Origin of the sequence: Corynebacterium ulceribovis DSM 45146, from assembly GCF_000372445.1 — a bacterium.
GTDB classification, from domain to species: domain Bacteria; phylum Actinomycetota; class Actinomycetes; order Mycobacteriales; family Mycobacteriaceae; genus Corynebacterium; species Corynebacterium ulceribovis.
Genome location: NZ_AQUY01000001.1, coordinates 229,254 through 459,939, shown reverse-complemented (window position 1 = coordinate 459,939; position 230,686 = coordinate 229,254). Strand labels below are relative to the sequence as shown.

Here is a 230,686-nt window from a genome sequence, read left to right as displayed (position 1 = left end):
TCTGGCACCATGTATGGGTGACTAATTCTGCTACCTCCGCTACTTCCCTGCCTGCTGACGGACCTGTGCTGATTGTCGGGCTGGGTAACCCTGGCCCGAAATACGCGGCGACGCGGCACAATATTGGTCAGATGGTTGTCGACGAGCTGGCTGACCGCACCCTGCCAATGCCGTCGACGTTTTCGGCGCATAAGCGGTCAAACACCGAGATCGTGCAGACCAAGATGGCTGGTCGCACCGTGATTTTGGCGAAAACCCGCAGCTATATGAATGTCTCCGGAACCCCGGTGGCGTCGCTGGCGAAGTTCTTCAAGGTCCAGCCAGGCAATGTGATTATGGTGCACGACGAGTTGGATGTGGACTTTGGGAAAGTGCGCGTCAAGCTTGGCGGTGGCGAAGGTGGCCACAATGGGCTGCGGTCAACGTCGCAGTCGCTGGGGACGAAGGACTACCTGCGAGTGCGGGTGGGTATTGGTCGTCCGCCGGGGCGGATGGACGTCGCAGATTATGTGTTGCGGCCGTTCAGTTCAGTGGAGGCCAAGGAGGTTCCGTTCCTGATTTCCGACGCCGCAGACGCTGCGGAACTGCTGGTAAACCAAGGTTTGGCGGCAGCGCAGAATATCGTGCACGCAAAATAGTAGACATGCCACCTACCCGACCGATGTGGCATAGTTCTGCACATGCCACTTATTGAGGCCACCAACCTCCGCAAAGTTTATAAATCATCTGCCGGGCCGGTCGTGGCCCTCGACGACCTCAACCTGACTGTCGAAGAAGGCACCGTCCGCGGCATCCTCGGCCCCAATGGTGCGGGCAAAACTACCACCGTCAAAGTCCTCACCACCCTGCTGCAACCAGATGCTGGCGCCGCCACCATCGACGGTATTGATGTGTTGCGCGAACCCGATGCTGTGCGTCGGATTATCGGGGCTTCCGGCCAGTACGCTGCGTTAGATGAAAAGCTCACTGCCCGGGAGAACTTGGAACTGTTCGGTCGGCTCTATCACTTGGGCCGGGCCACTGCGCGGGAACGTGCCGCGGAGCTGCTGGAAGCTTTCGACCTGACGGAAGCTGCTGACCGGCCACTCAAGGGCTATTCGGGTGGCATGCGCCGCCGCATTGACCTAGCCGGCTCCATCATTATCGAACCGCGGGTGCTTTTCCTCGATGAACCCACCACTGGCCTGGACCCGCAGAGTCGCCTTGGCCTGTGGGACATTATCCGCAACCGCGTCGCTCAGGGCACCACGGTGCTGCTGACCACGCAGTACTTAGAGGAAGCGGACCAGCTCGCCGATGACATTTCAGTAATCGACCATGGCAAAGTCATTGCGGAAGGCACCGCCGATGAACTGAAAGCTGCCATCGGCCAGCCGCGTATCGAAATCATCCCCGCCGACCGCGGCCGCTTACCGGATGTCCAGCGCATCCTCAGCCAATGCTGCGACGGTGAAATTCAGGTCGAAGGTGGCACTGCTGTCGGCGCGGTCAGCAATGCTACGACGGCGCTGCAGGAAGCGTTGCGGTTGTTCGAGGCCGAGGGCATTGAGCTTTTTGACGCCGGTCTGCGCCGCCCGACCCTTGACGATGTCTTCCTCCAACTGACGGGACGCACCAATGAGCAAGCTTGATCTGAAACCACGTGCCGCACGACCAGTAGCTGATTGGTTCAGTGACGTCGGAGCGATTATCACCCGTAACCTCCAGGGCATGCGCCAAACCCCCGATGTGTTGATTTGGGCGATGGCGCAGCCGATCATGTTTGTGTTGCTGTTTAGCCAGGTCTATGGCGGCGCCATCAAGGTGCCGGGCATGGACTACACCGACTTTTTGATGGCCGGTATTTTTGCCCAAACCATGCTGTTTGGTTCGACTTTTTCTGGCATGTTCATGGCGCAGGACAAGAAGGAAGGGATTATTGACCGCTTCCGTACCTTGCCGATGCATGACTCGGCCATCTTGTTTGCCCGCACTATCTCCGACATGGTGCTCAATGCCATCACCATCACCGTCATGGTGCTGTGCGGCTTCGCCGTTGGTTGGCGTTTCCACGAAGGCATCGGCAGCTTCGTCGCGGGCATTGGACTATTGCTGCTCTTTGCCTGGGCGTTTTCTTGGGTGATGGTCTTCCTGGGCTTAATTGTGCGTTCCCCAGAGGCGCTCAATAGCGCGTCCTTTATGGTGCTCTTCCCACTGAGCTTCGTGTCCAACGCCTTCGTTCCGTCGGACACTTTGCCGACTGCTCTGCGTATTTTCGCGGAATGGAATCCGGTGTCTGCGCTGGTACAGGCGGCACGTGTGCTCTTTGGTAACACCGGCGGCACACCAGCACCTGACCTGTGGACCATGCAGCATCCAGTGCTGGCGGTGCTCATCGGTTGTGTGCTGGTAGCCGGGATTTTTATGCCGCTATCCGTGCTTCGCTTCAAGAGGAACTAACCAGCACAAGTCGGCCCCCTAATCGTCACAAAGCCCAAAAAAGCAGCACCCCACGAAGAGGTGCTGCTTTCAACTTTCGGCGGGGAACCCTACTGGGCCCATACCGAAACTACATTTCGTTCAGTTCCTTACGCAGCGGAAGAATCATTGGGCGAGCGCCCGCGATCTCCTCAACAATGCGGATGACCTGGTTCGAGTAACCGAACTCGTTGTCGTACCACACGTAAAGCACCAGGTGCTTGCCCTTGGCGATGGTTGCCAAGCCGTCGACAACACCAGCGTGGGTGGAGCCAACAAAGTCGGTGGACACAACCTCCGGCGAGTGGATGTAGTCAATCTGCTGACGCAGGTTCGACACCAAGGACACCTGACGCAGGTAGTCATTAACCTCGTCGCGCTCAACCTCGTTCTCGAGGGTCAGGTTCAGCACAGCCATGGACACGTCCGGGGTTGGCACGCGAATGGCGTTACCAGTCAGCTTGCCTTCGAACTCTGGCAGCGCCTTAGACACAGCCTTCGCAGCACCGGTTTCGGTGAGCACCATGTTCAAAGTGGCGGCGCGGCCACGGCGAGTGCCCTTGTGGAAGTTGTCAATCAGGTTCTGGTCGTTGGTGAAGGAGTGCACCGTTTCAACGTGGCCATGCTCCACGCCCCACTTGTCATTAACGACCTTCAACACTGGGGTGATGCCGTTAGTGGTGCAGGATGCAGCCGACAAGATGGTGTCGTCAGCGGTGATGTCCTTGTGGTTAATGCCGTAAACAATGTTCTTCAGGTCGCCCTTGCCCGGCGCGGTCAGCAGAACCTTTGCCACACCGTTGGCCTGCAGGTGCTGGGACAGACCGTCGCGGTCGCGCCACACACCGGTGTTGTCAACAACGATAGCGTTGTCGATGCCGTAGGAGGTGTAGTCAATCTCGGCTGGGTTGTTGGCGTAAATCATCTGGATTGGGGTGCCATTTGCCCAGATGATTTCCTTGTCGTGGTCAACGGTGATGGTGCCGTCGAATGGGCCGTGGACCGAGTCGCGGCGCAGCAGGGAGGCGCGCTTGTCAATGTCGATGTCGCCCTTCTTACGGACAACGATGGCGCGCAGACGTGGGCCGGAATTGTTCGATTCGCGAGCCAGCAGGATGCGGGCCAGCAGGCGGCCAATGCGGCCGAAGCCGTAGAGCACAACATCGGACTGTGGGCGCTTAGCGTCCGAGCCGATAACTGGTGAGAGTTCACGGTCAAGGAAAGCACGCAGGTCGCCGCCTTCTTCTTCGAACTGGGTGGCCAGCGCACCCAGGTCGATGGAAGCGGTGCCCAGGTCCATGGTGACCAGCTCTTCCAGGATTGGCAGGGTCTGGGTCAGTGGCAGTTCCTGGGAGGTGATGCGGCGGGCGTAACGGTGCGACTTGATGATGTCGGTTTCCGTTGGGTTCTTCAGCAGGCGGCCGAAGATGGAGGTGACGACATCGGAGTCGCGGCGCAGCTGTCCCAACAGTGGAATCATCTTCTGTGCCAGCGTGATGCGTTCGTTCCAGTCATTGGTGATGGTTGGCTCAGTCGCCGTCATGAATCCTCCACGGGGGTATTAATTAAGAAAATTCTGGGTTCTATCTAAATTAACCCACAGTGAAACAAAATGAGTCATAAGCCCCCGGTAGCGGGGGTTATGGTTCAGATTGGGATGGGGTCAAATCACCAACTAACCTGGTGTTCTATGACCACCCTTGCCGCAGAAGCTGACCGCCGCCGCACATTCGCCGTTATTGCCCACCCGGACGCTGGTAAATCCACGCTGACGGAAGCATTAGCGCTGCATGCGCACGTTATTTCAGAGGCAGGCGCGACCCACGGTAAGGCCGGCCGAAAGGCCACTGTCTCGGACTGGATGGAGATGGAAAAGGACCGCGGCATTTCGATTGCCTCCTCCGCGCTGCAGTTCGAATACGCCCCGGAAGGTCACGAGGGTGAGCCGTTCATGATTAACCTCGTGGACACCCCCGGCCACGCCGACTTCTCCGAGGACACCTACCGTGTGCTCACCGCAGTCGACGCGGCAGTGATGCTGGTGGACGCCGCCAAGGGCCTGGAACCGCAGACATTGAAGCTGTTCCGCGTCTGTAAGGCCCGCGGGTTGCCAATTGTTACGGTGATCAACAAGTGGGACCGCCCTGGGCGTTCGCCATTGGAGCTTGTTGACGAAATCGTCAACGAAATTGGGCTGCAGCCCACTCCCCTGTTCTGGCCGGTCGGTGATGCTGGTGATTTCCGCGGCTTGGCCCGACTAACCACCGAGGGCGAAGTGGCGGAGTACATTCACTTCACTCGTACCGCCGGTGGCGCCACCATTGCGCCGGAGGAGCACTACTCCCCAGATGAGGCGCTGGCAAAGGAAGAGGACGCATGGGAAACGGCCGCGGAAGAAGCTGAATTGCTGGCCATGGACGGCGCGGTCCACGACCAGGAGCTGTTCCTGTCCTGCACTACTTCCCCGATGATTTTCGCCTCTGCCATGCTGAACTTTGGTGTCCACCAGATTCTGGATACGCTCTGCGCACTCGCACCGTCGCCGAATGGCCGCGACTCCGACCCGAAGGTGCTCGCCGCTCAGTCCGGTTCCCAAGAAGCCATTGTCGAACGGCGCGACCCAACCGACGAGTTCTCCGGTGTCGTGTTTAAGGTGCAGGCCGGTATGGATAAAAACCACCGTGACACCTTGGCGTTTATGCGCATTGTGTCGGGTGAATTCGACCGCGGCATGCAAGTCAACCATGCGCAGTCTGGCCGCAGCTTTTCCACCAAGTACGCCCTGACCGTCTTCGGCCGCACCCGGTCAACGGTGGAGACTGCCTTCCCAGGTGACATTGTTGGTTTGGTCAACGCTGGCTCGTTGGCACCAGGCGATACGATTTACTCCGGCAAAAAGGTGCAGTTCAAGCCAATGCCACAGTTCGCGCCGGAGCATTTCCGCACGTTGCGCGCAAAATCGCTGGGCAAGTACAAGCAGTTCCGAAAGGCACTGGAGCAGCTTGATGCTGAGGGCGTGGTGCAGATTCTGAAGAATGATGCCCGCGGTGAAGCCAACCCAGTCATGGCGGCCGTTGGCCCGATGCAGTTCGAAGTGATGCAGGCCCGCATGGAAAACGAATTCAATGTGGAGACGGTCACCGAGTCGGTGCCATATTCGGTGGCCCGGCGTACCGATGCAGATACTGCCCCAGAGCTGGCAAAACAGCGCGGCGTGGAAATTTTCACCCGCACCGACGGCGAGCTAATTGCACTGTTTGGTGACAAGTGGCGCCTGCAGTTCATTGAGAAGGAACACCCAGAGTTCGTACTGGAAGCACTTGTGGCGGATTAGACCCAGTGAATTAGGCCGAATAGACGGCAAACCCGAAAACGTAAACGGCATTAGCCTGGGAGTGTGGATACCAAAGACACATTCCCAACGTTGCCCGCCGACGTCCGTCTCGTCGTCACCGACATGGACGGTTCGCTCCTTGACGAAAACCACCAGATCCCGGACGATTTTTGGCCGCTTCTGGACACCTTTTTGGCGCAGAATATTGCCTTCGCGCCGGCGTCTGGACGTCAATATGCCACCTTGGCGGACCAATTTGAAACCGTAGCGGACCGCATTGCGGTGATCGCTGAAAACGGCAGCGTGGTCGTGGATCATGGTGAGCTGGTCTCGGCTATCGCTATTGACGCTGGAGCTGTCACCGAGGTAATCCGCGCGGTGCGTGCCGCTGGCGACGATGGCCTCAACGTGGGTGTGGTGCTGTGCGGCCTGCGTACCGCCTATATCGAGCGCACCGATGAGCTGTTCAAAGAAGAAGCCACACGCTACTACCACGCCTTGGAAGAGGTCGATGACCTGCTGGATGTGGTGACGGGATCCGAGGACAAGTTCGTCAAAATTGCGATTTTCGACTTTGACGATGCCGAGAATTCAATCGCGCCGCGCCTGGCGAAATCCGCCAGCCAACTAAAGGTCGTGGTGTCGGGCGCGCACTGGGTTGACGTGATGGATCCGGCAGCCAACAAGGGCATTGCGCTGCGCAATCTGCAGGAGTCTTTGGGGGTGACACCAGCGCAGACAGTGGTGTTTGGCGACTACCTCAATGACTTGGAACTGTTCGAGTATTCCGAGTTGTCCTTTGCGATGGACAACGCACACCCATTGGTGAAAGAGCGCGCCCGTTTTTTGGCGCCAGCAAATTCGGAGCAAGGCGCGTTGCAGGTCTTGCGACGGCTAATTCCGGAATCGTCGTCGGAGTAAAACAACCCCAATTCAGACCGCTTGGTCTATTTTTACAGACCGCTTTGTCTATTAATTGCAGTTTGGCCTAAATTGCCACCCAGCAGATTTACACTTTTGGGCTGCAAAGCACTTGCTAGACTAAGCGGTCTACTGTTGCATGGTCTCCAACGTAATCACACGAACCAAGGAGCAACCATGAGCCAGATTCACGCCACTGTCGCGGGCGTCCCCCGCATTGGCCCGAACCGCGAACTGAAGAAAGCCCTCGAAAGCTACTGGAAGGAAAAGGCCACCGGCCGCGAGCTGTCCACCACCGCTCTGCGCCTGGTCAACGACTACTCCGACCAGCTTTCTGCCGCCGGCATCGACAGCGTGCCAACCCTCGGCCGCAGCTACTACGACGCCGTCCTAGACACCTCCGCACTATTCAACGTCCTGCCAGAGCGCGTCCAGAACATCGCAGACCATGCCAACGACGGCCTGCCCTGTTACATCGATCGTCTGTTTGCCACCGCCCGCGGCACCGCCGACATCCCAGCCTCCGCAATGACCAAGTGGTTCGACACCAACTACCACTACCTGGTGCCAGAGCTTAACCAGGACACCGACTTCCGCGTTGACGATGCCTCCCTGCTGTCCGACCTGCAGAGCCAGACCGTGCGCGGCGACAAAATCCGCCCAGTATTCGTCGGCCCACTGACCTACCTCGCATTGGCAAAGACCACCGACGGTTCCGATGCCCTGGAATTGTTGGAGAAGCTTTTCGACGCATACGGCCGCGTGCTGACGCACTTGGCCAAACTCGATATCGATTGGGTGCAGTTCGACGAGCCATACTTGGTCACCGACATTGCCGACAACGATAAAGACCGTGCCGAACTGCTGGCTCGCACCCGCGCTGGCTACCGCAAGCTGGTCAACACCTTGACCGCCGTCGGCGGCGAACAGCCAATCAAGCTGCTGCTCCAGACCTACTACGGCGACGGTGACACAGCCATTAACGCCCTGTCCGGAATCGGTATTTCCGCCTTCGGTGTCGACCTCGTCACTGGCCGTCAGGCAGAACTCGGTCAGCACCAGGATGCCGAACTGTTGCTTTCCTGGACTGGCGAAGAGCAGCTGCTCGCCGGTGTTGTCGACGGCCGCAATATTTGGCGCACTGACCTAGCGGCAGCCCTGGCAACCCTGCGTTCGCTCGCCCAGCGTGGCCCAGTTGGCGTATCCACCTCCTGCTCCCTGCTGCATGTGCCATACACCTTGGAAGGTGAAACCACCCTCGACGATGACCCAGAGCTGAAGTCCTGGTTGGCTTTTGGCTCCGAAAAGATTGCCGAGGTGGCGGTACTGTCCCGCCTGCTGCGCAACGAAGCAACTGAAGCAGACTACGCCGCATTCGAAGCAGCTGTGCAGGCTGTGACCTCCCGCCGGGAATCCCAGCGCACTCACAACAGCTTGGTGCGTGACCGGACCGCTGGCATCACCGATGCCGATCGCCGCCGCTCCCCATTTGCGCAGCGTGCCGCCGCACAGGCGGAGCACATCGAGCTGCCACCACTGCCAACCACCACCATTGGTTCTTTCCCACAGACCGACGAAATTCGCCGGGCTCGTGCCCAACACCGCGTAGGTGAACTGACCGAAGCACAGTACACCGAGGCGATGAAGAATGAAATCAAGCTGGTTGTGGAAAAGCAGGAAGAAATCGGCCTTGACGTCCTGGTCCATGGTGAACCAGAACGCAACGACATGGTCCAGTACTTCTCTGAACAGCTGGAAGGCTACCACTCCACCCAATACGGCTGGGTGCAGTCGTACGGCTCGCGCTGCGTGCGACCACCAATCCTGTACGGAGATGTTCACCGCCCACAGCCACTGACCACCGACTGGTTCGCCTACGCACAGTCCCTGACCAACAAGCCAGTCAAGGGCATGCTCACCGGTCCAGTCACTATGCTCGCTTGGGCATTCGTCCGTGACGACCAGCCACTGGGCACCACTGCCGACCAGGTAGCGCTGGCATTGCGCGATGAAATCGACGACTTGGTCGCCGCGGGCGCGCAGATCATCCAGGTCGACGAGCCAGCTATCCGCGAGCTGCTGCCACTGCAGAAGATTCAGCAGCCGGCCTACCTGGAGTGGGCCGTCGGGTCCTTCCGCCTGGCAACTTCCGGCGCGGCCGACGAGACTCAGGTGCACACCCACATGTGCTACTCCCAGTTCAATGAACTGATCGGTACCGTCAGCGAACTCGACGCCGACGTGACCTCCATCGAAGCTGCTCGAGCCGGCATGGGCGTGCTAGCCGCGCTGCGTGACCACGGCTTCGAACTCGGGGTGGGCCCGGGCGTCTGGGATATTCACTCGCCACGCATTCCGTCGCAAAGCGAAGTGGACGGCCTGGTGCAGTCCGCGCTGGATTCGGTACCACCAACCCAGCTGTGGCTGAACCCAGACTGTGGTCTGAAGACCCGTGGCTGGGTCGAGACCGAAGCATCGCTGAAGGTACTGGTGCAGGCAGCCCACACCGCCCGCGAAAAGGTAGCGGAAAACGCCGCCGCCCCAGCGCTGGTGCACTAATTAGCCAGATTCGCAGGTGTCCGTAGACTGGTGTTGTGGTTTTTGGATCAGATAACTCACGCCAGTCACGGATTTCCGCAGCGGAAACTCAAGCACGGATGATTTTGGAGTCCGTGCTCAGCCGCGAAGAAGCAGTACGAACCGGCACGGTCACCGACGACGTGGACCCGTGGACAATGCGTTTTATTGTCGACGACACCGTCAATACCGTGCCGATTTCCCATTGGCGCTCAGAATCTGCTCGAGCCCGTCAACTGCTGCGCCGCTGGACAATTCAATCGACGTACCGCGAACGTACTCGTGATGTAGAACGCCGCATCGATGCCATGCTGCTGCTGGCAGAATCCCTCGAAATGACTTGGGATGCGGCTGCGGAATCCTCGGAAGTGCTCGCTATTGAAGCCAACCGTGATGCCGACGCTTTTGAAAAGAAAAAGCAAGCTCTGGCTGAAGAACAAGCCAACGAGGCACTGCGCGAAGCCGCCAAACTGCAAAAGAAAATGCGGCGCCAGGACCAACTTGATGCAGCTAAACGCACTACCGGGGAAGTTGCCGATATCGCTCGACGTTTTACCAGCACCAAAGCAAAACAACTGTGGAAACGCATCGGTAAATAGATCGGTAAATAGGCTGACACGAGCGCCCACAGTTCAGGTCGGACGGCACACTTACTCTGCAGGGCTGCGAACTAGCCGCTACTGTTGCCGGTAAACATCCGGAGGGGGATGGCAGCCAATGGGGGTTGCTGCCAAAGATGTGCCCTTCGGCAGTCTCGAAAGGCGCTGCCGTGTCCATTTCTATTCCAAACCAACCAATCAGAACCGCACCACCAGTACATTCCACAGCCACAGCGCAAGCAGTAGCACCAGTACTGACACCAGTAGACCTGTCACCGACGAAACCGCGAAACAACCGCGCAAAAGCTGAAACCACGACAGCCCCGCCCACCACCGCCGAGGTATTCCCTACTGGCCACAGCGCGCCGCAAGCGACCGGCATCGGGCAGCTGGCCGACGCATTGCAACCTAAAATCACACCAAAAAGCGGCTGGCGCAGCATCGTGTATCGCAGCACCGGCGGCCGGATTAATCCAGGCGAGAGTAAGAAGCAGCAACGCCAGCGAGATATTTACCAGCGCATTCGCCAACACATCTCCGGCGACTATCGCGTAGCCGTCCTCAGCTTGAAAGGTGGTGTCGGAAAAACCACCACCACGTTCGGTCTCGGCGCTACCTTCGCCACCTTGCGCGGTGACCGCGTCATTGCCATTGACGCGAACCCAGATTTCGGAACGCTCGCACAGCGTCTTGGCAGCGCGGTAGCCAACCCCGCCAATCCCACTGTCCGCGACCTCTTAAGCGCGGACGATACCAGCAGGTATCCGCAGGTTCGAGCATTCACTTCCCAAGATGCAACGCGACTGGAGGTCCTCGCCAGTGAGCAAGACCCCAGCACAGCCCAAGCGTTCAACGCTGCCGACTACGCTCAAGCCATGGGGATAGTCCGCCATCACTACAACCTCATCCTCACCGACTGCGGCACTGGGCTGATGCATTCTGCGATGACTGGTGTTTTGGAACTGGCGAACTGTCTTGTGCTTGTTACTACCCCATCCCTTGATGGCGCGAACAGTGCGTGGGCCACGCTGGACTGGCTAGCAGCCCACGGGCATGCCGGTCTGGTCAGCCAAACAGTCGTCGTGGTCAACCACCTGCGCGCCAAAGATGAGCTCACCGATGCGCAAGTCCATGACGTTTTCGGGCAGCGCTGCCGAGCGGTGGTTCCGGTGCCATTTGATCCGCACCTTGCCCGAGGCGCCGAAATTGATTTAGCCGCAATGAAACCCGCAACGCAAGAAGCTTACCGGCAGCTCGCGGCTTACGTCGCGGATGATTTCGCACAGCCTTCTGGCCGCCGCCACCGCATGGCCTAACCCACGCTAGCTAGGGTGGGCCGCTTTGCCTGGGCCAATTATCCCGCAGCTAGTACCACGTCAGCGCTGCCCGGTACGGTTCTACGTCCACATCAGCGGTGCGCGCTGGTTCGAATTTCGCATCCTGAGTTTTATCGACCAAGACTGCGCGAACGCCTTCAGCGAAATTCGGCTCCTCGCGGAGCACCTTCCCGAGGTCATATTCATTGTTAATGCCCGCTTGCACATCTGGTGCATTCCGGTTCGCTCGGTACAGCTCGGCAATAGCTACCAGTGATGCTGGCGAAGCATTCGCCGTCAGCTCCTTGACAGCCGCAGCAAACTCCGGGTTCGTCTCCGGCGCGGCTAACTCCTGTTCCATTTCCGCCCAAGTATCCCGGCTAAACACCCGCGAAATATCCGCAATGTGCTGCTCTAAAAACCCGGTCTCTGCTGGTGGCTCGGCTGCCCACTGCCCGAGTGCGGCAGCCACTCCGTCGGCCCCGATTCCGTCAATAAGCCCCGACATATGGTCGGAAGGAACGAAATGCGTAGCGATACCGCAATACAGTGCGTCAGCAAGTTTGGCGCGGAAGCCGGTGATGCCCATGAATGTGGCGATTTCTGGGGCTGGGCGGCCGATAGTGCCAACGACCCGCTGCGCTGCCCAAGTCACACCAACATCGGGCACAAATCCGATAGCAGCCTCCGGCATCGACGCCCAAGCTTTCTCCGAGTAGATGCGGTACTGAGCGTGCAGAGACAGCCCCATACCGCCACCCATATTAATGCCGTCGACCAGCGCAACAATCGGCTTCGGATAGGTAGCAATGGCGGCGTCCATCCGATACTCCTCGAGGAAGAACTGCTCCGCCAAATCATGGCGTCCAGCCTGCTGGGCCTCGCGGATAGCGCGCACATCCCCGCCGGCACAAAATGCCTTCGGAGATGCCGATGCAATCACAACTTGGTGAATTGCAGGATCATCGCGCCACTGGTCCAGCGCCGCTTCAATTGCCAAGCACATGGCCTGGTTCAAGGAGTTCAGTGCCTTCGGCCGGTTGAGGGTGATGACCCCCGCCCCGCCGACCGTAGACACAATAACGTCAGGAGTAACCGTCGAATCGCTCATGCCACGAGTGTGACACAAGTTTTAGCGACAAAAACAGGTTTTACCCGTTTTTAGCTACTTCTTCTTGTCCTTCTTGCCGGACTTCTTCGCCGACTTACCGGACTTTTCCGACTTGGCCTTCTTCGCCTTGTCAGCTTCGTCGGCTTCCTTCAGCGCCTTTTCATCCGCCTTCGACTGCTTCTTCGCAGCCTTAGCCGCAGCTTTGGCCTTCTTGCGTTCCTCTTCCTCCGTCACCAATTTCGCGGCAACATCAGGCACATAGTGGAACTCAGTGCGCGGCGGGCGGACATAGTTGCTATCCGACTCTGGGCGCTGCGGAATCTCCGGCAGCTCACGCTCAATCTTCTCGTACGGAATGGTCGACAGCAGATGATTGATGACGTTAATCCGAGAGCGCTTCTTGTCTTCCGATTCCACGGTGTACCACGGCGCGGTTGGGATGTCGGTGTGGATGAACATTTCATCCTTCGCGCGGGAGTAGTCCTCCCACCGGGTGATGGACTGCAGGTCCATATCCGACAGCTTCCAGCGACGTAGCGGATCCTCCAGGCGGGATTCGAAGCGGCGGACTTGCTCTTCATCCGAAACGCTGAACCAGTATTTGCGCAGCATGATGCCGTCTTCAACCAGTAGGCGTTCAAAGATTGGGGCTTGGTGCAGGAAGCGGCGGTACTCCTGGGAGGTGCAGAAGCCCATGACACGTTCCACACCGGCGCGGTTGTACCAGGAGCGGTCAAAGATGACGATTTCTCCGGCGGTTGGCAGGCGCTCGACATAGCGCTGGAAGTACCACTGGCCGCGTTCCCGAGAGTTCGGGGCTGGCAGCGCTTCAATGCGGCAGGTCCGTGGGTTGAGGTACTGGGTGATCCGTTTGATGGCGGAGCCCTTACCGGCGGCGTCGCGGCCTTCCATCACGATGACGATGCGGGCGCCGGTTTCGACTACCCATTGCTGCATCTCGACCAATTCGGCCTGGAGACGTTTCAGCTCTGCTTCGTATGCTGCTTTTGGCAATTTCGGTGGGCGGGCTGGGGTGGAATCGCTGGCACTCATACTTTCAGAGTACCTGCCCACCCTCAGGATTCGTTAACCGACTGTTAACCTTATTTTCGGACGTACAGCCGCAACGTCAATTGAGCTGTCACAGCAGCGATCAGAACGGCTGCAAGCACAATCGCCGGCGAAACCAGCCAAATATCGGCATTCTCAACCGGCGCCAACAACCGCGACTTATACAGCGAATCCAACGCCGGATCCAGCACATACTTCTTGCCGGCAAACAGGCCGCCGAGTGCCAACGCCGAACCAATCAACGCCGCAACAATAGCCTCAATTACAAACGGTGCCTGCGTAAACAGACGTGTCGCACCGACCATGCGCATAATCTGCATTTCATCGCGCCGTGAAAACGCCGCGATCTGCACCATATTTGCCACCAGCAGCACGGCAGCCAGCGCCATCAAACCAGCGAACACAAAAGTGGCATTACGTAGTGCATCCAAGTTGTCGGTTGCCCCACGCAAATCATCGACCTGGTCAATCACAGCGTTGACCTGCGGCAGATCGCGCACTGGGTCCAATGGTTCGGTATCCAGCGGGTCTTCCAACCGCACCAGCACGGCCGCGAGCATATTCTCCTCAGTGGCCTGCTCCACCATCAGCGGGTCCGTCTTTTCAAACAGTTCCACGAAGCGGTCGTAGGTCTGGGCACGCGACCGGAAAGTCACCGAATCAATGCCATCTTGGTCATTGAGGGTGTCCATCACTTCTCGACACTCGGCCGAGGAGCAGTCCGAGTCAGAAGCTGACACTTCTGGGGAAAGCTCTACCATCACTTCTACCCGGTCAAGGTAGATGTCTTTCGTCTGTTCAGTCATGGACGTCATCAGCACACCACTTGTCACCAGCCCAATGGAAATGGCAATAGTGATGACCATCGCCACGGTCATGGTGATATTGCGCCACAGCCCTTGGAAGGCTTCTTTCAGCAAGAATGCAACATTCATCTGCTTATCCCTTCCCTATCGTCCAATGCCGTAGACACCGGTGGCATCGTCGCGCACCACTTTGCCTAGTTCAAGTTCGATGACCCGGCGGCGCATCGCATCCACAGTTTCATTGTCATGTGTAGACATAATCACGGTCGTGCCGCGTCGGTTAATCCGCTCCAGCAGCGTCATGATGCCCTGCGCAGTTTCCGGGTCCAAGTTCCCGGTCGGTTCGTCAGCAAGCAAAATCAATGGGCGGTTCACATATGCCCGCGCAATGGCAACGCGCTGTTGCTCACCACCGGAAAGCTCAGCTGGCATCCGGTCAGCTTTCGCGCCGAGCCCCACCATGTCCAATACTTCTGGGACATCCCGCTTGATGACGTCATTGCGCTTGCCAATAACCTGCAACGCAAATGCCACATTGTCGAAAACGTTCTTCCGCGGCAGCAACCGGAAATCCTGGAACACGTAGCCAATCTTCTGACGAAGCTTCGGCACCTGCCCGCCTTTCAAAGCGTTGACATGCATGTCACCGATGTGAATATCGCCGCTGGTGACGTTTTCTTCCCGAATCAGCAGTTCCAGGAATGTGGATTTGCCCGAACCAGACGGGCCAATCAAGAAAACGAACTCGCCTTTGTCAATCGTTAAACTGACGCGGTCGAGTGCCGGTCGGGTTGAAGTCTCATAGGACTTGGTTACTTCATCGAAGACAATCACGGCTCCACCCTAGCGGAGTCCGCGCCGAAACCTAGCGTTGGAACTTAGTCTTCCGATTCCATTCGCCAGCGAATTCCGGCATCCAAGAATCCGTCCAAATCGCCGTCCAATACTGCTTGCGGGTTGTTGACTTCATGGCTGGTCCGCAGGTCCTTGACCATCTGGTACGGATGCAGCACATAGGAACGCATCTGGTTACCCCACGACGCATTGCCGCCGGTACCGAGCGCATCAAGTTCCGCCCGCTCCTCTTGGCGTTTACGCTCAAGCAGTTTCGCCTGCAGCACTCGCATGGCAGACGCCTTGTTCTGAATCTGCGACTTTTCGTTCTGGCAGGTCACCACAATGCCGGTTGGAATGTGAGTGAGTCGAACCGCCGAGTCCGTAGTGTTCACCGACTGGCCGCCGGGACCGGAAGAACGGTACACATCGACGCGTACATCCGCGTCTGGGATATCAATGTGGTCGGTCGATTCCACCACCGGCAGCACCTCTACCTCGGCGAAAGAGGTTTGGCGGCGGCCCTGGTTATCGAAGGGGCTGATCCGCACCAGCCGGTGGGTGCCCTGCTCCACCGACAATGTGCCGTAGGTGTATTCACCGTGCACCACGAACGTTGCCGATTTAATGCCAGCTTCTTCGGCGTAGGAGGTGTCGTAGACATCAACCTTGTGGCCATGCTTTTCTGCCCAACGGATATACATCCGCATCAGCATTTCGGCGAAGTCCGCTGCGTCAATGCCCCCGGCACCAGAGCGAATATTGATGACGGCTTCGCGTTCGTCGTATTCGCCGGACAGCATGGTGGTCACTTCAAGTTTTTCCACCTCAGACCGAACATCAGCGCGCTCCGCGTCCGCGAGGTCGTGAGCATCGCCGCCACCAGCGCCGTCTTCTTCTTCGGCCAGTTCGTACATCACTGGCAAGTCGTCGAGTCGTTGCCGCAGCGCCGTGACCTTCCGCAGTTTCGCCTGGGTGTTGGACAGTTTGCTGGTCACCTGCTGCGCATGGTCCGGGTCATCCCACAGTGTCGGATCGGCAGCTTTGGCCTCTAATTCCCGAACATTTTCCGCCAGCGCTTCCAAGTCCATGACCTTTTCAATGGTGGTCAGTGTGGAATCAAGGGCGGTGAGGTCAGCGGAAATTTCTGGATGCACGTCAACTACCCTACCGCGCTCGCAATGAACATCGATAGCCACGCTGGCACAATGGCAGCCATGAAGCACTTCTTAGAAGAGTACGCCTCCGCCCCCGACCATATTCTCGCCGCCGGATTGGTGCGCCATGCCGGAAAGATGGCTCACCGGATGCGCGCCGAAGGGCTGACCACCGACTACAAAACGTCCATTACGGATGTCGTGACCGAAGCTGACCGCGCCGCCGAGCAGTTCATCAGCACTGCCCTCCAAGAGCTACGACCTGATGACGGTCTGCTCGGTGAAGAAGGCGCCACCGCTGACTCCACCACCGGCCGCACCTGGGTCATCGATCCCGTCGATGGCACATACAATTTCACCACCGGCTCCGACTATTGGTGCAGCGCCCTCGCGCTAGCTTCCGGCCCACTCGAGGCCCCCACCGCCGTCCACCTCGGCGCGGTCTACCGCCCAGTGACCGAGACTTTGTGGTTGGGCGGGGCCGATTTCCGCACCGTCCGCAATGAGGTTCCAGTGCCTGAGCTTATTGACGTTGCGGCCGACAAGGCGAACTGTGCAACGTATTTGAACCCGAACCGTTTTCACGATGCCGAGATTGCAACACCATGGTTTTCAGCGATTTCCCAGTTCGCAACCGTGCGGATGCTGGGTTCTGCCTCGGTGGATTTGGCTGGCGTGGCCGACGGCCGGATTAACTGCTGGTTCCAGCATTCGGTGGCCAGCTGGGATTGGCTGCCTGGCCGTGCCCTAGTCGAAGGTGCCGGTGGCAGCTGCGCGCAGGTCGATGCGGGTGGCGTGACGTGGTCTATTGCTGGTGGCCCACAGGCTGTGGCAGCCGCGGTAGACGGGCTGACTGCGTAGCTGTCCCGTTGGGTTCCGGAGTTTTGTGGTGATGAGCAGTTAAGATTCACCCATGAGCAACTTTGCAGATGATTTAGCCCTTGCGTTGGAACTAGCTGAAACTGCTGACGCAATTACTATGCAGCGCTTTGAGTCTGCAGACCTGAAAGTCGACGCAAAACCAGACATGACCCCAGTGTCTGACGCAGACCTAGCTGTTGAAGAAGCGTTGCGGGAGAAACTGTCGACGGCGCGCCCAGCCGACGCCATTATCGGTGAAGAGTTCGGTGGTGAAACTGAGTTCGCTGGCCGCCAATGGGTCATCGATCCGATTGACGGTACGAAGAACTTTGTCCGCAATGTACCAGTGTGGGCCACGCTGATCGCCCTGCTGGAAGACGGAAAACCTGTCGTCGGTGTGGTCTCCGCTCCCGCGCTGTCGCGCCGCTGGTGGGCAGCCGAAGGTTCCGGTGCGTGGCGGGCATTCCAGAATCAGTCGCCACGACGTCTCGAAGTTTCCGCCGTCAATAAGCTCGGCGACAGCTCCATCGCATTGTCCTCTTTGACTGGGTGGCGTGACCGCGGTCTGCGGGACAACATCATCGCATTGACCGACGATGCGTGGCGGCTACGTGGCTACGGTGACTTCTTCTCCTACTGCCTGGTGGCAGAAGGTGCCGTGGATATTGCTGCGGAACCGGAAGTGTCCGTATGGGACTTGGCACCACTGGCCGTGCTCGTGGAAGAGGCCGGCGGCACTTTCACTTCCCTAGCCGGTGAGGCCGGTCCGCATGGCGGCGACGCTGTGGCATCGAACGGTTTGCTGCATAAAGAAGTACTGCAGCGCATCGGCGTGAACTAAGCCGAAACGCTGCAGTAAGTGCGGGCGGTAAGTCAGGCGGCCATCTGTGGCCACCGCTTACGGTCAGGATTGGTGCCGGTTATGGCAGGCGGAATCCGGCGCCAACGCCACCGGCGGCATTCATTGCGTCGAGGGTCTTCTGCCACGAACCGATGATGGTTGGGGCAAACAGTGGGCCCTGCAGCGGGGTCAAGCAGGCCGGTGGGAAGTTCGCTCCGCGTACCGCGCCCATGAGGCGACCGCCCATGAATACTGGGGCGCCGGAGTCACCCTGAGCTGCGCACATCTGGTTATTCGAGGTGGCTTGGTTAGCGGCGGTCGACCACGTTTGGCCGCAGGACCAGCCGGTTGCAATACCGTACTTACACACCTGCTCGCCGGCCTTCGGCATCCGACCGCCCTGCGAAGTTGCGCGGGCTGGGCCGTAAGAGCTGCTAATTTCGGCCTTGTCGTTCAGCAGGATCACTGAGTAGTCCAACGAACGGTTCACCTGAGCAACCTTGCCGAACACCCCGACCCCATGGGCATCCATGGAGCGGACCAAAGAACCAACGTTGCCGCAGTGACCTGCAGAAACAGCCACTTTATTACCCTGGTTGTCCACACCGGCTGCGGTGATGGTGCAGATCAATGCGTTGTCGTAGGTTACGGGGGTGCCTGGGCCGACCAGAACTTTGCCGCGGGCGGCAGCAGCATTCGCTGCAGCAGGTGCCACTGGCGAGGAGTGCATGTTGCCCGGAACACGGTTGTGGATGGTGCCGCCCTTGCCTGCTGACAGCTGCGAGAATGGGTCATTCTTCACTGGGTGCGGCTGCATCGCTGCATCGGCCTCAGCAGGTGTGAGCATGGTGCCCACCATAATTCCGGCGGCGGCTACAGCAGCGGCGACAACGCGGAAAACCGAGGACTGGGGACGAAAAGCTGCGGTACGCAGTGAAAACATCAGGGCAAACTCCGGCAAGTTGAACGGTCAAACTGGCCCCCACTTTAACGGCATTCAACGATTAAGCCGATACTAATTTTTGAACGGGGCTGAAAAAACTTCAGGGCCTCCCCCTTTCCGTTCGGAAGTGAGGGGAGGCCCGAAAAATGTATCAAGTTAGAAGTTCCGCTGGCTCATGTTGTCGCGGATCTCGCCGGTGTTCTGGGCGGTACGGATACCAGCAACGTAGAACTCCAGGCTGACGCGAGCCATGACCAAGTACAGCAAGGAAATCACGATTGCTCCGGCAAACACCATGATGAAGACCAAGAATCCCATCGCAGCGTTGGATTCGGAAGCAGCGGACGCGGCCATCGCAATCGATGCGATGACGCCACCGACGAAACCAAGGCCGATGATGATCAGGATGATGAGGTAGATGACCTTCGCGAACTTGATGGTGACGAAGTGGTTGAATTCCAGGTCGAACAAGGCTTTGAAAAAGCTGGTGTCCGACGAGCTGTTGGAATGTGCCGGGTAGTTGCCTGGCTGACCATACTGCTGGTTCTGGTCCTGCCATGGCTGCTGCGGCGGATCGCCCCACTGGCCGTAGTTGTTGTATCCGTCGCCACCTGGGTTATTAGGGGTCGTCATGGGAAGTAGCTCCTGTCGTTGCAGCTGAATTCGTGCAGATTCCCACAGAGACTAACACCGACAGCGAACCTTTACAGTCCTAGAACTTGTGTAGCGATAATGAAGTAAATGATGAGGCCAGTAGCATCACAGAATGTCGAGATGAACGGGTTAGAGAACACTGCAGGGTCCGCACCAATGGTTTTCGCCACAATTGGCATCACGGCACCCACAGTTGCCGACATGGCACAGATGGCCAGCAGCGTTGTTCCGATCACTGTGCCCACGCCAAGACCGTAGACAAACGTCGCTAAGCCAAAACCGAGGGACCCAAGGACAGCGCCGAGGGTCAAACCCACCCGCAGCTCCCGCCACATCACCTGCAAAATATCGCGGCGGTGCACATCGCCCAACGCTAACGCTCGGGTAATCGTGGTGGCGGCCTGGTTACCGGTATTACCGCCAGTGCCGGTCAGCAGCGGGATGAACAAGCTGAGCACCACAGCGGCCTCGAGCTTATCCTCGAACGCGTCCAGCACCTGAACCGTCAAAATGGCCGAAACCGCCAGCACCAACAGCCACACGATACGAGAGCGGACCACCTTCAGCAGTGGAGTCGACAGGTACGGCTGCTGCAGCGGCTCGTGGCCACCATGACGGGCCTGGTCTTCCGAATCCGCCGACTCCAGCAGCTCCTGCGCATCATCGAAGGTGAGGATGCCCACCACACGGTTCGTGTCATCGACCACGGGCAGCGCAATATAACCCAACGCGATGAACCGACGAGCGGTGTCTTCCGCATCGGCAACAACCTGCGCGGAAATCGGCTCGTCATCCATGATGCCGCGCAGCAATTCAGAATCCTGCGCACCAATGAGCCGCCGCAGCGAGGTAATCCCGACCAGCTTCTCCGTTTCGTCGACCACCGGAAGCGCATAAACCGTTTCCATTTCGGCTTCATGCTGCCGAATTTCGCTCAGCGCCTCTCCAATCGTCAGATCCTGCTGTAGCGGCCGCACCTCCGGGGACATTGTGCGGCCGACACTGCCCTTCGGGTAGCCGAGCACAATGCCGGTGACATCACGCTCAGTATCCGACAGGTGCTGCATCAGGTGACGCGCCACTTCCGCCGGCAGCTCATCGAGCAGAGCGACTCGATCGTCAGGGTCCAAGCTGTCGAAAAAGTCGAGTGTCTTTTTACTGTGGAGCGCGCCAATCAAGTCGGCCTGGTGGCGGGCGTCGAGTGCCGTGAACACTTCCACGGCGCGGGCCCGGTCCAACAGCCGGAACACCACCGCCGCACGCACCGGAGTGTTGCGTTCGACAACAGAAATGATGTCCGGGATGGAGGCTTCCTGCACCAGCTTGGCTAATTCCTCTGCGGAATCACTGCCTGGCACTTTCCCTTTGCGGAGCAATCGCTCGAGCTCACGCACTGACTGCTGCACATCCGTTTCCATCCCCAGCTCTCTTCCTTTTGCCGCTCGGCATCACTACTGCTCGGTACCGCACCACTAGGCGTCGCCACCTTCGCTGAACATATCAAACTACCTGGATAACCCCGGTTTGCGAATTGATCGCACGTTATAGCTCCCATCGCACGTCATCGGGGGTCTTGTCGTCGCGCCAACCACGCCACACCGCCTGACGAACTCGATTGTCACGGGTGCGGCTAGCCAGAGCGACTTCCGCCACCAACTTCGGAGTCACCCACCACACATCGCGCTGCTCCGCCGCTGGAATATCTGGCACCGGCGGTGTTTTTCGACGCAACGGACGCAACGTGGCTTCAATATCCTCCAGCTGCTGCGCGCTAAACCCGGTACCAACCCGCCCCGCGTACTGCAAAGCACCATCCTGGTCCGGCACAGCCAACACCAACGAACCGATGCCCCCTGCTCGGCTACCTTGCCCACAATGCGCCCCAATAACAACAACTTCTTGGTGGCGCTGCGTTTTCAGTTTCCGCCAAGCATTGCCGCGTTCGCCGGACAGATACTTCGCGTCGATGCGCTTAGCTACTACGCCTTCCAGCCCCAGCTGCTTACTCGTTTCAATAGCGTCGGCCAGCGCCCCAGTGTGCGCCGGTGGAATAGCTACGGCGTCGTTTTCACGCATGGTCTCCGCAAGTATTTCCCGTCGTTGCTGGTAGGCGGTGTTCTGCAGCCCGCGGTCACCGACCCGAAGAATGTCGAACACTAGATACTTCAGCGGCGCTTCTGCCCTACCTTTCAGCACCGCTTGCAGCAGGCTAAAGTCTGGTCGGCCGCCGTCATCAAGTGCAACGATTTCACCGTCGACAATCACAGTGGTGTCCACCAGTTCCGGCAGGCTCGCTAGTTGCGGGAATTTACCGGTGTAGTCCAGCCCATTTCGACTCGCCAGCACAACGTCGGTCGGCGTTACGCCTGCGAGCAGCCGGTAGCCATCCCATTTCATTTCAAACGCCCACTTTTCACCGCTGTGCTCGCTGCGACGGATTTCCGCTGTTGTGCCGATGGTTGCCAGCATTGGTGCAGGTAGGTCGGATAGTTGCAGCTTTGTTTCCCGCTGCGCGGGCTGGTGCGTGGTCTGCTGGGTAGCCTCCGGTTGTTCCTTCATATATTTCAGCAGCCAGTTGTCATCGGCGCCCATTCCTTTCGTATGGATGAGCGCATATCGCCGCGGCACCCCACCTAGTCCGCCGTCGGGTTGCCCATGGAGTACGGCAATGATTTCCTTGCCGTCGCGCCATTTCTCCAGCTCATAGATGCCCGAATCCCAAATCTTGACGTCCCCAGCGCCGTATTGCCCTTTCGGGATGGTTCCGGCAAAGGTGCCGTATTCAAGCGGATGGTCTTCTGTGGGCACCGCGAGCCGATTTTCTGACGGGTCCAGCGGTGGCCCTTTCGGCACCGCCCAGCTCACCAGCACCCCGTTGTGCTCTAGTCGAAAGTCCCAGTGCAGGCGGCGAGCATGGTGTTCTTGAATCACAAAGCTGGGCAGGTGGTCACCGTCGGCATTATTTGTGCTTATTGACGTTGATTCTGCCCCTGCTTCCGGAATCGGCTCGGAAGTTTTTTGTGGGTTCCGCATCGACCGATATCTGGATAGGCGGTCTTCCGCGAGCGGTGCGATGGGATTCACCCGTCTGCTAGCCGTTCGAGAACTTCGCGGTAATCCAACTGGTGTACGGACTTGTCGGAGAGTTCATCCCAGCTGCGTGGAGCTGCCACGGTCGGGTGGGTTCGCCCGCGCAAAGAATACGGTGCGACGGTGGTTTTGGCGCCATTGTTCTGGCTCCAGTCAATAAAGACTTTGCCCTGTCGTTCTGACTTCTTCATGACGGACACCACTTGTTTTGGGTGTTCCTGTTCTAGGGCTTTGGCTAGTTCATGTGCAACCTTGGTGACGTCATCGGAGCTATGGGTGCCGTCGAGAGCGGCATAGAGATGGATGCCTTTAGAGCCAGACGTCACCGGAATGGTTGGCATCCCCATGCCACTGAGAATCTCGCGGCACCAGCTAGCTACTTCCGCACATTCGATCAGTCCGACACCTTCGCCCGGGTCGAGGTCCAGTACTAAACGGTCGGGGTTTCCGATATGCCCTGCAGAATCAAAGCGCCATTGCGGTGTATGCAGCTCCAAGGCTGCCATTTGACCAAACCAAGCCAGTACTCCAGGTCCGTCGATTAGCGGGTAGGTATTAGTGCCAGATTAGTGGTTAATCTGCTCGGTCGGGATCCATTCTGGCGCGCCGTCTTCCAAATTTTTGGTGAAGAACACCTGCCCAGGCTCCGCTACTGTTCCGACCCCGTTGACCCAGCGTTTTCTGGTGACTGGCCGTCTGGAAACCTGCGGAATGAGGACATCCGCGACGCGCAGGTAGTAGTCAATGACGTCGGCTTTCGTTGTGCCGGTTTCCGGGTAAAACACCTTGTCTAGATTGCTGATTGAAAGCTTATGTCCGTCGACTTGGAATTCTTTCCGACTCCGCGGCATGACATGTCCTTCCTCTATACAGTCGATAGTATGCGAGCTGTTTGGAGCGGTGCTATCACTTTTGGTCTAGTCAATGTGCCGGTGAAGGCGTATAGCGCAACCACCGACCACGATGTGTCGCTGCATCAAGTCCACGACAAAGACGGCGGCCGAATTCGGTATGAACGCCATTGCGAGGTGTGCGGCGAAAAAGTCGACTACAAGCACATTGACAAGGCGTATGAGGCTGGCGAAAAGACGGTAGTCCTCAGCAATGAGGAGTTGGATTCCTTCCCGGCTTCTGAGGACAGCGAAATTGAAGTGGTGCAGTTTGTGCCCGCCGACCAGGTAGACCCGATGATGTTTGAGCGCAGCTATTACCTCGAGCCGGAAGGTAAGTCGCCGAAATCTTATCTGCTGCTGCGGCAAACATTGGAAGATTCTGACCGCATGGCGATTGTCACTTTTTCAATGCGCCACAAAACTCGGCTCGGCGCGCTGCGGGTACACGGCAAAGTCCTCGTGCTGCAGGGACTATTGTGGGCAGATGAACTGCGCACGGTGGATTTTAAAGGCACCAAATCGCGGGCGAAAATTGGCGATAAAGAACTGGAATTGGCAGCTGCTTTGGTGAAGCAGTTTGAATCCGACTTCACCCCAGAAGATTTCACCGATGACTATCAAGTTGAACTCCGCAAACTTATTGACGCCAAGCTGGAGGCTGGTGAATCAGTAGATACGGACGCCACGTTTGGCAAGGAGTCCGAAGAGGAAGCCGCTGATGATGACAACGTTGTCGATTTGATGTCGGCACTGAAAGCATCATTGGACCGAAAGAAGAAAGCATAGGCGACGAAGCGATGCACACAGTTTTAGGCGCAAACGGTCAGATTGCGCAAGAAATCGCCAAAGAACTGCATAAACATTTCACGACCGACATTCGCATGGTGAGCCGCACCCCGTCACAAGTCAATGACACCGACGAACTCGTCTCCGCAGATCTGCTCATTCCCGAGCAAGCCGACCGCGCTATTGAAGGCAGTGAGATCGTCTATTTTGCGGTTGGTCTTCCCATGAATTCGCAGCTGTGGGAACAGCGCTTTCCGACCATGCTGCGCAATGTCATTTCTGCGTGCAAAAAGCACCACGCGAAGCTGGTGTATTTCGATAACACCTATATGTATCCAGGCACGGCAACGCCACAAATGGAAAACACGCTCTTTGCCCCCAACGGCCGGAAGGGGAAAGTGCGGACAGAATTAACTCGCATGATTTTGGCCGAAATGGAAGGCGATGACCTAGACGTTGTCATTTGCCGGGCTCCAGAATTTTACGGCCCTGACAAAACTCAGAGCATCAGTAATTCGCTGTTCTTTCACCGCATTCGCGACAGCAAGATTGCATTTGTGCCGGTAAATAGTGCTGCTCGTCGCAGTCTTATCTGGACGCCAGATGCAGGCCGCGCCACCGCACTCATTGGCAATACCCCAGACGCGTTCAACCAGACATGGCACCTGCCGGTGGACCCAACACGGCTGCCGTACCGGCAAATGGCCCAAGTCGCGACCGCCGCACTGGGCCGCAAGGCAAGGTATGTCACCGTGCCGCGATTCGTTTTTGCCATCGCCAAACGCTTGAACCCGCAGCTCGCGGAATTGTGGGAGCTACTTCCCCGCTACCGCCAAGACAACATTTTCGTCAGCCGAAAATTCGAGCAGCGGTTCCCAGACTTTCAGGTCACCTCATTTGAGAAAGGCATCACAGAGCTAGTGACTGCATCCACCCCGCAGTCCTAGACTCGGCTTATGCCCACAAAGCAACGGTCACAGCAAAAGCCAACTCAACAGTCACAGCGGCGCCCAAAGCGGCGGCTTCCCGGCTGGGTATCCAACCAGCATGGCGCGTGGGCGATGGTCATCGTCCCACCGATTGTTGCGCTGACCTTAGCGCCGTCGTGGACCGGCGCGCTACTGGCTTTGACGTGGTGGTTCGGCTACTTCTTTTTCTTCGCCGCCAGCGTGTGGATGCGTGCGCGATTTCGCCGCAAGCACCTACCGCCGGTGGCCACATACGGCGCTATCACTGCAGTTCTCGGCATCGGCACACTGTTTGCTGACTGGACGCTGCTGCGCTGGCTGCCGCTTTACGCCCCGCTGATTGCCATCGCCGTGTACGAGACGTGGCGCCGCCGACCTCGTTCTCTGCTCTCCGGCCTATCCACGGTGCTCGCCGCAAACCTGATTCTGCCCACGATTGTGTCCGCCTCCGAGCCGCTGACCAGCACAGGGTGGGCCACGACCGCGGTGCTCGCGGCCTTTTTCGTCGGCACGCTCCCCTACGTCAAAACCCTCATCCGGGAACGCGGCAGCAAGGCGTGGGTCACCGGCTCAGTTGCGTTCCACGCCGCGGCCCTCGTCCTAGTGTGCTTATTGACGTTTTGGGGCCTGGCACATTGGCTGACCATCCCAACTTTTGCGGTGCTTCTGGTTCGGGCGTGGGGCATGCCGTGGTACGCGGCACGCAATAACATGCGCTGGAGCCCGCAAACTGTCGGGATGTTCGAAGGTGTCTTTACTGCGTTGGTGGCAGTTACTGCGCTGTTAACACCACTAGGGTGACAACCGCCGGACCTTCGTCAGCAAGCAATGAATGCACGTTGCCGGCATCGACATGCACTGCGGTGCCTGGCTTAATCTCCATCGTCTTCCCGCCGGCGGTGAATTTGATGGTGCCGGACTGTGCCAAGACCAGAATTGGGGCCGGTGCGTGGTGGTCATCCATCAAATCGCCGTTGCGGAAGGACAGTCGGATAACGGTGGCGTGGTCGAGTTTTTCTTGGAGGCGTACCTCGGGAACTGGTCGGCCTTCGCCCTCTGGTGTCGAGTTCGGGGCGTTCAGTTCAGTGAGGTAAGTCCAGCCGTCACCGGCGGAATTGTAGGACTGTTTTGGGTGTGGGGCTGGGTGCGGATGTTCGATGCTCATACCTCCATTGTGCTGGTATTTCTGCTTTCAGCCACCCTGTCAGCCGAGTTGGCATAGAAGTATAAATTCAGCTGGGTGTTGCTTAACTCCAGTAGCGGTCCCAGGAAGACATTTTGGCGCAGGTCATTATTCTGGCGGCATTCATTCCACCAATTATCGACATGGGCGGAAACGCTGGCAGTCAGTCCGCAACCCTGGTGCTGCGGGCCATGGCTCTCGGCCAAGTCCGAGTGACATGGCGCGAAATTGGTGCCGTCATTGCCCGAGAATTACCCGTCGGTGTCGCAATCGCGGTGACGGTATCGGTGCTGGAAGTGGCCTTAGCATCAATGACAAAACACTCTGCACTATTCTCCGACAGCACGGAGACGGGTGTTCGTGTGCTGATCGTCGTGGGCCTGAGCATGATGATTTGCACAGTTCTCGGCGCACTCATCGGCGCACTATTGCCATTCCTTGCAAAGAAAATTGGGGCGGACCCAGCAACACTGAGCTCGCCCCTCATCACCTCGATTATGGATATCACCGGGGTGCTGATCTACTTCGGATTGGCAATGATCTTCCTCGGCCACTTGCTCGTTAGCTAGCGGCCGGAGCTAGCGGCGTCGAACGACGAAACCCTCCAGACACAATGTCTGGAGGGTTTCTCTTAGTAGCGGGGGCAGGATTCGAACCTACGACCTCTGGGTTATGAGCCCAGCGAGCTACCGAGCTGCTCCACCCCGCGACGGGTACCTGTACACCATAACGCTCACCAACTTACATTGCAAATCAGTGAACTCAAGATGAACAAGAGTTTGCTAGCTTTCGGAGATTATCTCCGTGCCAACGAGAGATAACCTTAGCCGCTTACCCACCCTGGTAGTCAACTCAGCTGGTCACAGCCAGTTTTTCACCAGGGTCAGCAAACGAATCACCTCAGCACACTACTTGTTTTCCAGGTCCTGGTATTCCTTGACGGCCTTGTCCAGCTCGTCCAAGGCCGAACCTTGGTCCGCATAGCTACCACCGTCTTGTGCGTCCTTGAACTTCTTCAAAGCACCATCAATCTTCTTTACGGCAGCGTCGCGGTCGGCCTGGGAGACATCCTTCTTCGGCTGCTCCGCTTCCGGCTTAGCAGCATCCTTCGCCTCATCTGCCTTAGCCTTGTCATCCTTCGGCTTCTCACCCTCCGCAGCAGCATCTTCTTCAGATGCCGCGCCGGTGGTGGCAGCTGGGTCAATACCCACCTGCTGCAGCGCCTCAGCGATTGTTGGCGCGTAGCCAACCTTGCCGTCGTAGCTCACCAACACACGCAGCAGCTTCGGGAATGCAGACTTCTGGTCCTTGCGCTGGCTAAACAGCGGTTCCGCGTACAAAATCTTTCCGTCTCCGACCGGCAACGTCAACAAGTTCCCGTACTTCAACTGGTTCGAACCCGACCACAGCGACTGGTCGCGGGCAATCTGGTCCGAGGACATCATGGTGTCCTGCGCCTGCTTAGGGCCAAGCGTTTGGGTGTTAGTCGGCAGCGCACGCACCGTAATCTGGCCGTAGTTATCTGGGTCCGACGACACCGACATGTGCGCCGACAGGAACTCACGGTTCAGACCACGGAAAGACGTAATCAGCTGGAATGATGGCTTGCCGGTCTTCGGGTCTGCAGCCATGACGTAGTACGGCGGCTGGTTCTTGTCATTCAAGCCTTCCGCTGCAGTTGGGTCCTTTGGCACCGACCAGAACGCATCGTTGGTGAAGAACACACCTGGGTCCGACACGTGGTAGCGCGACATCAACTCACGCTGCACCTTGAACAGGTCCTCTGGGTAACGCAGGTGCTTTTGCAGCTCACCAGAAATCTCCGACTTCGGCTTCACCGCATCTGGGTACACCTTCTGCCAGGCCTTGAGCACAGGGTCCTGCTCATCGAAAGCAAACAACTCAACGGTGCCGTCATAGGCATCCACTGTCGCCTTCACAGAGTTACGGATGTAGCTAACTTCATTAGTCGGCAGCTGGGCCTGCGTGCCATCTGGGTTCAGCGAGTCCTCAATGGTGTCCTGCAGTGAAGTGCGCTGTGCATATGGCATATCCCGCAGGGTGGTGTAACCGTCAACAACCCACTTAATCCGGCCATCAACCACTGTCGGGTAGGTCTTCGAATCCAACGTCAACCACGGCGCCACCTTCTGCACACGGTTCCGTGGGTCACGGTCGAAGATAATCTTCGACTCGTTGCCAATACGGTCCGACAGCAGCAAGTTCACTTCGCCGTACTTCAGAGCAAACAGCGACTTATCCATGATGTTGCCAATGCCCACACCACCCTTACCGGTGTAGGTGTACTCCGAACCGTCAGTGTCATACTCCACTGGGGTGTTCGTATCGGTGGCACCGACAATTGCGTAGTCCGCGTTGGAGTTCGCAATCACCGGACCGTAGTAAATACGAGGCTGGTCAACCTTAATGTCCTTCAGTTCACCATTGACCTTGCCGGACTGCTTCGACTGCAGGTCCAGCACGGAATACACCGGGTAGCCACCACGGGACGAACCGACATCGACAGCAACTTCGTCGACCTTATTGGCAGGGGCTGCCACGAAACCATTGCCGTGGGTGTACACGGTGTGGCGGTTAATCCAGTCCTGCTGGTTACCGGACAACGCATTCGGGTCAATTTCACGGGCCGCAACCACAAAGTCACGTACCTCACCGTTGACCTCATAGCGGTCCATCGACAGCTGCTCCGGGAATCCGAAGAAGTTCCGCAGCTGCTGCTGCTGAGTGAAGGTCTGCGAAATGATGTCTGGGTCTAGCAGACGCACATTCGAAATCGTTGCGGCGTCATCAGCAACTTCCTTCGCAGCCTTATCCGCATCACCAGTATTGGCACCCCAGTCACGTTCAATGGTGACCTTGTCGTCATCAATGCCATAGAAGTAGCGGGTCGCGTGAATGTTGCGTTCGATGTACTCGCGTTCCTTCTCCGCGCGGTTTGGCCGCACGCTGAATTGCTCCACACCAGCTGGCCACGCCATGCCAATCACACCGATGGACAGCAGCATCGCCACTGTCGCAATGGTCGGCACACGGAGGTCCTTCAGCCAAATTGCCGCCAGGAAAGCAATAGCCACCAGCACCGCAATCACCATCAGCGCAATCTTCGCTGGCAGCAACGCGTTGATGTCTGTGTAGGAACCACCAGTGAAGGTCTGGTGACGAGTGCCCAGCAGGTCATACCGGTCCAGCCAGTAGGACACTGCCTTGAGCAGGAAGAACAATGCGGCCCAGGAAATTAGCTGGACCCGCGCTGCCTTCGTCAGGCTAGCTTTACGCTGCGTTCGAGGATCACCGGTTTGGATACCACCGAGCAGGTAGTGCGTTACCAGACCGAAGATGAAGGCGACCACGGTAAACAGCAGCAGCATGCCGACGATCATCCTCAGCACCGGCAGTTGGAATGCGTAGAATCCGTAGTCCAAGCCGAACTGTGGGTCAGATTCGCCGAAGCTTTCGCCGTTCAGGAACAGCAGAATCGACTGCCAGTTGCTTTGCCCGGCGATGCCAGCCAGGAAGAATGCCACCAGCGGCACGGAAATCAGTACTTGCCGGTAGCCCTTGTTCATGGCACGGCGGTACTGCGCTGCTGGATCATTTATCCGATTAATGTCGACAGTGTCGAATTCATCGGGGCGGGTACGCCACGCTAACCAACCTGCAAGGAAAGTCATCAGCGCAGCAACAGCGCCAATAATGATGAAGAGGATGGTGCGCGTCAGCAGGACTTTTGTGAACACCCCCCGGAAGTCCACTTCTCCGAACCATTTCCAGTCAATGATGAGGTTGACTAGGACCGGTCCGGCCAGAAAGATGAGGAAGCCGAGAGTAACTAGCGCGCTGCCCCATCGCATGGTGCGACCGCTTGGTCGTTGCGGAGCGTCAGCCGTCAAGGTCAACGAAGTCTCCTTATGTAGTTTGATTTACAACGGTGATGCCCCCACTCTACGGAGAAATTGCTTAAGAAAGGAACCGACTGTGACTTCATCTGGGTTTGCAGCAAGTAGGTACCGTGACCAGCGCAGCCTGAACCGCGCGGTCTGGGAAGCGGTGGAATTTGTCCACGCCAATGGGTGGGGTGCGCGCCCTGCCCTGTTCGCGCTGGTTCCAACGGAGCTGCTGGCCGATATTTCCGACGAATTCGGAGGTATTGACGACTCCGCCCCGCTGACGGTCATCAGTCAAGAGGAGCTGCCGGAGGGCATCGAGGCCGCCACCCCAGAACTAGGCGATTTCCTTACGCGCACCAGTTGGCCACAGGGGGTAGTCGGTGCGGTGTTGGTCCAAGAGATTCAGATTGCAGATACTGCCGACAGCGCTGCTACCTCAAGCTCGACCCGTACCGCCCGGCTGATTACCGGCGTCATTGACGACGGCCCGACCGCGACGTTCCTGCAGGTCCAGCCAACGGAGGCAGAACTCGAAGCAGCAGGTCCGTTTGCCCAGGACGATATTCAGTTGCGCGGCGGCATTGAAGAAGCCGGCGGCGCTGAACTTGCAGCCAGCGTCATCTCCGCTCTCATGGCGACTTTCAACCCCGACGAGATGCCGGAAGACTAGGCACAACTAACCTGCATAGCCCGCTAGGCACCAGGCTGTTACTGGCAGCTTGGCGCCGCAGCCAGCGACTGGTCGTCTTTCAGCGCATCGATCGCCCCGCCTAGGGTGTCCACCTTCACCAAGGTCATATCGCCAGCATCGGCGCCGCGGGCTTCGGTACAGTTCAGGGCAGGCACCAGAAAAACTTCCGCCCCAGCCGCCCGCGCTGCCGAAATTTTGTGGCTCACCCCGCCAATAGGCCCCACGTTTCCGGCCGGGTCAATAGTTCCGGTACCGGCGACAAACTTGCCGTTAGTAAGTTCCCCAGGAGAGAGCTTGTCGACGACAGCAAGCGAGAAAATCAGACCAGCCGACGGGCCACCAATATCTTGGAGCGTGTACTCCACTTTCAGGTCATTTGCTGGCTTCGGGCCTAAGACAACGCCCAAGTATGGTCGCTTCGGATCGTCAGGGAACTCAGCCAAAGTAATTTTGTGAGTTTGTTCCTTTCCGTCACGAAGCACTTGGACCTCAATGTCGTCACCTGGTGAATGGGCGCCAACTGCCTCAACCACCTCCTGGGGTGTCGCAACCTTCTTCTCCCCTACCTGGCGCACCACGTCATGCAGCTGCAACACATTTTGGGCTGGGGACTTATCGGTCACTTCCACAATCTCAACATCCAATGGGTGTTTGAGGTAGTGCAGTGCTGCGGCAGTCGCATTGAACTCAGAAGTAGTAAACGCGGTGGCGTTTTTCTCCGCGATCTCTTCCTTGGATACGTCCTGCGGGAAAACGGTCTCGGTAGGGACTAGGCGGCTATCGCGATCTAGCCATTTGCGCATGGCTTTGCCCAGCGTCAGGTTCGACCAAATCGACACCGTCGTCATGTTGAGCTGACCGCTAGTGTTATCGACCTCCGCGCCACTGATTTCAATGACCTCTTTGCCGTTGAAATCACTCAGGGTGTCGATGGTTGGGCCAGGGCCTTCAGCCACATACGGCACAGTCATGTCGATATCGGTGCCAGGAAGCGTTTCAACATTCAGTAACCCCGCGAAAACTACCAGGGGAACGATTCCGACAATAAGAGTGGCGAGACGGCGATTCGGACGGTACACGCGATAGACCCTACCGGACTTGTTCGCTATCAGCGTGCACTTGTTCATAGCAACTACCCAGAAACGATCCGTAAGGTAGAGGCCATGAGTAGTGGTGGATTTGGTTTCCAAGGCGGAAATGGTGGTCGCGATGACGACCGCGACGACAACAATCGGGACAATAACGACCCGTTTGCCGCATTTGGCTTCGGCCCGCTCTTCGGCATGGGCCCTGGCCCAGGCGGAGCAGGTGCCGGTGGACCGGGCGCTGGTGGTGCTGGCGGGCTCGGAGACATTCTGAGCCAATTCGGGCAGATGCTATCCGGATTCGGTGCATCAATGAACAACCCAGAGCCTGGCAGCCCAGTGAACTTCGCTCTCACCGAGCGCATTGCACGGCAGCAGATTGGCCGACCAGAGAAAGTCTCAGACAACACCGATCGTGCCGTCGGCGATGCGATTCGTCTCACGGAACTGTGGCTCGACGATGCTACGGTCCTGCCGGTTGGTGCGAACCGAGTCGAATCATGGAACAGCTCCATGTGGCTCGACAACACCTTGCCGACGTGGAAGCGTTTCGTGGTGCCGGTCGCCGAACGGATGAATGAAGCCTCCTTGGAGCAGCTGCCGGAGGAAGCGCGCGCCCAGATGGGTCCAATGCTGGACATGATGAACAGCATGTCCGCGATGAACTTCGGCATGCAGATTGGCCACGCCCTCGGTTCGCTAGCAAAGGACGCGGTCACCAGCTCCGATTTCGGATTGCCGCTGGCGAACACCGGCGCAGCCGCTGTCCTGCCAAGCCGGATTAACGACCTAGCTAAGCAGCTGGAAGTGCCCGCGCAGGAACTCATCATGTACCTGGCAGCCCGAGAAGCAGCGCATCAGCGACTGTTTGCCCACATTCCATGGCTGGCGGAACGACTGATTTCCTCCGTGGAGGAATACGCTGCAGGTCTGTCCATTGACTACTCCGCTATGGAGGAAGCTACTCGGGCACTGAACCTGGAGTCGATGGAAGATCCAGCGCAGCTGCAAGAAGCAATGGAGCAGCTGCAGAACATGGACATGTCGCCGCAGATCCACTCTGCGAATGTGCATGCCAAGGAACGCTTGCAAACACTGCTAGCACTGGTAGAAGGCTGGGTTGATGTCGTGGTGATGGATGCGCTGCGCGAACGCCTGCCAAAAGCCCAGGCTATTCATGAGTCGTGGGTGCGCCGACGCGCAACCGGCGGCAGCGCCGAAGAAGCTTTCGAAAAGGTCGTCGGCGTGCAACTTGGGTCGCCGCGCGTGGCCGACGCTGTCGATCTCTGGCGCCGACTGGATGATGCAGTTGGTCAGCAGCGACGCGACCAGGTCTGGGACCACCCAGACTTCATTCCTGTGGCTGCGGATCTCGATAACTCTGCTGCTTTCATCGATTCGGTGCTCGGCGGCAGTGTCGACGACGACTTCGACCCAATTGCGGAGCTACAGAAGCAGCTGGAAAAGGAAGCACGCGAAGGCGACAACCGCGAGTTCCCAAAGGGCCGCTCTAAGGACGACGAAAGCTAGTCCTCAAGCTAGGCCTGCTCAGCTGCGGCCTAATCCACCTCAGCGCTGGGGTTTTCGTGACCGAATGGGCCCCAGCGGGCAAAAGCCTCAAGGTAGCCGCGCGCATTCTCATGCCGCGGCGCTAGGCTCGCCCACTCCCAAAACTCCGGGCCATGGTGCGGGATGAAGGTATGCACCAGTTCGTGCACAATAACGTCATCAAGCACATAGGTGGGTACCTCCGCCAACCGATGCGAAATCCGAATGGTGCCCTTGTCCGTAGAGCAGCTCCCCCATCGCCGCGTCATATTCCGCACCCAGGAAATCTGTTTGAATTTCGCTCGGCCGCCGAGCACCTTCTGGTTCAGCTCTTCCGCGCGCCGACGCAGCGCCCCATTATCTAGATAAGAGTTCGCAGTTTTCGCTTTGACCTTATCTACCAGCTCCATGACCATGTCATGTTCCGTTTTCGGGTCAAGGCCAGCGGGAGCCATCACCAGAATGCGACTGCCCTCATAGCGGGCGGTCACCGTGCGGGTACGACGCTTAGAGCGCCGCACCACAATGTCCGGCCCGTAGTCGGGAAGATTTGTCGTCATGCTTACCAAGTCTACTTGTGCTGCAATAGTTGGTATGGGGGAAATTGATACAAATGCTCACCAATGGGGTTGGTCAGAGCGCAACAATCTCGTGCTTTCGCCACATTTGCCTGCACTAATCCGGCCAACCGGCGAACTGCAGTTCGGGGCGGATCCACGCACCGCACGCATTGTCCGACTACCGCGCGCCGAAGCGGCAACCGTGTCCACTAATAACCACACCACAACTGCGCCGCCGCGAGCCGTGCTGGAAGCACTGACGAACACCAGTGACCAGTCCTTGTTGGCATCATTACAGGCGCATGGCATCAGCAGCACCGACGCACAGGACCTCATTGATGAACTCGCGGCCGCAGGCGTCCTAGTTCACGCCGCTGGAACGAAGCCTCGCCGGTTCACGGTTCTCGGTGCCGGTGGGTTCGCGGTGCACATAGCTAGCCGACTGCAGGCAGCCGGGCAGCGGGTGCAGCGCCGAGCTATTGTGCGGCGCACCACCGACTGGTTGCTCAGCGCCGACCCCGCCGACGTTGGTGTTGTCATTATCGCTGGGCAACTGTGGCCAGACGGAAAGCTGCAACATGTACTGCATCTGCGGCAACTCACCCACCTGCCGGTGGGAATTCGTGATGGACACGCCGTGCTGGGACCAGTGGTACAACCCGGAAAAACTGCGTGCTTGACCTGTTTGGATACCGCCCGCACAGGTGTGGACCCGCAGTGGCCACTGTTGCGGCTGCAGCTTGCGGGTTTGCCGACCCCGGCGGCAGGCCCAGCAGTTGATATGGCTATAGCGCTGGTGGTGGCGCAGTGTGCGCCTGCTGCCGGTCAGTCACCACTGTTGCAGCGCTCGACGGTTGAGGTCAGTTGCGACCCCGTTGCGCTCAGCATGCAGCACACGCCAGTGTTTCGGCATGCGCTGTGCCCAGTGTGTTACGAAGGGTAATCCAAAAAAGCGACGTCGCGCCTGGTGCCTTCCGGCAAGTTATTGACGGTATCGCGAATGACCTGGGCCACCAGCTCGCGTGATGTGGTTCGCGGCGTCCCTTCCGGGATCGGCTCAGTGTCATCGCCAAAATACGCCTTACCTGCGGGTTCCATTGTCAACGTCCCCGGCTTCAAAATCACCCAGTCCAGGTCGGTGCTGCGCAGGTACGCATCGGCGGTTGCCTTCGCGTTGGCGTAGTGCACAAAACTATTGTCTTCGGGCACGTCGTGGTCTTTCCGCGCACCCCAGTAGCTGACCATAATATAGTTGCGCACACCTACTGCCTGCGCCGCGTCCATCGACCGGATCGCTGCTTCTTCATCAACTGCATAGGTGCGTTCTTCCGAGCCTCCCCCAGCCCCAGCCGACCAAATGACGGTATCAATGCCTTCCATCAAGTCAGCGAGGGCTTCCGCGCCCAATTCTTCGACGTCGGCTACAACTGGCACAGCCCCGGTTTGTTCCACATCGTCAACGTGGTCTGGGTTGCGAATCACCGAAAACACATGGTGACCTGCGTCAACAAGCAGTGGTTGGGCGAGGAGTGCAACCTTGCCGTGCCCGCCGATGAGCAGAATATTGCGGCCGTCGCCCTCTTCGGAAGGAATGACATTCTCCGCGAACTGCATAACCGCATCGACTTCCGAAATCCGATTTGCTGGGTCCAACGCCCCAGCATGTGAAGTTCCCATACCCCCGTGTCTACCCGCCTTCGGTGAATTCCTCCACTAACGCCAAAATCTGCGCACCATATTTCTCCGACTTCGCCGGCCCAATCCCCGGCACTTGCAACAGCGCCGCTTCATCCGCCGGTTTCGCCTCCGCAATGGCGGTGAGCACCGCATCCGAGAACACCACAAACGCCGGTTTCTGAATCGCCCGCGACTCCGCCAGCCGCCATTTCTGCAGCGCAGCAACCAATTCCGGGTCCGCCGACGATGGGCAGTCCGCGCAGCGCCCCACAATCCGCTCCGCCATAGTCTCCAGATCCGAGTCGCACAGGTCGCAGCGTCCCCGGCGCCGATTCGATTGCTTAGTGACGGTTACCGCGGCGCTTTCATCTGGTGCGATGCCATCGAGGAAACGGGACCGGTTTCGGGTCTTCCGGCCGCCGGGCTGCCGCGCCGCCGCCCACGACAATTCAAGGTGTTCACGTGCGCGGGTAACTCCGACGTAGAGCAAGCGACGCTCCTCTTCGACGGCCTCGGAATCATCACCTTTCTTCAAAGCATGCTGAATCGGCAGGTTTCCGTCAGTAAGCCCCACCAAAAACACCGCATCCCACTCCAGGCCCTTGGCGGCATGCAAACTAGCCAGGGTCACACCGTCGAACTGTGGTGGCTGTTTCGCTTCGCTGCGACGGCGCAGCTCCATCAGCAAACCGGACAGGTTCAGGCCCGGCATCTGTGTGCCTAGTTCCTCGGATAGTTCCGCCAGCGCATTCAGCGACTGCCAGCGTTCCCGGGCCTGTGCACCATCCGGTTCCTTCGCGGTGAGCCCCAGCGGAGCCAATGCCGCCCGCACTATCCGGTGTAGCTCCGCGCCGACCGCCTCCTGCGGCAGATCCGGGCGTTTCGCCACCCGCATCAGCTCACCGATAGCCTGGCGGATCTCAGCGCGGTTGTAGAAGCCTTCCCCGCCACGGACTTGATATGGAATTTTCGCGTCAGTCAGGGCCTGTTCGAAAGCGGCGGACTGGGCGTTAATGCGATACAAAATCGCGATTTCTGCTGGTCGGGTGCCCGATTCGATGAGCCGTTGGATGCTGCGGGCAGTCATCGCAGCTTCCTGGGTTTCGTCGTCATAGTTGGTGAAGATTGGCGCTGGGCCATCTGGGCGCTGGCCAATCAGCTCCAAGCGAGTGCCGGCAATCCGACCGGTGGCTTTCCCGATCACGCTGTTGGCAAGGTGCACAACCTGCGGGGTGGAGCGATAGTCGCGCTCTAGTCGCACCAGCGTGGCCTGCGGGTACTTCTTCTTGAACTGCAGCAAATACTCAGGCGTGGCGCCAGTGAAAGAGTAAATAGTCTGGTTCGCATCGCCAACGACGGTGATATTATCCCGCTCCCCCAGCCACGCGTCGAGGACTCGTTGCTGCAGCGGCGTGACGTCCTGGTACTCGTCGACCACGAAGCTTTGGTACTGCTCCCGGAACTCCTCAGCCACCGCCAACGAATTTTCCATCGCACCGGCGGTGTGCAGCAGCAGGTCATCAAAGTCCAGGAACATCCCGTCCGGAGTGTTTTTCGCCGTCTCGTAGGCGCGGTAGACCATGGCAACAGTTTCTGGGTCTACCGGCGCGGTGCGACCTGCCTTCTCAATTGCCTTCGGGTAGTACTCCGGGGTCACCAGTGATGCCTTGGCCCATTCAATTTCACCAAGGAAGTCTCGGACGGCGTCTTTTGCACTATTGGCGCCGACGTTACGGGCAGCGCGCGCGACCATACCGAATCGGTTATCCAGCAGCTGCCATGGCAGGTCCCCAGCTACTTGTGGCCAGAAATATTTCAGTTGCCGCAGCGCCGCGGAGTGGAAAGTGCGGGTTTGCACACCGGGCGAGCCCATTTTGTGCAGCCGGTCGCGCATTTCACCGGCGGCGCGGCTGGTGAAGGTGACCGCCAAAATGCGTTGCTGGCTGGCGATCCCTTGGTCGATCATCCAGTTGATGCGGTGGGTGATAGTTCGGGTTTTACCGGTGCCAGCACCAGCCAAAATACAGACGGGGCCACGCGGTGCGGTTGCCGCTGCCCGCTGCTCTGGGTCCAGGTCTGCGAGGTCCAGAGAGTGGGCTTTGTTCTGGATGGTGCCAGCGTGTTTAAGGGGTGGGAGGTAATCAGGTCGTTGAAAGGGCATTGAATTCTGCGAATTCGACAAACTTCTCGGTGACAAACTTTTAGGTGTCGTACTTGGTGACGCGGCGGACATACAGCAGGCTATCGCCCGGTTCGACCGACTCTGCTTCTACTGCGTCGATGCGATACAGCTCACCGGAGCGGACCACGCCGAGGACAATGTCAGCGAGGTGGCGGGGATTCGCGCCGACTTCGTCTTCGCGCACTGGCCGCTGCGCGATGGAGAAACCTTCATCCGGCGACAGCATGTCTTCCATCATCTCCACAACCGATGGGGTGACTGTGGCCAGCCCAAGCAAGCGGCCTGCGGTTTCGGAGGAAATGACCACTTGGTCGGCGCCGGACTGGTGCAGCAGGTGCTGGTTTTCCGACTCACGCACCGAAGCAACAATGGTGGCACCAGGCGCTAGTTCACGCACCGACAAGGTCACCAACACTGCGGTGTCATCAAGGTTCGGGGCGACCACAACGGCGCGGGCACGTTGGATACCTGCTAGACGCAGCACATCAGATTTTGTGGCGGAGCCTTGCACGGAGACGACACCCCGCGACGCCGCTAGATCCAGCACGCGTTTGTCGGTGTCGATGACCACAATCTGAGCTGGGTCCACACCGTCGGCAAGCAAAGCGTCGACGGCGGAACGTCCCTTGGTGCCGTAACCAATGACGACGGTGTGATTGCGCACGCGTTTCCTCCAACGTTGAATACGGATTGATTGGCGGGATTCTTTAGTCAGCACGGACAGGGTGGTACCGACCAGGAGAACCAGGAAGACCACACGCAGCGGCGTGATAATCAGCAAGTTCATGATACGCGCATGCTGTGTGACCGGAGTGATGTCACCGTAGCCGGTAGTCGACAGCGACACCGCCGAATAGTACGCCGCGTCAACGAAAGTCAGCGGCTCGGTGTAGCCGTCTTTGTCGGTATACACGACGATGGCGGAAATGAGGATCAGCAGCTGCACGTAGAACATGCGCCGCAGAATCAGCCAGCCGGGCCCTGCCGTGATTGGCTCCGGAATCCGGATGACATCAAGCAGCGAGTGCCCCGGAAGCCGGTCAAGGCGTGCTCCCTCATTGAGCCTGCTTTCTGGCACATCACGCATGCTACGAAGTCACCTTCCATTTGGGATGGATTTAGGAGTTGGCATTGTCAGCCGCATCGGTTGCGGCCAGATACTGTGCTAACTCTACTTCCCCGGCCAAATCGTCGGGTTCAACAGTTTTGTTCTCCACCACATAGTGGAAAGCAGCACGCACATTCTCCGGCTGAACATCATAGCCCTGCGCCTGCAGCTGCCGCGCCCACGCAATCCGGTACACCGCCAACTGGAATGATGCATCGTGCAAGTCCCGGCCGGTTGGCTGCCGACCAGTTTTCCAGTCCACAACCCACCACTGGCCATCAATCTGGAAAATCGCATCGATCCGGCCTTCCAGCGTCCGGCCGCCGATCACAATCGAAAAGGCCTGCTCCACATGCTTCGGCACACGGTTCCCCCACACAGAAGCATCAAATCTCGCCATGAGCTGCGCCAACGTCGCATCCGTCAAGTCAGCGTCGTTAGCACCCGGCAGCATATCTGGGTCCAGCAGGCTGGCCGCACCAAACCGCTTCTCCAGCTCATTGTGGAAAGCGGTTCCTCGTCGAGCAAACCGATTCGGCTCAAACGGCACTGGTCGGCGCAGCCGGCGAGCAAACTGCTTGCGGTCCTTTTGCATCGCCACAACATCCGAGGTGGTCAACGACGAAGGCAAATCGACCACAACTGCCGTGGTTTTCGCCCGCTGATGTTCGTCGATAAGCGCAGTGACGTCGCGCTGCCACAACCCGGCCAACTCTCCGTCCGTCCCGACAGACAGCTGACCTGCCATTGCTTGGCGCACCAAGTCCGCGCCGGTGTCAACATCTGCGCGACGCTCACCTAGCGGGTCGGTCGGAAAAACTGCCGGTGCTGCTGCGGTGCGGGTGGCATCGTACTCTTCCGGCTGCGCATCCCAACGAACAATGACCTGGTCACGGCGGGCTTCATCCTGGTGATAATGCGCATGCGCAATCGCCAACAAACCCGCTTCTTTGCGCACTGTTTGCGTATCCGCCAAGTAGTGCGTCGCCGAAATGTACAGCTTTTTCGCGGACCGAGTCAGCGCGACGTACAGCAGCCGGTCGGACTCCTGCGACGTTCGGTCCCACATGTCGTCCCGGTGCGCCTCAACCATCTTGACCGCATCACCTTGAGTGACACACTCATCGAGTTCAATATCTGGCTGTTCTTCTCGCAGCCCTGCCGGCACCACCTGCGCCTGCGATGGCCAAAAGTCGAGCTTCCCGCCGACTTTACTGGTGTCGGATGACGGGTATACCGAGTCACATACGTGCGGTACCGCCACCACGTCCCATTCCAGCCCTTTCGACCGGTGCACTGTCATGATCTGCACCCGGTCCCCTTTGACCACCGTTTCACCAGCGTCCAACCCGTCGGCGTGCTCCCGAGCCAGTTCCAGGTACGCCAACAGCTTCGACACCGTCGCGTGACCGCGCGCCGCCAACTCCTCCACCACTTTCTGGAATTCATCCAGGTGCGAGGTGCCTGCGGAAATCAGGGTCTGCGCGGTCTCTCGAGCACCGGCTTCCACCCGAATGCCCAGTACACGTTCGATATCGGACACCAGCTCCGGCAATGCTTTCGCCAGCGAGTACCGCCGCAGGTGCCGCAGTTCAGCCGACAGCTCCGAAATCCGCTGCCACCCCGCTTCGCTGTACTGCTCTGGCTCCCCTGGGTCGGCGACTGCATCAGCGAGCGATGCCTCCGCTTCCCCGGTTATCGTGATTTTTTCCAGGCCCTGTTCAAATTGCTTATCGACGGATAGATCTGCCGAATCGCTGGTTTCTGCTGCCAGGCTTGGCGCCGAAGTAGTGTCCTCGGCTTTCGCGTCCGCATTCGCGGCTGCTTTCGTCAGTTGGCGGGCACGGGTGCGCAGCGCGTTGATGTCTTTCAGGCCCAGCCGCCACCGCGCACCGGTAAGGATCCGCATCATATCGGCGTCGCTGGCTGGATTCGTCAGTACTTTCAGCACCGCAAGCACATCAATGATTTCAGGGATATCCAGCAAGCCAGACAGCCCGACTTCCACAGGAATGCCTCGGGTAATCAGGGCTTCGGCGATCGGCGCGACTTGCGCGTTCTTGCGAATCAGAACCGCACCGGTAAATGGTTTCGGACGCTCCGCCTCTGCTTGTTCTTCCTGGTGAGCAAAGTACTCAGCTGCCATTTGGTCAGCAATCCAAGCTATTTCCCCATTATCACCTTGGCTGTAGTCAAACATCGCCATTTTCACACCGTCGGCGGCAGCAAATCCAGGTCGCGGTTCCAGCGCGGAAACCGAGCGGGTGGCAGCGGCGCGTTCAAATGCGGCGTCAGAGATGATGTTCGCCAGTTCGAGCACTTCCGGTGGGTTACGCCATGAGGTGGTCAGTTCCATTTTCGGTGCACTGTTTCCGTCACCAAGCGGGAAATCTTGGCGGAAAAACTCCAGGTTCTCTGCAGTGGCACCGCGCCACCCGTAAATCGCTTGCATGGGGTCGCCCACTGCAGTGACGGTCAGCGGTTGCGACGAGTTCTCGTCGGTGGTTTGGCCTTGGCCGTCGCCGTAGAGGCTGCGGAGCAAAATGCGCTGGGCGGTGGACGTGTCCTGGTATTCGTCCATCATGATGACTTTGAACCGGCCACGTTCCTGCGCACCCACGAGTGGGCTGTGCTGCGCCAGTCGGGCCGCGGCAGCCATTTGTTTGCTGAACGTCAGGTAATTGTTCTTCGCCAACTCCTCGTTCAGTGCATCAACAATGTCAAGGTAGGCCATCCGCTTTTCGTGGCAGTTGACGCAAGGCCGCAGCTTGCTGTGTACCCCGTCTTTGTTGAATTCCAGGCCGGTGATGTTCTCCACAAAACTGTTGGATTCTTCGCGGACGTCGTCGGTGGTCACCAGCGCGGCGTCGATTTCATCGGAGAGCTTGATGACGTCACCGACCACCGAGTTCAGTTGGCCAGCATGGGGAATATCGGTTGGCCAGTCACGCACTAGGTCATAGGCCAACATCCACCGGTCAGTATCCGCCAAAATCGTGGCGCCGGTTTCAATGGGCAGCAGCAGCCCGTATTGCCGCAAAATTTCACCAGCGTAGGCGTCGTACGTGGCGGCTTTTGGCGCAATGACCGCCAGGTTTTTCCGCAGTGGGTCATCTTTTGGCAGGTCTTGGATCAGTCGGCTTTGGGCCAGGGCACTGAGGCGTTGCCGAATACGCAGCCCCAATTCTTGGGCAGCTTTTCGGGTGAAGGTAATACCGAGAACTTCTTCTGGTTTGGCGAAACCGTTAGCTACTAGCCACACAACTCGGTTGGCCATCGTTTCAGTTTTACCGGCGCCGGCACCTGCAACGACCAGCATAGGGCCAGCAGGCGCAGAAATAACTGCGGACTGCTGCGCTGTTGGGTACAGAACTTTGCCGGATTTGTCCCGCTTGCCCGCTGCTTCGGCAATTTGTTCCGGGGTAAAGCGCACAGTGATGGCGGAGGTAGTGCTCATCGGGTGGTTGCCTTTCCGTTGGGCTGGGCGGGGCAGCTGGTTCTGAAGTTGCAGTGGTCGCAGTGGCTGCCAATGGTGGCGATCACGCGTGGGCCGCGGGTGTGTTCCGCCAACCTCACAATGTCGTCGCGCCAATTCGCTACTTCCGTAGCAGTGAATGCGTGCTGGGTACGTTTGGCGGTGGTTTTGTTCAATCGCGGATACGCGAGCTCCGCACCGGCGGTCAGTGGGTTTTCCGATTCTGGGTCCCCAGTTGCAGCGGCGAAGATCTGCTCTCGTTCTTGCTGTGGTTTCGACCGCAGCACTGGTTCGCCATCCCGGTTCTCAGAGACTTCCCCAAGTACCGCCGCCACTTGGTAGGCCGACAACTGGGCGTGTTCTTCAATTTTTGGCCCCTTGGTCGGTGGCGCGCTTTTACCGGTTTTCAGGTCGGTGACAAAGAGCGTGCCGTCGCCACGTTCCCTAGTCAATCGGTCAATGACACCGTGCAACACGACGGGAACTGCATCCGGGGTCGTGCCGAGTTCAACGTCGACTTCGACTTCGACGCCAATGAGTTCGCGTTTTTCTGCCGCTGCAGTTCGGAGCCATTTGTGCCATGCCTCCAGCCACTCTTCTGCTTCGGTGTCGCGTTTCCAATCGGGGTTGTCGGAGATTTCCGGCAACGTTTCCACCAATGCCTGTTCCAGCACTTCTGTTGGCACGCCTTTTTCGAGGTATTCCGCAAGCAGGTGAAAGAGCTGGCCTTGGAGCATATTGGCGGTGGCTTCCTCACGGGTTGCCACGCTTTGCAACATCCACTTCAGCGGGCAGTTCTTGAGTGATTCCACCTTCGATGGGCTCAGCCGCACTTGGCGAGTATCTGCGTCCCACAACGGTTCGGTAGTTGATTCGGGTTGTGCGCCCCACCAGTGTTCCGGGTCGGCGCCGTACACCCCAGCGTCCGCTAGGCGTGCCAGTTGCATTGCTGCTTGTTGACGTTGCCGCAGCGGCATGTCTGGGTCACAGACGGCAAGCCGCAGCTCGGTGACCAGCGCAGTCTCTGCGAGCACTCGTGGGGCAACCACTGTTGCTGGCACGTCGCCGGCGGCTTCGGTGTCTGGCAGACCAACTGGGGTTCCGTCTTCCCCGATTCGTTCAACTGGCAGATTGAGGTTTTCGATGAACCGTGATGGTGCATCCTCACCGCCACCGTCAACGGTATCGACCGCCGTGATGAGCAGTTGGTCGGTGGCTCGGGACACTGCTACATGGAACAGGCGTCGTTCCTCCGCCATGTTCTCTTTCACTTTCGACGTCACGGTGTCCGGAGTGATGCCGCGGTCAATGAGGTCGACAAGTTCTTGTTGTTCCAGCAGGCTGCCGCCAGCTGACAGCTGTGGCCACGCGCCCTCTTGGACACCGGCGACCACGACGACGCGCCATTGCTTTCCGAGCGCAGAGTGGGCTGACATCAGGTGGACAGCTTCTGGTTTTGCGCCGCGACGGTCTCGGGCTCCGGTAGGCAGTTCTTGTTCCCGAATGAACTGCAAGAAACTGCGGAATCCAGCGTGCGGCCGATCCTCCACGAAGTCCCCGGCGACGTCGAAAAGCGTCATCATCGCATCTAGGCCGCGGTCAGCTTGTGCACCATCGGCACCACCGCGCAGGCTGGCGGTACGTAGTTCTTCATCGACACCAGCTGCTGACCACACTGCCCACAATGTGGCTTCAACACCATCTGGCAATGCCACTAGGCCGGCCTGAATCATATGTCGAGCATGTTCAAGGGCTTCTTGTTCACGTTGGCCAAGTTCCTCAAGCATCTCGACATGCTCTTGGTTTAGCTCAGGCTCGGTCAGCAGGTCCACCAGCAGGTCATCAGCGGTGAGGTCGCTTCCTGACCGCAATGCGTATCGACGAAGGGACCGCCGGAGCCGACGCATAATGACTGGGTCGGCTTTGCTGAATCGGCTGGTCAGAACCAGTTCCCATTTGTGTTCTGGAATTGGTCGGTGGTCTTTCAGGTCTGCGACGAGTTCACAGATAAGCAGCAGCGCTGCCACAATGCGCTGTTCAGCTAGCACGACATCGGTCGGATCTAGGTGCACTGGCACGTCATAGGCCAGCAATGCTCGGTGCAGGCTCTTGGTATCAGCCATGGACCGCACCAACACGGCCATGTCTGACCAAGCAATGTCGTCTTCCAAGTGTGCACGGCGCAGGACATCAGCGACTGCCGCAAAGTGTGCGCGATGGGTGTTAAACACCTGTACTTCTGCCACCGCAGGATCTGCCTGCCCAATACCGCGAGGTGCTCGCTCTGCGTGTGCCAACGGAAGTGGGCTTGCTGCTCGTGCCACAACATCAGCGAGCGCTTCTGGCAGCCGGAAGGATCGGCGCAGCACAATGTCGCGGCTGCCGTCAGTATCAGATTCACTCTCCTCGAGTGTCTGCCCGCCGATGCTGTTCAAATAGGTTTCGTCAGCGCCGCGGAAGTGCAATACCGCTTGGTCTCGGTCACCGGTGACAATCGTGCGCGGTACCCCTTCTGACAACAACTGTGCGATCTGTGCCGACCGTGGATCGAGGTGCTCCGCATCGTCAATAAGCAAAAGCTGGATGCGCTCGCGCTCGGAGCGTAGTAGTTCATCGTTGCGTCGAAGTGCATCGACGGCACGGGAGACCAGCTCGGATGCAGACAGTTTCATCGAACCGGCGAGTGCCTGGACCTGCTCGTACTCCTGCAGGAATTTCGCGACTGCTACCCACTGTGGCTTGTGATGTTCATTGCCCAAATCAGCCAAATCATCGGCAGTCAGACCACGTTCCACCACACGCAACAGCAGATCCCGAACTTCACGGGCAAAACCAACCAAAGGCAATGCGCCACGTAATTCTTCCGGCCACTGCGCGGACAAGGTTGCGTCTTCAGAATGGCCCCGCAACAAGTCGCGAATAGCGGCATCCTGTTCCGCGCCGGTAATCAGGGCAATGTCGTTTTCTCCGCCGCCCCGCAACACGCTATCGCGCGCCAACAGCCCGAATGCGTAGGAGTGCACCGAACGAACCAGTGGCTGCGTGCCCACTGCTTGTGATTCGCCTAGCTGAGCAATCCGCGCCATGAGTTCAGACCGAACTTCAGCCGCGGTTTCCTTCGAATGCACCAAAAACTGCACTGAATCAAGGGCGCCACCAGCTTGAATATGTGCAACTGCGAGGTCAATGAGTAACGCTGTTTTGCCTGTGCCGGGACCACCCAGCACTCGCCACACCCCTCGGGAGTCGGCTAATTGTTTGCCGGGAAAAAGTGCTGCAGCTAAACCATCCCAGGAGCGTTCCGGCAGTTCCGGAAGCTGATAACGAAGATTGATCCGCGGTGCATCCGGCGGACTCAATCGGGATTCCAGTCGGCGTTGGCGTGAAGCGGCAAGTTCTTCAGCGGCAGTCAGAGTCATAGCCACATTGTGCCATGGCGGTCAGACGGCAGCACCACCACAGTCGAACATACGATCGGAGGTTTACAGATGCACTTCCAACACCGTGCCCGCACGATGCAAGCCGCGCCACGCCGACTCCTTCGCCGCCGGGTGCAGACAGTGCACAAACAGGCGATACAGCAGCGCACGCAGCAACAACTGCGGCCACTCAGGTAAATGGCGCCACCGCTCGATAATGCCGTCGTCAACGCTGCCTGAATTCAAGCCATCAACGACAACCAGTGCCGCGGACCACTGCGCAGGCCGCCACACCGGCACCAAATCTGTCACTGCAGGAGTAGCCGTATCCGCAAAAATCGTTGTCGCCAGCAAGTCCGCATGGACAATCTGATCCGGCAAATGGATACCCTGCCGACGATCCGCCAGCCGGCCTGCCAACCGCAATGCTTCAGCAACATCCGTGCGCGGCACCACTGTGGCGTCTAAGTATCCTTCCAACGCAGCAATCGGATCCGGTGCCCAAGCGGCTGACTCCGCCACGGCAAACACATCGACTTCATCGAGCGGCATGGTCGGATGTTCCGTCAAAAATCGCGGCCGCGACAACTGCGCTAGTGCTTCTGACAAGCGCAGCGCCACGCCTACCACTTCATCGACACGCGGGGCTGGGGCGCCAGGAATGTAAAACCGCGCCTGCCATCCAGCCATCACATGCCGACCATCAGAGGTCCGCAACGGCCGAGCAATTCGTACACCATCCGGATCCAGCGACTCCCGCACCTTTCCGGACCACGCTGCCCGCGGATGATCCGGCACTGGCGACAACACCGTTTCGGCAAAACGCCAACCACAATCCCATGCAGGACCGACCTCATGTGGAGTCAGTTCAGATACACCGAAACCGCTCTGCACATGTACCGGTGGAATGGGAATTTGCATACTTGACCTCTACTTAAACGGATATGGCCACGGGTTCGGGCGGCACGACGTGTCCTCATCCGGATACACCTCATCCGGATTAATCTTGTGCAACTCCTTGTTGTTCAGCGACAGGGTCTGCTGCATCATAATCGGCGCCAACTTGCCACCCTCTTGGCAGGCCTCATGGCTGGCGAAACCAATCGCATGGCCAACCTCATGGTTGATCATGTACTGCCGGTAAGCGCTCAAATCGCCTTCAAACGGAACGGCGCCGCGCACCCACCGTGACTCATTCAAAATCACCAGATTCGGTTGCCCCTCTACCTGACTTGGCAAATAGCAACTCGTTTCCAATTCGATTTCATAACCGCACTTGGCGTGCACGGTCTCAGTACTGACCAGCTGAACGACAAAGTCAGCATCATTTGCCCGGCGCGAGGTGAATTGGAAAGCAAACTTCGGGTCCCCAATCCACCCCTTCGGGCTGGCCAACGTCGCATTGACCATAGAAACTAATCCGTCATCGCCACCATACGGAGTGGTGTCGATCGGCTCTTCAATTTCAATGCGGTATTTGAAAGTCCGTTCTTCGCCCTTACCCACTTTCGGACCAGGCAGCCCGACGGGACGGTACTTATCCTGACCCTTTTGGGTGAACTTTCCGCCTGGTGGCAAATGCCCCAAGTCCACGAGCTCCACGTCATCAGTCGTCGGCACCGGGCCGCTTCCCCGTGACGACGATTGTGTTGGCCCACTGCTCGGTGCCGCTGACGGCTCCGGGGCAGGCTCAGCGGACGTAACAAACACATCCACCAACACCCACACTGTGATGACCACCATCACGGGGATGGCGTAGGCACGCCAACCCCACTCTTCGACAAACTTCACCAAATTGGAAGAGGCAGGCGGATTGAGCTCGTGCTGGTTAAGTGGCGCGGGAGAATTCACAACGAATCTTCAACTAGCGATTGGACATGAAGTGAGATTTAGGCAAAACCAACACGGTGTGCGGATGGTTGACCCACTTCAATGTAAGCCACGTTGTCGGTGCGCACGAAGACGTGCGCACCCTTTTCGTCAATAAGCTCAAAGTTCTTGGTGCCGTCCAAAGCTTCCTTTAGCTGACCGCGCAACTCCGCTGGGTCCTGATCACTTTTGATGACCAGTTCACGCTGAGTGTTAATGAAGCCAATCTTGATATCCATGTCTTCGGCCCTTCCCTTCTAAATCTTCGTTCCGCACCATAGTAACTGTGTCTGACGACAGAATATTGCAAGCACGTTCCCGGCAGCTGGTTAAGATGGAGAATTAACTGCGTTATTCCTCGCTATTCCCCGTGAAAGGCAACTTGAGTACACCGATGACCACACCCACTTTCCAGCAACTAGGCGTCGCCTCCGAGATCGCGTCAGCGTTGCAGGAATATGGCATCGTGCGGCCATTTGCCATCCAAGAATTAACGCTGCCGCTAGCCCTCGACGGCAATGACCTTATCGGGCAAGCTCGCACCGGCATGGGTAAGACCCTCGGATTCGGTGTCCCACTGCTGGACCGCATTTTTGACGATGCGGACATTGAAGAACTCGACGGTAGCCCGCGCGCACTCGTGGTCGTCCCCACCCGAGAACTGTGCCAGCAGGTGTGTTCGGACCTGACCCGGGCAGCGAAGAACCTGACAGCATTTCGCAATGGTGTTGACGACAGCAATGGCACTCGGCCGCTGCGCGTGCTCGAGATTTATGGTGGGCGTCCCTATGAACCACAAATCGATGCGCTCCAACGTGGTGTGGACGTCGTTGTTGGCACGCCTGGGCGTCTGCTGGACCTGCACCAACGCGGCGATTTGATGCTCGACAAGGTACGAGTCCTTGTGCTGGATGAAGCCGACGAAATGCTCGACCTCGGGTTCCTGCCCGATATTGAAAAGATTCTGCAGACCCTGCCCGCGCAGCGCCAAACGATGCTGTTTTCCGCAACCATGCCTGGGCCAATTATTGCCCTATCCCGCAACTTCCTTCACAAACCGGTGCATGTACACGCGGAAGCTGCCGAATCTTCCCTGATGCACTCGGCCATTAAGCAAGTAGTGTTCCAGTCGCACCAGATGGACCGGATTGATGCGCTCTCTCGCATCCTGCAGGCAGACGGTCGCGGTCGGACCATCATTTTCTGCCGTACCAAGAATTACACCGCCCGGGTCGCCGAAGACCTCGCAAACCGCGGATTTGATGTTGCTGCAGTACACGGTGACATGGGACAAGGCGCACGCGAAGCTAGCCTTGATGCGTTCCGAGAAGGCAAAGCCGAGATTTTGGTGGCCACCGATGTGGCGGCCCGTGGCATTGATATTGACGATGTCACACATGTGGTGAATGTTCAGGTCCCGGAAGATGAAAAAACCTATGTGCACCGCATTGGCCGCACTGGCCGCGCCGGCAACTCTGGTACCGCAGTGACAATGGTCGGTTGGGATGAGCTCCACCGCTGGCGTCTTATCAGCGACGCACTGGAATTGGACAACCCTGAACCACCGCGTTGGTTCTCCAACTCGCCAGAACTGGCCGAAGCGCTGGGAATTCCTGAAGATGCGGAAAGCTCAGTCGGTCCTGCCCGCAAACTCATCGGTTCGCGGCCAGCACGTTCTTCCAGGCAGAGCCCACGCCACACGAGTCGCAAACCCGCCCGCTCCGCCCGCTCCTCCCGACCATCGCGTGGAGCCCGACGCCGATGATTCCCGCCGAACGTAACCGTCCGGCAGACCGTATCGCTGCCAGCATTATCGCCGGTATCACTGTTGCGGCAGTAGGTGGAACCTGGTTTTTCTCCGATGCCCGACAAGCAAAGCACAACCCCGCTGCCGAAGCGATCGTGCAACACGCCACCCCGGAAAAGGCTCCCGACACGGTGACAGAGGCGTGGCGTGCCACCACCGTCGACCGCCACAACGGTGCCCGCCCAGTAGTCGCAGATGGTGCAGTAGTGGCTGAGGATGACCACGGATTCACTGCGATTGATGCCGCCACTGGGGAGACTGCTTGGGACTACTCCCGCCAGCGTGAACTTTGTGGCACTACCGCAGCTTGGGGCAAAGTCGTCGCTGTATACCGCGGCCCAGCCGGCTGTGGCGATGTCATTGCTTTTGACTCACTCACCGGGGCATACACCGGCACGCGCTCGGCAGTATCAGCCGACAATGTCGCCGTATTCAGTTCCAACAGTCGCGTCGGCACCGTCTCTGATCAGCGAGTAGAACTGTGGCGTTCGGATTTGGTCCGCACTGTCGAATATGGCCGAGTCGAATCTGCCAACGAGCCAAAGGCACAACCGCGCGCAGGCTGCCGGATCCATTCGGCGCTGACCCGCACAGAACTACTGGCAGTTGTCGATACATGCCCGAAGGATGGCGGAACCGTCACCTCGCTGCGGATGAGCGCTACCACCCCAGATGATGCCCGTACCCCTGAGGAAACCGCCTCCGTACAGCTCGATAGTGAACGCGCAGTGCTTGTTGGCATCAGTCAGGAAGCCGCCGCGGTCTACGTCGGTGGCGACCGCCCGATCCTCAAAGTTGTCTCCTCGGACGGCACGGTGTTATCGGAAACCAAGGTGCCGAAGTCCCCGACCGCCGAAACATATCTAGACAATATGGTCGACCAGCCGCTCCCCGACCCGGGTCCTGGCAAAGCTCACCAGCCTGCTACCCCGGCTTTTCTGCCTGCGACTGGCGATTTGCCGCACCACATGACGTGGTTCGATGGTGAACGACTCTACGGGTTTGAGCCCACCCGCCTCGGCGAAGGGTTTACCCTCAAAGAGGCCATTGGCGTTGGCGCCGCAATGGGCTCCGACCTGCTGATTCCAGTTTCGGACGGGCTGATGGTGCTGGATAAAACTACTGGAGAAAAGCAGCGCACCATCGCGGTGAACCGCGGCGATTACACCGGACCAGTATCGGTTTCAGTCACCGGCAACACGATTATTGAGCGCCGCGGCACTGACCTCATCGCGCTGCGCTAGTCGGGGCGCTAGCTCGCTGCGCTAGTCTTCCGCGTCTTTGCGCCCGACTGCCCAATCGACAGCCTTGCGATTAAAGAGCATTCCCAACGTCACCAAGCCCAAAAGTGCTGTACCTACCGCCCACAGCACACGGTCGGAGGTGAACATGTAGTACGCAATGCCAACGAGGAAAAGGTTCATCATCAGCAGCGGCGCGCGACCCCAGCGGTGCCCCTTCAGTAGCGCAATGGACGCGGCGAGCACCGCACCGAAGATGAGGATGAACCACAGCGCCGTACCCCACCCCGAAATCACCGCGCCAGGATCATGGAACCCCTGCAGGCTGCGGACCAGCAAAAATGACGCATAGCCTAGGCCAACAGCACCTTCACCAATGCCGATCATCGCAGCGAAGCGCACCGTCTCCGGCGGCGAATCAAATTCGGCAACGGGTGTAGGGGCAGCGGAGTTTTCTGGATGCGTATTCACGATGGCTAAGCCTAGTCCGTGCCGGAAAGTTACACTATTGCCGTGCGTTGCCTTGTCATCTCTAACCCAAATTCAACGTCGCAGGCCCCGAAGCTACAGCGGAGCATCATTCCGGCGTTGCTATCGGTCACTGGGATGAAGTCCGTGTTCACCGCCCACCCCGGCCATGCCACCGAGTTAGTCTCTGGCCTGATCAAGCAGGATTTCGACGCCGTCATTGCCATTGGCGGCGACGGCACGGTCAACGAAGTCATTAATGGATTGCTTGGTGACGACCCGACCACGCGGCCGACAGCCGAAAACCTGCCGGCACTCGCGGTGATTCCAACCGGCTCCGCCAATGTTTTCGCCCGTGCCATGGGCTACTCCCGAGAACCGGAAGCTGCCACGGCCCAGCTGGTTGCCGCGCTGCGGGACATCGCAAACGGAGTAGAAACCGATGACACATATATTCCGGTGCGCGCTGGATTTGTGCAGGACCACTGTTCCACGAAGCGCCGCTGGTTTGTGGTGAACGCAGGATTAGGCTTCGACGCGGAAGTCATTGCACGCATGGAAAAGCTGCGGGCACGTGGTCTGAGTGCCGCGCCGCAGCTCTACGCAAATACCGCAGTGCTTTCTTGGCTCCGGATGCGCCGAAGCCAGCCGCACATCTGCGCAGAGATTGTGACAGCTTCGAGGACCGAACGGTTCACGGACTTACCGCTGGCTTTGGTATCGAATACGCACCCTTGGACTTATTTTGGTGCGCTACCGGTGGTGACGAACCCCGAAAGTGAAGCAAAGGTGGGCATGAGTTTCTACTCCATCCCCACGGTGCGAGGAGTTGCGGGCTTTGCAGCGGTGGCGCAGATGATCTCTGATGGTCGTGGTGGCACTGCAGGTCTCACGCGTCTGCTGGGACTCGGGCCGACCGTAGTGCGAAGTGAGGGCGTGCAGGCGATGGAGTTGACTTCTGCGGAAGCTGTGCGCTTTCAGATAGATGGTGAATACCTCGGCGCCACTACTGGTTTGACGTTTTCTTCACACCCAAGCGTGTTGAATTTCGTGGCTCCCGCTGCAGAAAGTACGGGCGTCAAGTAGGCTCTCCCCTTGTGCGTTAACCACGAGTTAGCGATGAATGGTTGTGTTTGACCAACAATCAGAATTTATTTTGAGCGGCTGGCCTGCAGGTTTACCGAGCAGAAACTTTCCATTCAATTCAGTGTGACCTTTCACACTTTTTCGTTTTACCCCTTTCTTTTCCCCCGAAATGGTGCCAAACTTCTTGGTGTCCGCAAAGGGAACGGAAAGATAATTCCCTTTCAATCAACCAACTTTTTGGTTAATTTCCTGTGAACCCCTTCTCAGCGCACTATTGCGCTCTAGGGACTTGACCAATCAACATCTGCCCGTTGGTTGAAAACCAGTGATTTCAAGGAGTGTTTACCCATGGATTGGCGCCACCACGCTGTTTGCCGCGATGAAGACCCAGAACTGTTTTTCCCAGTAGGCAACTCCGGCCCAGCTCTCGCACAGATTGCTAAGGCCAAGGTCGTCTGCAACCGCTGCCCATCTGCCACCGAATGCCTCAAGTGGGCACTGGAAACCGGCCAGGACGCTGGTGTCTGGGGTGGCATGTCTGAAGAAGAACGCCGCGTACTCAAGCGCCGCCGCAACCGTGGCCGCCGCGCTCGCGTCACGGTGTAACCCAACTTAACCCGACCGATTTCGTTGGCTGCGCCTTCTCCCGATAGGGTGTAAGGGTTAGCCCGATCCCCTCACAAAAGGAGAGTCACATGAGCAAGCGTGGCCGCAAGCGCAAGGCGCGTCGTAAGAACAAGGCAAACCACGGACGTCGTCCAAACTCCTAAACCGAGTTTGTTTGCAAACACTGCGGGCGTGCTACCGGGAACATTCCGGTAGCACGCCCGCTTTGTCATTTCCGTGGCCGGTGCCGTTTTAGTCGCTGTTGTTGCCGTCTCTAGTCTTCGTCTGGCATGTGGTACTGCACAATACTGCGCTCCGACCGCTGCACAATCACCCGACTCGTCACCGCGCCATCCGCCGACGATCGCGTAATCGTGGTGTGGGAACGATACTCCCGAAACTGCACCTGCTGCGCGGCTCGTCGTACCTGTAGCGACAGCCGCTGCGCCAACTGCGGTGGCGCCGCCTCTGGGCAGCACCCTCGGCGCAGCAGTCGACGCAGCCGAAGCTCCGCACCTAGAGTTTCTAGGCACTCTGGGCAATTGCGAACAAAATCCCGGATCCGTTGCACATCAGCTTCGCTGAGCTGATGGGAGGGCTCGAGCTGCCGTAGTTCCGCCCGCTGCTCTTCGCATTGGCCCTCGGCCGCATCGCGAATGTCCCTATCCATTCTGTGCCTCCGTCGTTGCGTTGCTGTTTCGAAGGAATCCACGTTCCTCGGCTACTTCTTGCAACGCCTCTCGCAGCTTTTTTCTTCCACGGTGCAGCCTAGACATCACCGTACCGATCGGTGTATCCATCACTTCCGCAATTTCTTTGTACGGCAAGCCCTCCACATCGGCGTAGTACACCACCATGCGGTAGTCCTCACCGAGCTGGTTCAACGCCTCAGAAATTTCCGTGTCCGGCAGCAATTCCAAGGCCTCAACCTCGGCAGAACGCAGACCAGTCGACTCATGCGACGCGGTCTCCGCCAACTGGTAGTCAGTAATTTCGTCAGTTGGATACTGCGCTGGCTGCCGCTGCTGCTTGCGGTACATATTGATGTACGTATTCGTCAAAATACGGTGCATCCACGCCTTCAGGTTCGTTCCCGGCTTATACCCCCGGAAACCCTGAAACGCCTTCATATAGGCTTCCTGCACCAAGTCTTCCGCATCCGCAGGGTTGCGGGTCATGCGCAGCGCAGCGCCATACAAACTGTCGACGAGCGGCATCGCATCACGTTCAAAACGCGCAGCCAGCTCTTCGGCGCTTTCATCAGTACGCACAACTGCCTTAGTGGGCTCCGCCGTCATCAGTGTCAGCTGCCTTTCCGAATTCAACTGGTCCCACCTACTTTAGCGGGTCACAATAAAGTGTCTTGCTCCCCCACCGGTGCAATCAGCTCAGGATCATTCACCCGCGCGTTTCCCACCCGCCGAGAAACTTCCTGCACCTGGAACTGAGCGACAAACTCCTCGTCAGTGGGATGCAACAATTCCCGCGCATCCTGCGGTTCTGCGCTCAACCACCGCTCCGCTTCGTCGGCAAGCAAAATCCTTGGCATTCGGTCATGCAGCCACGTCAACTGCCCCACCGACTCCGTAGTAATAATCGTGCAAGACAGTAAATCAGTGCCCGATTTCGGTTCGGACAATACCTCCCACAGTCCGGCAGCAAACAGCGCGCCATCTGGGTGGTGGGTGAAATATGGCACCTTCCCCTCCGCCGCACCGTTCTTCCCGCCGGGCTTCCACTCATACCAACCGTCCATTGGCACCAAACAGCGCCGCCGTTTAAACGCCGCCCGAAACGATGGTTTCTCCGGTGCTGTTTCCCCGCGCGCATTAAACATCGGTGTTTTTGGCAGCGACTTCGACCACGACGGCACCAGTCCCCACCGCATCGGCCGCACGATGGTCTGCTCGGCGTACAGTTCTTCTTGCAGACCTTCCCCCACCGTGACCACCGCTATTTGCTGAGTTGGTGCCGTATTCCAGTTAGGCTTAGAGATATCGGTCAGGTCGATAGCTGGCGCCGGTAACCCCGGCACCGTCGCCAAGGCGGAAGTTAACCCTTCGCCGATGGTGAATGACACAAATCGTCCGCACATGACCCCATTGAACACGAATATCCCCGGCCGCATGGCCTAAGCGACATTGGCGACAAATTCAGGAACAATAAGAACTGTGAATAACAAAGAACTGTGGGCCGCACCCGTTGCTGACCGCCCGGTGACTGCGCAGGTGACCATCCCGGGTTCCAAATCCATCACCAACCGCGCACTCATCCTTGCCGCGCTAGCCGATGGACCATCCAAACTGGTGGGCGCACTACGCTCCCGCGACACCGAACTTATGGTGCAGGCGCTGAAAGAACTCGGCACCACTTTCCGCCAAGAGACCACGCACCAAGGCAGCGCCGCAACCTCAGTGCATATCACCCCGGCAACGTTGCGCGGCGCCGTTATTGACTGCGGACTGGCCGGCACCGTCATGCGTTTCGTACCGCCAGTTGCGGCGTTGGCAAGCGGCACCGTTTTCTTCGATGGCGATGCCCAAGCCCGCCGTCGCCCGATGGGCACCATCCTCAACGCCCTGCGCGACCTTGGCATCAGCGTCACCGGCGATGCATTGCCGTTCCGCGTTCACGGCAATGGCCAGCCTCAGGGTGGCCGCGTCGAAGTAGACTCCTCCGCCTCCAGCCAGTTCATTTCGGGTCTACTGTTGTCCGCTGCTCGCTACGCCAACGGCATGACCATCGTGCAAACCGGCGCTTACCTCCCGAGCCGCCCGCACATCGACATGACGCTGAAGATGCTGCGCGAAGCTGGGGTGACCATCGGCCAGCCAGACCCGAACACATGGGTGGTCAAGCCAGGACCGATTGCTGGACGTACCTGGAATATTGAACCCGATCTGTCCAACGCCACCCCATTTTTGGCGGCCGCAGCGGTCACCGGCGGCGAAGTCACCATCCGCAATTGGCCGGTGCAGACGACCCAGGCCGGTGACCATATTCGCAATGTGCTGCAGCGCATGGGCTGCCGTGTGGAACTAGTAGCGAACCAGCAGGGCGGCGAAAATCTGAAGGTAACCGGCCCACAGCCTGGCGAGCTCCGCGGTATTGACATCGACATGTCTGACATCGGCGAGCTCACCCCGACGGTCGCAGCATTGGCGGCGTTGGCGAACTCCCCGTCCCAGATTTCCGGGGTAGCACATCTGCGGGGCCACGAAACCGACCGCCTTGCCGCATTGACCACTGAGCTCAACAACCTTGGCGGCAACTGCACAGAAACCACCGATGGGCTGCGTATTGTCCCGCAGCCGCTCCACGGTGGCCAGTGGCATTCCTACGCTGACCACCGGATGGCGACTGCCGGCGCAATCATCGGTTTGTCTGTTCCGGGTGTGTTGGTGGAAGATATCGCTACCACTGCAAAGACGCTGCCCGGATTCGAACTGTATTGGGCACAAATGCTGGGCCGCAACGCCGCCGACTTGGATGGCGACGGCATTATTGACGGTTACGAAGGGGAGGCAGAGCACTGAGCCGGAGATCTGCTCACGACTGGGACGAGTCCGATGTTCGGGTCCGCCCCGGCAAAGGGTCGCGGCCGCGCACTAAAGACCGCCCACGCCACGACAATGCGAAATGGGGCATGGTGGTGTCCCGTGACCGCGGCCGTTGGGGCGTAGTGCTTGATGACGGATTGGGCACCGATCCGGTGGTGTGCATGCGGGCCCGCGAACTCGGACGCACCGCAATTGTGGTTGGCGACCGAGTTGGTGTTGTTGGGGATACCTCCGGCCGACCAGGCACCCTCGCGCGCATCGTGAAGCTGCAAGACCGCACCAGTGTGCTGCGCCGCACAGCCGATGACACCGACCCGTTTGAACGCATCGTCGTAGCCAACGCTGACCAGTTGCTCATTGTCTGCGCAGTCGCGCAGCCCACCCCGCGAGCCGGTTTCGTCGAACGCGCACTGGTAGCGGCCTATGCCGGTGGGCTAAAGCCAGTCCTCTGCCTGACCAAGACCGACCTCGCAGACCCAGCCCCATTCGCAGCGCAGTTCGCAGCTCTCGATATTCCGGTAGTTATTTCCGGAGTTGAAGATGATTTAACAGCGGTGACCGATACCGTCAATAAGCACATTACGGCGCTGATTGGGCACTCGGGTGTGGGTAAATCTACGCTGGTTAACCGCCTCGTTCCGGATGCAGACCGCGCAACTGGTGTGGTGTCCGGAGTCGGCAAGGGTCGGCATACTTCTACGCAATCTGTGGCGCTGCCGCTGCCCGGTGGCGGATGGATTGTAGACACCCCAGGTATCCGGTCGTTTGGGTTGGCGCATATCGACCCTGACCAGGTTATTGGGGTGTTTGATGACCTCGCGGAAATTGTTCAGGACTGTCCGCGTGGCTGCACTCATGCGGGACCGCCTGCTGACCCAGAATGCGCGCTCGACAAGGTCATTGCCGAAGATCCGGATGGTCCGACAGCACGCCGCGCAGTGGCGGTTCGAGGGCTACTTGCGGCGCTGCGGACAAACGAAGAGTGGGAACTAGATATCGAGCGGGATTAGCGGCACTGCCCTACCCGCGCGTCCTGTGGGCTGGAGTTACAGCAGCTCCACAAGAAACGGCAGTTCGGACACGTCGTACCACGCCAATGGGTGGTCTTCGGCTTCGCCGAGCACAAACTCGGCATCTGGGTCGCCCATATCAGCTTGGTCGACAGCGTCAATGGCATCACGCACTGCGTCTTCGGCACCAACCACGTCGACGTGGACCGATGCAATGTCCTCAACTGTCAGCTGCGCTGGTGCCACCTTCAATACCGCAGTGTCCATATCAGGCAGCGCTGTCAGGCGGTCATCGGCAATATCGGCAGCAATGACGACGCGGCGGTGCGGGAACTTTTCCTCATCGCCAATGGCAAGCAGCCGTAGGGATGCCCGGCCAGCTTCGGAAAACGCGACGTCAGCGAGCTCATCTTCATCGCCGGAGGTGTAGAACTCAGTCAAAGCTGGCGTTACACCAAACACATAACCGCTGCGCACCTGCAGCACACCGGTTTCACTGAGCCGGTTGATCATGGCGAACGTCGCAGGGATATAGACGCGCACGAGGTTAAAACTCCCCGCTGAGCTCAAACAGGCCCATAATTTCGATGACCGTCCGGTCGAACTGGCTGTAGAGCACACCGACCATGCCGTGTTCAATCGCGCCGACAATATTCTCAATGCGGTCATCAACTAGGACGCAATCAGAAGCTGGCAGTTCCAACGCGGCAGCGGCAGTATCAAAAGCCTCCGCAGTTGGCTTCTCGGCACCAATCTCACCAGAGAGAATGACAGCATCAACAAAGCCGCCCTGCTCCCACGCACGGATATGATCCGCACCTGGACCGCCTGGGTCATTCGACAAGACTGCGGTGCCCACGCCCGCATCTCGTGCAGATTTCAGCAGGTGACGCCAGCGCTGCTGCTCTTCTTCAGGTCCGTCCAAAACGCCTACATAATCGACAATTAGCCCTCGCATGCCACTTACAGTAGTCGGTTTATAAAACCTGTGCGATACTGGCCTGGCGTGCCCACGCGCATCGAACTTCCTCTCCCCAGATCGATGCCCGCAAATTTGATCTGCGCACTTGAATTTGGAGAGGACTTTCCGTGACCTTGCTCACCGGCACCCCTGCTGTGCCCGCTGCCACGCCAACTACCCTGCCGGCTGTTCTGCCCGCTGCGCCGCCAGCACTGCGACAACTCCGCGGACACCGCTTCCTTCATCGATTGGTGCCCACTGCCCCAGCTAACGATTCCCACGAATCCCGGCCGCTACCAGTCCACCCCAATACCGTCATCGGCAGCACCACCACGCTGCCGGACGAAGCTAAACGAAAAACAGCTCATATGCTGCGCATCATCATCGAAGTAATCGACGGTCGGCGCCCAACCCGACAACTGCGGAAACTTCCACTGACACCACTGGTTCGCGCAGCCATCGAAACCCGAATCCGAGCGCAGCTACACACCACTGGTTCTCGGCTGGGGCGGGTGCACTTTCAGCCGATGCCTACCGCGGTGATGGCGAAAACCGACCGGCCAGAAGCCACTGCGGTGGAATTCTGCGGAACATGGGCGCAGCATCGACGTGTTCGCGCATTTGCCGGTCGAATAGAAAAACAGCGCGGGACGTGGACCGTCACCGCGCTGCGTTTCATCTAACAGCTACTTCTGCTTCCGAGCTTGGCGTTCGGCGGCGCGACGCTCCGCACGGTTACCAGTCGCCGCAACATCCTGCGATTCCGGAGCACCGTCTTCACCAGGACCGGACAGGTGCATCGGAGTGTCGTCTTCCTTCTCCAACTCTGGCGCAATGTCCTTCTCATCGACCACGCCATCATCGTTGACATCCTGCACCGGTGCCGAGGCATCAACGCGGGCACGCATCAGGAACATCTGACGCACCGATTCTTCCTTGATGGAATCCATCATGGCGGTGAACAGGTCGAAGCCTTCCCGCTGATATTCCACCAGTGGGTCAGCCTGCGCCATCGCACGCAGGCCAATGCCTTCCTTCAGGTAGTCCATCTCGTAGAGATGCTCACGCCACTTGGTGTCCATCGACTGCAAAATCACGCCGCGCTCGAGGTTGCGCATGGCATCTTCGCCGCCGATAGCCGACACTGCTGCTTCCAGCTTGTCGTACTCTGCGTTGGCATCTTCCCGAACTGCCTTCGCCAAATCCTCAGCGGTCAGCTCACCGGCAGCACCGTACTCAGTGCCGTCCAGCAGATCCTTCCAGGCAATCTTCGGGTCGTACAGCGACTCGAGGGCGTTCCATAGTTCGTCAAGGTCCCAGTCTTCGACGTAGCCACGTTCGGTGGCACCTTCAACATATGCGTTGATGGTGTCATCAATCATGTTGCGGACCTGGGACTTGAGGTCCTTGCCTTCAAGGATCTCGCGCCGCTCTGCGTAAATGACCTTACGCTGCTGGTTCATCACTTCGTCATACTTCAAAACGTTCTTACGCACTTCGAAGTTCTGCGCTTCCACCTGCGACTGGGCGCCCTTAATGGAGTTGGACACACGCGAGTTATCAATTGGCACATCATCCGGCAGGCGCAGCATATTCATCAGCGCTTCCATCTGTGGACCATTGAAGCGAACCATCAGTTCATCGCGCATCGACAGGTAGAAGCGAGTTTCACCTGGGTCACCCTGACGGCCGGAACGGCCGCGCAGCTGATCGTCAATACGGCGCGACTCGTGCCGCTCCGTACCCAGCACATAAAGGCCACCGGCGTCGCGCACATCCTCAGCTTCTTCTTCGGCACGCTTTCGAGCCGCTTCAATCTCCGCATCCCAGGCTTCTTCATAGCCCTCTGGGTCCTCGACTGGGTCGTAACCGCGGGCACGCAGGTTATTGTCCGCAATGATGTCTGGGTTACCACCCAGCACAATGTCGGTACCACGGCCAGCCATGTTCGTCGCCACGGTGACAGCCTTCAGGCGGCCAGCTTCGGCAACAATCTGTGCTTCCTGCTCGTGGTGCTTCGCGTTCAACACGCTGTGCTTAACGCCCTTGCGCTGCAGCAGGTTCGACAAGTACTCGGAACGCTCCACCGACGTGGTACCGACCAGCACTGGCTGGCCCTGTTCCACGCGCTCTGCAATGTCTTCGACAATCGCCGCAAACTTTGCTTCCTGCGTCTTGTAAATCAAGTCAGACTTATCGTCACGCTGGTTCGGCTTGTTGGTTGGGATTGGCACCACATCAAGCTTGTAAATCTGGTGCAGCTCCGCCGCTTCCGTATCAGCGGTACCGGTCATACCAGCCAGCTTGTCGTACAGACGGAAGTAGTTCTGCAGCGTAATAGTGGCCAGCGTCTGGTTTTCCTGCTGGATTTCCACCTTTTCTTTGGCCTCAATCGCCTGGTGCATACCGTCGTTGTAGCGACGTCCAGACAGCACACGGCCGGTGAACTCGTCCACAATCATCACTTCACCGTTGCGGACGATGTAGTCCTTGTCGCGGGTGAACAGTTCCTTGGCCTTAATGGCGTTGGACAGGTAGCTCACCAGCTCCGAGTTTTCCGGTGCGTACAGGTTTTCAATGCCCAGCTGGTCTTCGACGAACTCGACGCCTTCTTCACGCACGCCGATGGTGCGCTTGCGCTCATCAACGTCATAGTGAATGTCCCGCTTCATCCGCGGCATCAGCTGAGCGAAGGCTACGTACCATTCTGAGGTGCCATCTACTGGGCCGGAAATAATCAGTGGGGTACGCGCTTCGTCAATCAGAATCGAGTCAACTTCGTCGACGATGGCGTAGTTATGGCCGCGCTGCACCAGTGCGCTGAGGTCGCGTGCCATATTGTCGCGCAGATAGTCGAAACCGAACTCGTTGTTCGTGCCGTAGGTGATGTCGGCGTTGTAGGCGCGGCGACGCTGGTCGGCGTCCTTACCCGACAAAATCACGTCGGTTTCCAAGCCGAGGAAACGGTGCACACGGCCCATCCACTCAGCGTCACGCTTGGCTAGGTAGTCGTTGACGGTAACCACGTGCACGCCCTTGCCGGACAGCGCATTGAGGTATGCCGGCAGCACACAGGTCAGGGTTTTACCTTCACCGGTTTTCATCTGCGCAACGTTGCCGAAGTGCAGTGCGGCACCACCCATAATCTGAACTTGGTAGTGCTTCTGTCCCAGCACACGCCACGAGGCTTCGCGGGCAACTGCGAAAGCTTCCAGCATGATGTCGTTGAGTTCTTCGCCGTCTTCGAGACGCTTTTTGAACTCGTCGGTCTTTGCCCGCAGTTCGTCGTCGGAAAGGTCCTCATAATCCTTTTCGATTGCAATGACCTGGTCGGCCATTTTCTTCAGACGCTTAACGGTTCGGTCTTCACCTAACCGGAGCATTTTCGACAAGGGATTACGCACTTCGTCTTTCCTTTGCGTGGCTGGTTTTATCGGGCAGTTCGGGCTGTCAAAGTTATAACAAAACCCGACCGTACCCGGCTAGCAGGTATCGATCGGGTCTAGTCTAGTCACTTACGCATACGCGCGTTGACTTCATCCTCAGTTAATCCTGAGTCAGGGAAATCAAACCGTAGTCGAAAGCGTGACGACGGTACGCCACGGATGGGCGACCATTTTCTTCGTTGATGAACAGGAAGAAGTCGTGGCCAACCAGTTCCATCTCAGACAGAGCATCATCGACGCTCATTGGCTTGGCTGGGTGTTCCTTGGTGCGGACAACCTTGCCTGGCACCACGTCGTCCACCGAGTTCTCGTATGGGTCGACATCGTACTGGCCAGCGGGCTTCTTGTCGTTGTCTTCCTTGGCTTCTTCAACCAGCGCTGCGGTTGCTTCACCCATGGACATCGGCGCGCGGTGGCCGGACATCGAAATCTGGCGACGTGCCTTCACCTTGCGCAGGGAGCGTTCCATCTTGGCCAATGCAACTTCCAGCGCCGCGTAGAAGCTATCTTCCTTAGCTTCCGAACGTGCCAAGTGACCCTTACCGGTTGCAGTGATCTGAATGCGGTCGGCACGATCCGAACGACGAGGGTTCCGTTCGTGCTGGAGTTCAACGTGGAAGAACGTCAGGGTTGGGTCCAGGCGCTCGATCTTGGCGAGCTTGGAGTTGACGCGCTCAGCAAAGTGCTCAGGCACTTCCACATTGCGACCGGTGATGGTTACCTGAGCCTCAGGCTTCAGGGCTTCGTTGGTGTCAACGCTGTTCGACACTTGATTACCTCCCGGTAGTCTCACCGCCCCTATGAGACGAGAGTTACTTCTCTGGGATGTCGGTGACTTATCTGACTTACAACTCAAGAATACATGTGCCAGATCCATCCCCGCCACAAGCCCGTAGCTTTTTGGTCAACCATTCGCTACCCGCTGCTCACCTGCAATTAGGCGTGACAAATCACCAGTGCAGCTACCGGCCGTGCCCCCAACGACCGCAACACCAACACCGACTCCCGCAGCGTCGCACCAGTGGTCAGCACATCATCCACCAACAGCACATTCTGACCACGCAATTGGCCACTTGCTGGCAACGGCATCACTCGCCCCGACAAATTCGCCTTCCGCTGCCCAGCGCTCAACCCCACCGAATCCGCAACCTGCTCACTCGAACGAAGCGCAGCCACCGCCGACAATCCCGCCCCAAATTCACAGGCGTACTCTGCCACCGCGGTCACGACATCCCCGCCGCGCTGCCGAATCGACGACCGTCGCGTCGGCGCCGGCACCAGGACTAAAGGTTCAATCCGCGGGTCCAACACCGCCCCTTCCACACTGAGCTTATTGACGCTTGCCGCCATCACAGCCCCCAGCGGACGCAACACATCCCGGCGCAACGACTCCTTCGCGGACAGCACCGCTGACCGATGCACTCCGGCATAAGGCGCACAGGAAAACACCGGCACCCCCACAGCCACTTTCGGCGACACCAACTCAGGCGCTCGACTCAGCGCCGTCTGACACGATTCACACACCCCGTTGCCCGGCGCTCCGCAACACGGGCAATCGCCCGGCAACACCAAATCCGCGACTCCCACCAATCCGTCAATAAGCCAAGAAGGAAGCGGAAGTGGCACTGGCGTCCTACTTTGTGGTCACCGGAACCGCGCGGGTACCTTGCATCGCTGGAACCTCACGCCAGAACTGCTCCTTGCCGGCCCCTGGGGACAACTGCACCAACGAGGACGCATCCGTGGCATAGAGCATGGAGCGGGTTGACGCGACCGCGACCACCGGGGCGTTAATGTTCCGGCTCGACATGACATAGTTCGCCGAACCATCCGCCTCAATCCGCCACACCGGCGAATCCGCGGACGACGTACCCACCAGCAAAGAACCATCCGTATTCCACGCAAGCGACAACGCCGTACTGCCAATGGGGAACGCAATCTCGCGCACATTTTCCAGCTTGCGGGTGCCCGCAGATGGCCACGCAATCGAGGCAATATACACCCGGCCATCCACAATCATCGCCGCAACCGAATCCGAACGGTTCGTCTCAAACACCGACACCGCGCCCTTCAGGTCCGCAAGCTCCGACGACTCCACCTCCGACTGGGAGGTTTCCCCACTGGACGAGCGCACCACTCGGACCACACGATGGCCATCGACGACGGTCCACACAGCGCCCGAATCCGCACCCCATGACGGCCTGGTCAGCGTCTTTGCAGACAGCACCCGGTTTTGATCACCCGACTCGGTGCCCATCACCAGCTCCGAGCCATCTCGACCCGCAGCGCGATTCGACCGCACCCCCGCAATCTCCGTGCCATTCGGTGCCACCGACACCGACTCCAAATCTGAGGCGGTACCCCAACCACCAGCGACCGGCTCCAACGAATTGCCGACCACTTTCCGCAGTCGACCATCCTGCAGCGCATACAGACCGCCTACCGCCTCCGAAGACGCTTGTGGGTCATATTCGCTGACATCCTCAATATTCCAGCCATCGGCGAACTCCCCGAGCAGCGGGACACCATCACTATTGATGAAATATGGACCGCGGATCTCCGACGCCGCGAGCGTCCACACGCTCTGCGCCGCCAGCCGGGTCCGATCCGACGGCGACAGCTCCCCTAAGCCAGTGAAATTAATGGTGATATTGCCTGCCGACATATCCACCGACACCGCCGAGCCCGGCGGCAACTTCGACCGCAGTGACGGCTGGAACTGTTGCCGCGGCCCCGAGGCCAACAAGTTCATCAAACTTGCCGCCCGGAAATCCGAAGTGGTGAGAATCCACCGGCGGTCCGGCACCAAAAACCGCTCGCTATTGTCAAAAAACAGCACGTCATGCGGGGCGTAGTTATCCAAAAAGTCCGGACGCTCCACAATCACACCCTGCGGCAGTGAGGAAATCCGCCACTGGCCTTCCTGGTTTTTCCGCAGTGTAAACGGTTCCTCATAGGCACCGTTTTGCGGATCATAGGCGCCGCCGGGCCCCAGCTTGCCGACCACCGAACCACGGACCTTATAGGTCAACTCATCGCCGGAGGTCACCGACTCGGTGCTGATATCTAGGCGGGAAATAATCAGCATGTCCGGCCGGTCATTCCACTTTTCTGCCGCATCGGGCATCAGGAACTGCCGGGCCGCCGCGTGGTCCTGCGCTGGGTGCGCCGCCGCCGAGAAAAAGTCGCGCAGCAACAGGTCCGGTGCCTGGTCCTTCTGCGGCGCCGCAATATCTGCCGTGCTGGTGGCAGCTTCGTAACCGCGTAGTGCCTGTGGGTTACTCTCCCCTGGCAAGGTGGTGCAGCCCGCCAGCAGCGGCAGGGCGGCAAGCAATGACAGCCGGCGCCAACGCGCGCGGGTGCGGTCGGTACCGGTGCGGTCGGTGCGGTCGAGGCCAGTGCGGTGGTGGTTTCGGTTCAGGTCCGCCATCTCAGCTCTCCTTCCCCGTCTCTGGGTCAGGATAGGTATCCTGCAGTCGTTTCACCAGCGGGTCCATGACCAATTCCCCCAAAGAATACTCCCCGGTTTCGGGCTTATCGACGGGTTTAACCTCGCCCGAAGCGGTTTCCGTCAGCGTAGTCACAACCAACGGCAACGGGCTGGAGTCGACAATGCCGCCGGGCACCAGTGGCAGCGTCAAGCGGAAGCAACTGCCAACTCCTGGGTCACCAACTGCCTCTAGCCGACCGCCGTGCAGCAGCGCATCTTCGCGAGCGATGGCCAGACCAAGGCCGGTACCGCCGGTGCGTCGTTCACGGGATGGATCGGCGCGCCAGAAGCGGTTGAATACGAGTTCTTCCTGGCCTGGCTTCAAACCAACACCATTGTCGGTGACGGTAACGGCCACTTCTTCATCGTCGGCGCGCAGCGCAACCATAATCGGATTGCCTTCAGAGTGGTCTAGCGCGTTGGCCAACAGGTTGCGCAAGATTCGTTCCACCCGGCGAGTATCAACAACAGCGGACACTGGTTCTTCTGGGAAGTCCCAAATCAGTTGCACCCCGGACTCTTCTCGCAAGTGCTCTAGTGGGTGCCACGCGGAGGTGACACAGCCGCGGATATCGATGCGTTCTGCGGTCAGGTCTGCGACGCCGGCATCGTGGCGGGAAATCTCCAGCAGGTCTCCGAGCAGCATTTCGAAGCGGTCCAGCTCAGTGATGAGCAGCTCCGCCGAGCGCTGAGTCAGTGGGTCCAATTCGTCGGCGTTATCCCAAATCATGTCGGCAGCCATCCGCACTGTAGTCAGTGGCGTGCGCAGCTCGTGGGAAACGTCAGAGGTGAACTGGCGCTGCAGGTCGGTGTATTCCTCCAGCTGCGTAATCTGCTGGGACAGTGATTCGGCCATCTCGTTGAAGCTGATGCCAAGGCGGGCGATTTCGTCTTCGCCTTCCACCGGCATGCGTTCGCGGAAGTTACCGGAGGCAAACCGTTCCGCAATGCGGGATGCGGAGCGGATTGGCGCGGTGATTTGGTGAGAGAACAGCCAGGCAATGGCAACGAGCAGCACCATCAGCACAAGACCGCCAGCCAGCAGCAGACCACGCACCAGGTCCAGCATGCTTTCTTCGCTCTGCATGGACACCACCAGGTACAGCTCAAGGTTGGGGATATCCGTTGACGTTGGGGTGCCGATAATCAGGGCTTTGTAGGCCGTACCATCTGGTCGGGCCACGGTGGCGTATTGGTAACTCACCTGCCCGCTCTGCACGAATTTACGCAGCGTATCGGGGATCGGGTTTTGCTGCGGCAAACTCACGGACGCGTGGTTCGACACGTCTGGGGCGATAAGCACGGGTTCGAAATTTTCGGCTGCGCCGGAGGTGCCGCCGCTGCTGCGGGACTGGTCGGTGAGCACTTGCCGGGCCACCGCTAACCGGGACTCAGTGCTGTTGAGCGCATCGGTGTTCGCAATTTGTTGCTCTACAACTCGGCGCGCACGCTCAATTTCTTGGTCGGAGGCGTCCAACTTCGCACCAAGCAGCTGCTGCGCAATGATGCTGATCAGGACAATGCCCAGGATCAAAATGACGGATGCAGATGCCAGCACCACGGACGACACCACCCGCACCTGCGTGGAGGTGCGCCACAGGTGGATGCCTTGGTCCTGAATATTTTCGATGCTGGTCCGCAGCCGGGTAATCGGCCGCATGGCCACTTCCGAACTGGTATCCGGCGAATCGTCAGCCGACAAACTATCTCCCGGGGCGGCAGTTACTGCCTCCGTCACTCATTAACTCCCGTTTTGTAGCCGACGCCACGGACAGTCAGAACAATTTTCGGGTTTTCTGGGTCCTGCTCAATTTTCGACCGCAGGCGCTGCACATGCACGTTCACGAGGCGAGTATCCGAGGCGTGCCGGTAGCCCCACACTTCCTCCAATAGTTCTTCGCGGGAGAACACTTGCCCTGGCTTGGATGCCAGTTTCAGCAGCAGGTCGAATTCCAGTGGGGTCAGCGCAATTTCTTCGTCACCGCGGCTAACAATGTGCCCCGGCACGTCGATCTGCAGGTCACCGATTTCTAGGAAATCAGTCGGCGTATCGTCGCTGCGCCGCAGGCGAGCCCGCACCCGCGCAATGAGTTCCTTTGGCTTAAACGGCTTCGGAATGTAGTCGTCTGCACCGGATTCGAGCCCGAGCACCACATCAACGGTGTCGGTTTTCGCGGTCAACATAATCACGGGTACTGCGGAGGTCTCCCGAATTTTGCGGCAAACGTCAATACCGCTCATTCCAGGCAGCATGAGGTCAAGCAGCACGAGGTCCGGGTTTTCGGCACGTTCGGCGTTCACCGCTTCAATACCGTCGCCCACTACAACGGTGTCAAAGCCTTCACGGTTCAGCACCATCGTGAGCATTTCCGCAATGGCCGGGTCGTCGTCTACCACCAGAATCTTCGCAGTCATGGCTTTATCCTAACCATTCTTCGGGCACAGCCACCGTTGATGGCGCAACTGATACTTTCGGCCAACCACATGCCGCCCCCGCTGCACTACCGGGGAATGATGCCGCACAGGCTTGCGCTGACCAGTGCTGAAATGCGCCTTCTTTGTCCGCGGCAATCTTCTGCACCAGGGGTGACAGCCATGCGACTACGTCTGCAGTCGGATGCTCAGCAGGGGCAATTTCCCACCGGGCCGGGGTGAAGGTGCCGTCGTCAGCGATTGTCCCCCAATGTCGCGCTGCAAGGTTCCGATAGGCCTGCGCCACTCGGGCTTGCAGACCCCCGTCGCGTTCGTATTCATCTTTAGCCCGCGTCGCATCCGCAGCAGCGCGTTGCTCAGCCCGGCTGGCCGCCAGATCCACCGCTGCGTCAATAAGCACGGTGAGGTCGGCAGGCGGCAAACCTTTCGGCCCTACTTCGGCCTGGGTTAATTGCTTGATGACGGAAGGGATCGGCGATCCGGGTTCGGCAGGGATCTCAAGCTCAAGCCGGGCAGCGGTGTACGCCAGATTCGACGCGAAGTAGCGGTCCATGATGACGACATCGGCTGAATTGGTCAGTTCGAGGACGGTGTCGCGCATGGCGCTGCGGTCGCGGAAGAACAGTTCTGCCATCGCCAGCGGGTCACTGATAATGTCTGGGTGTTGGCCGTGGAGGGCTTCATCGATGGTGATGGCCCACTGGTTGCGACCGTAGGCGGGGAACCCCATGCGTTTAACGGTCAGGCCAGATTTTTCCAGAGCGGCGACGAGCATCGTGGTGAGGGTGTTTTTACCGGCGCCATCGATGCCCTCAATTGCCAAAATCACAGTGAACTCCGATATTAACTAGGCCAAAGCCTCAGCGAAGGTTTCGAACTCTTCGATGGTTTCCTCGTCGGTTTCTTCGCCGTACTTATCGAATACCTTGGCTGCCAGTTCGCTGAAGGACTCTGGGCACTCGCCGATACCCGCACGGATGAACGGGTATTCATTGACGATCTGGGAAGCGGAGTAGGTTGCGCCGCACCAAATAGCTGCGATGGTGGCAGCGGCCAGTGCGTTGTCGGTTTCCTCTTCGTCAGCTGGAGATTCAGCCAGCATCAACTTGCAGGCATCTTCCAGAGCTTCAAGGATGTCCTCTTCCTCCAGCAGGCTGAGGTCGTCGAGGAAATCAGCGTTGGTCTCGACGCTCAAGACATTTTCATCCCAATTAGACATTGCAGACACTTTCCTTGTCGGGGCCAAAAACAGGCCGGGGTTCATTTGAAAGTTCGCGGCAGGGACACAATTGCCCTTACAGCAGTTTGTACCGCATTTTGTACAAACGCGACGCTCTAAGAACTATCACTTCACAATGCGCTCACTCAGAGCCACCCTGACACAACAGATGTGAGGCATTTCACCTCCGTGATACCCCCCACTGTCAGCAAAAACTGGTTTTCGACAGCTAACAACCAGACATCGGTGTGTTAAAGTGACAAGCAATCGTAATCGTTCCGTTACCATCATTAAAAAGGAGCCCAAGAATGACGCACACCGCACGCACCACTGCGGCCCTGCGCCGTGGCCTCCCCCTCTCTGCCATTGCTGCTGCAGCCGCCTTTTTGGCCGCGTGCGGGCAGAGCCCGATGGTACTGGACACTTCTTCTACCTCCGAGTCGGTTGACTCTGAGCCAACCGCCACGGATGTGTACCCGACTGGCGAATCTAGCGCCACGGAAAAATCAACGTCGACGGAAACCCCGAGCGCATCGCCAACCCCAGAAAGCTTGGCGGAAGACCCATACTTGGCGCCAAACGCATTCATTCCGCAGCCAGGTGAGGACACTTCCTCTGAACCGACTCGAGTGGTGCCAGAAGGCCGAGTAACTGACCAGTCGCAGATTCCTGGTCTTTCTGGGTCCGAAAACACCACTTCGGACCCAACAGCGCCTGGTACCACCCAACCGGAACAGGGCGATACCTCGGAGCCGAAGCCACCAACGGACGCAGAGAAGAAGGACCCAGCTGGCGAAACCGACAAGCCTGGCGAAACCGGTGAAACCAAGCCGGGGGCAGAGACCAAGCCGGGCGCGGACCAGAAGGACCCTGAGCGCATCACCGCCCAAGCCTTGGAAAACGAGCTCAAGGTAGACAAGAAACCAACGCCAGCTGGTCCGACAGATCCAACTGACACCGCGCCCGCAGGCAGTTCCGAGCCAAAACCTGCCCAAGAACCACCGGTTCCAGCGCCAGCGCCAGAACCACAGCCGGCGCCAAAGCGCCTACCAGGCTCCTCGAGCCTGCCAGCGAGCTCGTCATGGAGCGGCTTCGGCCGCTAGGTTCTGCTCAATCGCTGGTTAAACCCGCGCGAAGAACACTCGGGTTGGCTGCTGCGCATCCTGCGCGCGCAATTCAATGTCAGATTCTGCCGCTGAGACCCACAGCGCTTCGCCTTGGGAAATCTTCAGTGCCGACGTGTCATCCTGCGCGGCCGCAGCCGACACCTCACCTTGGGTGCACAGCACCAACACTGGACCATCGTGGTTGAGCACAAATGGCTCTTCCGTCAGCGCTGCTTGGTCTAAGTAGAACTCATCCACCGGAGTGTCGTAATGCAGGTAATCATTGCCCTGCGAAGTCTGCTTGACCTGCGGCTTAATCAACGGATCACTATTCGGGGTGAAGTTAAGCACCCGCAGCAGCTCCGGCACATCCACATGCTTAGAGGTCAAACCGCCACGCAGCACATTGTCGGAGTTCGCCATAATTTCCACACCCAGGCCAGACAGGTACGCATGTAGCTGCCCTGGCCCCATAAAAATCCCCTCGCCTGGCTGCAAGGTAATCCGGTTCAGCAGCAGCACTCCCAGCACGCCAATGTCGCCCGGGTAGCGCTGCGCAATCTGTACTACCGATGCCGCCACGGTACGGATCCATTCCGGAGCTTCGCTGGCGACGACCCGCTCTGCATCAGCGACCACTTCGTTAACCAACGCGTCCACGCGGTCGCCTGGCAGATTAATCCAAGTGGTAAACAGAGCGCGCAAGCTATCAGCTTCGTCTTCCCCGTCCAGCAACACGGCATAGTGTTGCAATCCCGGGGTGCCCAAAACGTCAATAAGCTCCCTGGTTTGTGCCACCGGACGGAAACCGGCAAGGGCTTCGAACTGCGTCACCGCAACAATGAGCTCCGGCTTGTGGTTGGCGTCGCGGTAGTTGCGGTTGGGTGCATCAACGGCAATACCGGCTGCGTTTTCTGCGGCGAAACCCGCCTGAGCCTGCTCAATAGTGGGGTGCGCCTGCAATGACAGCGGCTGCTCCGCCGACAGTAACTTCAACAAAAACGGCAAGGTTTCGCCGTGTTGGGTCACCACACGCTCGCCCAAATGTTGCTTCGGATCCTGCGAAATGATGTCCAATAGGCTGCGGTCACCGACCATCGCCGAACCAGTCGGATGGGCGCCGAACCACAATTCGGCTTCGGGGCGATCCACTGGGATTTGCCGACCAGTCAGGTTAGCCAGGAGCGTGCGGGAACCCCACGGGTAGTAGCGCATTGCTCCAGTTAGCCGTTCCATGGGTCCTCAGTTCTTGTTGTCATTGAAAATCGAGCTCGAATACGGTGCCGCGCAGGCAAGCCGCGCCGCGGTCACTGCCACATCGGTGAGCAGATCCACAACCTCCGTCGTGTCACCTGCCGCCAACACCCGCGCGTAGGAAAACGCTTCCACACGCCGCTGTGTCTCCGCGTGGCCCGCGGTGGTGGTCAACACAACAGCCCTTAAAGGTAGCAAATCGAGCGGACCATCAAGCTCTGGGTCATAGAAAATATCCCCCGCCACTGGAGCAGCATAGTTCAATTCCACAGCCGCACGCTGCACCTCCGGCCATGGCGCGGCGACGCTGACCTGCCCCGACCGCAACCACGCATCCGTGGCAAAACGGGCGACCGCAGCCAACGCCGGATGCTCCCAAGTGAACACCACCCGATGATTTTCCAGACTTTCCGCCAGCTGCCGCGCCGGATTCGACGCCCCATCGCGATCTGGGGCGCATGTCGCCAACTCCTGGTCCACCAAATCCGCGACATCCCGCAGATTCGCATCTGACCCAAGTGCACTGGCCCCAACCGTCGCTAGCAACGCCAAAATGTAGCCCAGCGGAAGCAGGAAGGACCCCTCCGTCGGCAATGTCGACTCCGGCACGACGATGGTGTCCGCGCCGGCCGCAAACCGCACCGGCCCCTCATTGACACCAATCAGTACGGTTGCCGCCCCACGGTCCACGGCCGCAGCCAAGGTACGGGCCGCCTGGTGGTCACCCGGGTCGTGCGTGATGACGATTACCAAGTCAAGGGAACCGACAAACCCCGGAAGCTCCGACGCCCACACCGTGGGTGGGGCCTCAGCTTGAGTCAAGGCTATTGCACATTCGGCGGCTGCGGTGGCTGCCGCGGAACTTGGGTGGATCACAATGCTGCGCGGCGCGAAACCGAGCAGATCCGTGAACAAACCCGATGCCATGGCCGCGGCGGCGGCTCGCAGTTGCGCTCCTTCATGTGCCGCTGAAAACAGCAGCACCTGCTGACGCTCAGAAACCATACTTCCAGTGTGCCCCACTTAGCCACGGATAACGCTGAGAATCTCCTGAACAAGCGCTTCGACCTCATCCGCGGTCTCTGCTTCCACGTTAAGGCGCAGCAGTGGCTCGGTATTGGACGCGCGGACATTAAACCATGCCTTGGTGTCCTTCAGCCCCACGGTGACGCCATCAAGGTAGTCGATGCGTGCGGTGCGGGACGCAAATGCCTTCACGACCTCGTCCTGCTTCTGCTTCTGCTCTTCTGGCCCCGCCAGTCGGGTGTTGATTTCACCGGAAGCTGCGTAGCGGTTGTACTTCGCCATCATCTCGGACAGCGGTGCGTCTTGGCCACCCAAGGCGGACAGCACATGCAGCGCAGCGAGCATGCCGGAGTCTGCGTTCCAGAACTCACGGAAGTAGTAGTGCGCCGAGTGCTCGCCGCCGAATACTGCGCCGGTCTCCGCCATTTGCGCCTTGATGAAGGAATGGCCGACGCGGGTGCGCACGCCAATGCCGCCATTCTCGATAATGGTTTCTGGCACCGCTTGGGAGGTAATCAGGTTGTAGATGATGGTGGCGCCAACTTCGTCCGCCAGAGCGCGCTCAGCCACCAGTGCGCAAATAGCCGACGGGGACACTGGCTGGCCCTTTTCATCGATGACGAAGCAACGGTCGGCGTCACCGTCAAAAGCCAAGCCGATATCTGCGCCCTGCTCCACGACGAATTTCTGCAGATCGACCAGGTTCTTTGGATCCAGTGGGTTTGCTTCGTGGTTCGGGAAGGTGCCGTCCAGTTCAAAGTACAGCGGGCGGATGTCTACCGGCAGACCGTCAAGGACTGCTGGAGTAGTCATGCCAGCCATGCCGTTGCCAGCATCGACCGCAACGACCAGTGGGCGGATGTCTGCAATATCTACCAGGTTGCGCAGGTATGCGCCGTAGTCAGCGAGGACATCCTGAGAGCTGACCGTGCCCTGCTCGCCGTCGTACGCGGGGACACCGTCGACCAGCATGTCGGCGATGTCACCGAGGCCGGTGTCGCGGGAGACTGGGCGTGCTTCATCACGGCACAGCTTGATGCCGTTGTATTCGGCTGGGTTGTGGCTAGCAGTGAACATTGCGCCCGGGCAGTTGAGGGTGCCAGCTGCAAAGTAGAGTTCGTCGGTGGAAGTCAGCCCGAGCAGGACCGCGTTCAGGCCCTGGGAGCACACGCCTTCGGCGAATGCGTCAGCAAGTTCTGGGGAGGACGGGCGCATGTCGTAGCCAATAGCAACTTGCGTAGCGCCTTCACCGCGCATGATTGCTGCGAAAGCGGCACCAGTGTCGCGCACAAAGTCAGCGTCGATGCCTTCGTCGACAACGCCACGAACGTCGTAAGCCTTGATGATGGCGTCGACATCTTGCCGGTTGCGTGTAGTCACTGCCCAAACTCCTCTAGGTAAAAAAGTGAACTCCTAGAGGATAGCTGTTACAAGAACTATTCGTTCAAGTCAGCTTCGCCAGTGTCGACCACAAGACGCAGGTGCCCCTTGCCGCGATGCCGTCCGCGGTGCACTGGGTGACGGTGCTGCGCTGGTTCTTCCGCCATGGTCTTTTCCCCGGCGCGGCGGACGGCTTCTGCCAGTGCAGTGAGCTCTTCTTCTTCATCGATGGTCGGCGCTGGCGTGTACTTCAGCAGCTCCCAGCCCAGCGGCGCAGTGATGCGCTCAGCGTGGTAGGCGCAGAGGTCCCAGCTGTGGGGCTCGGCTACGGCGGCTAGTGGACCGACTACTGCGGTCGATTCCGAGTAGGCATAGGTCAAGGTGGCGACTGCGGGTTTACCGCATCCGGGACGGCTGCAACGACGAAATTCACTCACGAGGTCAAAGTCTAGACTGTTACTTGAGGTTTAGACAGGTGTCTGATTGTCGGGGTGTCGGAAAGTTTCCGGACTGTCACCGTCCTATGCTTGCTCAATATGGAAGCCTCTCGTCGCGTACACCGCCGGGGTCGCGGTATTCGTGGCCCCCTCTTTCCCCCTGAAGTCCCCAGGTGGCAGTCCCGCACCCAACAATTCGACACTGCCGTCCTGGAGGCTTACGCCCCACTGCAGCACCGCTGGGCAGAGCGACTGACGCAACTCGACGTTGCGGTCGACACCGTCCCCCGAATGCGGCTAGATTTCAACACCATTTGGCCCGACGAAGTTGTCGCACTCGGCCCCATCCCACTGGCGCGACTCGTTCCTGCCGGCGTCGATCGCTACGGCGCACCAACTCGGCCGCGCATTGTCGTGTTCCGGATGCCCATTCAGCAGCGCGCGGAAGATGCGGAGCAACTGGACCGAATTCTGCAGTATGCGCTCGGGAAATTAGTGGCTACATACTTAAATATCCCAGCAGAGGACATCTCCCCCGACTGGGATTAATACAAATAAGCGAACTAAGTAGTTAGCTAGCTAAATTCGTTAATAAATTAACCGATCTGCTTCTTCAGACGGCGACGTTCACGCTCAGACAGCCCACCCCAGATGCCAAAACGTTCGTCGTTTTCCAAGGCGAACTCCAAGCATTCGTCACGCACTCCACATGCACGGCAAATCCGCTTAGCGTCGCGAGTGGAGCCGCCCTTTTCCGGAAAAAACGCTTCCGGATCGGTCTGCGCGCACAGCGCCTGCTCCTGCCAATCCTGCTCGACTGCCTCAAACAACCCATCCAGGTCGTCGGCCCAGCCGGTCGAAATCGACTCGGCCTCCACTGCCGATCCAGCTGTCACCTCGAGACGAATACCGGTCATCCGCGCAGTGGCGTCGATGTGATCATCCATTCCGCCACCATCCTTCCCATTGCTGCTGACGTGTCCCGAACAATTACACACTTGTGATTACACACGGATAACTCGAAAGTATCAAGCTAGGCGGGGCAAATCTCATACTCCATTAAGGAGATTGGGACAACAGTAAACAGATGTGACTGATGTGACTAATGGGGGTTGCCTCTGCACCACCCGCTCTCAGCCAGAGAAAGACAGCGACGCACCGAAGGCCACTGCCCCGACGCGCCGAAAAACTACAGAGATTAGATATCCGAGCTGAACCGCACACCTGTGTCCGGAATAGTCACACCCGGCCACACTCGAACTCCGTCAATAAGCTCACAGCGGGCCCCAACCCGGGCGCCATCGCCAATAATGGCGTTACGAATGACCGCCCGCGGCCCAATATGGGCACCCTCACCAATAATGGACGCCTCAACAACAGCGCCAGGCTCAATCACTGCGCCGTCAAAGACCACTGCTGCATCCAAACGACAGCCAGCACCCACCTCAGCGCCGCGGCCGACAACCGAACCGCCGAACAGCAACGCACCAGCGCCGATTGCAGCAGAATCCTCCACCAGCGACTCACCGTTGCGGCCAGCCAGTAGCGGCGACGGCGCAATACCGCGAACCAGGTCAGAGCTACCCCGAACAAAGTCACGCGGGGTCCCCATGTCACGCCAGTAGCTCATATCCACATGGCCAAACACGCGGGCACCGTCTTCCAGCAGCTTCGGGAAGATTTCCCGCTCCACCGAAATAGCACGACCCTGCGGAATCGCTTCAATTACTTCCCGACGGAAGACATACGCACCAGCGTTAATCTGATCCGTTGGTGGGTCTTCAGTCTTCTCCAAGAACGCAGACACGCGGCCTTCGGCATCGGTTGGCACGCAACCAAACGCCCGCGGATCCGACACATGCACCAAGTGCATAGTCACGTCAGCATTATTCGACTCATGGGTCTCCAACAGCGCATTCAGGTCGGCACCGCCGAGGACATCGCCGTTGAACACCATGACAGTGTCATTGCGCAGCTTGTCGTACACATTGCGGATACCGCCGCCGGTGCCCAGCGGTTCGTCCTCTACGACGTACTCAATTTCCAGTCCGAAGTCAGCACCATTACCAAAGTGCTCTTCAAAGACCTCAGCCTTAAACGAGGTACCCAGCACGACGTGCTTAATGCCAGCGGCCTGGATACGAGCCAACAGGTGCTCCAAAAACGGCACACCTGCAGTCGGCAGCATCGGCTTCGGCTTCGACACCGTCAGCGGACGAAGGCGGGTACCTTTACCACCAACCAGAATCACCGCATCGGTACGGGACGCAATATCGGACACGGACTGCTCCTCAATCGTTTATCGAACTATTTCTCAAGTATGACAACGGCCGACGCGGAAGAAAGGTTGCCGCGCCGGGTTACAATTCCGCTACTTTGCACGCTACTTCTGCGCGGCCGTAGCTTTGCGGTGCGCACGCTTCGCGGCGGCAATCGCCAACTTCAACCGCACCTGCAGGCCCACCCACAGCACACCGCGCAACGGAGCTTGCCACCAATGCGGATGCCGATCAGCCTGATAGCGGAAAGCACTATCGTGATGCGCGCCCAAGGTGAACTCCGGATGCGCGCTCGTAGAATGGCCCTGTGCATGCGCGATCTCCGCACTAGGCACAAACACCGACTGCCAACCGGCCTTCCACATCCGGTCCCCCAAATCCACGTCCTCCATGTAAAGGAAGTAGCGCGGATCAAAGCCGTCAATGGCATCGAAAGCATCCCAGCGCACCAACAAACACGCGCCAGACAACCAACCCGACGTGCGCTCGCTATCCATATCTGCATTCTGGCGATACTTCCGCGACCACGGATTCGACTTCCAAATGTCCGCAAAAATCGCGTGCCCAATACCGCTCGCAATGTCCGGCAGTGCACGCGCTGACGGGTACACGCTCCCATCAGCTTCCCGAATCAGCGGCCCCAGCGCTCCCGCACGCGGCCAACGCTCCGCAGCGGCAATCATCGTGTCAATCGACCCCGGGCTGTACACCACGTCCGGGTTGGTAATCAGGAAAAACTCTTCATCAATCTCTCCGGTCTCCACCATTGGGCGCAGTACCGCAGCTGCCGCATTGATTGCAGCGCCGTAGCCGATATTCGACCCCGTCGACATGAGAGTCACCGAGTCCGGATGAGCAGCCGCCACCAGTTCAGGGGCGCCATCCTTGGAACCGTTATCCGCCAGAATCGTCGTTGTCGGCAATGTGGTTGCCTCGGCCAACGAATCGATGCACTTCGCCAAATGTTCACCCGGCGAATAGGTCACGGTCACTACAGCTAAACGTTTACTCACGGGGAATCACCCTACTTCCAAGGAACGACGAAGTCCGTCTCGCCACGACGGCAATGGCTCAAAACCACTGGCCAACCACGCAGAATCATCCAAAACTGACCACTTCGGCCGCGGGGCCGGTCGCGGATACTCCTCCGAGGTCACTGGCGAAATACGACGCGGATTAGCGTCAATAAGCTCAAAGGTGGCAACCGCCAAGTCGTACCAGGTCGCCACACCGGAACCCGTGGCATGGAACACACCGGGCACGCTGGCCGCAGCAAGAGCCCAGATACCGCGCGCCAAATCATCAACAAACGTGGGATTGCCGAACTGATCGTTGACCACCGAAATATCCCGCCCGCTCGCCGCCAGCCGCATCATTGTCGTCACAAAACACGGCGCATCTGGCTGCGTTGGCCCAGAAAACACCCAGGCAGTTCGCACAATGGCACTGTGCGGACACGCCGCACGCACCGCACGCTCCCCCGCCAACTTGCTCGCCCCGTACACCGTCTCCGGCACCGTCGGCGCATCCACCGGCCACGGCGACCGCGCAGCTAGGCGCTGCGTATCACTGCCAAAGACATAATCCGTCGACACCTGCACAACAAATGCGCCCTCCGCCGCGGCCCGGCGCGCCAACAACTCCGCACCCAACGCGTTGACCGCAAAAGCAATGTCGCGCTGCTCAGGCTTTTCCGCATTATCGACAGCGGTGTAAGCTGCGCAGTTAATAACTACATCCGCACCGACAAACGCGGGATGCGCCAGCACCTGCCGCTCATCGGAAATATCCACATCCGAGCGTGTGAGTTCCACCACGTTAAGGCCTGTCGGAGCAGTTCGACGCAACGCAGTTCCCAATTGCCCTGCGGCGCCAACAATGATTATGCGCATAGTTCCACTATTGTCGAAAAATAGCTTGAAGGCGATTGACCACCCCGAGGAGCAAGACTTTGTCCGAAGAATCGCGGAAACCCCGACCACGCACAGGCCGGCACAACCGCACGATTCAGTCAGCTCCGCCGCAACAACGCCGCGCGAAGCAAGCCTGGCCACTGCCCGGCCGCGCCGCACTCGGCCTGCTCAGCGTCGGACTGCTATCCCTGGCAGGCGTCGGCTACACCACCATCGGTAACAATGTCTCCGGCCTATCCAAAGGCGGCGACCTGTCCCTCGGCGAAAACAAAGACGGCTCCACCGACATCCTCCTCGTCGGTGTCGACTCCCGCGTAGACGCCCAAGGCAAACCCCTTACCCAAGCCGAAACCGACATGCTGCACGCCGGCGACGAAGAAGGCACCAACACCGACACACTCATCCTCATGCGGATTCCAAACGACGGTTCCTCCGCAACAGCTGTGTCCATCCCCCGCGACACCTACGTCGAAACCACCGACTTCGGTAACACCAAAATCAACGGTGTCTACGGCATGACCCGCTTCCAAGAAATGCAGCGCATCGCCCAAGACTCCGGTGTCGAAATTTCCGAAACCGATGCCGTCAGCTCCGACGCCGATGTCAACCGCAAAGCATCCGAGGCTGCCCGAAAAGCCCTCATTGATACTGTGCAAAACCTCACCGGCGTGACCATCGACCACTACGCCGAAGTCGGTCTGCTCGGCTTTGTGCTGGTCACCGATGCTGTCGGCGGTGTGGAAGTCTGCCTCAACGACGCCGTCAACGACCCATACTCCGGCGCCAACTTCAAAGCCGGCCGGCAGCGACTCTCCGGCGCCGAAGCCCTCAGCTTCGTCCGCCAACGCCATGGCCTGCCCCGCGGCGACCTTGACCGCATCGCCCGGCAGCAAGCATTCCTGGCCTCCATGACCGGCTCCATGCTGTCAGCAAACGTGCTGGCCAACCCGACTAAACTCAACGAACTTGGTCGCGCCGCCGAGCGCTCCGTCGTCCTCGACAACGACTGGGACCCCATCGCCTTTGCCACCCAAATGCAAAGCCTGACCGCTGGCGACGTCTCCTTCGAAACCATCCCGGTGACCTCCATGGACGGCACCGGCGACTACGGCGAATCCATCGTCACCGTCGACAAAGCCCAAGTCCAGAAGTACTTTAAGGACCTGCTGCCGGAACACATGCGTGACAGCGAAGCCCCACCGACCTCCACCACAACCACCCCACCGGCAGTCACCGAATCCGACTACACCGTGCAGGTGCTGGACGGCTCTGGCTACCCAGGTCTGGCCACCATTGTCTCCGGCGGCCTCGCCCAACTCGGTTATGCGCCTGGCCTTGCTGACATCGTCGAACAGCAACCTAAGTCGCGCGTTTTGGCTGCCCGTTCAGATGACGCCGGCGCCCAGCGAGTCGCCTACGAACTCGGTGGCCTGCCCGTGGAGGAAGACCCTTCTGTCCCAGCCGGTACCGTCAAAGTGATGCTTGCACCGGACTACAACGGCCCAGGCATCAACGGCACCTTCACCCCAATCGGGCAAACACCGGAACCTTCCGCGGACGGCACGACGAACACACCAGCTAACCCTGCTGATGTCGTCGGCACCCAAGGTAGCCCCGTGGAAAAGTCCGACGTGCCGGAGAAGATTGTTGCGGATCAAAATGGTCCGCGGTGCGTTAACTAGATAGGAGCCTCCAGCCATGTCGCTTTTTGACGATTTGTTGACGGCGGACGCAGCTGCGCCCCGCTTGACCTGCTACGACGAAGTGACCGGGGGCCGCACCGAGCTCTCTGGTGCAACGCTGGAGAACTGGGCTGCAAAAATCGCGAACCTACTACGCACCGACTGCGGTCTTGCCCCTGGCGATGCCATTGCCGTGGACTTGCCGGTGATCTGGCAGGCAGGCTGCCTGCTGGTTGGCGCGTGGCGAGCAGAGATTGAGGTGCTGCCGGTGCTGCCAGAAGATTTCGCCGCTGGCGCCGCAGGTGCTGGTGCTGGTACTGGTGCCGGGGCCGCACCGCAATGGGTATTCACGACCGTCGAAAAGCTGGACGCTTGGGAAGAAGCCGTCCCAGGTGTGGAAGTTGCGGTGCTCACCGATGATGCTTTCGGTCGTGGGGTTGCCGAATGCGGCGGCGAAGTTCCGTTTGGTGTCATGGACTTTGCACCCGACGTGCGGATTCAGCCAGATGCCTACTTCGGCGGTAAGCCGAACACCGCGCGATCCCTGGTGCCAGGCATGTCGGAGGCTGAGCTCGCCCACACCGTCGAAAAGCAAAAAACCAGCTCCGAGGTGGAGCTGGTTAATGGTGCCCGTCTGCTGTCGTCGGGTTGGTTGGATGCAGACGGCCGCTTTAGTCCGTCCGCGTGGTTGGCAACTGTGGCGGCGCCATGGGCTGTGGGCGGTTCGGCAGTTGTAGTGCGAGCCGGTTCAGCACCACGGTTGGCGCACTTGGCTGACGTGGAAAAGGCACAGCTGTTAGGTTAACGCTTGGCCGCCCTAGGCCAGCACGTCCCGACGGGTGTGCAACGCCCAACCTGCGGCGATGAACGCGGCTAGGATTGCGGCCAGCACGCCGAACATCTGAGCTGGGGAGTGCAGCGGTTCGTTACCAATAATCCAGCCCGGCAGCTGACTCGTGGTCAAACCGTATGGCGCCCAGGTGGCCAGCTCCGCGAAGAACTTCACTGGCAGCACCCCCATCATGGTTTCGGCGACGGTAATCCACAGCAGTGGCAGCGTGACGGCCATGGCAACGCCACGGAAAATGAAGCCGGTGGCCACACCAATAGCGTTCCAGAACAGTGCCGAACCGAGCATGAGGCCGGCCATTGGCAGGAATTTATCGCCGAGCTCCAGACCAGCTGGGTTGAAGTTGGAGACGCCGATCGCAAGGCCGAGGCCTACTACGTAGTTGATGGCGATGAATAGCCAGTTCGCCACAACGCGGGCGACTAAGGACGTCCAGCGGTGGCGCTGCACCAGGAAGCTGAGTGCGGTGGAGCCGTGGCGGATTTCGCTGGCGGTACTCGCAGCACCGAAAATCACGGCAATCGGCAGGAAGAACATCGAGCCAATGAACAGTTCGCTGATGCCGATTGGTGCATTGACTTCGCTGGCGAAGAACACGACCAACAGCGTCATCGGGCCGTAGAAGGTGCCGGTGAGCAAAATGGCGTAGATGAGCGAGGAACGCAGGGACAGAATGCGGATGAGTTCGGATTTCAATGCGGCAAACATTGTGGGGACCTTTCGGGAAGTTGTGTGATTAAACGGTGTGGTAGACGGTTTCTTTATCCGTCGCGGCGAGGTAGGCATCTTCCAGCGAAGTGCGGTCCTCTGACAGGTGGGTGACCAGCAGGTCCAATTCCCGGGCGATAACCGCAATGGTCTTGGTGTTCTTGATTGGTCCGTCGAGCTGCACCTTGAGGCCAAGCTCGCTGGAAATGACTGGCACATTCAGGTTCTGCAGGTGGCTGACCAGTTTGGCGTCGTTGTCGGTGTGAATCCGGATGCTCTGCCCGGCGCCATTGATGAACTCGTCGAGGGATGCTTCCTTGATCAGTTTGCCGCGGCCAATGACCACCAGCCGGTCCGCAATCATCTGCATTTCCGACAGCAGGTGCGAGGACACCAGCACTGCCTTGCCATCATTCGCCGCCTGGCGCAGCACATCGCGCATCCAGTGCACACCTTCTGGATCCAGGCCGTTGACCGGTTCATCCAGCACCAAGTTCTGCGGGTTACCCAGCAGTGCGGTCGCAAGACCCAAGCGCTGCTTCATGCCGAGGGAAAAGCCACCCACACGCTTATTGACGACGGAGCTGAGGCCAACCATCTCCAAGCACTCATCGGCACGGGCGGATGGCAGCCCAGCGGCAGCTGCCACTGCGCGGACGTGGCCGTGGGCGGTACGACCGGGGTGGAACCAGGTGGAGTCCAGCAGAGCACCGACAGTGGTGGCGGGCTGAACGGAGGCAGACAGCGGGCCACCGTCAACAGTGACGGTGCCACTGGTCATGCGGTCCAGACCGAGCATGCAGCGCATGGTGGTGGACTTGCCGGCACCATTCGGCCCGAGGAAGCCGGTGATGGCACCGTCCGGGACGGTGAAGCTGAGGTTGTCGACTGCAGTATGGTTGCCATACTTCTTGGTGAGGTTTTCTACGTTGAACATGCTTTAAGCTTCGCGTGTTCAACGGCCCATTCCATCGGGCTTATGGATGAACTGACTTAATCATCCCTCAGGATGATCGTCTCATCCCTCGGCCAATGCTCCAGCGAGCAGTTAGCCCTCCAGCAATTCATCCGGCGAGACATACCCATTGCGGAAAGCAAAGACCACTGCTTGGACGCGGTCCCTGGAGCCGGTTTTCGCCAGTATGTGGGAGACGTGCGTCTTCACCGTCGGCAAGGAAATGAAGAGGTCGGAGGCGATTTCGGCATTGGAACGGCCGCGGGCCACAAGCTCCAAGATTTCAGTTTCGCGCTCAGTGAGTGGGTCCGCCAGCTCAGTTCGTTGCACCGATTGTGGGCCTGAGTCTGTGCCTGCGGCGACGCCATTCTGGCCGTCAAGAAGCGGACGAACGGTACGCAACAACCGGGCGGTGGAGGCAGCAGCAAGCACTGACTCCCCGGAATGGACGGTGCGGATTGCGCTGAGCAGTTCCTCGGGTTGAGCGTCCTTGAGCAGGAAACCGGAGGCCCCAGCGGCGATGGCGTCGACCAAATACTGGTCATTGTCGAAGGTGGTCAGGACAACGACGCGGGTGTCCGGATGCTCAGCGACAATGCTGCGGGTGGCGGTGATTCCGTCGGTGCCGGGCATCTGCACATCCATCAGAATCAGGTCAACCGGGGACGCGCTTTGCTGCGCAATCGCTTCGCCACCATCGGAGGCTTGCCATGCGACCGACATGTCGTCCTGGCTATCGATGACCATGCCGAAACCGGCACGGACCAGCATTTGGTCGTCGACAAGGGCAACAGTAATGGTCACGGGAAGCCTTTCAGAGCGGGTGGCGGGCGGGAGCTAAGTCGGGAACTAGATGCAGTGTAACTATTTCTTGTGTGACGCTGGGGTGCTACTTTTTCGCGGCAAGGTTGCGGTCACGGTGTAGCCGACCACGGTATTGATGTCCAAAGTGCCGTCGTGCAGTTTCACGCGCTCGCGCATGCCGGTAATGCCCCGCTGCGCTCCCGGTGGCGGCATTTTTGGCCGGTAAAGCGGCGACTCATTGTGAATCCGCGCAGTCACGGCATCATCCGACCAAGTCAACGTGACAGTGGTGCGAACATTGCCAGCATGTTTAATCACATTGGTCAGCGATTCCTGAATGATGCGGTAGATGGTCAACTGCGCCGCTTCGGATAGTTCAAAGGCCTCGCCCTCAGCGGTGTAGGTCAGCTGCAAACCGGTGGCCTGAGTATCGGAAATCAACCGCGGAATCGCCGAGATACCCGGTGGCGACTGGCGCTCGCGGACCAGCTCTGTCCCTTCTTCATCGCGGAGCACCGACAGAATCGAGCGCATCTCTTCCAGGGATTGCCGCGCCGACTGGCCAATTGTTTCCAACGCCGCAATTGCCTTTTCCGGGTCCTTCTTACCGGCGTAGCGGCCGCCATCGGACTGGGCGATAATCCCGGACAGCGAATGCGCCACAATGTCGTGCATTTCGCGGGCGATGCGGGTGCGCTCGGCGTAGGTGGCGAAAAGAGCGCGCTCTTCCAGCTCCTGTAGTTCGAGGTCATTGCGGCGTTTATTGGCCCCCCAGAGCCAGAAGAAACCTTGCATGACCAGCGAGACAACGATGATGATTGCGCGCATAATCAGCGGTTCGTTATTCCACATGTACAGCGGGCGCAGCAGCACCGCCAGCGAAATACCCGCGACCAGTGCCGGCCAGGCCCACATCCGCCACGGGGGCGACAGGAACCGGCCAAGGTGCGCGACCACTGCGCAGGTAAAGATGAAGGCCGACTGGGTAGTTGGAAATGCCAGGAGGTGCAACAACAGCAGCCCTGGACCAGCGATAACCCCGATTTTTGGCCAAGTGCGAAAGGTGGCGATGACTAGCCCTGCGGCGACGATCCAGATTGCCAAGAGGGTCCGTTGCCACTCGTGCCAGCGGGAAAGCAGGTCCGCATTAGCCATCTGATCGGCGAAGAATTCTTCGCTCACACCGAAGTCTGTGTTGTAGGCGAGGAAGGACAAGGCCAAGCCAATGAGTGCGTCCACCAGCAGATGCGGATGTGCTCGCATCCAGGTGGTTACCTTCGCGGATAAGTCATCGAACTTCACGGCCATGTGTTTATACGTTAGGGCGCACCCGACTTCGACGCATCATCCCGGCGGATGAAAACTGACTGGTACCGTAAGTGGCATCACAGTGCACAACCCCGGTGGAGGATTTCACATGGCAACCGTCAATTTCAAAGATGTTTCGCTGACCTATCCGGGGGCGAGCAAACCGACGGTAACCAACCTCAATCTCGACATTGCCGACGGCGAGTTCCTCGTGCTGGTCGGCCCCTCCGGCTGCGGTAAGTCGACGGTGCTGCGGATGCTCGCCGGTCTGCAGGAAGTAACCTCCGGAGCCATCCACATCGGCGACAAGGACGTCACCGACTTGGAGCCGAAAGCCCGCGACATTGCCATGGTGTTCCAGGACTACGCGCTCTACCCGCATATGTCGGTGCGCGAAAACATGAGCTTCCCGCTGCAGCTAGCGAATACACCGAAAGCCGAAATGAAAGAACGCGTCGAGCAGGTAGCGGACCTGCTGGACCTCTCCCCTTACCTGGATCGTAAGCCGAAGGATCTGTCCGGTGGTCAGCGGCAACGCGTCGCCATGGGTCGGGCCATTGTCCGCCACCCGCAGGTGTTCCTCATGGATGAACCCCTGTCGAACTTGGACGCGAAGCTGCGTGTGCAGACCCGCGCCCACATTGCGCAACTGCAGCGCGAATTGGGCGTGACCACGGTGTATGTCACCCACGATCAGGTCGAGGCGATGACGATGGGCGACCGCGTCGCTGTCCTGAATTTCGGCGACCTTCAACAAGTCGCCGCACCGAAAGAACTGTACGAACGACCAGCAAACGCCTTCGTTGCAGGTTTCATTGGGTCACCGTCCATGAACCTGCTGCCAGCGACCGTGTCCGGGCGCACTGCGCTTATTGACGGTTACCAAGTTGAGCTAGCAGGAGTTCCATCGGAACGGCTCGAAGGCCGTAGCAACATCACAGTGGGAGTGCGACCAGAAGGCGTAAAACTCACCGACAACCCGCAAGCTTTGGCAGCAGAAGTGGTCATCGTCGAAGAGCTCGGCGCAGACTCCTATGTTTACGCCCGGGTGCCGGAACTCAGCATTGAAGAACCGGTAGTGTGCCGCCTCGGAGATGCACCAACGCCAGACAAAGGGCAGCAAGTGCGCCTGGAGATTGACCCACAGCATATTCACGCTTTCGACCCGGACAGCGGAGTGCGGCTGAACGCAGATTAAGGCGACTGTGGTCTAGGCGTGGCTACACCCGGATTGGATATTTTGAACACAAAAGCAGTTAGCCGTCACTAAGCTAAGTTTTACCCCTTGCGCCACCGCAAATTAACCTAAATGTTGTCAGCTGCGGGGCGCTCTAACGAAAGGTGTGCCTCATGGCTCGACTACGTAACTCACTGATTGCAGTCACCGCAGCATCCGCATTGGTGCTGGCTGGCTGCTCCTCCGGCGGCGATGATGCAAAGAAGGACACCGGCGGCAACGAAGACTCCCGCGGCCCAATTACCTTTGCAATGGGTAAGAACGACACCGACAAGCTGACCCCAATTATCGAAGCTTGGAANAAGGACCACCCAGAAGAAAAGGTCGAACTGAAGGAACTCGCCGGCGAAGCTGACGCACAGCGCGAAACCCTCGTCCAGGCCCTGCAGGCCAGCTCCACTGACTATGACGTCATGGCACTGGACGTCATCTGGACCGCACAGTTCGCCGCAAACGGCTGGATTGCGCCAATGACTGGCGACCTGGAAGTAGATACCTCCAAGCTGCTGCCATCGACCGTGGAATCCGCCACCTACAACGGCACCGTCTACGCCGTTCCACAGAACACCAACGGCCAGCTCCTCTTCCGCAACACCGAACTGGCAAAGGAAGAGCCAAAGAACTGGGAAGACCTGATGGGCCAGTGCGAAGCCATCAAGGCCAAGGACGTCGACTGCCTGCAGCTGACCGCTAAGCAGTACGAAGGCCTGACTGTTACCGCCACCAACTTCATCAACGGCTGGGGCGGCTCCGTCGTTGACGAAGACGGCAAGACCCCAACCCTGAAGACCGACGAAGCTAAGGCCGGCCTGCAGGCAATGGTCGACGCCTACGCCGACGGCAACATCTCCAAGGCTTCCACCGCCGCAACCGAAGAACAGGTCAACCTAGCGTTCACCGAAGGCAAGACCGCATTCGCCATCAACTGGCCATACATGTACGACACCTCCAAGGAATCCTCGGTGAAGGACAAGGTTGAGGTTTCCGCACTGGTCGGCCCAGACGGTGTCGGCGCATCGACCCTGGGTGGCTACAACAACGCCATCAACATCAACTCCAAGAACAAGGCCACCGCACGCGACTTCATTGAATTCATCATCAATGAAGACACCCAGGCCTCCTTCGCAGAAGCATCCTTCCCACCAGTTCTGTCCACCATCTACGAAGATGACGCACTGGTTGAGAAGTACCCATACCTGCCAGCGCTGAAGACCTCCCTGGAAAACGCAAAGCCACGCCCAGTGAGCCCGTTCTACGACGCAATCTCGAAGGCAATCCAGGACAACGCATACGCTGCACTGACCGCCAAGAAGCCAGTCGATGATGCACTGAACGACATGACTTCCGCAATTGAGCAGGCAGGCAACCGCTAAGCCGCGTCCTAACAAAGGAACACACCTATGAGTACGACCACCACACCGGCGCCCACTAAACGAAACCGACGCAAATTTGATCCACGCGCCATTTGGTTAGTCGGCCCAACCTTGGTCGTACTCGCGGTAGTCATCGGATACCCAGTCATCCGGGCCATCACCCTGTCATTCCAGGCGGACCGGAAACTGGACCCAGACACCGGAATGTTCGTCGAAGGTGGTTTCGCCGGCTTCGACCACTACTTCTACTGGCTTTCGCAGCGCTGCATGACCGCTGACGGAACCATCGGGACTTGCCCACCCGGCACGCTGGCCACCGACTTTTGGCCAGCAATGGGCAACACAATCTTCTTCACCGTCATCACCATCACCCTGGAAACCATCCTCGGTCTTGGCATGGCGCTCATCATGAGCCGTGACTTCAGAGGCCGCGGCATCCTCCGTGCCGCCGTGCTGGTGCCGTGGGCCATCCCAACCGCAGTGACCGCGAAGCTCTGGCAATTCATTTTCGCGCCGGACGGCATCGCCAACGCACTGCTCTCCCCCATCATCGGCCACAACATCCACTGGACCACCGACCCATGGGCCGCCCGCTCCGCAGTCATTGTCGCTGACGTGTGGAAAACTGCGCCGTTCATGGCGCTGCTCATCTTGGCCGGACTGCAGATGATTCCAAAGGGTGTCTACGAAGCCGCCCGCGTCGACGGTGCCAACGCCTGGCAACGCTTCACCCGCATCACTTTGCCACTGGTCCGCCCCGCACTGATGGTGGCAGTACTATTCCGCACCCTTGACGCACTGCGGATGTACGACCTGCCAGTCATTATGATTTCCGCTTCCTCAAACGCCCCAACCGCCGTGATTTCACAGCTGGTGGTCGAAGACATGCGCCAAGGTAACTTCAACTCAGCCTCGGCCCTATCGACCCTTATCTTCCTGTTTATCTTCGCGGTGGCGTTCATCATCATCCGTTTCCTCGGCGCCGACGTATCCGGCAACCGGGAAAAGAAGCAGAAGAAAAAGCAGGAAAAGAAGGAAGCCAAACTAGCGGCCGCGCAGTCCGCCCAGCAGGAAGGTGCTTAAGGTGAAATCTCGCAAAGTTCGCGGTTGGGTTACCAACTACCTGGCAGTCATCCTCATCCTGCTTTGGGGCCTAGCACCGTTCTACTGGATGGTCGTGACTGCATTCCGCCACAAAGACCACACCTTCGACACCACCCCATGGCCGACCTATGTCACCATGGACAACTTCCAAGACGCCCTGGCCACTGACAAAGGCAACAACTTCCTCGCCGCTATCGGCAACTCACTCATCATCGGCGGTGTCACCACCCTGCTAGCCCTCATCGTCGGCGTGTTCACCGCCTATGCCCTCGCCCGCGTTGAATTCCCTGGCAAGGGCGCCGTAACTGGCATTATCTTGGCGGCCTCTATGTTCCCCGGTATTGCGCTGGTTACCCCGCTGTTCCAGCTCTTCAAGGACTTGCAGTGGCTGGGCACCTACCAAGCACTCATCATCCCGAACCTCAGCTTCGTGTTACCACTCACGGTGTACACACTGTCTTCCTTCTTCCGCGACCTGCCGTGGACTTTGGAAGAAGCGGCGCGTGTTGACGGTGCCACCCGTGGCCAAGCCTTCATGAAGGTGATTCTCCCACTAGCAACCCCGGCGCTGTTTACCACCGCAATCTTGGCCTTCATCTCCAGCTGGAATGAGTTCATGTTGGCTAAGCAGCTGTCGACCGAGGCCACCGAACCTGTCACTGTGGCCATTGCCCGGTTCTCCGGACCTAGCTCCTTTGAGTACCCATATGCCGCAACGATGGCAGCCGGTGCATTGGTGACGGTGCCGCTGGTTGTTATGGTGCTGATTTTCCAGAAACGCATTGTGTCCGGCCTGACTGCCGGCGGTATGAAGTCCTAATCAGGGCTGCGCACTCTGAAGTCGCACTCTGAAGTCATATGACTAAAACACGTAAGCCATATTCTCCACCACCGCCGGGTAAACGTCGTCGGGAAGCTTTGCTTGGTTTCTTAAGCTTCTGGACCGTCATTGTTCTCGTGTGGGCGGTGTGGAATGTTTTTCAGACGGTGCCATCGGTGTGGCCGGGGTTGGTTCTTGCTGGATTTCTGGGCTTGGACTGCTTGGCTTACCGCGCGTGGCGTGACTGGGAGGAATAGCTGCGCGCTACATTGCTGGGAACATTTCGTCTTCCCAGTCAAGATCCCACATATCGTCGTCCCAGAATTCCTGTTCTGCAAACCATTCGTCTGGCGGTTCTGGGAGTAGGTGATCGGGCAGGTCCACTTCCACCCATGGCAGGAAGCTATATTTGCTTTCCCTAGGTTTCGGGGGTGTTTCTGTACCTGGTGGTGGCACATATCCGGGCGCTTTCCTGGCGGTTGGCCCGGTGTTGTATTCCGGCGGGTGACTTGTGCCGTCGCTGTCGACGTGAACGGAACCGGATTTGTAGTTTGTCTCTTTCGTTCGCGGTTCCATGTGGTTGCGATGCGGGGTGCACCACGTGTCATCGTTTTGACTGTGATGGACGCGGCACAGCGGAACAAGGTTCTCGATATCAGTGCGGCCACCAGCAATAAACGCAACAATATGGTGAATGTCGCATTTGTCCATCGGCTCGTCGCAGCCTGGGTGCGCGCAGCCGCCATCAATGATTTGGAGCGCAACTCGCTGGTAGAAGTCCGCCAGCCGATTCCCGGAGTAGAGAGCAAGGTCGATTGGTGCCATGCCGTCGCGAGTATCAATCAGACTGAGAAGCATGTTGTCGGTGACACCTAGACGAAGCACCTGCGCGGCATTGAGCGACAGTCCGACATTTGTGAGGAACTTCGGGGCCCACCATGGGTTCGGCCCTTTGTCATTTGGGGCGAAGTCAGCGGCATCGGCGACGACCACGATGCTCGCAAGTCCGGCTCGCCCGGAGCTGCCTTTGTTGTATTGGGTCAGCGCATCTCGCAAAATTTTCCCCATGGCATCCGCACCGAGTTGGCCATATGTCCGCTTATCGTCCTTGGCGTCTACTGGGGTGCCGTACCCACTTTTCGCGTAGGAATTCATCAGCTTCGTCAGAATGGTCGACGTTGCCGCGTCCAGGGTGCCCCGGATGGTGGAACAGCCGTCTTTGTCGGGCTTGCTGACGTACAAGTTTCGCCGCCGTTGGTCAGCAAACATGTCGGCGGGGTTTCGGATCGCTTCATTGGATTCGTCGACAAGTTCTTTGACTCGTGCTTTTACTTCCGTGTGGGTCAGCGAATCGAGTTCGCCATAGACCTCTTCTTTGATGTCTTCCGCAGTTTTGGGGCCTTTTGGCAGCAGGTTTCGAAGCTGGTTGAAAATGGTCGCCCGCTTTTGTGAATCCAAGTCACCGGTTGCAGTGGCGTTCCATGCGGCCGCTGCGTTGCGGGCACGTTGTTCCTGCAGCTGCTTCTGGTAAGCCCATTCTGCTGCGAGCTCTTCGCCGGTCGGTTCCTGCTGCTCAGGTGCAGTCGCCGCCGCTTCTGGGCTCAGCGATTCTTTGGAGTCATCTGGTTCGCAGTCGCCATCTAGTTCGACGGCGCGGACTCGTTCTAGGGCGTCGCGTGGGCTAATGCCAAGTCGGTCGACGAGGAAACGGGTGGCGCTGCGGGTACCGGATTGTGAGATGCCGGCTGGGGACAAGAGCTCACCGACTAGGTGCAGGTCAAACAGATTGCGCAGCTGCAAGACTTCCTCAAACTCTTGTGCGACTGCAACCAAATCCCAAAAGGACAGTTCACCACTCGACTCGCCCACAGCTACCGCATCGAGCAGATTCTGCATACTCCTCTTAAGCGCTGCGATATGAGTATCAACAGGACGAGAGGAACCATCATTCACAATGGTAGGAAGGCTAACTACCACACCGGAATGACCATCAGATGTGCATCCAGGCCGCTGTCGTGACGTTGACATGTTCCCCCCTTCCAATTTGCCGCTTGCAAACCCCACTATAGAACATGATATCGACAGCTGGAATTACTTTTAGAAGACACGTTCGCCAATTTCTAATGGCGGGAAAGTAGCCGCCAAATGAATTAGAAGCCGGACCACCGGCCCAGCCCCTTTTAGCGCGCAGTTAGCCACCGCTCGTAAATTGCAGCGAGCCCCCCGCTCTGCCAAATACGTTGAGCGTCTACTCCCCACCCATCAGCTTGTCGCGGAGCCGCTGGTCCTTCTGCAGCACTTCATCGCGCATATTCGCTTGGTACTGCTCCATCGCAGTCACCAGTTCCGGGTAGCCTGCCGACAGAATCCGCACAGCCAGCAGCCCGGCGTTCTTCGCCCCGCCGACACCAACGGTGGCCACTGGTACCCCACCTGGCATCTGCACAATCGACAGCAGCGAGTCGACGCCTTCCAGGTTTTCCAGCGCGCGTGGCACACCAATCACCGGCAGCGGGGTCGCCGACGCAACCATGCCTGGCAAGTGCGCAGCACCACCGGCACCAGCAATGATGACCTTCAGCCCACGCCCAGCTGCTTCGTGTGCGTAGGCCAGCATTCGGTCCGGAGTGCGGTGCGCCGACACAACGCCCACTTCAAATGGAATGCCAAACTCTGCAAGCATTTCCGCGGCCGGTTCCATCGTTGGCCAATCTGAGTCACTGCCCATAATCAGGCCGACCAGTGGTTGAGTCTTATCAAACATCGCTGCTCCCTTAACTTTTCGCTACTATTTTTCGCCGTCAGCCACGCCGTCAGTGTCTTCGCCGCGCCAGCCGTCGGCCCACACTGCGTTCACCACAAAGTTCGCCGCCAACGCCGCTTCCCGACGGGTCCGCTCGATACCGGCCGCCGAACCGTCAGCACCGCACAGGTTCACGTGACCAATCTTGCGGCCAGCCCGCCATCCCTTGCCGTACCAGTGGATTTTCGCCTCCGGGAAGCGCTTCCACACCTGCGCAAACCGCTCCGGCACAGCCATCTCAGGGTCAGTCTCGCCACCCAAGATATTCGCCATCACCGTCACTGGCGCAGTCGGCGCCACCGAACCAAGTGGGTAGTCCACAACTGCCCGCAGGTGCTGCTCAAACTGGCTGGTCACGCACCCGTCCTGAGTCCAGTGGCCAGTATTGTGTGGCCGCATCGCCAGTTCATTAACAAAAATCGCAGGCTTGCCTTCGTCGTCAAGCACCTCAAAAAGCTCAACCGCCAGCACACCAGTCACGTTCAACCCACGCGCAACCCGCAGGGACAGTTCCTGGGCCTCGGCCGCCAACTCCGCCGACAGGTTCGGCGCGGGCTGCACTGCCTCCACGCAAATGCCGTCCCGCTGCACCGATTCCACCACTGGCCACGCCGCCGCCTGCCCGGAAGGCGTGCGGGCGGACATTGCTGACAGCTCCCGCACCAGGTTCATTTTCCGTTCGGCCATCAGTGGTACATCGTCGGCAAGGAGCTTTTCGACGAGAGGGGCCAGCTCAGATTCGGAAGGGAACCACACACCATGGCCGTCGTAGCCACCGCGTCGAGCCTTCAAGCACACCTCACCAACTTCAGCGGCAAACGCTTCCGCATCGGCAACCGAATTGATCTCGGTGAACTCCGGCACGGGCACGCCTGCTTCGGCAAGTCGCTGGCGCATAATCAGCTTGTCCTGGGCGTGGATCAGCGCGTCCGGACCCGGCTGGACCGACAGACCTTCGGCAGACAGCGCCCGCAGGTGCTCGGTTGGCACATGTTCGTGGTCGAAGGTCATCGCGACGGCGCCTTCGGTGACGCGACGTAGATCGTCCAAGTTGGTGTAATCGCCGATGACGATATCGGCAATGACCTGGGCGGCCGATGAATCAGTGGATCCGGCAAGCAGTCGCAGCGACTGGCCAAGCTCAATCGCGGCGGTTTGCATCATGCGGGCAAGTTGTCCGTCACCAATGACGGTGACAACTGGCATTCCAGGGGCGTGCGGCCGGGAGGAATCTTGGGAATTATCAGCTGCGGCAGTGTCTGGTGTGCTATTCACACCCTCCATCATAGATTCCGGCGTTCCTGCACCAAACGCACGATGCCTTTAGTGTTCGGCAGATGTTCAAACGGCACAGGCCGTTCCTGCGGATGCATCCGCACCAATAACGTCGAACCGCGGCGCGACACCCCGGTCATTTCGCCGTACCAAATATCTTCCACACGCCGTTTCAGCACACCGCGCCGCAACATCACCCGACGGTCTGTCACTAGAAACCGAGTGCCCAACCAGCTCAGTGCGGGGAGCACGGTGCGCCACAGCACGAGGAACAGCCAAACGACGAATACGAACTGCTGCGCCATGTATGACTCTTGGGTGTTCAGCACACCGCGGTGCAGCACCCCAATGGCCATCGCTGCCACTCCGGAGAAGAGCACCAGCTCCAACGCAGGCCACGTCAGTTCGCCAAATGACGGGTTGGTGTCCAAAAACACCTCTTCGTCCAGGTACAACTCGTCGTCAGGAAACGCCATTTATGCCAAGCCTTCCGGCGGCAGGTCTTTTCCGCGTGGCTGGTTCTGTGGGTCCTTGCCCGCCGGTTCGGCGTAGCTACCGTCAGAGCGACGCAAGTGCTGCACGTCACCTGCAGTTACAACATGCTTGCCGCCGGCAGCATCCCGCACAATCAAGCTGCCGCCGTCATTAATATCTTCGGCTTTGCCCACAATCACCTTGTCACCGGGAAGTTCGGCCCGTACTTCAGCTCCCAAGGTGGTGCACTTCTCGCGGTACTCCGCCAGCAGCTCGGTGACGTTACCGTCGCGCCACAGGTTTTGGCGGTGCCGGAGGGCACGAATCAAGGCGACCGCAATATCGTTTCGGTCCAAGGTGGTGCCGCCGGCCAGCAGCACCGAGGTCGCGTGTGGCACTGGCAGTTCAGCTTCGGTCATTGCAACATTGATGCCGATGCCCACCACCAGCGCGGTGCCCTGTTTGGTGTTCGCGGCTTGCGTCAAAATGCCGCAGATCTTCCGGCCATCCACCAGCACATCGTTCGGCCATTTCAGTTCCGGCGCCAGTCCGCAGGTCTCCCGCAGTGTGTCCGCCACTGCCAACCCAGCAAGCAGCGAAATCAGGCTCCACTGTTCCGGGGAGACCCCTTCCGTGGAAAACACCATGGACACCGGCAGAACGCTGCCCGGCGCTCCTTCGAAGCTGCGGCCAAGTCGACCTTGTCCAGCGGTTTGGTGGGAGGCAGTTACTACGGCGTAATCTGGCGCTCCGGCGGTTGCCCATTCCATCAATTCAGCGTTGGTGGAGCCGGTTTCGGCAAGGACTCGGAGTTCCGAGACTGGCGCTGCCGATACGTCAACAAGCTCCGCTTGCAGTTTGCTTGCCGATAGTGGTTCACGGGATTGGGTTACCGAAGGTTCATGCATGCAGGCCAGCCTAGCGGCAATGAGTTGCGTCGACGTTGTAGGATCAGCGCCATGACGACTGCTGCTCAGACCGATAACAACGGCTCGCTGGACCCGAATTCCACCGCGGGCAAACTAGCGACGCTACGTGAGCGCTTGGCGCAAACCCACGCGCCAATGGGTCAGGAAGCCATTGAAAACATCCATGCTGCAGGCAAAATGACCGCGCGCGACCGCGTTGCGGCATTGCTGGATTCCGGTTCCTTCGTGGAGATTGACGCCCTAGCAAAGCACCGCTCCCCTGCCCCCGAACTACAACGTTCCGCCCCGTACACCGATGGCGTTGTCACCGGCTATGGGCTTATTGACGGCCGCCAGGTCTGTGTCATTTCCCAGGACGCCAGCATTTTTGACGGCACCATCGGCGAAGTGACCGGCGAGAAAATTGTCAAAGTCATGGACTTGGCACTGCGGACCGGCTGCCCACTAGTCAATCTGGTTGACGGCGCCGGTGCTCGCGAAGCCGAAGGCATGATGACGCTCGCCCTGGCATCCAAGATTTTCCTGCGCCACACCCAGGCATCCGGCGTAGTGCCGCAGATTGCCGTGGTGTTCGGCAACACCTCCGGATCCCGCGTGTTCACCCCTGCCCTGTCTGACTTCATCGTGATGGTCGACGGCGCGGAGATGTCCCTTGCCGGTGAATCCGGTTCTGCTGCCGACCATTTCGATACCACCGCCACTGCCCACTTCGTGGCAGCGGATGAAGCCGAAGCAATTGCCACCGCGCAGCAGCTGGTTGGCTACTTGCCGCTGAATAACCGCGCAGAGGCACCGCGCACCATTGCCGCGGTCGGTGAGACTGCCGCTGACAATGTGCTGCCAACTTGCCAGCAGTTGGATTCCTTCATGCCGAATGAGTCCGATGAGGCCTACGACATGCGGGAAATCATTGCCCGTCTTGTTGATGAGGGTGATGTGCTTGAGGTGCAGGCCCGCGAGGCTGACTCCGTGGTCGTGGCTTTCGGCCGCATCGGTGGCCGCGTCGTCGGTTTCGTGGCGAACCAGCCGAAGGTGGATCTGGGTCGTATTTCCCCAGCCGCCGCCGAAAAGGCCGCTCGTTTTATCCGCACCTGCGATGCATTCAACATTCCGCTGGTGTCTTTGGTCGATGCGCCTGGTTTCGCTCCTATGTCGGGCACTGCGCTAGTGCGCGCCGCGTCGAAGCTGGTGCATGCGTATGCGGAGTCCACCGTCGGTAAGGTCACCGTCATGGTGCGCAAGGCTGTCGGCGCTGCATACACTGCAATGGCACCGAAGGAGCTCGGCACCGATGTGGTGTTGGCGTGGCCGTCTGCGGAGATTTCCGTGAAGGACACTGATGGTCAGGCTGCTGCCGCTGGCCCATATGATGCTGCGGGAATTGGCTTGGTTGATATTGTCATTTCGCCGTCAGAGACCCGCGGCCAGCTCATTGAGGCACTGCAGCTGCTGGAGCGTAAGTCGGTGGTGCTGCCGCCGAAGAAGCACGGAAACATCGCGCTGTAGGCGCGGGGTAAGGATAGTGATGGCTGACTTTAAGATTGTCGCCGGTAATCCAACCGACTTTGAGGTCGAAGCGATTGCGCAGTGGGTAGGTAAGCTCAGCGCGCAAGCAGCCGGCCAGCGTGATGGTGCCGCAAACCAGTGGGGTACGCCTGCTCGTCAAGTGTTTGGAGCGCCGCTGCTTAACCCAGGCAGTTTTGTCAATGGCGGTATCGCTCAGGCTGGCGGCTCGTCGGTGGGTCCGGCGTGGGGTTCCGGCTTGGCCGATCACCTCGGCAAACTGTAGGCAGTTCGATGCCAGTCCCGCCCACGTCACCTTCTCCGCATTCTTCGGCGGACCAGCCACTGCTGATTTTGGCGTCGCAGTCGCCGTCGCGGCTGGGAATTTTGCGCGCTGCCGGGGCAGACCCGCAGGTCCGCGTCAGCGGAGTCGATGAGGACGCCATTATCGCTGAGCTGGGCAGCACCGCCACCCCACCGCAGGTCGTCCAAGCCCTCGCCGATGCCAAGGCCCGTGCGGTCGCCGAGGAACTACTCCCCGAGCTTATTGACGATTTGGGGCCAACACTTATCGTCGGCGGCGACTCAATGTTGCTGCTTGATGGTCAGCTGCAGGGCAAGCCGCATACTGTGGAAGCGACGATCGCACGGTGGCGCCAACAGCGCGGCAAAACTGCGCAGCTGCTGACTGGCCAGGCAGTACTGGAAGTTCGGGGCGGTGAGATTCGTCGAGCAACGACGGCTTATTCAGCAACGAATGTGACCTTCGCTGCTGCTTCCGACGCTGATATTGCTGCCTACGCGGAGTCTGGTGAACCGCTGGAATGCGCTGGGGCTTTCACTTTGGAGGCGCGTGGTGGCTGGTTCATTGATCGCATTGAAGGCGACCCCAGTGCAGTAATTGGTTTGTCCCTGCCGCTGCTGCGCGCGGCGCTCGCTGACTGGGGTTTCCACGCCTCCGATCTATGGGGCTAGCTATGGGGCTAGGTAGTTCGCAACGCGTTCCATAGCTTCGGCTGTGTCTTCCCGACTGCCGCACAAGCTAATCCGCACCATCTGGCCACCATGCTCAGTATCGAAGTCAATGCCTGGGGCTAGTGCCACCCCGGTGGCATCGAGTAGCTGCTGGCACCACGTCAAGGAATCGTCAGTGATGTGACCGATGTTGGCGTATACGTAGAACGCGCCGTCAGTCGGGGCAACTTCAGTCACACCCCAGCTAGGCAGGGCCGCCAACACGGTGTCGCGATTGTCGCGGTATACGTCGACATAAGAATCCAGCTCTGGCGTCACTTCTGGGTCCAGTGCGGCGACTGTCGCGATTTGCGATAGCGCTGGCGCGGAGATTGCCATGTTTGCGGTGAGGATTTCCACTGGGCGTCGTAGCGCTTCGGGCAGCAGCATCCAGCCCAGTCGCCACCCCGTCATCGAGTGGTACTTACTCGTGGAGCCAATGACGACGGCGTGAGTGGAAAATTCGCGGGCGCTGGCGCAGCGGCGGCCGAAGGAAATCCCGTGGTAGATTTCGTCGCTGATCAGCAAGCAGTTGTGCTGTTCGCACCACGCCGCGAGAGCTTCTAGTTCCGCTGGCTCAATAATCGAACCGGTCGGGTTCGACGGTGAGGTCACAATCAACCCCCGTGGCTTGTGGCCGGCCGCAAGCAGCGCGTCGAGCTGCGCGACGGTTGGTTGGTAGCGAGTGTCAGCGCCGCAGTCGATTTCGGTAACAGTCAGCCCCACTGACTGCATGACGTTGCGGTAGGCGGGATAGCCTGGGCGGGTCATCACAAGTTCGTCACCGGCGTCGAAGGCTGCGAGGAAGAGTGCGGTGAAGCCGCCGGAGGAACCGGTGGAAACGAATACTTCCTCTGCTGCCACGGCTGGCACTGCTGCCCCGATTGGGTAGGTGCGGTTGTAGTGCGCGGCGAGGGCCTCGCGCAGCTCCGGAATGCCAACAGTGGCGGTGTAGCCGAGTGCGCGGCCATCCAATGCGTCACGGGCGGCTAGGCGGGCGGCTTCCGGCGCGGGGGTCGCAGGCTGCCCCACGCATAGTGCGATGGTGTCGCCGTGGCTTGCTTGTCGACGTGCCGCCGCTGCGACCACGTCCATGACATAGAAAGGGGCCACATCGCTGCGCTGGGAAGCGGTTGGCCAGGAAGCGGAGGAATTCATTCCTTCACTTTAGCTGGCTGCGATGTGGCCCTTTTCGAACACTATGGAGCGGGTACTACTTAGCGTGCTTTTCTTCGACGCGCTTGATTGCTTCTTCAGCAACCAGTTCCTGGATACCCATATCCAGTTCGGAGGTAAAGCCAACGCACGAGCAGTTGATTTCGCCGAGGACGTAGGTGTCTTCGCCGTTTTCGCCGTCATCGAGCATGAAGTCTGCGGTCCAGATCAGTGGGATGTTGTCGCCACCGAGGTTTTCAGCGATCACTGGGCGGGCCTCGGCGAACATGTCGATGAGGTCCTGCCATGCTTCTGGCTTGTCGTAGGTGTACTTCGCGCCGGAGAACAGGGTTGCGGAGAAGTTGTCGCCACCTGCAGCTGGCTTCTTGTGGACCACGAACACTGGGTGTGGACCAACCAGCAGAATACGAATCTCGCCTTCAACAATGCGTGGCATAAAACGCATGTCGACCAGCATGCCGTTGTCGCCGATGATGTACTGGTCGCAGAAGTCCATGAAGTCGCCCAGCTGACGTTCTTCCGTGTGGTTATCCACTGCTTCAGTGCACTTCAGCATGGTGTCCAGTGGCAGCGCGGTGCCCGGCTCGACGGTCTTCTGCAGTTCCTTGTCCAGCAGCTGGACGCGCCAGATGCCCGAGCCAGTGGAGCCGCGGTTCTGCTTCAGCACGCGCTCACCGTACGACAGGGAGGTTGGGAAGGTCTTGTGGAAGTCCTCCACCTCGTAGTAGGCAGCGGTGTCAGTTGGCACTAGGTCCGTGTCTTTCAGCTTGACCAGTGCGTCTTTGGCGCCGTACGCCATCATCTCTTCTGGGGTGGACATACCCACTAGGCCAGCTTCGTTGGACAGTTTCGACAGCAGGTCGAAGTAGCCCTTTTCGCCGCCCGGGATGTTGCCTGGGTTCACGCGCGAGATGTAGGCATCGAAGTTCTGGGACACGTACTCGTATAGTGCTTCGGACCACTCTGGGCGGTAGTAGACCACCGATGCGTCCCAGCCCTTTTCCTTGATGGCATTGACGATTGGCATCGTGTCCTTGCGGTGACCATCGAAGTACTTGTCCGAGCCGCCTTCAACTTCAAAAACTACAATGTTTTTGTGCATTCTTCCTCCACATTTTTGCTCAGGTTCTGAGCTTTCCTGGCTGGTTTCCAGGCACCACGTCCCCCAATCCAAAATGCGGAGGACACCCCAATTATTTTAATGACACGGCTTCGATTTCGCAGTCCTAAAACCACCCGTTTACCCCATGCCGACCCCGCCTTAAACCGCAGGTAGTGGACCTTTTGCCATGGCATGATTCAGACATGAGTAAGGTCACATAGTGACTTGGATGCGCGCAGCGGCATTTACACTTGAAATAACCAAACAAAAGCTGTCAGGAGAACCATGGCTATCCCTTTTGACCCCAATCCTCAGTTCCAGCAATACGCCCAGCCGGAACGCCTGGTTTCCAGCTCTTGGCTAGCCGCACGCCTAGGCACCCCAGGCCTGAAAGTCGTTGAATCAGACGAAGACACTCTCCTCTACGACATCGGCCATATCCCCGGCGCGGTGCGCATCGACTGGCATAGCGACCTCAACGATCCGGTCATCCGCGACTACCTCGATGCTGAAGCCTTCGCTGAGCTGATGCGTGACCGTGGCATTAGCCGCGACGATACCGTCGTCATCTATGGCGATAAGTCCAACTGGTGGGCGGCTTACACCATGTGGGTTTTCGAGCTTTTCGGCCACCCCGACGTCCGTCTGCTTAACGGCGGCCGCGATGCCTGGATGACCGAAGAACGCGACACCAGCTTCGAAGTCCCGATGTACCCACGTTCCAACTATCCAGTAGTTGAACGGGACGACTCCAAACTCCGGGCGTTTGCCGACCAAGTACTCGATGCGATTGGCACCGAGCAGCTTATTGACGTTCGCACCCCTGAGGAATACGCCGGAACGCGGACCCACATGGTCGACTATCCGGAAGAAGGAGTGTTGCGCGGCGGACACATTCCAACGGCTGTGAACGTGCCATGGAATCAGGCCGTCTACGCCAACTCTCGATTCCGCTCCCGCGACGAACTCGAAGCGATTTACACCAATATCGAAGATCGCGACACCATCATTTACTGCCGCATCGGTGAACGATCCGCTCACACGTGGTTTGTGCTCGAGCACCTTCTGGGTCGGACCAATGTCCGCAACTATGACGGATCGTGGGTTGAGTGGGGCAATATGATTCGCCGTCCGATTGCGCAAGGGGATGAACCAGGCGAGCTGGATCCGAAGTTTCGCAAGTAGCGCGGCAGGTAAACGTCAAAAAGCCCATATTTGCAACGCTTTTGACGCGGCGTCGTTGGCGCATTGATCCCGTTTGCCGTAACGAAGCGGGCGTCGGCTACGATTTGAACCTTGATAAACCACGCGTAGATGCAGCTGCGTACATTACTTACCCCAAGTGGCAAGTAGGGTATGCAGCTTTCTTATGCCAGAATAAAACAATCTGTGAAATACCAGTAGCAAGTTCGTACCCCGTACAGGAGATTTTTAGTGACCGCACCGACCATTCGGAAGATTGAGAAAGTTCTCATCGCAAACCGTGGCGAGATCGCGGTCCGCATTATCCGTGCAGCAAACGACGCCGGCATCAAAACCGTCGCGGTTTACGCTGACCCTGACGCGGACGCACCATTTGTGCGGATGGCTGACGAAGCCTTTGCGCTCGGTGGCCAAACTTCCGCCGAAAGCTACCTGGTTATCGACAAACTGCTCGATGCCGCCAAGCGCTCTGGCGCCGACGCCGTGCACCCGGGCTACGGCTTCCTCTCCGAAAACGCTGAATTCGCGCAAGCTGTCGTCGATGCCGGTCTGAACTGGGTTGGCCCATCCCCAGAATCGATCGCGCTGCTCGGCGACAAAGTAGCCGCCCGCGAAATCGCGTTGAAAGTCGACGCCCCAATGACCCCGGGCACGACCGACCCGGTTTCTTCCGCCGAGGAGATCACTGCATTCGCCGACGAGCACGGCATGCCAATTGCCATTAAAGCTTCCTTCGGTGGCGGCGGCCGCGGCATGAAAGTTGTGCACGACAAGGCAGAGATCCCAGAGGCTTTCGAGTCAGCGACCCGGGAAGCCAAAGCCGCTTTCGGTCGCAGCGAATGCTTCGTTGAACGCTACTTGGACCGGGCGCGCCACGTGGAATGCCAGGTGTTGGTGGACCAGCACGGCAACGCCATCGTCGTATCCACCCGTGACTGCTCGCTGCAGCGTCGCTTCCAGAAAGTCATTGAAGAAGCCCCTGCCCCATTCCTGACTGATGAGCAAAATGAGCGCCTGCGCGAGTCCGCGAAAGCTATCTGCACCGCAGCAGGCTACGTGGGTGCCGGCACTGTGGAGTACCTCGTGGGTTCCGACGGCCTGATTTCCTTCCTGGAAGTCAACACTCGCCTGCAGGTCGAACACCCAGTCTCCGAAGAAGTCACCGGCATGGACTTGGTGCGTGAGCAATTCCGGATCGCCGAAGGCTACGAACTTTCCGTTAAGGAAGACCCACAGCCACGCGGCCACGCGTTTGAATTCCGTATCAATGGCGAAGACGCCGGCAATAACTTCATGCCAGCGCCTGGCACCATCACCGCTTACCGAGAGCCAGCTGGCCCAGGTGTGCGTATGGATTCCGGCATTGAGGTCGGCTACGTCGTCGGCGGCCAGTTCGACTCGATGCTCGCCAAGCTGATCGTGTGGGGTCCAACCCGCGAAGAGGCGCTGCGCCGCTCCGCACGCGCGTTGGCTGAGTACCAGGTTGAAGGCCTAGCCACCATCATCCCGTTCCACCAAGAAATGGTGCAGCACCCTGCCTTTGTCGGCGACAGTGAGCGTTTTGACGTTTACACCCGCTGGATTGAAGAGGACTGGGAATGCACCATTCCGGCCTATGACGGCGAGGCCGACGCTGATGATGACAAGCTGCCGCTGCAGCATGTGACCGTGGAAGTCGATGGTCGTCGTGTGGTGCTCGCGCTCCCAGGCGAATTGGACCTTTCCGGCGGCGGTGCTGGCCGACGCAAGGCGAAGAAGCGCCGCTCCGGTGGCCGTGCCAAGAACATCTCTGGCGATGCAGTAGCTTCGCCAATGCAGGGCACCGTCATCAAGGTCAACGTCACTGAAGGCCAAGAAGTTGCCGAAGGTGATGTGCTGCTGGTGCTGGAGGCCATGAAGATGGAAAACCCAGTCAAGGCGCGCAAGTCCGGTGTAGTCACTGACCTCGCTGTCGAGGCCGGCACTGGTGTGACCAAAGACCAAGTCATGCTGGAAGTTAAGTAACAACCCAGAACCGGTTCCGCGGGCTAACATGGCGTTATGGAACCAATCGAGTTGTCTGCCGGCCGCGTTCATATCCGCCCGATCCAATGTGATGAGCGCGTGGATGACACGCCAGCGCTGACGGAGGCGCTAGGCCGACCGATTACTGAGGTGTATGTTGACCGCCGCCTGCAAGAGTGGCGCGATGATATGGCCTACTCCTGGGTAGTGTGCGAATCCTCTAACCCAGTGGCGCTTGGCGAGATTGTGCTGCGCGTGGAATTGATGCTGCACTCCACACGGGAAGGCGCTGCCCTACCAATGAGCCAAGCAGCGGTGCTGACAGTGCACCCAGTCGGGGACCCGAGCCGTAAAGTACCCACTGCAGATGGCGGGGAAATCGCAGTATGGGATGCACTGATGGCGGGGGCGCAAACTGTCCGCCGGTGGTGTGACGCGGTTACTGGAGTGTCCGTTGGCCGCGTGGTGATGGACTTTGTGGCTGTTGCTGGGCCGCACCCAGGCCAAAAGTCTGGTCAAGCTCTGCGCTGCCTTCCGTTCCCAGTGCGCGACGCCGACTAGCTGCCCAGGCAATTGGGCAGCCAGGCAACCTGGCGGTTAGGCAGCTGGGCGGCTGGGCCCTGAATTAGGCAGTTGAGCCTTTGCGCTTGCTGAGCATCCAGCTCCACACGGTGCCGTCCACAGGCAGGACATGACCGCCACCTTCAACCTTCAGGTGCACAACGTCCTTCTTGCAGCCAGTGTAGGTGTATCGAGTCTGGCCCAGAGCAACGTTCTTAGCTACTGGCTTTGCCTTGCAGCCATTGCGCTTAGCTTCCTGCTTCGTGCGGTCCCATGCAGAGATGTACCGCTGACCGTGTGCTTCACCGCCGTCGTAGTGGATGACTGGGTCCAAAGTGCCATGAGCATCGAAGAAGTTCGTCGTTGCCTTCGCACAGTCAGTCTTGCCGTTGTCATAGTACGCACCGGATACCGACACGACCGCGGCAAAAGTCTCTGGCATACGGCACGCCAAGTTAGCTGCAAAACCGCCACCGTTGGAGAAACCGTTCGCGTAAATCCGGTTGTTATCGATCTTGTAGGTGCGGTTCAACCGCGCCAACATGTTCTTCACGAAGGTAACGTCTTCACCCTTACGGGCCACCGAGTATGGTGCACCTTCCCAGGTGCCGCCTTTACCCTGCGGGAGCACTTCGATAACACCAGCACGTGGCCGTTTCGTCATGTTGTTGAAGATGTTGTTTTCCGCGCGGATATTGTGCCCCTTACCGCCGAAGTTAATGACGACAGGGTAAGTCTTCTTCGAAGAGTAATCCCGTGGCAGACGCACGAGGAATTCACGCTGGCCGCTTGGTGTCTTCACAAACATCACCATGGCGTCACCAGCCTTACGAGGCACACCGTTGCGGGCACCGAACAAGGCGACAGACCCAGGATTGCCGCCAATGGCAGCAGGGCTCGAGAGGTCGCTCGAGCCGCTCATGCTGCTGGAACCACTCAGGTTTCCGATGCTGCTCGGCATCGAGGAAGACTGTGCATCTGCCTCGGCTGCGATAGGCGAGATAACTAATGGCGCCACCAGTGCCAGTGTCATACCAGACACAACCGATAGCACATTTGCTTTTTTATTCATAAGCTGGGCAAAAGTACCCGATTTCCCCTTGAAATCCACTCCCTCAAAATAGCAGAGATGCATCACCAGTGGAGAATTGTAGTCATATCACACACTGTTAGATTCCTAACGATGACATCGGTAACGAAAGGAGCACTTTCGCGATACCCTTATCGCAAACCTATGGGAAAGTGACCATAACCTCAGGACAACAACTACCCTGAGAAAACATGAGACTTCCCGGAATGCTTGGCGCCCGACTAACGGATCCATCGCGCAGCGTGGTCGCCGCCGTCGACCAAGGCACCACCTCTACCCGATGCATCCTCTTCAACCGGGACGGTGCCCGCGTCGCATCCGCACAAATCGAGCATCGCCAAATCCTGCCTGCCCCAGGACATGTCGAGCACAACCCCATCGAAATTTGGGACAACACCCGCTACGTCCTCGCCGCAGCCATGGCCAAAGCTGAGTTCGATGCCGCTGACGTTGCCGCCGTTGGCATCACTAACCAGCGGGAGACCACCATTGTCTGGGATCGCACCACAGGACGACCGATCCACAACGCGATCGTCTGGCAAGACACCCGCACGGATGATTTCGTCAATAAGCTCACAGCCGACCTTGGTGCAGACCGTATCCAAGACATCACCGGGCTGCCACCATCAACCTATTTCTCTGGGCCAAAAATTGCATGGATCCTGGACCATGTACCAGGGGCGCGAGCTCGTGCTGAAGCCGGTGAATTGCTCTTCGGCACCGTCGACTCCTGGCTGGTGTGGAACCTGACGCGCAAAGACGGCCGCGCGCTGCACGTCACCGACGTCACCAATGCATCGCGTACCTTGCTGATGGACATCACCACCATGCAGTGGTCTGACGAGATGTGCCAAGCCATCGGAGTGCCACAGCAGATGCTGCCGCAGATTGTGTCCAGCTCGGAAATCCTCGGACGGGTGCGATCCACCGGACCAATGCATGGCGTGCCCATCGCCGGTATCCTCGGCGACCAACAAGCCGCAACCTTTGGGCAGGCCTGCCTGTCCCCTGGCGAAGCAAAAAATACCTACGGTACCGGCAACTTCCTGCTGATGAACACCGGAACCGAGCTACGCCGATCCAACCACGGGCTGCTCAGCACCGTCGCCTACAAGCTGGGCGACCAGCCAGTGCACTACGCACTCGAAGGATCCATTGCGGTGACCGGTTCGCTAGTGCAATGGCTACGGGATAATGTCGGGCTGATTTCGTCATCAAGCGGCATTGAGGCACTGGCACGAACCGTGCCGGACAATGGCGGGCTGTACATCGTGCCGGCGTTCTCTGGGCTGCTGGCACCCCACTGGCGCAGTGACGCACGCGGCGTATTCGTCGGCCTAACCAGCTACGTCAACAAAGGGCACATTGCCCGAGCGGTGCTGGAAGCGACGGCATACCAAACCCGCGAAGTAGTGGAGGCGATGAATAATGACGCCGGCACTGCCCTGCAGACGCTGAAAGTTGACGGCGGGATGACCGCCAACGACCTGTTGATGCAATTCCAAGCCGATATTCTCGGTGTGCCGGTTGTGCGCCCGGTCATCACTGAAACTACTGCCCTAGGGGCGGCCTACGCCGCGGGCTTGGCGACGGGATTCTGGGATTCCACCGAGCAGATTCGACAGCAGTGGAAATGCGACAAGGAGTTCAGCCCACAGATGGATAAGTCGAAAGCCGACCAACTGTTTGCCACCTACAGCAAAGCAGTCACCCGAACTTTCGACTGGCAAGACTAGCGGGCCGCGCGGCCCCTGGGCGTTTAGTCCAAGTCGCCGTGCTGCATCAGCTGGCGGGCAGCTTCAGTAATGGAACCCGACAGGGATGGGTACACAGAGAAGCATCCGGCTAGGTCTTCCACCGTCAGGCGGTTCGACACACATACGGCAATCGGCAGAATCAGCTCCGACGCAGTTGGGGCAACAACCACACCACCGATAATCTGGCCCGAGTTGCGACGGCAGAACAGCTTCACGAAACCGTGGCGCAGCGACCGCATCTTTGCACGTGGGTTACCCTGCAGCGGGAACACCTCGATGCGGGCAGACACTTCACCAGATTCAATCTGCTTCTGTGACACACCCACGGTCGCAATCTCTGGGCGGGTAAACACTGCCGAGGCAACAGTACGCATACGAATTGGTGCCACACCTTCGCCCAGCGCGTGGTACATCGCAATGCGGCCCTGCATCGCCGCAACCGAAGCAAGTGGGAACAGGTCGGTACAGTCACCGGCAGCATAAATGCCTGGCACGTTGGTACGAGACACCCGGTCCACATGAATGTGGCCAGAAGGCGTAGTTTCCACGCCCACAGATTCAAGGCCCAGTTCGCGGGTATTTGGGATGGAACCAACAGTCATCAGTGCATGCGAGCCAAACACTTCTCGGCCATCGGAAGTCACCACGCGGACACCACCATCTTCAGTGCGTTCGACCAGGTCACAGCGGGCATTCTTCACCACGTCCACACCGCGTACACCCAGGACTTCTTCCAGCACTGCGGCAGCGTCGGCATCTTCGTGCGGCAGAATCTGGTCACGCGACGCCACCATCGTGACCTTCACGCCCATCTCGGTAAACGCCGACACGAACTCGGCGCCAGTGACACCGGAACCAACCACAATCAGGTGCTCAGGGACTTCCTCCAAGTCGTAGACCTGACGCCACGTCAAAATGCGCTCACCGTCTGGGCGTGCACCAGGCAGAATCCGTGGGGAGGCACCGGTCGCAATCAGCACAAGGTCGCACTCAATGGTCTCTTCGCCACCCTCAACCAGCTGCACAGTGACGTAGTGAGTGATGCGACCAGCTTCGTAGTCATCCAGCCGGGCGCGACCAATCATAATGCGGACGCCTTCGCGTTCAACCTGCGCACGCACGTCATTGGACTGGCTTTCTGCCAGCTGCTGCACACGCTCGTTCACAGCCTCGAAACCAATGGTCTGACCTGGGCCGTTGTAGCGTAGCCCCATATCGTCAGCACGGCGCATATCGGTACGCAAACCTGTCGCAGCAATGAAAGCCTTCGACGGCACGCAGTCCCACAGGACGGAAGAGCCACCCAGACCCATTTCTTCAACGATGGTCACCTCGGCTCCGTACTTCGCACCGACGAGCGCAGCCTCATAGCCTGCAGGGCCGCCGCCGATAATTACGATTCGTTGAGCCACTTGTGTTCCTCCATTGAATTGTGGGATGGGATGCGGATTCTGCGGCCATCAGGCCGCGGACAGTCTTAGCCAATTCTACGGCAAACAATTAGGCCATGAGCTGCCAAGCATGCTTCACTTTTGTTGGCACTCGTAGCTCCAGGGCACCTATCGGCACTTATCCCAAAGAACTACATGAAAATCAGCCTCGTGGCCGATACTACTTCCAGGTTTTCGGCGTTAAATAGCCGCCATGCTAGACCTGCGGAATATCCCGCTTACCGATCGCACCGCGTTGTTCGTCATCGTGGTGCTGCTACTTTTCACCACTGCAACCGGGCTGTTCGGCCTGCGGCATCGCCAACTGGTTGCCCGAACCTTGCTCACCGTGTTGATGGCGCTTCTTGTCACCAGCGCGGTGTGGTTGACAGTCGAAATCCTATGGAAACCCTTCCCCGATGCCATCCCACCTGGAGTCTATGCCTCCGCGGCTGCGGCCGTGTTCGCCATTGGCTGCATATTGTCCCAGCGCGGTCGGCGCATCACAATGACCGCAATGTCTGTCATTGCGCTGACTGGCGCTGCGGCCGCTGCAAACACGGTGTACCAGCAATACCCGACCATCGGCTCATTCAATCCAGCACCTGCCAGCGTCACCATGACTTATGACCAGTTTCAGGTCACCACTGCCGCACCACGGCTCGATGGCCGCGAAGTTGGCGCCATGGTCACTATTCCCATGACCGGTACTGTCTCTGGATTCCCTGCCCGAGACGCAGTGGCCTATATTCCACCGGCGTACTTCACCCAGCCCAAACTCCGATTGCCGGTCCTCCTACTCCTGGCAGGCAATCCAGGGGAACCAAAACAGTGGTTCGGGGCAGGCTATGCCGAACATACTGCTGACCAGTATCAGGCAGCACACAACGGCGTCTCTCCGATTGTCATCAGTGTGGACGGTACCGGCTCACTATCCGGCAACCCCATTTGCGTCGACGGCCCTCAACTCAAAGTGCAGACCTACCTAGCCAATGATGTGCCCGCGCTGATCAAAGAGAAGCTCCGCGTCAATGAAGACCAGCGCACCTGGACTATCGGGGGTCTGAGCTACGGCGGCACCTGCGCACTACAAATCGTCACCAATGCACCCCAGGCCTACGGCAACTTCCTGAACTTCTCCGGCCAAGCCGAACCAACCCTGGGTAACCACAAACAAACCGTAGACAAGTTCTTCGGCGGCGACGAAGCCGCATTCCAAGCCGTTAACCCCGCCACATTGCTGAAACAAAACGCAACTCAGGGCACCAATAAGTACGTCGGCATTCAAGGCAAATTCTACGCCGGCAGCAACGACAAAAACTCAACAAAAGATCTCACTGCACTCAACGACGCAGCCAACAAATCCGGAATGACCACCACGTTCCATACCGTCCCTGGCGGGCATTCCTTCCAAGTGTGGCGGGTAGCACTACTGGAAACTCTTGGCTGGGCAGCACAACGAGGAGGATTACCATGACCGAAACCAAAGCCACCCCAACCACCCGTAGCCGCACTCTCGAACTACTCCGTCAGCTCCGTTTCGTGGCGGTGTGGTTACTCAAATCTATGCGCGTGACGCCCGTCAGCTTGGCGTTCATCGTCGTACTGTGGGCGCTGCAATGTGCCTTTGGCCACCACCCCGACCGCCTCTGGGACAGCCTCGGCTTAGCACTGCCGTACCACTTCACCGACTGGCACATACTCACAGCAGGGCTGACAACCGGAAGCCATTTCGGTGCCGTGTTCAGCACCATCGCGGTGCTCCTGCTGGCAGTTCCCGCCGAAGCTGTCCTTGGTTCCCGTCGATTCTTCGCCACCGCCGCAGCTATGCACCTTGTGACGGTCCCGCTCACAATGCTCGTAGCCAGCGCCCTGAACATCACCTTCCTCAGCTTCTGGGGCCAGGACCTCCGCCTGAGCACGCTGCTGTCCCCAGCCGGCTGGATCGTCGGCTCACTCGCGGTCGCCGCCGCATTCATGCCCGTGCTGTGGCGTCGTCGTACCCACACCATGTTGGTGGCCATGTTCGTCACCATGCTCTTGTACACCGGCACCTTGTCCGCTATCTCCGCGGTAATTGCGCTGGCTATCGGTGTGCCAGTCGGCAAATACTGGTGCACTCGCCGCATCGGCCCGCCGCAGCGCCGTGCGATATCCCTGCGCGAAAGCCGCATCCTCGTGGCCTTCGCCCTGTTCTTCGTTGCCCTCGGCCCGGTCATTGCCGGCATTAACCCGAACTCGCAGGGCATTTTTGCCGAAACCACGTACTGGATTTGGCAACCGGCCGTCACAGCCGACCAGATTTCCTACTTCTGCAGTCTCGATCCAGCCTCCCAGGAGTGCCTCAATGCCCAGCAGTCCTCGGTTCAGTCTGGTTTCGGCCCCCTCGTGGCAAACCTCATGCCGTTGCTGCTGACTGTGGTGGCGTGTTTTGGTCTGGCTCGTGGTCGTCGTTTGGCATGGTGGCTTGCGCTTTTGCTGCAGTTCGCCGCGATTGTGGTGGTGCTCAGCCAAATTGATTTCGCAACCCCCGGGCCCGACAGCACAATGCTGACCATCGTCTTGGTGGCGCAGCTTATCCTTCCGTGGCTGCTCGCCATTGCGCTGCTGCTAGCCACCCGCCGCTACTTCCCAGTGCATATCGACACCCACAAAGTCCGAGTCACAGCGGTGATCATTGCCGCGGTGTTCCTTGTCACTGCCGCCTTGTGGTTCTTCGGGGCGCTTGCCCTCGACGGCGGTTTCCAGCCGCATGCCACGACCGATCTCATTGTGTCGGAACTGCCGAACCGCTATTTGCCGCCAGTTGTGTCGCTGAGCGCGATGCATTACCTGCTGCCTAATTCAGGTGCCGCCTGGCTACTCTACGAATGGACCGGCAACATCTTTTGGCTCACCGTCGCCGCCATGCTGTATCGGTTACTTATGTCCGTTGCCAGCCCTGCCACCCGCGCCGATCAAGCCCGCGCCCGATCCCTGCTGCGGTCCGGTTCCGGCGATCACTTGTCGTGGATGACGCTGTGGCGTGGCAACCGGTATTGGTTCGCCCCAGAGGACTCCGGGGCGGTGGCTTTCCGGGTGCACAATGGCATCGCAGTTACTGTTGGCGAGCCCATTGTTGGCCCAGATGGCGACCGCAGCACTATCGCCGACCAGTTCGAGCAGTTCGCGGTGGGCCAGGGTTGGCAAACCGCGTGGTATTCAGTGCGGGCGGATTTCGCCGACGACCGCGCCTCCCGGGGTTATATGAACGTCCATGTTGCGGAGGAATCCACCGTGCTTTGTGACGATCACTCGGTGGCGTTTAAAGGTAAGAAATTTCAGAATATTCGTACCGCCCGCAACCGCGCAGGTAAGGAGAACATCTCAGCGCTATGGACCAGCTGGCATGACCTGTCACCCCACCTGCGGGAGGGCATTATTCAGCTGTCGGAAGACTGGGTCGCGGATAAAGCGCTGCCAGAAATGGGCTTTACCTTAGGTGGCATCGCAGAGATGCAGGATGCGGACACCCGGCTTCTTCTCGCAGTCGACGGCGAAGATCGGATCCACGGCATCACCAGTTGGATTCCGGTCTACGAGCACGGCCGACTCGCCGGATACACGCTCGATGTCATGCGTCGTGATGCCACTGGGTTCCGCCCCGTCATCGAGTTCCTGCTTGCAGAAGCAGCTCTGAAAGGCAACGAGCTAGGCCTTGACTTCATATCCTTGTCTGGTGCGCCGCTGGCTCCGTCACAAAGCAAAGAGCTGGACGGAATGCTCGACGTCACCTTGGATAAAGTCGGCGAAACCATGGAACCTTTGTATGGGTTCCGATCGTTGGCCGCGTCGAAATACAAGTTCCATCCCGAACACCACGGCTGGTACCTGGCTTACGACAACGAACTGGCGCTACCGGCAATTGGGATTGCCGTGTCGACCTGCTACTTGCCGCAGCTGAAAACCCGGGACGCTGTCACCGCGCTCCGGATTTGGGTGCAGGCTCAGCGCGCCGAATCCGCAGTAGGCTAAACCGCAGTAGGTTAAACCGCGGTCGACTGTACTGCGGTCGACTGCGCGGCGGCACATCACTCCGGCAACAAGTCGTCGGTGAACAAGTCACCAGCAGCTTCTGGGGCGTACTGCCCCACAACGCCGGCAAACAATCGCACACCGACACCTAGGCACTGCTCATCAATGACAAGGTCCGCAGCGTGCAGGTCCCCCTTCGGGCCGGTGCCACGCCAGCATCCCAACCGGGCCATAGCCCCAGGCACTTCCTCTAGGTACCAGCTGAAATCTTCACCACCAGACGACTGCGGCGCCTCCACCAACGCGTGCGGATCGACCTTGCGAACTGCCGCCGCAATGAGCGCCGCGGTGGCGTCATCATTGACCACTGGCGGCACACCTTTGATGTAGTCGATGGAAAACCGCAGGCCCGTTGGCCGTAAGACGTCCGCAATTAGTTCTTCCAGCAGCGGCTGGAACTTCCGCCAAATCTTAATGTCGCCAGTGCGGATGGTGCCCATAACAGAGCCCTCCATAGGGATGGCATTATGTGCGTGACCTGCGTTAATCGCGCCGAAAACCAAGACGGTACCGGTCCGGGGATCCACCCGGCGGGACAGCAATCCCGGCAGCTGGGTCACCAATGCGCCCAAGCCATACACGACATCCTGCGTCAGATGCGGCCGAGAAGTATGGCCACCATCGCCATGGACGGTAATGGTCAATGTGTCGGCCGCCGACGTAATCGGCCCGATTCGGATACCTACCCGACCCACTCGCAGCTTCGGTTCGGCATGCAGCGCCACAATGCGCCCCACCCCATTGAGCGCCCCAAACTTCACCAGTTCCTTCGCGCCACCAGTCATCACTTCTTCGGCGGGCTGGAAAATGCAGCGCACACCAATCGGCAGCCCGTACTTCTGGTCGTATTCATGCAGCGCGACCGCTGTAGCCAAAGTGACGGTGGTGTGCACATCGTGGCCACAGGCATGCATGACGCCAGGCACTTCCGACTCGAAAGGAAGTGCTGTTTCTTCAGTGATCGGCAGTGCGTCAATATCGCCGCGGAATGCGAGTCGACGTTTGCCGCCGTCGTCACCAATATCGACCATGGTGCCGGTGCCAGGGAATGGCTGTGGCTCCATTCCGGCACTGGTCAGCACGTTGGTGATAAAACGCGTGGTGTCGTATTCCATATGCGACAGCTCTGGGTGCCGGTGCAAGTGCCGCCGCCAACCGAGGACTTCAGCTTCGTTTTCTTGCCACCAGTTCGAAATGAACGTTTCCAGAGTTTCCACGCTTCTATCCTAGAGAACCTTAGAAATCAATATTCCGTGGACCGTAAAGACGGTCACCAGCATCACCGAGGCCCGGCACAATGTAGGCATTGTCATCCAGCGACGGGTCAATCGTCGCCGTGACCAACCGCACGGGGAAACCGGACTGTTCCAGCGCTTCCACACCAGGGACCGCCGAGACCATACAAACCGCGGTGATGTCATTAGCCCCACGGTCGGTGAGCAGTTTCAGTGCGTGCAGCAAGGAGCCACCGGTCGCCAGCATCGGGTCCACCAGAAATACTGGCTGGTCGGACAGGTCATGCGGCAGGGCTTCCAAGTATGGCACCGGTTCGTGGGTTTCTTCGTCACGAGCAATACCGATAAAGCCAACCTGCGCATCCGGGATCATCGACAGGGCGGGGTCAATCATGCCGAGCCCGGCGCGAATCACCGGCACAATGATGGGCGGCTTTTCTAGGCGAGCGCCCGGCGCCACAGCTACTGGGGTTTGCACATTGAACTTTTCGACGGCCAAGTCGCGGGCAGCTTCGTAGATGAGCATGGCGCCAAGGTCGGCGAGGGCAGCGCGAAATGCCTGGTTATCGCTGCGTTCGTCACGCATGATGGTTAGTCGGGAGACGGCGAGTGGGTGGTCGATGACGGTGATGTCCATACCCCGATCAAACCAAAAGGAACCGGATTGTGCTGCAACGCGTCCTACTTAGTGACGAAGATCCACAACACAACTGATTCTGCCGAAGGAGCTTGTCCGGATGCCCGCTGCACCGAGCCACAATTTTCTAGATATCAATACCCCGTCCGTGCACACTATTTCCGCTCGCACTCGGGAGCTCGCGGAGCTCATTACCCCACCGCCGCTACCGGAACCTCCACCGCAGTTACCTCCGCTGCACCAGTGCGTCGCAGATTTTGTTGCTGCGGCAAGCAACGCGTTAACAAAGCAGCATCAGCGCACGCAGGTGGCTAGTGACAATCTGTATGCCTGCGCCGATGGTCTAGCAGACTGTGCCACGTCTTTCACCGGCGCTGATGGGCAGCACGCTGATGAGTTCCGGGCGGTTGATGTCTAATGCCGACGCCACTTGCCGCTTCCCCGCTGGCCACTTCACCGGTCGCTACCGCCGCGGCGGATCTGCCTGCCCTGAACAAGACACTTTCCGATTCGTGGCAAGGCCAAGGTGGCGACGCAGCGCACACCGCTTTGACCACCGCCACCTCCGCTATCCAACAATTGGCCACCGATGACGGCACGTTGCAGACTGCGCTCAAAGAGGGCATCACCAAAGTCGTTGCCGCCGCAAAAGACGTATTCCGGATCGGTACCAATGCATTTCAAGCCGCTGCCAAAGCAGTATCGGCTGCCATTGCTGCCGGCCCATTCGGTTGGCTCACCGCTGCCGGGCAAGTCGCGGGCATCATTTCGCAGGCGTTCACGGATATCAAAAACCGGCTGTCCCAGCTTGCAGAAGAGCTCTCCTCGCCCACGAAAACCCTTAATGGTTTAGCTAGTCACAACTCCGACCAGGTACGCAATAATGCGTTGCCGCCGGGGGCCAATTCGTCAACAAGCCCGCAGCAGGCCAACTACACCGGTGACATCGCTGATAACAGTAATGATGGCGACGGGGCACCGACCCCGCAGGCGAAGAAGGCGGTGCAGAAAGCGCTCAGTGCCGTGGGCACGCCCTATGTGTGGGGCGGGAATACTCCTGGTGTGGGGCTGGATTGTTCCGGGTTGACGCACTGGGCGTATGGCGAGGCTGGGGTGGATATTCCGCGGACGGCACAGGCACAGACGGTGGGCCGGCAGGTCTCGGCAAGTAATCTGCTGCCAGGTGATCTGCTGGTGTGGGATGGCCATGTGGCGATGTACACCGGCAATGGGCAAATTGTCGAGGCAGGCAGCCCGGTGCAGACCAACCCAATTCGCACCACAAATATGGGCATGAAATTCCTCGGTTATTGGCGACCTACTGGGTGATGGCGTCGGCGCGCAGGTAGAGTTCTAAATCGAAGCAAAGTTAGTCGTCAAAGGAATCTACACCCATGGCTGAGAAGGGCATTGTCCCCATCGAAATTGAGCTCACAGAAGGCAACGTCTACACGCTGTGGGCTCCAAGTTGGCGTGAAGGTGGCGCCGAATGGCAGGCCTTCCTGGGTAAGGGCGACGACCTGTATTTCTTCGATTCCGAAGCCGAACTCGCCGCTTTCCTGGATTCTGGTGCTGAGCACGACTTGACCAGTCACCCACGGTGGAATGGCTTCGTCGCCAAGCCAATTGACCGCGCGCGGCCGACGGAACGCTACCGCTTTAGCTTGGTGACGTTGCCGGCCAGCCTTGCGGAAAAGCCAGCACACAAGCCCGTCGATGACGTTGCTCGTGGCTTTGCCGTAGTCCGGTCCCTGGCGAATGTCGCAGACCTGACGAAGATCCAGTCCATTTTCTCCGGCCACTCCATCCTCGGAATGCCAGCCCGCGGCGCGGAACACTTCGTCGGCAACGACGGCCTGAATCTGTGGTCCTCGGTTGGCGGTGTCGTGTTGGACAAGTGGGCCGACATCCTCGATGCGCTCGATGAGCTGGTGGAAGAGTCCAAGGAAGCTACCCCAGAGCTCGACGACGACGCGGTCGCCTCAGCGAAGGACGCCATCGCGGTGGCAGTGAAGGACGCTGAAGAAAAGGCTGCGGCGAAGAAGAAGGAAGAAGAGGACGCAGCGAAGGAAGCTGAAGCGGCCGCCGCTGACGCCGACCCATACGACAACACTGTCTGGGCACAGTCCGGTATTGACCCGGTGAAAATCGTTATTAATGGCCGAGTGCTCTACACCCTGCGCTGCTACCTCGATGGCAGCCCGGTTTTCCTCGGCCGCTTCGGGGAAATTCGCACCTTCCCACAGCCAAAGAACCTCACCCGCTGGGTCATCGAGAATGAAGAGCACGACATGGCGAACCTGTCGACGTGGCCGGATATTGTATCCGCTGCCAACGGCGGCGACCTTGAAGTGGTGGTGCATGACGACAACGTCTACACCTTCTCCAACTTGGAAAATGACATCCGTAAAGGCCCAGACGCCGTGGACCGTGACCAGCTGGCGCAGGCCTACGAACTGCTCGCCGACGCCGCGGACTGGGCAAACGACGACAGCGTGAACATGGTGCTGGCCGGTAACCAGGAACTGCAGTGGTACCTGAATTATGTGCTGGATCCGAAGGGCAACAGCATTGAGCCATCTGCGCCATACACCAGCCAGGGTGATGGCTGGCGCAAGCTGGAAGACGAGCTCGTCGCCCGCTTCAGCACCAAGATTTAGCGCCGAGGGCGTGCACTGCGCCTCGGGCGCGACCGGCGCCCCGGGTTAGTCCATCGACAGGTGCAACTCTTCGGCGTCGGTGCTGTCAATTTCGCCGTCACCATCGGCATCAGCCAGCGCCATGTACGCCGGGTACACCACGGTGTCCATAATCCGCTCGCGGGTCGGCAGATCCGCAAACGCATTGTCGATGGCGTTGGCGGTGAGCTGGAACAGCTCTGGGTAGCCGTAGTCGAAAGTGTTGACCAGCAGCATCATTTCTTTAGTCATGGTGGTGCCGGACACCAAGCGATTGTCCGTGTTGACGGTGCAGGTGAATCCGAGGTCAAACAGCAGCGGGAATGGGTGGTCGGCAATGTCGTCGCACACCCCAGTTTGCACATTCGACGTTGGGCACAGTTCCAGCGGAATGCGGCGGTCCCGGATGTAGCTGGACACTTGGCTCAGCTCAATGCACAGGTCAGAGGCGCTGAAGTCTTCGTACAGCCGTGCGCCGTGGCCAATGCGAGCCGCACCTAGCTGCACTGCTTCCTTGATGGATTCCAGCCCAGCAGCTTCCCCAGCGTGGATGGTAAATGGCACGAGGCGCTGGCGCAGCGTGGCGAAAGCTTCGGCATGACCGCTCGCTGGGAAGCCGTCTTCAGCACCAGCGATGTCAAAGCCGACGACGTAATTGTCTAGGTCCCAGTCGGCGACCGCGTCAGCGGTCAGTTCTGCTACGGCTGCGGTGTTATCGGCGTGCCGCATGCCAGTCAAAATCAGCCGCGCGGTGATATCTTTGCCTGCTTCGGCGGCAGCCCGTTCACCTTCTGCGCAGCCCGCGATCGTCGCTTCCACAACTTCGCGCATGCTCAGTCCGCCTGCTAGGTGCAGTTCGGGGGCGTAGCGCAGTTCGGCGTACACCACGTTATCGGCGGCGAGGTCCTCAATGGCTTCTCGTGTCACACGGATCAGCGCGTCGCGGGTCTGCATCACCGCAGTGGTGTGCTGGAAGGTTTCAAGGTATTTCGGCAGGCTGCCCGAGTTCGCGGCCTGCACAAACCACGTGCCGAGCTCATCCGGGTCGGTGGTCGGCAGTTGGTCGTAGCCGCATTCGGCTGCCAGTTCCACGATGGTCCCTGGCCGCAGTCCACCGTCTAGGTGGTCGTGCAACACAACTTTCGGCAGTGTTGCGACTACTTCTTCAACGGCCTGCTTCGTTTCTGGCCGCGTATCAGGGGTGTTATACATGGCGTTTACCGTAGCGCACACGATAGAATGCAGCTATTCTCCCACCCTTTTCCACATATTTCTAGCTGCAGTTGGTTTCCTACTTTGACCACTTCCCTACCCCGCCGCGTCCTGTCCTGGACTGTTGCGGGCCTCTTCCTTCCGCTCCTTTCCCCGCTTATTGACGTACCGACCGCAGGTATTGTCCCGGAGGCGTTAGCGCAGTCGGCGCCGTCGGCGGACTCGCGTCAGGATCCGAAGCAAGATCCAACTGTCGAACCGGACTTTGATGACTCGGCGGAAAACTCCCCAGCTATCGGGGTGCGGCCCAACAAGAACTGTGACTTTCGGCAAGCACCACCACGGCCGGTGGATAAATCAGAAGAACCCGGGCCAGATGGAGTGGCCCCGGCGCCGCTGCCCGTGGCATCGCCTACTCCTGGTGGGGACAAGCTGGCCGACTGCGGCGAAATCCTAGCGGACGGTTTTGTGGTGCCAAAGGAGCAGTCCGCCTCTGCCTGGGCGGTCGTGGATTTAGACTCTGGCGAGGTGTTGGCGACAAAAGATCCCCATGGTCGCTACCGGCCAGCATCCACTATTAAGGTGCTGCTGGCGTTGGTGGCACTGGACGAGTTGGAGCTGGATAAAAAGATCAAAGCTAGTGCCGAGGCGGCAAATGCGGAAGGCTCCGCCGCGGGGATCGGACCTGATGGGGAGTACACCATTGAACAGTTACTGTTTGGCTTGCTGCTCAACTCGGGGAATGACTGCGCCGCTGCATTAGTCGAGGAGCTCGGGGGCACCGAGCGCGCGGTCGAGCTGGTGAATGCTAAAGCTACGCAGCTAGGCGCGACCGATACCCGCGTGGTGAATGTGTCCGGTTTGGATGGGCCCGGAATGAGTTCATCCGCGTACGACCTCAGTCTGTTTTATAAAGCAGCGTTCAGTAACCCTGACTTCCAACGAATGGTCCAAACCCGCACGGTGAAGTTTCCCGGCTGGGGCAAAAACAAGGGCTTCGACTTGTACAGCGATAACGGGCTGCTCGGCTGGTACGACGGTGCCATCGGCGGCAAAACCGGCTTCACTGACAGCGCCCGCCATACGTTCTATGGCGCCGCCGAACGCGACGGTCGCCGCCTTGGAGTTATCGTGCTGGACACCACTATTTTCCACGGCAGGGCCTATGAACAAGCAGCCCGTTTCCTCGACGCTGGTTTCGCGACCCCACCTGGAAACAATGTCGGTCAGTTGGAGTTGGACTACAACAATGCCAGTAGCAGCGAGACTTTCCGTGCCGCTGGGCCGGGCAGCCCAGAAAGCGACAATCCTGGATTGCGACCAAGCATAGAAAAAGCAGCGCCATGGGCGCTGCTTGTAGGCCTAGTTCTCGTGGTTGGCTACGGCATGCGGCGGACTATCGCCCGGTCGCGTCAATAAGCCCAGACCTGAAACCTTATTTATTGCGGCGGGTGAGGACGCTGGCGGCCGCAGCCACTGCCCCACCAAGGACTGCGCCGACGCCGAGCAAGGTGCCGGAAGTTTTGTAGTTCGGTTCCGGCGTGATTTCCTGACGGATGTTGATGACCGCTGGTTCTGGTACTTCTGGGGTGACCAGTTCGAGGGAATCCTCGTCGGTGGCGGCCCACGCGGCGGTGTACATCACGATGCGCCACAGCAGGTACATCACCACCATGATGCCGATGATGGGGCCGAAGACCGCGCCAGCTGGGTTACCGAGGGCGTTGGAGAAGAAAATCGAGCCGAACTGTTTAATGATTTCCAAGCCAATCGCGCCGATGACGGCGGCCTCGAGGCATGGTCGCCATGGCACCTCAATGCGCGGCAGCATCTTCATCAAAATGACGAATAGCAGCCAGTTCGCCAGCAAACCAGCAACAATCGCGGCCAGTGGGGCTAGGAAGTGAATGCCTGGAACGCCATCGAGATTGACTTGCTCAATGAGCCAATTGGTCAGGCCGGAAGAGCCTAGTGCGGTAATAGCGAAAGTCAGGACGAGGCCGACGAAGAGGATGAGCAGGTGCAGCAGGTCGGACAGTTTGCCTTTAATAAAGTTCTGCGCGGCAATCTGGTGTTTCCACATTGCGGTGACACCCATGCGGAGGTTGCCCATCCAGCTCATGCCGGTCCAAAGGGCCGCAACCAGACCGATAATACCGACGGAGCCGGCCTGCCCCATCGCGGAATCGAGGATTTGGGTGAGCTGATCGCCCAGGCCGCCGCCGACTTGGTCCGAAAGGTAATTTTCGACTTTGCCCATCATTTCGTCGTTGCCGCGCAGCGCGAAACCGAGGCCGGAGAATGCCAACATGAGCACTGGGAAAATCGACAGGACCGAAAAGTAGGTAATGCCGGCGGAGAAGTGGTTACCGCCCTGCTCGCCATAGCGCTCATTCATGCGCATCAGGTGGTCGAGCCAGGGCTGCTTTTCGCGGACTTTGTCCACCATTCCGGGGTCGTCGGAATTGGCGCGTTCGATTCCGTACAGGTCCGTGCGGTCGGCATTCGCCCGCGTTGTCGTGGCCATCGCGTTCTCCTTGGTGTGGTCGGTAACACTTTCCAGGGTAGGGGAAAAGCGATGGCTAGGCCGGTATTAACCCCGGCGGGCTGGTAACAATCCGATCCGGTCGTAGGCGTCGGCGAGGGTTTTCGCAGCAACCTCGCGGGCCTTGTCCGCGCCGACAGCCAACACGCGCTGGAGTTCCGCTGGGTCCTCCATGTACTCGGTGTAGCGTTCCCGCACTGGCGTGACAAATTCCGCGAGTGCATCAGCCGTGTCAGTCTTCAGCGCGCCATAGCCTGCGCCGGCAGCCTGGTAGCCGGCGACAATATCGTCGACCGACTTGCCGGTCAGTGCCGACTGGATGGTCAGCAGGTTGGACACACCTGGCTTGGCTTCCCGGTCGAAGCGGATTTCGCCGTCATTGTCGGTGACTGCAGACTTAATCCGCTTAGCCGACGTCTTTGGCTCATCCAGCAGGTTAATAATGCCCTTCGGGTTCTGCCCCGACTTCGACATCTTCGCTGTTGGCTCCTGCAGGTCGTAAATCTTCGCGGCGCCTTCTGGGATGAGACCTTCTGGCACCACAAAGTTCTTGCCGTAGCGGGAGTTGAAGCGCTGCGCGAGGGTGCGGGTCAGCTCCAGGTGCTGACGCTGGTCTTCACCCACCGGAACCAAGTGCGGACGGTAGAGCAAAATGTCGGCGGCCATCAGCATTGGGTAGGCAAACAGGCCCGCGGAAGCATGCTCATTGCCCTGCTTCGCAGACTTATCCTTGAACTGCGTCATCCGGGAGGCCTCGCCGAAGCCGGTCTGGCAGGTCAAAATCCAGGACAGTTCTGCGTGCTCCGGCACATGGGACTGCACGAACAGGACCGACTTTTCTGGGTCAATGCCCAGTGCCAGCAGCTGCGCGGCACCGGCGATGGTGCGCTGACGCAGTTCCTTCGGGTCTTGCTCCACGGTGATGGCATGCAGGTCTGGGATGAAATAGTACGCGTCGTACTGGTCCTGCAGGCCAATCCACTGCTTAACTGCTCCCAGGTAATTGCCAAGGTGGTAAGAATCCGCAGTCGGCTGGATGCCGGAAAGGACTCGCTTACGTGCTGGGGATGCTGGGGTTTCAGTAGCAGTCATGGGGTAAATCATAGGCTATTGATAAACAACAGTCACCGGCGCATGGTCGGTCCACCGCAGGTCGTAAGCCGCAGCGCGGTCCACGTGCACACTTGTCGCGCGCGCCAACATCGAAGCGGTTGCCATGTGGTAGTCGATGCGCCAACCCGCGTCAGTGTCGAAGGCTTTCCCGCGGTAGGTCCACCAGGTGTATGGGCCTAGACTTTCCGGCTGCAGGCGACGCTGCACATCGAACCAGTGCGGGTCGGTGTGTGGCTCATGCGGGCCAGTGTTTTGGGAGGCCTCATCGGGGAAAGTACCTAAAATGCTGTCCATCCAGCTGCGCTCATCCGGCAGGAACCCGGACTTTTTCTGGTTCGTTTTCCAGTTCTTCAGGTCTTCTTGCCGGTGGCAAATATTCCAGTCACCGCCGATGACCATGTCTTCGTCTTTGCCGCGCTCGGCAAGGAAGTCACCGAAGAGTTCCAGGAAGCGGTACTTTTCGTCCTGCTTTGGGGTATCAACGCTGCCCGATGGCAGGTAGAGACTCGCAACGGTGGTGCGGCCATCCCCTGCCCCACCATTCGCGCCGGCATCGTCAACTTTCGCTTCAATGTAGCGGCCGGTTGCGGAGAATTCATTGTCTCCGAAGCCCACCATTACGTCGTAAAGCGGAAGACGGGACAAAATGCCGACCCCGGCGTGGCCTTTGGTGATGGTGTCGTCGGCGCCGGCCCAATACCAACCGGCCTCCAGCGCTGGGGCGAGGGCCTTTTCGGCCTGCTCATTGGTGGCGCGCACTTCCTGCAGCAAAATGACATCAGCGGAGGTGTCATTGAGCCACGGCAGCATGCCAAGGTTCTGTTCACTCCGCTTTTTGACGGCCGCGCGGATGCCGTTGACGTTGAGGGTAGTAACTGTCAGAGCCATGCTGACCAGAGTAGGCCAGCACGTTCTGTGGATTTAGAACAGGCCGGTCGGCTTGTTGTCGTAGGAGACCAGCATGCACTTGACCTCCTGGTAGTGCGCCAGCATCATCTGGTGGTTCTCGCGGCCAATACCGGACTCCTTGTAGCCACCGAAAGCGGCGTGAGCTGGGTAATTGTGGTAGTTGTTCACCCACACGCGGCCAGCCTGGATTGCTCGACCCGCCTTGTACGCGGTCTGCTGGTCACGGCTCCACACACCGGCGCCGAGGCCATAGATGGTGTCGTTGGCAATCTCCATTGCCTCGTCGAAGGTCTTGAAGGTGGTGACCGCGAGCACTGGTCCGAAGATTTCCTCACGGAAGCACTGCATGGAGTTGTCGCCCTTCATAATGGTTGGCTCAATGTAGTAGCCACCATCCAGGCCGTCGAGCTTGGCGACGTTGCCACCAGTGAGCACCTCAGCGCCTTCTTCCGGTCCGGACTTGAGGTAGCCCATGATTTTGTCCATCTGCTCCTGCGATGCCTGCGCACCCATCATCACGGACGGATCAAGCGGGTTACCAGTCTTAATCTGCTTAACGCGTTCGACGGCGAGCTTAAGGAACTCATCGGCGATGTCCTCGTGGATCAGCGCGCGCGATGGGCAGGTGCACACTTCGCCCTGGTTCAGCGCGAACATGGCCAAGCCTTCAACACACTTCTCCAGGTAGGCGTCGTCCTCGTTCATAATGTCCGGGAAGAAAATGGACGGCGACTTACCGCCCAGCTCTAGGGTGACCGGGATGACCTTGTCGGATACGGCCTTATTAATGAGCTTGCCGACGGCAGTCGACCCGGTGAACGCAATCTTGGCAACGCGCTTGGAGGCAGTCAGTGCCGCGCCTGCTTCGGAGCCGAGGCCGTTAACAATGTTGACCACGCCCGCTGGGATGAGGTCCTGGATGATTTCCATGACATAGAGAATGGACACTGGGGTTTGTTCTGCTGGCTTGAGCACAATGCAGTTACCAGCGGCCATCGCCGGGGCGAGCTTCCAGGCGGCCATCAGAATTGGGAAGTTCCACGGGATGATCTGGCCAACCACGCCGAGCGGCTCGTTGAAGTGGTAGGCAACCGTGTTGTCGTCGATCTGGCTGATGCGGCCTTCCTGGGTGCGGCACACACCAGCGAAGTAACGGAAGTGGTCGATGGCCAGTGGGATATCCGCGGCGAGGGTTTCGCGGATGGCCTTGCCGTTCTCCCAGGTCTCAGCGACGGCGATTTCTTCGAGGTGCTCTTCCATGCGGTCGGCGATGCGATGCAGGATGAGGGCGCGTTCGGCGGCGGGCACGGAGCCCCATGCGGCTTTTGCGTCGTGGGCAGCGTCGAGGGCGTTTTCGATATCGGCGGCAGACGAGCGAGGCACTTGGCAGAACACTTCGCCGTTGACAGGCGAAATATTGTCCATGTACTGGCCGTCTACCGGTGCTACCCATTGACCGTTGATGAAGTTCTCGTAGCGCTTTTTGAAGTTAACGAGCGAGCCTTCGGTGTTTGGATTCGCGTAGACGCTGGCGGTCATGAGACACCCCTTCATGGTTAGTTGTGGTCATTCGCAGTTAGTGCGTGCCGTCGCCAGAGCGGCAACGTGGCATGGCTCACATTCTAACGATCGTGTGGCGAGGCATGGGAAGATTTCCGTAAATTCGCAACAATTTCGCAGCAAAAATACGCGCCGCACTTTATCTATTCGCCGTACTTTGCTGAGCAAAACCTGTGCACTCAACTTGCAGCCAGATAACAATTCCATAAACTAAGTGAGGATTTACTCGTTTCACATACTGGAGTCAGCACTGTGCGCACTGTTTTGCAGACCCTCACCCGCCGGACCTTATCCGTCGTCGCAGCCACTGCAACTGCATTCGGCATCGTCGCAGCCAGCGGCGTCGTTAATACCCCAGAAGCTGACGCCGTACCCCGGTGCGCGCCAGTTATTCTTTTCGCTGTACCTGGCACCATGGGCACAACCCCACTGCACACCACCACCATGAGCGACAATGGGCTCATGCGCGGTGTCGTTGAAGGCACCAAAGCTCGCCTTGGTGGCCGGGTTGTGGCGCAATATGTACCGTACGCTGCCACCGCTGGCACCCTCATGAGCTACAACCAGTCGAAGAATCAGGGCGTCCACCGACTGCGTTCCATGATGGCGGCGGCATCGCGCCAGTGCCCGAACTCGAAGTTCGCCATCAGCGGCTACAGCCAGGGCGCGCATGTCGCTGGCCAGGTCACCCACGCCATCGGTCATGGCCGCGGCCCAATTCCAGCGGACAAGCTGATTGCTACCGGCTTGATTGCTGACCCGCAGCGCGGCACGGACGGCGAGAAGATGTACGGCACTGCACCGCATGGCGGCTTCGGCATCCTCGCCAAGCGAGAGAAGGGCTGGGGCAAGGCCACCGGAAAGGTGGTCAACGTCTGCAACCTAGGCGATATTTATTGCGACTCCGCGCCTGGCTACCGCGCGATGGCTGGCGGCGTTCTGGACCGCCGTGCTTTTGTGCAGCCGGTGACCAGTAGTGAAGCTGGCGGGCGGGTAAATGATGCTGGCCTCACCAGCGTTACCATTCTCAATGGCCTACTTGGTGCCGCCGTATGGCACCAGTCGTATCATGCATCGATGCCGGGTCAGCACCACTCCGGCGTCACTGAAGTGACGAACTTTATTTCACACCGCGCGAATTAATTCACATCGCGACAATTAGGGCTGGTGAAAAATACTTTTCACCAGCTTTTTTCATATATGTGCAGCCCTTTATCGGTGTTTGTTGCCCCACATCACCCCTACCGTTCCGTTAAGGTGATCTTGTTAACAAAAGAAAAGGAGCACCTTCGGTGGGCAACAAATACGATCTTTATGACGAACTCGGATTAGACCGAGGCCAAGACGCGAACGCGCTTTCCCGCGAATTGTCAGAGCGTCTGCAGGCTCTGCAAGCTCAGGGCCTGCCGGACGGTCATGGCGAGGTTCAGCAGATTAAGGTCGCCGGCAACATTCTTTCTAACCCGGTCAAGCGCAGTGTCTACGACCAAGCGCTCGATTCCAGCGACGACCGCGAAGTGGGCATCGCTGAGCTGCGCCGCTTAGCCACCGAAGGTTCCCTCTACGCTGATAGTGGTGCTGACGATTCCAGTGCCACGACGCTTTTCCCAGCGAATACTCCTTATGGCGCTTCGGAACCACAACCAGACTCCGGCGACCAGGCAACCTCGCTGACTTCTGGTTATGGTGCGCCATCGCAGTCCGCGCAGAGCGGGTACAACTCCCCGCTTGAGCAGGCAGCACAGCCGAATCAGACGGAAGAGCCAGCACAGTCGGAACAGTCGGCGCAGCCTGAGCAGCCCGAAGTTTCGTCCGGTGCTTACATCGCTGAAAATGACCAGCCAACTTTCACTCGTTCCAGCTCGTCAAGCGGAGATAGCGCTTCGGCCGCTTCCGCTGCTTCCACCGAATCCGGCGAGTCGCATTCCGACGCGCAGGCGCAGAACCCAAGCTCGCCTTTCGTCGGTGAATACGCATCTATGTCTTATGCCCCGCTGACTTCACCAGGTGCGGACAGCAATTCTCCATACCAACAACCACAGCACGCTCAGCAGCACCCGCAGGGTGCACCGGGCCAGCCACCGCAGAGTGGCGGCACGGTGTCCTCGCGTGACTTCAACGAAGACACCACTCCGCAGCAGATGTTCAACGCTCTGCCACAGATGGTGAAAGTCACTGCCAGCATTTGGGGTGGCATCGGTGTTATCGCGAGCGTCATGGTGTTGATGTGGCTGATCGGAGTTCTGGCTGACTCTACTGATACCGGCGGCGTTATCAATGGTTCTTATGGCGCTTTCTTCGCCGTAGTCAGCTTTTTCATTGCACTCCAGGTGATCCGCGGCAACAACCGCATTGCGCAGTACTTCCACTGGGCAGCGGCACCAGTGCTCCTCCTGACAGCCATCGGTGAGGGCGTTTTCCCACTCACCCTGGAATTTGTTGATGGCGCCCTGACTACCGCCGGAACTGTGTTGTACCTGATTATGTCTGGCCTGCTTGGTGCGGCGTTTGGTTTGAACTTCGCTGGCGATGTCAAGAACTGGATGACCGGCCAACCAGTTGACTTGCCAGCACCAAAGCCACAGCCAGAGCCACAGCAGAACTTCGGTCCACAGGGCCCGCAAGGTCCACAGGGACCACAGGGGCCAGGCTCGCCGCAGGGCCCAGGTGCGCCGCAGCACATGGGCGCACCGCAGGGTGGCCAGCCTAACTACGGCTCCCCACAAGGTTTCGGTGCACCGCAGGGCTTCCAGGGCGCAGGTTCCCAGCAGGGCTTTGGTCAGCCAGGCAACCCAGGTCAGTCCCCGTTCAGCCAGCCGGGCAACCCGGGTCAGTCCCCGTTCAGTCAGCCAGGCAACCCAGGTCAGTCGCCATTTGGCCAGCCGGGTAACCCAGGCCAGTCGCCTTTCGGTCAGTCTGGTCAGTCCCCGTACAACCAGTAATCGCTGCGCACCACTGCAATAGCGAGTAGCTCCTTAGCCCGCCTGATTTTTCAGGCGGGCTTCTTTTCGTCAAAAAGCCCAAACGTTTTGGTAAAGAAACTACTACCCCCGTCAGTGGCGGAACTCACAAAATGGCCTCTTCCTGCATCTTTTCACCGTAGCCCCTCCCCCTTCGCGGTACTTCTCAGCAAGCTCCCAGCAAATACTGCGGTATCGTGGGGAGAACAGATCAACCGAACTACAGGGAGACATTTAATGGCCACGATTGTTTGGACCCGAACCGACGAGGCACCCCTTCTCGCCACTTACTCGCTAAAGCCGATTGTGGAGGCTTTCTCGAACCAAGCCGGTATCGACGTTGAAACTCGTGACATCTCTCTGGCCGGCCGCATCATCGCACAGTTCGCGGACCGCTTGACCGAGGACCAGCGCATCGACGACGAACTGGCTAAGCTCGGCGAACTGGTCAAGGAACCGAACTGCAACATCATCAAGTTGCCTAATATTTCCGCCTCCGTCCCACAGCTCAAGCGCGCCGTCGCTGAGCTGCAGGCGCTGGGTTACGACATTCCGGACTACCCGGACGCACCAGCTACCGACGAGGAAAAGGACATCCGCGCAAAGTTTGACAAGGTCAAGGGCTCCGCTGTGAACCCAGTCCTGCGCGAAGGTAACTCTGACCGCCGTGCGCCAGAAGCTGTCAAGGAATTCGCCCGCAAGCACCCACACCGCATGGGCGCATGGTCGAAGGACTCCAAAACCAACGTTGCCACCATGGACGCCAACGACTTCCGCCACAATGAGAAGTCCGTGGTCATGCCAGCTGCCGACACCCTGACCTACCAGCTCGTTGACGCAAACGGCAACGTTCAGATTCTCAAGGAAGGTCTGGACGTCCTCGAAGGTGAAGTCATCGACGGTACCTTCATCTCCCAGAACGCCCTGGACGAATTCCTCTCGGAGCAGGTCAAGCGCGCCAAGGACGAAGACGTGCTGTTCTCCGTGCACCTGAAGGCCACCATGATGAAGGTGTCCGACCCGCTGATTTTCGGCGAAGTCATCCGCGCCTACTTCCCATCGGTCTACCCGAAGTACGAAGCACAGCTGGCTGAGGCTGGCCTGACCCCAGATAATGGTCTGGCTGCTATTCAGGACGGCCTGGAGCGTATTGACGAAAGCTGGGCAGCGGAAGCACGCGCAGCGTTCGAGCAGGACCTCACCAACGGCCCACGCCTGTACATGGTCAACTCCGACCGCGGCATCTCCAACTTGCACGTACCGTCCGACGTCATCGTCGACGCGTCGATGCCTGCGCTGATCCGTAACGGCGGTAAGGGCTGGGGCCCACAGGGTGAAGAATCCGACACCCTGGCAGTCATCCCTGACTCCTCTTACGCAGGCGTCTACCAAGCAGTTATCGACGATTGCCGCGAGAACGGTGCCTACGACCCAGCGACTATGGGTTCGGTGCCAAACGTTGGCCTGATGGCGCAGAAGGCAGAAGAGTACGGCTCCCACAACAAGACTTTCCATGTTGAAGCGGCTGGCAAGCTGCAGGTGGTGAACTCCGCTGGTGACGTGCTGATTGAGCATGAGGTGGAAGAGGGCGACATTTGGCGCTCCTGCCAGACCAAGGACCTGCCAATCCAGGACTGGGTCAAGCTAGCTGTGACCCGCGCCCGCGAAACCGGTGACCCAGCGGTGTTCTGGCTGGACCCAGAACGCGCGCACGACCGCAACCTGATTGAGAAGGTGGAAACCTACCTCAAGGACCACGACACCGACGGCCTGGACATCCGCATCATGGACCCAGTTGCCGCTACCAAGTTGTCGATTGAGCGCATCCGCCGCGGCGAAAACACCATCTCCGTGACCGGTAACGTGCTGCGTGACTACAACACCGACCTGTTCCCAATCATGGAACTGGGCACCTCCGCGAAGATGCTGTCTGTCGTGCCGCTGATGGCTGGCGGCGGCCTGTTCGAAACTGGTGCTGGTGGCTCCGCGCCGAAGCATGTGCAGCAGGTTGAAGAAGAAAACCACCTGCGTTGGGACTCCCTCGGTGAGTTCTTGGCGCTGGCGGAATCCCTGCGCTACGCAGCAAAGGATGACGACAACGTTGCACCGAAGGTGCTGGCCGACGCGCTGGACAAGGCAACCGCGAAGGTGCTGCTGGAAGGCAAGTCCCCATCGCGCAAGGTCGGCGAAATCGACAACCGTGGCTCCCACTTCTACCTGGCGCTGTACTGGGCCAAGGAGTTGGCGGCACAGGACGATGACGCCAAGCTGAAGGAAACCTTCGCGCCTGTTGCCGAAGCGTTGGCAGCGAAGGAAGAGCAGATTGCGCAGGAACTGCTGGACAACCAGGGTTCCGCTGCTGACTTGGGTGGCTACTACCGTCCAGATGAAGCGAAGCTGACCGCTGTCATGCGTCCATCCGCGACCTTCAACGAAATTATCGACGGTCTGACGAAGTAACGCGCGTGCCCACCTAGTGGGCGGCGCCCGATCTGGCCAGGAACTGCACAGTTCCTGGCCTTTTTCGTGCGCTTGTGCGCCGCGCTATACCCCGCCGCTATATCGCCCGAAGCGCCTCCGAAACGTCAGCAAGCGCCTGGCGGGCGCCTTTCCAAATGCCCATCGAATTCACAAACGGGTGCACCAAGCTGCCGTAACGCTTAATGGTGGTCGGCACCCCTGCGGCCTGCAGTGCCGCGCCGTACGCTAGGCCCTCGTCGCGCAGCGGGTCGAAGCCCGCGACCGCCACATATGCCGGTGCCAACCCCGCCAAGCCCTCCCCGACGCCGCCCGGCGCACCGACACCGTCCGCGGCGAAAAGCGGCGACACCAGCGGATTCTCCCGCTCTGCTTTGTCCGGACAGTAGCGCGCGATGTACCAATCCATCTCGGCGGCCGTCAAGAAGAACCCTTCCGCGAACTCCTTGTGGCTCGGCGTATCCAACCGCGCCAAGTTCAACGCCGGTACGAACAACACCTGCAACGCTGGCTGAGCCGCCCCCTCCGCCCGCAGCTGCAGGCATGTCGCCGCCGCCAAGTTACCGCCCGCCGAATCTCCACCGACGGCCACGCGCGCGGGGTCAATGTCGGCGATGTTCCCAGCCATAAGGTGCTTGGTGACGTTGAGGGCGTCCGTGAGGCCCGCCGGGAAGGCGTGCTCTGGGGCGAGCCGGTAGTCGACGCTAACGACGGTGATGCCCGCGTGGCGACACAGGAAGCGGCACGTGTTGTCGTGGCTATCCAGCGAGCCGAGAACCCAGCCACCGCCATGCAGGTACACCAGGGCGCTTGATGGCGCGCTTGGCTCGGTACCGGTGGCAGGGGTATCGGCTGCAGAGGTACCGGTGGCAGGGGCTGCGCGGTAAATGCGCACGGGCACGCCTTCGATGTGGGTGGCCTCTACCGAGCCAACGGGGATACGTTCCCCGGCGGCAAGATACGCCTCGCGGTCTAACAGTTTGCGGCCTTCGGCGGCGGGCATCTCGGTGAAGTTCTCGCCCTCGACGATGCTCAGCAGCTTCAGCGACACGTTGACGTCGGGAGCAAGGGTATCGCCGTCAGAGTTCGTGACCGTGCCGAGGCGCTTAAGCAGCGGCTCAGGAAGGCTCGTCGCAAGCTGCGCGACCTTCGCTGTTGCTTGCGTGATGAGTGACTGCTTTGGCGGGACCGCGGAATGAGTGGCGCGCTGGCTGTGTGCGGAGTTTGGGCGAGGTGCGGGCTGGTTCATGTGATTAGGCAACCACAGCGTCGCCCCGGCGCGACCCGCTTTCCGCAAAAATCTCCGTGCCACAATTGCGGGCGATGATTAACTGCGCGCCCCGGCCCCTCTGCCCACTCGCCCCTCGGTCCGCAGCGCGGACGCGAACAGCACGACCGTCATGCCGGACAGCACCACAATTCCCAGTGCCACCCGAAGGTTCGCGGCGCTGGCCACTGCCCCAACGATTGGGCTGGATACCAAAAAGCCAACGCGCATCAGCCAACTGACAATCGTCAACCCGCCGCTATCGGAGATCGCAGGCAGCCGCGCCGCTACGGCAAACACCGACGGCACCAAGGTGCCGCAACCGAATCCTGACAACATGAACCCGGCCATCAACACCGGCGCCGCGCTGGCTGTCACCACCAGCACACTGCCCACGGCAATCAGCAGCCCGCCGACGCGCGCGACATTCGCCCGCCCGAACTTGTTAATCAGCGGGTCGCCGGTGAACCGCCCCACCGTTTGCGACCCGACAATCAGCGCGAATGTCATTCCCGCTGCCGACACATCGATTCCAGTGAGTTCCACCGCAGCGATACTCGCCCAGTTCGTTGCCACGTCCTCCACGACCACGGCGGCAATGGCGATGGCAGCAAGCGGTAGCAGCGCCATCAGCACTGGCCGCGACAGTAGCTTCCGGGTCGCCGGTGCGTCCGCCGTCGTTGCGCCATCGCCTGCGTCTGCCCCACCAACATCGGCGCCACCAACATCCGCGCCACTGACATCGGCGCCGTCTACCGCCGCCGCACCGACCTGCCAGCAGCCCAGCACCGAGACCAGCACAATCACCGTCCCCGCAACCACAATAAACCCACGGAACTCAGCCCCGGACAGCGCCACTGCAGTCGCCGCTGCCCCGGCCCCAGCCGCCCCGAGACTCCAGCAGGCATGCAGCGAGGACATAATTGACCGTCCGCGCCGTTGTTCCACCCGCACTCCGCACACGTTTTGCGACACATCGACGACGGCATCGAGCGCGCCGAACCCCAGCAGCACTGCCCCTAGTGCCCCTGCCCCGGCGGACACCCCACCGATCCATTGTCCGCCGGGTAGCCAGCCAACGACCCCCAGCAGCAGCGCCATCGCCGCGGTGCCCCAGCCGACGGCGCGCAGGGGCCCGAAGCGCTTGGCTGCCCATGCCGGTAGGGTTGCCGCGAGCAACGCCCCGAGGGGCATGCAGGCCACAACTAGACCGAATGTTGCTTCGTCAATAAGCCATTTTTGCACGAAGCTGGGGTACCACGGCGCGAGGACTCCGAGCAGCGCCCCGTTTGAGGCAAACATGAGTGCGACCCCGACAACGTTCCAGGTAGTGACGGTTTTTTGCGTGTTGACGTTAGGGGCCGGCGAAGTGGTCATATGCCCACTATGGCACGGCTATCGGGGCGGCGCTGGCGGGTTTTCGCGAAACAATTTTCCGCCCAACACTTGCAAATAGACAGAGCTGTCCATTACGGTGTGAATCAGGTCAAGAGCGCAAGCCGAAATCCCGGATGGCTTGCCGGCAACCCGCCTCGTGCAAGGGTGCCCCCGGGGAACGACGACCTGGCCTGCGGGTCATTTTCCGCAACGGCAAAGCACGGGCCAGTCTCAGGCTGCCCGCGCAAGTTCCCAAAACTTGCAATCACTCCCTGGGTGTGCGACTGCGCCGCCCAGGGAGTAGACAAAGAAAGAATTTGAGGGCGAAGCTATGCCAAAATACGACAACTCTGCAGCCAGCAACTGGTCTTTTGATACCCGCGCTATTCACGCCGGACAGGAATTGGATTCCGACAGCAACTCGCGGAACCAGCCAATCCACCTCACCACCGCGTTTGTTTTTGATTCCGCGGAGCATGCGGCGCAGCGTTTTTCATTGCAGGATCCAGGCCCGATTTATTCGCGCCTTACTAACCCAACGGTCGCTGCCCTCGAGGCGCGGCTGGCTTCCCTGGAAGTCGGCACCAACGCGGTGCTGTTGGCTTCCGGAATGGCCGCGGAAACTGCCGCGTTCCTCAACGTTGCGCAAGCTGGCGACCACATTGTGACCTCCCCGCGTCTATACGGCGGCACCGAAACCCTGCTGCAGCACACTCTTGCTCGCTACGGCATCACCGTCACGTTCGTTGACAACCCGGATGACCCGCAGTCCTGGCAGGATGCAGTTCAGCCGAACACTAAGGCGTTTTACGGAGAGACTTTTGCCAACCCCCAAGCCGACGTCCTGAATATTCCTGCAGTCGCTGAAGTTGCACATGCTCACCAGGTGCCGCTGATTATCGACAACACTATTGCCACCGCGGCGCTGGTCCGCCCACTCGAGCTCGGCGCGGACGTGGTGGTGGCGTCGCTGACTAAGCATTACTCCGGCAACGGCGCGGCGCTGGGCGGCGTGGTCGTCGACGGCGGCACGTTCGACTGGACCGTTGAGCGCGATGGCCAGTCAGTGTTCCCAGGTTTTACCGAACCCGACGCGGCCTACCACGGTCTGCGCTACGCGGAGCTGGGCAATCAGGCGTTTGGCCTGCGGATTCGTGCGGGTCTGCTGCGCGATACTGGCGCTGCCCCATCGCCGTTCAATGCGTGGGTGACGTTGCAGGGCCTGGACACGTTGAGCCTGCGGCTGAACCGTCACAATGAAAACGCTAATGCGGTGGCGAAGTTCCTGGCTGAGAACCCGCAGGTCACTCGCGTTAATCATGCGAGCTTGCCGTCCTCGCCGTGGTTCGAGACTGCGCAGCGCCTCGGCTACAAGTACACCGGTTCGGTGCTGTCCTTCGATATTGTTGGCGGCCGCGAGGAAGCGTGGGCGTTCATTGATGCGCTGAAGCTGCACTCGAACCTGGCCAACATCGGCGACGCGCGTTCCCTGGTTGTCCACCCGGCAACCACCACGCATTCGCAGTCGGATGAGGCTGGCCTTACCCGCGCAGGCATCAATCAGGCTACGATCCGACTATCCCTCGGCATCGAAGACATCGATGACATCATTGATGACCTGAAGCTTGGTTTCCAGGCTGTGGCACAACTTCATACTCCTGAGCACGTAGCGGTGTAACCGGCGACGTGCGCTGGGCGGTGGGCTTTCGGGCCTTCCGCCCTTTCCGTATTTTTGAGTGTAGAGATTTTTAAAGACTTTTGGGCTTTTCGACGAAAGGAACCGCTGTGCAACTCCTCCCCAGCCAAGGCGAGATTGGGTACATTCCTATCGGTAGCTTCACCACCGAAGCTGGTGCTGTCATCCCGGATGTCACCGTGGCGGTGCAGCGCTGGGGAAAACTCAACGACCAGCTGAACAATGTCGTTCTCGTCGAACACGCCCTGACCGGCGACACGAACGCTGCCGGCGACGGCGGCTGGTGGGCAGAGCTCATCGGTCCTGGTAAAGCGATTGACACGAACCGGTGGTGCGTGGTGTGCACGAATGTCATCGGTGGTTGTAAGGGCAGCACTGGTCCGTCGTCGCCACACCCTGAGGATGGCAAGCCGTGGGGTTCCCGGTTCCCGGCGCTGTCGATCCGCGACCTGGTAAACGTCGAAAAGCAATTGTTGGACGCCATCGACATTCACCACATTGCGGCGGTGATTGGTGGCAGCCTTGGGGGCGCGCGGACGATGGAGTGGACGCTGATGTATCCCGAGATGATTGACGCGGCGGTGATTGCTGCGGTCAGTGCGCGGGCCAGCGCGTGGCAGATTGGGATTCAGTCGGCGCAGATTCAGGCGATTGACCACGACCCGAATTGGCATGGCGGCGACTACTACGACAAGGGTGTCACTCCGGCGGCGGGCCTGTCGCTGGCGCGGCAGATTGCGCACCTGACCTACCGCGGCGAGCTGGAAGTCGATGACCGGTTTGGGGTGAAGCCGCAGGAGGGCGAGGACCCGTATGGGCCGTTCCACCGTCCGGACCAGCGTTTTCAGGTGGAAAGTTACCTGCAGTATCAGGGCGCGAAGTTGGTGGAGCGTTTTGATGCCGGCAGTTACGTCATTTTGACTGACACACTGAACCGCCACGATATTGGGCGCGGCCGCGGCGGCATGGTGGCGGCGTTGGAGTCGTCGACCATTCCGACGGTCGTGATTGGTGTGACCACCGACGTGCTGTACCCGCTGCACCAGCAGGAGCACCTCACCCGCCACTTGGGTGCGTGCCTGGGGCTAGAGGTTATCGATTCGCCGGTCGGCCATGATGGCTTTTTGACGGAAACCCGCCGGATGAGCGGCATTTTGCGGCGATTCATGTTCACGGTCGTGGGTATTCAGGAGCGGTCCACAAAGCATGCCCGAGCGCTGAGGGACTAATGGCTACTTCACTTCCTACGACTGTGCCCGCGACGCTGGTCCGCGGCGGAACCTCCCGCGCGGTATTCCTGCCGATGTCGGCACTGCCTGCTGACCAGGCCGCACGTGATGAACTCTGTTTGCGTTTGGTCGGTTCGCCAGACCCGCAGGCTGTTGATGGGCTCGGTGGCGGTTTCAGCTCCAATTCGAAGGTCATGTTCGTCGGCCCTGCAACGAGCGCAAGCAGCGCTGATGCGACCGGCGCGGCGACCGGCGCGGCGACCGGCGCGGCGACCGACGCGGCGACCGACGCGGCGACCGACGCGGCGACCGACGCGGACCTGGAAACGCTTTTCGCGCAGGTTTCCCCAACAGAGCCGGTGGTGGATTGGACCGGTAACTGCGGCAATATTTCCTCAGCGATTCTGCACTACGCCCGCCATGTCGGCATGTTCGATGGCACGTCGGCGACGGTATGGAATATCAACTCGCAGGCGCTGTTTGAGCTTGTCGTCGATGGCCCGGACGTCGACATGCGATTCCTGAAACCGGGCGGCGAAAAATGCGGCACCCTCTTCCCTGCCGGCCGGCGGTGCGAAGTCAACGGCGTGGAAGTTTCGCTGATTGACGTATCCAACCCGCTAGTCATTGCCAAAGCTGCGGATTTGGGTGTCGACCCAGCGCTGGGCATGGCGAAGCTGAATGAAGACGCTGAATTGATCGCGCGTTTGGAACGGCTGCGGGTGGCTGCTGGCGCACGAATGGGGCTCGCGCCGTCGAAGGTGATTCCGCGGATCGCGCTCCTCGCGGACGCAGATACGCACTTAGGCGCGGCAGGCAGCGTGACCACCCCAGCGGTGCGCGTGGTGATGACGTCAGTAGGCCGGGTGCATCATGCGATGCCAGGCACAGCCATTTTGGCGCTGGCTGGTGCGGCGGCGCTCGGCGGCACCATCGTTGATGATTTCATTGAAACGACGGCTGGCAACGCTCAGTCCGCGGCCGGTGCGCCAACGACAATTACGTTGCAGCACTTCAAGGGCGAGGTCGCAGCTTCCGCGCTTGTGACCAAGGACGCTCTAGAGTGGGCGGCGTTCCCGCGCACCGCCCGAGTGCTGCTCCACGGCGAAGCGTATGTCGGCTAGGGCCAGCTAGCTGCCGAGGGCGTCGACGCTCAGTGCCAGCGCGACCATCAGGCCGCCAATGATGGCGCTGAATGCGGAGTCAAAGCGCCGGGAGCGGACGGATAATACGCCGAGGATTTCGTCGCTAAGCACCCACCGCAGTGCCGCAAGTAGCAGCATGCCGGAACCCAACGCGAAGGAGCCGCGGCGCCATCGTTCCAGGTAGAGCATAATAACGGCGGCGGCGAAGCAGGCCAGCACCATGCTGAGCAGCGCCCATTGCACCCAGTGTGGCCAGCGGGCACCCAGTGGCGTTGTGCCAGTGGAGTGCGGGTTGGCCAGCGGGTGTGGGACTTGGCTGAGATCTGCTCGGGACATGCAGGGGAACTACTTCGCGGCGAGGCGCTCGGCGCGCTCCACCACATTCGACATGAGGAAGGCGCGGGTCAGCGGGCCAACACCGCCTGGGTTCGGCGAGACATAACCAGCTTTATCCCACACGTCCGGCGCAACGTCGCCCATCAGCTTGCCGTCCTTGCGGGACACACCCACGTCCAAAATCGCGGCGCCGTCCTTGACCATGTCGGCGGTCAGCATGTGCGGCACACCTGCGGCCGCCACAATGACGTCGGCTTCGCGGGTTTCGGCAGCTAGGTCCTTGGTGCCGGTGTGGCACAGGGTGACGGTGGAGTTTTCGCTGCGGCGGGTGAGCATCAAACCGATTGGGCGGCCAACGGTCACGCCGCGGCCAATAACCACAACCTTCGCGCCGTTGAGTTCGACACCGAAGCGGCGCAGCAGGTGGATGGAGCCATTCGGGGTGCAAGGCAGTGGCGCTGGCTCGTTCAGCACCAGTTTGCCCAGGTTGACTGGGTGCAGGCCGTCGGCGTCCTTGTCTGGGTCAATCAGGCCGAGGATGCGGTTTTCATCGAGGTGCTTGGGCAATGGCAGCTGCACAATGTACCCGGTGCATGCGTCGTCATTGTTCAGCTTTTCAATTTCCGCTTCCAGTGCTTCCTGGGTGATGTCGGCTGGCAGGTCGACGCGGATGGAGTTGATGCCAATTTGCTCGCAGTCGCGGTGCTTCATCTTCACGTAAGAGTGGCTCGCTGGGTCGTCGCCGACCAGCACGGTCGCCAGCCCTGGTGTGACGCCTTGTTCCTTCAGCTTCGCCACGCGCTGGGCAAGGTCAGCGACGATTTCGTCGCGGTACATGTTTCCATCAAGTTTGGTAGCAGCCATAGGCACCAGTATTCCACGCCGTGGGCTTATTGACGATTACGGGTGCCCAGCGTGGACAATATTGATTGCCGCGATGCTGCTGTCCGCCAGCGGCACTTCTACTCCATCAACATCGAGCAGCTGCATTCCGTTGTACGGGGCGTCGCGCAACGTGATTTCGGTACCCGGGCGCACCCCGTGTCCTGCCAGGTAGCGCAACAGTTCTGGGTCGGTGTCGTCGATGCGCTCGATGGTGGCGCACTCCCCTGGTTTCAGGTGCGACAGGTCGCAGGGGCTGATGCGGTCGAGGCGGCCGTCGGCATCGGGGATCGGGTCGCCGTGTGGGTCGCGGGTAGGCCGGCCAAGTAGCGCATCGATTCGGGCGATGAACTCATCGGTGACGGCGTGCTCTAGTCGGTCAGCTTCGTCGTGGATTTCGTCCCAGCCGTAGCCGAGTTTTTCCACCAGGAAGGTTTCAATGAGGCGGTGGCGCCGAATCAGGGTGACGGCGAGTTTGTTGCCCGCGGCAGTCAGCGTCACCCCGCCGTAAGGTTCGTGGTGCACCAGTTCCAGCTTGACGAGCCGTTTAATCGCTTCCGATGCGGTTGATGGTTTTTGGCCGAGTCGTTTTGCGATGGCACCGTGGGTGGCAGGTTCATTGTCCTGTTCCATGGCAGCCCAAATCGTTTTCAGGTAGTCCTGTGACTTTTCGGGCAGTTCATCTAGGTGCATGCCCCATAGTTTAGGCCACGGCGCGGCGCAGTTGGCCGAGCAGGTAAAACGCTCCGGCGCTCAGGCCGATAACGCCGCCCGGTGCGAGCTGGAACCAGTCCGCCAGCAGCAGTCCCACTACCCCGATGGCTGCGCCTGCCACTGCGGTGCCAACTAGGAGTTGTCCGACGGTCCGGACGGTGCCGTGCAGCGCGGCGGCGGGCGCAGCAATGAGTGCGATCGGCAGGATGGTGCCCATCGCGGGAATCAGCACCACGACAGTCAGGCTGACGAGGGCCAGCACCAATCCGTCAATAAGCCCAGTGCGGAGTCCACTGGCGGCCGCGGCTTGGCGGTCAAACGCCAGGAAAATGATTGGCCTATGCCAAAGAGCAAGTGTGGCAAGACAAATGGCAAGGGTGATGGCGACTGCGGCGACGTCGACGGGGCGGACGGTGAGGACGGAACCGGCGAGGAATGACTCAATACGCAGCGGCAGAGGCTGGAACCATTTGTTGAGGAAGTAGCCGAGTGCGAACCCAAAGGTCAGGACGATGCCGGCGGCGGCTTGGCTGGATTGGCCTGGGATGGCGGCGATGGCGCGCATGAGCCACGCCAGCGGGATGCATGCCAGGAATGCGCCGAGGAATAAGCCGACGGACAGGAATTGGCGCTGGTCAGGAGGCAAAATAGCGGCGGCGAGGACCACGCCGATGATAGCTCCCGGGAACGTTCCGTGGGTCAGCGCTTCGGTGTAGAAGATGCGTTTGTGCAGCACAGCGATGGTGCCGACCAGGCCTGCGAGTGCCCCGCCGAGGAGGACTTCTAGGAAAGGTAGGTGCATGATGGCCCACCAGTCAGCGTTAAACATTGGCCGGTTCCTTCCGTACCTGTGGGCTTGGCGACGAATTGGTGGCGACTCGCGAAAGGATAGTGCGCACAATCAGGGCAAGGAGGTACATGGCGAGCATCCCGAATGTCACTGCAGCCTGCGGCGATATTGGGCGGGGCGAGTCGATAAGCATGGTGGCCATCCCAAGGAAGCCGCCGATAATGGTCGCGGCAGTGGCGATGGTGGCCATGGCGCGTGGGGTGCGGGCGATGAGCCGCGCGGTGGCGCCAGGGACAACGAGAAAGCCGACGGCGAGCAACACACCGATGGCGGCGGAAGCGGCGACAATCACCGCGGCGATGGCGAGGTTAAGTGTGAGGTTGACCAGCAGCGGGTTGACGCCTTGCAGACGCGCGGTGATGGGGTCGAAAGAGTAGGCGATGTGCATGTGCCAGGTCACAGCGATAAGCAGCAGCGCGAACAGGCAGATGCTGGCGGATTCGATGAGGCGGGCATCAGAGAATTCGAGGAGGCGGCCGAACATGAGCGCCTCTAGCTGGCCGGATTTGTCGCCTTTACGCAGGGAAAGCACCACGCCGAGAGAATAGAAACTGGTGAGCACCACTGCGGTGGCGGCTTCTGGCAGGCGGGCGTAGCGCTGTGCCAGTGCGGTCAGGGCGAGGGCGGTCACTGCTGCGGCGATACCACCGCCGAGGGTAATGCCGCCGAGACCTGCGGTGATGACACCGATGACGATGCCGGGGAATACGGAATGGACCATCGCTTCGGCGCTAAATTCGGCGTGGCGGAGGTTGACGATGGTGCCAACGGGACCGGCGACAATGCCGAGCATCAGGACGAGGAGGAAGGGGCGCAGCAGGTACGGCGTCTGCGTGATGGTGACGACGCTATCCCACATGTGTCATTCCGAATGTGACGGCGAGGTTTTCGTCAGTAAGCGTCGATTCGATGGGGCCGCAAGCGATTTGACGGCCGGCGAACAGGGCAACATTGTCGCAGGTTTCGCGTGCTAAACGAAGGTCATGGGTGACAACGATGACGCCGATGCCGTCGGCTTTGATGCTGTGGATGATGCCGAGGAGTGCGTTGCGGTTTGGTTCGTCGAGGCCGTTGAATGGTTCGTCGAGCAGGACCAGAGCAGGCTGCGCCACGATTGCGCGGGCGAGCAGGATGCGTTGCCGTTGACCACCGGACAGCTGGCCGAAGGGGAGCTCAGCTGTGTGACGCATGCCTACTCTGTCCAAGGCGGCTGCGACTCGGGTTCGAGCTCCGGGCCGCAGCGCACCGAACCACCGGGATTGCGCATGCAGGCCTTGTTCAACAACTTGACGGACCACGATTGGGAAGGACAAGTCGAGGTCCGACTGTTGCGGAACGTAGCCGATGGCACCAGGTGGAACATATGTCCTCCGAGCCAAGCGGTTGACTCCGAGGAAGTCTAAAGAGCCGGCCTGAACCTCCGCGCTACCGGTGAGGGCGCGCAGAAAGGTTGTTTTGCCGGAGCCGTTGGGACCGACGAGCGCGAGGGCTTCGCCGGGGTGCAGGCTGAAAGTGACGCCGGAAACGACATGCTTTGCGCCGTAGCCAAGGGTGGCATTATCGGCAGTGACCAGAGGTGTTGCTGATTCGGTTGCCGGTGCAGCGGCTGGTGCTGTTGCGGTGGCTTCGCGTCGCGCTCGTTTGGCGCCTTGGTGTGCGGCGGCACGGGTGAGAGCGATCCAGTTGCGGGCTCGCATCACGGAGCTGGGCTTGTGCATCAGCATGTCATTCCTTCTATTTCTTGGCGGCGGTTTTGTGCCGCTAGCTATTTCTTGGCGCTGGCCAATTCGGCTGGCTGTTCTGCCGTTCTGCCGTCCCACGCATCGACCAAGGTGGTGACGTTGTGCACAATGGAGCCGATGTAGGTCTGCCCTGCCGAACCATCTGGTCCGAGGGAGTCGCCATAAAGGGCGTCATCGCCGATGATCGCGCGGACCCCAGCAGCGCGAGCGACAGCTTGGATGGACTTGGAGTCATTGGAGTTCTCCGCGAATAGTGCGCGGGCCCCGGATTCCTTGACTTCCTTGGCTGCTTGCTGGATGTGGTCGGAGGTGGCGTCTTGCTGTTGGTTGAAGTCAGTCAGCGCCGAGCCGATGAACTTGATGTTGTAGTCGCGGGAGAGGTAGCCGAAGGCGTCGTGCGAGGTGAACAGCACGCGGTTTGCCCGTGGTACCGAGTTCAGGGAGTCGGCGGTCCACTTGTCTAGTGCGTCAAGCGCTTTGACGTACTCCCCTACCTTTTTGTCGAACTCCTCTTTGTGCTTTGGTGCGGCATTACCGAGCGCGTCACCGATGTTTTCCACCTGGACTTTGGCTTGCTTCGGGCTGGTCCAAGCGTGTGGGTCGAGGTCGAATTCGGCTTCTTCGCCCGCTTCAGGGGCGAATGGCCAAGGCGCGTAATCAACTTTCTTGGCACCTAGGTCGATGGTGTAGTTCTTGCCGTCTTGTTTGCCGGCGTTCTTGCCGTCGACGTCGGCGGCGGTGAGCACACCAGTGGTGACAACCATGTTGCCCTTAAACCCGGAGGATTCAACAGCGCTGTCGAGGAAGTGCTCAAGGTCGAGCCCGTTTACCAGCATGAGGTCAGCTTTGGACAGCGCATCCATCTGCTTCGGCGTCATTTCATGGTCGTGCGCGGAGGCGTTCGGCGCCAGCAGACAGGTCAGGTCGATGGTGTCTTGGCCATCAGCGATTTGTTTGACGTAGTCACAGATTTGGGTGGTTGTCGCGACGACTTTCACGCCGTCTTTGTTTTTGCTGTCACCGTCGGCGCCACTGCAGCCAGTAAGTACCAGCGCTAGGCCGAGTGTGACTGCGCCAAGTCCCAGGGGTGCAGTGTGCCGATTGCGGGTCATTGTTTTCCGCATCATCCTTTTCTCCAGAGTTCCTTCAAAGTAGAACACTATTGTTCATACTCTTGAACTTTAACAAGCAAGGTTAGCCTAACCCTTTTTCCAAAAGATTGCACTTATTCATGCCTACCTGGCATTTTGTAGTTACCCCAGCAGCACGAAAGCCAAATCAAGCACCACCCGGAACAGACGGAAGCTTCGAAGGGGCCTTAAATCAACCTTTTGCTGCCAATTTTGCACATATTGTGCGGGATTGATGTCAAAACACTACTCTGGAAGCATGCTGCTCTCCCTTTCCATCCAAAACTTTCGCTCATTCGGCGACGAAACGACTCTTGATCTGCAACGGCGCAGTTTCAAGACACAACGACCGCGTGAGGGCGAAACTTGGACGGAAAATACTTGGCGACGTGCCGCAATTTTCGGAGCTAATGCCGCTGGCAAATCGAATGTGCTTCGCGCACTTAGCCAACTGAATTTGTCGGTGAAAAACTCGCTGACAGATGAGAGATTTGTCCGACGCCTTCGAGATCCGCATCTGCTTCGCACGGACCGCCCGACATCGTTTGAACTGGAGTATGTCAATATCGATGTGCGATATCGCTGGGGTGTCACTGTCGACAAGCAAGGTGTGGTCGAGGAGTATTTGGAGGCCAATCCAAAGTCACGGTGGCGCCTCATCTTCGAGCGCGACCGAGACACAGTCGTCTTCGGCCCAGGATCAGGACTGTCGCACGCCGCGAAGGAGAACATCGAACAATTCATGCGGCCGTGGGCTCTGGTGCTATCTGCATGGGGAACCGTCAAAACCCCAGGAAAAAACGCTGGCGCTCTCCACTGGTGGACAAAACTCCTTCCGCTAATCGTCACCGACAGCGCTGACCAAGATAACCGCCACCAATGGCTTGTTGACCTTGCAAAGAAGGATCCCAGCTGGTTAAACGTTTTGCGAATGGTGGTTTCGGTTGCTGACGTTGGGATTGATGACATTGGGATTGAGGAAAAAGCGCCAGAAGCCATCAAGAGTTTGAATCTGATCATTCAGCCCGACGGCAAAGCCGAGATATCCCAAGAGGTCGAGGCCGACCTCATCATCGAGTATCTCCATTACATCCTCTTCGTACACAAGAGCGGCGATCGCGAGTTTTCGCTGCCTGAAGAGCAGGAATCGCAGGGCACTAGAACCTGGATGGACCTAGCTGTGCCAGCTATTTTCGCACTCGCAGTTGGTGGCGTGATGTCAGTAGACGAAATCGATGGTTCCCTTCACCCGATGTTGGTTCGCGAACTGGTCTCTTACTTCGACACCCCAGATCTCAACCCGCATGGCGCCCAGCTGCTATTCACTACCCACGATCTCACTCTTTTAGGGCGCCACCCTGTTGAGAGCTTGCACCGCGGTGAGGTCTGGTTTGTGGATAAGGATGAGTCATTCTCTGAGCTTGTGGCACTCGATGAGTTCCCAGTTCGCGAAGTCCACAACATCGAAAAGCGATACATGCAAGGCGTCTATGGGGCTGTGCCAGTGGCAAACCAACGAGAGTTGCTCGCCACTGTAAATGTGCTACGCGCCAAGTATCTTGGAGACCAAGCGCAAAACTAGCGAGAGGGGCTGGGGTGGCAAAGCGCGAACGTGGAAACAGAAGACGGGGGCAAGCACGAGCAAGGCAGGAAAAGTCCCCTGTATTGCTCGTGGTTCAAGGCAAAGTCACCGAGACTGAATATTTTCAGCGACTTCGCGAAACCTACCGAATTCGACATTTGAGCGTGGTGTCCCAACCTCACCCACCGAACAAGATCGTCGACAAAGCGAAGAACCAGATTTTACGCGATAAGAACGCACCATTTTCGGCAGCATTCTTCGTAGTCGATGTGGATGACTACCCTCGCACCCAATTCCACCAAGGTTTCCGCGACGCACAGACACTTGCGGCGCAGAAGCAGCAAGCTGCCTTCGTGGTCTCCAATGAGTGTTTCGAAGTGTGGCTGTTGGCTCACTATGAGGACATCCGCGATCGAAGTGTTCCCCGAGGCACATTGACTCAAAAGCTAGTGCGGTTCCAGGCAGTTGATACCGTCCGGAATAAGCATCTCTCTGACTCCTTCCCTATCCGCGAACATCAAAAAGCAGCAAGCAGCTGCGACCATTTAGCGTTCAACAAAATGGGTTCCTCCAGTAAGACTGCGATACCCAAACTGATTGATTTTCTCCTTAGAAAGCAGTGACCTCACCGCTAGTGAACGGCAAGTTGGACGAGGTATCGGAGTTGCGACTGTCATAATGGTCGCATGTACACGGTTCAAGACGTCTTCGATGCAATCCGCGAGTTGCCTACTGTTTCTGAGCAAGGCACTGCGTTTGAAAAGTTGATGGTCAACTATTTCCAGCTGCACCCCGTTTTACGCACCGAGTACGACTATGTCGCACGGTTTTCTGACTGGAATATCGCCAAGCCAGGCTCCAACCAGAGCTTAAAAGACCTGGGCATTGACCTAGTTGCTCGTCGGCGCGAGGACCAGACATGGACGGCAATTCAATGCAAGTTCTATAGCCCGAGTCGCCGCTTATCGAAAGAAGACATCAACTCCTTCTTCACGGAATCTGGCCGCCAGTTCTACAACGAAGACGGCGAACTGGAGTCTTTCACCAACCGCATCATTATTGCCACTACAGACAACTGGTCGGATAATGCCCGCGATACTTTGAAGAAGCAGACCGTACCAGTTCAGACTTTTGGTCTTCCGGACATCGCTGATGCTCCGCTGGACTGGGACATTGTGTACCCGAATTCTGAGTCCCGCCAGCAACTCGAGTTCCAGCTGCATCCGCGTAAACACTTCGAGCCACGCCCACATCAGCGCACTGCTATCGACAAGGCTCTGGTTGGCTTCGCAACACATGACCGCGGCAAACTTGTCATGGCCTGCGGTACCGGCAAGACCTTCACGTCGCTGAAGCTTGCCGAAGAGTACACCGAAAAGCACAGCGCTACGCCTGGCCGCTCCCGAATCCTGTTCTGCGTTCCGTCCATTAGCTTGCTCTCACAGACGCTGCGCGAATGGTCAGCGAATTCCAAGCTGGATTTGATGCCAATTGCAGTGTGCTCGGACAAGAAGGTTTCCAAGCAGACCGAAGATATTCAGTCCTATGAGCTGGAAATCCCTGTCTCTACCGACCCCGCGACCATCGCGGAAAAGCTCAGCCAGAGGAAGCGCGCCGAAGGAATGAAGGTGGTCTTCTCCACCTATCAGTCCCTCGAGGCCATCCACCAGGCACAAAAGCTCGGCGCTGAGCCTTTCGACCTCATCATTTGCGATGAAGCGCACCGCACCACCGGCGTCACCATGCCGGGCGATGATCATTCTGCGTTCGTCGCTATCCACGACGCTAATTACATCCGCGGCGGCAAACGTCTCTATATGACCGCTACCCCACGTTTGTACGACGACAAGACCAAAGATAGGGCAGCGGACCGCTCCGCCGAGGTCGCGTCGATGGATGATGAAGCTATCTTCGGCCCGGAGTTCCACCGCCTCGGCTTCGGCGAAGCAGTCGACAAGGGACTGCTTACCGACTACAAAGTCCTCGTTCTGACTGTCGACGAGTCCGTTGCCGCCGAAGCTCTGCAGCGCTCGGTCGCCACTGTCGACAACGAACTGAACCTGGACACTGCCTCTCGTCTGATTGGTGCTTGGAATGCGATGGCGAAGCGTTCGGGTTCTTTTCAAGACAAGAAGGACGGATTCGAATCGGCCGACGCTCCGATGGAGCGGGTGGTCGCTTTCGCCAGGGACATTGCTTCCTCCAAGCAGGTTGCGGAGCAGTTCCCCGCGCTGATCAATGCGCACACTGAACTGATGGCGGAGCGTTCCGCTATGTCGCCGCACATTGATCTACACAATGCAGACCTCAAAGTGGCGGTTGAACATGTCGACGGCACCATGAATGCGCAGAATCGTGGCGAGAAGCTCACGTGGCTCAAAGCTCCAGTGCCGGATATGGAAACCCGCGTCCTTTCTAATGCCCGCTGCCTATCTGAGGGCGTGGATGTCCCAGCTCTTGACGCTGTCCTGTTCCTCAACCCGCGCAATTCAGTAGTTGATGTTGTACAGTCCGTTGGCCGCGTGATGCGTAAATCCGATGGCAAGGACTACGGCTACATCATTTTGCCAGTCGGCGTACCTGCTGGTGTCTCCCCAAGTGCAGCGCTTGCCGACAACAAGCGATTCCATGTGGTGTGGCAGGTGCTCAACGCACTGCGCGCTCACGATGATCGTTTTAATGCGATGGTCAACTCCGCGCAGCTCAATGCCCTGGCGAAGGATAGAGATCCTTCTTTGAGTGAGCCCCCCCCCCCGCGGGCAGCTTGGCCCTTCGCGGATCCAGTCTTCCGCCTCGTCGCCGCTCGGCGACAGAATTCAACTGGATACGATTCAAAGAATTGACACGGTCGCAGGCACATCTGAAGGCTTACCGCTAGAATTCGGCCAGCTCGCGCTCTTTGCCCTCGAGGAGTGGCAGGAGGCAATGTACGTCCGCATTGTCGACAAGGTCGGCACACGCACGTATTGGGAAGATTGGGCGGATGACGTCGCAGGCATCGCCGAACGCCAAATCACCCGCATCAAGGCATTGCTTGCCGACGCTGACGAAAACCTCACCACCGAGTTCGACGCTTTCGTTGACGGGCTGCGTGGCAACCTGAATGCCGCCATCTCTGATGACGACGCTATCGCGATGCTTTCGCAGCACTTGATTACTGCACCAGTATTCAATGCTCTCTTCGACAATTACGACTTCATCACACACAACCCAGTCGCTCAGGTCATGCAACGCATGGTTGATGTCTTGTCTGACTCGAACCTGGAATCCGAAACTGAACAGCTGGAGACATTCTATCAGTCAGTCCGTGTCCGCGCATCCGAAGTGACCAGCGCCTCTGGTAAGCAACAGGTCATTAAGGAACTCTACGAGCGCTTCTTCCGTAAGGCTTTTAAGAAGCAGGCGGAGTCTCTGGGTATTGTCTACACCCCAGTTGAGATTGTTGACTTCATTTTGCGCGCGGCGGATGAGGTGTCCCGGATGCATTTCGGCAAGGGGCTTAGCGACGAAGGGGTTTGCATCCTCGACCCATTCGCTGGCACGTCCACCTTCACCGTGCGACTGCTGCAATCCGGACTGATTAAGCCAGAAGATCTGGCGCGTAAGTATGCGTCGGAGCTGTTCGCGACTGAAATCATGTTGTTGGCGTATTACGTCTCTGCGGTGAATATTGAAACGACGTATAACGCGCTGCGTGCAGAGGCCGCTCAGCGCAATGACGAAGACGCTCCTGAGTATGAGACTTTCACTGGTATTGCGCTGGCGGACACTTTCCAGATTCATGAGGAAGGTGACATTCCTGATTTGGAGATCTTTCAGTCCAACAACGCTGCAATTGACCGCCAAATGGCAGCACCAATCAATGTGGTAATCGGCAATCCACCATACTCCGTTGGTCAAACAAGTGCGAATGATCTGAATGCGAACCTCAAGTATCCAAGCTTGGACGCTCGGATTGCCGAGACTTACGCTGGTAGGTCCACAGCAACGAACAAAAACTCGCTCTACGACTCTTACTTGCGTGCTTTCCGCTGGGCAACTGACCGTATTGGCGACCAAGGTGTTGTTGCGTTCGTTTCGAATGGTGGCTGGTTGGACGCCAATACCGGTGACGGTGTGCGTCTTTCGGTGGCGGAAGATTTCACCGACTTTTATGTCTTCAACCTGCGCGGTAACGCACGCACCGCCGGAGAACAGCGACGGAAAGAAGCCGGTAACGTTTTCCGCGATGGTGGTCGAACCACAATTGCAGTCATGATCGGTATCAAAGACTTATCGAGCTCCGAGTTCAAGCTTCATTACAGGGACATCGGCGATTACCTCACTGCCGAAGAAAAGCTCAAAATTGTCAACCAAAGCACCATCGAGAACACCGATTGGACCGAAATCACCCCGAACACCCACGGTGACTGGTTAAGCCAACGAGACGATGCGTTCGCAACTTGGCCAGTCATTGGCAACAAGAAAACGAGCGATCTGAAGTTCTTCAAAACGTTTTCTGCCGGCCTTAAAACGGGAAGGGATGCCTGGGCATATGCTCCTAGCCCTAAAGCAGTCCTCCGAAAAGTTGAAAAGCTCACGCACACCTATAATTCAGCTACGAACGAACTACAAGCATGGCTAGTTGATAAGGGCATCACGCATCCCAAAGAAGCCGACGTAACTATTTTCCTTCGAGACACACCAGCATTTGCTGACAACAAGACGATTTCTTGGAATCGGACTCTTAAGAACCTCTCCGCAAGGAATCGAAAGATCTCTCCGCACAAAGATAGAATTTTCGAGTCTTTGTATCGGCCATTTACAAAAGCCTCTGGATACTTTGATTCTTCGCTGAATGATATGACCTACCAGTTGCCTCGAATGTTTCCGACTCCAGAACATTCAAACATTGGTTTCGTTTGCGTAGGAACAGGAGAATCTGTTGAGACTGCAGTACTTGGTACGACCTTGCTTCCTGATCTCCATGTCATCGCAACATCACAGTTCTTCCCGCGTTTCACATGGGAGAAGGCGGACGCTGACGAGGGTGAGCTTTTCGGTGCGGTAGTCGTCGACAAGCAAAACGCTGAAACCAGTGTTCACGGTGAGATTGGTGAAGTGCTGGATGGGTATGTCCGTGTAGATAACATCACCCCGGAGATCAAGGCACTGTACCGAGAGGCATTGGGACAGGACATTAGTGGCGACGATATTTTCCACTTTGTCTACGGAAAACTGCATGATCCAGAGTACCGGACGAAATATGCCGCGGACTTGAAGAAGATGCTGCCGCATATTGAAACGCCAGAGACTCGCGCTGAGTTCGATAAGTTCGCGAAGGCTGGTGCCGAACTGATGGCGCTTCATGTCGGATACGAAGACGTCGAGCCGTGGCCGTTGGACCTGGATTGGAAGCCGACAGCAGACTTGGATGACCGGGAAACCTGGCGAGTCACCAAGATGAAGTGGGCGAAGAAGAAGGACCCTAAGACCGGCAAGAACGTCAATGATGTGACGACGCTGATCTACAACCCGAAGCTGACAATTCGTGGGATTCCAGCCGAAGCCGACCAGTACATGCTGGGCTCGCGGTCTGCCGTTGCGTGGCTGATTGACCGCTACCAGGTCAAGCGCGATAAGGCGTCGGGAATTGTCAACGACCCGAATGACTGGGCAGACGAAGTGGGCAACCCGAAGTACATTGTCGAGCTGATCGGCAAGGTCACGCGTGTGGCGATGGAGACTGTACGAATTGTGGAAGGGCTGGGAGTGAACGAAAGCCCGATTGAGGAAGAGCAACTCGGCTAAATTGAGAATGCACATCAATTAAGGAGCGTGACGGGTGTTCAACTGGTTTAAGCGACGCGACAAGCGCGATGCACATGACGGCAACGCTAGCGATGAGCCACAGTGGGAATCGCTAGAGGTATCCGCCGGCGAGCGCACCTTGGCGCTTACCGGAAAGAAGGTCGAGGCCGTCAGGGCTTACCGAATCCGTACCGGCGCCGGCCTGTTGAATGCCAAGCTAGCGATCGACGATGCGCTCGAGGAATCTCAAGGCAACTAAGCCAGCTTCAGCGCCGCCGCTGCCCTAAACCCAGCCCAGAATCCGCGGCGCCATCTCCCGCATCTCAATTTTGCGGACCTTACCGGAGGCCGTCATCGGGAACTCCTCCACCACATGCACATAACGCGGAATCTTGTGACGCGATAGCTTGCCATGCGCAAACGCAGCCACATCCTCAGCGGTCAGCTTTGCTGCGCCGTCATGCAGCATCACCCAGGCCATGATTTCCTCGCCGTACTTGTCATCCGGCACCCCGATGACCTGCGCATCCACCACATCTGGGTGTGTGAACAAAAACTCTTCAATCTCACGCGGGTAAATATTCTCCCCGCCACGGATCAGCATGTCCTTGATGCGGCCGGTAATCGACAGGTAGCCATCGTCATCAAGCACTCCCAGGTCGCCGGTATGCATCCAACCATCCGCATCAATCGCCTCGGCCGTCTTCTCTGGGTGCTGCCAGTACTCCTGCATAATGTTGTAGCCGCGCACCACGACCTCGCCCTGCTCACCGCGCGGCAAGGTTTCATTGTCCCGGCCAACGATGCGGGCCTCAATGTGTGGATGAATCTGCCCCACCGTCGACACGCGCTTATCCAGTGGCGAATCGGCGCGCGACTGGAATGCCACCGGGGAGGTCTCCGTCATGCCGTAGCAAATGGCGACCTCCTTCATATTCATGTTGTCCATCACTTCGCGCATCGTCTTCGTTGGGCAGGATGTGCCGCCCATCACCCCGGTGCGCAGCATCGACAGGTCATATGGTGCGCCGTATTCCTCGTGGTCGTGCGCCTCTTCCAGCTCATTAATGAACATGGTTGGCACGCCATACAAGCTGGTGACCTTCGCGGAATGCACCGCCATCAGCGTCTCCCGGGCCTTGAACGTCGGCCCGGCGATAACTACCGCAGCACCATGCGTCAGCGCCGCAATAATGCCGACGCCCATGCCGAAGGTGTGGAAAAACGGCACCGGGATACAGACACGATCCTTCTCCGTGTAACCAAGCAGCTCACCGGTGAAAAAGCCGTTATTCAGGATGTTGAAGTGCGTCAGCGTCGCGCCCTTCGGGAAACCTGTGGTGCCCGAGGTGAACTGGATATTAATCGGGTTGTGCGGGGAGACCGTGCCGGTGATGTCGGACAGGTCTGCAATGTCACCGGAAATCGCCTCATCCCACTGCTCAGAGCCGAAGTACACCACGTCGCGGAGGATAATGCCGCGCTGTTTGCGTGCTTCATTCAGCATGGTGCGGTAGTCGGAATCCTTGTAGCGCCGCGCCGCCACCACCAAGCTGACGCCGGCTTTTTCCAGGACGTAGTTCAGTTCCCGCTGCCGATACGCCGGGTTAATGTTCACCAGCACTAGGCCCAAATGGTGGCAGGCATACTGCACCACCGGCCACTCCCATCGGTTCGTGGACCAGATGCCCACCCGGTCGCCCTTCTGCAGGCCCTGGCGAACAAAGTAGCTAGCTAGGCGCAACATACGGTTGTAAAACTGCTGGTAGGTCAGTGTGACGTCGGCGTAGACGTCCACGATGGCGTCCCTGGATGGGTGCTTTTCGACGATATTGCGCAGGTTCGCACCCAGAGTTTCTTCCCGCAATGGCGCCGCGCCATCAGCTTCGCTCAGCCCAATGACGTGGCTGAGCTTATTACCGTGCTCATCGACAACGTCGCGGCCAAATGGCGCGGGGATGGTCGGCAATGTGGTTGTCGCAGAAGTAGTTTTTGCTGTTTTTGCGGAGGCGTCGGTGGCCAGGCTGGTGGTCATGGAAAGGTTCCTCCCAATGGTGGCAGATAGTCTTGCTGACAAAACCATAATGTGATGCGGGGCACATTTACGGCGGTTTGGGCAATCATGGGTAGATAAATGGGATACACCCCCATCTGGGAAAACGCCTGCTACCCCACTGGCCGCCGGTAGGGTCAAACACATGGCAGACACCGCACACAGCAAGCGATTTGGCAACGGCAACTTCCGAGAACTTGGGCCCGTCAACTGGGCCATCACGAAAATCGGCGCGAAAAAACAAGGCCGCCGCACCCTCGGGGTCTTCGCCACGTTGGGCCGCAGCGGACATGTCTTCCGCAGCTGGCTCATCTACGGCGCCGCTCACATGCCCTTCGGGCCGCTCGGCCGCCGCGACACCGAGCTAGTTATCTGCCGCGTCGCTTTCCTGCGGGACTCCGCCTATGAACTCGACCACCATCGCGGCCTTGCCGCCAAAGCGGGCCTGTCCGAGAAAACCATCGCGGCAGTGCTGAGCGCAGAGCACGGTCAACAAGGTCGCCAGGCAGCGCTACTTGATGCCACGGATGAGCTTGTGAAAACTCAGTCACTCACCGACGCGACGTACAACGCGCTACTCGCGGTCTGCACACCAAAAGAGATCACGGCACTCGTTATGCTGGTCACCCACTATGACGGGCTTGCGACGACGCTGGATGTGCTGGGCACTCCCGTCGATAAGCGCCGTTAGGACGCCACCCACTGCCCCAACCGGTTCGCTCCCCGCATCACCCGGACGTACAACCACGGGGCGAGAAGCTGCGCAGTCCGCGCCACATTAACTTCCGCGGAGGTGGTCAATAGGAAGCGGCCACGGCGAATCTGCTTCACAATCTTGTCCGCAACGTCCTCCGGGCTGCGGCCATGCTTCTGGAACATTGCCGTCGCCTTCTGCGCTCGCGGCGTGGACCGGTCCACCCCATGGATATCGACACCCCGCACCAACGGAGTATCCACCGCGCCCGGCGCGAGCACATGCACATCAATCTTGTAGCGCCGCAGGTCAAACCGCAGCACCTCGCACAGCCCAATCACACCAGCCTTCGACGCCGAATAGGCCGCATGCCACGGCAAACCAATAATTCCCGCAGCCGAGGACGTGCACATAATGCGGGCGGGTTGGTTGGCCTCAGTCATCGACGGCAGGAAAGCAGTGACCACGTTGACGGTGCCCATCAGGTTCACATCAATTACGCTGCGCCACTTCTCAATTGGCAGCGCTACCGGGTCACCCCAAATGGAAATACCCGCAATGTGGAATAGCTCCGATGGCGCGCCATGCTCCGACACCGTAACCTGCGCCCACGCCTCCACCGCGTCATGGTCGGTGATGTCGACGGCTGTGGTGTGCACATTCGGGCCAAGGTAACTGGCAACCTGCTCCAGCCCCGCCGCGTCACGGTCCGCGAGCACCAAAGTGCGGCCAGTATCGGCCAGCCGCTCCGCCAACGCGCGACCAATACCCGACGCCGCACCCGTAATCACCGTCGGACCAGAACCAATCCGAATATCGCGATCCGGTTTCCTGCCAAAGAATCTACCCATACAGAAAACCTAACCGTTGCAGCACATGAATGAAACCAGATCATAATTTTGCGACAGAAAGTACCATGACGGCATGGACACACTGGATCTCGTCATCGTCGGCGCTGGACTTTCCGGAATCAACCTCGCCCACCATGTAGCGGAAAACTTCCCATCGTGGCGCTGGCAGATCCTAGAAGGACGCGATGACCTCGGCGGAACCTGGCACACGTTCCGCTACCCCGGCATCCGCTCCGACTCCGACATGGCAACCTTCGCCTTCCCCTTCCGCGACTGGACCGGCACCAGCACCCTCGGCGACGGCGCGGACATCAAGGAATACCTGCGCGCCACCGCCGAAGCCGACGGGACGTTAGAACACCTGCGAACCAACAGTTATGTGGAGAACATTGACTGGGATAGCAACGCGCGGGTGTGGCGACTGACGGTGCGCGGCGGGGAAGCCGCGGACGGTACTGCCGGCGACGAGCAAGAGGTCCTCACGGCCCGGCGCGTGCACCTGGCCACCGGCTACTACGACCACGACCGCGGCTTTCGCCCGTCTTTCCCAAACGAAGCGGACTTCCGCGGCGACATCATCCACCCACAACAATGGCCGGAAGACTACGACGCGACCGGTAAAAACATTGTGGTCATCGGATCCGGCGCCACCGCCGTCACGCTCATCCCGGCACTTGCCGACGATGGCGCACATGTGACCATGCTGCAGCGCTCGCCAACGTGGATTGCGCCGCTGTCGGAAAAAGACCGCATCTCCGCGTTCTGGGGCACGGTGCTGCCTGGCAAGCTCGGCGGCCGATTGGCCCGGCGCGCTGCCCGCACCACCCACGCGGTGCGCGACGAAATGCAGTACCTATTGTCGCAGCACGCCCCGTGGGCCACGCGCCTTTTCCTGCGTGCGCTGCAGCGCCGCCACCTTCCGGCCGATGTCATCGACCAGCACTTCACACCGGATTACCGGCCGTGGGACCAGCGTGTGTGTAAAGCCCCCGACGGCGACATTTTCGATGCGATTGCTGACGGCCGTGCGGACGTAGTCACCGACACCATCACCCGGTTTGTGCCCGACGGCATTGAGCTCAGCAGCGGCCGCATCTTGCCCGCCGACACCATTGTCACCGCCACCGGACTAGAACTGTTGGCCTTCGGCGGCGCCACCATCAGCGTCGACGGCGAACCGCTGAACATTCCGGAGTTACTCACCTACCGCGGCGCGCTATTCGCAGGCCTGCCGAACCTGTCCTTTACTATCGGCTACCTCAACGCCTCCTGGACGCTGCGCTCCGATCTCGTCGCCCGCTACCTCGTTGACCTGTGGCAACGCGGCCACAAGTTCTACGCGCCAATTGAGCCTGCCGGGCAAACCTACGGCCCGCTGATGGAGTTCGACTCCGGGTACATCCGCCGCGGCCAACACCGCCTGCCCCGCCAGGGCGACACCGGCCCGTGGCGCTATCACCAGAATTATTTGACCGAATGGGCACAGTTCACCGGCCGCGACGCTTACGAAGACATGGCATTCGGTGAGGCGGCGCTGGTAAACGTCAATAAGCCCAAACCTGCCGCACACCCGCTGACCAGCAGCGGAACGCACACCCCCACTGACCTGAGCGCATTGCCGGAGACCATGCGAATCGATGTTGGCGGGTGCAGCGTGCGGGTGCGGATGAGCCAGCCCGGGCGGACCGATGCGCCGACGGTGGTGCTGGTGCATGGCATTGGGCGGTCGCTGGAAGACTTCGACGACCAGGTGGCGCTGTGGGGTCACCGCGCACGGCTCATCGCCATCGACCTGCCCGGATTCGGCCTCAGCGACCCCGCGACCACCCGCAAAATCCCCGAAATGGCGCGCCACCTATGGGCCACCGTGGATGCGATGATTGCCGAAGGGCTTATTGACGGAAACCAGCCGATTCACCTGCTCGGTAACTCGCTCGGCGGGGCGACAACCATCGAAATGACGGCGCAGCAACCTGCGCGGGTCGCTAGCCTCGGGCTGATTGCGCCGGCGGGGTTCGGCGAGCGGGCAAATCCACTGCTGCGGGTGCTGGCACTGCCGAGGATCGGGAAAATGGCGGTGGCGCTGTCGCCGCTGCCGGTGGTGTACCGACCAATTGAGCATCTGATTTTGCGGCGGCGCGGGTCGGTGACGAAGCATCGAGTGCAGGTGGCTCGGGAGATGGCGCGGCATCCGGCACGGTCGGAAACCTACTATCAGCTAGTCCGGAACCTGGGTACGTGGGGCGGGATTTCAGAAGAGTGGCGCGAAGCGGTGCAGCGCCGATTCGCCGAGGCGATGCGGAAGCGTGGGGCCGGTGCTGGTGCGGGTGCTGGCACTGGGGCCTTGCCGATTTTCCTGTGCTGGGGGCGCTACGACAAGATTCTGCCAATTGCGGACTTCCAGGTGGCAGTTGCGGCGATGCAACCTGATGCTGCTGTCGTGTTTGAGGACTGCGGGCATATGCCGCAGTTGGAAGACCCAGAGCAGCTGGCAGCACAATATCAGGAGTTTTTGACGAAGGTTGTTGGCATCAAGGTGTAACTGGCCGAGTGGTGTGAGGCGGGCGGATGCGCGGCTAGGATTAGCGGAATGACCGACCCGCGCAATGACTCCGAGGACCTCGCCGCAGAACAGACTGCAGAACAGGCTGCAGAGGGCCCTTCGTTCCTTAAGGATCCGCAGCCAATGGACATGGTGCTCATTGTCCTACTGCTGGCCATGAGCGTGTTCTCGCTGGCGATGATTGCTCCGCGCGGCTGGTTCCTCACCCACCCGATGGCATACAGCCTGCTCATCGGCGGCTACACCAGCGCAACGGTCTCTGGCGCGAATGTTTTCGCGGGCAATGGTCACTGGTGGACGTACTTGCTGGCATCGCTGGTCGGCGCGCTGAAATTCATGCCTATCTATTGGCTGCTTGGCAGGCGCTGGGGCGCGGAGTTTATCGACATGTCGCTGCAGTACATGCCGCGTGCCCGCCGCTTTTTCACCCGAGCACTGCGTGAAGAATCCGTCAAAAGTAAAGCCATCACCTTGGGATTACTGCCGCTGGGCTACGCGCCTGGGCCAGTGCCGTCGATGATTCTGAACGCCGTCGCCGGGCTGCTGAAAGTCGGGTTCTGGTTTGCGCTCGTAGTAAATATCGCCAGTGTGCTGCTGGTCAACGGACTCTTCATGTGGCTTGGCTTCACCTTCGGCGACCAAGTGTTAGCTGTGGTGGAAACCGTCAATAAGTACCTCCTCTGGGTCACCGTCGGCCTGATTGCCGTGCTGATTTACCAGGCACGAAAGCAAAGCAAGCGCGTGCAGTAGCTCGCGTGCAGTGGAGTTCGCGCTATGTCTGGTACAACCGTACATTTCCGTCCGGTACACATGTGTCGAGCTTTCGAGGAGCACCTAGCTCAGGTGACATCTGAAGCTGGGGACATTCAGATCCGTATTGGGCGGGCTTAGCTTGGGCTCGAGGTTCTCCGTGGGTCTTGCCTTACGATCTCACGGACTCGGCTTCCAACAAGTGCCCAAGCTGGGTAGCTGCTATCAATTGCCCGAAGGACAGATAGCATGTCATTCATTCGGCTGCGCACATTGATTTCCAGAAGGTTCTCCTGATGCGAGACCCGGTTCCTTAGATGAGTGAGTCTTTCAAACTTCTTGCCAATATTGGCTCTCGACTTATCCGTAGGCTCAACATTCGGAAATGCGTTGTGCAGGCATTCTTCCCAAAGGATTCGTGCACTCGCTCTGTGAGCTGGAAGCGCTTCCCCAAGAAGGTTTGACCAGTTGCCAAGAGTGAGTTGTGCAAAAACATCATCATGATTGCACTTTACGCGGGTTCGAGGATGACGCTTTCCTCTTTTATACGATTCTCTCTCGGCTCGTTGTTGGGCTTGGTGCATTGGGCTTCTCAACATTCCATATAATAGCGCCGCCGACTGCCCGGGTAGCGCCCAATCGGTTTGCCCCTGCTTCTTCAAGTTCCAGCCTCTGATGGCGCGATCCATCGCATTCCTGGTCAGAATTTCGAAATGCGAAAGTTGATAGTGGAGCGCACCAGCTAGCTGGACATTCCACCTGTACAGAGCTTCAGCCCTGTACACATCCCCACCGGCCTCATCAAAATATCGCTGAAAGCGTGGCTCGCCCAACATCGCTTCGAGATCATCTTTTGCAGTCATTGACTTCGGTGCTACCATTCGTTACTAGCGAGCGTCGGTGTAGACCGGCGCACTTTACCCCACGACCCCGCACCCTCGGCGCGGGGTCGTCGTATTGGATGATATCTCCACTGCCTACTTTTGAGTCTCGAGCTAAGAACCATCAGATCCAAGCTTCTCTGCTCTGGCAGAGATTATGTGGAACATGTCGAGCTCATTCCTAGACTAGGACTTCCCTATTGACGTTGAGGCCCTCCCTCAACCCAGCCAAGATTGGTTTTATGGCTCGTCGGATGGACTAGCCGACGGCTTTACCTCTCGCAGCAGCTAAGCTCACAAGTTTTTACACAGCGCCGGGGTATCCGAGCTGGCGCCAGGCTTCGTACGCAGCGACTGCGGCAGCGTTCGAGAGGTTCATGCTGCGGCGGCCAGGAAGCATCGGAATGCGAACCTGCTGGGTAATGCGTGGGTCGGCCAACACTTCGTCAGCAAGCCCGGTTGGCTCTGGTCCGAACAGCATCACGTCACCGGGTTGGAATTCGATGTCGGTGAGCCAGGTGTCGGCGTGGGCGGTGAATGCGAAAACGCGGCTGCTGGATAGTGCGGTCAGTGCGGCGTCAATCGACGGGTGGACTTTGACTTCGGCGAGGTCATGGTAGTCGAGCCCGGCGCGGCGGACATTCTTTTCATCGAAGTTGAAGCCGAGGGGTTCGGCGAGGTGGAGCCAGGCGCCGGTGCCAGCGCACATGCGAATAGCGTTGCCGGTGTTCGGCGGGATCATCGGCCGATCGAACAGGATGTGGCAGTAGGGTGTGGCAGGTTTCTGGAGTTCAGGCACGGTTTCCAAGCGTAGCGCCGGAGTAATTCAACTAAAAACCCACCCAGGCATAACTATTGCTACTATTCCGGTATGCGACAACTGAAAACTCTCACCGCGGTGTGCGCCGCCACCCTATTTCTCGCCGGTTGCGGCAGCGATCCAGAACCGCCTGCTGCAGTGACTGTAACGACAACTGTTCCTGCAGATGATGATGATTCCATCGAATCAGTTGATGGTCCAGCCAGCGATGAAGCCGCCGCGAAGCCGACTCAAGCTGCGAAACCGAAAACCTACATTCCGGCCCCCGAACACCAAGGTCAAGTGGGCGGCAAGTGCGGGTACATCGAAGGAAGCATTGAGGTCAACGCGGCGTCTCGCACGTCCTGCGATTTCGCTTACGCGATGTTCTCCGCCGCTGCGCAGCAAACCTACGCCACCCAGTTCTCTGATTTATCTCCGAATGTGCCAGCTCCATTTGCCGAAGGTATGCAGGTCGATAGCCCAGTAACCGGCGAAACCTATACCGTGGACTGCTCCTTTGGGGTCAACACCACTACGTCGATGTTCTGCGCGGAGCGCGGCAACCTTGCCGCTGGTGTTAGCGCGGATTTTAAGATTACGGATCCTGCCAACTACAGCTGGCCAGACACGATGACGGTTAACTAGGTCTGCCGCTACCCCATTACCTAAAGTCCCGCGAGCGCCCCGCTGCCACGGTTAGGGTGCCGTCGCCGCCGCTGCGCAGCACCGTCGATAGGTCCACGAGTTTGTCGGCGACCACGTTCGCGGCGCCGTTGGCGTTCTCAATGATGCCGCGGACCAGCAGGTTACGACTCGTCGCCGCCACCGTCCGATACTTCGCCCACAGTCCCGGACTGACCACCACATTAATCAGCCCGGTTTCGTCTTCCATCCCGAAGAAGGTCACACCGCTGGCGGTGCGCGGCCGCTGCCGGTGCGTCACCGTCCCAGCCACAAAAATCCGGTCGCCATCGGGCAGATGCAGCAGCCGCTCGGCAGGCGCAACACCCAACTTGTCCAGTTCGGCCCGCAGCAGCTCCATCGGGTGGCCTTCCGTCGTCACACCAGTCACTGCCAGGTCAGCAGCAACTAATTCCAGCGCACTCATCCCCGGCAGCGTTGGCGCGCCCGCCGGTGTGAGCCCTTCCAGCATCCCGTCCTTTTCCGTCGCCGCTACCCCAGCCGCCCACAGCCCTTGCCTGCGGGTTAGCCCCAGTCCGGACAGCGCGCCGGCATTCGCCAGTGCCTCCATATGCCGCACCGTCAGATCTGCCCGGCGCGCCAAATCAGCGGCATCGCGGAAAGGCGCAGCTTCCCGTGCTGCGACGATCCGTTCAGCTCCGCGCTGCCCCAATCCGTCAATAAGCCCAAGCCCCAAGCGAATTCGCCCACCTGGACAATCCGCCTCCACCCCGGACACCGTCACGTCGGCCTTATCAATCGGCACACCATGGCGGCGCGCATCCGCGACCAGTGACTGCGGCGAATAAAAACCCATCGGCTGTGAGCGCAGCAGCGCCACGCAGAACTCTGCCGGATAATGCAGTTTGAACCAGGCGCTGAAGAACACAATCGAGGCAAACGACTGCGCGTGGGATTCCGGGAAACCGTAAGAGGCAAACGCCATGATTTTGTCCCATAGCCGCTGCGCCACCTCGTCGCCAATGCCATGCTCACGCAGCACCCCGGCGAAAAACCGTGCCCGCAGCGCCTCCATTTTCTCCGGGGAACGTTTCGACCCCATCGCCCGGCGCAATGAATCAGCCTCCGCTGGGGTGAACCCGGCCGCATCAACTGCAATTTGCATCAACTGCTCCTGAAACAGCGGCACTCCCAACGTCTTTGACAGCGCTGGCTCCAGGCACGGATGCTCATAAACCACCGGCTCCTCCCCATTGCGGCGGCGAATATACGGGTGCACGGAACCGCCCTGAATCGGGCCGGGGCGAATCAGCGCAACTTCCACCACCAGGTCGTAGAAAGTGCGCGGTTTCAGTCGTGGCAGGGTCGCCAGCTGCGCGCGGGATTCGACCTGGAACACGCCAACGGCATCGGCGCGGCACAACATCTCGTAGACCGCGGGCTCGGCTACGTCGAGCTCCCACAGGTTCACGGTGCGGCCATGATGCTTGGCCACCAAATCAATGCATTCGTGAATTGCGGTGAGCATGCCCAGCCCCAGCAGGTCGAATTTCACTAGGCCGGCGGCGGCGCAGTCATCTTTATCCCACTGCACCACGGAGCGGTTTTCCATCCGAGCCCATTCGGTCGGCACAACATCGGCAATCGGCCGGTCGCAAATCACCATGCCACCGGAGTGAATCCCCAAATGCCGCGGATGGCCTTTGAGCTGCTCCGCCAACTCGCTCACAGCTTCGGGAGGCTCCGCCCGGCCGCCAACCCACGCGTCGGTTTGCCCCGCATCAAAACCCAAGGCACGGGCTGCATCTCGCAGCGCGCCGCGACGCCGATACGTAATCACGTTGGCCACCTGCGCGGCATTATCGCGACCATACTTCTCGTACACATACTGGATGACTTCCTCGCGCCGCCCAGACTCAATGTCCAAGTCAATATCGGGCGGCCCATCACGCTCAGCGGACAGGAAGCGCTCGAACAGCAGTCCCGCCGCCACTGCATCCACATTGGTGATGCCCAGCGCAAAACACACCGCCGAGTTCGCCGCCGACCCCCGCCCCTGCGCCAAAATCTCCGCCTCCCGACAGAAGTCACAAATGTCGGCAACAATCAGGAAGTACCCCGGAAACCCCAACTGCTCAATCACATCAAGCTCATGCGCAATTTGCGCCCACGCCTTCGGATTGTCTGCCTCCGCGCCGTAGCGTTCCCGGCCTTTCTGCTTGGTGACGTATCGGAGCCAAGTGTTTTCGTCATAGCCGTCGGGTGTCTGCCACTGCGGCAGGTTCGGGGCGATGAGGTCGAGGGTGAAACGGCATTCGGCAGCGATAGCTCGGGTGTCCCGCAGGACTTCTGGCGCGTAACTAAACAGCTGCTCCATCTCGGTGCCGGAACGCAGAAAAGCCCCGCCCACGGGGTGCAATTGCGGGTCCGCGTGTTCGAGGTCAAGGCGGGCGGCGAGGGCTGCTTTCGCACCGGCAATCCGGCCGTCGGCGGGAGTGCCTGCGGAGGCATTGGTGGTGGCGACGGCTCGTAAACCATGCTTTTTCGCAGCGGCAAGCAGCTCATCATTGTGGTCAGCATCGAGTGGGGTCAGTGGCGCGGTCAGTTCCACGGCAACATTGCTGGCGCCGAAGGTGCTGACCAGTTCGGTCAAGTCTTCGAGCCAGGTAGCATCGGCTAGCAGCTGCCAGTGGCACTGGCCGCTGCGCTCAGGGTCAGCGCTAGGGGCAACATCAGTATCTGTGCCAGCGGCGGCCAGCACTGCCAAGTCTGGGTACCACACCTCGTCTTTTTCGCCGGTGACCATACGGGCGTCCGTCAGCACGTGTGACAGTCGCCGGTAGCCCTCTTGACCACGACAAAGTACCGTCAACGCAGGCCGCCCCTGCCCGAGGGTCAATTCTGCGCCAACGATGGTGTGCACGTTCGCGTGTGCGGCTGCTTCTGCGAAGCGCGCGATGCCATAAAAGCCATCGCGATCCGTGAGGGTTAGATCACTAAGACCTAATCGAACAGCCGTTTCCACCATCTTCTCCGGCGACGATGCACCTCGTAGAAAGCTATAGCTTGAGCGGGCATGCAATTCCGGCCATGGGATGGCGTGCAGATTGCGGTTCTTCATTGCGTCGTCAAGCGCGGAAAACGCCGGGTCCTGCACAGGCATCAACTCTCCTGCCGACCTGCCGGAAAGAATTCTCTCAATGCGCGACCAGCTGAGCGCGCCGCCCTGGAAGCCATGTCCGTTCATTGCCACCCCCTTCGCCATGATTGTTGGTATGCTCAAACCTACCTAAACCGAACACACTTTCCAACCGCAATTTTTCACAAACCGGCTTGAAAGCACTAAAAGTAGACAGCTCTGTTTGCACGCGCGATAGCGACACTGCTAAGTTCATCAACAACAAACCGATAGACCGCTTGGTCTAGTAAATGATTTAGGAGTTCACCATGAATCTGCGTCGTGTTATTGCAGCCACCACTGCTACTGCATTCGCAACCATCACCCTGACCGCGTGCGGCGGCAGCGACGAAGACACCATCAAGATCGGCACCACCGACGCCGACAAGCTCGCCTGGAGCACTTTCGAAAAGGAAGCTAAGGACGCGGGCATCAAGCTCGAAGTGGTGAACTACTCCGACTACAACACCCCAAACCGTGCACTGTCCGAGGGCCAGATTGACATCAACCTGTTCCAGCACATCAAGTTCCTCGCGGACTACAACGTCGGCTCCAACGCCAACATCATCCCAATCGGCTCCACCGAAATTGTGCCGCTGGCGCTGTACTACAAGGACCACACCAGCCTGGATGACATTAAGCAGGGCGACGAAGTCATCATCCCTAACGACGTCACCAACCAGGGCCGCGCCCTGAACCTGCTGGCAGATAACGGCCTGGTCACCCTGAAGGACAACGCGCCATCCTCGCCAGCTCCAGTTGACGTCGACGAAGCCAAGTCCAAGGTCAAGGTCGTCGCCGTTGACGCCGCCCAGACTGCAACCACTTGGGGCGAAGGTAAGCCAGCTGTTGTTAACAACACCTACCTGGAGCGCGCTAGCATCGACCCTGCAACTGCGATTGCAAAGGACGACCCAAACTCGAAGACCGCAGAGCCATTCATCAATGTCTTCGCGACCACTGAAGAGAAGAAGGACACCGAAGGCTTCACCAAGCTGATTGAAATCTGGCACTCCCAGCCAGTTCAGGACGCCGTGCAGGAAGACTCCGGCGGAACTTCGATTGCGGTTGACCGCCCTGCAAACGAACTACAAGAAATCCTCGACCGCGAGGAAAAGGAACTGGCGGAGGCCAAGTGACCCAGCCTAAAGGCACCCCAACTGGACGTGAAACCGCCACACCCGGCACCTCCGTCCAGTTCATTAATGTCGGAAAAACTTTCACATCCGGAAAGAAACAGACCGTCGCCGTTCGGGACGTCACCCTGACGGTAGAGCCAGGAGACATCCTCGGCATCATCGGTTATTCCGGCGCAGGCAAATCCACCCTCATCCGTTTGATCAACGGACTGGATACCGCCACCGAAGGGCAAATTCTGCTGGACGGCACCGACATTGTCGGCATGCCGGAACGCAAACTGCGCAAAATCCGTCGCCACGTCGGCATGATTTTCCAGCAGTTCAACCTGCTCAATTCCCGCACCGCCGCCGGCAACATCAGCTACCCGCTGGAACTTGCTGGCGTGCCGAAAGCCGAGCGGGAACGACGCGTCCGCGAACTGCTGGACTTCGTCGGCTTGTCCGAGCGCGGCGGGCACTACCCGTCGCAGCTATCCGGTGGGCAGAAGCAGCGCATTGGCATTGCCCGTGCGCTCGCCACGAACCCCACCCTTTTGCTTGCCGACGAAGCGACCAGCGCTCTGGACCCGGAAACTACGGCCGACGTGCTGGAGCTGCTCCGGAAAGTCAACGACGAACTTGGCATCACCATCGTGCTCATCACGCACGAAATGCATGTGGTTCGCGCCATCGCTGACCAAGTTGCGGTCATGGACGCCGGTGAGGTGGTCGAATTCGGCCCGACGCACCAGCTGTTCAGCAGGCCGCAGCACCCAATGACGCAGCGGTTTGTGAAAACTGCCATGCAGGACCGACCAGCGGGCCGCGAACTCGACATGCTGCTGGATTCCTTGGGCCCAGGTATTCGCTTGGCGACGTTGCGACTTGGTCGCGACACTGACCTCGCTGAAGCTTTTGCCGCCGCGCGCGACGCTGGCGTGGATGTCCAGATTGTTCATGGTTCGGTGAACTCGGTACAGCACCATTCTTTCGGCCGGATTACCGTGCGCATTCTCGGAGATGACGCTGCACTAGCCCAAGCTTTCGATGCACTGCGCACATTCACCGACGTAGAGGAGTTGACGCGACCATGAGCACCCCACTGACTCTGGCGAACCTGGCTGGTTCCTCGCTGGCAAGCTCGGAAATTATGCTGGCCACCAACTGGGAGCGACTGCAGCCACGACTCATCGAATCCATCTGGGAAACGTTGTACATGGTCAGCTTGACCATGCTCGCGGGCGGCATCGCTGGCCTAGTGGTCGGCGTGCTGCTGACCACCACCCGTCGCGGCGGCATCCTGCAGAACGGTCCGGTGTACTGGCTGCTGAACCTGCTGGTCAATATTATTCGACCGATTCCGTTCATCATTTTGATCGCGGCGATTGGTCCAGTGACCAAGGCTGCGATTGGCACCACCGTCGGTACGGAAGCTGCGACTTTCGTCATGGCGATTGCTGCCACGTTTGCCGTGGCCCGCATTGTCGAACAGAACTTGGTTGCTGTGGACCCTGGCGTAATCGAAGCGGCGCGAGCGATGGGCGCTTCCCCAGCACGCATCATTTGGGATGTGCTGGTGAAAGAAGCGCTTGGCCCGATCATCTTGGGCTACACCTTCATCTTCATTGCCGTCATCGACATGTCTGCAATGGCCGGTTATATCGGCGGCGGTGGCCTCGGTGACTTTGCCATCACCTACGGCTACAAGACTTTCGACTGGAACGTCACATTGGTGGCAACCATCATCATCATTGTGATGGTTCAGCTGGCGCAGGGCCTCGGCAACTGGCTTTCCCACAAAGTCATGCACCGCTAGTGCGAAGGGCTGCACAAACCTAACGCGACGCTAGAGCCACGCTCGCGCGAAGTGCGAAGTGCGGCACTCGAGTGCGAAGCCAGCGCGAAGCGCACTGCCAACTTTTGTTGGTGGTGCGCTTCTTTTCATTAAACCTACTGAAAGGGCCAGCCGCCGCTGGCCCTTTTCCATTTGATTCTGCAAGAGTTACTTCGGGCTCCGAGTTTCGGCAGAGGGCGGGCGAACCAGCAACAACGTGCGACGGCAATTTGCTTGCTATCGGTTTAGCCCAACGAAGGTTATGGCGCGCTGGAGAGTTTAGCCCGGCAAAACATAAATAAATAGGCCGTTTTTGGGGTATTAAACGGACAAAAGCCGACGTAAACGAAAAATAGACGTTCTACAAACAGAACTAACGCTAGTTTGGGCTGGTCACCTCAGCGATATCCTGGACAATCCAAGAAAAGCCTTCCTTCGGTGCATCGCCACAGGAAGAAATCACTTCACCGATCGGCTCAAGAGCAAGCTGCACGTTCCACTTCCGCGCAGCTGCGCCGGCAGCAGCACCAGCGCCAGCGCCAGCGGCCAGCTCAGCCCCATCAGCAGTAACACCAGCCGCAGGAGCGTATTCCACTACAACACGGGCAGTTTTCCCATCGTCGGCCACCTTATCTTCGAGAACCAACACATCATCAGGGCCGGCCAATCCGTCAATAAGCTCCCTGACGGCGACCTCTGCCGACTGCGCCCACGCCTTATAAATGCCGCGACCACGGTATGCCTCGGTAGCAACACGGCCCGCCAAAATTTCGTTCACCGCGTGAATCGCGCCGATGGCATGTGTGCGGCCATAATTCAGGTTCCACGGCAACACCAGCATCACTGGGGCAAAGCGGTGCCCCTTCAAATGGGAAGACTCCCACACCAAGTCACCGTCGAAGTCGCGGAAGTTTACCCACAGCGTAGACGCCAGCGGACGGCCTTTCACCGCGCAGCACACATCGCGCTTGCCGTGCGTGCACACCAGAACCAGCGGATGGTTCACCGGCTCGGCGCCAGGGATGGTGTCCGCGTCCAAGTCAATGTCCAGCAGCTCTTCCGGACGCTGCAACTTCAGCCGCACCAGCGACTCCTGCCCCGGCAGCCCCCGCGAAATAAACACCGAAATGCCGTCGCAGCCCATCTGACCGAAGCGGCCAGGCTGGCGAATTAGCTGGAATTTCGCGCCATAGCGGGCACTGTACTCCTTGAACTGGGCAGATAATTCCTCCCCGAACACACCGCCGTCGAGCACGTCATGCGACCAGCCGTAGTGGTGTTCCATGGCGATGAACACGGAACCGGCCTTCGCAGTGCCTGGCAACGGCTCATTGGTCGCCTCGGAACAAGCTCTGGTCTGTGTCATACCCGGAATCGTAGCAGCTCACCAGTTTTAAGAAAGGCAAGGCTATCTTTATTCAGTCATAGTTCACTGTTTTTATATACTTTCGGTATCAATCTGCCAACGAATCGCCAACACCAGCAGTTTTGCCGCCTTCTGCTTTGGATTACGGCGCTCAACCCCCTAGCTTTAAGGTATGAACACCCCACAGATGCACTTGCGTAACAAAATCGTGGCAGCAGCAGCACTTCCGGCGCTGGCTCTCGCCACGCTTACCGCGTGCGGCGGGAGTGACAGTTCGGAGACTGCGTCCTCAACGCCGATCGCGCAGTCCAGCTTGGGTAGCCCAGACGATTCTGGTGTGGCGGAAACCTCGCCGCTCAACGAAGAAAAGCTCAGCCTTGAGCCGGTTTCGCAGCGCCAGTCCGACGACTCGATGCTCGCGGTGTCCGACGTTCGTCTTGGCGCGCACAAGGGATTCGACCGCATCGCCATTGAACTGGCTGGTGAAGGCACCCCTGGCTACAAGGTGTACTACTCGAAGGATGCCATGCAGCAAGGCAGCGGCAACCCGATTGCCATCGACGGCGACACCATTTTGGCGATTGACCTCGACGGCACCACTTACCCATTTGAAGTGGGTATTGAAGAGCCATCGATGAAGCCGCTGCGCAACGACAAGACGGCGAAGGTCGCTGAGGTTGTCAACGCTGGCACGTTTGAGGGTCGCACGCAGCTGTTCATTGGCATCAATGGTGAAAAGCGCCCATTCACGGTGACGCAGCTGTCGGACCCAACGCGCGTGGTCATTGACATTTCTGCCAAGTAGCACCAAGCAGGCGGCTCGGTTTCGACTCGACCCCGGCTCGGTTTCGGGGCGGTTCCTGCCTAACTCCTGCCCGGTTCCTGCCGATTTTTTGCCGTAGACTGAGCGGCATGATCGTAACTACCACGAACTCTGTCGAAGGCCGCCAAATTGCGCATTACATCCGCGTTGTCGCGGGTGAAACCATTGTGGGTATCAATGTTCTGAAGGATTTTGCTGCCGGTATCCGAAACCTGACCGGTGGTCGCTCCGCTTCTTATGAGGGCGAAGCGGTGGCCGCACGCGAAACTGCGCTGGCTGAGCTGGTGCAGCGCGGCATGGAACTCGGCGCTGATGCCATTGTTGGCGTGCAGCTTGATTACAGCACCATGGGCCAGGGTCAGATGCTGATGGTCACTGCCGCTGGTACCGCCGTCAAACTCGCGTAAATCTCTCCTTCCCCGCGGCCCGCGCACCGCCCCATCGCCTGCCGTTGTCACCGGTAGGCCGCTTCGATGCGCCATTTACCGCGGTAGCACAGCAGGATGAAGGCTTGTGGGCCCGTTGCGGTATCCACGGCGACCTGCATTCGGGCGTATCGACGATTATTTGCCCACCATCGCTCATCGACTGGCCATGGCCCCGCCCAGCCAGTGATCTCCCACTGATGTTGCCCCCAGTTGAAGGTCGCCGGTTCGGCGCTGAGCAGCGCCCGCCCAGTGACATGCACTGGGTTGCCTCCAGCGTCGAGCACGGTGGTCTGCGCGGCGGGGTGCGCCCGCGACGGGCCACTGGTCAGATTCAGCACCGCCGGCAGAGGCGCGGGTAGCGCGCCTGCCCATTCGGCATCGGGGTCGGGAATATTGTCCGGTTCCTCTCCCACTGGCACGAGCCGGATTTGTTCGGACAGGCTGCGCCCACCAGCGCGAATTGGACGGCGCACTGCTTCTGGCCCCAATAGTGACTGCACGCGCACTAGCACCCGCTGCGCCCGCTCTTCTGCCTCATCGGTCCTGCCCCACAGGCCAGGACGCACCGAACCAGCTGGGGCAGTTTCCACTGGGTCAATGGTCAGGCGGATAATGCCGTCGGCAGCATCCACATCAAAGTCCGCGGCAGCATCATGGTCCGCGCCGCTCGCGCCGCCCACTCCGCTCGCACCGGCCACCCCACTCGCGTCGGTCACTGCCCCCTGCGCGATACTGCGCGCACTGAGCCACCCATCGAGCTGCCAGCGCACTCGGTCAGCGGTGTCTTGCTCTCGCAGCGGCTCGGTGCACCGCCACACACGTTGCACTTCAGTGCCATCCGAAAATTCGGCCCGCACTGCCAGCCGCAGACAAGCCAACCCACTGCCCCGAAGCGCCTCATGCAGCTCAATTGCCAGCTGCCGCCCAAGAAACGCCGCTTCGTCAGTGCTCAGCAATGGTTCGTCGAGACGTCGGCTTACCGCCAGCGCAGTCGCCACCTCGCTTGGGGATACTCGCCGCTCCCCTTCACCTGCGGCTAGCTGATGCCACCGCAACCCAACATCCCCGAATCGGCTTGCCACATCCCGTCGCGGCAGCGCCACAAAGTCGGCTACCCGCCGCACTCCGAGCTGCCGCAGCGACTCAACAAAATCGGCTGGACAGCCCAATGCTGCTTCGGCCGCCAAGTCGGCAATGGGGAGCTGCGCGAGAAACTGCGCAGACTGCCCAGGCGGGACAAGTTGTGCCCGTCGCGCCGCCAGCACCGCGGTGACCAGCTCATCTGCCACACCAATGTGACAGTCAACCCCAGCTAGAGCTGCCGCATCCAGCAGCATCTCCAGCGCTGTATCTTCCGACCCGTGATAGTTTGTCGGACCGCCACCGTCGATGACGGCCAGCCCGGGCCGCATAATCTCAATGCTCGCCGCCACATCACCCATGGCCTGCACGACGGGTTCAAATTCTTGGGCGCTACGCTCCGGGTCGGCGTCACACAGTGTTAGTTCCGGACACGCCGCCTGGGCATGGCGCCTGCGCATTCCGCGGCGTACGCCAGCTGCGCGTGCTTCAGCGGTGCACGCCACCACCTTGTTGTGCTTAATGACGGCTACCGGCGTCCGTGGTGCCAGGCCTGCGGCCAAAATGGCGGCGCGCGCTGGCCAGTCGGGGAACCAGAGGGCTACAACGCGCATGCGGCTCACCTGGCCAACCGTAGTGGCACTGCTGCCGAAGCTGTCTCCACTGCTGAGGCAGGCACTGCTGCTGAAGCTGCCTCAGCTGTGTCCAGACTAGGACTCCACCGGGTGGTGGCCTGTAATCCAGATTTAGCCTGCAGCCGCACATCCCATTCCAGTTGCCGAATGCGCCCATGCCCCACTCCTAGGCCCGCGACCTGCGCTAACTCACTGTGGATCTGTAGTTGGATCGATGGCCAATATCCGTCAATAAGCAATAGGGCGGAGTTGTGGCTGCGTAACCGGGAATCAATCGGCCGGGCACGGGTCATGGTGGTGCGCGGGAGGTAGCCGGTGACAAGGTCAACGCCTTCAATCAGGACTGCGGCAATATCAAGGGGACTGTCACCGGCATCGGGGATGACGGCAATTCGGGTGAGGTCGCCGCCAAGGTCGGCAACTGTAGCCAGTGATAGTTCTGGTTCGTTAATGATGGCGACATGCTTGCCCTGACTGGTCACCGCTGCGATGAGCGCAGCTTGGACCATGCCGGGGCGGTCAATAGTGCTGACGCCGCCGATAGGCAGCCCGCCAGGCATACCCGAGGCAGTGAATAGCGCACGCAGGCCAGATGGCACCGGCAATGCCGTAGGGTCCGTGGGGGATTCCGCTGACACGGAAGCCACCGGCGAGGTGGGCGCCGAAGTGGCCGACGGCGAGGTAGCCGCCGAAGTGGGAGCTGAGGCAGCCGCTGGGAACTCGACGACATCGGTGCCCCAGCGACGCATCTTGGTGCGTAGCGCCGCAATACGTTCAGCCTTATCTAGCCCCGACAGTTCGGTAGCCAACTGCGTCGGCTGCGTAGCCGCAGTACTGTTCATGATTTCCCCCTTCCCCACTCGCTAGTGCCCGACCTGTGCCGTTACCTGTGCTGTTCTGCTGCGTAGTGTAGCTGCCTGAACTGACAACCAAACCCCACATTAGCGAACATATTTTCGAACATGCAAGTGGGCAGGAAAGGCTTGCTCAGAAAAGGTAAAACCGCCGCTCAGAGAGTTAATCTCCAAGCGGCGGCAACATGCAGCCCTATCGAAATAGTGCACTATCCGGGACTACCCCGCGGAAGGTGGTCTACTCCGCAACAACGTCCAACGCGACATCGAACTCCAGCAGCGACGCGCCAGTAGCAACTGGTTTACGCGGCTTTCCGCCCTCTTCCCCACGGCCATGCGCCTGACCGCCGCGGCTTTCCCGCCACGCGACATACGCCTCTTCAGTCTCCCACTCAGTGTAGACGAAGTAGCGCTTTTCACCGGCAGTTGGGCGCAGCAGCTGGAAACGGATAAAACCTGGGAAGTCTTGCACGGAACCAGAGTTCGCGACAAAGCGACGCTCCAGCTCTTCGCCGTGGCCTTCTGGAATTTCAATAGCGTTAATTTTGACGATGCTCATGACTGCAGGCTACTCCCATTCAATGGTTCCTGGTGGCTTGGACGTAACATCCAAAACGACTCGGTTAACTTCCGCCACCTCATTGGTGATGCGAGTGGAGATCTTCTCCAACACGTCAAATGGCACGCGGGTCCAGTCCGCGGTCATCGCATCCTCAGAAGTCACTGGACGCAGCACAATTGGGTGACCGTAGGTACGGCCATCACCCTGCACACCCACCGAGCGGACGTCCGCCAGCAGCACCACTGGGCACTGCCAGATGACATCGTCCAAGCCAGCTGCGGTCAGCTCAGTGCGCGCAATCAGGTCTGCCTGACGCAGAATCTCCAGGCGCTCCTCAGTGACTTCACCGATAATGCGGATACCCAAGCCTGGGCCTGGGAACGGCTGACGGTTCACAATCTCTTCCGGCAGCCCCAGCTCACGGCCAACCGCACGAACCTCATCCTTAAACAGAGCGCGCAGTGGCTCCACCAGCTCGAATTCCACGTCGTCTGGCAGGCCGCCGACGTTGTGGTGCGACTTAATATTCGCGGTACCTGAACCGCCACCGGATTCAACAACGTCTGGGTACAAGGTGCCCTGCACCAGGAAGTCCACGCTGGAGCCTTCCGGCGCATCGGACAGCACGCCGGCGACGGCACGCTCGAAGGAACGGATGAACTCCGCGCCAATCGCCTTACGCTTAGCCTCTGGCTCAGAGATGCCCGCCAGCTTATCCAGGAAAGCCTTGCGCTCATCGACGGTCACCAGCTTGGCGCCGGTCGCAGCCACAAAGTCCTTCTCCACCTGCTCACGCTCACCAGCGCGCAGCAAACCGTGGTCCACGAAGACGCAAGTCAGACGGTCGCCAATGGCGCGCTGCACCAAAGCAGCAGCCACAGCGGAGTCGATGCCACCGGACAGACCACAAATGGCGCGGCCTTCTGAGCCAATCTGCTCCCGCACAGCTTCAATCAGCTCTTCGGCAATATTCGCCGCAGTCCAGTTCTGCTCCAGACCAGCAAATTCCGTCAAAAAGCGCACCAGCACCTGCTGGCCAAACGGCGAGTGCAGCACCTCAGGGTGGTACTGCACGCCTGCCATCTTCAGGTCCTTGCACTCAAAGGCAGCAACCGGCGCGCCGTCAGTGCTGGCAGTGACCTCAAAGCCTTCTGGCGCTGCGGTCACCGAATCGGAGTGGCTCATCCACACCTGGTGGCCCTCATCCAGCCCCTGGTGCAGCTCGCCGCCCTTAACGGACATGCGAGTCCGGCCGTATTCCCGGGTCTTGGTCTGCGCCACGGTGCCACCGAGCGCATAGGTCATCGCCTGGAAGCCGTAGCAAATACCGAATACTGGTAGCCCCAGCTTCAACACTTCCGGATCCAGCGATGGCGCGCCCTCGGCATACACCGACGACGGACCGCCCGACAGGACCAGAGCAATTGGGTCCTTGGCACGGATTTCTTCCACGGTGGCGGTATGCGGAATCACCTCAGAATAGATGTTCGCTTCGCGCACCCGGCGCGCAATGAGCTGGGCATATTGCGCGCCAAAGTCAACTACAAGTACGGGACGATGAGCCTGTTCAGTCACAAGTCAAAATAATACCAGCCGCAGCAGCTAACTCCGCTTCCGCACCTTCGGCATCGGCAGCCGCAACGCACCCGACGCACCCTTCGGCACCATCGGCTGCTCCGGAGCTACCGGTGCCACCGACTCATAGCCTGCGCCCTGCTCCGGCCGGGCATCCGCCTGCCCCTTATTCGGCCACAGTGCCATCGCCCGTTCCGCAATTGCCGTAATCGACAGCGACGGATTCACCCCGGGGTTCGCAGGCATCGTCGACCCGTCCGTAATGTGCAGCGTCGGATAGCCCCACACCCGGTTATATGGGTCCACCACACCGCGCGCCGGACTCTCCGAAATCGGGGCGCCACCGATAAAGTGCGCGGTCAGCGGCACATTGAAAATCTCACCCCAGGTGCCGCCAGCAATGCCCCCAATCTTCTCAGCGGCCCGCGCATTGGCTTCATTGCCCGCCGGAATCCACGCCGGGTTCGGTTGCCCCTCCCCTTGCTTCGACGACAGCATCCGCAGCGGACCAATCTTTTTCAGGAAGGTGGTCAGCGAATTATCCGAATTCTGCATCACCAAGGCAATCACCGTACGCTGTGACCACTTCCGCAGATTCGCCAGCTGCAGAATCAAACTTGGCTGCTTCACCAGCGACTTCACCAGTTTCCACCAGCGTGGCCCGCCCGGACCGCCATCAGTTTGCAGCGTCTGCAGCACCGCAATGGCGTTCGAGCCGCGCCCGTAGCGCACCGGTTCAATATGGGTATGCGGCTCCGGGAAGAACGACGAGGTAATCGCCACACCTTCCGAGAAATCCCGCTTCGGATCGACCTTTGAGCGCATGGCGCCCAAAATTGCCTCTGAGTTGGTTCGGGTCAGGTAGCCCAGCCGTGGCGACATGCGCTCCAGGTGACCGTCATTAAGCTCCCTATGCAGCAGGCTCTGCGTACCCCACGACCCTGCGGCAACAATGACCTGCCCGGCGGTGAAGGTCCGTTTCGACTTGCCGAACCACCGGCCGGTGCGTTCTGTAATGACCTGCCAACTGCCGTCAGCTTGCGGCCGCAATCCGGTCACCGTGGTGCGTTCCAGGATTTGTGCCCCGCCTTTTTCCGCAAGGTACAGGTAGTTCTTCAGCAAGGTATTTTTTGCGTTGTGACGACACCCAGTCATGCATTCGCCGCATTCAATACATGCTGTCCGGTCCGGGCCTGCCCCGCCAAAGTATGGGTCGGCAACGGTATCGCCGGGGGCGCCCTCACCACCGGTTTTCGCGCCGAAGAACACACCAACTGGGGTGGGGCCAAAGGTGTCGGCCACGCCCATGTCCTCGGCGACGGACTTCATGACGACATCGGAAGGGGTCATCGTGGGGTTGGTGACGACGCCAAGCATGCGTTTTGCCTGGTCATAGTAGGGCGCCAACTCAGATTCCCAATCGGTGATATCTGCCCACTGCTTATCCTGGAAGAATGGGGACGGCGGCTGATACAGGGTGTTCGCGTAGTTAAGGGAACCGCCACCGACACCGGCGCCTGCCAAAATCATGACATCACGCAGCAGATGGATGCGCTGGATTCCGAATAGGCCGAGTTTCGGGGCCCACACGTACTTGTGCAGCCGCCAGCTGGTTTTCGCGAACTGTTCATCGGTGAATCGGCGCCCAGCTTCCAGAACACCGACGCGGTAGCCCTTCTCCGTTAGCCGGAGCGCGGCGACGGAACCGCCGAAACCAGAACCGATGACAAGAACGTCGTAATCATATGACAAGGCAGGCCTCCCGAAATGTGTGAAAGGCCTGCCGAGGGAACTGTTATGAGGTCAGACCTAACCGGTAATGCTCAAATTTACCTTCTGGAAAGACTTCACATTGGTGAAACCGCATTTTGCCATCGCACGCTTGAGACCACCGATGAGGTTTGCGGTACCAAACGCAGCCGACGACGGGCCATGCAGAATCTCTTCCAGCGACTGGACCTCTGCACCTTCAGCGTGCTCCTCCACCAGGGAGACAAACCCACGCGGGTACTTTGGGTGCGCAGCCGACGATGGCCAGAACCAGCCTTGACCAGGAGCTTCCTTCGCAGCAGCCAGCGGAGCTCCAAGGGCCACCGCGTCGGCGCCACATGCCAAAGCGCGGGCAATATCGCCAGCAGTGTCGATTTCACCATCCGCGATGACATGGACATAGCGGCCACCGGTCTCATCCAGGTGCTCACGGCGGGCAGCAACCACATCAGCAATCGCGGTAGCCATACCGACCTCAATGCCGTAGGTTTCCTGCATTGCGGTGGAACCAGAACCCACGATGACGCCCACGGCGCCGGCCCGCATCAAGTGCAGTGCAGTGTGGTAATCCAACACGCCGCCGACAATGACAGGCACATCCACGCTGCGGATAAACGCGCCCATATCCAGCGGCTCACCGGAAGGCTGAACGTAGTCAGCCGACACCAACGTGCCCTGGATAATGAGCAGCTCCACGCCGGCCTTCACCAAAATTGGGGTCAGCTCGGCTGCCCGCTGCGGGGAGACCCGCACTGCAGTGGTGGCGCCGGATTCGCGGATCTGGCTGACGCGTTCGGCCAGCAGCTCCGGCACAATTGGTGCCTTATGCAGTTCCTGCAACACCGCATTGGCGTGGGAAGAAGGGTAATTCAGCACATCATCTTCAGCGGCGGCGACCACACGGGCCAAGGCCTCCTCTGGGTCAGCGTGCCGTGCCCACAGGCCTTCGCCGTTGAGGACGGCTAGGCCGCCCTGCTTGGAGAATTCGATAGCCATATCCGGCGACACAATTGCGTCGGTCGGGTGGGTCAGAACTGGTGCATCAAATGAATAGGCGTCGATCTTCCACGTAAGGTCGACGTCCCGGGAGCTTCGGGCTCGGCGGGCAGGCACAATTCCGATGCTGGACAGCGGCCAGGTGCGGCGAGCCGACCGGCCGGTTCCGAACTCAATCATTTCACGCATGCAGATTCCTCTTCTTAACGCTAGGTCTAACGCTGATTCTTAACGCTGGTAGTAGTTCGGTGCTTCCACCGTCATGGTGATGTCATGTGGGTGGGATTCGCGCAGACCAGCGCCGGTGATCTGCACAAACTGGGCGTTGTGCATATCTTCCACGGTGTGCGAACCGGTGTAGCCCATCGCAGCACGCAAGCCGCCGACCATCTGGTGAATAACCGCATCCAGTGGGCCACGGAATGGAATCCGGCCCTCAATGCCTTCCGGAACCAGCTTCTCTTCAGACTTCACATCCGCCTGGAAGTAACGGTCCTTCGAGTAGGAGCGCTTCTCGCCGGTCAGGCCGCGGCCCTGCATCGCGCCGAGGGAACCCATGCCGCGGTACATCTTGTACTGCTTACCGTTGATTATGGTGATTTCACCTGGGGACTCCGCGGTACCAGCCAGCATGGAGCCGAGCATCACGGTGGATGCACCAGCGGCCAGTGCCTTGGCGATATCGCCGGAGTACTGCATGCCACCGTCCGCGATAATCGGCACGCCAGCCTTACGCGCTGGAACAGCAGCTTCCATAATTGCGGTGATCTGCGGTGCACCCACACCAGCGACCACACGGGTGGTGCAGATGGAGCCTGGGCCAATACCAACCTTGATGCCGTCCGCACCAGCGTCAATCATTGCCTGAGCTGCAGCGCGGGTGGCGAGGTTACCGCCGATGACGTCAATACGGTCACCAAACTCCTTCTTCACCCGAGAAACCATCTCCAGCACCGCGTTGTTGTGCGCGTGCGCAGTGTCAACGACCAAGACGTCAACCCCTGCGTCAACAAGCGAACCTGCCCGGTCCCACGAATCCGGGCCGGTACCAATGCCGGCACCAACCAACAGGCGGCCGTTGGAATCCTTCGCCGAATCTGGGAACTGGTTCTGCTTCGCGAAGTCCTTCACAGTGATGAGGCCAGTGAGGCGGCCCTCACCATCGATGATTGGCAGCTTTTCAATCTTGTGGGTGCGCAGCAGGTTCAGCGCAGTGTCCGCAGTGACACCCTGCTGGGCGGTGTGCAGCGGCATTGGGGTCATGACTTCGGAAACAGGACGGTTCATGTCCGATTCGAAGCGCATGTCACGGTTAGTGCAAATACCGATCAACTTGCCGTCTTCATCGACCACTGGCAGGCCGGAGATGCGGTACTTGGCGCATTTTGCGTCGACTTCACCGATGGTGTCGGTTGGCGAGCAGGTCACTGGGTCGGTGACCATACCTGCCTCGGAACGCTTCACAATTTCCACGTTGGATGCCTGGTCCTCCACCGACAGGTTGCGGTGCAGAATACCCATGCCGCCCTGACGAGCCATGGCAATGGCCATCTGGGCTTCGGTGACGGTGTCCATTGCTGCGGACAGCACCGGAATATTCAGGCGAATATTGCGGGTGACCTGCGTGGAGGTGTCGACGCCGGAAGGGATGACATCCGACGCGGCTGGCAACAGCAACACATCGTCAAAAGTAAGACCGATTAGCGGGACCTTATTTGGGTCGTCACCGCCGACGCTGATTCCAGCTGGGTTTGTCATAGTAAGTGCGCTCCTACTGGCTCTAGGGGGTTTGCTTCATGGTACCCCCAAAGCGCAAACTGCCAGAAACCGACTCGACAGAGGCAATCGGCTACGGTGGTTGCTGTGAGTGCCAACCATTTTGACGACCGAATGCCACCCGACCCGTTCAACGGCAAATACGACGCTGTGCCGGGGTCGGAAGACAATTTCGGTGTCGAATTCGACTTCGACGAGATGCAGCCTGTGGCGTTAACTGCCCAGGAACGCGCCGAGATTGAACATGACCTAGCTGTGCTGCGGGAAGCGCGCGCCACGCTAGGCGCCCAAGGTGAACGCGGCGTGGTTGTGCATTGCGACGATTGCAATGCGCCCCACTTCTTCGATTGGGACTTGCTCGAAGAGCACATGATGGGGCTATTGGCTGGGCGGCCGATGCCGCCACATGAACCAATCTTTGAGCCCGAAGAAGAGCGCTACGTCTCCTGGGACTACTGCGTCGGGTTTGTGCATGGCCGACGCAGCCGTCGCTGGTTCGGGCGTTAACTAACGAGTAGTGCTGTGTAGCTGCGACGATGGCCGACTGTTGGTGTAGTTCTCGTCTGCACCGTCTTCTTCAGGGGTAGCAGGCGCAGAGTAGGTCGGCTTCGACGTCGTTGTGGTCGGTGCTGGCCGCGGCTCAGCTGGCTCCGGCCGTGGCTCCAACCGCAGGTCTGGCTGACGCGTGGTCGGTGCCTCGGAAGTAGGACGGCGCTGCGTTGTGGTTTCCGTTTCGGTAACCGTAGTGGTTTCCGTGACGGTCACAGTCGCCGTTTCCGACGAAGTCTCCGCAGGAGCGGCTTCCTTCTCTTTCGACTTCCTTGCAGTGGTACGTTCCGGCGAAGTGGCCGACGGTTCATTAATGAGGGACTCGGAGTCCTTCAACTGACCTTCCCACTCCGAACGCTGCTGCTTATTCAGCTTCTCCAGCAACGCATGCGCTTGCGCTAATAGTTCCTGCGCTGCGTCTGCGTCGCCATCCTTCGAAGCCTGCTCGGCTTGCTGCAGAGTGCTGGCCAATTCGACGACATCGCGGTCGGACTCATTAGAGCCGAAAATTGCTTGGTTAGCAGACCACAGCGCATCGCCCGGCTTGGCGGCGTGAATCACTGAGCCGGAGCCAAGGATGAGAGCGGAGGCGGCAGCCGCACCGAAGAACCCAGAAGCCCACGCTGGCATGCGGCGCTTGCGACGCGCAGCCAGTTCGTCATGGGAGCCAGAACCTGCGGTCGCAAAAATTGCGCTGACATCAGGTGCAGCTGGGATATCCTGACACACGTCGTTTCGCAGTTGTGCCAGCATTGTCGTTAGTTCATCGTTGCTGCCGCTACCCTGCGACAGCTGGGTCAATAGCTCATCAGTCCGCGCGAGTTCGTCATCGGACAAGTGGAAAACATTGTGGTCGTCTCCGATTTCACGGTTCATTTGGCTCACCTCCTGTAGTTCAGATCTGGTTCGGTTATCTGGTTGATTGTGGGCATTGTCACGGTGAAGGCTGCGCTGTCGAGATCATTGTTCAGCAAGAAGCTTTCGAAGTTTTTCTAGAGCTCGGTGCTGCGCCACCCGTACTGCACCGGCGTTGCTTCCCACAATTTCTGCGGTTTCATCTGCGGAAAGACCAACCAGCACACGTAAGATGACGATCTCGCGCGCCTTATCACTTAGTTCATCGAGCAGCTGCATCATTCTGTTACTACTGTCGATCTGCAAAGTTCGCTCTTCGGGAGTAACGCCCTGGTCGACTGACTCTGGAATCTCATCAACGGGATTCGTGCGGTCTCGGCCGCGAGCACGGTGGGCGTCAGCGACCTTGTGGGAAGCGATCCCGTAGACGAAAGCCATGAAGGGTTTGCCGCGGTTGACATAGCGGCTAATCGAGGTTGCGACAGCAAGGCTGACTTCTTGGGCGACGTCGTCCGCAGTCACGTGTTGCACTGAGCCAATTCGAGCGCGGCAGTACCGAACAACGAAAGGATGAATGAGCCCCACCAGCTGTTGTAGCGCCGCGCGGTCGCCCCGCTGTGCAGCTGGCACCAGCGGCGCTAGTTGCACCTCGATTTCATCCATATCCTCTAGGGTATCCTACGCCTTGCCTTCACATGAGCAACCCACAAGCGCACCTTTCCAAATGTTCACCAATCGTTAAGAATGGCACATCCATGCAGGTAGGCGGCCGCATTTAACCCAATAAAACTCTAAGGTAACTTGTTTGCAGCATACACTTTACCTTTCGTTCATAAACTAATCCCACACTTACTCCTTGTGAGCAAACGGAGCGACCGCTCTGAATGTCAAACACGTTGAGGAGAAACGCTAATGCCGCAACCACGCCAGCTTCCGGGTCCAAATGCCGATGTATGGGATTGGCAACTCGCAGGATCTTGCCGCGGAGCTGACTCGTCGGTCTTTTTCCACCCAGATGGCGAACGGGGCCGCGCACGCGCTCAGCGCGAAGCTCGTGCCAAGGCCATCTGCCGTGAATGCCCTGTTCTCACCCAGTGCCGCCGTCACGCGCTGTCTGTCGGCGAGCCGTACGGCATCTGGGGCGGCATGAGTGAATCCGAGCGCGACGCCATCTTGCGCCCACGCTCCCGCCGCCGCATCGTCGTTTAGCAACACCAAAGCCCATTGCCTCTGAACAGAAGCAATGGGCTTAACTTTTGGCCACGGTTAGCGGCTAGCCACTTTTAGTGATGGTGGTGGTGGCCGTGGTCAGCAGCAGGTGCTGGTGGTTCCGGCTTATCGACAACCGAAGCTTCGGTCGTCAGGACCATCCGTGCCACCGATGCAGCGTTCACCACTGCCGAGTGCGTCACCTTCACTGGGTCAATGACACCAGATTCCAGCAAGTTGCCGTACTCCAGGGTGGCAGCGTTGTAGCCAAAGCCGTTGTCCATCTCGGCGGTCTTCGCAACAACCACTGCGCCGTCAACGCCAGCGTTTTCTGCAATCCAGAAGCATGGGCGGGTCAGTGCGCGAGCCAGCGCACGCACACCGACAGCTTCGTCAGCAGCCAGGGTCGCAGCCAGTTCTTCCAGCTGAGTGGAGATCTGAACCAGCACGGAGCCACCGCCGGCAATGATGCCTTCCTGAGCTGCAGCGCGCGCTGCATTCACGGCATCTTCAACGCGCAGTTTGCGCTCGTTGAGTTCGGTTTCGGTGGCTGCACCAACGCGAACCACTGCAACACCGCCGGAGAGCTTCGCTAGGCGCTCTTCCATCTTTTCGCGGTCCCAGTTGGAGTCAGTTGCGTCGATTTCGCGGCGCAGCTGCTGGCGACGTGCCTCAATGTCCTCAGAGGTACCGGCACCATCAACGATGACGGTTTCATCCTTGGTCACGGTGATGCGACGTGCGCGGCCCAAGTCGGACATCTTGGTATCCTTCAGCGCCATGCCCGCATCCGCGGAAATCACGGTGCCGGCGGTCACGACAGCGAGGTCTTCCAGGAATTCCTTGCGACGGTCACCGAAGTAAGGGGCCTTGACTGCGCAGACCTTCAGGGTCTTCCGCATGGCGTTGATGACCAGCGCGGACAGCGCTTCGCCTTCGATGTCTTCAGCGATGATGAGGGTCTGCTTGCCAGATTCTGCGATCAGTTCCAGCACTGGCAGCAGGTCAGGCAGCGACGAGATCTTGTCGCGCACCAGAAGCACCAATGCGTCATCAAGCACTGCCTGCTGAGCGTCGGCGTCGGTGATGAAGTATGGCGACAGGTAGCCCTTATTAAAGGACACACCTTCGGTCACGGAGACTTCAGTTTCCAGGCCCTGGGATTCTTCCACAGAGACCACGCCGTCCTTGCCCACCTTGTCCATAGCTTCGGCGACCATCTGGCCAACTTCAGCGTCACGAGAGGACACGGTCGCCACAGCGGCGATTTCTTCGGAGGAAGAAACTTCGGTCGCAGCCGCCTTCAGCAGCTCGACAACCTTTTCCGCACCAACGGCAATGCCGCGGTTCAGGGCGATTGGGTTCGCACCTGCGGTGACGTTGCGCAGACCTTCGTGCACCAAGGCCTGTGCCAGCAGGGTTGCGGTGGTGGTGCCGTCACCAGCGATGTCGTTGGTCTTGGTCGCGACGGACTTGACCAGCTGAGCACCCACGTTTTCGAATGGGTCCTCTACGTCGATGTCGCGGGCGATGGTCACACCATCGTTGGTGACCAGTGGGCCACCGAATGCCTTGTCCAAGACCACGTTGCGGCCACGTGGACCGAGGGTGACCTTGACGGCGTCAGCGAGGGTGTCGACACCGCGCTGCAGCCCCTTGCGGGCCTCTTCGTTAAAAGCAATGAGCTTCGACATATGTCAAGCCCCGCTTACTTTTCGATGACGGCCAGGACGTCACGCTGGGAGAGGATCAGGTATTCCTCGCCCTGGTACTTGATTTCGGTGCCGCCGTACTTGGAGAAGATGACTACGTCGCCTTCCTTGACGTCCATTGGGATGCGGTCGCCATCTTCGTCGAAGCGGCCAGCGCCCACGGCGATGACGGTTGCTTCCTGTGGCTTTTCCTGTGCGGATTCTGGCAGAACAATGCCAGACGCGGTGGTGGTTTCAGCCTTGTTGATCTGAACCAGGATCTTGTCTTCAAGCGGCTTGATGTTGACGTTCGCCACGATAAACCTCCGAGAGCGATAGAGCAGATGTTTGATGTGCAGGCTGGTGTGTCCGGCACAGTCGTCGTCGCGGGTAACAACTGCGGGTCAAACAACCTTGGTTAGCACTCTACCCATTCGAGTGCCAGCGCTCAACGTCAGCTTTAGTTAAGCACCGGCCTCCCGGCTCAACGGCCGCGCCACTGCTACAGATTCGGCAGGTTACGAGCTGCGTTGCGCCACAGCTCCGCGTCAACTGGGTTGTCGTCCAGGTAGTTCTTCGCAGCCTGAATGCCGGATTCAATGTCCTGCTTGTCGTCTTCATCAATCGACTGGCCATTGACACCCAGGAAAATCACTGGGCCGTACTTCGCGGCGGTTGGGTTGGTCAGGAAGGAGGAGTCACCCAGCTTGCGCTCTTCGCGACCCAGGGTGGACACCGGGTTTGGTTCGACCTCTTCATCGCGGAATGCGCGGCTGAAAATCATCACCATTGGGTCCAGGTTTGGTCGGGAGAACACGACGTGGGCGCGTTCAATTTCTTCCACCTCTGCACCAATCAGGGCAGCTGCTTCAGCGTCGGTGTTGAATTCCACGATTTCAGTGGAAAAGTCAGGGCGAACCAAATATCCGGTGGTCATATTTTCGCAACTTTCTGTGTACAGAAACTAACCGTTAAGAATCAGCAACCAGTTTGCCACGCCAGCCCGTCTCTCGCTCAGTAAGCAACCGCTTATTCAGCTCAATGTCACTCACTGAGCGGGCATTCCACGGACATTCCCGGATTCGTGACCGTCCCCAAACTGGAGGCAGATCGCCCCGCCGCAAGCAAATGTGCTGCCAGCGCCGCGATCATCACACCATTGTCGGTGCACAACTTAAACGGCGGGATATGAAGCGCAATCCCCGCTGCTGCACAACGCTCCGCCGCCAACTCCCGCAGCCGCGAATTCGCCGCGACGCCACCACCGAGCAACAACGTGTCTGCACCTTCATCAACACAAGCCCGCACCGCCTTCACCGTCAGCACGTCACAGACGGCTTCCTGGAACGACGCACACAAGTCCCGAATGTCCACGCTGCGCCCATCCCGCTCCGCGTTTTCCACATACCGTGACACAGCAGTTTTCAGCCCAGAGAAGGAAAAGTCATAGCGCGAATCTTGCGGACGCATCATGCCTCGTGGAAACGCAATCGCCTTCGGGTTGCCTTCCCACGCCAGCCGGTCAATCACTGGCCCGCCCGGGTAGCCGAGCCCCAGCATCCGGGATACCTTGTCGTACGCCTCCCCCGCTGCGTCATCAAGCGTCGACCCCAACTCCTGCATAGGCTGACCAATCCCACGCACCCGCAACAACTGGGTATGCCCACCGGAAACCAGCAGTGCAACCGCGTTATTCATCGCATTGGCATCAGCGACCAACGCATCCACCGCGACATGCCCACCGAGGTGATTGACGCCATAAAACGGCACATCCCACGCCGCGGCATACGCCTTGGCCCCCGAAGCACCGACCAGCAGCGCACCGGCCAGGCCGGGACCTACCGCAGCCGCCACAACATCAGGCTTGGTGACGTTTGCCTCCACCAACGCAGCCCGAACTACCGGGACGAGTTGCTCCAGGTGCGCCCGTGATGCAATTTCTGGGACCACCCCACCAAACCGAGCATGCTCCTGCATGGACGATGCCACCACGTCGGCGCGCACCTGCAACGTCGGGGTCATGGTCGGATCCGCAGGATCAAAAGTGACATCAATAATACCGGCCGCAGTTTCATCGCAGGTGGACTCAATGCCCAGCACAGTCACAGTTTTCTGGCTCATCAGTTCTCTCCCACATTGCTTGTCGCGTGGCCAGCCGGAACCTCAGCGGCCGGGCGAATCATTGTCAGCGCGTCGGCTCCGGACGGTCGGTAATAGTTCCGCCGAATGCCAATCCGTTCAAAACCTAAGTCCTCGTAGAGCGCAATCGCTGGCACATTATCGGTGCGTACCTCCAAATGCACTGGCCCGCCAGCTGCATCAGCGACCGCCAGCAGCTGGTGCATCAGTTTCCGACCAAGGCCCTGCCGTTGCTGCCGCGGCGACACTCCCACCGTGTGCACCTCAAAACCAGGGTCATCAGCGGGCCCGAAGCGCCCCACTCCGGCGAATCCCGCAAGCTCCCCGTCGATGAGAATGCCGAAATACTGATTGAATCGACCCGCGAGTTCCTCCCGGAATGCCGCTGCCGACCACGGCCCATCGTCGGCGAAGAGCTCCGCTTCGATGCGGGCGCAAGCATCAGCGTAACTCGTATCTAGCTCAATGACCTGCATCTATGCCTCCGGCTGCTCCGGCTGCTCCGGCACCGCGGAACCAGGCAGGCCAGTGATGGCACGGGATGGCTCTACTGGTTTTGGCTCCTTGGCGTCTGGTCGACGCAAATACATCGGCACCAATGGTTCCGGTTCGGTACCAAACAGCGGCTGCGCCACCCGCACCAAATCCACCGGCAATGGGGACGGCGCTGCGTCCAGCGGCGGCACCGCGAACATGCCGCAGTGCTCAGGTGAGCCCGCCACTGCCTCCGGCTGCCACATCCGGGTCTCCAACTCTGCGGCCACATCGGCCGGCTTATTCACCGCTGGGCCAAAAATCCGCTGACCCGTTTCGTTGTACACCGCCCAATACACTTCTCGGCGCCGCGCGTCAGTGACCACCAGTCGGCTGCCCACTCCATAGCCAATCGCATCGAGGGAGCACACGCCGTAGCACGGGATGTGCAGCGCATCGGCGAAGGCTGCAGCAGTCACCATTCCGACGCGCAGCCCCGTGAACGGTCCCGGCCCACAGCCCACCACGACGGCATCAAGGTCGGCGGGGGTGGCCTCAGCTTCCGCCAAGCATTCAGTGATGCTTGGGGTGAGAACCTCATTATGCGCCCGGGAATCCTCCGTCAGCCGCTGCGGACCAGCATTAACTGCGTCCTCAGTGACGGTCACCAGACCGGCGGTGACAAAAGGGGTCGACGTGTCGACGGCAAGAACCAACATAGTTTTACTGTACGCAGAAGCCACCACCGTGACCTAGTTGCGGTTCTTGTTGCAGCGCTAGTTGCGGCGCCAGGCAACCCGCCGGGAATCATCTTGCGCGCTGCGGTCAATTTCCACCAACAAATAATTGTCGGACAGCTGCTCGACTAGCCCGGCGCCCCATTCGGCGACGACAACACAGTCCATCAGGTCGGTATCGAGGTCCAGCGCATCCAGCTGATCCAGCGCCGATGCGCCCGCCGATGCACCCGTCGTAGCCCCAGTTGCAGCCTCCGCACCAGAATCCGGGCCTTCTTCACCGAAGAGTCGGTAGGCGTCCACATGCACCAATGACGGCGCTGCGGCACCTGCATCAGCGCCAGCTTCTGGGTGGTGGACCCGCGCAATGGTAAACGTCGGCGACGTCACCCGCCCCTGCACCTGCATTCCCGCAGCGATACCCTGCGTCAGCGTCGTTTTTCCGGCACCAAGCGGTCCATCAAGCACCACCAAGTCGCCCGCCTGCAGCGCCGAGCCCAGCCATGCACCGAATTCACGCATATCGTCCGCGGTCGGCAGCACCACCTCACCGTGCGCAGGGAATTCCCGATTGGCGAAGCGATTCTTATGCCGTCGCTCCACCCGGCCGCGCAGCATCGTCAGCACTTCGTAGTGAATCGTATCGATAGCCTCCGCTACCTGCGTTGCGGTCCATTCACCATGCGAGCCGTCACCAATCAGCCAGGCGCGTTGCCCCGGCGTCACCGTAGAATCCGGCCCTAAATCGATGACGAATTGGTCCATGCACACTCGCCCCACCTGCGGATACCGCACGCCGTCAATAGCGACTTCAAAGCGTCCAGACAGCGCCCGCGGCATCCCGTCGGCATACCCAAACGGTACCACCGCCACCGTCGTATCCCGCGGCGCAGTCCAGGTGTGCGAGTAGGACACCGACTGCCCCGCTTTGAGCTTTTTGACGATCAGAATCTTCGCGGACAGCGACAAGACCGGCTGGAGACCAAAACTCTGGCCGGGCACCGGTTCCATACCGTAGAACGCAACGCCTGGGCGGACCATGTCAAAGTTCAGGTCAGGCCGCGTCAAGGTGGCTGGAGAGTTCGATAGATGACGGGTCAGTCCAGTCAGCCCCGCGGATTCTAGGTCGGCGATGGCAGCGCGGAACTCGTCCGCTTGTGCATCATTGGCGGGGTTTTCTACGTCATCTGCGCAGGCTAAGTGGGAGAACCCTCCGGTGACGTTTACCGCGCCAGACTGGTGTGCTGTGGCCAGTTCAGTAACGTACTCCTGCCAGTCTGGACCGGTAACCCGAACCCCCGAGCGGTTCAGACCAGTATCAACGACGGCGGTGACTTGCGGCGCAGCGCCAAGAATCGATGCGGCGCCGCTGTCGATAATTGCTTGCAGGTGCGCCCGAGAGGACACACCTAGCTGCACCCCAGCGGCTAATGCTGGCATGAAGTCTTCTTCCGGACTCCAAATCCAGCACAAAATGGGAGCGGAAATACCAGCGGCAATTAATTCCTGCGCCTCGGTAAGCGTCGCAACGCCCAATTCGTCTGCGCCGGAAGCCAACACGGTCTGGGCGACTTCCACCGCGCCGTGCCCATATGCATTCGCTTTGACGACCGCCATCAACTTGCCGCCGCCCGCAGCCGCTTTCAAAATGCGGGTGTTATGCGCCAGTGCGCTGTGATCAATTTCGGCGACAAGTAGGTCAGTCATGCGTTACATTGTGCCACCCTGTTTTCCGCAGATGGCGGTTGCGCGGCCAATAGCGTCCGCAATCTGCAACGCGGAAGCTGGGGCGTACCCATCCGGAGTACGAGCTGCCACTTCTGCAGCCCGCGCATGAATAGCGGCAGCAGTCGTGACCGCTGGCGCGCCATCTCGAGCCAGCCACGCGCCCAACAAACCAGACAGCACGTCGCCGCTGCCTGGGGTCGCGGCCCAGGAGGTGCCCGCATTAATGATGGTGATGTAACGGTTGATCTGAATGCCCTGCACCTCCGGGTGCGGATTGGCAATCACGGTGGCGCGGCCCTTCAACAGCACAATCGACTGCAATGCCACCGCCATCGCTGCAGCTCCGGCAACCGGACCGTCTGCTGGGTCGGGAATTTCGGTGAGCCCCATGCCTTTTGCTAGGCGGCGGAATTCGCCGGCGTGCGGTGTGAGCACCGAAATGCGGCCCTGCTGGCCACGGGAAATCAGCTGTTCGCGCAAGTCTTCGCGCTCCGACAGAATTGTCAATGCGTCCGCGTCAATGAGCAGTGGTTCTGGGCGGCCGAGCAGCCACTCCAGTTCGCGGACAGCTGCGGCGTCAGTGCCGCGCCCCGGGCCGACAACCCAGCCCTGCACTCGGCCAGCGTCCTCCACCGTCAGGTGGGCAACCACCTCTGGCAGTGCCCGCACCACGTCATGGCCGCTGGTGCCGATATACCGAACCATGGCGCTGGTGCCGCGCACCGCACCCGAAGTGCACAAAATTCCTGCGCCCAAATACTTATCGGAACCAGCACAAATACCGACAACCCCGCCGGAATACTTATCGTCCAAAGGTCGCGGCTCTAGCCACGTCACTGACGCTGCAATCGGATCCCATTCCAGCGACTTCGGCTGCGTTAGCAGAGTACGACCATCCACTTTCTTCGCCATTGACCAGTCATAGCCATTGTCAGCTGGCACAACCTGCAAACCACTGACACGCCACGCTTCAGAATCCAAACCAGAGTCGGTACCTTGATCGTCAAAAAGCGCTCGGAACAGTTGGGTGGACAACAACCCGGAATCGGCATCCAAAGCGCTACCGCGGCGGGCATCGTCGCCCAAACCGATCTCGGCAACCACTACTTCACCGCAAGACGCCGACAGCAAATGGGCACGGCGCAAACCGCCGAAGGTGACGGTGACGGTGGCATCAACGTGGCCCGGCAGGCGGATCAAGCTGCGGTCCGGCAACAGTTCATCGTCGTATTCCTTCTGCGGGGAATAGCCGCGCGACTCAACGCCGGTGTCTGGGTCGACACCGGAAGGCACATCAATCGACAGAATTGGGATGCCTGACAGTAGCGTCTCCCGGACCAACCAAGCGGCGTCCTCGCGCAGCGCACCCTTGCTACCCAAGCCCACAATGCCGTCAATAACCAGGCGGTAGTACCAGGAAATGCGGAAGAGCAGCTCCGGCACATCAGCGGTGAGGATGCGGCCGCCAGCTTCAATGAATGCGTCCAGCGCCAGCTCGTGGACCTGCCCGGACAGCAGCACCGCGTCGACAGCCATCCCTGCGTCGCACAGCTCCGCGCCGGCGTAAAGGGCGTCGCCACCATTGCCACCGTTGCCGACCAACAGCAACACGCGGGTACGTTCTGGTTCGGCGGCTGGCTTCTGCAGCATCACTTTCGCTGCTTCTGCTACCGCATGGGCAGCCTCCTGCATCAATGCATCTTCGTAGGCTTCCGCATCCAGCAATGCCTGCTCTGCCTTGCGCACTTGGTCAGCTGTAAAAAGGAACATGCCACCAGGCTAATCAAAAGCGTGGTGGCATGTCGGAGGCGATAAACCCGCCCAGCGGTCAAAGCAGTGGTGAACTACTCCACCGTCACGGACTTAGCCAAGTTACGTGGCTTATCAATGTCATCATTGCCGCACTCGCGCGCAATATCCGCCGCCAGGAACTGCAGCGGCACCGTCGACAGCAACGGCTGCAGCAGCGTTGGGGCTTCCGGAATCTCAATCAGGTAGTTGGCGAATGGCTTCACCGTTTCATCGCCCTTTTCCGCAATGACAATGGTCTTCGCGCCGCGGGCCCGAATCTCCTGAATATTCGAGACAATCTTAGAGTGCAGCACCGCACGACCACGCGGCGATGGCACCACCACCACAACTGGCAGGTCATCTTCAATCAGCGCAATTGGGCCGTGCTTCAGCTCACCTGCTGGGAAACCTTCAGCGTGAATGTACGCCAGTTCCTTCAGCTTCAGGGCACCTTCCATCGCCACTGGGAAACCCACGTGGCGACCCAGGAAGAGCATGGTGCTAATCGCGCCGAGTTCCTCAGAAATCTTCTTCACCTGGTCGCGGGTCTTCAGCACCTCGGCAACCTTCGCTGGCATTTCTTCCAGCGCCTCGTATTCACGAGTGACTTCATCTGGGTACTTGGTGCCGCGGGCCTGCGCCAGCGCCAAGCCCACCAGGTAGTTCGCAATAATCTGCGCCAGGAAGGACTTGGTTGCAGCCACACCGATTTCCGGACCAGCGTGGGTGTACAGCACTGCGTCAGCTTCGCGTGGAATCTGAGCACCGTTGGTGTTACACACGGCCAGAACTCGCGCGCCTTGGCTCTTGGCGTGGCGCACTGCCTCTAGGGTGTCCGCGGTTTCACCGGACTGGGAAATCGCCACCACCAGCGTCTGGCGGTCGAGAACTGGGTCGCGGTAGCGGAATTCGGAGGCCACCTCAATTTCCACTGGGATTCGCACCCAGTGCTCAATGGCGTACTTGGCCAGCAGACCAGAGTGGTAGGCGGTGCCGCAGGCAACCACGAACACTTTCTCCACGTCGCGCAGGTCGCTGTCAGACAGGCGCTGCTCGTCAAGGACGATGCGACCGTCTTCCATGTGACCAGCCAGAGTCGAGGTGATGGCTTCTGGCTGCTCGAAAATCTCCTTCATCATGAAGGAGTCGAAGCCGCCCTTTTCTGCAGCAGCGAGGTCCCAGTCGATGGTAAATGGGCGGCCTTCTGCTTCGCTGCCGTCGAAGTTCAGCACTCGGTAGTCATCGGCAGTGATGACCACAACGTTGTCTTGGCCCAATTCCACAGCATCGCGGGTGTGCGCGATGAACGCGGCAACGTCGGAACCAAGGAACATTTCGCCTTCGCCGACACCAACAATCAGTGGCGTGGAGCGGCGTGCTGCCACAACTTTCTCTGGGTGTTCCGCGCAGGCGAACAGCAGCGTGAAAGCACCTTCCAGGCGGTTCAGCACCTTCAGGCAGGACGCTTCGAAGTCATCTGCGGTGTCGCCTTCGCGGTAGGCCAGTGCCACCAAGTGGGCGGCAACTTCAGTGTCGGTTTCCGACTGCAGTTCAATGCCAGCTGCTTCGAGTTCTTCACGCAGTGGGGCAAAGTTTTCAATGATGCCGTTGTGCACCACAGCGAACTTGCCGTCGAAGGACGCATGCGGGTGGGCATTGACATCATTTGGGCGACCGTGGGTAGCCCAGCGGGTGTGCCCAATGCTGGTCGTTCCTACCATCTGGTCGCGGCCGCGTGCTTCGAGCGCTGCTTCCAGGTTGGCTAGTTTGCCGGCTTTCTTTTCAACGGCAATGCTGCCGTGTTCATTAACTACGGCAATGCCCGATGAGTCGTAGCCGCGATACTCCATGCGTCGGAGCGCATCGAGTCCGATTTCGAGCGCTGGCTTATGACCGACGTAACCTACGATTCCACACATAGGGGAAACAATAGCGGTCATTGATTCGTGAAACACACTGAGGCGGTCTCGACTAAGGTCGGGGGTGTGGCTCCAAAAATGAAATCGCAATTTCCAACACTGGCCAAGCGCGGCCCGCACCACGTTCTTACTGGCGATCTTGCTTTCGCTGGGCTACCGGGTCGGGTGTACGCCCCAGAAGAAGGTTCGGGACTGCCGGCCATTGCTTTTGGCCATGACTGGCGCACCCCTGTTGCGCAGTACCATGCGACTTTGCGCCACCTCGCTTCGTGGGGATTCGTGGTTGCAGCCCCAGATACGGAGCTCGGTGCGATGCCGAACCACCGCGGGTTTGCCAATGACTTGGAGTCGACGCTGCAGATCCTGGCAGGTGTGAAACTCGGCACCGGAAACATCACCGTGAATCCGAAGAAATTGCTGCTTGCTGGCCACGGCATGGGCGCAGGTTGCGCAGTGCTTGCTGCCGCCGGCCGCGACCACATCCGCGGCGTTGCTGCCCTCTACCCTGCTGTAACCTCACCGTCGTCCTATGACGCCGCCAAAAACGTTGAAGTGCCGGGGTTGGTGGTTGCGGCAGGCGAAGACGAAATCTTCGACCGTGGTAACCCGCCACGCTTAGCGACGAATTGGGCCGGCGATGTCGTGTACCGCAAAGTCAAAGATGCCGGGCAGCATGACTTCTCGGAATCACCGATGTGGCGCAGGCTGCTTGGCTTCTCCTCCAGCAATGTGAAAACGCAGGAGCAAACTCGGGCACTGCTAGCTGGTTGGGCGAAGTCTGTTACTGGCGATAAAGACTATGCAGACTTCGCTGAATGGGATGCCAAGGCCAAGGGCGTGGAGAGCCTGTCCTTGGAAGAAGTTCGTGAGCTTTTGCCGGAGAACAAGAAGACCGGTTTCGGTGCCTTTCCGGGTTAATCGGACGCTCGAGGCTGGCCCAATTCGTCAAAAAGCTCAGGTACGCCACCAAACGTAAAAGGCTCCGACCGTATGGTCAGAGCCTTCGAACCTGCTATGCCTATTTAATAGGAGCCTTTTGCTGAGCTTTAGACGTCCAAGGAGTCGGCATTGGCGTCGGTGACGCCTTCTTCGATGTCTGCGTAGCCGTCGTAGTCGGTGTCCTGCATGTGGGTGTCCAGGTAGCCGTCGCCATCGGTGTCGAGGAATACTTCATCGACCTGGCCGTCGTTGTTGTTGTCGATGCCGACGTAGTTGGCCTTGCCGTCGCCGTCGGTATCGTATGCCACCTGGTCAACGTTGCCGTCGTAGTTGGAGTCGACCAACTCCAGGTCGATGTTGCCGTCATTGTTGGTGTCTGCGGAGACCAAGTCGACCTTGCCGTCGTTGTTGGTGTCGAACACTGCGGTGTCCAGGTCGCCGTCGCCATCGGTGTCGAAAGCGTAGCCTTCCTGGCCGTCCTCACCGGTGACCGGCTGGCCCTGGGACTCGTCCAAGACGCTCAGGTCAATCTCGCCTGCTGGAGTGGCTGAGGTGCCGCCGCCTGGCTGGGTTTCAGCAACCTTCGCGCCGTCTTCTTCTGGGGCTTCAGCCTTAGGTGCGTCGGCCTTAGGCGCTTCTGCCTTCGGAGCGTTGACATCGTCCACGCTGCCTGCAGAGTTAGTGGTGGTGGAGGAGTCAATCACGCCATCGCCGTCGTGGTCATAGTGGGTGGTGTCCATCTTGCCGTCGCCGTCGGTGTCCACCTTGACCCAGTCGGTCTTACCGTCGTGGTCGTGGTCGGTGTATTCGGTGTCGACGACACCGTCGTTGTTGGTGTCGACCGAAGTCTTTTCTACCTTGCCGTCGTGGTCATAGTCGGAGTAGGTGGTTTCCGCGTAGTTGTCGCCGTCGGTGTCTACGTTGGCGGAGTCAATCTTGCCGTCGCGGTTGGTGTCGCGGTAGGTGGAGTCCATGACGCCATCTGCGTTGTTGTCGACGTGAATGGTGTCGACCTTGCCGTCATTGTTGCTGTCGATGTGGGTTTCGTTCGCGATGCCGTCACCGTCGGTGTCGACGTGAATGGTGTCGACCTTGCCGTCGCCGTCGGAGTCGCCGCCGCCGACAATCACGCCGGTGTTTGGAGCGGTGGTTGCGCCGGTGGTGGATTCGGAAGCTGGAGCGGTGGTTTCTGGGGTGGTGGATTCTGGGGTCTGGTTTTCGGAGGACATAGTGAGGTTCCTTTCAATGTTTCCGCTCGGCGTGGTGTTTGCTAACCGGTTCCTTGTTGCTTTCAGTGATGGGATGCGCTTTTGGGTCCAAATGTTCCCGTGGTATTCAAGAAACTATCGCGATTAGCCCAACCTTGCAGGTCAAGCGGCTAAAACTTTTCTGCAAATAGCTCGATAAACCCCGGATATCCAGCTTGTTCATGACAAAAAATCTCATTCAGGGTTAGCATCACCGTTAACATCGCATTTGTTCGTTCTCCGCTCTGCCCCTGCCCCGCCCCCTTCGAGTTCTAGGAAGGCCTCACAATCGTGGCTTCAGCCCCTCCAACAAAGCGCACCGCCGCTCAAACACTGGAACGTGCCACCACGATTCTTGATAAGTACGGCTTGCCGAACCATGCAGAACGCGCTCGGCGAACCTTCCGCGATACCTCAACCATGCGTACCGTCGTCATTCTCGGCGAGGTTAAACGTGGTAAGAGTTCGCTGGTCAACGCCCTTGTCGGCACGCGGAGTCTGCTGCCCGTCGACGTTGACATCTGCACCTCCGTCCCAATCCACATCAGTGCAGCCACGCAGAAGAACCAGCTTGGCACCATCGACCTGAACTACTCGGGTTTGCTGCGCCAAGTTCCGCATGCCGAGCTCGCAGATTGGGGCACTCTGTCCGGCCGGTACGTCACAGACCCAAGGATTGACGAGCTTCCTTCGACCATCCAGGTATACGCGCCGGATAATCCACTACGTCGGCTGGTTCTCGTCGATACGCCCGGAGCTGGTGGACTGGACGCCGACGCGGTGAAGACTGCCTTGACCGCCGCCCAGGGTGCTGGTGTTTTGCTGATGGTGTGCGATGCCACGACGCCAATCACTGCGCCGGAGATGGACATTCTCAAGCAGGCGCTGGAAGTTGTGGGATCCGTGGTCGTGGCCGTGACGAAAACGGATAAGAACCTGCGCCGGTGGCGACGGATTGTCGAAGATGACCGCCGCCTGCTGAAAAAGCACACCGGGCGTGACATTCCGGTGATTGGGGTGTCGTCGCTGCGTGCCGTCGATGCTGCCGAAATGATTGACGAAGAGCGCCGCGCCCGAGTGGAACAGTCCTCCGGCATTGCCGAGTTGCGGGAACACCTGATTGCGCAAATCAGCCGCGCCGACCTGCTCGCCCAGTCTGCAGGATTGGCGTTGGCGAAATCTGGGCTGTCGCAAGTGCAGGACAAAATTGCGATGGAACTGGCCACCATCGAAAAGCCAGTTGAGGTGCTGGAAGAACTGGAAGCGCAGCGCCAAGAACTCAAGGACCTGCGCGAACACGGCCAAGAATGGGAGCAGTACCTGCAGCGCAATATCGCCCAGGCGCGGCACTCCATTCTGGCGGAGATGGACGACGAGCTTGAGCGCCTCCGCGAGTACTGGACAAACTTGTTTAACCATCAGGGAATGAAGGTGCTGCGGTCAAAGCCGCAGGTGTTCACCTCGCAGATTGAGGCAGCGCTGGGCGACACGATGCAGCGGTCGGTCAGCCACGTGGTGCGTTCCCTGCAGCGTGAAGTCGACCGGCTGTTCGGCGACCAAATGGTGTGGCAAGACATTGCACAATTCGCCTTCCAAACATTGGCCCCACCGGAGCTGACCAGCAAAGAGGTGCGTTCTAAGAAGGAAAACTTGGTTGACCCTTCCCTGGTGACAATGGGTCTGGCCGGTGGTGGCATGCTCGCCGGTGTGATGGGTGTAGCGGCTGCTGCGGTGATGCCGGTGGCGATTATTGGTGGCGCGTGGATGGGCATCAATATGGCCTACCGCGCTATGCGCAACGGTAAGCAGTACTTGGTGCAGTGGCTGCGCGAAACGATTTCGCAGGCCCGCATGAACGTCAACCGCACTATCGACGCGCTGATTAACACCATCCGCCCGGAGATTATTGTCCGCTACCGCGCTCATATCCGCAGTCAGTCTGACCTAGTCAAGGAGCAGATTGATGCGGCTACCCGCTCTGCGCGACAGGATGAAGCGCAGCGGCAAAAGACGGTGGAGCGCCTGTCGAAGAACCAGGCCGTGATTAATGGCACGGTCAATGAGATTTTGGCGCATGTCAATCGGATTGATGCTGCCGCCCGCTTGCCGTTGCCGCAGCCTGGGCAGCAGCCGGCGGTCAGTGCGGCGGGCGCGACCAGTGCCGCCGCGAGTGCTGGTGTGGCCGCGAGCGCTGGTGTCGGTGCTAGGAAGGATAGCTAGTGAACCCGGGGACGAATCCGCAGGTCGATCCGATTACCGCGACGATTGATGAGGCGTTGCGCGCGTTGGCGAGCCATGGCGGTGATTTGTTGGATGAAGCGAACCGGTTGGGCACCATTTTGTGGTCACCACCGCGGGTGGTTATCGCAGGTCGGTTGAAGGCCGGCAAGTCCACGTTGGTCAATGCCCTTGTTGGGCAGCGGATTGCGGCGACGGCGGCTGGCGAGTGCACCAATGCAGTTTCCGTTTTCCACAATGGGCAGCCGGCCCGCGCCGAAGTCGTGGGGCTGGATGGTCAGCGTCACCGGCAGCCGTTGGAGCATGGTGTGCTGATGGAGTTGGGTCGCCCCGTCAACGAGGTGGCATATGTGGACCGCTTCCTGCCGTCCGCTGCGATTCAGAACATTACGTTGATTGATACCCCCGGCATTGCGACGTTGACCGTGGAGAATCAGCAGGCCACTCAACGTGCGCTTATTGACGGATACGATCAGACCCGCAATGCTTCCGTCGACGCGGACGCCGCGATTTTCCTATTCGATTCCTCCCCTCGCACCGATGAGCGGGACTTTATTGCGCAGCTCGGTTTCACGCCGCTCAACACCATCGGGGTGCTTGCTCGCGCCGATGGTTTTGGTGAAGGCGCGCTCGGTGCCCGTGATCCGCTGGAGCATGCTCAGGCCTATAGCCGAGTGTTGGAGGGGCGAATTGCGAGCCTGACGAAGCATGTCTTTCCACTGTCTGGCCTTTTGGCGGAATCTGCGCGCACCGGTCAAGTGACAGAGCACTTGGCTCGGCTAGTCAGTGGTTTATCGTCGCTGCCGCGCGAAGATTTGATTGAAGAGCTAGAGAACGATACGCCGCGGCATATGACGGTGGAGGCGCGTGACTTAGCGCTCGATCTGCTTGGCGAATACGGTGTTTTGCATGGCGCCGGGGTGGCTGCGCAAGGCGCGGTGGCACTTAATGATTGGTTGCAGCGCTGCTCGGGGATTCAGCATTTGGAGAACGCCATTTATGGCCAGTTGCTGCGGTTTGCGACGTACCAACGTGCGAACCGGATGCTCCGCGAGCTGGATACTTTGGCGTATAACCATCCGTCCTTCAACCAGATCCGGCATATTCGCGATACGTTGGCGGCTCAACCAGCAATGGCGCAGGTGTTGTTGTTCAACTCGTATCGTGGCGTGCTGCAAAACTCGTCGAAGTCGCGGTTGATTCCGGTGTTGGAGTCCATGCTGATGGGATCAACGCCACAGGAGTGGTTGGGGCTGGCTCCGGATGCCACGATTACGACCACGCTGGAGCGCGGGAAGTATTTGCTTGGGGAGCTGCAGCAGCTGGGTTTGGTGAATTTGTCGGCTGCCGAGGATGACGCCCGAATGCACCTTATTTTCACTATCCAGACGATTATGCGCAGCTTGCAGCACTGACGCTACGCTCACCCCGGTTTCCTGATTTTTGTTTACTCACCCGAACTATCTCGGCCTGAAGCGTTACTATTGCGCGGAACTGTTTTAAAAAGCCACGGCCGGTTCCGTCGAAAAGCCTGCCACCGCGTGAATGAGAAAGGGCTACTGTGAGTAACTCTTGGCGTCTAGCCATTGATTTCGGTACGTCGAACTCGGCTGCCGCCCAGCAGATCGGTGGAAGGGAGCCACAAACCCTTCCGCTGACTCACCAGGGCAACCTGATGCCATCGGCAGTGTTCTTCACCGAGACTGAGGCATTCGCCGGCCACGCAGCAATTAACCACGCAAGCTCCCGCCCCGACGCCTACCTGGCTACGCCGAAGCGTGCGATCGACCATCCATCCATTCGTTTGGGTGGCAAGGATATTCCAACCGCAACGGTATTTGCGGCAGTGATCCGCCAGATCGTCGAAAAGGCGAAAGCTCAGCACAATGGCACCGAGCCGGATGCTGTGGTGGTTACCCACCCAGAGGCGTGGTCTTCTGCTGCGCTGAAAACGTTGATTGAGGCGGCCCGTCAGTCGGGAATTGCTATTGACAAATTGTCGCTGATTTCCGAACCACGTGCTGCGGCGTACCACTACTCCACCAAGAACAATCTGAAGGCCGGCGAGAAGGTCGCCGTTTTTGACTTCGGTGGTGGCACCTTGGACGTGGCTGTGTTGTCGCCATCCGGTGACGGCACCCTGCAGGTGGTGGCAGCGCGCGGCGATAATTCGCTGGGTGGGCGCAATATCGACTCCATTATTAAGCAATGGGTCATGGACCAGCTGGATGAGAACAACACCCCCTTCCACGACTTCTTGTTGTCGCCGGAAGCTGGCGCTGCGCTGCATGACCTGGATTTGGCGGTTCGCTCGGCCAAGGAAGTGCTCTCGGATGCACCGAGCGCTTCGATTTCTATTTCCGGTGGCGGCCATTCTGAAAGCTTGCTGCTGACACGCCAGGAATTTGAGCGTCTGATTTCCGCTGATATTTCCCGAGCAATGGATCTGACCCGCGCCACCCTGCTCGATGCTGGTCTGCGGCCGGACCAAACCACTTTGGTGTACCTCACCGGTGGTTCCGCACGCATTCCATACATCCAGGATCAGTTGGGCAACTTGGCGCATGTTGCGACTCTCGATGACCCAAAAACTGTGGTGTGCCGTGGCGCGTTAATGGGGCCAACCCGCCCAGCGTCCGCGATTTTGGACGGCAACTTGTCGCAGTATATCAATCCAGGTGACAAGCAGGCCGATTCCTTCCGCGGCGAAGGTGGCGCAGGTGCAGCCGGTTTTGTTGCCGGCGCCGCCGCTGGTGCCGGCATGGCAGGTGCCGCAGCCGGAGCCTACGGTCCCGGTATGGGTGGGGGCTTTGCGACGCAACCAAACACTGGAACAGCGCCAATGGCGGCCGCAGGTATGGGCAATCCCGCGCCACACACGCCGCCAGGTGGGTTTAACACCAACCCTGGCGCGAACCAGTACCCAAATAGCGACCAGCGTGCAGCTGCTTATTCAATGCCTGGCAACCATAACGCGCCACATGTGCCGAGTTCGCATTCGAACACGGGCGGCAATGGTGGCGGTTTGAGCACCGGTGCGAAGGCTGCACTAGCTGTTAGTGTGGTGGCAGCGCTGGCTGCCGGTGGTTTCGGTATTAGCAAGATGGTCGGCGGCGGGGACTCCGGCGAGCCGAGTACATCGGCGAGTTCTTCAGCAGAACCAGGCACTGATTCTGGTTCCTCAGAAAACTCTGCTGCCCCGCAGGATGGCGGTTCGGACAATGAGGCAGCCGCGGGTTCGTCCCCATTGCCGGATGAGGATCTGAAGTTGCCGCGCGGTGACAAACTGCCTGCTGACGTGGCAAAACTATTGCCTGCTGCGTTCGCGAACACGGTGGACTGCTTCAGCGAGGATGGGCGTAGCAAGTTCTTCCCGAAGGACTTCAAAGAAAAGTCAGTCGATGTGAAGTCCAGCTACCTCTGCAACATGGAAAACGAGAGCCTGAGCAACCACTTCAAGGTTCACAAGCCAATGCTGTACATCTACCACGATAAGAAAGTGGTGGAAGCTGCGCTGAAAGACTTGGACAAGAAGGACTCGTTGGACAAGCACACTTTCAATGAAATTCCGAGCACCAACAATGTGGTCGCTTGGAGCTACACCTACGAGTACACCAACAATAAAGTCAACGAAGTTGAGCTGTTTGTTGCCAATAAAGAAAAGGACATTCTGATTACCTTCTCGCGCGAGTTCTTGGACGACCAGGATGAAAACGCGAAGGCTTTCGCCGCGAATTCGGGGCTGACCACCAAGAACTGGGGTTAGCCAGCTACATCTAGCGGTTTATCCCGGCTGCACCGAGAAGCTCGACTAATTGTTTTCGAGCTCGGTTCAGCCGGGATTTGACCGTTTGCACAGGAATCTGCTGATGGGCAGCAATCTCTGCGTATGTGAGGCCACCATATTCACGAAGGACGATGGCTTCGCGGAAATCATCCGGTAGCTGTGCCAGAGCAGTCCGCACAATCGATACATCGGTGATTTGTTCGTCAATACGCGGCGCGGTAGACACTTCATCTGATGCGGCTTCCGAATCTGGTTCTTCGCGACGTTTGCGAATAATCATCAGCGCAGCATTAGAAGCAATCCGGTGCATCCAGGTGGAGAACCTCGCTTCAGCGCGGAATTTATGCAGGTTCTGCCAGATCGCAGTCAGCGCGTTTTGCATCGCGTCTTCTGCGTCTTGGTGGTGGCCAGTAGTTTGCAAACAGACAGCCCACAAGTGATTGCGATGCGCAGTCATCAAGGTGCCAAAAGCGCGGGTATCGCCGCCCTGGGCACGCGTAATGAGTTCGAGTTCGCGTTCACGGTCGAGTGTCTGAGTTGCCACGATGCCCCTTTACAGCCCGAAGTCCGAAGAATCGTCGAAGCCAAGGTCGACATCCGAATCATCGTCGAGGAAGTTGTCGAACTCGTCGTCTCCGAAATCGTCCGGCGCTGCCGAATCTTCCAGATCATCGTCGACATTGATTAGGTCGTCATCAGGGGCGACATCATCGGTATCAACTGGGTCGTCCAGCTCAAGGTCATCGTCAACAAGCTGAATTTCGTCTATGTCGTCATCAGACTCGGGGACGGCCTCCGGCACATCGAGCCCTTCCACTGGTGGGGTGTTCGGGTGGGTGGCTGTGGCGAGCATTGCCTCGAAGCTGGCGCCGTCGTATTCAATGGGTTCGATATCTGCGAGGCCCAGGTCAGAGTAATCTTCGGCACTCATTGGGTTCCCCTCTCGAACCAGGTCGTGTGAAGCATCGGACTGTGTTCCTTCCGTAGGTAAGCATCTCAACGGTTTGATGCGCCTTCGCCCGGAAATGTTCCCAGTGTATCGCGGCGCACCCGAAGCTGCTGGATTTGTCGCGGTCTCGTGGTGCGAGGGCGAATGTGGTTCGGCGCGGCCGGGGAGCGCGCGGCCGGGGTGCGGGCGGTGGAGGCTGCTGCCGACGAATGCGAAGGGGCACTTTGTCGCGCAGCCTGCTGGTGCTCCTGCGCCTGCTTCATTAACGTCGCGGCACGGTCAGCCAGCGAGTCCCGCTGCTGACGGCAATAGGCATCAAAGTGGCCAACAATTGCGTCATAGTTTGTGGTCACCAGGCACCAGCTTCCGGAGCAGTGACCCCAATTGGATGCTCAGAGGTCTTGCCTGTCGGAGGAATCGGGGTTGGGTCATTCTTCGGATTGGCAGGCTCCACCGGCTGGGGCGCAGGTTCTGGGGCCGGAGCAGGCGCTGGTGGTGCAGGCTTTGGTGGCGGCTCGGCGGCCACTGGATCCGGTTTCGGTGCAGGCTCTGGTGTCGGCTTCGGCGCTGGTTCAGGTGCCGGTTCAGGTGATGGTTCAGGTTTCGCATCGACCGGGCTACATTCCGGCTGCGCTGGACAATCCGGCAACTCAATCGGTGGAAGATTCGCCGACAAGAACTGCTCCACCAGCTTGGACACCTCAGTCGCGATATTCAGCCCTAGCTGCAACAGGCTGCCCGAAGGCGGGCATGACGATGCAGGTGCCGATGCCGGTGGGCACGGGTCAGGTGGGCATGGAGCCGAAGCGGCCGGCTGCGGCGGACAAGGTTCCGGCGTGTTGACGGGAGTAGTGGTACTTGCTGGGACACATTCTGCCGGCGGAGGTGTTGGGGCCGGTGTAGGAGTCGGTTGCGTCGGTGGGCATGGCTCCGGCCCAAGATTCAGTGAAGGACTCGTCGGAGTCTGAGGCGGCGTCTGTGGTGTTGGCGCGGGTGACGGTTTTGGAGGCGGCACCTCCCCCGCTGGTGTTGTTGGTGCTGGCACAGGACCAGGCTGCTGGCCACTGCCACCGCTGTTGCCTCCACCACTACTGCTCTCCACGCAAATCGGCGGTTGCTGGGGTGTTTCCTGACACTTCTCCGGTACCGGTTCAGACGGCACCTCGCATTCAGCTACCTTGTCTAGGTCCTCGCTAATGCCTTGAAAACACTCCTCGATGCCCTCATTCCGCCCCTTGATCACCGACAAAATACCGCTCATCAGCTCAGTGAGCAGGGTACAAATCGCCATCTGCAATGGTTTATTCGGAAACGGTGGCAGACCTGCCAGGACTCCTGCCTGCACGAGGCCTTCGCCAGTGGTTACCATCGTCGCAACTGTGCTTTGCGCAGTGCTACAAATCTTGTCAATCGAAGTGCCACATTCTTCTGCCGACTGGCTGGCGTCACCCGTGGCCGTACTCATGTCGTCAGTACATTTTGTCGCTTTGTTCAGCTTGGAGTGCATTGCCTGGGGCGCAGCGCCATCACTAGTAGAAGCCAATGCTTTGCAGCTGTGAGTTTCCTGCTTCGCCGTCGACTTCGTACTTTTCGAAATGCTCTTGAGGTCTTTGCTGAGGTCGTTGAGCGCCTGCGTGTCCGTTCCGTCAGTTGCGCTGGCTGATTGCGAAATCTGTCGGATATTGCTGTGCCAGGGCGTCGGTACGGAGCCAGCAAGCTTTGCGCACTGTGCTTCCAAGTGCGACACCTTTGTCATGTCGACCGGGGCAACCATTAGTACTGCCCACCAAAAACATCGGCGGTGTCGGTATCGGTGTCTGAAAAAGCACCAGCTTGCTCATGGACTCCCCAACCATGCAGCTGCACCGCAACCCCCAGTTCAATGCCGCGGGCTTGCAAGGAAGCTACCTTCGCCGCAATGAGGATTCCAGCATCAGTGAAACCGGCACCGGCGGCTGCCGACGGAAATTCTGGCAGCGCAGCATAAGCCATGCTGATGGCATCGCCTGCCACTTGGAAATCTTTCCCAACAGTTTGGCCAGTAGCAATATCGAACTCAATGTGCCCGCTATGGCCCATCGGCTGTGAGCTATTCATTTCTCCCCCTAGAACACGAAAGTTGCACGCCTTATTTGACGTGCAACATCGCTAAAAGGTTCCAGGCAGACTCCGAATAGTTCCTGCGTCGTGGTGGGGCTAAACCTGCGCGACGACGGCGGCCAATCGTCCGGCAACGCCACGTGCGGTTTCGGGATCCTTCGCCTCCACCATCACGCGGAACAATTCCTCAGTACCTGATGGGCGCAGCAGCACACGGCCGGTCGCACCCAATTCAGCTTCCGCCTTCGCAAGCGACTCCTGCACGGCAGGCGAATCCAGAATCAGTGCCTTATTCGGCACCGGCACGTTGATCAGCGTCTGCGGCAATACCGACATCACACCAGCAAGCTCGGCCAGGGACTTCTCGGTTTTCGCCATCTGCGCCATAATCATCAAACCGGTCAAAGTACCGTCCCCGGTGGTGCTGTAACGAGGCAGCACAATGTGGCCTGACTGTTCGCCGCCCAGGCTGTAGCCGCGGGCATTCAGCTCCGCGAGCACATACCGGTCACCCACCTGGGTGGTCACCAGTTTGATGCCGACGTCCTGCATAGCCAGCTTCAGCCCCAAGTTCGACATCACTGTCGCCACCAAAGTGTTGTGCCGTAGCGCACCATCTTCGTGCATGGCTACAGCGAGCAGCGCCATAATCTGGTCGCCATCAATAACATTGCCCATGGAATCCACTGCTAGGCAGCGGTCAGCATCACCGTCATGCGCAAGTCCCAAATCCGCGCCGTGTTGCAATACCGCCTTCTGCAAAACGTCAATATGCGTAGAACCACAGTTGTCATTGATGTTGAAGGAATCGGGCTCATTGTGAATCGCCACGACTTCGGCTCCGGCGGCGGCATAGGCCATCGGAGCGGCATCGGAAGCAGCACCATTTGCGGCGTCAACCACAACTTTGATGCCATCAAGTTTGGTCGGCACCGCCTGCGACAGGTGCATCAAGTAGCGTTCGAGTGCATCTGGTGCTTCTTCAACAATGCGGCCGACACCAGCGCCGGTAGGGCCAGTTTCATCGAGGGCCAGCATCATCCGCTCGATGGCGTCTTCAACAGTGTCATCGAGTTTGTGGCCACCAGCGGCGAAGAACTTAATGCCATTGTCCGGCATCGGGTTGTGGGAGGCGGAAATCATCACGCCAAGGTCCGCACCGTAGTCGTCGGTCAGGTACGCCACCGCTGGGGTTGGGATGGAGCCAACGCGCAGCACGTCGACGCCCTGCGATGCCAAGCCGGCCGAAATCGCGGCGGCGAGCATTTCTCCGGACACGCGTGGGTCGCGGCCGACGACGGCGCGTGGTCGGCGACCAGATGGGGTTGATTCGGATGTCAGCACACGGGCAGCTGCTGCCCCCAATCGCAAAGCTAGCGGTGCGGTCAGCACCTCATTTGCCTTGCCTCGCACGCCGTCTGTTCCGAATAGCCGAGCCATCTTTGCTCTCAACCCCTTTGCCGGTGGATATTAGAAATAGGGTACTCCCTCTACATAGCAAATGCCCCACCCAACCCGCGTGGGGTTGCTGTGGGGCATCGCACAAGCTGGAAAACCAGTGGTTTAACGCTTGGAGTACTGAGGTGCTCGACGGGCCTTGTGCAGACCAGCCTTCTTGCGCTCCACTGCACGAGCGTCACGGGTGAGGAAGCCAGCCTTCTTCAGTTCCGCACGGTCGTCAGGGTTGAACTCGTTCAGTGCACGAGCAATGGCCAGGCGCAGTGCGCCTGCCTGACCGGAAGCGCCGCCACCGTTCAGGTTTGCCTTGATGTCGAACTGACCTTCGCGCTCGATCAGAACCAGTGGGTCCTTGATCAGCTGCTGGTGCAGCTTGTTCGGGAAGTAGTCGTCCAAGGAACGGCCGTTGCAGGTGATTTCGCCGGAGCCCAGGGTCATCTTCACACGCACGATGGCGCGCTTACGACGGCCCACGGTCTGGATTGGGGAATCCATGCTCAGTGGTTCAGCGACAGCAACCTCTTCGGAAGCGTCCACAGCAGCTTCAGCAGCAGCAACTGCCTCGCCGATGGTGGAGGTTTCCACGGCAGCTTCAGCAGCAACCTGAGCTGCAATCAGCTCTGCGTCGACTGCTTCGACTTCGTTGTTCACGTTTTCGTTGTTGTTTTCAGCGTTGGTCACTGGGCCACCTGCTTGATCTCGTAGGTCTCAGGCTTCTGGGATGCGTATGGGTGCTCGGAACCCGCGAAGACACGCAGCTTCTTGATGGAAGAGCGAGAGAGCTTGTTGTGCGGCATCATGCCCTTGATGGCCTCTTCAACGACGCGTTCTGGGTGCTTGTCCAGGGACTCGCCCAGGGTCAGGGTGGTCAGACCACCTGGGAAACCGGAGTGACGGTAACGGAACTCGCGGTCACGCTTGTTGGAAGAGATTGCAACCTTGTCAGCATTGATGATGATGACGTTGTCGCCGCAGTCGGTGTTTGGTGCGAAGATTGGCTTACGCTTGCCACGGAGCAGGTCCGCAGCTACGACGGCCAGACGACCAAGCACAACATCGGTAGCGTCGATGACGTACCACTTGCGCTCGATGTCACCGTCTTTCGGGTGAAAAGTAGACAAAAGAACTCCTTGAGTTTGTCCATGAACTGCCAGCCAGAAACGCGCAGGTAGGTAGTCCGTTCCGGCGGCCGGTGGAGACCCGGTGGACTGCTGCAGCGACCACTATGGGCCGCGCACCTATGCACAGTTGATTAACACTACCGTCCCACCTGCTCAGATCCAAAAAACCACCGCTTGCCACGTGGGGCTCTCCCCTTCCCCAGGCGGCACTGCGATGGTTGGATGTGTCTCGTCCGTTAAGACCAGGACTGTGCGGCTTTGTTATTCAGGTCGCTCATTCGTTCACTGCCGTTGCGAACTGCAGTGGCAATTGTCGACAGCACAGAGTTCAGGTCTGCGGCTGCGGTGTCCCACTTTTGTTGTGCTTCGGTGTAGGCGGTGGCGGAGGAACCTTCCCAGGTGTCCACCATTGGCTTCAGGTCAGTCTTCAAATCGTCAAGAAGCCCATTGATTTTGGTGACGGTGCCGTCAATGTCGCTGGCCCCGGTTTCAATACCGGCGAATTCGTAGCGGATTTGGTCGCTCATGGTTCTCCTTCGGTGCGGTGTCGCAATAGTGCGTGCGTGTTGGTCGCGGTGGTTACAGGTTCAGGTTCGACGAAGCGTTGTTCAGCTCGGTGACGTTGTCATCTTCACCGGAGTCGAAGTCAGCCGAGTTCGCGCGGATAGTTTCCGAGATAGTGTTCAGCGCTTCGGACAGACGCTTGGCGGCGTCGTCCCAGTCGATCATCAGCTGGTCAAACTTGGTTTTCGCGGAGCCAACCCACAGGCCAGCCAGCCCGTCTACGGTGCCGCGCAGTGTCGTTAGTTCAGTTCCAATTTCGCCGTTGACCCCGTCGACGCGGCCAGCGGTCACATTCATCGTGCTGGTTTCGGTAGTAAAAATCTGTGCCACGATGTCCCCCCATTTTTCCTCGCTATGTCGCCGCAGTGTCCCTACGACGGAACGCAGCAGGTTTCTGCTTGGTTGCGCGTCCGATTAGATAGACGTACCCCAGTGCAGAAGGGTTCCCACTAATTCGACTATTCGGACTCTTCAGTCGTGGTGGCACTGGCAACGGCCTGCTCACAGACGCGCCGCAGCTCAGTAGTCAATCGACCGCGATACTGACACCCCACCGAAATCTGCTGGTCCCCCACTAGCCGGATATGCCACAGCACTTCAGAACGATCATCGGGCTGCTCCCGATAGGTAGCCACCATCACCGACTCAATCGTGACCTCCGGCCTCAGCTGCGACAACGTCACCTGACCGGACACCAACCGCTCTAACTCGCCCACCAAATCTTCGTGATCAATGCCTGGTGTGACGGGTTGCAGCACCCCCATCACCCGCATCGGCAAATCCTGTTCACTGACCACCACCAGTTTGTCGGAGGTGCGTTCATCGCGGCGCCACCCCGACGGGAAGCTCATCGTCAGTCCTGCCCCCGAAATACGACTACTGGCATTGCGGTTCGGAGTAGTCGGTTCGGAAGCCGGATCAACAGTGCTGCTTGGCACCTCAAAAGTACTGCCCGGTGCAGTGGGATCGGCGCCATCGCCAGAGTGTGCTGAGTCGGCTGGCTCCGTAGCCGCTGCCGAAATAACCTCCGTGCTGCCCGTTGTCGAACCTGGCCGCAGTAATGTGAGCAAACCGCCACCAATCAGCAGCACAATCACCCCGATAAGCGCCACCGGCCACCACGCTTCAACCAGCCCGCCAACATCGACTGAACGTTTCATATCTTCAGGACGTGGCCGCAGCACCGTCGGCTCAACATTCATCGTCCGTGCTCCCGCCAAGGTTTTGGCAGCGTCAGGACTGTCAGTTTCTGGGCGGTCGGAGTCGATGTCCTCGAGTTCTTCGTCAACATCATCGTCGTGGCGGTAATCGTCAAAAAGCGGGACTTTTCGGTCAGTCAACGTGTGGTCCTCCAATACAAACGCAAGAATTTTTCGGCGATGCAAACTAGTCGCCAGTGCAGTACAAGGCGACAATTCGCCATAGAAAATGATCTCGGCCTCCGCCAGGCCCGGCGCGCCCAAGTCTTCTGCGAGCAACTCGATACGCTCAAGTAGCTGCCCGATGCCTTCCGGAGTGGTGAGCAAACTGCGGGGCAGATCAAAAAACAGGCGACTGACATGCGCCCCATCCTGGAAATCAAGCGCGGTGATAGTCAGACATGTCGCCTCAATTTCCACCAAATAGCTCGCCGGTGCCGTCGGCGGCTCCAACCTAGCTACTCGCTCGGCCAGCGGTACTGCCCGCACCGCCGGGGACGGTGACGTGGTGACGCCCGGCACATCACTGGCCGATGCTGGAAGCTGTGCCGTCAGATGGACCTGAAGCATACGCTGCACCATCCGACTGCGGCGCGCCCCGAATCGGGTCGGCACCACCACCGCGACGGTGTCCTGGCGATGCAGCGACGACAACACCTGTGTGGTCAGTTGCCCGGTGACGCTGCGACGAAAAGTCTTCGTGCCGAGCTCCCCCACCTCGCCGCCAATGTGGTGACCCGCAGCGAGCACCCACTGTGTCTGTGCTACCCGTTTCATGCCGTCGCCTCCGTCTGGGCAACATGAACGACCCGCGCGCCGCCAACGCGGGACACCCAGATGCCGCGCCCCGGTGGTTGTGGTGTTGGTGTCACACCGCCAAAGAGCTGACCGTCCTGCCGAGTGCCGTCCATAATCAGCGCAGCGCAGGCGTTATCGCGCAACGCAGCCAGTACCGGCTCATGCATTGCCCGTCCCAAACCTCCGGTGCGCCGAGCAAGGACCATCGAAAAACCGATATCCCGCGCATGTGGGATGAGTTCGGCTAGCGGGCCAAGCGGATTGTTCCGGCCCATCACCAAGTCAGCGTCATCAACCACCACAGTCACTTCCGGGCCCTGCCACCAACTACGGTTCTTCAGTTGTTCCGCGGTCACATCCGGTCCAGGGAGCCGACTGCGCAGCACCCCAGCAAGCTCGGCGACCATGTCAGCGGCTTGCCCCGCGGCCCCGGCATACCCGGCCAGATGCTCCGGTGGCACTTCTCCCAGCAGGCCACGGCGGTAGTCGATGAGCAAAATCCGCGACTGCGCACTGTCCCGGTGCGCCACCATCCCGCGCAGCAAGGTCCGCACCGTGGTGGTGCGGCCGCAGCTCGGGGCGCCGACGACCACCAGGCCAGGTTCCTCCTGCAGGTCCCACAGCACCGGTGCCAGCGCTGTTTCGTCGATGGCCAGTGGGATCTGGTGTGGCGTCAGGTGCACCTTTTCGTCAATAAGCAATTGGTCTAGGTCCTGCGGCCGGAAGGTATCCGGCAACATCCGCACCTGCGGCACCTGCTCGTCACCGCGGCTGCGTGCGAAGGCGGCGACATGGGCGATGTCTTCACCGGCGCAATCAGCAATGAGGAAGTGCTTTTCATCAGTTGTAATGCCGCGACCAGGAAGCTCCGGTACCAGTGCGGCGACTTTGCGGTTGACCATCGAGTCCATGGCTTCACCGAGCCGCAGTTCAATACGCGTGCCGAGCAGGTCGCGGATAGCGGGGCGCAGCGCCGTCCACCGATGCACCGTCACCACCAAGTGGATACCAAGCGAAAGTCCGTCTGCGGCAAGCGATGTGAGTTGCTCCTCATAGGCGAAGTAGTCTTGGCGCAGCGTCGCCCACCCGTCAATAACCACCACCGCGTCCGGCAGACCCGCGTCCCGCGCCGTCGCCATATTCGGCCACCCATGCTCCCGGAACAGCGCTTCCCGTTCCGCTCGCAGCTGCAGCACCTCCGCAAGGGTGCGCCGCAGCCGGTCAGCTTGTCCGCGATGCGCCACGCCCGCCACATGCGGCAACCGCGACAGCATATCTAAGCCACCGCCCGCAAAGTCGACAATATATATGTGCAGCTGCTGGGCTGAGGTCGTCAGCGCCAGCGACGTCACCAACGTGCGCAGCGCAGTGCTCTTTCCCGAATGCGGCGCCCCAACAATCGCCACGTGACCGCCGGCGCCGCGCAAATCAATGGTCAGCAATTGTTGCCGCTGTTCCTGTGGCACATCCACCATGCCAATCGCCGCAGTCAGCGCAGACATATCAGCGTCCGCAATGTCCGCGAGGCCAATGCGTTCTGGCAGCGGCGGCAACCAAATTTGGTGCACGTGCCCGCCGCGGGTCCGCAGCTTTTCCACCATCACATCGAGCACGACGCGCGGTTCGGCGTCTGAAGTGACGGCATCCGATTGTCGAACTTCTCGCGGAGGCTCACTTGGCTTCGGGGCGTTGACCTTTGCCATTGGGCCGGCGGTAAACAGTACCGGCCGGTTAATGGTTGCGGCCGTATCGTCTGCTTGTTGACGGTGCGAAGCCCGGGGTCGCACTGGCCCTGACACATAACTCGCTTGGAACCTAGTGAGCTGATCCGCACCAGATTTGATGAAGCCCGCGCCGGGCTGCGCCGGCAAATGGTACGCATCGGGCACGCCCAACACCGTGCGAGACTCGGTGGCGGAAAATGTTTTCAACCCGATCCGATATGACAAATGCGAATCCAGTCCGCGCAGTCGACCTTCCTCCAGCCGCTGACTAGCGAGCAATAGATGCATTCGCAAACTGCGGCCCAGCCGACCAATCGCCACGAACAGCTCAATGAACTCTGGTTTTTGGCAGAGCATTTCTGAAAACTCATCGACAACGATGAACAGTGCTGGCAGTGGTTCCAGTGGTTTGCCTTCGGAGTCGGTTTCCCCGCGTGCTCGAGCGGCTTCATAATCTGCGACAGACGAATAGTTTCCAGCAGAGCGCAGCAATTCCTGCCGTCGAAGCATTTCACCGGAGAGGGCATCTTGCATTCGGTCGACCAGAATCAGCTCATCCGCCAAGTTGGTGATGACAGCGCTGGTATGTGGCAGTTCTTCTAGCCCAAGGAAAGTGGCGCCACCTTTGAAGTCGACTAGGACTAGGTTGAGCTGGTCTGGGGAGTGTGTCGCCGCGAGTGACAAAACGATGCAGCGCAGCAGCTCCGACTTTCCCGACCCGGTTGCCCCAATGCATAGGCCATGTGGGCCAACCCCACCCTCGGCGGTTTCTTTGATATCCAAATACAGCGGTTCGCCGGTGGCCTGCAGCCCGATCGGGGCGCGCAGTCGCGCTGAGCCGCTGCGGGGCAACCACAGATTCTCCGGGTCGGTGTCGTCGGGGTGGGCGATACCGAGCATGCGGTGTAAGTCGCCAGAGGTTTGTGTGACCACTTCTCGGTCTGCGCCGCTGCCTGCGACTGCGTACCGGGCAAGCCGGCGGGCAATCACGTCGGCCCATAACGTCGATAAGCCATCTGCCTCGGCGAAATCTTCCACACCGGTGGCGGTATGAGCGTTTAAGCGGCCAGAATCTAAACTGCAAAACAGCCCGTCGACTAGTGCCCACTGGCCAATGACTGAGCCTTCCGTTGCGGCGATTTCCAGAAATGTCACGGGGCCATCGAACTGCAATAGTTCCTGGTCCGCGGGGTTATTCGGGTCCACTTCGTAGCCGTCAACCACAATGACCACCGCGACGACCTCCTCCGGCAGTGTGCGCAGCTGCGGCAACAAATCCGCGGCGGTGTGAGCACGAATCCGGGCGGTACCGCCAGCATCGCCGTGCGTGGGGTGATTATGGTGCGGCAACCACTTGAGCCACTCCCACTCCGGAGCCACACCCAAATGCGCAATCACCACCTGACTCGGCGCATGGAACGTGGCCAGCGATGCCAACATCGCGCGGGTCAAGGCACGGGCGTCGGTGGCTGGACCGGCCAGACCAATGAAGCGGAACGCTGCCAACGATACGCCGACCGGCACACCATCGACCGTGCTCATGGTGCGGATCAGCTGGCGCAGCGCCACTGCACTCACCGGCTCCAAATCTTCCGCCGGTGGTGTCTCCGGTACCGTGAGCGGCGCCGAATTTAGCTGTGTTGCCACGCCAACGCGCACCACGATGAAGTCCGGATCCTGCGCGTCACGTTCCCACATTCGGCGGGTGCCCGCAAAAGTCCACAACACTTCTGGGTCTGGTGCGTCGTGGAGCTCCGCCGCCAGCTGCTGCGTGGCTTGGGTCTGCACAGTGTCTGACACCGCGGCGAGATGGCGATGATACGTGCGCCTCTGCCGGTCAATGTCCTGCGTCGTAGGGCCGCCACCAGCAAGCATGCCGACCATAGACATCAGCATCATCATGGGGAACAAAAAGCCCATGGGGCTGCGGGCGGTACCGGACATGACAAAAAGCGCAATCATGCCAACCACCGCCACCACCATCACCAGCGGCATCAACTTCTTATACAGCGGCACCACCGCTGGCGGCGGCAACTGCGGCGGCGGATCTGGTGTCACCGCGCCTGACGGCAATGGCGGCGCCGCAACCCGATCGCCGATTTCGACAAGAATCTCCCCCGACACGAACGTCCCCCTCGAAGTGCTCGACGTGCCCCACAAACTAACCCCGCCATGGCTGACCAGACTTCCCCCGAAGCCCCAGCGCATGGGTGTGAGCAAAACCCTACTATGGGCACGCGACTGGCGCAGACCACAGTTTTTTGGGCGTAAAGTAGAGGCCATGAGCCAGGCAGAAGTTCCCGTGCACATTGACGGATTAACCAAACGTTTCGGCAAAGAAGTCGCGGTAGACAATGTGGACCTGACGGTGCATCGCGGCAGCGTCCACGGGTTCCTTGGCCCCAACGGCGCCGGAAAATCCACCACGCTACGGGCGCTCCTCGGGCTGCTGCGACCAGATGCGGGCACCATCCGACTACTAGGAATCGACCCCACAGTGGACCCGGCTGCCGCCACCAAGAAAGTGGCGTATGTGCCCGGTGACGTGGCGCTGTGGCCGCAGCTCACTGGCGCGGAAGCACTCGCAACGTTGGCGAAGATTCGAGGCGCCGACAGCGAAGCGTTTCGGAAGAAGCGTGCCGCATTCGTGGAGCGATTTCAGTTGGACCCGACGAAGAAAATCCGGCAATACTCTAAAGGTAACCGCCAAAAAGTCATGCTGGTGGCGGCGTTTTCCGCTGGTGCAGAAGTCCTCGTCTTTGATGAACCGACATCTGGCCTCGACCCACTAATGGAACGCGAATTCAATGCTTGCGTCCGCGAAGCCCGCGACCAGGGCGCTGCGGTGCTGCTGTCCAGCCACATCCTGTCAGAGGTGCAGGAGTTGGCCGACGACATCACGATCATTAACGCTGGCCGCATTGTGGAATCTGGGTCGCTGGCCGAGCTGTCGCACCTGCGTGGCTCCAGGCTGACGTACACGTTGCCTGATGGCCACCGCGTTGAAGACCTTGTCGATCGAGCTGAGGTGCCGGGCCGTCTGCAAGCCGCCTTGGCCGAGGGTGCCACGGACATCACGTGCACGGAGTCGACGTTGGAAGATATTTTCCTCAGCCACTACCACGAGCAGGCACGCTGATGACCACCCTCATCGACACTATGTTCCGCACCCGCCGCAGCTTTTTGCTCGGGTGGTTACTATCACTGGCTGCGTTGGTACTGCTCGGCGGCGTGACTTACCCGCAGGCATACCCCAGCGACCAAGACCTGCAAACCCTATCTGCGGATATGGCGAGCAATGGTGGGCTGCGCGCCATGTTCGGCATCCCCGCTGCGAACGTGTCCGTCGGCAGTTTAGTGGCCTGGGAAATTGGCATGTTTGTGCTGATTCTGGGCTCTGTCATGGCGATTATGCTCGCCATCGGCCTCACCCGCGGCTGGGAGGATGACGGCATCACCGAGATTGTGCGGTCTTCCGGGGTGTCCCGGCAGTCCCCGACCTACGCCGCCGCCATCGTGTCCGTGGTCAGCTGCGCTCTGCTCGGCGTTGTAGTCACTGCCGCATTGCTACTATCCCGGCTGTTCACGGACGATATTTCAGTGACCGGGTCCGCGCTTTTCGGCGTTGTGGTGGCGGTGTCCACAGCCACTGCCGCTGGGGTTGGGCTGCTGGCGGCACAAAGCTTTCGCACTGCCCGCTCCGCTAAGTTGGCGGCGCTGGGTTGGCTCGGAGTGATGTATGCCATCCGCGCTGTCGCCGACATGTTTGAGATTGAGTGGCTGCGCTGGCTGTCCAGCCTCGGCTGGCGCGATGTCGTCGGCGCGTTCGATACAAATAGGTGGTGGCCGCTGCTCATTATGGTTGCGGTGGTCGCGCTGTTGGTCACCGCCAGTATCCTCACCGCTGGTCGGCGTGACCTCGGTGACGTGTGGCTGGCCACCGATTCGTCAACAAGCACCAAACCACACACCGTGCCCGGCATGACTCGGCTTGGCCTTCGCCTTCGCCTGGAACGGCAAAGCGTCATCGCGTGGGGGCTGGTCGTGCTGGGGATGTGTGCGATGTACGCCGGGATGACCGGGGAGATGACGAAGCTGCTGGCCAGCTCCCCGCAAACTGAAGAATTGGTGCGGCAGATGGGGCTGGCCGACGACCTTGAGCAGATTTACCTCACCCTCATCAGCACCGTCCTAGTGGTGCTGCTGTGCTGCATGATTGTGCAGTTGATGACGGCGATCGGGACGGAAGAAAAGAAGGGCTTTGTGACGAATATGTGGACCGCGGGGGTGCGGCCGCCACAACCACTATTCGACGCGGCGCTTGCCACCTCGTTAGCTACCGTCGGGATTATGGCGGTGACAGTGCCGGTGATGGCGCTGATTGTGAACCAGACGGCCACTGATTCTGGGTCCGCATCCTTCGCCGCGCTGAGCATGTTGGGGCAGCTCCCAGCAGCGGTGGCGGTGCTTGGGCTCTCGATGCTGCTGACCGCTGCCGCGCCGCAGATGGCGTGGCTGGCGTGGGTACCGTTGGCACTATCCGGTCTATTTACGCTGTATGGGGCGCTGTTGAAGTTCCCACAATGGCTGCTGGATATGTCGCTGCTGGCGCACCCAATGTATGACTCGGACGGGTGGCATTGGGTTGGGCCAGTGGTGCTGGTGATCATCGGTGTGGTGGCGGCGGCGCTGGTGCCGATGGTGATGGCCCGGCGCGATATGGCCGGGTAGCTGGTCGCTACATGGCTGGGTAGCTCAGCTGGCGGGTTCGAGTGGCGGATTGGCGCGGGCTGCGTCACAGTGAGAAGCAATGACTGTTGGGGGACAGTCATCGTCACGTTTCAGGGGGACAACATTGACTGCAACACTGCTGCCGGCCAGTGTCGTGCGCATCCGCTGCGTCACCGACATTGACGGACATCTGCGCCGCGCTGACATCGCACTGCCCGCGCAACTACCACTGGCCGAAATCCTGCCCGACCTGGTGCAACTGCTCCATCCCGACGCGCCACCTGGGGTCCGCTGGCAGCTGCTATCGGAACGCGGCACGGCGCTGCCCATGTCCGACACCGCCCTAGAGGCTGGCCTGCGGCCCGGTGAAAGAATCACTTTGACCCAGTCGGTTTTCACGCCGCCAGCAGCGCACATCACCGACGCGGCAGCATTACTGGCGGATAGTTCTGCGCAGCACACCGACGGGGCTTCCGATGTGTGGGCCGGAGCCGCTATTACTGTGCTGACTTCTGTGGCAGTAGCGGGCTGGTGGCTCTGGTCACCGCCGGTCGGGGATGCCATTACGGCGCTGATTGCTGTCGGCACCGCTGCCATCAGCATGATCTTGGCGGCCGCTGGGCAGCGGTTTCCTGCCGTCCCCGCGCTGTTTACCACCGTTGTGGTGGTGCAGGCACTCATGTTTGCGGCTGTGGGCGCCGTGCTTTTCGTCGGCGCGCAATGGGAATGGCAAACTGCCGCCGCAACCACCACTACTGCAGCGTTGGCACTGGTTGCGGCGATTATGTTGCCGGAGGCACGACGATTAGCGTGCGCTGTGGTTATCGCATCGGTAGCCACGGTAGCGTTTACGGCATTGCTGCTGGCAGGGCTCGCTGCCCCATCCGCTGCCGCAGCCTGCCTAGCCGTGGCGCTGCTGGGGATCGTTTTGACGCCGTCTGCCGCAGTCAGTCTGTCCGGCATCCATATCCCGGATGTGCCCGCTGCCGGGGAAGAACTGTCGAAAGCCGACCGGCGGCAGTCCCCCGAAGTTGTGGTGAGAGTCGCGGACCGAGCCGCCGCCCTATTCGACGGTGGTATCGCCGGGTGGATGCTTGTTGTTGCTGGCTGTGGCGGTGTCATTGCTCTTACTCGGCCGTCTTGGTGGACGTTGGCACTGGTGGCGACGTCGGCGGTGGCCTGTGCGATTCAATCCCGTGGGCAAGCCCGCCTGTTGCCCGGGTTCAGTTTGGCCTTTGGTGCGACGGTACTGGCAGGTGCTGGTTGTGTTATCGCAGCAGACTTGGGTGCTTGGTATGTCGTGGTGCCGGTGCTGTTGGCGTTGCTCGCGGCGATGCCGATTAGTTTCGGGGTGCAGCTGTGGCGCACGCCGTCGCCTGCGGCGCGCCGCACTTTGGAGCTAGTGGAATCAGCGTGCCTGGGTGCGGCAATTCCGTTGGCGATTGTGGTGTCCGGGTTGGTGGCATTGGTCCGAGGGCTCGGCTGATGCGCCGGGAATTACGTGCATTGGGGGCTACTGCCGCTTTGGTTGCTTTGGCGCTGCCTGGTGCCGTCAGCCCTAGCCCTGCTGCCCCGGTTGCGGCTGCACAAGAAGCACCGCCGGAAATTCGCCAGCACATCGTGTGTCAGCCCGGTCGACTTTCGTCCAGTGAGGCACCCAAGCGCCTGCCCGCTGCCCATATTCCGCGCAGTGACTCGGTGTGGCATGTGGCCAATGGGCGCGGCGTCACCGTCGCGGTGATTGATACCGGTGTTGCCCCACATCAGCGACTCGGCTCGGTTATTGACGGTGGCGACTTCGTGGCGGGCGATACGGCCCTTGCGGACTGCGATAGCCACGGCACAACTGTTGCCGGAATTATTGCCGCTCGGCCGCATGCCAGTGACCAAGTTGCTGGGATTGCGCCGCGGGCACAGATTGTGGCGGTGCGACAGTCGTCGGCACATTTTCGGGTGCGTAGCAGCACTGACAAGGATCCCGATGCCGCAACGTCGTCTGGGGTCGGCAACCTCTCTACCCTTGCCGCGGCGATTGACCGTGCGCGGGAGCAGCGCGCCGATGTCATCAATATGAGTGTGGTTGCCTGCGCCCCGCCGACGGTCACACCAACTGGCGCCGCTGACGTGCGGGCAGCCGTCGAAAGGGCGCATACAGCGGGGATTGTGCTGGTCGCGGCAGCAGGCAACACCTCACCGACCTGTAAATATGGTGCCGTGGCGTGGCCGGCGCATTTGCCGCAGGTCATCGCAGTGGCGGCGCTGGAGCAGCGGCACAGCCCGGCGGAGTATTCGGTGCCCGGTCCGTGGGTGGATATCGCGGCACCGGGCGGCCCGGTGGTTGGGTTGGCGCCCTCCGATTCGGGGCTTATTGACGGAGGCGAAACTGCTGACGGACCCTACCCACTCATTGGGACGAGCTTTGCCGCGCCGGTCGTTGCCGGCAGCGCTGCCTTACTACGGCAACTCCACCCCACGTGGTCACCGGCTGAGATTAAGCAGCGGCTGCTGGCGACGGCATCTCCAGCTAGCCCGTCAGCTGGCCTCGGAGTGGGGGTGGTCGATCCGGTTGCGGCTGTAATGGCACCGCTGACTGGTACCGGCGGCGCGTATGGCACGACGCATGCCGCCGCCAATCCGGTCCCTGCTCCAGCGTCGCCACCTACTCCAGATCCCACGGGTCCGAAGCGGTTTGGCGTGGTCGCGGGCCTGGCTGCGCTGCTGCTGGTGGTGGCTACTGCGGCGGCTGCGCTACCGGTTCTAAGGCGCGAGCTCGACTAAGTTCGGGGCCTTTCTCCAGCGCCCCGATGACAGTCCACGGCAGCTGCACCGGTTCGCTGTCTGCGCCCAGAATTGGCAGTGTGTCGGCATCGGGCACTGGAAACAATTGTCCGGTGGCGCTGACCACCCCGAAGCTGTGACCGGTATCGACGGCGAAAGTGCCAAAGTCGGCGCCAAGGTAGTGGTCTGGCCCAGGGCCGGCACCATCAGCGGTGGCTAGGGTCACTGCGCCATCGCGGTGGCCGGGCTCGCCCAGTGGCGCCGGCAATGTTGCCAGATGAAAAGTGTGGTCGCCGCTGTGGTAGCTCGCGCATAGCGTGGGGTCTTCGAACCAGGTGGGCCGGTCAACGGGAAAGTGCGTCAGCCACTGAGGTGTTGCAGCTGCAGGAACGTCATCAAGCGCGGACTGCGCCGCAGTGACGGTATTGCCGCGCAGGAGCCCCGCCTGAAACCCGCTGAGTTGTACCGCCCCGGAGTGGGTGGCGAGGTATTGCTGCCCGGAGACAACCACGAGGGTGCCGACGCGGTCGAAAGGTGCCGGGTGTGCGGTCTTTTCGCCTGCTGCGGGGACGGTCGGCGCGTCAAGGTCTGGGGTGATGGGTAACACAGCGAGCAGGTGGTCGCTGACTGGGCGCGGTGTGGTGTCAGCGGCCCCGAGCTCCCGCCACACCACATTGTCGTCTGGGTTGATGCGGGCGCGGGTGCCGCTGGCAAGGAACCAGTGTTGGCCAGCATCGTCAACAGCAAGGATGGCGCGGTCTTTCGGCAGTGTAGATTCCTCGTGCAGCACGGCGATGGTGGTAGCGCCCACATGTGGATCGCCGGTGCTGGAGGTGGCGCGGTCGTCGCAGATCATGGCTGCGCGCGGTGGTTGGGTACCGGTACGTGGCGGTTCCGGCACGGGAGAAATACCTAGTCCGGGACCTAAATCAACGTCAATAAGCTCTTTGGCATGTATCCAAGTGATGTCCTCATGCCGGCCAAGAATCAACTGCCCGGACGCTAAATTGGGCACCGGGTGTAGCCGACCATCGAGCCGCACATACAGCGCGCCGGTAGCTCGCACGCCGACCAAGTGGGCGTCGCCAAGTTTGACATGCGGCGATAGCACTGCGGCGATCCCAGCCCCGGCAAGCGCCAAAACCGCCAGCACAACACCGACAATCAGCGCGCGGGATCGCATCCGCAGCGGGTCATGAATCATCCGGGCGTCGGCGCGCACCAGCGCATGTTCAATGCGCCGCACGAGAAATCGATGGCCGCTGACTTGGATCCGCGACGTTGGTCTGCGTGGCATCTTTCCCCCAAAAAGACTGCGCCGGGTGCGTTCCCGACGAACTTCGGTGTCCCCCGACACCGTCCCCATGAACACTGTGCAGCCTACGCCAGCTCCAACTACACTGCTGGGTATCGATTGGGGGATCGATTATCGAGGCCGATTCGGGTTTGGGGGAACTATGTCGGATTTCGCATTGCTTTCATCTGCCGCCACGTTGCCGGTGAGCACAGTGCTGGCCAGCATGCTTGCCGCGGTGGGTGCACATATTCCATTTCGGGGTCGGTCACTGCGCACCCGCCTCCGCCGGTCGCCGCAGTGCTTGACAGTGGGCATTGACATTGTGAGCCAAGAACCACGCGGGCTGCCGGTTACGGTGGCGCTGTCGCTTTTTGACGAATTGGGTGACGTCGTAGCCGAATCTGCGCTCCATATTGGTTCGACTGTGGTGCGTCCAACGGAGTGGGAACGTGGTTATCTCTCCGAAGTGAACACTGCGGGTGCGCCCACCAGTGGCCGGGCGGCGTTGCTGCTGTCCGTCGACCCGCGCAGTGTGGTCGCGGCCCGGGCTTTTGCCGAGCTTGGTCCGGAGGAAACGTGGCAGCACATTATTGCGCTGACGCAGCACCATTTTCAGTCAGCCGGGTTTGGTACTCGCGTGCTGTCCCCGACGGAAGTGGCATTGGCGGCGGCTCAGCCGGTCGTGTGGTCAGTGCAGCGGCATTGCCACCGCAGTGCGATCACACCCCGGTTCCGCACTGAGGTCGCGACTTTTGGTGTCGAGCCGGTGGTGCCGGCCGCGCCGATGTTGGTTCTGGGGTTGGACTCGGCTGGCGTGGTGGTGGGAGTGCGGCCGTTGATTGATCCGGTGGCCCGGTTGTGTGCGCCGCAGGCGGAACTGGAGCGGTGCGCTGCGGGGTTGTTGGCGCTGGGCTGGACGGTGGGGATTCGGGTGCAGCGGCTAGATAAGTGGCGGGATTTTGTGCATAGTGCGGCCGGCCGGGCGTGGTTTTTCCACGATTCGCGGCGGCCATGTGATGTGGTGCTGGTCGATGTTGGTGCGCCGCATCCTGCCGGTTGCTGCGTGTGGGAGGTAGCAGAGTTACCGTTCCCCGGTTCCGCGGATGCGGAGGAGACGGTGGCCGTCGATGCGCGGGTGCCGATTACGGTGATTGTGCAGGGCGCTTTGTGGAAAGTCGTGCGGGCGCAGGGCCCGGAACTAGTTTCTACGGGGGTACTACCGCTACCGTCATTAAGCAAAGATGTTAGGCATATTAAACAAAGCTAAGAGATAATGACGAGTATGCGCCTTCCAAAACTGACTTCCCTGGCTCTTGCAGCTATGTGCAGTGTCAGCTTTTTGACGGCATGTTCCATCGGCAATGACGATAACTCCGACGCTGGGCAGCCATCGACGAGCAAAGCAAACTACACACACTATGTAGCACTGGGTGATTCTTTCGCTGCTATGTCCAGCGCCAATCATCTTGCTGGCCCGCCGGACTGTGTTCGCTCTGCTGACAACTACCCTGCCCTAGTTGCAGCTGACCCGCGGATTACCAATGCGGTCGATGTGTCCTGTTCCAGCGCAACCACCGAGCACTTCTCCACAAGCCAGTTCAGTAACGTGCCGCCGCAGTATGAGGCGTTAACCGAAGACACCGACTTGGTGACGATCTCCATTGGTGGGAATGACATTTTCTTCGGCGACATTATTGACTGTGTCCGCCGCACACACGAGTCCGGGCATGTGGTGCGGCAGTGCTCGGAAACCGAAGGCGAGAAAGTCTACAGCTCATTGGAGAAGCTCCCAGCGAAGCTGTCTGCGATGTATGCCGAAGTTGCTGCGTTGGCGCCTCATGCCCGAGTGATCACCACTGGTTACATGGCACTGATTCCTGAGGAGCAGGATAGCTGCACCCCAGCTGCGGCATTTACCGCCGCTGATTTCTCGTGGGCGCTGGAAGTGGCCAAGGACATCAACCGTGTGGTGAAGGAAGCTACCGAGAAAAACGGCGCAACCTTCGTGCTGCCGGAAAATTCAAGCCAGCATACGGGTTGCGCCACCGTGGATAACCGGTGGACCGACTTTACTGGTGAAGAGACTAATTCTTTCCCAATGCACCCGACGGCCGCAGGCCACAAGGCGATGGCCCAAGCCATTCTGGATGCCCTATAGCCCGCCGACTGTGAGTAGGCCGGCAGCGCATAGTGCGCAGCCGAGTAACTCAGCCTAGTAGCTCAGCGTCCGGTGGAAGTATGGTTCACTTTCTTCCGCTGGCGTCTGCGCCAAACCAAGCTCTCCCTTGGTTTTAATTGCTGGCAGCCGGTTTGGTGATTGCACTTTCGCCCGAATGTCAGCGATTTCTTCGTTGGTAAACGCCGCATTGACCACGAAAATGTTCACCGGCCCGTCCTGATAAATCGGAGTCAGCCCTGGTGCATGCCATGCCTGTCGCATGAGCTCTGGCCCCCACCGCGCAACCCCAGGGAAGAATGATGGCGGCGACAGGTAGACATAGCGGATGCCTTGGTCGCGCAGCGCAAAGTCCACATAGTTCGGGGAGTCTTGACCATCATCGGTTCCGGCACCAGCTTCGCCAATGTGGAAGAAGATGCGGTTCGAGTCGGTGCCTGGCTTCCCAATTGGCTGTGGGTTGAAGTGTTTGAACATCGACGGCAGACCGTTGTAGGCGTACATCCAGCCGGAACCGTCATCAGGATTCGTGAAAATTGGGTGGTCGTAGGCACCTGGGAGGGTTGCCAAAATGTCAGATCCGCGACGGTCCGCGTCACCAAAAATGCGTTCATTTCGCGCAGTCACTTGGGTGAAGTCGTTATGCCCCACCATCTGCTTTTCGATATACGGCAGCAAGCCTGCCCCGACCGCAACAGTGAGCACAGTTGCCGCAACCGCATTCCACGGCGCAGCCTTCTGGACAGTCCCCGCTGTGACAAGTCGAGCGGCGACCGCCACAGCAATACCAGCGAACGCCGCTAAGAACAGCGCATAAGGCACAACCATGCGGTGTGCCATGCCGTAGTGCAGCCGACTGTAGGCATTAAAGATCCCTTCCCACGGTTCTGGGAACACGTGGAAAGCATTAATTGCCATCAGTGCGAATACTGCACCGGCGACAACTCCCCACGGATTTCGACGCCACACCAGCACCACCACAGCCCCGACGGCCCCGAGCACAATCAGCAGCCACGCCGTTGGCCCGAACTCGGTGTGCCGTGTCGCCATCGTCAGGATTTTCTCCGTTGCTGGCCACAGATCCAACTGGTCTCGCTCACCGAAGCCGGTGATTTCATCGCCTTGGGCGCTACCAGACAGCCACTGCGGCAACAGCACTACTGCTGCTACTAGTCCGGGAACCGCAATTAACCCAATGTCCCGAAGTCGGGTCCACAGCGGCGCCAGCGCCCCTCGGTAGCTACGGGCTGGATTCCACACCGCCGCCCCAAGCCACCACATTGCTAGGAGCAGGACCACGGTCGGCACGGCGGACGGGTGAGCTTGGCCAGCACCGATAAGCGCTAGCGCCGCACCGAACATGTATTGCGGCCGTTCCACGCATGCCGCCAGCAATGCTGCGCACACTGGCACGCATGCGGTGGCGAGCAGATATGGGTAAGCACCAACGAAGGTCATGATAGGCAGCACTGGTGGAGCTGCGGCAATCATAATGGCGGCAATTGCCGCGGCTAGCGCTCCGGTGAAGTTCTTGCCGGCCAGCCACCACGCCAGGATCGCCGCCGCGATGGGCAGCAGCACCGCAGGATAAACCACTGCAGCAATGTTCGTCGCGGCGATGGGGCTGGCCCCAGTGGCTTCCCGACCGACAGCAGCAATGACATGCCAGGCCGTCGGATAGTACATCTGTTGGTGAGTTTCGTAATACTGCAGCTCACCCATCCTGGTGGGATCGGCCAGCCCGGTATCGTCAATAAGCTTAATGACGTTGGCATGCCACAAGGTGTCCCACATGTTGTAGACGTTTTCTACGCCATGGTTGGAATCGCGGATGCGGGTCAGTTGCGCGGACATGGTCAGTCCGGCGCTGGCCACCACTCCGGCTGCGGGGATGAGCCATACTGGCCGGGTTATCGTGCGTAGCCGCTGTGACCAGCTGGTTTCGATGGTTTCCCCGTACAGGTCAGCGTGCAATTTCGCTTTTCGACGATTAGCTGTGCGAAACCCAAACTGCCAGATCACGCCGACGAGAGCGAAAATCAGGCAGGCACCGATATAGGACGCTAGGGTCACTTCGAAATCGGCGGCGCCACCAGCCCAGGCGAGGAGACCCCCGATCCCGAGAGAGATTGGGATGGCGCTAGCTAGTGCCCACGGCAGCCGCAGGCTAGTGGCTGCCCCGACAAGTGCGCCAGGCACAATGGCCCACAGCACGAACGCTGCCGCCAGTTCCCAAATTGTCACGCGGTGTTATCCCTTCAGACCGTCTAGCTCTACAAGCTTTAAAGCATACCGCTCAGTGCGGCTGGTCAGGAAGTGTCCGCAGGCCGCGGGTCTCTTGAGCGCGGGCGGCCAGCTGCGTGTCCTCGGGATAGTCCACCCCAACGAGGGTGAGGCCACAGGCCGCTGCCAATGGCACTTTCGAAGAACGTTCCGTCTGCCCTAACAGTTCAGTGGTGAAGTCATTGCCCCGTCGTCCGTCCCCTGTCATCAGACAGGTGCCCACCAGCGCACGAACCATATTCCAACAAAACGCATCCGCTGTGACATGGGCTTCGTAGGTTTCTGGTTCTTCCGCAGTGGACACATCGAACCATTCGAAACGCTGCAGGTCGCGGATGGTGGTCGCATGTGGACGAGCTTTGCAAAAGGCAGCGAAGTCATTGAGCCCAATCAGGCTGGCAGCAGCCAGCTGCATCTGTGCCAGATTGACCGGCTTAGGCCAGTGGGCCGTATCTCGTGCTCTGGTTGGCAGTGGGCCCGACGGGCTGGTGGAAATGCGATAGCGGTAATGACGTCGCAACGCAGAAAACCTGGCGTCAAATCCTTCCGGGGCGAACTCGCAGGACCGTAACGCAATGTCCTCCGGAAGCAGCCGGGCTAGGCGGCGAACCAATGTGGTCGGGTCACCGGCGATGGAACGGGTCTGCAGGCTAGCAAGAGGCACATCACAATGGGCGACCTGGTCAGAGGCGTGCACCCCGGCATCAGTTCGGCCGGCGACCGTCAGTGAAATCGGCGTGCGCAGCACCAACGATAAGTTGTCTTCAAGGGCTGATTGAACGGTACGCAGGTCAGTGCCAGCTTGGCGGGCCCAGCCGTGGAAGTCAGTGCCGTCGTAGGCGATGTGTAAGCGAAGGCGACGGAACCCGCCGTCTCCGGTACTCGGGGTACCAGTGGCGGCGGGTTCAGTGCAGCTAGTGGAGCTAGAAACGCTCAAGGTGTCACCTAACGGAAGACTTACTTGTCTTCCTCGGCGTCAGCCTCGGTAGCATCCTTGGCTTCTGCTTCAGCTTCAGCGTCGGTAGCTTCGTCAGCTTCGACCTCTGGAGCGTCAGCTTCTTCGGCCTTAGCTTCTTCAGCTTCGGCAGCCTTAGCTTCTTCAGCCTTCTTCGAAGCAGCAGCGCGGGTTGCGCGGGTAGCTTCGGTGGTGGCGGTCTCTTCGGTGACCAGCGCAATCATAGAGATTGGGGCGTTGTCGCCCTTGCGGTTACCCAGCTTGATGATGCGGGTGTAGCCGCCTTCGCGGTTTTCGAAGACAGGTGCGATTTCGTCGAACAGCTTGGCAACGATGTCCTTCTGCGGCAGCAGCTTGGCAACGTTACGGCGGTCAGCGACGGAGCCGCCCTTGGCCTTGGTGATCAGCTGCTCTGCGTATGGGCGCAGCAGCTTGGCCTTGGTGTCAGTGGTCTTGATGGCACCGTGCTCGAACAGCTGAGCAGCCAGGTTCGACAGAATCTTCTTCTGGTGCGAAGCGGAACCGCCGAGGCGGTGTGCCTTCTTTGGCTTTGGCATGGGAATTCTCCTCGATTAAATCTGTAAGCGCGTCAGATGGAGTGGCGCGTTACGGCTAGGCCGTGAACTACTCGCCGGACTCCTCAGATTCGGTGTCCATCCATTCTTCGTTTCCCTGGTTGAAGTCATCCAGGTTCACAGCATCGAAACCCTCTGCCGAGTCCTTCAGGCTCAGACCCAAGCTAGCCAGCTTGGCCTTGACTTCCTCGATGGACTTGGAGCCGAAGTTACGGATATCCATCAGGTCGGATTCGCTGCGGGTAGCAAGCTCACCGACGGTGTGGATCTCTTCGCGCTTCAGGCAGTTGTAGGAGCGCATGGAGAACTTCAGGTCTTCAATTGGCATGGAGTAAGCAGCGATGTGCTCGGATTCCTGCGGGGAAGGCCCAATTTCGATGCCTTCGGCTTCGAAGTTCAGTTCCTTTGCCAGGCCGAACAGTTCCACCAAGGTGGAGCCTGCGGAGGCCATGGCGTCACGCGCGGTGATGGAGTTCTTCGTCTCAACGTCGATAATCAGCTTGTCGAAGTCGTTTCGGGAACCCACACGGGTTGCTTCCACCTTGTAGCTGACCTTCAGCACTGGGGAGTAGATCTGGTCGACCGGGATGCGGCCAATCTCGTCTACGCCTGGCACTGCTGGCACGTAGCCGCGGCCACGTTCCACAACCAGCTCGATGTCCAGCTTGCCCTGGTCGTTCAGGGTTGCGATGTGCAGGTCTGGGTTGTGGACCTCGACGTCTGCAGGGGCCTCAATGTCAGCTGCGGTGACGGCACCAGCGCCAGTCTTGCGCAGGTACATGGTTACCGGCTCATCGGACTCAGAGCTCAGAACCAGTGCCTTGACGTTCAAGATGATGTCGGAGACATCTTCCTTCACACCAGGGATGGTGGTGAACTCGTGGAGTACACCGTCGATACGCACGCTGGTGACTGCAGCGCCCGGGATGGACGACAGCAGGGTACGACGCAGCGAGTTACCCAGGGTGTAGCCGAAACCTGGTTCCAGTGGCTCGATGACGAACTTGGACCGGGAATCGTCGATGAACTCTTCGGTGAGTTGTGGACGCTCGGAAATAAGCATGTGGGGGTTTCCTCCAGAAACGACCGCTATATGACGTTGTGACGGAAAGGATGAATGGATAGTCACCAGCACAACCGGGGCTGTGCCGATGGTGGTTTCTACTACTTGGAGTAGAACTCGACGATGAGCTGCTCCTGCAGCGGGATGTCGATCTGAGCGCGCTCGGGCAGCTTGTGCACGAGGATGCGCAGGGTGTCTGGAACGACCTGCAGCCAAGCTGGGACCACAGCGTCAACCAGGTTCTCCTGAGCCTCTTCGAACCACAGCATCTTGCGGGACTTTTCCCGAACGTCGATGATGTCGTACTGGGAGACACGGAGGGATGGAACGGTGGTCTTCTTGCCGTTGACAGTGAAGTGTCCGTGGGACACCAGCTGGCGTGCCTGACGGCGGGTCTTTGCCAGACCTGCGCGGTAGACAACATTGTCCAGGCGAGATTCCAGCAGGATGACCAGGTTGTCACCGGTCTTACCCTGCTGACGGTTAGCTTCCGCGTAGTAACGACGGAACTGCTTCTCCATCACGCCGTAGGTGAAGCGAGCCTTCTGCTTCTCCTGCAGCTGGAGGAGGTATTCGGATTCCTTGATGCGTGCACGGCCGGCCTGACCAGGCGCGAATGGGCGACGCTCAAAGTAGTTGTCACCGCCGACCAAGTCGGTGCGGAGACGACGGGACTTACGGGTTGCAGGGCCAGTATAACGAGCCATTTTTCTTTATCCTTCCCTTTCCCTATGGACGACGGCGCTTAGGCGGACGGCAGCCGTTGTGTGGCTGTGGGGTCACGTCGGTGATCGACTCGACCTCGAGGCCAGCAGCAGTCAGAGAACGGATAGCGGTTTCACGGCCCGAACCTGGACCCTTAACAAACACGTCGACCTTCTTCAGGCCGTGCTCCATTGCCTTGCGGGCAGCGTTCTCAGCAGCCATCTGCGCTGCGAACGGAGTGGACTTACGGGAGCCCTTGAATCCAACGTGGCCAGAAGAGGCCCAGGAGATAACGGCACCCCGGTCGTCGGTGATGGAGACGATGGTGTTGTTGAAAGTGGACTTGATGTATGCGTTGCCGTTCGTGACGTTCTTCTTGACGACACGACGGCCGGTACGGCGCGCAGTGGCGCGGCTCTTAGGAGGCATGGACTACTTCTTCTTCCCGGCGATGGTCTTCTTCGGACCCTTACGAGTACGAGCGTTGGTCTTGGTCCGCTGGCCACGAACAGGCAGGCCACGACGGTGGCGCAGGCCCTGGTAGCTGCCGATCTCAATCTTGCGACGGATGTCAGCCTGAACCTCACGGCGCAGGTCACCTTCCACCTTCCAGGTGGCTTCGATGACGTCACGCAGAGCGGAGATCTGTTCGTCGGTCAGAGCATCAGTGCGCTGATCCGGGGAGATGCCAGTACGTTCCAGCAGCTCCTGAGCACGGGCTGGGCCGATGCCGTAAATGTAGGTAAGTGCGACCACCATGCGCTTATTGCGTGGGAGGTCAACACCAGCGAGGCGTGCCATATGTGGCAATTCCTTCCGGTTGATTCGGTGGTTTGCCCCGTACCCATCCTCGTAGAAATTCTGCATCCGGACGGACCGGACGACTTATGAAGCAGCACAACGCTGCGCAACGACGAGGCTCCAGCCACCGCAGCCGGAGGTGTGTGGGTCGCTCCTGCAACTCGCCGCGTGGGCTAGTTGCGATTCGAACCTTGAGGTGCGGGGTTATATGTCTTACTTGTAGCGGTAGACGATACGTCCGCGGTCCAGGTCGTATGGGGTCAGTTCGACCACGACTCGGTCCTCGGGAAGGATACGAATATAGTGCTGGCGCATCTTTCCGGAGATGTGCGCGAGAACTTCGTGCCCATTGTCCAGTTCGATACGGAACATCGCGTTGCGCAAAGGCTCGATTACTCGGCCTTCAACCTCGATGGCGCCTTCCTTCTTAGCCATATCCTCCACGTTTCCCCAGGTCAGCACCTTGCGGCACTTATGGTTCCTGGTTTGAGTTTCGTCTTGCTAGCAGTCAGATGCACAGGTGCGCATTGACCGCTACCCAACATTACACGTCACCTGGGAAAACGCCAAAACTCAGCAGATTACAGTGGCCGTGGAGTCAGGATGCGTGGGCCGTCGTCGGTAGCTGCGACGGTGTGCTCCCAGTGGGAGGACCAGGAACCATCCGTGGTCACGACAGTCCAATCGTCATCAAGCACTTCGGTGTCAACAGTGCCAAGGGTGAGCATCGGCTCAATCGCCAGTACGGACCCGGCCTGGATACGTGGGCCGCGACCAGGTCGGCCTTCATTCGGCAGGAATGGGTCCTCGTGCATACTCCGGCCGACGCCATGTCCGCCGTAGCCATCGACAATGCCGAGCGCAACGCCGTACTTTTCTTCGGCGGCGCGGGTGGCCAGTTCAAGGGCGTTGGACACATCGGTCAGGCGCGCGCCCGGTACCATCGCGGCGATTCCCGCGGCAAGGACGTCTTGGGTCGCGCGGTCGAGAGCCCACAACGATCCACCAGCTTCAGAGTCTGGGTTGTCGTCAAGCGCGTCGGTGTCCAGCGCGCCATCCATGCCGATGCCGAAGGACCAAGCACTGTCCCCTACCCAACCGTCGAGGGTGGCGCCACAGTCAATGGAAATGTAGTCCCCAGCCCGCAAGATGTGGTCCGCGGTGGGGATGCCGTGCACCACGACGTCGTTGACGCTGGCACAGATGGAGCCTGGGAAGCCCTCGTACCCTTTGAAGGTCGGAACCGCCCCGGCATCGCGGATGGTGGCTTCGGCAATAGCGTCCAGCTCAAGCAGTGAGACACCGTCTTTCGCGGCCGCCCGCACGGCGACCAGTGCTTGGCCGACGACGGCGCCAGCGGCGGTCATCGCGTCCAGCTCGGCGGCGGTTTTAGCTGGAATGCTTTTCCAGCGGTTGCGCAATCCCACGATCAACGGTCTGCCTCAGTTGTGAGCTTTATGACGGTTACTTACTTACCAAGAGCAGCCATGGTGCGCTCGTTGATGTCCTCAACGGTGCCTTCGGCCGCAATCTTGACAATCTTGTCGCTGTAGTAGTCCAGCAACGGTGCGGTCTCCTTGGCGTAGACCTGCATGCGGTTACGAATAACCTCTTCGTTGTCGTCGGCGCGGCCACGGGCCAGCATCCGTTCGACAACGACATCTTCGGACACGTCGAACTGCACAACAGCGTCCAGTTCCACACCGAGGTCCGCCAGAATGCGTGCCAGCTCGTCAGCCTGCGCGGTGGTACGTGGGAAGCCATCGAGCAGGAAGCCTGGCTTCGCATCGTCTTCAGCAAGACGGGACTCGACCATGCGGACGGTAACGTCGTCAGGCACCAAGTTGCCGGCATCGATGTAGCTCTTTGCTTCGATTCCCAGTGGGGTGCCTTCGCCAATGTTGGCGCGGAAGAGGTCCCCGGTGGAGATGTGTGGGACGCCGAGCTTTTCAGACAGGATAGCGGCCTGGGTGCCCTTGCCTGCACCTGGAGGGCCAACGAGAACGATGCGCATTATTTCAGGAATCCTTCGTAGTTACGTTGCATGAGCTGAGACTCAATCTGCTTAACCGTAGTCAATGCGACCGAGACCAGAATCAAAATGGCTGTACCACCAAACGGTAGTGCGCCTTGAGAGCCGCCGGAAACCGACACCCCCATATCGAGCATGAAGTTCGGCAGCACTGCCACCAAGCCCAAGTAGATCGAACCGACTGCCAGCAGGCGGGTCAACACGTAGGCCAAGTATTCAGCGGTTGGCCGACCCGGGCGAATACCTGGGATGAAGCCACCGTACTTCTTCATGTTCTCTGCCTGCTCGTACGGGTCGTACTGAATCGACACGTAGAAGTATGCAAAGAACACAATCAAGACGAAGTAACCAACGATGTACTGCCACGATGCTGGCGATGTCAGCCACTGGATCACATTGCGCTGCCACCAGTTGTCGGCAACCATGTCCGCGGAGGAGTTGACGATTTCGGTGATCAGCACCGGCACGTACATGAGCGAGGATGCGAAAATGACCGGAATAACACCAGCCTGGTTCACCTTCAGCGGCAGGTAGGTGGAGGTGCCGCCATACTGACGACGGCCAACCATGCGCTTGGCGTACTGGACTGGGATACGACGCTGGCCCTGCTCAATGAAGACCACACCGACGATCAGGACAAGAACCGCAGCGACCACGGAAGCAAACACCACGCCACCGTTCCCGGAGAGGATATTTGCGCCGTCCTGTGGCAGCGAAGTGGCAATACCGGCGAAAATCAGCAACGACATACCGTTGCCGATACCGCGCTCGGTAATCAGCTCACCGAGCCACATCACCAGCACGGCACCCGCGGTCATGGTCAGCACCATAACAACGAGATCCCAGATGGTGCGGTCAGCGACCAGCACTTCCACCCCAGGGCCAAGCAGCTGCTGACGGTCTGCCAGGGCCACCATGCCGGCGGACTGCAGCATCGCAAGCGCAATAGTCAGATAACGCGTGTACTGCGTCATCGTGTTCTGCCCGGTTTGGCCTTCCTTCTTCAATTGCTCGAAGTGCGGAATAACCACGGTCAACAGCTGAGTAATAATCGACGCCGTAATGTACGGCATAATGCCGACGGCAAAAATCGACAGCTGCAACAGCGCGCCACCAGAGAACAGGTTAATCAGCGAGTAGACGCTGGACTGGCCCTGTTCGATAGCGGCTAGTCGGCTGGACACTGCCTGGTAGTCAACGCCAGGGGTAGGAATCTGTGCGCCGATGCGATAGAGAATAATCATCGCGATGGTGAACAGAATCTTCCTACGTAGATCCCTGTCCCGCACGGCAGCAGTAAAGGCGGAGAGCACTTAACCTCCACGGTTCGTTCTTCCGGTTAATTATGACTCTGCCACTCTACCAGCCTGTGTTGATTCTTCCGATTCAAGCCCGCTAGGAAGAACCGCATCCGACTGTTCTTATAAACGTCAATAAGCAAAAGACCCCACCCCGGGGCAGTACTTTGACTGCAACCCGGAAATGGGGTCTTTGTGTGCCGAACTTAAATTACGTTACGTAATTTACTTGTCAGCTTCAGGCTTGATAGCAACCTTGGTTTCGGTCACTTCCACCTTGCCGCCAGCGGCTTCAATCTTTTCCTTAGCGGAAGCAGAAGCCTTGTTGACGGTGATGTTCAGCGCGACGGTGATTTCACCCTCGCCCAGAACCTTAACTGGACGCTTCGCACGGACAGCGCCCTTAGCAACCAGGTCAGCAACGGTGACGTCGCCGCCCTCAGGGAACAGACGGTTCAGGTCGCCAACGTTGACAACCTGGAACTCGACGCGCGCACGGTTCTTAAAGCCCTTGAGCTTTGGCAGACGCATGTGCAGTGGCATCTGGCCACCTTCAAACGCTGCGGAAACCTGCTTACGAGCCTTAGTACCCTTGGTACCGCGGCCTGCGGTCTTGCCGCCCTTGCCAGCTTCACCGCGACCCACGCGGTTCTTGGTCTTCTTCGCGCCTTCTGCTGGGCGCAGGTCGTGGAGCTTAATTGGTTCGCTCATTGTTACCTACTCCCCCGCTACTTCTTCGACCTCAACCAGGTGACGCACAACGTGCACCAGGCCGCGGGTTTCCGGAGAGTCCGGACGAACCACGGTGTGGCGGATGCGCTTCAGGCCGAGGGTACGCAGCGAGTCTCGCTGGTTCTGCTTGGTACCTGCGGTACCACGAATCTGGGTGATCTTCAGTGCCATGGTTTAGGCCCCCTGTCCTGCACGTGCACGCAGCATACGAGCTGGCGCAACATCTTCGACGGACTTGCCGCGGCGAGCAGCAACTTCCTCAGGGCGAACCAGCTGCTTCAGTGCAGCAACGGTTGCGTGGACCACGTTGATGGCGTTGTCGGAGCCCAGGGACTTCGACAGCACGTCCTGAACACCAGCGCACTCAAGCACTGGACGGACTGCACCACCAGCGATAACACCGGTACCAGGAGCTGCTGGACGCAGCATCACAACACCGGCAGCGGCCTCACCCTGAACTGGGTGGGTGATGGTGCCAGCAATCATTGGCACGCGGAAGAAGTTCTTGCGAGCTTCCTCGGCACCCTTCTGAATAGCAGCTGGAACTTCCTTAGCCTTGCCGTAGCCAACGCCGACCATGCCCTGGCCGTCGCCGACGATTACAAGAGCGGTGAAGCTGAAGCGACGACCACCCTTGACGACCTTGGAGACACGGTTAATGGTGACGACGCGCTCCAGGTACTGGTTGCGCTCGTCCTGCTGTGCGTCACGACGGTCATTGCGACGGTCGTCGCGTCCGCCGCGGCGGTTCTGCTGCTGGTTGTCGTTTTCGGCGGAGCCACGTCCGCCGTTACGCCGTTCACGTCCCGGCATTACGCGTTCCTTCCGTTGAACTGTACAGAGATGTTGGTGGTGATCATTAGAACTTCAGACCACCTTCACGTGCGGCGTCAGCCAGAGCGGCGACGCGGCCGTGGTACTGGTAGCCAGCGCGGTCGAACACGACCTGCTCAATGCCAGCTTCCTTAGCGCGCTGTGCGATGAGGCGACCGACTTCGGCACCACGTGCCTTCTTGTCGCCCTCGACTGCGCGGACGTCGGCTTCCATGGAGGAAGCTGCGGCCAGGGTGCGGCCGACAGTGTCGTCGATGATCTGCGCGGTCATGTGGCGAGAGCTGCGGTGCACGACCAGACGTGGGACCTCGGTGGTGCCACGCAGGGTCTTGCGGATGCGGAAGTGACGACGTGCGCGAGAGGCACGACGACGAGTCGCGACATCCTTGCCGATTGGGAGACGCTTTGCCTGCTTGTTTTCGTTGCTCATTACTTACCCGTCTTTCCGACCTTGCGGCGGACCTGCTCACCCTCGTAGCGGATGCCCTTACCCTTGTAAGGGTCGTCCTTGCGCAAACGACGGATCTTGGCAGCGACCTGACCGACAACCTGCTTATCGATACCGGTGATGGACAGCTTGTTAGTGCCGTCAACGGCAAAGGAGACACCCTGAGGTGGCTCGATGACAACTGGGTGCGAGAAGCCCAGGGAGAACTCCAGGTTCTTACCCTTGAGCGCCACACGGTAGCCGACACCGAAGATTTCCATCTTGATGGTGTAGCCCTCGGTCACGCCCACGATCATGTTGTTGACCAAGGTGCGGGACAGACCGTGCAGCTGACGGCTGCGCTTGTCTTCGTCTGGACGCGCGACGGTGATGATGTCGCCATCCTGGGTGACGGAGATTGGGGTCGGGATGGTGGTGCTCAGTTCACCCTTAGCGCCCTTGACGGAAACGTCCTGGCCGTTAATGGTGACAGTGACTCCACCTGGAACGGTGATTGGTGCATTACCGATACGCGACATGTCTTTCCTCCCTTACCAGACGTAGGCGAGAACTTCTCCGCCTACGCCCTTCTCGGTAGCCTGA

The 230,686-nt window shown here is 59.4% G+C and carries 203 protein-coding genes, 1 tRNA gene, 2 pseudogenes and 1 riboswitch (1 of these 207 running past the window's edge); of the genes and pseudogenes, 79 read left to right on the top strand and 127 right to left on the bottom strand.

The window, feature by feature from the left end:
* The first annotated feature begins 17 nt into the window (after positions 1 to 17).
* From pth to A3EC_RS0102125, 3 genes are read left to right on the top strand one after another with little or no spacing between them, the layout of a single operon-like run.
* Positions 18 to 638, top strand: coding sequence for an aminoacyl-tRNA hydrolase (pth, locus tag A3EC_RS0102135; protein WP_018023516.1), 621 nt, complete (start codon positions 18 to 20; stop codon positions 636 to 638).
* 42 nt (positions 639 to 680) lie between these two features.
* Positions 681 to 1,631 carry a daunorubicin resistance protein DrrA family ABC transporter ATP-binding protein gene (locus A3EC_RS0102130; RefSeq protein WP_018023515.1) on the top strand — a complete coding sequence of 317 codons (951 nt, stop codon included), beginning with the start codon at positions 681 to 683 and terminating at the stop codon, positions 1,629 to 1,631.
* Positions 1,618 to 2,439, top strand: coding sequence for an ABC transporter permease (locus A3EC_RS0102125; protein ID WP_018023514.1), 822 nt, complete (start codon positions 1,618 to 1,620; stop codon positions 2,437 to 2,439). The genes A3EC_RS0102130 and A3EC_RS0102125 overlap by 14 nt, the downstream gene beginning before the upstream one ends.
* A gap of 109 nt (positions 2,440 to 2,548) precedes the next feature.
* Here the strand turns inward: A3EC_RS0102125 and A3EC_RS0102120 are convergent, their stop codons facing one another.
* Positions 2,549 to 4,000: a glyceraldehyde-3-phosphate dehydrogenase gene (locus tag A3EC_RS0102120; RefSeq protein ID WP_018023513.1), complete on the bottom strand. Its 1,452-nt coding sequence runs from the start codon at positions 3,998 to 4,000 to the stop codon at positions 2,549 to 2,551.
* Between the two features lie 147 nt (positions 4,001 to 4,147).
* Between A3EC_RS0102120 and A3EC_RS0102115 the strand changes: the two genes are divergently transcribed.
* From A3EC_RS0102115 to A3EC_RS11080, 5 genes are all read left to right on the top strand, one after another.
* A complete protein-coding gene (locus A3EC_RS0102115; protein WP_018023512.1) occupies positions 4,148 to 5,791 on the top strand; it encodes a peptide chain release factor 3 in 1,644 nt (547 codons plus the stop codon).
* A 63-nt stretch (positions 5,792 to 5,854) separates the two neighbouring features.
* Positions 5,855 to 6,712 (top strand): Cof-type HAD-IIB family hydrolase, encoded by an 858-nt coding sequence (locus A3EC_RS0102110; RefSeq protein ID WP_018023511.1) that lies wholly within the window; start codon positions 5,855 to 5,857, stop codon positions 6,710 to 6,712.
* Positions 6,713 to 6,889: 177 nt separating this feature from the next.
* Positions 6,890 to 9,271: a 5-methyltetrahydropteroyltriglutamate--homocysteine S-methyltransferase gene (gene metE / locus A3EC_RS0102105; RefSeq protein ID WP_018023510.1), complete on the top strand. Its 2,382-nt coding sequence runs from the start codon at positions 6,890 to 6,892 to the stop codon at positions 9,269 to 9,271.
* Between the two features lie 35 nt (positions 9,272 to 9,306).
* On the top strand, positions 9,307 to 9,888 hold the full coding sequence (locus tag A3EC_RS11085) for a hypothetical protein (protein ID WP_156812798.1): 582 nt from the start codon (positions 9,307 to 9,309) through the stop codon (positions 9,886 to 9,888).
* A 170-nt stretch (positions 9,889 to 10,058) separates the two neighbouring features.
* On the top strand, positions 10,059 to 11,204 hold the full coding sequence (locus tag A3EC_RS11080; RefSeq protein WP_245532918.1) for a MinD/ParA family ATP-binding protein: 1,146 nt from the start codon (positions 10,059 to 10,061) through the stop codon (positions 11,202 to 11,204).
* Positions 11,205 to 11,253: 49 nt separating this feature from the next.
* Here the strand turns inward: A3EC_RS11080 and A3EC_RS0102090 are convergent, their stop codons facing one another.
* From A3EC_RS0102090 to prfB, 5 genes are read right to left on the bottom strand one after another with little or no spacing between them, the layout of a single operon-like run.
* Positions 11,254 to 12,315, bottom strand: coding sequence for an enoyl-CoA hydratase/isomerase family protein (locus tag A3EC_RS0102090; RefSeq protein ID WP_026162099.1), 1,062 nt, complete (start codon positions 12,313 to 12,315; stop codon positions 11,254 to 11,256).
* Positions 12,316 to 12,369: 54 nt separating this feature from the next.
* Positions 12,370 to 13,368 (bottom strand): polyphosphate kinase 2, encoded by a 999-nt coding sequence (gene ppk2 / locus A3EC_RS11075; RefSeq protein WP_018023506.1) that lies wholly within the window; start codon positions 13,366 to 13,368, stop codon positions 12,370 to 12,372.
* A gap of 50 nt (positions 13,369 to 13,418) precedes the next feature.
* A complete protein-coding gene (gene ftsX, locus A3EC_RS0102080; protein ID WP_018023505.1) occupies positions 13,419 to 14,321 on the bottom strand; it encodes a permease-like cell division protein FtsX in 903 nt (300 codons plus the stop codon).
* Positions 14,322 to 14,336: 15 nt separating this feature from the next.
* A complete protein-coding gene (gene ftsE, locus A3EC_RS0102075) occupies positions 14,337 to 15,026 on the bottom strand; it encodes a cell division ATP-binding protein FtsE (protein WP_018023504.1) in 690 nt (229 codons plus the stop codon).
* A 44-nt stretch (positions 15,027 to 15,070) separates the two neighbouring features.
* Positions 15,071 to 16,183 (bottom strand): peptide chain release factor 2, encoded by a 1,113-nt coding sequence (prfB, locus tag A3EC_RS0102070; RefSeq protein WP_018023503.1) that lies wholly within the window; start codon positions 16,181 to 16,183, stop codon positions 15,071 to 15,073.
* A gap of 51 nt (positions 16,184 to 16,234) precedes the next feature.
* On the opposite strand from prfB, the gene A3EC_RS0102065 reads away from it, so the two are divergent.
* Together A3EC_RS0102065 and hisN are read left to right on the top strand one after the other, a co-directional pair.
* On the top strand, positions 16,235 to 17,044 hold the full coding sequence (locus A3EC_RS0102065) for an inositol monophosphatase family protein (protein WP_026162098.1): 810 nt from the start codon (positions 16,235 to 16,237) through the stop codon (positions 17,042 to 17,044).
* 52 nt (positions 17,045 to 17,096) lie between these two features.
* On the top strand, positions 17,097 to 17,885 hold the full coding sequence (gene hisN, locus A3EC_RS0102060) for a histidinol-phosphatase (RefSeq protein ID WP_018023501.1): 789 nt from the start codon (positions 17,097 to 17,099) through the stop codon (positions 17,883 to 17,885).
* A 79-nt stretch (positions 17,886 to 17,964) separates the two neighbouring features.
* Here the strand turns inward: hisN and A3EC_RS0102055 are convergent, their stop codons facing one another.
* The 4 genes and pseudogenes from A3EC_RS0102055 to A3EC_RS11065 form a co-directional block, all read right to left on the bottom strand.
* Positions 17,965 to 18,828 carry a S1 family peptidase gene (locus A3EC_RS0102055; protein ID WP_018023500.1) on the bottom strand — a complete coding sequence of 288 codons (864 nt, stop codon included), beginning with the start codon at positions 18,826 to 18,828 and terminating at the stop codon, positions 17,965 to 17,967.
* A gap of 156 nt (positions 18,829 to 18,984) precedes the next feature.
* On the bottom strand, positions 18,985 to 19,461 hold the full coding sequence (locus A3EC_RS12325) for a DUF4282 domain-containing protein (RefSeq protein ID WP_018023499.1): 477 nt from the start codon (positions 19,459 to 19,461) through the stop codon (positions 18,985 to 18,987).
* A gap of 71 nt (positions 19,462 to 19,532) precedes the next feature.
* The gene (gene mgtE / locus A3EC_RS0102045; protein ID WP_018023498.1) at positions 19,533 to 20,900 is read right to left on the bottom strand and encodes a magnesium transporter; all 1,368 of its coding nucleotides are present in this window, start codon (positions 20,898 to 20,900) and stop codon (positions 19,533 to 19,535) included.
* Positions 20,901 to 21,024: 124 nt separating this feature from the next.
* Positions 21,025 to 23,423: pseudogene (locus A3EC_RS11065) on the bottom strand (ATP-dependent DNA ligase).
* A 30-nt stretch (positions 23,424 to 23,453) separates the two neighbouring features.
* On the opposite strand from A3EC_RS11065, the gene ku reads away from it, so the two are divergent.
* From ku to A3EC_RS0102025, 3 genes are read left to right on the top strand one after another with little or no spacing between them, the layout of a single operon-like run.
* Complete coding sequence (gene ku / locus A3EC_RS0102035) at positions 23,454 to 24,251, top strand: non-homologous end joining protein Ku (protein ID WP_026162096.1); 798 nt, start codon at positions 23,454 to 23,456, stop codon at positions 24,249 to 24,251.
* 11 nt (positions 24,252 to 24,262) lie between these two features.
* Positions 24,263 to 25,198, top strand: coding sequence for an NAD-dependent epimerase/dehydratase family protein (locus A3EC_RS0102030; RefSeq protein ID WP_018023493.1), 936 nt, complete (start codon positions 24,263 to 24,265; stop codon positions 25,196 to 25,198).
* Positions 25,199 to 25,207: 9 nt separating this feature from the next.
* Positions 25,208 to 26,020 carry a YwiC-like family protein gene (locus tag A3EC_RS0102025; protein WP_026162095.1) on the top strand — a complete coding sequence of 271 codons (813 nt, stop codon included), beginning with the start codon at positions 25,208 to 25,210 and terminating at the stop codon, positions 26,018 to 26,020.
* Here the strand turns inward: A3EC_RS0102025 and A3EC_RS0102020 are convergent.
* On the bottom strand, positions 25,992 to 26,384 hold the full coding sequence (locus tag A3EC_RS0102020) for a cupin domain-containing protein (RefSeq protein WP_018023491.1): 393 nt from the start codon (positions 26,382 to 26,384) through the stop codon (positions 25,992 to 25,994). The two genes, A3EC_RS0102025 and A3EC_RS0102020, sit on opposite strands and share 29 nt — an antisense overlap.
* Before the next feature lie 113 nt (positions 26,385 to 26,497).
* Between A3EC_RS0102020 and A3EC_RS0102015 the strand changes: the two genes are divergently transcribed.
* Positions 26,498 to 26,971, top strand: coding sequence for a magnesium transporter (locus A3EC_RS0102015; protein ID WP_018023490.1), 474 nt, complete (start codon positions 26,498 to 26,500; stop codon positions 26,969 to 26,971).
* A gap of 66 nt (positions 26,972 to 27,037) precedes the next feature.
* On the opposite strand, the gene A3EC_RS0102010 is transcribed toward A3EC_RS0102015, so the two are convergent.
* Positions 27,038 to 27,111: transfer RNA gene (locus A3EC_RS0102010), tRNA-Met, on the bottom strand.
* A gap of 199 nt (positions 27,112 to 27,310) precedes the next feature.
* Positions 27,311 to 30,274: a UPF0182 family protein gene (locus A3EC_RS0102005; RefSeq protein ID WP_051061000.1), complete on the bottom strand. Its 2,964-nt coding sequence runs from the start codon at positions 30,272 to 30,274 to the stop codon at positions 27,311 to 27,313.
* A gap of 124 nt (positions 30,275 to 30,398) precedes the next feature.
* Between A3EC_RS0102005 and A3EC_RS0102000 the strand changes: the two genes are divergently transcribed.
* Positions 30,399 to 30,980: a PPA1309 family protein gene (locus A3EC_RS0102000; protein WP_018023488.1), complete on the top strand. Its 582-nt coding sequence runs from the start codon at positions 30,399 to 30,401 to the stop codon at positions 30,978 to 30,980.
* A 38-nt stretch (positions 30,981 to 31,018) separates the two neighbouring features.
* On the opposite strand, the gene A3EC_RS0101995 is transcribed toward A3EC_RS0102000, so the two are convergent.
* Entirely contained in the window at positions 31,019 to 32,080 is a 1,062-nt protein-coding gene (locus A3EC_RS0101995) for a YlbL family protein (RefSeq protein WP_018023487.1), read from the bottom strand.
* A gap of 84 nt (positions 32,081 to 32,164) precedes the next feature.
* On the opposite strand from A3EC_RS0101995, the gene A3EC_RS0101990 reads away from it, so the two are divergent.
* Entirely contained in the window at positions 32,165 to 33,616 is a 1,452-nt protein-coding gene (locus A3EC_RS0101990) for a zinc-dependent metalloprotease (protein WP_018023486.1), read from the top strand.
* A 29-nt stretch (positions 33,617 to 33,645) separates the two neighbouring features.
* On the opposite strand, the gene A3EC_RS11060 is transcribed toward A3EC_RS0101990, so the two are convergent.
* Complete coding sequence (locus tag A3EC_RS11060; protein WP_018023485.1) at positions 33,646 to 34,194, bottom strand: M48 metallopeptidase family protein; 549 nt, start codon at positions 34,192 to 34,194, stop codon at positions 33,646 to 33,648.
* A gap of 106 nt (positions 34,195 to 34,300) precedes the next feature.
* Between A3EC_RS11060 and A3EC_RS0101980 the strand changes: the two genes are divergently transcribed.
* Positions 34,301 to 35,137 (top strand): TOMM precursor leader peptide-binding protein, encoded by an 837-nt coding sequence (locus A3EC_RS0101980; protein WP_169331385.1) that lies wholly within the window; start codon positions 34,301 to 34,303, stop codon positions 35,135 to 35,137.
* Here A3EC_RS0101980 and A3EC_RS11055 read toward each other — a convergent pair.
* The 8 genes from A3EC_RS11055 to A3EC_RS0101940 form a co-directional block, all read right to left on the bottom strand.
* A complete protein-coding gene (locus A3EC_RS11055; RefSeq protein ID WP_051060999.1) occupies positions 35,125 to 35,808 on the bottom strand; it encodes an SDR family oxidoreductase in 684 nt (227 codons plus the stop codon). The genes A3EC_RS0101980 and A3EC_RS11055 overlap by 13 nt on opposite strands.
* A gap of 73 nt (positions 35,809 to 35,881) precedes the next feature.
* On the bottom strand, positions 35,882 to 38,032 hold the full coding sequence (locus A3EC_RS0101970; RefSeq protein WP_018023482.1) for an ATP-dependent DNA helicase UvrD2: 2,151 nt from the start codon (positions 38,030 to 38,032) through the stop codon (positions 35,882 to 35,884).
* A 40-nt stretch (positions 38,033 to 38,072) separates the two neighbouring features.
* The gene (locus A3EC_RS0101965) at positions 38,073 to 39,140 is read right to left on the bottom strand and encodes a potassium channel family protein (protein WP_018023481.1); all 1,068 of its coding nucleotides are present in this window, start codon (positions 39,138 to 39,140) and stop codon (positions 38,073 to 38,075) included.
* Positions 39,141 to 39,171: 31 nt separating this feature from the next.
* Positions 39,172 to 42,618: an ATP-dependent helicase gene (locus A3EC_RS11050; RefSeq protein ID WP_018023480.1), complete on the bottom strand. Its 3,447-nt coding sequence runs from the start codon at positions 42,616 to 42,618 to the stop codon at positions 39,172 to 39,174.
* On the bottom strand, positions 42,615 to 46,055 hold the full coding sequence (locus tag A3EC_RS11045; RefSeq protein WP_018023479.1) for an ATP-dependent DNA helicase: 3,441 nt from the start codon (positions 46,053 to 46,055) through the stop codon (positions 42,615 to 42,617). Before A3EC_RS11045 ends, A3EC_RS11050 begins: the two co-directional genes overlap by 4 nt.
* Before the next feature lie 63 nt (positions 46,056 to 46,118).
* Positions 46,119 to 46,976, bottom strand: coding sequence for a TIGR02569 family protein (locus tag A3EC_RS0101950; protein ID WP_018023478.1), 858 nt, complete (start codon positions 46,974 to 46,976; stop codon positions 46,119 to 46,121).
* A gap of 9 nt (positions 46,977 to 46,985) precedes the next feature.
* Positions 46,986 to 47,906, bottom strand: coding sequence for a DUF3152 domain-containing protein (locus A3EC_RS0101945; protein ID WP_018023477.1), 921 nt, complete (start codon positions 47,904 to 47,906; stop codon positions 46,986 to 46,988).
* Between the two features lie 38 nt (positions 47,907 to 47,944).
* On the bottom strand, positions 47,945 to 48,163 hold the full coding sequence (locus A3EC_RS0101940) for a DUF3107 domain-containing protein (RefSeq protein ID WP_018023476.1): 219 nt from the start codon (positions 48,161 to 48,163) through the stop codon (positions 47,945 to 47,947).
* 155 nt (positions 48,164 to 48,318) lie between these two features.
* On the opposite strand from A3EC_RS0101940, the gene A3EC_RS0101935 reads away from it, so the two are divergent.
* Together A3EC_RS0101935 and A3EC_RS0101930 are read left to right on the top strand one after the other, a co-directional pair.
* Complete coding sequence (locus A3EC_RS0101935) at positions 48,319 to 49,689, top strand: DEAD/DEAH box helicase (RefSeq protein WP_018023475.1); 1,371 nt, start codon at positions 48,319 to 48,321, stop codon at positions 49,687 to 49,689.
* Complete coding sequence (locus tag A3EC_RS0101930; protein ID WP_018023474.1) at positions 49,686 to 50,975, top strand: Rv3212 family protein; 1,290 nt, start codon at positions 49,686 to 49,688, stop codon at positions 50,973 to 50,975. Before A3EC_RS0101935 ends, A3EC_RS0101930 begins: the two co-directional genes overlap by 4 nt.
* Positions 50,976 to 50,996: 21 nt before the next feature.
* Here A3EC_RS0101930 and A3EC_RS0101925 read toward each other — a convergent pair whose 3' ends face one another.
* On the bottom strand, positions 50,997 to 51,443 hold the full coding sequence (locus A3EC_RS0101925; RefSeq protein ID WP_245532916.1) for a hypothetical protein: 447 nt from the start codon (positions 51,441 to 51,443) through the stop codon (positions 50,997 to 50,999).
* A gap of 42 nt (positions 51,444 to 51,485) precedes the next feature.
* On the opposite strand from A3EC_RS0101925, the gene A3EC_RS11040 reads away from it, so the two are divergent.
* The 3 genes from A3EC_RS11040 (at position 51,486) to A3EC_RS13265 (ending at position 53,296) form a co-directional block, all read left to right on the top strand.
* Positions 51,486 to 52,526 (top strand): diacylglycerol/lipid kinase family protein, encoded by a 1,041-nt coding sequence (locus A3EC_RS11040; protein ID WP_169331383.1) that lies wholly within the window; start codon positions 51,486 to 51,488, stop codon positions 52,524 to 52,526.
* Positions 52,527 to 52,874: 348 nt separating this feature from the next.
* Positions 52,875 to 53,132 (top strand): WhiB family transcriptional regulator, encoded by a 258-nt coding sequence (locus tag A3EC_RS0101915; RefSeq protein WP_018023471.1) that lies wholly within the window; start codon positions 52,875 to 52,877, stop codon positions 53,130 to 53,132.
* An 89-nt stretch (positions 53,133 to 53,221) separates the two neighbouring features.
* Complete coding sequence (locus A3EC_RS13265; RefSeq protein ID WP_425386768.1) at positions 53,222 to 53,296, top strand: 50S ribosomal protein bL37; 75 nt, start codon at positions 53,222 to 53,224, stop codon at positions 53,294 to 53,296.
* A gap of 110 nt (positions 53,297 to 53,406) precedes the next feature.
* On the opposite strand, the gene A3EC_RS11035 is transcribed toward A3EC_RS13265, so the two are convergent.
* Genes A3EC_RS11035 through A3EC_RS0101900 form a run of 3 tightly spaced genes read right to left on the bottom strand, consistent with a single transcriptional unit; the run spans position 53,407 to position 55,227 of the window.
* Complete coding sequence (locus A3EC_RS11035) at positions 53,407 to 53,802, bottom strand: hypothetical protein (RefSeq protein WP_018023470.1); 396 nt, start codon at positions 53,800 to 53,802, stop codon at positions 53,407 to 53,409.
* Positions 53,795 to 54,430 carry a sigma-70 family RNA polymerase sigma factor gene (locus tag A3EC_RS0101905; protein ID WP_018023469.1) on the bottom strand — a complete coding sequence of 212 codons (636 nt, stop codon included), beginning with the start codon at positions 54,428 to 54,430 and terminating at the stop codon, positions 53,795 to 53,797. Before A3EC_RS0101905 ends, A3EC_RS11035 begins: the two co-directional genes overlap by 8 nt.
* 50 nt (positions 54,431 to 54,480) lie before the next feature.
* Positions 54,481 to 55,227, bottom strand: coding sequence for an SOS response-associated peptidase (locus A3EC_RS0101900; RefSeq protein ID WP_040427878.1), 747 nt, complete (start codon positions 55,225 to 55,227; stop codon positions 54,481 to 54,483).
* Between the two features lie 76 nt (positions 55,228 to 55,303).
* On the opposite strand from A3EC_RS0101900, the gene aroA reads away from it, so the two are divergent.
* Both aroA and rsgA read left to right on the top strand, forming a co-directional pair.
* Complete coding sequence (aroA, locus tag A3EC_RS0101895; protein ID WP_018023467.1) at positions 55,304 to 56,668, top strand: 3-phosphoshikimate 1-carboxyvinyltransferase; 1,365 nt, start codon at positions 55,304 to 55,306, stop codon at positions 56,666 to 56,668.
* Complete coding sequence (rsgA, locus tag A3EC_RS0101890) at positions 56,665 to 57,702, top strand: ribosome small subunit-dependent GTPase A (RefSeq protein WP_026162090.1); 1,038 nt, start codon at positions 56,665 to 56,667, stop codon at positions 57,700 to 57,702. The genes aroA and rsgA overlap by 4 nt, the downstream gene beginning before the upstream one ends.
* Before the next feature lie 36 nt (positions 57,703 to 57,738).
* Here rsgA and A3EC_RS0101885 read toward each other — a convergent pair whose 3' ends face one another.
* Both A3EC_RS0101885 and A3EC_RS0101880 read right to left on the bottom strand, forming a co-directional pair.
* Positions 57,739 to 58,245: a DUF6912 family protein gene (locus A3EC_RS0101885; protein ID WP_026162089.1), complete on the bottom strand. Its 507-nt coding sequence runs from the start codon at positions 58,243 to 58,245 to the stop codon at positions 57,739 to 57,741.
* 4 nt (positions 58,246 to 58,249) lie between these two features.
* Positions 58,250 to 58,660, bottom strand: a complete 411-nt coding sequence (locus A3EC_RS0101880) for an HAD-IA family hydrolase (protein WP_026162088.1) — start codon at positions 58,658 to 58,660, stop codon at positions 58,250 to 58,252.
* A 131-nt stretch (positions 58,661 to 58,791) separates the two neighbouring features.
* Here A3EC_RS0101880 and A3EC_RS0101875 point away from each other — a divergent pair, with 131 nt between their 5' ends.
* Complete coding sequence (locus A3EC_RS0101875; RefSeq protein ID WP_018023463.1) at positions 58,792 to 59,346, top strand: Rv3235 family protein; 555 nt, start codon at positions 58,792 to 58,794, stop codon at positions 59,344 to 59,346.
* Between the two features lie 3 nt (positions 59,347 to 59,349).
* Here A3EC_RS0101875 and secA read toward each other — a convergent pair whose 3' ends face one another.
* The 8 genes from secA to A3EC_RS0101835 form a co-directional block, all read right to left on the bottom strand.
* Positions 59,350 to 62,046: a preprotein translocase subunit SecA gene (secA, locus tag A3EC_RS0101870; RefSeq protein WP_018023462.1), complete on the bottom strand. Its 2,697-nt coding sequence runs from the start codon at positions 62,044 to 62,046 to the stop codon at positions 59,350 to 59,352.
* 163 nt (positions 62,047 to 62,209) lie between these two features.
* A complete protein-coding gene (gene hpf / locus A3EC_RS0101865) occupies positions 62,210 to 62,878 on the bottom strand; it encodes a ribosome hibernation-promoting factor, HPF/YfiA family (protein WP_018023461.1) in 669 nt (222 codons plus the stop codon).
* Between the two features lie 167 nt (positions 62,879 to 63,045).
* Positions 63,046 to 63,735 (bottom strand): ComF family protein, encoded by a 690-nt coding sequence (locus tag A3EC_RS0101860; protein WP_245532914.1) that lies wholly within the window; start codon positions 63,733 to 63,735, stop codon positions 63,046 to 63,048.
* A 7-nt stretch (positions 63,736 to 63,742) separates the two neighbouring features.
* Entirely contained in the window at positions 63,743 to 65,539 is a 1,797-nt protein-coding gene (lpqB, locus tag A3EC_RS0101855; RefSeq protein ID WP_018023459.1) for an MtrAB system accessory lipoprotein LpqB, read from the bottom strand.
* Position 65,540: 1 nt separating this feature from the next.
* A complete protein-coding gene (gene mtrB, locus A3EC_RS11030) occupies positions 65,541 to 67,259 on the bottom strand; it encodes an MtrAB system histidine kinase MtrB (RefSeq protein WP_018023458.1) in 1,719 nt (572 codons plus the stop codon).
* Positions 67,260 to 67,333: 74 nt separating this feature from the next.
* Positions 67,334 to 68,014 (bottom strand): MtrAB system response regulator MtrA, encoded by a 681-nt coding sequence (gene mtrA, locus A3EC_RS0101845; RefSeq protein ID WP_018023457.1) that lies wholly within the window; start codon positions 68,012 to 68,014, stop codon positions 67,334 to 67,336.
* A 4-nt stretch (positions 68,015 to 68,018) separates the two neighbouring features.
* Positions 68,019 to 68,861, bottom strand: coding sequence for a dTMP kinase (locus A3EC_RS11025; RefSeq protein ID WP_018023456.1), 843 nt, complete (start codon positions 68,859 to 68,861; stop codon positions 68,019 to 68,021).
* 18 nt (positions 68,862 to 68,879) lie between these two features.
* A complete protein-coding gene (locus A3EC_RS0101835) occupies positions 68,880 to 69,251 on the bottom strand; it encodes a DUF4259 domain-containing protein (RefSeq protein WP_018023455.1) in 372 nt (123 codons plus the stop codon).
* Positions 69,252 to 69,559: 308 nt separating this feature from the next.
* Here A3EC_RS0101835 and A3EC_RS0101830 point away from each other — a divergent pair, with 308 nt between their 5' ends.
* Positions 69,560 to 70,354 carry a hypothetical protein gene (locus A3EC_RS0101830; protein WP_018023454.1) on the top strand — a complete coding sequence of 265 codons (795 nt, stop codon included), beginning with the start codon at positions 69,560 to 69,562 and terminating at the stop codon, positions 70,352 to 70,354.
* Between the two features lie 18 nt (positions 70,355 to 70,372).
* Here the strand turns inward: A3EC_RS0101830 and manA are convergent, their stop codons facing one another.
* Genes manA through A3EC_RS0101810 form a run of 4 tightly spaced genes read right to left on the bottom strand, consistent with a single transcriptional unit; the run spans position 70,373 to position 74,454 of the window.
* The gene (manA, locus tag A3EC_RS0101825; protein ID WP_026162085.1) at positions 70,373 to 71,593 is read right to left on the bottom strand and encodes a mannose-6-phosphate isomerase, class I; all 1,221 of its coding nucleotides are present in this window, start codon (positions 71,591 to 71,593) and stop codon (positions 70,373 to 70,375) included.
* Between the two features lie 6 nt (positions 71,594 to 71,599).
* Positions 71,600 to 72,616 (bottom strand): hypothetical protein, encoded by a 1,017-nt coding sequence (locus tag A3EC_RS11020; RefSeq protein WP_018023452.1) that lies wholly within the window; start codon positions 72,614 to 72,616, stop codon positions 71,600 to 71,602.
* An 18-nt stretch (positions 72,617 to 72,634) separates the two neighbouring features.
* On the bottom strand, positions 72,635 to 74,017 hold the full coding sequence (locus A3EC_RS0101815; protein ID WP_018023451.1) for a phosphomannomutase/phosphoglucomutase: 1,383 nt from the start codon (positions 74,015 to 74,017) through the stop codon (positions 72,635 to 72,637).
* A gap of 56 nt (positions 74,018 to 74,073) precedes the next feature.
* A complete protein-coding gene (locus A3EC_RS0101810) occupies positions 74,074 to 74,454 on the bottom strand; it encodes a DUF3499 domain-containing protein (protein ID WP_026162084.1) in 381 nt (126 codons plus the stop codon).
* A gap of 99 nt (positions 74,455 to 74,553) precedes the next feature.
* On the opposite strand from A3EC_RS0101810, the gene A3EC_RS0101805 reads away from it, so the two are divergent.
* The gene (locus A3EC_RS0101805) at positions 74,554 to 75,003 is read left to right on the top strand and encodes a metallopeptidase family protein (RefSeq protein WP_026162083.1); all 450 of its coding nucleotides are present in this window, start codon (positions 74,554 to 74,556) and stop codon (positions 75,001 to 75,003) included.
* Positions 75,004 to 75,050: 47 nt separating this feature from the next.
* Here the strand turns inward: A3EC_RS0101805 and A3EC_RS11015 are convergent, their stop codons facing one another.
* From A3EC_RS11015 to rfbD, 4 genes are all read right to left on the bottom strand, one after another.
* Positions 75,051 to 75,401 carry a WhiB family transcriptional regulator gene (locus tag A3EC_RS11015; protein ID WP_018023448.1) on the bottom strand — a complete coding sequence of 117 codons (351 nt, stop codon included), beginning with the start codon at positions 75,399 to 75,401 and terminating at the stop codon, positions 75,051 to 75,053.
* A gap of 251 nt (positions 75,402 to 75,652) precedes the next feature.
* Complete coding sequence (gene manB, locus A3EC_RS0101795; RefSeq protein WP_018023447.1) at positions 75,653 to 76,735, bottom strand: mannose-1-phosphate guanylyltransferase; 1,083 nt, start codon at positions 76,733 to 76,735, stop codon at positions 75,653 to 75,655.
* 102 nt (positions 76,736 to 76,837) lie between these two features.
* Entirely contained in the window at positions 76,838 to 77,746 is a 909-nt protein-coding gene (locus A3EC_RS0101790; protein WP_018023446.1) for a glycosyltransferase family 2 protein, read from the bottom strand.
* Between the two features lie 6 nt (positions 77,747 to 77,752).
* Positions 77,753 to 78,625: a dTDP-4-dehydrorhamnose reductase gene (gene rfbD, locus A3EC_RS0101785; RefSeq protein ID WP_018023445.1), complete on the bottom strand. Its 873-nt coding sequence runs from the start codon at positions 78,623 to 78,625 to the stop codon at positions 77,753 to 77,755.
* Positions 78,626 to 78,684: 59 nt separating this feature from the next.
* Here rfbD and A3EC_RS0101780 point away from each other — a divergent pair, with 59 nt between their 5' ends.
* A complete protein-coding gene (locus A3EC_RS0101780; protein ID WP_018023444.1) occupies positions 78,685 to 80,328 on the top strand; it encodes an LCP family protein in 1,644 nt (547 codons plus the stop codon).
* A gap of 16 nt (positions 80,329 to 80,344) precedes the next feature.
* Positions 80,345 to 81,133, top strand: a complete 789-nt coding sequence (locus A3EC_RS0101775) for a TIGR03089 family protein (RefSeq protein WP_018023443.1) — start codon at positions 80,345 to 80,347, stop codon at positions 81,131 to 81,133.
* Between the two features lie 12 nt (positions 81,134 to 81,145).
* Here the strand turns inward: A3EC_RS0101775 and A3EC_RS0101770 are convergent, their stop codons facing one another.
* The 4 genes from A3EC_RS0101770 to A3EC_RS12320 form a co-directional block, all read right to left on the bottom strand.
* Positions 81,146 to 81,886, bottom strand: coding sequence for an ABC transporter permease (locus A3EC_RS0101770; RefSeq protein ID WP_018023442.1), 741 nt, complete (start codon positions 81,884 to 81,886; stop codon positions 81,146 to 81,148).
* A 28-nt stretch (positions 81,887 to 81,914) separates the two neighbouring features.
* Positions 81,915 to 82,823 carry an ABC transporter ATP-binding protein gene (locus tag A3EC_RS0101765; RefSeq protein ID WP_018023441.1) on the bottom strand — a complete coding sequence of 303 codons (909 nt, stop codon included), beginning with the start codon at positions 82,821 to 82,823 and terminating at the stop codon, positions 81,915 to 81,917.
* A gap of 111 nt (positions 82,824 to 82,934) precedes the next feature.
* Positions 82,935 to 83,645 (bottom strand): response regulator, encoded by a 711-nt coding sequence (locus A3EC_RS0101760; protein WP_018023440.1) that lies wholly within the window; start codon positions 83,643 to 83,645, stop codon positions 82,935 to 82,937.
* Between the two features lie 60 nt (positions 83,646 to 83,705).
* Positions 83,706 to 84,953, bottom strand: coding sequence for a sensor histidine kinase (locus A3EC_RS12320; protein ID WP_018023439.1), 1,248 nt, complete (start codon positions 84,951 to 84,953; stop codon positions 83,706 to 83,708).
* 109 nt (positions 84,954 to 85,062) lie between these two features.
* Here A3EC_RS12320 and A3EC_RS0101750 point away from each other — a divergent pair, with 109 nt between their 5' ends.
* From A3EC_RS0101750 to A3EC_RS12850, 5 genes are all read left to right on the top strand, one after another.
* Positions 85,063 to 86,151 carry an ABC transporter ATP-binding protein gene (locus tag A3EC_RS0101750; RefSeq protein WP_018023438.1) on the top strand — a complete coding sequence of 363 codons (1,089 nt, stop codon included), beginning with the start codon at positions 85,063 to 85,065 and terminating at the stop codon, positions 86,149 to 86,151.
* Between the two features lie 152 nt (positions 86,152 to 86,303).
* Entirely contained in the window at positions 86,304 to 87,563 is a 1,260-nt protein-coding gene (locus tag A3EC_RS0101745) for an ABC transporter substrate-binding protein (RefSeq protein ID WP_018023437.1), read from the top strand.
* A gap of 27 nt (positions 87,564 to 87,590) precedes the next feature.
* Positions 87,591 to 88,646 carry a carbohydrate ABC transporter permease gene (locus tag A3EC_RS0101740; RefSeq protein ID WP_018023436.1) on the top strand — a complete coding sequence of 352 codons (1,056 nt, stop codon included), beginning with the start codon at positions 87,591 to 87,593 and terminating at the stop codon, positions 88,644 to 88,646.
* 1 nt (position 88,647) lies between these two features.
* Positions 88,648 to 89,487: a carbohydrate ABC transporter permease gene (locus A3EC_RS0101735; protein WP_026162079.1), complete on the top strand. Its 840-nt coding sequence runs from the start codon at positions 88,648 to 88,650 to the stop codon at positions 89,485 to 89,487.
* A 38-nt stretch (positions 89,488 to 89,525) separates the two neighbouring features.
* The gene (locus A3EC_RS12850; protein ID WP_156812797.1) at positions 89,526 to 89,744 is read left to right on the top strand and encodes a hypothetical protein; all 219 of its coding nucleotides are present in this window, start codon (positions 89,526 to 89,528) and stop codon (positions 89,742 to 89,744) included.
* 7 nt (positions 89,745 to 89,751) lie between these two features.
* On the opposite strand, the gene A3EC_RS0101730 is transcribed toward A3EC_RS12850, so the two are convergent.
* From A3EC_RS0101730 to A3EC_RS11000, 5 genes are all read right to left on the bottom strand, one after another.
* The gene (locus A3EC_RS0101730; protein ID WP_018023434.1) at positions 89,752 to 91,383 is read right to left on the bottom strand and encodes an HNH endonuclease signature motif containing protein; all 1,632 of its coding nucleotides are present in this window, start codon (positions 91,381 to 91,383) and stop codon (positions 89,752 to 89,754) included.
* 352 nt (positions 91,384 to 91,735) lie between these two features.
* Positions 91,736 to 92,251: a 5-(carboxyamino)imidazole ribonucleotide mutase gene (purE, locus tag A3EC_RS0101725; RefSeq protein WP_018023433.1), complete on the bottom strand. Its 516-nt coding sequence runs from the start codon at positions 92,249 to 92,251 to the stop codon at positions 91,736 to 91,738.
* A gap of 24 nt (positions 92,252 to 92,275) precedes the next feature.
* Entirely contained in the window at positions 92,276 to 93,574 is a 1,299-nt protein-coding gene (locus tag A3EC_RS11005; protein ID WP_281163676.1) for a 5-(carboxyamino)imidazole ribonucleotide synthase, read from the bottom strand.
* Positions 93,574 to 94,041: a PH domain-containing protein gene (locus tag A3EC_RS0101715; RefSeq protein WP_018023431.1), complete on the bottom strand. Its 468-nt coding sequence runs from the start codon at positions 94,039 to 94,041 to the stop codon at positions 93,574 to 93,576. Before A3EC_RS0101715 ends, A3EC_RS11005 begins: the two co-directional genes overlap by 1 nt.
* Positions 94,042 to 94,947 carry a biotin--[acetyl-CoA-carboxylase] ligase gene (locus tag A3EC_RS11000; protein ID WP_018023430.1) on the bottom strand — a complete coding sequence of 302 codons (906 nt, stop codon included), beginning with the start codon at positions 94,945 to 94,947 and terminating at the stop codon, positions 94,042 to 94,044.
* A gap of 51 nt (positions 94,948 to 94,998) precedes the next feature.
* On the opposite strand from A3EC_RS11000, the gene A3EC_RS0101705 reads away from it, so the two are divergent.
* The 3 genes from A3EC_RS0101705 to A3EC_RS0101695 are packed head-to-tail and all read left to right on the top strand — an operon-like array spanning position 94,999 to position 97,446.
* Positions 94,999 to 96,474 (top strand): acyl-CoA carboxylase subunit beta, encoded by a 1,476-nt coding sequence (locus tag A3EC_RS0101705; RefSeq protein ID WP_018023429.1) that lies wholly within the window; start codon positions 94,999 to 95,001, stop codon positions 96,472 to 96,474.
* 19 nt (positions 96,475 to 96,493) lie between these two features.
* Positions 96,494 to 96,757, top strand: a complete 264-nt coding sequence (locus tag A3EC_RS10995) for an acyl-CoA carboxylase subunit epsilon (protein ID WP_018023428.1) — start codon at positions 96,494 to 96,496, stop codon at positions 96,755 to 96,757.
* 8 nt (positions 96,758 to 96,765) lie between these two features.
* Positions 96,766 to 97,446 (top strand): nucleoside triphosphate pyrophosphatase, encoded by a 681-nt coding sequence (locus tag A3EC_RS0101695; protein WP_018023427.1) that lies wholly within the window; start codon positions 96,766 to 96,768, stop codon positions 97,444 to 97,446.
* Here the strand turns inward: A3EC_RS0101695 and A3EC_RS0101690 are convergent, their stop codons facing one another.
* Both A3EC_RS0101690 and A3EC_RS0101685 read right to left on the bottom strand, forming a co-directional pair.
* Positions 97,447 to 98,643, bottom strand: a complete 1,197-nt coding sequence (locus A3EC_RS0101690; protein WP_018023426.1) for a pyridoxal phosphate-dependent aminotransferase — start codon at positions 98,641 to 98,643, stop codon at positions 97,447 to 97,449.
* Between the two features lie 55 nt (positions 98,644 to 98,698).
* The gene (locus A3EC_RS0101685) at positions 98,699 to 99,763 is read right to left on the bottom strand and encodes a Cj0069 family protein (protein WP_018023425.1); all 1,065 of its coding nucleotides are present in this window, start codon (positions 99,761 to 99,763) and stop codon (positions 98,699 to 98,701) included.
* Positions 99,764 to 100,048: 285 nt separating this feature from the next.
* Between A3EC_RS0101685 and A3EC_RS0101680 the strand changes: the two genes are divergently transcribed.
* The 3 genes from A3EC_RS0101680 to A3EC_RS12315 all read left to right on the top strand — a co-directional run bounded on the left by A3EC_RS0101680 (position 100,049) and on the right by A3EC_RS12315 (position 103,531).
* Entirely contained in the window at positions 100,049 to 100,948 is a 900-nt protein-coding gene (locus tag A3EC_RS0101680) for a sulfurtransferase (RefSeq protein WP_018023424.1), read from the top strand.
* 249 nt (positions 100,949 to 101,197) lie between these two features.
* Positions 101,198 to 102,970 (top strand): acetyl/propionyl/methylcrotonyl-CoA carboxylase subunit alpha, encoded by a 1,773-nt coding sequence (locus A3EC_RS0101675; RefSeq protein WP_018023423.1) that lies wholly within the window; start codon positions 101,198 to 101,200, stop codon positions 102,968 to 102,970.
* Positions 102,971 to 103,006: 36 nt separating this feature from the next.
* Positions 103,007 to 103,531, top strand: coding sequence for a hypothetical protein (locus tag A3EC_RS12315; RefSeq protein ID WP_018023422.1), 525 nt, complete (start codon positions 103,007 to 103,009; stop codon positions 103,529 to 103,531).
* A 64-nt stretch (positions 103,532 to 103,595) separates the two neighbouring features.
* Here the strand turns inward: A3EC_RS12315 and A3EC_RS10985 are convergent, their stop codons facing one another.
* Positions 103,596 to 104,564, bottom strand: a complete 969-nt coding sequence (locus A3EC_RS10985; protein WP_245532938.1) for a CE1 family esterase — start codon at positions 104,562 to 104,564, stop codon at positions 103,596 to 103,598.
* A 248-nt stretch (positions 104,565 to 104,812) separates the two neighbouring features.
* Here A3EC_RS10985 and glpK point away from each other — a divergent pair, with 248 nt between their 5' ends.
* Positions 104,813 to 106,357 (top strand): glycerol kinase GlpK, encoded by a 1,545-nt coding sequence (gene glpK / locus A3EC_RS0101660; RefSeq protein ID WP_245532913.1) that lies wholly within the window; start codon positions 104,813 to 104,815, stop codon positions 106,355 to 106,357.
* 23 nt (positions 106,358 to 106,380) lie between these two features.
* On the opposite strand, the gene A3EC_RS0101655 is transcribed toward glpK, so the two are convergent.
* A complete protein-coding gene (locus tag A3EC_RS0101655; protein ID WP_018023419.1) occupies positions 106,381 to 107,790 on the bottom strand; it encodes an NAD(P)H-quinone dehydrogenase in 1,410 nt (469 codons plus the stop codon).
* A 232-nt stretch (positions 107,791 to 108,022) separates the two neighbouring features.
* Between A3EC_RS0101655 and A3EC_RS0101650 the strand changes: the two genes are divergently transcribed.
* Positions 108,023 to 109,285 (top strand): alpha/beta hydrolase, encoded by a 1,263-nt coding sequence (locus tag A3EC_RS0101650; RefSeq protein ID WP_018023418.1) that lies wholly within the window; start codon positions 108,023 to 108,025, stop codon positions 109,283 to 109,285.
* On the top strand, positions 109,282 to 111,822 hold the full coding sequence (locus A3EC_RS10980) for a bifunctional lysylphosphatidylglycerol flippase/synthetase MprF (protein WP_018023417.1): 2,541 nt from the start codon (positions 109,282 to 109,284) through the stop codon (positions 111,820 to 111,822). The genes A3EC_RS0101650 and A3EC_RS10980 overlap by 4 nt, the downstream gene beginning before the upstream one ends.
* Positions 111,823 to 111,878: 56 nt before the next feature.
* On the opposite strand, the gene A3EC_RS0101640 is transcribed toward A3EC_RS10980, so the two are convergent.
* Together A3EC_RS0101640 and upp are read right to left on the bottom strand one after the other, a co-directional pair.
* The gene (locus A3EC_RS0101640; protein ID WP_018023416.1) at positions 111,879 to 113,099 is read right to left on the bottom strand and encodes an amidohydrolase; all 1,221 of its coding nucleotides are present in this window, start codon (positions 113,097 to 113,099) and stop codon (positions 111,879 to 111,881) included.
* Between the two features lie 19 nt (positions 113,100 to 113,118).
* Positions 113,119 to 113,754, bottom strand: a complete 636-nt coding sequence (gene upp / locus A3EC_RS0101635; protein WP_018023415.1) for a uracil phosphoribosyltransferase — start codon at positions 113,752 to 113,754, stop codon at positions 113,119 to 113,121.
* A 100-nt stretch (positions 113,755 to 113,854) separates the two neighbouring features.
* Here upp and A3EC_RS0101630 point away from each other — a divergent pair, with 100 nt between their 5' ends.
* From A3EC_RS0101630 to A3EC_RS0101620, 3 genes are all read left to right on the top strand, one after another.
* Complete coding sequence (locus A3EC_RS0101630; protein WP_018023414.1) at positions 113,855 to 114,172, top strand: hypothetical protein; 318 nt, start codon at positions 113,855 to 113,857, stop codon at positions 114,170 to 114,172.
* On the top strand, positions 114,172 to 115,083 hold the full coding sequence (locus tag A3EC_RS0101625) for a C40 family peptidase (protein WP_018023413.1): 912 nt from the start codon (positions 114,172 to 114,174) through the stop codon (positions 115,081 to 115,083). Before A3EC_RS0101630 ends, A3EC_RS0101625 begins: the two co-directional genes overlap by 1 nt.
* Before the next feature lie 65 nt (positions 115,084 to 115,148).
* Positions 115,149 to 116,414, top strand: a complete 1,266-nt coding sequence (locus A3EC_RS0101620) for a hypothetical protein (RefSeq protein WP_018023412.1) — start codon at positions 115,149 to 115,151, stop codon at positions 116,412 to 116,414.
* Between the two features lie 45 nt (positions 116,415 to 116,459).
* Here A3EC_RS0101620 and A3EC_RS0101615 read toward each other — a convergent pair whose 3' ends face one another.
* Entirely contained in the window at positions 116,460 to 117,644 is a 1,185-nt protein-coding gene (locus A3EC_RS0101615) for an adenosine deaminase (RefSeq protein WP_018023411.1), read from the bottom strand.
* 84 nt (positions 117,645 to 117,728) lie between these two features.
* On the opposite strand from A3EC_RS0101615, the gene A3EC_RS10975 reads away from it, so the two are divergent.
* Positions 117,729 to 119,063: a D-alanyl-D-alanine carboxypeptidase family protein gene (locus A3EC_RS10975; protein ID WP_018023410.1), complete on the top strand. Its 1,335-nt coding sequence runs from the start codon at positions 117,729 to 117,731 to the stop codon at positions 119,061 to 119,063.
* A gap of 16 nt (positions 119,064 to 119,079) precedes the next feature.
* Here A3EC_RS10975 and A3EC_RS0101605 read toward each other — a convergent pair whose 3' ends face one another.
* From A3EC_RS0101605 to exaC, 4 genes are all read right to left on the bottom strand, one after another.
* Positions 119,080 to 120,171, bottom strand: a complete 1,092-nt coding sequence (locus A3EC_RS0101605; protein WP_018023409.1) for a YhjD/YihY/BrkB family envelope integrity protein — start codon at positions 120,169 to 120,171, stop codon at positions 119,080 to 119,082.
* 66 nt (positions 120,172 to 120,237) lie between these two features.
* The gene (gene trpS / locus A3EC_RS0101600; RefSeq protein ID WP_040427988.1) at positions 120,238 to 121,281 is read right to left on the bottom strand and encodes a tryptophan--tRNA ligase; all 1,044 of its coding nucleotides are present in this window, start codon (positions 121,279 to 121,281) and stop codon (positions 120,238 to 120,240) included.
* A gap of 15 nt (positions 121,282 to 121,296) precedes the next feature.
* Positions 121,297 to 122,190, bottom strand: a complete 894-nt coding sequence (locus A3EC_RS0101595) for an exodeoxyribonuclease III (protein ID WP_018023407.1) — start codon at positions 122,188 to 122,190, stop codon at positions 121,297 to 121,299.
* Between the two features lie 33 nt (positions 122,191 to 122,223).
* Positions 122,224 to 123,750, bottom strand: a complete 1,527-nt coding sequence (gene exaC / locus A3EC_RS0101590) for an acetaldehyde dehydrogenase ExaC (RefSeq protein ID WP_018023406.1) — start codon at positions 123,748 to 123,750, stop codon at positions 122,224 to 122,226.
* Between the two features lie 273 nt (positions 123,751 to 124,023).
* Here exaC and A3EC_RS0101585 point away from each other — a divergent pair, with 273 nt between their 5' ends.
* From A3EC_RS0101585 to A3EC_RS0101575, 3 genes are all read left to right on the top strand, one after another.
* A complete protein-coding gene (locus A3EC_RS0101585; protein ID WP_018023405.1) occupies positions 124,024 to 124,914 on the top strand; it encodes a cutinase family protein in 891 nt (296 codons plus the stop codon).
* 149 nt (positions 124,915 to 125,063) lie between these two features.
* Positions 125,064 to 126,713: a J domain-containing protein gene (locus tag A3EC_RS0101580; protein WP_018023404.1), complete on the top strand. Its 1,650-nt coding sequence runs from the start codon at positions 125,064 to 125,066 to the stop codon at positions 126,711 to 126,713.
* A 255-nt stretch (positions 126,714 to 126,968) separates the two neighbouring features.
* Positions 126,969 to 129,191, top strand: coding sequence for an NADP-dependent isocitrate dehydrogenase (locus A3EC_RS0101575; protein ID WP_018023403.1), 2,223 nt, complete (start codon positions 126,969 to 126,971; stop codon positions 129,189 to 129,191).
* Between the two features lie 97 nt (positions 129,192 to 129,288).
* Here A3EC_RS0101575 and A3EC_RS0101570 read toward each other — a convergent pair whose 3' ends face one another.
* Positions 129,289 to 130,458, bottom strand: coding sequence for an alpha/beta hydrolase (locus tag A3EC_RS0101570; RefSeq protein WP_018023402.1), 1,170 nt, complete (start codon positions 130,456 to 130,458; stop codon positions 129,289 to 129,291).
* Positions 130,459 to 130,536: 78 nt separating this feature from the next.
* The gene (locus A3EC_RS10970) at positions 130,537 to 131,853 is read right to left on the bottom strand and encodes an MFS transporter (protein WP_018023401.1); all 1,317 of its coding nucleotides are present in this window, start codon (positions 131,851 to 131,853) and stop codon (positions 130,537 to 130,539) included.
* A gap of 107 nt (positions 131,854 to 131,960) precedes the next feature.
* Positions 131,961 to 132,080: riboswitch (SAM riboswitch) on the top strand.
* Positions 132,081 to 132,184: 104 nt separating this feature from the next.
* Here A3EC_RS10970 and A3EC_RS0101560 point away from each other — a divergent pair.
* From A3EC_RS0101560 to A3EC_RS0101550, 3 genes are all read left to right on the top strand, one after another.
* On the top strand, positions 132,185 to 133,531 hold the full coding sequence (locus tag A3EC_RS0101560) for an O-acetylhomoserine/O-acetylserine sulfhydrylase (RefSeq protein WP_018023400.1): 1,347 nt from the start codon (positions 132,185 to 132,187) through the stop codon (positions 133,529 to 133,531).
* 107 nt (positions 133,532 to 133,638) lie between these two features.
* Entirely contained in the window at positions 133,639 to 134,778 is a 1,140-nt protein-coding gene (gene metX / locus A3EC_RS0101555) for a homoserine O-acetyltransferase MetX (protein WP_018023399.1), read from the top strand.
* Positions 134,778 to 135,902, top strand: coding sequence for a PrpF domain-containing protein (locus A3EC_RS0101550; protein WP_018023398.1), 1,125 nt, complete (start codon positions 134,778 to 134,780; stop codon positions 135,900 to 135,902). The genes metX and A3EC_RS0101550 overlap by 1 nt, the downstream gene beginning before the upstream one ends.
* Before the next feature lie 6 nt (positions 135,903 to 135,908).
* Here A3EC_RS0101550 and A3EC_RS0101545 read toward each other — a convergent pair whose 3' ends face one another.
* The 7 genes from A3EC_RS0101545 to A3EC_RS0101515 are packed head-to-tail and all read right to left on the bottom strand — an operon-like array spanning position 135,909 to position 141,559.
* Positions 135,909 to 136,259, bottom strand: coding sequence for a DUF3017 domain-containing protein (locus A3EC_RS0101545; protein WP_018023397.1), 351 nt, complete (start codon positions 136,257 to 136,259; stop codon positions 135,909 to 135,911).
* A gap of 9 nt (positions 136,260 to 136,268) precedes the next feature.
* Positions 136,269 to 137,123 carry a bifunctional methylenetetrahydrofolate dehydrogenase/methenyltetrahydrofolate cyclohydrolase gene (locus tag A3EC_RS0101540; RefSeq protein WP_018023396.1) on the bottom strand — a complete coding sequence of 285 codons (855 nt, stop codon included), beginning with the start codon at positions 137,121 to 137,123 and terminating at the stop codon, positions 136,269 to 136,271.
* 36 nt (positions 137,124 to 137,159) lie between these two features.
* The gene (locus A3EC_RS0101535) at positions 137,160 to 137,834 is read right to left on the bottom strand and encodes a metal-dependent transcriptional regulator (protein ID WP_018023395.1); all 675 of its coding nucleotides are present in this window, start codon (positions 137,832 to 137,834) and stop codon (positions 137,160 to 137,162) included.
* 10 nt (positions 137,835 to 137,844) lie between these two features.
* Complete coding sequence (locus tag A3EC_RS0101530) at positions 137,845 to 138,684, bottom strand: metal ABC transporter permease (protein ID WP_018023394.1); 840 nt, start codon at positions 138,682 to 138,684, stop codon at positions 137,845 to 137,847.
* A complete protein-coding gene (locus A3EC_RS0101525) occupies positions 138,677 to 139,564 on the bottom strand; it encodes a metal ABC transporter permease (RefSeq protein WP_018023393.1) in 888 nt (295 codons plus the stop codon). The genes A3EC_RS0101530 and A3EC_RS0101525 overlap by 8 nt, the downstream gene beginning before the upstream one ends.
* On the bottom strand, positions 139,554 to 140,429 hold the full coding sequence (locus A3EC_RS10965) for a metal ABC transporter ATP-binding protein (protein ID WP_018023392.1): 876 nt from the start codon (positions 140,427 to 140,429) through the stop codon (positions 139,554 to 139,556). Before A3EC_RS10965 ends, A3EC_RS0101525 begins: the two co-directional genes overlap by 11 nt.
* 41 nt (positions 140,430 to 140,470) lie before the next feature.
* Positions 140,471 to 141,559 (bottom strand): metal ABC transporter substrate-binding protein, encoded by a 1,089-nt coding sequence (locus A3EC_RS0101515; protein WP_245532912.1) that lies wholly within the window; start codon positions 141,557 to 141,559, stop codon positions 140,471 to 140,473.
* A gap of 253 nt (positions 141,560 to 141,812) precedes the next feature.
* On the opposite strand from A3EC_RS0101515, the gene A3EC_RS0101510 reads away from it, so the two are divergent.
* The 4 genes and pseudogenes from A3EC_RS0101510 (at position 141,813) to A3EC_RS10950 (ending at position 149,208) form a co-directional block, all read left to right on the top strand.
* Positions 141,813 to 143,159: an AAA family ATPase gene (locus A3EC_RS0101510; protein WP_342661857.1), complete on the top strand. Its 1,347-nt coding sequence runs from the start codon at positions 141,813 to 141,815 to the stop codon at positions 143,157 to 143,159.
* 14 nt (positions 143,160 to 143,173) lie between these two features.
* Positions 143,174 to 143,782: an RloB family protein gene (locus tag A3EC_RS0101505; RefSeq protein WP_342661856.1), complete on the top strand. Its 609-nt coding sequence runs from the start codon at positions 143,174 to 143,176 to the stop codon at positions 143,780 to 143,782.
* A gap of 63 nt (positions 143,783 to 143,845) precedes the next feature.
* Positions 143,846 to 148,949, top strand: a pseudogene (locus A3EC_RS13145) (DEAD/DEAH box helicase).
* Positions 148,950 to 148,983: 34 nt separating this feature from the next.
* Positions 148,984 to 149,208 carry a hypothetical protein gene (locus A3EC_RS10950; RefSeq protein ID WP_018023388.1) on the top strand — a complete coding sequence of 75 codons (225 nt, stop codon included), beginning with the start codon at positions 148,984 to 148,986 and terminating at the stop codon, positions 149,206 to 149,208.
* Between the two features lie 24 nt (positions 149,209 to 149,232).
* Here A3EC_RS10950 and A3EC_RS0101490 read toward each other — a convergent pair whose 3' ends face one another.
* The gene (locus A3EC_RS0101490; RefSeq protein ID WP_018023387.1) at positions 149,233 to 150,984 is read right to left on the bottom strand and encodes an AMP-binding protein; all 1,752 of its coding nucleotides are present in this window, start codon (positions 150,982 to 150,984) and stop codon (positions 149,233 to 149,235) included.
* 163 nt (positions 150,985 to 151,147) lie between these two features.
* Here A3EC_RS0101490 and A3EC_RS10945 point away from each other — a divergent pair, with 163 nt between their 5' ends.
* Positions 151,148 to 151,693 carry a carboxymuconolactone decarboxylase family protein gene (locus tag A3EC_RS10945; protein WP_018023386.1) on the top strand — a complete coding sequence of 182 codons (546 nt, stop codon included), beginning with the start codon at positions 151,148 to 151,150 and terminating at the stop codon, positions 151,691 to 151,693.
* On the opposite strand, the gene A3EC_RS0101480 is transcribed toward A3EC_RS10945, so the two are convergent.
* On the bottom strand, positions 151,690 to 152,547 hold the full coding sequence (locus tag A3EC_RS0101480; protein WP_051060965.1) for an SDR family oxidoreductase: 858 nt from the start codon (positions 152,545 to 152,547) through the stop codon (positions 151,690 to 151,692). The genes A3EC_RS10945 and A3EC_RS0101480 overlap by 4 nt on opposite strands.
* Before the next feature lie 73 nt (positions 152,548 to 152,620).
* On the opposite strand from A3EC_RS0101480, the gene A3EC_RS12310 reads away from it, so the two are divergent.
* On the top strand, positions 152,621 to 155,089 hold the full coding sequence (locus tag A3EC_RS12310) for an alpha/beta fold hydrolase (protein WP_018023384.1): 2,469 nt from the start codon (positions 152,621 to 152,623) through the stop codon (positions 155,087 to 155,089).
* A 48-nt stretch (positions 155,090 to 155,137) separates the two neighbouring features.
* Positions 155,138 to 155,860, top strand: coding sequence for a DedA family protein (locus tag A3EC_RS0101470; protein WP_018023383.1), 723 nt, complete (start codon positions 155,138 to 155,140; stop codon positions 155,858 to 155,860).
* A 1,185-nt stretch (positions 155,861 to 157,045) separates the two neighbouring features.
* On the opposite strand, the gene A3EC_RS0101460 is transcribed toward A3EC_RS0101470, so the two are convergent.
* On the bottom strand, positions 157,046 to 157,540 hold the full coding sequence (locus A3EC_RS0101460) for a tRNA (cytidine(34)-2'-O)-methyltransferase (RefSeq protein ID WP_018023381.1): 495 nt from the start codon (positions 157,538 to 157,540) through the stop codon (positions 157,046 to 157,048).
* A 72-nt stretch (positions 157,541 to 157,612) separates the two neighbouring features.
* Between A3EC_RS0101460 and A3EC_RS12305 the strand changes: the two genes are divergently transcribed.
* The gene (locus A3EC_RS12305) at positions 157,613 to 158,188 is read left to right on the top strand and encodes a YajG family lipoprotein (RefSeq protein ID WP_018023380.1); all 576 of its coding nucleotides are present in this window, start codon (positions 157,613 to 157,615) and stop codon (positions 158,186 to 158,188) included.
* A gap of 16 nt (positions 158,189 to 158,204) precedes the next feature.
* Here A3EC_RS12305 and A3EC_RS0101445 read toward each other — a convergent pair whose 3' ends face one another.
* The gene (locus tag A3EC_RS0101445) at positions 158,205 to 161,432 is read right to left on the bottom strand and encodes an error-prone DNA polymerase (RefSeq protein ID WP_026162070.1); all 3,228 of its coding nucleotides are present in this window, start codon (positions 161,430 to 161,432) and stop codon (positions 158,205 to 158,207) included.
* A 200-nt stretch (positions 161,433 to 161,632) separates the two neighbouring features.
* Between A3EC_RS0101445 and A3EC_RS0101440 the strand changes: the two genes are divergently transcribed.
* The 3 genes from A3EC_RS0101440 to A3EC_RS0101430 are packed head-to-tail and all read left to right on the top strand — an operon-like array spanning position 161,633 to position 164,297.
* The gene (locus A3EC_RS0101440; RefSeq protein WP_018023378.1) at positions 161,633 to 162,502 is read left to right on the top strand and encodes a MetQ/NlpA family ABC transporter substrate-binding protein; all 870 of its coding nucleotides are present in this window, start codon (positions 161,633 to 161,635) and stop codon (positions 162,500 to 162,502) included.
* Positions 162,499 to 163,575: a methionine ABC transporter ATP-binding protein gene (locus A3EC_RS0101435; RefSeq protein ID WP_018023377.1), complete on the top strand. Its 1,077-nt coding sequence runs from the start codon at positions 162,499 to 162,501 to the stop codon at positions 163,573 to 163,575. Before A3EC_RS0101440 ends, A3EC_RS0101435 begins: the two co-directional genes overlap by 4 nt.
* A 56-nt stretch (positions 163,576 to 163,631) precedes the next feature.
* Entirely contained in the window at positions 163,632 to 164,297 is a 666-nt protein-coding gene (locus A3EC_RS0101430; RefSeq protein WP_040427981.1) for a methionine ABC transporter permease, read from the top strand.
* Between the two features lie 397 nt (positions 164,298 to 164,694).
* On the opposite strand, the gene A3EC_RS10925 is transcribed toward A3EC_RS0101430, so the two are convergent.
* A complete protein-coding gene (locus A3EC_RS10925; RefSeq protein ID WP_040427870.1) occupies positions 164,695 to 165,681 on the bottom strand; it encodes a sucrase ferredoxin in 987 nt (328 codons plus the stop codon).
* 172 nt (positions 165,682 to 165,853) lie between these two features.
* On the opposite strand from A3EC_RS10925, the gene A3EC_RS0101420 reads away from it, so the two are divergent.
* Complete coding sequence (locus A3EC_RS0101420; RefSeq protein ID WP_018023374.1) at positions 165,854 to 166,486, top strand: AMIN-like domain-containing (lipo)protein; 633 nt, start codon at positions 165,854 to 165,856, stop codon at positions 166,484 to 166,486.
* 107 nt (positions 166,487 to 166,593) lie between these two features.
* Positions 166,594 to 166,911, top strand: coding sequence for a YbjQ family protein (locus A3EC_RS0101415; protein ID WP_018023373.1), 318 nt, complete (start codon positions 166,594 to 166,596; stop codon positions 166,909 to 166,911).
* A gap of 47 nt (positions 166,912 to 166,958) precedes the next feature.
* On the opposite strand, the gene A3EC_RS0101410 is transcribed toward A3EC_RS0101415, so the two are convergent.
* The 7 genes from A3EC_RS0101410 to guaB all read right to left on the bottom strand — a co-directional run bounded on the left by A3EC_RS0101410 (position 166,959) and on the right by guaB (position 176,162).
* Positions 166,959 to 168,626, bottom strand: coding sequence for a DNA polymerase Y family protein (locus A3EC_RS0101410; protein ID WP_026162066.1), 1,668 nt, complete (start codon positions 168,624 to 168,626; stop codon positions 166,959 to 166,961).
* 5 nt (positions 168,627 to 168,631) lie between these two features.
* Positions 168,632 to 169,489 (bottom strand): P-loop NTPase family protein, encoded by an 858-nt coding sequence (locus A3EC_RS12300; protein ID WP_018023371.1) that lies wholly within the window; start codon positions 169,487 to 169,489, stop codon positions 168,632 to 168,634.
* 250 nt (positions 169,490 to 169,739) lie between these two features.
* Positions 169,740 to 170,060, bottom strand: coding sequence for an antibiotic biosynthesis monooxygenase family protein (locus A3EC_RS0101400; RefSeq protein WP_018023370.1), 321 nt, complete (start codon positions 170,058 to 170,060; stop codon positions 169,740 to 169,742).
* 9 nt (positions 170,061 to 170,069) lie between these two features.
* Positions 170,070 to 171,638: a glutamine-hydrolyzing GMP synthase gene (guaA, locus tag A3EC_RS0101395; RefSeq protein WP_018023369.1), complete on the bottom strand. Its 1,569-nt coding sequence runs from the start codon at positions 171,636 to 171,638 to the stop codon at positions 170,070 to 170,072.
* A gap of 27 nt (positions 171,639 to 171,665) precedes the next feature.
* A complete protein-coding gene (locus A3EC_RS0101390; protein WP_018023368.1) occupies positions 171,666 to 173,390 on the bottom strand; it encodes an FAD-dependent oxidoreductase in 1,725 nt (574 codons plus the stop codon).
* A gap of 57 nt (positions 173,391 to 173,447) precedes the next feature.
* Positions 173,448 to 174,593, bottom strand: coding sequence for a GuaB3 family IMP dehydrogenase-related protein (locus A3EC_RS0101385; RefSeq protein ID WP_018023367.1), 1,146 nt, complete (start codon positions 174,591 to 174,593; stop codon positions 173,448 to 173,450).
* Positions 174,594 to 174,632: 39 nt separating this feature from the next.
* On the bottom strand, positions 174,633 to 176,162 hold the full coding sequence (gene guaB / locus A3EC_RS0101380; RefSeq protein ID WP_018023366.1) for an IMP dehydrogenase: 1,530 nt from the start codon (positions 176,160 to 176,162) through the stop codon (positions 174,633 to 174,635).
* Between the two features lie 105 nt (positions 176,163 to 176,267).
* Between guaB and A3EC_RS10915 the strand changes: the two genes are divergently transcribed.
* Complete coding sequence (locus tag A3EC_RS10915; RefSeq protein ID WP_156812794.1) at positions 176,268 to 176,687, top strand: DUF5319 family protein; 420 nt, start codon at positions 176,268 to 176,270, stop codon at positions 176,685 to 176,687.
* On the opposite strand, the gene A3EC_RS12295 is transcribed toward A3EC_RS10915, so the two are convergent.
* Both A3EC_RS12295 and A3EC_RS0101365 read right to left on the bottom strand, forming a co-directional pair.
* Positions 176,688 to 177,605 (bottom strand): hypothetical protein, encoded by a 918-nt coding sequence (locus tag A3EC_RS12295; protein ID WP_018023364.1) that lies wholly within the window; start codon positions 177,603 to 177,605, stop codon positions 176,688 to 176,690. It lies immediately after the preceding gene.
* A gap of 84 nt (positions 177,606 to 177,689) precedes the next feature.
* Positions 177,690 to 178,247 carry a sigma-70 family RNA polymerase sigma factor gene (locus A3EC_RS0101365; RefSeq protein WP_018023363.1) on the bottom strand — a complete coding sequence of 186 codons (558 nt, stop codon included), beginning with the start codon at positions 178,245 to 178,247 and terminating at the stop codon, positions 177,690 to 177,692.
* 249 nt (positions 178,248 to 178,496) lie between these two features.
* On the opposite strand from A3EC_RS0101365, the gene A3EC_RS0101360 reads away from it, so the two are divergent.
* The gene (locus A3EC_RS0101360; RefSeq protein ID WP_026162065.1) at positions 178,497 to 178,793 is read left to right on the top strand and encodes a WhiB family transcriptional regulator; all 297 of its coding nucleotides are present in this window, start codon (positions 178,497 to 178,499) and stop codon (positions 178,791 to 178,793) included.
* A gap of 74 nt (positions 178,794 to 178,867) precedes the next feature.
* On the opposite strand, the gene groL is transcribed toward A3EC_RS0101360, so the two are convergent.
* The 9 genes from groL to glmS all read right to left on the bottom strand — a co-directional run bounded on the left by groL (position 178,868) and on the right by glmS (position 189,272).
* Positions 178,868 to 180,487, bottom strand: a complete 1,620-nt coding sequence (groL, locus tag A3EC_RS0101355) for a chaperonin GroEL (RefSeq protein WP_018023361.1) — start codon at positions 180,485 to 180,487, stop codon at positions 178,868 to 178,870.
* Between the two features lie 14 nt (positions 180,488 to 180,501).
* Positions 180,502 to 180,801 carry a co-chaperone GroES gene (groES, locus tag A3EC_RS0101350; RefSeq protein ID WP_018023360.1) on the bottom strand — a complete coding sequence of 100 codons (300 nt, stop codon included), beginning with the start codon at positions 180,799 to 180,801 and terminating at the stop codon, positions 180,502 to 180,504.
* Between the two features lie 185 nt (positions 180,802 to 180,986).
* Positions 180,987 to 181,421, bottom strand: coding sequence for a hypothetical protein (locus A3EC_RS0101345; RefSeq protein ID WP_018023359.1), 435 nt, complete (start codon positions 181,419 to 181,421; stop codon positions 180,987 to 180,989).
* A gap of 107 nt (positions 181,422 to 181,528) precedes the next feature.
* Positions 181,529 to 182,590: a tRNA (adenosine(37)-N6)-threonylcarbamoyltransferase complex transferase subunit TsaD gene (tsaD, locus tag A3EC_RS0101340; RefSeq protein ID WP_026162064.1), complete on the bottom strand. Its 1,062-nt coding sequence runs from the start codon at positions 182,588 to 182,590 to the stop codon at positions 181,529 to 181,531.
* Between the two features lie 14 nt (positions 182,591 to 182,604).
* A complete protein-coding gene (rimI, locus tag A3EC_RS0101335; protein ID WP_018023357.1) occupies positions 182,605 to 183,099 on the bottom strand; it encodes a ribosomal protein S18-alanine N-acetyltransferase in 495 nt (164 codons plus the stop codon).
* Positions 183,100 to 183,816, bottom strand: coding sequence for a tRNA (adenosine(37)-N6)-threonylcarbamoyltransferase complex dimerization subunit type 1 TsaB (gene tsaB, locus A3EC_RS10905; protein WP_018023356.1), 717 nt, complete (start codon positions 183,814 to 183,816; stop codon positions 183,100 to 183,102).
* A 57-nt stretch (positions 183,817 to 183,873) separates the two neighbouring features.
* Positions 183,874 to 185,541, bottom strand: coding sequence for a bifunctional alanine racemase/tRNA (adenosine(37)-N6)-threonylcarbamoyltransferase complex ATPase subunit type 1 TsaE (locus A3EC_RS0101325; protein ID WP_018023355.1), 1,668 nt, complete (start codon positions 185,539 to 185,541; stop codon positions 183,874 to 183,876).
* A gap of 3 nt (positions 185,542 to 185,544) precedes the next feature.
* Positions 185,545 to 187,332: a bifunctional ADP-dependent NAD(P)H-hydrate dehydratase/NAD(P)H-hydrate epimerase gene (locus A3EC_RS0101320; RefSeq protein WP_018023354.1), complete on the bottom strand. Its 1,788-nt coding sequence runs from the start codon at positions 187,330 to 187,332 to the stop codon at positions 185,545 to 185,547.
* A gap of 74 nt (positions 187,333 to 187,406) precedes the next feature.
* Complete coding sequence (gene glmS / locus A3EC_RS0101315; protein WP_026162063.1) at positions 187,407 to 189,272, bottom strand: glutamine--fructose-6-phosphate transaminase (isomerizing); 1,866 nt, start codon at positions 189,270 to 189,272, stop codon at positions 187,407 to 187,409.
* A 78-nt stretch (positions 189,273 to 189,350) separates the two neighbouring features.
* Between glmS and A3EC_RS0101310 the strand changes: the two genes are divergently transcribed.
* Positions 189,351 to 190,190, top strand: coding sequence for a dienelactone hydrolase family protein (locus A3EC_RS0101310; RefSeq protein ID WP_018023352.1), 840 nt, complete (start codon positions 189,351 to 189,353; stop codon positions 190,188 to 190,190).
* 128 nt (positions 190,191 to 190,318) lie between these two features.
* Here the strand turns inward: A3EC_RS0101310 and A3EC_RS10900 are convergent, their stop codons facing one another.
* Positions 190,319 to 191,440, bottom strand: a complete 1,122-nt coding sequence (locus tag A3EC_RS10900) for a hypothetical protein (protein ID WP_018023351.1) — start codon at positions 191,438 to 191,440, stop codon at positions 190,319 to 190,321.
* Between the two features lie 309 nt (positions 191,441 to 191,749).
* Between A3EC_RS10900 and A3EC_RS10895 the strand changes: the two genes are divergently transcribed.
* The 3 genes from A3EC_RS10895 (at position 191,750) to A3EC_RS12290 (ending at position 197,462) form a co-directional block, all read left to right on the top strand.
* Complete coding sequence (locus tag A3EC_RS10895) at positions 191,750 to 193,678, top strand: dynamin family protein (RefSeq protein WP_018023350.1); 1,929 nt, start codon at positions 191,750 to 191,752, stop codon at positions 193,676 to 193,678.
* Positions 193,678 to 195,111, top strand: coding sequence for a dynamin family protein (locus A3EC_RS0101295; RefSeq protein WP_018023349.1), 1,434 nt, complete (start codon positions 193,678 to 193,680; stop codon positions 195,109 to 195,111). Before A3EC_RS10895 ends, A3EC_RS0101295 begins: the two co-directional genes overlap by 1 nt.
* Positions 195,112 to 195,257: 146 nt before the next feature.
* Positions 195,258 to 197,462 carry an Hsp70 family protein gene (locus A3EC_RS12290; RefSeq protein ID WP_018023348.1) on the top strand — a complete coding sequence of 735 codons (2,205 nt, stop codon included), beginning with the start codon at positions 195,258 to 195,260 and terminating at the stop codon, positions 197,460 to 197,462.
* A 10-nt stretch (positions 197,463 to 197,472) separates the two neighbouring features.
* Here A3EC_RS12290 and A3EC_RS0101285 read toward each other — a convergent pair whose 3' ends face one another.
* From A3EC_RS0101285 to A3EC_RS0101275, 3 genes are all read right to left on the bottom strand, one after another.
* Complete coding sequence (locus A3EC_RS0101285) at positions 197,473 to 198,027, bottom strand: RNA polymerase sigma factor (protein WP_018023347.1); 555 nt, start codon at positions 198,025 to 198,027, stop codon at positions 197,473 to 197,475.
* 9 nt (positions 198,028 to 198,036) lie between these two features.
* Positions 198,037 to 198,414: a hypothetical protein gene (locus A3EC_RS12285; protein ID WP_018023346.1), complete on the bottom strand. Its 378-nt coding sequence runs from the start codon at positions 198,412 to 198,414 to the stop codon at positions 198,037 to 198,039.
* Between the two features lie 65 nt (positions 198,415 to 198,479).
* Positions 198,480 to 198,785, bottom strand: a complete 306-nt coding sequence (locus tag A3EC_RS0101275) for a hypothetical protein (RefSeq protein WP_018023345.1) — start codon at positions 198,783 to 198,785, stop codon at positions 198,480 to 198,482.
* A 70-nt stretch (positions 198,786 to 198,855) separates the two neighbouring features.
* Here A3EC_RS0101275 and A3EC_RS12845 point away from each other — a divergent pair, with 70 nt between their 5' ends.
* Positions 198,856 to 199,275: a hypothetical protein gene (locus A3EC_RS12845; RefSeq protein ID WP_156812793.1), complete on the top strand. Its 420-nt coding sequence runs from the start codon at positions 198,856 to 198,858 to the stop codon at positions 199,273 to 199,275.
* Positions 199,276 to 200,205: 930 nt separating this feature from the next.
* On the opposite strand, the gene A3EC_RS0101260 is transcribed toward A3EC_RS12845, so the two are convergent.
* The 8 genes from A3EC_RS0101260 to eccCa form a co-directional block, all read right to left on the bottom strand.
* Positions 200,206 to 200,529 (bottom strand): hypothetical protein, encoded by a 324-nt coding sequence (locus tag A3EC_RS0101260; protein ID WP_040427868.1) that lies wholly within the window; start codon positions 200,527 to 200,529, stop codon positions 200,206 to 200,208.
* A 99-nt stretch (positions 200,530 to 200,628) separates the two neighbouring features.
* The gene (gene glmM, locus A3EC_RS0101255) at positions 200,629 to 201,972 is read right to left on the bottom strand and encodes a phosphoglucosamine mutase (RefSeq protein WP_018023341.1); all 1,344 of its coding nucleotides are present in this window, start codon (positions 201,970 to 201,972) and stop codon (positions 200,629 to 200,631) included.
* 123 nt (positions 201,973 to 202,095) lie between these two features.
* Positions 202,096 to 202,671, bottom strand: coding sequence for a 30S ribosomal protein S9 (rpsI, locus tag A3EC_RS0101250; protein ID WP_018023340.1), 576 nt, complete (start codon positions 202,669 to 202,671; stop codon positions 202,096 to 202,098).
* Positions 202,668 to 203,111 carry a 50S ribosomal protein L13 gene (gene rplM / locus A3EC_RS0101245; RefSeq protein WP_018023339.1) on the bottom strand — a complete coding sequence of 148 codons (444 nt, stop codon included), beginning with the start codon at positions 203,109 to 203,111 and terminating at the stop codon, positions 202,668 to 202,670. The genes rpsI and rplM overlap by 4 nt, the downstream gene beginning before the upstream one ends.
* 236 nt (positions 203,112 to 203,347) lie before the next feature.
* On the bottom strand, positions 203,348 to 203,638 hold the full coding sequence (locus A3EC_RS0101240; protein WP_018023338.1) for a WXG100 family type VII secretion target: 291 nt from the start codon (positions 203,636 to 203,638) through the stop codon (positions 203,348 to 203,350).
* A gap of 52 nt (positions 203,639 to 203,690) precedes the next feature.
* On the bottom strand, positions 203,691 to 204,005 hold the full coding sequence (locus A3EC_RS0101235; protein WP_018023337.1) for a WXG100 family type VII secretion target: 315 nt from the start codon (positions 204,003 to 204,005) through the stop codon (positions 203,691 to 203,693).
* A 128-nt stretch (positions 204,006 to 204,133) separates the two neighbouring features.
* Positions 204,134 to 205,651 (bottom strand): type VII secretion-associated protein, encoded by a 1,518-nt coding sequence (locus tag A3EC_RS0101230; RefSeq protein WP_018023336.1) that lies wholly within the window; start codon positions 205,649 to 205,651, stop codon positions 204,134 to 204,136.
* Entirely contained in the window at positions 205,648 to 209,520 is a 3,873-nt protein-coding gene (gene eccCa, locus A3EC_RS0101225) for a type VII secretion protein EccCa (RefSeq protein WP_051060964.1), read from the bottom strand. Before eccCa ends, A3EC_RS0101230 begins: the two co-directional genes overlap by 4 nt.
* 157 nt (positions 209,521 to 209,677) lie before the next feature.
* On the opposite strand from eccCa, the gene A3EC_RS0101220 reads away from it, so the two are divergent.
* The 4 genes from A3EC_RS0101220 (at position 209,678) to mycP (ending at position 214,905) form a co-directional block, all read left to right on the top strand.
* Complete coding sequence (locus tag A3EC_RS0101220; protein ID WP_026162061.1) at positions 209,678 to 210,535, top strand: ABC transporter ATP-binding protein; 858 nt, start codon at positions 209,678 to 209,680, stop codon at positions 210,533 to 210,535.
* Positions 210,535 to 212,127 carry a hypothetical protein gene (locus tag A3EC_RS0101215; protein ID WP_018023333.1) on the top strand — a complete coding sequence of 531 codons (1,593 nt, stop codon included), beginning with the start codon at positions 210,535 to 210,537 and terminating at the stop codon, positions 212,125 to 212,127. Before A3EC_RS0101220 ends, A3EC_RS0101215 begins: the two co-directional genes overlap by 1 nt.
* A 124-nt stretch (positions 212,128 to 212,251) precedes the next feature.
* Positions 212,252 to 213,613: a type VII secretion integral membrane protein EccD gene (gene eccD, locus A3EC_RS0101210; RefSeq protein WP_018023332.1), complete on the top strand. Its 1,362-nt coding sequence runs from the start codon at positions 212,252 to 212,254 to the stop codon at positions 213,611 to 213,613.
* Complete coding sequence (gene mycP, locus A3EC_RS10875; protein ID WP_018023331.1) at positions 213,613 to 214,905, top strand: type VII secretion-associated serine protease mycosin; 1,293 nt, start codon at positions 213,613 to 213,615, stop codon at positions 214,903 to 214,905. Before eccD ends, mycP begins: the two co-directional genes overlap by 1 nt.
* Here the strand turns inward: mycP and eccB are convergent.
* Positions 214,859 to 216,202 (bottom strand): type VII secretion protein EccB, encoded by a 1,344-nt coding sequence (gene eccB / locus A3EC_RS0101200; RefSeq protein ID WP_169331379.1) that lies wholly within the window; start codon positions 216,200 to 216,202, stop codon positions 214,859 to 214,861. The two genes, mycP and eccB, sit on opposite strands and share 47 nt — an antisense overlap.
* A gap of 160 nt (positions 216,203 to 216,362) precedes the next feature.
* On the opposite strand from eccB, the gene A3EC_RS0101195 reads away from it, so the two are divergent.
* Both A3EC_RS0101195 and A3EC_RS0101190 read left to right on the top strand, forming a co-directional pair.
* Complete coding sequence (locus A3EC_RS0101195) at positions 216,363 to 217,469, top strand: hypothetical protein (RefSeq protein ID WP_018023329.1); 1,107 nt, start codon at positions 216,363 to 216,365, stop codon at positions 217,467 to 217,469.
* Positions 217,470 to 217,484: 15 nt separating this feature from the next.
* Entirely contained in the window at positions 217,485 to 218,360 is an 876-nt protein-coding gene (locus A3EC_RS0101190) for an SGNH/GDSL hydrolase family protein (protein WP_018023328.1), read from the top strand.
* Between the two features lie 54 nt (positions 218,361 to 218,414).
* On the opposite strand, the gene A3EC_RS0101185 is transcribed toward A3EC_RS0101190, so the two are convergent.
* The 17 genes from A3EC_RS0101185 to rpsH all read right to left on the bottom strand — a co-directional run.
* Complete coding sequence (locus A3EC_RS0101185) at positions 218,415 to 220,622, bottom strand: DUF6541 family protein (RefSeq protein WP_018023327.1); 2,208 nt, start codon at positions 220,620 to 220,622, stop codon at positions 218,415 to 218,417.
* Between the two features lie 52 nt (positions 220,623 to 220,674).
* Positions 220,675 to 221,598 carry a tRNA pseudouridine(38-40) synthase TruA gene (gene truA / locus A3EC_RS0101180; RefSeq protein WP_018023326.1) on the bottom strand — a complete coding sequence of 308 codons (924 nt, stop codon included), beginning with the start codon at positions 221,596 to 221,598 and terminating at the stop codon, positions 220,675 to 220,677.
* 20 nt (positions 221,599 to 221,618) lie between these two features.
* Positions 221,619 to 222,173, bottom strand: a complete 555-nt coding sequence (gene rplQ, locus A3EC_RS0101175; protein ID WP_018023325.1) for a 50S ribosomal protein L17 — start codon at positions 222,171 to 222,173, stop codon at positions 221,619 to 221,621.
* Between the two features lie 67 nt (positions 222,174 to 222,240).
* Entirely contained in the window at positions 222,241 to 223,254 is a 1,014-nt protein-coding gene (locus A3EC_RS0101170) for a DNA-directed RNA polymerase subunit alpha (protein ID WP_018023324.1), read from the bottom strand.
* Between the two features lie 101 nt (positions 223,255 to 223,355).
* Complete coding sequence (gene rpsD, locus A3EC_RS0101165; protein ID WP_018023323.1) at positions 223,356 to 223,961, bottom strand: 30S ribosomal protein S4; 606 nt, start codon at positions 223,959 to 223,961, stop codon at positions 223,356 to 223,358.
* Positions 223,962 to 223,983: 22 nt separating this feature from the next.
* The gene (rpsK, locus tag A3EC_RS0101160; protein WP_018023322.1) at positions 223,984 to 224,388 is read right to left on the bottom strand and encodes a 30S ribosomal protein S11; all 405 of its coding nucleotides are present in this window, start codon (positions 224,386 to 224,388) and stop codon (positions 223,984 to 223,986) included.
* Between the two features lie 3 nt (positions 224,389 to 224,391).
* Entirely contained in the window at positions 224,392 to 224,760 is a 369-nt protein-coding gene (gene rpsM, locus A3EC_RS0101155) for a 30S ribosomal protein S13 (RefSeq protein WP_018023321.1), read from the bottom strand.
* Positions 224,761 to 224,973: 213 nt separating this feature from the next.
* Positions 224,974 to 225,195 (bottom strand): translation initiation factor IF-1, encoded by a 222-nt coding sequence (infA, locus tag A3EC_RS0101150; RefSeq protein ID WP_018023320.1) that lies wholly within the window; start codon positions 225,193 to 225,195, stop codon positions 224,974 to 224,976.
* A 146-nt stretch (positions 225,196 to 225,341) separates the two neighbouring features.
* Positions 225,342 to 226,187 (bottom strand): type I methionyl aminopeptidase, encoded by an 846-nt coding sequence (map, locus tag A3EC_RS0101145; RefSeq protein ID WP_018023319.1) that lies wholly within the window; start codon positions 226,185 to 226,187, stop codon positions 225,342 to 225,344.
* 41 nt (positions 226,188 to 226,228) lie between these two features.
* Positions 226,229 to 226,774 (bottom strand): adenylate kinase, encoded by a 546-nt coding sequence (locus tag A3EC_RS0101140; protein WP_018023318.1) that lies wholly within the window; start codon positions 226,772 to 226,774, stop codon positions 226,229 to 226,231.
* Positions 226,774 to 228,081 carry a preprotein translocase subunit SecY gene (gene secY / locus A3EC_RS0101135; protein ID WP_425386767.1) on the bottom strand — a complete coding sequence of 436 codons (1,308 nt, stop codon included), beginning with the start codon at positions 228,079 to 228,081 and terminating at the stop codon, positions 226,774 to 226,776. The genes A3EC_RS0101140 and secY overlap by 1 nt, the downstream gene beginning before the upstream one ends.
* A 234-nt stretch (positions 228,082 to 228,315) precedes the next feature.
* A complete protein-coding gene (gene rplO, locus A3EC_RS0101130; protein WP_018023316.1) occupies positions 228,316 to 228,801 on the bottom strand; it encodes a 50S ribosomal protein L15 in 486 nt (161 codons plus the stop codon).
* Between the two features lie 6 nt (positions 228,802 to 228,807).
* Positions 228,808 to 228,993 carry a 50S ribosomal protein L30 gene (rpmD, locus tag A3EC_RS0101125; protein WP_018023315.1) on the bottom strand — a complete coding sequence of 62 codons (186 nt, stop codon included), beginning with the start codon at positions 228,991 to 228,993 and terminating at the stop codon, positions 228,808 to 228,810.
* Positions 228,994 to 228,996: 3 nt separating this feature from the next.
* Entirely contained in the window at positions 228,997 to 229,635 is a 639-nt protein-coding gene (gene rpsE / locus A3EC_RS0101120; protein ID WP_018023314.1) for a 30S ribosomal protein S5, read from the bottom strand.
* 46 nt (positions 229,636 to 229,681) lie between these two features.
* A complete protein-coding gene (gene rplR / locus A3EC_RS0101115) occupies positions 229,682 to 230,086 on the bottom strand; it encodes a 50S ribosomal protein L18 (protein WP_018023313.1) in 405 nt (134 codons plus the stop codon).
* The gene (gene rplF, locus A3EC_RS0101110; RefSeq protein WP_018023312.1) at positions 230,086 to 230,622 is read right to left on the bottom strand and encodes a 50S ribosomal protein L6; all 537 of its coding nucleotides are present in this window, start codon (positions 230,620 to 230,622) and stop codon (positions 230,086 to 230,088) included. Before rplF ends, rplR begins: the two co-directional genes overlap by 1 nt.
* 12 nt (positions 230,623 to 230,634) lie before the next feature.
* Positions 230,635 to 230,686: the 3' end of a 30S ribosomal protein S8 gene (gene rpsH, locus A3EC_RS0101105; RefSeq protein ID WP_018023311.1), read on the bottom strand. 347 nt of this gene lie beyond the right edge of the window; 52 of the gene's 399 nt are visible here — the last part of the coding sequence; its start codon lies off the right edge, out of view; the stop codon is at positions 230,635 to 230,637.

Excerpts from the sequence above, each read along its gene's own strand:
- A3EC_RS0102065 (WP_026162098.1), top strand. The coding sequence starts at position 16,235 with ATGGCAGCCATGAAGCACTTCTTAGAAGAGTACGCCTCCGCCCCCGAC.
- A3EC_RS0101575 (WP_018023403.1), top strand. The coding sequence starts at position 126,969 with ATGGCCACGATTGTTTGGACCCGAACCGACGAGGCACCCCTTCTCGCC.
- A3EC_RS10995 (WP_018023428.1), top strand. The coding sequence starts at position 96,494 with ATGGCTGACTTTAAGATTGTCGCCGGTAATCCAACCGACTTTGAGGTC.
- A3EC_RS0102030 (WP_018023493.1), top strand. The coding sequence starts at position 24,263 with ATGCACACAGTTTTAGGCGCAAACGGTCAGATTGCGCAAGAAATCGCC.
- A3EC_RS0101570 (WP_018023402.1), bottom strand. The coding sequence starts at position 130,458 with ATGAACCAGCCCGCACCTCGCCCAAACTCCGCACACAGCCAGCGCGCC.
- A3EC_RS0102090 (WP_026162099.1), bottom strand. The coding sequence starts at position 12,315 with ATGAGCGATTCGACGGTTACTCCTGACGTTATTGTGTCTACGGTCGGC.
- ftsX (WP_018023505.1), bottom strand. The coding sequence starts at position 14,321 with ATGAATGTTGCATTCTTGCTGAAAGAAGCCTTCCAAGGGCTGTGGCGC.
- A3EC_RS0101240 (WP_018023338.1), bottom strand. The coding sequence starts at position 203,638 with ATGAGCGACCAAATCCGCTACGAATTCGCCGGTATTGAAACCGGGGCC.
- guaB (WP_018023366.1), bottom strand. The coding sequence starts at position 176,162 with ATGACAAACCCAGCTGGAATCAGCGTCGGCGGTGACGACCCAAATAAG.
- A3EC_RS0101345 (WP_018023359.1), bottom strand. The coding sequence starts at position 181,421 with ATGACCACCGGATATTTGGTTCGCCCTGACTTTTCCACTGAAATCGTG.
- A3EC_RS0101445 (WP_026162070.1), bottom strand. The coding sequence starts at position 161,432 with ATGAACGGACATGGCTTCCAGGGCGGCGCGCTCAGCTGGTCGCGCATT.
- A3EC_RS0101535 (WP_018023395.1), bottom strand. The coding sequence starts at position 137,834 with ATGCACCTAGATGAACTGCCCGAAAAGTCACAGGACTACCTGAAAACG.
- eccB (WP_169331379.1), bottom strand. The coding sequence starts at position 216,202 with ATGCCACGCAGACCAACGTCGCGGATCCAAGTCAGCGGCCATCGATTT.
- mycP (WP_018023331.1), top strand. The coding sequence starts at position 213,613 with ATGCGCCGGGAATTACGTGCATTGGGGGCTACTGCCGCTTTGGTTGCT.
- ppk2 (WP_018023506.1), bottom strand. The coding sequence starts at position 13,368 with ATGAGTGCCAGCGATTCCACCCCAGCCCGCCCACCGAAATTGCCAAAA.
- A3EC_RS0101695 (WP_018023427.1), top strand. The coding sequence starts at position 96,766 with ATGCCAGTCCCGCCCACGTCACCTTCTCCGCATTCTTCGGCGGACCAG.
- A3EC_RS0101605 (WP_018023409.1), bottom strand. The coding sequence starts at position 120,171 with ATGGCCACGACAACGCGGGCGAATGCCGACCGCACGGACCTGTACGGA.
- A3EC_RS12325 (WP_018023499.1), bottom strand. The coding sequence starts at position 19,461 with ATGACGACCCCTAATAACCCAGGTGGCGACGGATACAACAACTACGGC.
- exaC (WP_018023406.1), bottom strand. The coding sequence starts at position 123,750 with ATGACCGCCAGCGTCTACGCGAATCCAAACACCGAAGGCTCGCTCGTT.
- rfbD (WP_018023445.1), bottom strand. The coding sequence starts at position 78,625 with ATGCGCATAATCATTGTTGGCGCCGCAGGGCAATTGGGAACTGCGTTG.
- A3EC_RS0101775 (WP_018023443.1), top strand. The coding sequence starts at position 80,345 with ATGTCGCTTTTTGACGATTTGTTGACGGCGGACGCAGCTGCGCCCCGC.
- rpmD (WP_018023315.1), bottom strand. The coding sequence starts at position 228,993 with ATGGCACTGAAGATCACCCAGATTCGTGGTACCGCAGGTACCAAGCAG.
- A3EC_RS11035 (WP_018023470.1), bottom strand. The coding sequence starts at position 53,802 with ATGGATAGGGACATTCGCGATGCGGCCGAGGGCCAATGCGAAGAGCAG.
- A3EC_RS0101550 (WP_018023398.1), top strand. The coding sequence starts at position 134,778 with ATGGCTACTTCACTTCCTACGACTGTGCCCGCGACGCTGGTCCGCGGC.
- A3EC_RS0101680 (WP_018023424.1), top strand. The coding sequence starts at position 100,049 with ATGGCTATCCCTTTTGACCCCAATCCTCAGTTCCAGCAATACGCCCAG.
- A3EC_RS0101260 (WP_040427868.1), bottom strand. The coding sequence starts at position 200,529 with ATGAATAGCTCACAGCCGATGGGCCATAGCGGGCACATTGAGTTCGAT.
- mgtE (WP_018023498.1), bottom strand. The coding sequence starts at position 20,900 with ATGGAAACGGATGTGCAGCAGTCAGTGCGTGAGCTCGAGCGATTGCTC.
- secA (WP_018023462.1), bottom strand. The coding sequence starts at position 62,046 with ATGCTCCGGTTAGGTGAAGACCGAACCGTTAAGCGTCTGAAGAAAATG.
- A3EC_RS0101935 (WP_018023475.1), top strand. The coding sequence starts at position 48,319 with ATGACCACACCCACTTTCCAGCAACTAGGCGTCGCCTCCGAGATCGCG.
- A3EC_RS0101965 (WP_018023481.1), bottom strand. The coding sequence starts at position 39,140 with ATGCGTGATGTGCCAGAAAGCAGGCTCAATGAGGGAGCACGCCTTGAC.
- A3EC_RS0101950 (WP_018023478.1), bottom strand. The coding sequence starts at position 46,976 with ATGCAAATTCCCATTCCACCGGTACATGTGCAGAGCGGTTTCGGTGTA.
- A3EC_RS0101310 (WP_018023352.1), top strand. The coding sequence starts at position 189,351 with ATGAAATCGCAATTTCCAACACTGGCCAAGCGCGGCCCGCACCACGTT.
- manA (WP_026162085.1), bottom strand. The coding sequence starts at position 71,593 with ATGGAACGGCTAACTGGAGCAATGCGCTACTACCCGTGGGGTTCCCGC.
- A3EC_RS0101430 (WP_040427981.1), top strand. The coding sequence starts at position 163,632 with ATGCTGGCCACCAACTGGGAGCGACTGCAGCCACGACTCATCGAATCC.
- trpS (WP_040427988.1), bottom strand. The coding sequence starts at position 121,281 with ATGACTGCTACTGAAACCCCAGCATCCCCAGCACGTAAGCGAGTCCTT.
- A3EC_RS0101880 (WP_026162088.1), bottom strand. The coding sequence starts at position 58,660 with ATGCGAGGGCTAATTGTCGATTATGTAGGCGTTTTGGACGGACCTGAA.
- A3EC_RS0101685 (WP_018023425.1), bottom strand. The coding sequence starts at position 99,763 with ATGCACAAAAACATTGTAGTTTTTGAAGTTGAAGGCGGCTCGGACAAG.
- metE (WP_018023510.1), top strand. The coding sequence starts at position 6,890 with ATGAGCCAGATTCACGCCACTGTCGCGGGCGTCCCCCGCATTGGCCCG.
- A3EC_RS0102115 (WP_018023512.1), top strand. The coding sequence starts at position 4,148 with ATGACCACCCTTGCCGCAGAAGCTGACCGCCGCCGCACATTCGCCGTT.
- A3EC_RS0101400 (WP_018023370.1), bottom strand. The coding sequence starts at position 170,060 with ATGAGCATCGTCAAAATTAACGCTATTGAAATTCCAGAAGGCCACGGC.
- A3EC_RS0101615 (WP_018023411.1), bottom strand. The coding sequence starts at position 117,644 with ATGTATAACACCCCTGATACGCGGCCAGAAACGAAGCAGGCCGTTGAA.
- rplQ (WP_018023325.1), bottom strand. The coding sequence starts at position 222,173 with ATGCCAAAGCCAAAGAAGGCACACCGCCTCGGCGGTTCCGCTTCGCAC.
- A3EC_RS0101230 (WP_018023336.1), bottom strand. The coding sequence starts at position 205,651 with ATGAAACGGGTAGCACAGACACAGTGGGTGCTCGCTGCGGGTCACCAC.
- A3EC_RS0101415 (WP_018023373.1), top strand. The coding sequence starts at position 166,594 with ATGATCGTAACTACCACGAACTCTGTCGAAGGCCGCCAAATTGCGCAT.
- rpsK (WP_018023322.1), bottom strand. The coding sequence starts at position 224,388 with ATGCCTCCTAAGAGCCGCGCCACTGCGCGCCGTACCGGCCGTCGTGTC.
- A3EC_RS0101835 (WP_018023455.1), bottom strand. The coding sequence starts at position 69,251 with ATGTCTAATTGGGATGAAAATGTCTTGAGCGTCGAGACCAACGCTGAT.
- A3EC_RS0101750 (WP_018023438.1), top strand. The coding sequence starts at position 85,063 with ATGGCAACCGTCAATTTCAAAGATGTTTCGCTGACCTATCCGGGGGCG.
- A3EC_RS11015 (WP_018023448.1), bottom strand. The coding sequence starts at position 75,401 with ATGGATGATCACATCGACGCCACTGCGCGGATGACCGGTATTCGTCTC.
- rplR (WP_018023313.1), bottom strand. The coding sequence starts at position 230,086 with ATGAGCAACGAAAACAAGCAGGCAAAGCGTCTCCCAATCGGCAAGGAT.
- A3EC_RS0101365 (WP_018023363.1), bottom strand. The coding sequence starts at position 178,247 with ATGGATGAAATCGAGGTGCAACTAGCGCCGCTGGTGCCAGCTGCACAG.
- A3EC_RS0101595 (WP_018023407.1), bottom strand. The coding sequence starts at position 122,190 with ATGGCTCTGACAGTTACTACCCTCAACGTCAACGGCATCCGCGCGGCC.
- A3EC_RS11020 (WP_018023452.1), bottom strand. The coding sequence starts at position 72,616 with ATGGTTTCTGAGCGTCAGCAGGTGCTGCTGTTTTCAGCGGCACATGAA.
- A3EC_RS10925 (WP_040427870.1), bottom strand. The coding sequence starts at position 165,681 with ATGACACAGACCAGAGCTTGTTCCGAGGCGACCAATGAGCCGTTGCCA.
- A3EC_RS0102005 (WP_051061000.1), bottom strand. The coding sequence starts at position 30,274 with ATGCGATGGGGCAGCGCGCTAGTTACTCTCGGCTTCCTCATCTTTCTG.
- ku (WP_026162096.1), top strand. The coding sequence starts at position 23,454 with ATGCGAGCTGTTTGGAGCGGTGCTATCACTTTTGGTCTAGTCAATGTG.
- A3EC_RS0101440 (WP_018023378.1), top strand. The coding sequence starts at position 161,633 with ATGAATCTGCGTCGTGTTATTGCAGCCACCACTGCTACTGCATTCGCA.
- A3EC_RS10985 (WP_245532938.1), bottom strand. The coding sequence starts at position 104,564 with ATGACACTGGCACTGGTGGCGCCATTAGTTATCTCGCCTATCGCAGCC.
- glmM (WP_018023341.1), bottom strand. The coding sequence starts at position 201,972 with ATGGCTCGGCTATTCGGAACAGACGGCGTGCGAGGCAAGGCAAATGAG.
- A3EC_RS10945 (WP_018023386.1), top strand. The coding sequence starts at position 151,148 with ATGGCAGACACCGCACACAGCAAGCGATTTGGCAACGGCAACTTCCGA.
- A3EC_RS11055 (WP_051060999.1), bottom strand. The coding sequence starts at position 35,808 with ATGCAGTTCGCGGAGAATGTCATTCCTTCCGAAGAGGGCGACGGCCGC.
- rpsD (WP_018023323.1), bottom strand. The coding sequence starts at position 223,961 with ATGGCTCGTTATACTGGCCCTGCAACCCGTAAGTCCCGTCGTCTCCGC.
- A3EC_RS0101940 (WP_018023476.1), bottom strand. The coding sequence starts at position 48,163 with ATGGATATCAAGATTGGCTTCATTAACACTCAGCGTGAACTGGTCATC.
- A3EC_RS12305 (WP_018023380.1), top strand. The coding sequence starts at position 157,613 with ATGCGACAACTGAAAACTCTCACCGCGGTGTGCGCCGCCACCCTATTT.
- A3EC_RS0101325 (WP_018023355.1), bottom strand. The coding sequence starts at position 185,541 with ATGACTGACCTACTTGTCGCCGAAATTGATCACAGCGCACTGGCGCAT.
- A3EC_RS0101410 (WP_026162066.1), bottom strand. The coding sequence starts at position 168,626 with ATGCGCGTTGTAGCCCTCTGGTTCCCCGACTGGCCAGCGCGCGCCGCC.
- A3EC_RS0101140 (WP_018023318.1), bottom strand. The coding sequence starts at position 226,774 with ATGCGCATCGTTCTCGTTGGCCCTCCAGGTGCAGGCAAGGGCACCCAG.
- A3EC_RS0101690 (WP_018023426.1), bottom strand. The coding sequence starts at position 98,643 with ATGAATTCCTCCGCTTCCTGGCCAACCGCTTCCCAGCGCAGCGATGTG.
- A3EC_RS0102130 (WP_018023515.1), top strand. The coding sequence starts at position 681 with ATGCCACTTATTGAGGCCACCAACCTCCGCAAAGTTTATAAATCATCT.
- A3EC_RS12850 (WP_156812797.1), top strand. The coding sequence starts at position 89,526 with ATGACTAAAACACGTAAGCCATATTCTCCACCACCGCCGGGTAAACGT.
- A3EC_RS0101215 (WP_018023333.1), top strand. The coding sequence starts at position 210,535 with ATGACCACCCTCATCGACACTATGTTCCGCACCCGCCGCAGCTTTTTG.
- A3EC_RS0101650 (WP_018023418.1), top strand. The coding sequence starts at position 108,023 with ATGCTAGACCTGCGGAATATCCCGCTTACCGATCGCACCGCGTTGTTC.
- A3EC_RS0101360 (WP_026162065.1), top strand. The coding sequence starts at position 178,497 with ATGCCGCAACCACGCCAGCTTCCGGGTCCAAATGCCGATGTATGGGAT.
- A3EC_RS12315 (WP_018023422.1), top strand. The coding sequence starts at position 103,007 with ATGGAACCAATCGAGTTGTCTGCCGGCCGCGTTCATATCCGCCCGATC.
- A3EC_RS0101385 (WP_018023367.1), bottom strand. The coding sequence starts at position 174,593 with ATGCGTGAAATGATTGAGTTCGGAACCGGCCGGTCGGCTCGCCGCACC.
- A3EC_RS11005 (WP_281163676.1), bottom strand. The coding sequence starts at position 93,574 with ATGGAGGGTGTGAATAGCACACCAGACACTGCCGCAGCTGATAATTCC.
- A3EC_RS0101515 (WP_245532912.1), bottom strand. The coding sequence starts at position 141,559 with ATGACCCGCAATCGGCACACTGCACCCCTGGGACTTGGCGCAGTCACA.
- infA (WP_018023320.1), bottom strand. The coding sequence starts at position 225,195 with ATGGCTAAGAAGGAAGGCGCCATCGAGGTTGAAGGCCGAGTAATCGAG.
- A3EC_RS12295 (WP_018023364.1), bottom strand. The coding sequence starts at position 177,605 with ATGAACCGTGAAATCGGAGACGACCACAATGTTTTCCACTTGTCCGAT.
- A3EC_RS0101915 (WP_018023471.1), top strand. The coding sequence starts at position 52,875 with ATGGATTGGCGCCACCACGCTGTTTGCCGCGATGAAGACCCAGAACTG.
- A3EC_RS0101545 (WP_018023397.1), bottom strand. The coding sequence starts at position 136,259 with ATGTCCCGAGCAGATCTCAGCCAAGTCCCACACCCGCTGGCCAACCCG.
- A3EC_RS10900 (WP_018023351.1), bottom strand. The coding sequence starts at position 191,440 with ATGTCCTCCGAAAACCAGACCCCAGAATCCACCACCCCAGAAACCACC.
- groL (WP_018023361.1), bottom strand. The coding sequence starts at position 180,487 with ATGTCGAAGCTCATTGCTTTTAACGAAGAGGCCCGCAAGGGGCTGCAG.
- mtrA (WP_018023457.1), bottom strand. The coding sequence starts at position 68,014 with ATGACTGCGAAGATTCTGGTGGTAGACGACGACCCGGCCATTGCGGAA.
- A3EC_RS0101220 (WP_026162061.1), top strand. The coding sequence starts at position 209,678 with ATGAGCCAGGCAGAAGTTCCCGTGCACATTGACGGATTAACCAAACGT.
- A3EC_RS0102055 (WP_018023500.1), bottom strand. The coding sequence starts at position 18,828 with ATGTTTTCACTGCGTACCGCAGCTTTTCGTCCCCAGTCCTCGGTTTTC.
- A3EC_RS0101510 (WP_342661857.1), top strand. The coding sequence starts at position 141,813 with ATGTCAAAACACTACTCTGGAAGCATGCTGCTCTCCCTTTCCATCCAA.
- A3EC_RS0101900 (WP_040427878.1), bottom strand. The coding sequence starts at position 55,227 with ATGTGCGGACGATTTGTGTCATTCACCATCGGCGAAGGGTTAACTTCC.
- A3EC_RS0101420 (WP_018023374.1), top strand. The coding sequence starts at position 165,854 with ATGAACACCCCACAGATGCACTTGCGTAACAAAATCGTGGCAGCAGCA.
- A3EC_RS10965 (WP_018023392.1), bottom strand. The coding sequence starts at position 140,429 with ATGCTGATGCACAAGCCCAGCTCCGTGATGCGAGCCCGCAACTGGATC.
- A3EC_RS0101705 (WP_018023429.1), top strand. The coding sequence starts at position 94,999 with ATGACGACTGCTGCTCAGACCGATAACAACGGCTCGCTGGACCCGAAT.
- A3EC_RS0102020 (WP_018023491.1), bottom strand. The coding sequence starts at position 26,384 with ATGAGCATCGAACATCCGCACCCAGCCCCACACCCAAAACAGTCCTAC.
- glpK (WP_245532913.1), top strand. The coding sequence starts at position 104,813 with ATGAGACTTCCCGGAATGCTTGGCGCCCGACTAACGGATCCATCGCGC.
- rpsE (WP_018023314.1), bottom strand. The coding sequence starts at position 229,635 with ATGCCGGGACGTGAACGGCGTAACGGCGGACGTGGCTCCGCCGAAAAC.
- mtrB (WP_018023458.1), bottom strand. The coding sequence starts at position 67,259 with ATGCGGCCGATTACCCGGCTGCGGACCAGCATCGAAAATATTCAGGAC.
- A3EC_RS0101560 (WP_018023400.1), top strand. The coding sequence starts at position 132,185 with ATGCCAAAATACGACAACTCTGCAGCCAGCAACTGGTCTTTTGATACC.
- A3EC_RS11000 (WP_018023430.1), bottom strand. The coding sequence starts at position 94,947 with ATGCATGAACCTTCGGTAACCCAATCCCGTGAACCACTATCGGCAAGC.
- A3EC_RS12320 (WP_018023439.1), bottom strand. The coding sequence starts at position 84,953 with ATGGCCGTGAAGTTCGATGACTTATCCGCGAAGGTAACCACCTGGATG.
- lpqB (WP_018023459.1), bottom strand. The coding sequence starts at position 65,539 with ATGGCGGACCTGAACCGAAACCACCACCGCACTGGCCTCGACCGCACC.
- A3EC_RS10970 (WP_018023401.1), bottom strand. The coding sequence starts at position 131,853 with ATGACCACTTCGCCGGCCCCTAACGTCAACACGCAAAAAACCGTCACT.
- rplO (WP_018023316.1), bottom strand. The coding sequence starts at position 228,801 with ATGAGCGAACCAATTAAGCTCCACGACCTGCGCCCAGCAGAAGGCGCG.
- A3EC_RS0102120 (WP_018023513.1), bottom strand. The coding sequence starts at position 4,000 with ATGACGGCGACTGAGCCAACCATCACCAATGACTGGAACGAACGCATC.
- A3EC_RS0101320 (WP_018023354.1), bottom strand. The coding sequence starts at position 187,332 with ATGTTCCTTTTTACAGCTGACCAAGTGCGCAAGGCAGAGCAGGCATTG.
- A3EC_RS0101625 (WP_018023413.1), top strand. The coding sequence starts at position 114,172 with ATGCCGACGCCACTTGCCGCTTCCCCGCTGGCCACTTCACCGGTCGCT.
- A3EC_RS0102125 (WP_018023514.1), top strand. The coding sequence starts at position 1,618 with ATGAGCAAGCTTGATCTGAAACCACGTGCCGCACGACCAGTAGCTGAT.
- A3EC_RS0101480 (WP_051060965.1), bottom strand. The coding sequence starts at position 152,547 with ATGGGTAGATTCTTTGGCAGGAAACCGGATCGCGATATTCGGATTGGT.
- hisN (WP_018023501.1), top strand. The coding sequence starts at position 17,097 with ATGAGCAACTTTGCAGATGATTTAGCCCTTGCGTTGGAACTAGCTGAA.
- A3EC_RS12300 (WP_018023371.1), bottom strand. The coding sequence starts at position 169,489 with ATGAACAGTACTGCGGCTACGCAGCCGACGCAGTTGGCTACCGAACTG.
- A3EC_RS0101930 (WP_018023474.1), top strand. The coding sequence starts at position 49,686 with ATGATTCCCGCCGAACGTAACCGTCCGGCAGACCGTATCGCTGCCAGC.
- A3EC_RS0101830 (WP_018023454.1), top strand. The coding sequence starts at position 69,560 with ATGACGCACACCGCACGCACCACTGCGGCCCTGCGCCGTGGCCTCCCC.
- A3EC_RS0102025 (WP_026162095.1), top strand. The coding sequence starts at position 25,208 with ATGCCCACAAAGCAACGGTCACAGCAAAAGCCAACTCAACAGTCACAG.
- A3EC_RS0101190 (WP_018023328.1), top strand. The coding sequence starts at position 217,485 with ATGCGCCTTCCAAAACTGACTTCCCTGGCTCTTGCAGCTATGTGCAGT.
- purE (WP_018023433.1), bottom strand. The coding sequence starts at position 92,251 with ATGTTTGATAAGACTCAACCACTGGTCGGCCTGATTATGGGCAGTGAC.
- A3EC_RS0101715 (WP_018023431.1), bottom strand. The coding sequence starts at position 94,041 with ATGGCGTTTCCTGACGACGAGTTGTACCTGGACGAAGAGGTGTTTTTG.
- A3EC_RS0101470 (WP_018023383.1), top strand. The coding sequence starts at position 155,138 with ATGACCGACCCGCGCAATGACTCCGAGGACCTCGCCGCAGAACAGACT.
- A3EC_RS11050 (WP_018023480.1), bottom strand. The coding sequence starts at position 42,618 with ATGAGCACTACCTCCGCCATCACTGTGCGCTTTACCCCGGAACAAATT.
- A3EC_RS0101170 (WP_018023324.1), bottom strand. The coding sequence starts at position 223,254 with ATGCTTATTTCCGAGCGTCCACAACTCACCGAAGAGTTCATCGACGAT.
- upp (WP_018023415.1), bottom strand. The coding sequence starts at position 113,754 with ATGGACATCACCGTCATCGACCACCCACTCGCCGTCTCCCGACTAACC.
- A3EC_RS0101525 (WP_018023393.1), bottom strand. The coding sequence starts at position 139,564 with ATGTGGGATAGCGTCGTCACCATCACGCAGACGCCGTACCTGCTGCGC.
- tsaB (WP_018023356.1), bottom strand. The coding sequence starts at position 183,816 with ATGTTGGTTCTTGCCGTCGACACGTCGACCCCTTTTGTCACCGCCGGT.
- A3EC_RS0101770 (WP_018023442.1), bottom strand. The coding sequence starts at position 81,886 with ATGTTTGCCGCATTGAAATCCGAACTCATCCGCATTCTGTCCCTGCGT.
- A3EC_RS12285 (WP_018023346.1), bottom strand. The coding sequence starts at position 198,414 with ATGAGTGCCGAAGATTACTCTGACCTGGGCCTCGCAGATATCGAACCC.
- A3EC_RS0101620 (WP_018023412.1), top strand. The coding sequence starts at position 115,149 with ATGGCTGAGAAGGGCATTGTCCCCATCGAAATTGAGCTCACAGAAGGC.
- rpsM (WP_018023321.1), bottom strand. The coding sequence starts at position 224,760 with ATGGCACGCCTCGCTGGTGTTGACCTCCCACGCAATAAGCGCATGGTG.
- A3EC_RS0101195 (WP_018023329.1), top strand. The coding sequence starts at position 216,363 with ATGTCGGATTTCGCATTGCTTTCATCTGCCGCCACGTTGCCGGTGAGC.
- rimI (WP_018023357.1), bottom strand. The coding sequence starts at position 183,099 with ATGCAGGTCATTGAGCTAGATACGAGTTACGCTGATGCTTGCGCCCGC.
- A3EC_RS11060 (WP_018023485.1), bottom strand. The coding sequence starts at position 34,194 with ATGACGACAAATCTTCCCGACTACGGGCCGGACATTGTGGTGCGGCGC.
- A3EC_RS0101805 (WP_026162083.1), top strand. The coding sequence starts at position 74,554 with ATGGAAGCCTCTCGTCGCGTACACCGCCGGGGTCGCGGTATTCGTGGC.
- A3EC_RS0101740 (WP_018023436.1), top strand. The coding sequence starts at position 87,591 with ATGAGTACGACCACCACACCGGCGCCCACTAAACGAAACCGACGCAAA.
- A3EC_RS0101970 (WP_018023482.1), bottom strand. The coding sequence starts at position 38,032 with ATGCCCTTTCAACGACCTGATTACCTCCCACCCCTTAAACACGCTGGC.
- A3EC_RS0101540 (WP_018023396.1), bottom strand. The coding sequence starts at position 137,123 with ATGGCTGCTACCAAACTTGATGGAAACATGTACCGCGACGAAATCGTC.
- A3EC_RS0101765 (WP_018023441.1), bottom strand. The coding sequence starts at position 82,823 with ATGTTCAACGTAGAAAACCTCACCAAGAAGTATGGCAACCATACTGCA.
- A3EC_RS10980 (WP_018023417.1), top strand. The coding sequence starts at position 109,282 with ATGACCGAAACCAAAGCCACCCCAACCACCCGTAGCCGCACTCTCGAA.
- A3EC_RS0101990 (WP_018023486.1), top strand. The coding sequence starts at position 32,165 with ATGAGTAGTGGTGGATTTGGTTTCCAAGGCGGAAATGGTGGTCGCGAT.
- glmS (WP_026162063.1), bottom strand. The coding sequence starts at position 189,272 with ATGTGTGGAATCGTAGGTTACGTCGGTCATAAGCCAGCGCTCGAAATC.
- A3EC_RS12310 (WP_018023384.1), top strand. The coding sequence starts at position 152,621 with ATGGACACACTGGATCTCGTCATCGTCGGCGCTGGACTTTCCGGAATC.
- A3EC_RS0101490 (WP_018023387.1), bottom strand. The coding sequence starts at position 150,984 with ATGACCACCAGCCTGGCCACCGACGCCTCCGCAAAAACAGCAAAAACT.
- A3EC_RS0101730 (WP_018023434.1), bottom strand. The coding sequence starts at position 91,383 with ATGCAGAATCTGCTCGATGCGGTAGCTGTGGGCGAGTCGAGTGGTGAA.
- rplF (WP_018023312.1), bottom strand. The coding sequence starts at position 230,622 with ATGTCGCGTATCGGTAATGCACCAATCACCGTTCCAGGTGGAGTCACT.
- A3EC_RS0101530 (WP_018023394.1), bottom strand. The coding sequence starts at position 138,684 with ATGTTTAACGCTGACTGGTGGGCCATCATGCACCTACCTTTCCTAGAA.
- A3EC_RS11045 (WP_018023479.1), bottom strand. The coding sequence starts at position 46,055 with ATGACTCTGACTGCCGCTGAAGAACTTGCCGCTTCACGCCAACGCCGA.
- A3EC_RS0101905 (WP_018023469.1), bottom strand. The coding sequence starts at position 54,430 with ATGACGGCGGAGCCCACTAAGGCAGTTGTGCGTACTGATGAAAGCGCC.
- A3EC_RS0101630 (WP_018023414.1), top strand. The coding sequence starts at position 113,855 with ATGCCCGCTGCACCGAGCCACAATTTTCTAGATATCAATACCCCGTCC.